This is a genomic window from Mesorhizobium sp. M6A.T.Ce.TU.016.01.1.1 (genome assembly GCF_003997065.1).
GTDB classification, from domain to species: Bacteria; Pseudomonadota; Alphaproteobacteria; order Rhizobiales; family Rhizobiaceae; genus Mesorhizobium; species Mesorhizobium mediterraneum.
In genome coordinates this window covers 56,256-282,354 of sequence record NZ_RZTJ01000001.1, presented here as the reverse complement: position 1 = coordinate 282,354, position 226,099 = coordinate 56,256, and the positions used below count along the sequence as shown (strand labels likewise).

Annotated in this window: 219 protein-coding genes, 2 tRNA genes, 1 other RNA gene and 6 pseudogenes (2 of these 228 only partly in view); 107 read left to right on the top strand and 121 right to left on the bottom strand. The window is 63.1% G+C overall.

What is annotated here, in order from left to right:
• From EOC94_RS01460 to EOC94_RS01445, 4 genes are all read right to left on the bottom strand, one after another.
• A protein-coding gene (locus EOC94_RS01460; RefSeq protein ID WP_095487415.1) for a DUF1465 family protein crosses the window boundary here: on the bottom strand, positions 1–5 show its start. 526 nt of this gene lie to the left of the window's left edge; only the first 5 of its 531 coding nucleotides appear in the window; the start codon lies at positions 3–5; its stop codon lies beyond the left edge, outside the window.
• A gap of 389 nt (positions 6–394) precedes the next feature.
• A complete protein-coding gene (locus EOC94_RS01455) occupies positions 395–799 on the bottom strand; it encodes a hypothetical protein (protein WP_126104533.1) in 405 nt (134 codons plus the stop codon).
• Between the two features lie 255 nt (positions 800–1,054).
• Positions 1,055–1,825 (bottom strand): sulfite exporter TauE/SafE family protein, encoded by a 771-nt coding sequence (locus tag EOC94_RS01450; protein WP_126104532.1) that lies wholly within the window; start codon positions 1,823–1,825, stop codon positions 1,055–1,057.
• Positions 1,826–1,922: 97 nt separating this feature from the next.
• Positions 1,923–2,372 (bottom strand): Lrp/AsnC family transcriptional regulator, encoded by a 450-nt coding sequence (locus tag EOC94_RS01445; RefSeq protein WP_095487421.1) that lies wholly within the window; start codon positions 2,370–2,372, stop codon positions 1,923–1,925.
• Positions 2,373–2,505: 133 nt separating this feature from the next.
• Here EOC94_RS01445 and EOC94_RS01440 point away from each other — a divergent pair, with 133 nt between their 5' ends.
• The 11 genes from EOC94_RS01440 (at position 2,506) to EOC94_RS01390 (ending at position 13,008) form a co-directional block, all read left to right on the top strand.
• Positions 2,506–3,435, top strand: coding sequence for a DMT family transporter (locus tag EOC94_RS01440; protein WP_127288379.1), 930 nt, complete (start codon positions 2,506–2,508; stop codon positions 3,433–3,435).
• Positions 3,436–3,569: 134 nt separating this feature from the next.
• Positions 3,570–4,217, top strand: coding sequence for a thiamine phosphate synthase (locus tag EOC94_RS01435; protein WP_126104530.1), 648 nt, complete (start codon positions 3,570–3,572; stop codon positions 4,215–4,217).
• Between the two features lie 61 nt (positions 4,218–4,278).
• Positions 4,279–5,250, top strand: a complete 972-nt coding sequence (locus EOC94_RS01430) for a tetratricopeptide repeat protein (RefSeq protein ID WP_126107322.1) — start codon at positions 4,279–4,281, stop codon at positions 5,248–5,250.
• Positions 5,251–5,363: 113 nt separating this feature from the next.
• Positions 5,364–5,930, top strand: coding sequence for an elongation factor P (gene efp, locus EOC94_RS01425; RefSeq protein ID WP_095487427.1), 567 nt, complete (start codon positions 5,364–5,366; stop codon positions 5,928–5,930).
• 40 nt (positions 5,931–5,970) lie between these two features.
• Positions 5,971–6,771: an inositol monophosphatase family protein gene (locus EOC94_RS01420; RefSeq protein WP_095487429.1), complete on the top strand. Its 801-nt coding sequence runs from the start codon at positions 5,971–5,973 to the stop codon at positions 6,769–6,771.
• Between the two features lie 146 nt (positions 6,772–6,917).
• Positions 6,918–7,610, top strand: coding sequence for a hemolysin III family protein (locus tag EOC94_RS01415; protein ID WP_127288378.1), 693 nt, complete (start codon positions 6,918–6,920; stop codon positions 7,608–7,610).
• 105 nt (positions 7,611–7,715) lie between these two features.
• Positions 7,716–8,741, top strand: coding sequence for a MotA/TolQ/ExbB proton channel family protein (locus EOC94_RS01410; RefSeq protein WP_095487693.1), 1,026 nt, complete (start codon positions 7,716–7,718; stop codon positions 8,739–8,741).
• Between the two features lies 1 nt (position 8,742).
• Positions 8,743–9,774, top strand: a complete 1,032-nt coding sequence (locus EOC94_RS01405) for a peptidoglycan -binding protein (protein WP_127288377.1) — start codon at positions 8,743–8,745, stop codon at positions 9,772–9,774.
• A 357-nt stretch (positions 9,775–10,131) separates the two neighbouring features.
• Positions 10,132–10,428 (top strand): hypothetical protein, encoded by a 297-nt coding sequence (locus EOC94_RS01400; protein WP_348627368.1) that lies wholly within the window; start codon positions 10,132–10,134, stop codon positions 10,426–10,428.
• Positions 10,429–10,826: 398 nt separating this feature from the next.
• Entirely contained in the window at positions 10,827–11,249 is a 423-nt protein-coding gene (locus EOC94_RS01395; protein WP_127288376.1) for a hypothetical protein, read from the top strand.
• A 271-nt stretch (positions 11,250–11,520) separates the two neighbouring features.
• Entirely contained in the window at positions 11,521–13,008 is a 1,488-nt protein-coding gene (locus tag EOC94_RS01390) for a carboxypeptidase M32 (protein ID WP_127288375.1), read from the top strand.
• 23 nt (positions 13,009–13,031) lie between these two features.
• Here EOC94_RS01390 and EOC94_RS01385 read toward each other — a convergent pair whose 3' ends face one another.
• On the bottom strand, positions 13,032–14,834 hold the full coding sequence (locus tag EOC94_RS01385) for an ABC transporter transmembrane domain-containing protein (RefSeq protein WP_126104525.1): 1,803 nt from the start codon (positions 14,832–14,834) through the stop codon (positions 13,032–13,034).
• Between the two features lie 200 nt (positions 14,835–15,034).
• Between EOC94_RS01385 and rpmE the strand changes: the two genes are divergently transcribed.
• The gene (gene rpmE, locus EOC94_RS01380; RefSeq protein ID WP_006327661.1) at positions 15,035–15,256 is read left to right on the top strand and encodes a 50S ribosomal protein L31; all 222 of its coding nucleotides are present in this window, start codon (positions 15,035–15,037) and stop codon (positions 15,254–15,256) included.
• Positions 15,257–15,324: 68 nt separating this feature from the next.
• On the opposite strand, the gene EOC94_RS01375 is transcribed toward rpmE, so the two are convergent.
• Positions 15,325–15,966, bottom strand: coding sequence for a TetR/AcrR family transcriptional regulator (locus EOC94_RS01375; RefSeq protein ID WP_126104524.1), 642 nt, complete (start codon positions 15,964–15,966; stop codon positions 15,325–15,327).
• A 124-nt stretch (positions 15,967–16,090) separates the two neighbouring features.
• On the opposite strand from EOC94_RS01375, the gene EOC94_RS01370 reads away from it, so the two are divergent.
• Positions 16,091–16,924, top strand: coding sequence for an NAD(P)H-binding protein (locus EOC94_RS01370; RefSeq protein WP_126104523.1), 834 nt, complete (start codon positions 16,091–16,093; stop codon positions 16,922–16,924).
• Position 16,925: 1 nt separating this feature from the next.
• On the top strand, positions 16,926–17,405 hold the full coding sequence (locus EOC94_RS01365; RefSeq protein ID WP_126104522.1) for an anthrone oxygenase family protein: 480 nt from the start codon (positions 16,926–16,928) through the stop codon (positions 17,403–17,405).
• Positions 17,406–17,435: 30 nt separating this feature from the next.
• Here the strand turns inward: EOC94_RS01365 and EOC94_RS01360 are convergent, their stop codons facing one another.
• The 3 genes from EOC94_RS01360 to EOC94_RS01350 form a co-directional block, all read right to left on the bottom strand.
• Positions 17,436–17,747 (bottom strand): SelT/SelW/SelH family protein, encoded by a 312-nt coding sequence (locus EOC94_RS01360; RefSeq protein WP_126104521.1) that lies wholly within the window; start codon positions 17,745–17,747, stop codon positions 17,436–17,438.
• Between the two features lie 84 nt (positions 17,748–17,831).
• Complete coding sequence (locus EOC94_RS01355) at positions 17,832–18,581, bottom strand: YebC/PmpR family DNA-binding transcriptional regulator (RefSeq protein ID WP_023800014.1); 750 nt, start codon at positions 18,579–18,581, stop codon at positions 17,832–17,834.
• Between the two features lie 225 nt (positions 18,582–18,806).
• Positions 18,807–19,130, bottom strand: a complete 324-nt coding sequence (locus EOC94_RS01350; protein ID WP_095487445.1) for a metalloregulator ArsR/SmtB family transcription factor — start codon at positions 19,128–19,130, stop codon at positions 18,807–18,809.
• 51 nt (positions 19,131–19,181) lie between these two features.
• Between EOC94_RS01350 and EOC94_RS01345 the strand changes: the two genes are divergently transcribed.
• From EOC94_RS01345 to EOC94_RS01335, 3 genes and pseudogenes are all read left to right on the top strand, one after another.
• On the top strand, positions 19,182–19,664 hold the full coding sequence (locus EOC94_RS01345) for an SRPBCC domain-containing protein (RefSeq protein ID WP_126104519.1): 483 nt from the start codon (positions 19,182–19,184) through the stop codon (positions 19,662–19,664).
• 16 nt (positions 19,665–19,680) lie between these two features.
• The gene (locus tag EOC94_RS01340) at positions 19,681–20,043 is read left to right on the top strand and encodes a hypothetical protein (protein ID WP_126104518.1); all 363 of its coding nucleotides are present in this window, start codon (positions 19,681–19,683) and stop codon (positions 20,041–20,043) included.
• A gap of 28 nt (positions 20,044–20,071) precedes the next feature.
• Positions 20,072–20,546: pseudogene (locus EOC94_RS01335) on the top strand (SRPBCC family protein).
• An 89-nt stretch (positions 20,547–20,635) separates the two neighbouring features.
• Here the strand turns inward: EOC94_RS01335 and EOC94_RS01330 are convergent.
• The gene (locus tag EOC94_RS01330; protein WP_164547275.1) at positions 20,636–21,529 is read right to left on the bottom strand and encodes a LysR family transcriptional regulator; all 894 of its coding nucleotides are present in this window, start codon (positions 21,527–21,529) and stop codon (positions 20,636–20,638) included.
• A 101-nt stretch (positions 21,530–21,630) separates the two neighbouring features.
• On the opposite strand from EOC94_RS01330, the gene EOC94_RS01325 reads away from it, so the two are divergent.
• The gene (locus tag EOC94_RS01325) at positions 21,631–22,488 is read left to right on the top strand and encodes an oxidoreductase (protein ID WP_127288374.1); all 858 of its coding nucleotides are present in this window, start codon (positions 21,631–21,633) and stop codon (positions 22,486–22,488) included.
• A gap of 56 nt (positions 22,489–22,544) precedes the next feature.
• Here EOC94_RS01325 and EOC94_RS01320 read toward each other — a convergent pair whose 3' ends face one another.
• The 4 genes from EOC94_RS01320 to ssrS form a co-directional block, all read right to left on the bottom strand.
• Complete coding sequence (locus EOC94_RS01320) at positions 22,545–23,309, bottom strand: TerC family protein (RefSeq protein WP_095487453.1); 765 nt, start codon at positions 23,307–23,309, stop codon at positions 22,545–22,547.
• 71 nt (positions 23,310–23,380) lie between these two features.
• A complete protein-coding gene (locus EOC94_RS01315) occupies positions 23,381–24,205 on the bottom strand; it encodes a YmdB family metallophosphoesterase (RefSeq protein ID WP_126104514.1) in 825 nt (274 codons plus the stop codon).
• 82 nt (positions 24,206–24,287) lie between these two features.
• A complete protein-coding gene (locus tag EOC94_RS01310; RefSeq protein WP_127288373.1) occupies positions 24,288–24,875 on the bottom strand; it encodes a 5-formyltetrahydrofolate cyclo-ligase in 588 nt (195 codons plus the stop codon).
• A gap of 98 nt (positions 24,876–24,973) precedes the next feature.
• A non-coding RNA gene (ssrS, locus tag EOC94_RS01305) (6S RNA) lies at positions 24,974–25,129 on the bottom strand.
• A gap of 182 nt (positions 25,130–25,311) precedes the next feature.
• On the opposite strand from ssrS, the gene EOC94_RS01300 reads away from it, so the two are divergent.
• Positions 25,312–26,151 (top strand): MoxR family ATPase, encoded by an 840-nt coding sequence (locus EOC94_RS01300; protein WP_127288372.1) that lies wholly within the window; start codon positions 25,312–25,314, stop codon positions 26,149–26,151.
• Between the two features lie 59 nt (positions 26,152–26,210).
• Here EOC94_RS01300 and EOC94_RS01295 read toward each other — a convergent pair whose 3' ends face one another.
• Positions 26,211–27,779: an MFS transporter gene (locus EOC94_RS01295; protein ID WP_127288371.1), complete on the bottom strand. Its 1,569-nt coding sequence runs from the start codon at positions 27,777–27,779 to the stop codon at positions 26,211–26,213.
• A 139-nt stretch (positions 27,780–27,918) separates the two neighbouring features.
• Between EOC94_RS01295 and EOC94_RS01290 the strand changes: the two genes are divergently transcribed.
• The 7 genes and pseudogenes from EOC94_RS01290 to msrB all read left to right on the top strand — a co-directional run bounded on the left by EOC94_RS01290 (position 27,919) and on the right by msrB (position 32,507).
• Complete coding sequence (locus EOC94_RS01290; protein WP_127288370.1) at positions 27,919–28,782, top strand: LysR family transcriptional regulator; 864 nt, start codon at positions 27,919–27,921, stop codon at positions 28,780–28,782.
• 65 nt (positions 28,783–28,847) lie between these two features.
• Positions 28,848–29,294: a GNAT family N-acetyltransferase gene (locus tag EOC94_RS01285; RefSeq protein WP_127288369.1), complete on the top strand. Its 447-nt coding sequence runs from the start codon at positions 28,848–28,850 to the stop codon at positions 29,292–29,294.
• Positions 29,295–29,356: 62 nt separating this feature from the next.
• A complete protein-coding gene (locus EOC94_RS01280) occupies positions 29,357–29,551 on the top strand; it encodes a type II toxin-antitoxin system HicA family toxin (protein WP_127288368.1) in 195 nt (64 codons plus the stop codon).
• Between the two features lie 9 nt (positions 29,552–29,560).
• Positions 29,561–29,965, top strand: a complete 405-nt coding sequence (locus tag EOC94_RS01275; protein ID WP_206637182.1) for a type II toxin-antitoxin system HicB family antitoxin — start codon at positions 29,561–29,563, stop codon at positions 29,963–29,965.
• 9 nt (positions 29,966–29,974) lie between these two features.
• Positions 29,975–31,164: pseudogene (locus EOC94_RS01270) on the top strand (VWA domain-containing protein).
• Between the two features lie 32 nt (positions 31,165–31,196).
• Positions 31,197–31,994, top strand: a complete 798-nt coding sequence (locus tag EOC94_RS01265) for an MBL fold metallo-hydrolase (protein WP_127288367.1) — start codon at positions 31,197–31,199, stop codon at positions 31,992–31,994.
• 108 nt (positions 31,995–32,102) lie between these two features.
• The gene (gene msrB / locus EOC94_RS01260) at positions 32,103–32,507 is read left to right on the top strand and encodes a peptide-methionine (R)-S-oxide reductase MsrB (RefSeq protein ID WP_095487465.1); all 405 of its coding nucleotides are present in this window, start codon (positions 32,103–32,105) and stop codon (positions 32,505–32,507) included.
• Positions 32,508–32,537: 30 nt separating this feature from the next.
• On the opposite strand, the gene EOC94_RS01255 is transcribed toward msrB, so the two are convergent.
• Positions 32,538–32,876: a hypothetical protein gene (locus tag EOC94_RS01255; RefSeq protein WP_126104504.1), complete on the bottom strand. Its 339-nt coding sequence runs from the start codon at positions 32,874–32,876 to the stop codon at positions 32,538–32,540.
• Between the two features lie 215 nt (positions 32,877–33,091).
• Between EOC94_RS01255 and EOC94_RS01250 the strand changes: the two genes are divergently transcribed.
• On the top strand, positions 33,092–33,601 hold the full coding sequence (locus tag EOC94_RS01250) for an arsenate reductase ArsC (RefSeq protein WP_127288366.1): 510 nt from the start codon (positions 33,092–33,094) through the stop codon (positions 33,599–33,601).
• A 26-nt stretch (positions 33,602–33,627) separates the two neighbouring features.
• On the opposite strand, the gene EOC94_RS01245 is transcribed toward EOC94_RS01250, so the two are convergent.
• From EOC94_RS01245 to EOC94_RS01190, 12 genes are all read right to left on the bottom strand, one after another.
• Positions 33,628–34,083 carry a hypothetical protein gene (locus EOC94_RS01245; RefSeq protein ID WP_127288365.1) on the bottom strand — a complete coding sequence of 152 codons (456 nt, stop codon included), beginning with the start codon at positions 34,081–34,083 and terminating at the stop codon, positions 33,628–33,630.
• A 51-nt stretch (positions 34,084–34,134) separates the two neighbouring features.
• Positions 34,135–34,395 (bottom strand): DUF2312 domain-containing protein, encoded by a 261-nt coding sequence (locus EOC94_RS01240; protein WP_127288364.1) that lies wholly within the window; start codon positions 34,393–34,395, stop codon positions 34,135–34,137.
• 273 nt (positions 34,396–34,668) lie between these two features.
• Positions 34,669–38,127 (bottom strand): pyruvate carboxylase, encoded by a 3,459-nt coding sequence (pyc, locus tag EOC94_RS01235; RefSeq protein ID WP_127288363.1) that lies wholly within the window; start codon positions 38,125–38,127, stop codon positions 34,669–34,671.
• A gap of 236 nt (positions 38,128–38,363) precedes the next feature.
• Entirely contained in the window at positions 38,364–39,482 is a 1,119-nt protein-coding gene (locus EOC94_RS01230; protein WP_095487475.1) for a branched-chain amino acid ABC transporter substrate-binding protein, read from the bottom strand.
• A 139-nt stretch (positions 39,483–39,621) separates the two neighbouring features.
• Positions 39,622–39,969 carry a DUF6867 family protein gene (locus EOC94_RS01225; RefSeq protein ID WP_126104501.1) on the bottom strand — a complete coding sequence of 116 codons (348 nt, stop codon included), beginning with the start codon at positions 39,967–39,969 and terminating at the stop codon, positions 39,622–39,624.
• A 17-nt stretch (positions 39,970–39,986) separates the two neighbouring features.
• Positions 39,987–40,715, bottom strand: coding sequence for an ABC transporter ATP-binding protein (locus tag EOC94_RS01220; protein ID WP_126107320.1), 729 nt, complete (start codon positions 40,713–40,715; stop codon positions 39,987–39,989).
• Positions 40,715–42,178, bottom strand: coding sequence for an ABC transporter ATP-binding protein (locus tag EOC94_RS01215; RefSeq protein ID WP_127288362.1), 1,464 nt, complete (start codon positions 42,176–42,178; stop codon positions 40,715–40,717). The genes EOC94_RS01220 and EOC94_RS01215 overlap by 1 nt, the downstream gene beginning before the upstream one ends.
• A complete protein-coding gene (livM, locus tag EOC94_RS01210; protein WP_127205693.1) occupies positions 42,178–43,773 on the bottom strand; it encodes a high-affinity branched-chain amino acid ABC transporter permease LivM in 1,596 nt (531 codons plus the stop codon). Before livM ends, EOC94_RS01215 begins: the two co-directional genes overlap by 1 nt.
• A 4-nt stretch (positions 43,774–43,777) precedes the next feature.
• Entirely contained in the window at positions 43,778–44,680 is a 903-nt protein-coding gene (locus EOC94_RS01205; protein ID WP_127288361.1) for a branched-chain amino acid ABC transporter permease LivH, read from the bottom strand.
• A gap of 336 nt (positions 44,681–45,016) precedes the next feature.
• Positions 45,017–46,018 carry a 4-hydroxyproline epimerase gene (locus EOC94_RS01200; protein ID WP_127288360.1) on the bottom strand — a complete coding sequence of 334 codons (1,002 nt, stop codon included), beginning with the start codon at positions 46,016–46,018 and terminating at the stop codon, positions 45,017–45,019.
• 12 nt (positions 46,019–46,030) lie between these two features.
• A complete protein-coding gene (locus tag EOC94_RS01195) occupies positions 46,031–47,368 on the bottom strand; it encodes an FAD-binding oxidoreductase (protein WP_127288359.1) in 1,338 nt (445 codons plus the stop codon).
• 48 nt (positions 47,369–47,416) lie between these two features.
• Positions 47,417–48,310 carry a dihydrodipicolinate synthase family protein gene (locus EOC94_RS01190; protein ID WP_126104497.1) on the bottom strand — a complete coding sequence of 298 codons (894 nt, stop codon included), beginning with the start codon at positions 48,308–48,310 and terminating at the stop codon, positions 47,417–47,419.
• Positions 48,311–48,412: 102 nt separating this feature from the next.
• Here EOC94_RS01190 and EOC94_RS01185 point away from each other — a divergent pair, with 102 nt between their 5' ends.
• A complete protein-coding gene (locus EOC94_RS01185) occupies positions 48,413–49,072 on the top strand; it encodes a GntR family transcriptional regulator (RefSeq protein WP_127288358.1) in 660 nt (219 codons plus the stop codon).
• Between the two features lie 31 nt (positions 49,073–49,103).
• On the opposite strand, the gene EOC94_RS01180 is transcribed toward EOC94_RS01185, so the two are convergent.
• The 3 genes from EOC94_RS01180 to EOC94_RS01170 form a co-directional block, all read right to left on the bottom strand.
• Complete coding sequence (locus EOC94_RS01180; protein ID WP_095487493.1) at positions 49,104–49,418, bottom strand: hypothetical protein; 315 nt, start codon at positions 49,416–49,418, stop codon at positions 49,104–49,106.
• A 295-nt stretch (positions 49,419–49,713) separates the two neighbouring features.
• A complete protein-coding gene (locus tag EOC94_RS01175; protein WP_095487495.1) occupies positions 49,714–50,013 on the bottom strand; it encodes a hypothetical protein in 300 nt (99 codons plus the stop codon).
• A 223-nt stretch (positions 50,014–50,236) separates the two neighbouring features.
• A complete protein-coding gene (locus EOC94_RS01170; protein ID WP_127288357.1) occupies positions 50,237–51,733 on the bottom strand; it encodes a CoA-acylating methylmalonate-semialdehyde dehydrogenase in 1,497 nt (498 codons plus the stop codon).
• Between the two features lie 380 nt (positions 51,734–52,113).
• On the opposite strand from EOC94_RS01170, the gene EOC94_RS01165 reads away from it, so the two are divergent.
• Positions 52,114–52,995, top strand: coding sequence for a LysR family transcriptional regulator (locus tag EOC94_RS01165; RefSeq protein ID WP_095487499.1), 882 nt, complete (start codon positions 52,114–52,116; stop codon positions 52,993–52,995).
• Positions 52,996–53,104: 109 nt separating this feature from the next.
• Here the strand turns inward: EOC94_RS01165 and EOC94_RS01160 are convergent, their stop codons facing one another.
• The 8 genes from EOC94_RS01160 to rsfS all read right to left on the bottom strand — a co-directional run bounded on the left by EOC94_RS01160 (position 53,105) and on the right by rsfS (position 61,345).
• Entirely contained in the window at positions 53,105–54,361 is a 1,257-nt protein-coding gene (locus EOC94_RS01160) for a D-amino acid dehydrogenase (protein WP_095487501.1), read from the bottom strand.
• A 165-nt stretch (positions 54,362–54,526) separates the two neighbouring features.
• Positions 54,527–55,669 (bottom strand): alanine racemase, encoded by a 1,143-nt coding sequence (gene alr, locus EOC94_RS01155; protein ID WP_095487503.1) that lies wholly within the window; start codon positions 55,667–55,669, stop codon positions 54,527–54,529.
• Positions 55,670–55,758: 89 nt separating this feature from the next.
• Positions 55,759–56,280: an RNA pyrophosphohydrolase gene (locus EOC94_RS01150; RefSeq protein ID WP_095487505.1), complete on the bottom strand. Its 522-nt coding sequence runs from the start codon at positions 56,278–56,280 to the stop codon at positions 55,759–55,761.
• Positions 56,281–56,282: 2 nt separating this feature from the next.
• Positions 56,283–57,452, bottom strand: a complete 1,170-nt coding sequence (locus tag EOC94_RS01145; RefSeq protein WP_095487703.1) for a divergent polysaccharide deacetylase family protein — start codon at positions 57,450–57,452, stop codon at positions 56,283–56,285.
• A 112-nt stretch (positions 57,453–57,564) separates the two neighbouring features.
• A complete protein-coding gene (locus EOC94_RS01140; RefSeq protein ID WP_127288356.1) occupies positions 57,565–58,890 on the bottom strand; it encodes a S41 family peptidase in 1,326 nt (441 codons plus the stop codon).
• A 1-nt stretch (position 58,891) separates the two neighbouring features.
• Positions 58,892–60,253 (bottom strand): murein hydrolase activator EnvC, encoded by a 1,362-nt coding sequence (locus EOC94_RS01135; protein WP_127288355.1) that lies wholly within the window; start codon positions 60,251–60,253, stop codon positions 58,892–58,894.
• Between the two features lie 148 nt (positions 60,254–60,401).
• Positions 60,402–60,884, bottom strand: a complete 483-nt coding sequence (gene rlmH / locus EOC94_RS01130) for a 23S rRNA (pseudouridine(1915)-N(3))-methyltransferase RlmH (protein ID WP_127288354.1) — start codon at positions 60,882–60,884, stop codon at positions 60,402–60,404.
• Between the two features lie 83 nt (positions 60,885–60,967).
• Positions 60,968–61,345, bottom strand: a complete 378-nt coding sequence (rsfS, locus tag EOC94_RS01125; RefSeq protein ID WP_095487705.1) for a ribosome silencing factor — start codon at positions 61,343–61,345, stop codon at positions 60,968–60,970.
• A gap of 238 nt (positions 61,346–61,583) precedes the next feature.
• On the opposite strand from rsfS, the gene EOC94_RS01120 reads away from it, so the two are divergent.
• On the top strand, positions 61,584–62,438 hold the full coding sequence (locus EOC94_RS01120) for a mechanosensitive ion channel family protein (protein WP_127205605.1): 855 nt from the start codon (positions 61,584–61,586) through the stop codon (positions 62,436–62,438).
• A 23-nt stretch (positions 62,439–62,461) separates the two neighbouring features.
• Here the strand turns inward: EOC94_RS01120 and EOC94_RS01115 are convergent, their stop codons facing one another.
• From EOC94_RS01115 to EOC94_RS01100, 3 genes are all read right to left on the bottom strand, one after another.
• On the bottom strand, positions 62,462–63,757 hold the full coding sequence (locus tag EOC94_RS01115; RefSeq protein ID WP_127288353.1) for an MFS transporter: 1,296 nt from the start codon (positions 63,755–63,757) through the stop codon (positions 62,462–62,464).
• Positions 63,758–63,857: 100 nt separating this feature from the next.
• The gene (locus EOC94_RS01110) at positions 63,858–64,445 is read right to left on the bottom strand and encodes a nicotinate-nucleotide adenylyltransferase (protein WP_127288589.1); all 588 of its coding nucleotides are present in this window, start codon (positions 64,443–64,445) and stop codon (positions 63,858–63,860) included.
• Positions 64,446–64,694: 249 nt separating this feature from the next.
• Positions 64,695–65,975 carry a glutamate-5-semialdehyde dehydrogenase gene (locus tag EOC94_RS01100; RefSeq protein ID WP_127288351.1) on the bottom strand — a complete coding sequence of 427 codons (1,281 nt, stop codon included), beginning with the start codon at positions 65,973–65,975 and terminating at the stop codon, positions 64,695–64,697.
• 77 nt (positions 65,976–66,052) lie between these two features.
• On the opposite strand from EOC94_RS01100, the gene EOC94_RS01095 reads away from it, so the two are divergent.
• The gene (locus EOC94_RS01095; RefSeq protein ID WP_127288350.1) at positions 66,053–66,541 is read left to right on the top strand and encodes a hypothetical protein; all 489 of its coding nucleotides are present in this window, start codon (positions 66,053–66,055) and stop codon (positions 66,539–66,541) included.
• Positions 66,542–66,548: 7 nt separating this feature from the next.
• Here EOC94_RS01095 and proB read toward each other — a convergent pair whose 3' ends face one another.
• Both proB and obgE read right to left on the bottom strand, forming a co-directional pair.
• The gene (proB, locus tag EOC94_RS01090) at positions 66,549–67,694 is read right to left on the bottom strand and encodes a glutamate 5-kinase (protein ID WP_127288349.1); all 1,146 of its coding nucleotides are present in this window, start codon (positions 67,692–67,694) and stop codon (positions 66,549–66,551) included.
• Positions 67,695–67,696: 2 nt separating this feature from the next.
• Complete coding sequence (gene obgE / locus EOC94_RS01085) at positions 67,697–68,728, bottom strand: GTPase ObgE (RefSeq protein ID WP_127288348.1); 1,032 nt, start codon at positions 68,726–68,728, stop codon at positions 67,697–67,699.
• 113 nt (positions 68,729–68,841) lie between these two features.
• Between obgE and EOC94_RS01080 the strand changes: the two genes are divergently transcribed.
• Positions 68,842–69,711, top strand: coding sequence for an endonuclease/exonuclease/phosphatase family protein (locus EOC94_RS01080; RefSeq protein ID WP_127288347.1), 870 nt, complete (start codon positions 68,842–68,844; stop codon positions 69,709–69,711).
• A gap of 170 nt (positions 69,712–69,881) precedes the next feature.
• On the opposite strand, the gene EOC94_RS01075 is transcribed toward EOC94_RS01080, so the two are convergent.
• The 3 genes from EOC94_RS01075 to EOC94_RS01065 all read right to left on the bottom strand — a co-directional run bounded on the left by EOC94_RS01075 (position 69,882) and on the right by EOC94_RS01065 (position 71,625).
• Entirely contained in the window at positions 69,882–70,469 is a 588-nt protein-coding gene (locus tag EOC94_RS01075) for a GNAT family protein (protein WP_095487524.1), read from the bottom strand.
• Positions 70,470–70,587: 118 nt separating this feature from the next.
• Entirely contained in the window at positions 70,588–70,857 is a 270-nt protein-coding gene (gene rpmA, locus EOC94_RS01070) for a 50S ribosomal protein L27 (RefSeq protein WP_095487526.1), read from the bottom strand.
• Positions 70,858–70,956: 99 nt separating this feature from the next.
• Positions 70,957–71,625 (bottom strand): 50S ribosomal protein L21, encoded by a 669-nt coding sequence (locus tag EOC94_RS01065; protein ID WP_127288346.1) that lies wholly within the window; start codon positions 71,623–71,625, stop codon positions 70,957–70,959.
• A 303-nt stretch (positions 71,626–71,928) separates the two neighbouring features.
• Between EOC94_RS01065 and EOC94_RS01060 the strand changes: the two genes are divergently transcribed.
• The 4 genes and pseudogenes from EOC94_RS01060 to EOC94_RS01045 all read left to right on the top strand — a co-directional run bounded on the left by EOC94_RS01060 (position 71,929) and on the right by EOC94_RS01045 (position 74,430).
• Positions 71,929–72,018 (top strand) — tRNA-Ser (locus EOC94_RS01060).
• Between the two features lie 469 nt (positions 72,019–72,487).
• Positions 72,488–73,204 carry a pentapeptide repeat-containing protein gene (locus EOC94_RS01055; RefSeq protein ID WP_127288345.1) on the top strand — a complete coding sequence of 239 codons (717 nt, stop codon included), beginning with the start codon at positions 72,488–72,490 and terminating at the stop codon, positions 73,202–73,204.
• 189 nt (positions 73,205–73,393) lie between these two features.
• Positions 73,394–73,576, top strand: a complete 183-nt coding sequence (locus EOC94_RS01050) for a hypothetical protein (RefSeq protein ID WP_127288344.1) — start codon at positions 73,394–73,396, stop codon at positions 73,574–73,576.
• Between the two features lie 211 nt (positions 73,577–73,787).
• Positions 73,788–74,430, top strand: a pseudogene (locus tag EOC94_RS01045) (class I SAM-dependent methyltransferase).
• Between the two features lie 24 nt (positions 74,431–74,454).
• On the opposite strand, the gene EOC94_RS01040 reads toward EOC94_RS01045, so the two are convergent.
• Entirely contained in the window at positions 74,455–75,429 is a 975-nt protein-coding gene (locus EOC94_RS01040) for a Tim44 domain-containing protein (protein WP_095487713.1), read from the bottom strand.
• A gap of 183 nt (positions 75,430–75,612) precedes the next feature.
• Here EOC94_RS01040 and EOC94_RS01035 point away from each other — a divergent pair, with 183 nt between their 5' ends.
• A complete protein-coding gene (locus EOC94_RS01035; protein WP_127288343.1) occupies positions 75,613–76,536 on the top strand; it encodes an alpha/beta hydrolase in 924 nt (307 codons plus the stop codon).
• 103 nt (positions 76,537–76,639) lie between these two features.
• Positions 76,640–76,963 (top strand): hypothetical protein, encoded by a 324-nt coding sequence (locus EOC94_RS01030; protein WP_127288342.1) that lies wholly within the window; start codon positions 76,640–76,642, stop codon positions 76,961–76,963.
• Between the two features lie 109 nt (positions 76,964–77,072).
• On the opposite strand, the gene EOC94_RS01025 is transcribed toward EOC94_RS01030, so the two are convergent.
• The 4 genes from EOC94_RS01025 to EOC94_RS01010 all read right to left on the bottom strand — a co-directional run bounded on the left by EOC94_RS01025 (position 77,073) and on the right by EOC94_RS01010 (position 79,335).
• Positions 77,073–77,420: a type II toxin-antitoxin system PemK/MazF family toxin gene (locus EOC94_RS01025; protein ID WP_095487536.1), complete on the bottom strand. Its 348-nt coding sequence runs from the start codon at positions 77,418–77,420 to the stop codon at positions 77,073–77,075.
• Positions 77,417–77,641 (bottom strand): antitoxin MazE family protein, encoded by a 225-nt coding sequence (locus tag EOC94_RS01020; protein ID WP_164759292.1) that lies wholly within the window; start codon positions 77,639–77,641, stop codon positions 77,417–77,419. Before EOC94_RS01020 ends, EOC94_RS01025 begins: the two co-directional genes overlap by 4 nt.
• A gap of 124 nt (positions 77,642–77,765) precedes the next feature.
• Positions 77,766–78,911 (bottom strand): hypothetical protein, encoded by a 1,146-nt coding sequence (locus tag EOC94_RS01015; RefSeq protein WP_095487540.1) that lies wholly within the window; start codon positions 78,909–78,911, stop codon positions 77,766–77,768.
• A 64-nt stretch (positions 78,912–78,975) separates the two neighbouring features.
• Positions 78,976–79,335, bottom strand: coding sequence for a hypothetical protein (locus tag EOC94_RS01010; protein ID WP_245461552.1), 360 nt, complete (start codon positions 79,333–79,335; stop codon positions 78,976–78,978).
• Between the two features lie 132 nt (positions 79,336–79,467).
• Here EOC94_RS01010 and EOC94_RS01005 point away from each other — a divergent pair, with 132 nt between their 5' ends.
• On the top strand, positions 79,468–79,857 hold the full coding sequence (locus tag EOC94_RS01005; protein ID WP_127288341.1) for a hypothetical protein: 390 nt from the start codon (positions 79,468–79,470) through the stop codon (positions 79,855–79,857).
• Between the two features lie 84 nt (positions 79,858–79,941).
• On the opposite strand, the gene recQ is transcribed toward EOC94_RS01005, so the two are convergent.
• From recQ to uxaC, 10 genes are all read right to left on the bottom strand, one after another.
• Positions 79,942–81,780: a DNA helicase RecQ gene (recQ, locus tag EOC94_RS01000; protein ID WP_095487545.1), complete on the bottom strand. Its 1,839-nt coding sequence runs from the start codon at positions 81,778–81,780 to the stop codon at positions 79,942–79,944.
• Positions 81,780–81,923 carry a hypothetical protein gene (locus tag EOC94_RS33955; RefSeq protein WP_158302646.1) on the bottom strand — a complete coding sequence of 48 codons (144 nt, stop codon included), beginning with the start codon at positions 81,921–81,923 and terminating at the stop codon, positions 81,780–81,782. Before EOC94_RS33955 ends, recQ begins: the two co-directional genes overlap by 1 nt.
• A gap of 304 nt (positions 81,924–82,227) precedes the next feature.
• Positions 82,228–82,566: a cupin domain-containing protein gene (locus EOC94_RS00995; RefSeq protein ID WP_095487715.1), complete on the bottom strand. Its 339-nt coding sequence runs from the start codon at positions 82,564–82,566 to the stop codon at positions 82,228–82,230.
• 13 nt (positions 82,567–82,579) lie between these two features.
• Positions 82,580–83,347, bottom strand: coding sequence for a 2-dehydro-3-deoxy-D-gluconate 5-dehydrogenase KduD (kduD, locus tag EOC94_RS00990; RefSeq protein ID WP_095487547.1), 768 nt, complete (start codon positions 83,345–83,347; stop codon positions 82,580–82,582).
• A complete protein-coding gene (gene kduI, locus EOC94_RS00985; protein ID WP_095487549.1) occupies positions 83,344–84,201 on the bottom strand; it encodes a 5-dehydro-4-deoxy-D-glucuronate isomerase in 858 nt (285 codons plus the stop codon). Before kduI ends, kduD begins: the two co-directional genes overlap by 4 nt.
• 27 nt (positions 84,202–84,228) lie before the next feature.
• Positions 84,229–85,005, bottom strand: a complete 777-nt coding sequence (locus EOC94_RS00980) for a FadR/GntR family transcriptional regulator (protein WP_095487550.1) — start codon at positions 85,003–85,005, stop codon at positions 84,229–84,231.
• Between the two features lie 9 nt (positions 85,006–85,014).
• On the bottom strand, positions 85,015–86,295 hold the full coding sequence (locus tag EOC94_RS00975; protein WP_095487552.1) for a TRAP transporter large permease: 1,281 nt from the start codon (positions 86,293–86,295) through the stop codon (positions 85,015–85,017).
• A gap of 4 nt (positions 86,296–86,299) precedes the next feature.
• Positions 86,300–86,827, bottom strand: coding sequence for a TRAP transporter small permease (locus EOC94_RS00970; protein WP_091600171.1), 528 nt, complete (start codon positions 86,825–86,827; stop codon positions 86,300–86,302).
• A gap of 103 nt (positions 86,828–86,930) precedes the next feature.
• Positions 86,931–87,908 carry a TRAP transporter substrate-binding protein gene (locus EOC94_RS00965; protein ID WP_127206166.1) on the bottom strand — a complete coding sequence of 326 codons (978 nt, stop codon included), beginning with the start codon at positions 87,906–87,908 and terminating at the stop codon, positions 86,931–86,933.
• Positions 87,909–87,945: 37 nt separating this feature from the next.
• Entirely contained in the window at positions 87,946–89,355 is a 1,410-nt protein-coding gene (gene uxaC, locus EOC94_RS00960; protein ID WP_127206165.1) for a glucuronate isomerase, read from the bottom strand.
• A 161-nt stretch (positions 89,356–89,516) separates the two neighbouring features.
• Here uxaC and EOC94_RS00955 point away from each other — a divergent pair, with 161 nt between their 5' ends.
• Positions 89,517–91,067, top strand: coding sequence for a mannitol dehydrogenase family protein (locus tag EOC94_RS00955; protein WP_185928124.1), 1,551 nt, complete (start codon positions 89,517–89,519; stop codon positions 91,065–91,067).
• A 327-nt stretch (positions 91,068–91,394) separates the two neighbouring features.
• On the opposite strand, the gene EOC94_RS00950 is transcribed toward EOC94_RS00955, so the two are convergent.
• From EOC94_RS00950 to EOC94_RS00915, 7 genes are all read right to left on the bottom strand, one after another.
• Entirely contained in the window at positions 91,395–91,802 is a 408-nt protein-coding gene (locus tag EOC94_RS00950; protein ID WP_127288339.1) for a F0F1 ATP synthase subunit epsilon, read from the bottom strand.
• A gap of 108 nt (positions 91,803–91,910) precedes the next feature.
• Entirely contained in the window at positions 91,911–93,494 is a 1,584-nt protein-coding gene (gene atpD / locus EOC94_RS00945; protein WP_164547086.1) for a F0F1 ATP synthase subunit beta, read from the bottom strand.
• A gap of 73 nt (positions 93,495–93,567) precedes the next feature.
• A complete protein-coding gene (locus EOC94_RS00935) occupies positions 93,568–94,452 on the bottom strand; it encodes a F0F1 ATP synthase subunit gamma (RefSeq protein ID WP_095487562.1) in 885 nt (294 codons plus the stop codon).
• Between the two features lie 33 nt (positions 94,453–94,485).
• Complete coding sequence (gene atpA / locus EOC94_RS00930) at positions 94,486–96,015, bottom strand: F0F1 ATP synthase subunit alpha (RefSeq protein ID WP_095487564.1); 1,530 nt, start codon at positions 96,013–96,015, stop codon at positions 94,486–94,488.
• Entirely contained in the window at positions 96,015–96,575 is a 561-nt protein-coding gene (locus tag EOC94_RS00925; RefSeq protein WP_095487565.1) for a F0F1 ATP synthase subunit delta, read from the bottom strand. The genes atpA and EOC94_RS00925 overlap by 1 nt, the downstream gene beginning before the upstream one ends.
• 245 nt (positions 96,576–96,820) lie before the next feature.
• Positions 96,821–97,216: a DUF4345 family protein gene (locus tag EOC94_RS00920; RefSeq protein WP_127288338.1), complete on the bottom strand. Its 396-nt coding sequence runs from the start codon at positions 97,214–97,216 to the stop codon at positions 96,821–96,823.
• Positions 97,217–97,311: 95 nt separating this feature from the next.
• Positions 97,312–98,007, bottom strand: coding sequence for an aspartate/glutamate racemase family protein (locus tag EOC94_RS00915; protein ID WP_127288337.1), 696 nt, complete (start codon positions 98,005–98,007; stop codon positions 97,312–97,314).
• A gap of 67 nt (positions 98,008–98,074) precedes the next feature.
• On the opposite strand from EOC94_RS00915, the gene EOC94_RS00910 reads away from it, so the two are divergent.
• Together EOC94_RS00910 and EOC94_RS00905 are read left to right on the top strand one after the other, a co-directional pair.
• A complete protein-coding gene (locus tag EOC94_RS00910; RefSeq protein WP_095487571.1) occupies positions 98,075–98,320 on the top strand; it encodes a type II toxin-antitoxin system prevent-host-death family antitoxin in 246 nt (81 codons plus the stop codon).
• Positions 98,317–98,772: a type II toxin-antitoxin system VapC family toxin gene (locus EOC94_RS00905; protein WP_127288336.1), complete on the top strand. Its 456-nt coding sequence runs from the start codon at positions 98,317–98,319 to the stop codon at positions 98,770–98,772. Before EOC94_RS00910 ends, EOC94_RS00905 begins: the two co-directional genes overlap by 4 nt.
• Before the next feature lie 11 nt (positions 98,773–98,783).
• Here EOC94_RS00905 and EOC94_RS00900 read toward each other — a convergent pair whose 3' ends face one another.
• Positions 98,784–100,967 (bottom strand): primosomal protein N', encoded by a 2,184-nt coding sequence (locus tag EOC94_RS00900; protein ID WP_127206278.1) that lies wholly within the window; start codon positions 100,965–100,967, stop codon positions 98,784–98,786.
• Between the two features lie 90 nt (positions 100,968–101,057).
• Here EOC94_RS00900 and fsa point away from each other — a divergent pair, with 90 nt between their 5' ends.
• Positions 101,058–101,711 carry a fructose-6-phosphate aldolase gene (gene fsa, locus EOC94_RS00895; RefSeq protein ID WP_095487577.1) on the top strand — a complete coding sequence of 218 codons (654 nt, stop codon included), beginning with the start codon at positions 101,058–101,060 and terminating at the stop codon, positions 101,709–101,711.
• Positions 101,712–101,817: 106 nt separating this feature from the next.
• Here fsa and lptE read toward each other — a convergent pair whose 3' ends face one another.
• Together lptE and leuS are read right to left on the bottom strand one after the other, a co-directional pair.
• Positions 101,818–102,405 (bottom strand): LPS assembly lipoprotein LptE, encoded by a 588-nt coding sequence (gene lptE, locus EOC94_RS00890; protein ID WP_095487579.1) that lies wholly within the window; start codon positions 102,403–102,405, stop codon positions 101,818–101,820.
• Complete coding sequence (leuS, locus tag EOC94_RS00885; RefSeq protein WP_127288335.1) at positions 102,392–105,082, bottom strand: leucine--tRNA ligase; 2,691 nt, start codon at positions 105,080–105,082, stop codon at positions 102,392–102,394. Before leuS ends, lptE begins: the two co-directional genes overlap by 14 nt.
• A gap of 143 nt (positions 105,083–105,225) precedes the next feature.
• Between leuS and EOC94_RS00880 the strand changes: the two genes are divergently transcribed.
• The 3 genes from EOC94_RS00880 to EOC94_RS00870 all read left to right on the top strand — a co-directional run bounded on the left by EOC94_RS00880 (position 105,226) and on the right by EOC94_RS00870 (position 107,569).
• Positions 105,226–105,888 (top strand): YggS family pyridoxal phosphate-dependent enzyme, encoded by a 663-nt coding sequence (locus EOC94_RS00880; protein WP_126104473.1) that lies wholly within the window; start codon positions 105,226–105,228, stop codon positions 105,886–105,888.
• A 105-nt stretch (positions 105,889–105,993) separates the two neighbouring features.
• Positions 105,994–106,386 (top strand): hypothetical protein, encoded by a 393-nt coding sequence (locus EOC94_RS00875; RefSeq protein WP_126104472.1) that lies wholly within the window; start codon positions 105,994–105,996, stop codon positions 106,384–106,386.
• Positions 106,387–106,519: 133 nt separating this feature from the next.
• Positions 106,520–107,569, top strand: a complete 1,050-nt coding sequence (locus EOC94_RS00870) for an aldo/keto reductase (RefSeq protein WP_126104471.1) — start codon at positions 106,520–106,522, stop codon at positions 107,567–107,569.
• A 59-nt stretch (positions 107,570–107,628) separates the two neighbouring features.
• On the opposite strand, the gene EOC94_RS00865 is transcribed toward EOC94_RS00870, so the two are convergent.
• Positions 107,629–108,537 (bottom strand): LysR family transcriptional regulator, encoded by a 909-nt coding sequence (locus tag EOC94_RS00865; protein WP_127288334.1) that lies wholly within the window; start codon positions 108,535–108,537, stop codon positions 107,629–107,631.
• A gap of 133 nt (positions 108,538–108,670) precedes the next feature.
• On the opposite strand from EOC94_RS00865, the gene EOC94_RS00860 reads away from it, so the two are divergent.
• Positions 108,671–109,852: an MFS transporter gene (locus EOC94_RS00860; RefSeq protein WP_127288333.1), complete on the top strand. Its 1,182-nt coding sequence runs from the start codon at positions 108,671–108,673 to the stop codon at positions 109,850–109,852.
• A 58-nt stretch (positions 109,853–109,910) separates the two neighbouring features.
• On the top strand, positions 109,911–110,945 hold the full coding sequence (locus tag EOC94_RS00855) for an aldo/keto reductase (protein WP_127205752.1): 1,035 nt from the start codon (positions 109,911–109,913) through the stop codon (positions 110,943–110,945).
• A 173-nt stretch (positions 110,946–111,118) separates the two neighbouring features.
• Here EOC94_RS00855 and EOC94_RS00850 read toward each other — a convergent pair whose 3' ends face one another.
• The gene (locus EOC94_RS00850) at positions 111,119–111,391 is read right to left on the bottom strand and encodes an usg protein (protein ID WP_095487597.1); all 273 of its coding nucleotides are present in this window, start codon (positions 111,389–111,391) and stop codon (positions 111,119–111,121) included.
• Positions 111,392–111,717: 326 nt separating this feature from the next.
• Here EOC94_RS00850 and acs point away from each other — a divergent pair, with 326 nt between their 5' ends.
• Positions 111,718–113,673 carry an acetate--CoA ligase gene (gene acs / locus EOC94_RS00845; RefSeq protein WP_127288332.1) on the top strand — a complete coding sequence of 652 codons (1,956 nt, stop codon included), beginning with the start codon at positions 111,718–111,720 and terminating at the stop codon, positions 113,671–113,673.
• Positions 113,674–113,987: 314 nt separating this feature from the next.
• Here the strand turns inward: acs and EOC94_RS00835 are convergent, their stop codons facing one another.
• From EOC94_RS00835 to EOC94_RS00825, 3 genes are all read right to left on the bottom strand, one after another.
• Entirely contained in the window at positions 113,988–115,256 is a 1,269-nt protein-coding gene (locus EOC94_RS00835; protein ID WP_095487603.1) for a cyclopropane-fatty-acyl-phospholipid synthase family protein, read from the bottom strand.
• A 384-nt stretch (positions 115,257–115,640) separates the two neighbouring features.
• On the bottom strand, positions 115,641–117,002 hold the full coding sequence (locus EOC94_RS00830; protein ID WP_095487719.1) for a pilus assembly protein: 1,362 nt from the start codon (positions 117,000–117,002) through the stop codon (positions 115,641–115,643).
• A gap of 344 nt (positions 117,003–117,346) precedes the next feature.
• Entirely contained in the window at positions 117,347–118,216 is an 870-nt protein-coding gene (locus tag EOC94_RS00825; protein WP_127288331.1) for a transglutaminase family protein, read from the bottom strand.
• Positions 118,217–118,392: 176 nt separating this feature from the next.
• On the opposite strand from EOC94_RS00825, the gene EOC94_RS00820 reads away from it, so the two are divergent.
• Positions 118,393–119,064 carry an HAD-IA family hydrolase gene (locus EOC94_RS00820; protein WP_095487607.1) on the top strand — a complete coding sequence of 224 codons (672 nt, stop codon included), beginning with the start codon at positions 118,393–118,395 and terminating at the stop codon, positions 119,062–119,064.
• 22 nt (positions 119,065–119,086) lie between these two features.
• On the opposite strand, the gene EOC94_RS00815 is transcribed toward EOC94_RS00820, so the two are convergent.
• Entirely contained in the window at positions 119,087–119,326 is a 240-nt protein-coding gene (locus EOC94_RS00815; RefSeq protein ID WP_164547085.1) for a DUF1674 domain-containing protein, read from the bottom strand.
• A 105-nt stretch (positions 119,327–119,431) separates the two neighbouring features.
• Between EOC94_RS00815 and htpX the strand changes: the two genes are divergently transcribed.
• The 4 genes from htpX to purH all read left to right on the top strand — a co-directional run bounded on the left by htpX (position 119,432) and on the right by purH (position 125,419).
• The gene (htpX, locus tag EOC94_RS00810) at positions 119,432–120,463 is read left to right on the top strand and encodes a zinc metalloprotease HtpX (protein WP_127288330.1); all 1,032 of its coding nucleotides are present in this window, start codon (positions 119,432–119,434) and stop codon (positions 120,461–120,463) included.
• Positions 120,454–121,848, top strand: a complete 1,395-nt coding sequence (locus tag EOC94_RS00805; RefSeq protein ID WP_164547084.1) for an RsmB/NOP family class I SAM-dependent RNA methyltransferase — start codon at positions 120,454–120,456, stop codon at positions 121,846–121,848. Before htpX ends, EOC94_RS00805 begins: the two co-directional genes overlap by 10 nt.
• 138 nt (positions 121,849–121,986) lie before the next feature.
• Positions 121,987–123,711: a heparinase II/III family protein gene (locus EOC94_RS00800; RefSeq protein WP_095487613.1), complete on the top strand. Its 1,725-nt coding sequence runs from the start codon at positions 121,987–121,989 to the stop codon at positions 123,709–123,711.
• Between the two features lie 91 nt (positions 123,712–123,802).
• Positions 123,803–125,419, top strand: coding sequence for a bifunctional phosphoribosylaminoimidazolecarboxamide formyltransferase/IMP cyclohydrolase (purH, locus tag EOC94_RS00795; protein WP_127288329.1), 1,617 nt, complete (start codon positions 123,803–123,805; stop codon positions 125,417–125,419).
• Positions 125,420–125,625: 206 nt separating this feature from the next.
• Here purH and EOC94_RS00790 read toward each other — a convergent pair whose 3' ends face one another.
• Both EOC94_RS00790 and EOC94_RS00785 read right to left on the bottom strand, forming a co-directional pair.
• Positions 125,626–127,002 carry an MFS transporter gene (locus tag EOC94_RS00790; protein ID WP_127288328.1) on the bottom strand — a complete coding sequence of 459 codons (1,377 nt, stop codon included), beginning with the start codon at positions 127,000–127,002 and terminating at the stop codon, positions 125,626–125,628.
• Between the two features lie 91 nt (positions 127,003–127,093).
• Positions 127,094–131,926, bottom strand: coding sequence for an NAD-glutamate dehydrogenase (locus EOC94_RS00785; protein WP_127288327.1), 4,833 nt, complete (start codon positions 131,924–131,926; stop codon positions 127,094–127,096).
• Between the two features lie 135 nt (positions 131,927–132,061).
• Here EOC94_RS00785 and EOC94_RS00780 point away from each other — a divergent pair, with 135 nt between their 5' ends.
• Together EOC94_RS00780 and EOC94_RS00775 are read left to right on the top strand one after the other, a co-directional pair.
• Positions 132,062–132,625, top strand: coding sequence for a peroxidase-related enzyme (locus tag EOC94_RS00780; RefSeq protein WP_095487619.1), 564 nt, complete (start codon positions 132,062–132,064; stop codon positions 132,623–132,625).
• 123 nt (positions 132,626–132,748) lie between these two features.
• Positions 132,749–133,072, top strand: a complete 324-nt coding sequence (locus EOC94_RS00775) for a YciI family protein (protein WP_095487621.1) — start codon at positions 132,749–132,751, stop codon at positions 133,070–133,072.
• 9 nt (positions 133,073–133,081) lie between these two features.
• Here EOC94_RS00775 and EOC94_RS00770 read toward each other — a convergent pair whose 3' ends face one another.
• Positions 133,082–133,696 carry a LysE family translocator gene (locus EOC94_RS00770; protein ID WP_095487623.1) on the bottom strand — a complete coding sequence of 205 codons (615 nt, stop codon included), beginning with the start codon at positions 133,694–133,696 and terminating at the stop codon, positions 133,082–133,084.
• A 396-nt stretch (positions 133,697–134,092) separates the two neighbouring features.
• Between EOC94_RS00770 and EOC94_RS00765 the strand changes: the two genes are divergently transcribed.
• Entirely contained in the window at positions 134,093–134,719 is a 627-nt protein-coding gene (locus tag EOC94_RS00765) for a DUF1062 domain-containing protein (RefSeq protein WP_095487625.1), read from the top strand.
• A 54-nt stretch (positions 134,720–134,773) separates the two neighbouring features.
• On the opposite strand, the gene typA is transcribed toward EOC94_RS00765, so the two are convergent.
• The gene (typA, locus tag EOC94_RS00760; protein ID WP_126104457.1) at positions 134,774–136,603 is read right to left on the bottom strand and encodes a translational GTPase TypA; all 1,830 of its coding nucleotides are present in this window, start codon (positions 136,601–136,603) and stop codon (positions 134,774–134,776) included.
• A gap of 200 nt (positions 136,604–136,803) precedes the next feature.
• Here typA and EOC94_RS00755 point away from each other — a divergent pair, with 200 nt between their 5' ends.
• The gene (locus tag EOC94_RS00755) at positions 136,804–137,085 is read left to right on the top strand and encodes a hypothetical protein (protein WP_095487629.1); all 282 of its coding nucleotides are present in this window, start codon (positions 136,804–136,806) and stop codon (positions 137,083–137,085) included.
• Positions 137,086–137,188: 103 nt separating this feature from the next.
• On the opposite strand, the gene EOC94_RS00750 is transcribed toward EOC94_RS00755, so the two are convergent.
• The gene (locus EOC94_RS00750) at positions 137,189–138,763 is read right to left on the bottom strand and encodes an alkaline phosphatase (protein WP_127288326.1); all 1,575 of its coding nucleotides are present in this window, start codon (positions 138,761–138,763) and stop codon (positions 137,189–137,191) included.
• Between the two features lie 275 nt (positions 138,764–139,038).
• Positions 139,039–140,322 (bottom strand): MFS transporter, encoded by a 1,284-nt coding sequence (locus EOC94_RS00745; protein WP_127288325.1) that lies wholly within the window; start codon positions 140,320–140,322, stop codon positions 139,039–139,041.
• An 82-nt stretch (positions 140,323–140,404) separates the two neighbouring features.
• Between EOC94_RS00745 and EOC94_RS00740 the strand changes: the two genes are divergently transcribed.
• Positions 140,405–141,010 carry a TetR/AcrR family transcriptional regulator gene (locus EOC94_RS00740; protein WP_126104454.1) on the top strand — a complete coding sequence of 202 codons (606 nt, stop codon included), beginning with the start codon at positions 140,405–140,407 and terminating at the stop codon, positions 141,008–141,010.
• A 44-nt stretch (positions 141,011–141,054) separates the two neighbouring features.
• Complete coding sequence (locus EOC94_RS00735; RefSeq protein ID WP_127288324.1) at positions 141,055–141,648, top strand: hypothetical protein; 594 nt, start codon at positions 141,055–141,057, stop codon at positions 141,646–141,648.
• 241 nt (positions 141,649–141,889) lie between these two features.
• On the opposite strand, the gene ppa is transcribed toward EOC94_RS00735, so the two are convergent.
• The 6 genes from ppa to EOC94_RS00695 form a co-directional block, all read right to left on the bottom strand.
• On the bottom strand, positions 141,890–142,423 hold the full coding sequence (gene ppa / locus EOC94_RS00725; protein WP_126104453.1) for an inorganic diphosphatase: 534 nt from the start codon (positions 142,421–142,423) through the stop codon (positions 141,890–141,892).
• 112 nt (positions 142,424–142,535) lie between these two features.
• Entirely contained in the window at positions 142,536–143,042 is a 507-nt protein-coding gene (locus EOC94_RS00720) for a GNAT family N-acetyltransferase (RefSeq protein WP_095487641.1), read from the bottom strand.
• A 232-nt stretch (positions 143,043–143,274) separates the two neighbouring features.
• A complete protein-coding gene (locus tag EOC94_RS00715) occupies positions 143,275–143,913 on the bottom strand; it encodes a TPM domain-containing protein (RefSeq protein WP_127288323.1) in 639 nt (212 codons plus the stop codon).
• Between the two features lie 8 nt (positions 143,914–143,921).
• The gene (locus tag EOC94_RS00710) at positions 143,922–144,734 is read right to left on the bottom strand and encodes a YgcG family protein (RefSeq protein WP_245465478.1); all 813 of its coding nucleotides are present in this window, start codon (positions 144,732–144,734) and stop codon (positions 143,922–143,924) included.
• A gap of 76 nt (positions 144,735–144,810) precedes the next feature.
• The gene (locus EOC94_RS00705) at positions 144,811–145,584 is read right to left on the bottom strand and encodes a YgcG family protein (protein WP_245465477.1); all 774 of its coding nucleotides are present in this window, start codon (positions 145,582–145,584) and stop codon (positions 144,811–144,813) included.
• A gap of 245 nt (positions 145,585–145,829) precedes the next feature.
• Positions 145,830–146,468, bottom strand: coding sequence for a LemA family protein (locus tag EOC94_RS00695; protein WP_095485036.1), 639 nt, complete (start codon positions 146,466–146,468; stop codon positions 145,830–145,832).
• Positions 146,469–146,631: 163 nt separating this feature from the next.
• On the opposite strand from EOC94_RS00695, the gene EOC94_RS00690 reads away from it, so the two are divergent.
• From EOC94_RS00690 to EOC94_RS00665, 6 genes are all read left to right on the top strand, one after another.
• Complete coding sequence (locus EOC94_RS00690; RefSeq protein WP_127288320.1) at positions 146,632–146,880, top strand: hypothetical protein; 249 nt, start codon at positions 146,632–146,634, stop codon at positions 146,878–146,880.
• A 7-nt stretch (positions 146,881–146,887) separates the two neighbouring features.
• Complete coding sequence (gene pdxY, locus EOC94_RS00685; protein WP_127288319.1) at positions 146,888–147,772, top strand: pyridoxal kinase PdxY; 885 nt, start codon at positions 146,888–146,890, stop codon at positions 147,770–147,772.
• A complete protein-coding gene (locus tag EOC94_RS00680) occupies positions 147,769–148,563 on the top strand; it encodes a DUF429 domain-containing protein (RefSeq protein ID WP_127288318.1) in 795 nt (264 codons plus the stop codon). The genes pdxY and EOC94_RS00680 overlap by 4 nt, the downstream gene beginning before the upstream one ends.
• Before the next feature lie 137 nt (positions 148,564–148,700).
• On the top strand, positions 148,701–149,345 hold the full coding sequence (locus EOC94_RS00675; protein WP_126104445.1) for a carbonic anhydrase: 645 nt from the start codon (positions 148,701–148,703) through the stop codon (positions 149,343–149,345).
• Between the two features lie 9 nt (positions 149,346–149,354).
• Positions 149,355–149,765 carry a hypothetical protein gene (locus EOC94_RS00670; RefSeq protein ID WP_095485031.1) on the top strand — a complete coding sequence of 137 codons (411 nt, stop codon included), beginning with the start codon at positions 149,355–149,357 and terminating at the stop codon, positions 149,763–149,765.
• Positions 149,766–149,899: 134 nt separating this feature from the next.
• The gene (locus tag EOC94_RS00665) at positions 149,900–151,954 is read left to right on the top strand and encodes a M3 family metallopeptidase (protein WP_127288317.1); all 2,055 of its coding nucleotides are present in this window, start codon (positions 149,900–149,902) and stop codon (positions 151,952–151,954) included.
• 130 nt (positions 151,955–152,084) lie between these two features.
• On the opposite strand, the gene EOC94_RS00660 is transcribed toward EOC94_RS00665, so the two are convergent.
• Together EOC94_RS00660 and EOC94_RS00655 are read right to left on the bottom strand one after the other, a co-directional pair.
• Positions 152,085–152,399, bottom strand: a complete 315-nt coding sequence (locus EOC94_RS00660; protein ID WP_127288316.1) for a DUF167 family protein — start codon at positions 152,397–152,399, stop codon at positions 152,085–152,087.
• A gap of 11 nt (positions 152,400–152,410) precedes the next feature.
• Positions 152,411–152,701, bottom strand: a complete 291-nt coding sequence (locus EOC94_RS00655; protein ID WP_023800489.1) for a YggT family protein — start codon at positions 152,699–152,701, stop codon at positions 152,411–152,413.
• 163 nt (positions 152,702–152,864) lie between these two features.
• Here EOC94_RS00655 and EOC94_RS00650 point away from each other — a divergent pair.
• The 5 genes from EOC94_RS00650 to EOC94_RS34465 all read left to right on the top strand — a co-directional run bounded on the left by EOC94_RS00650 (position 152,865) and on the right by EOC94_RS34465 (position 157,629).
• Positions 152,865–152,940, top strand: a tRNA-Ala gene (locus EOC94_RS00650).
• Positions 152,941–152,977: 37 nt separating this feature from the next.
• Entirely contained in the window at positions 152,978–153,646 is a 669-nt protein-coding gene (locus tag EOC94_RS00645; RefSeq protein ID WP_127288315.1) for a hypothetical protein, read from the top strand.
• Positions 153,647–154,146: 500 nt separating this feature from the next.
• Entirely contained in the window at positions 154,147–155,592 is a 1,446-nt protein-coding gene (locus EOC94_RS00640; RefSeq protein WP_127288314.1) for a carotenoid oxygenase family protein, read from the top strand.
• Between the two features lie 357 nt (positions 155,593–155,949).
• Complete coding sequence (locus EOC94_RS00635; RefSeq protein WP_127288313.1) at positions 155,950–156,888, top strand: hypothetical protein; 939 nt, start codon at positions 155,950–155,952, stop codon at positions 156,886–156,888.
• A gap of 60 nt (positions 156,889–156,948) precedes the next feature.
• Positions 156,949–157,629 (top strand): hypothetical protein, encoded by a 681-nt coding sequence (locus EOC94_RS34465; protein WP_127288312.1) that lies wholly within the window; start codon positions 156,949–156,951, stop codon positions 157,627–157,629.
• Here the strand turns inward: EOC94_RS34465 and EOC94_RS34460 are convergent.
• A complete protein-coding gene (locus EOC94_RS34460; protein ID WP_245465480.1) occupies positions 157,542–157,763 on the bottom strand; it encodes a hypothetical protein in 222 nt (73 codons plus the stop codon). The genes EOC94_RS34465 and EOC94_RS34460 overlap by 88 nt on opposite strands.
• A gap of 366 nt (positions 157,764–158,129) precedes the next feature.
• Here EOC94_RS34460 and EOC94_RS00620 point away from each other — a divergent pair, with 366 nt between their 5' ends.
• The 8 genes from EOC94_RS00620 to EOC94_RS00575 all read left to right on the top strand — a co-directional run bounded on the left by EOC94_RS00620 (position 158,130) and on the right by EOC94_RS00575 (position 167,515).
• Positions 158,130–159,029, top strand: a complete 900-nt coding sequence (locus EOC94_RS00620) for a MurR/RpiR family transcriptional regulator (RefSeq protein ID WP_127288311.1) — start codon at positions 158,130–158,132, stop codon at positions 159,027–159,029.
• Between the two features lie 73 nt (positions 159,030–159,102).
• Positions 159,103–159,885, top strand: a complete 783-nt coding sequence (locus EOC94_RS00615; protein ID WP_127288310.1) for an SDR family oxidoreductase — start codon at positions 159,103–159,105, stop codon at positions 159,883–159,885.
• The gene (locus EOC94_RS00610) at positions 159,861–161,420 is read left to right on the top strand and encodes a mannitol dehydrogenase family protein (protein ID WP_127288309.1); all 1,560 of its coding nucleotides are present in this window, start codon (positions 159,861–159,863) and stop codon (positions 161,418–161,420) included. Before EOC94_RS00615 ends, EOC94_RS00610 begins: the two co-directional genes overlap by 25 nt.
• Positions 161,421–161,439: 19 nt before the next feature.
• Positions 161,440–162,354, top strand: a complete 915-nt coding sequence (locus EOC94_RS00605; protein WP_127288308.1) for a sugar phosphate isomerase/epimerase — start codon at positions 161,440–161,442, stop codon at positions 162,352–162,354.
• 87 nt (positions 162,355–162,441) lie between these two features.
• A complete protein-coding gene (locus EOC94_RS00600; protein WP_127288307.1) occupies positions 162,442–163,476 on the top strand; it encodes an ABC transporter substrate-binding protein in 1,035 nt (344 codons plus the stop codon).
• A gap of 286 nt (positions 163,477–163,762) precedes the next feature.
• Entirely contained in the window at positions 163,763–165,301 is a 1,539-nt protein-coding gene (locus EOC94_RS00590; RefSeq protein WP_127288306.1) for a sugar ABC transporter ATP-binding protein, read from the top strand.
• On the top strand, positions 165,298–166,266 hold the full coding sequence (locus tag EOC94_RS00585; protein WP_127288305.1) for an ABC transporter permease: 969 nt from the start codon (positions 165,298–165,300) through the stop codon (positions 166,264–166,266). Before EOC94_RS00590 ends, EOC94_RS00585 begins: the two co-directional genes overlap by 4 nt.
• Before the next feature lie 268 nt (positions 166,267–166,534).
• The gene (locus tag EOC94_RS00575; protein WP_127288304.1) at positions 166,535–167,515 is read left to right on the top strand and encodes an ABC transporter permease; all 981 of its coding nucleotides are present in this window, start codon (positions 166,535–166,537) and stop codon (positions 167,513–167,515) included.
• 265 nt (positions 167,516–167,780) lie between these two features.
• Here EOC94_RS00575 and EOC94_RS00570 read toward each other — a convergent pair whose 3' ends face one another.
• Both EOC94_RS00570 and EOC94_RS00565 read right to left on the bottom strand, forming a co-directional pair.
• Positions 167,781–168,515, bottom strand: coding sequence for a class I SAM-dependent methyltransferase (locus EOC94_RS00570; RefSeq protein WP_127288303.1), 735 nt, complete (start codon positions 168,513–168,515; stop codon positions 167,781–167,783).
• Between the two features lie 43 nt (positions 168,516–168,558).
• Positions 168,559–168,930, bottom strand: coding sequence for a DUF1127 domain-containing protein (locus EOC94_RS00565; protein ID WP_127288302.1), 372 nt, complete (start codon positions 168,928–168,930; stop codon positions 168,559–168,561).
• A gap of 95 nt (positions 168,931–169,025) precedes the next feature.
• Between EOC94_RS00565 and EOC94_RS00560 the strand changes: the two genes are divergently transcribed.
• Positions 169,026–169,832: a helix-turn-helix transcriptional regulator gene (locus EOC94_RS00560; RefSeq protein WP_095485015.1), complete on the top strand. Its 807-nt coding sequence runs from the start codon at positions 169,026–169,028 to the stop codon at positions 169,830–169,832.
• 125 nt (positions 169,833–169,957) lie between these two features.
• Here the strand turns inward: EOC94_RS00560 and EOC94_RS00555 are convergent, their stop codons facing one another.
• Both EOC94_RS00555 and EOC94_RS34455 read right to left on the bottom strand, forming a co-directional pair.
• Positions 169,958–170,392, bottom strand: a complete 435-nt coding sequence (locus EOC94_RS00555; RefSeq protein ID WP_126104427.1) for a peptidylprolyl isomerase — start codon at positions 170,390–170,392, stop codon at positions 169,958–169,960.
• Positions 170,393–170,714: 322 nt separating this feature from the next.
• Positions 170,715–170,907: pseudogene (locus EOC94_RS34455) on the bottom strand (ATP-binding protein); the annotation flags it as partial.
• Here EOC94_RS34455 and EOC94_RS00545 point away from each other — a divergent pair.
• A pseudogene (locus EOC94_RS00545) lies at positions 170,903–171,330 on the top strand (LysR substrate-binding domain-containing protein); the annotation flags it as partial. The pseudogenes EOC94_RS34455 and EOC94_RS00545 sit on opposite strands and share 5 nt — an antisense overlap.
• 94 nt (positions 171,331–171,424) lie before the next feature.
• On the opposite strand, the gene EOC94_RS00540 reads toward EOC94_RS00545, so the two are convergent.
• Complete coding sequence (locus tag EOC94_RS00540; RefSeq protein ID WP_127288301.1) at positions 171,425–172,342, bottom strand: LysR family transcriptional regulator; 918 nt, start codon at positions 172,340–172,342, stop codon at positions 171,425–171,427.
• A gap of 102 nt (positions 172,343–172,444) precedes the next feature.
• Between EOC94_RS00540 and EOC94_RS00535 the strand changes: the two genes are divergently transcribed.
• Positions 172,445–173,905, top strand: a complete 1,461-nt coding sequence (locus EOC94_RS00535) for a hypothetical protein (RefSeq protein ID WP_210212054.1) — start codon at positions 172,445–172,447, stop codon at positions 173,903–173,905.
• A gap of 13 nt (positions 173,906–173,918) precedes the next feature.
• Here the strand turns inward: EOC94_RS00535 and ampH are convergent, their stop codons facing one another.
• The 3 genes from ampH to betI form a co-directional block, all read right to left on the bottom strand.
• The gene (ampH, locus tag EOC94_RS00530; protein ID WP_245465465.1) at positions 173,919–175,331 is read right to left on the bottom strand and encodes a D-alanyl-D-alanine-carboxypeptidase/endopeptidase AmpH; all 1,413 of its coding nucleotides are present in this window, start codon (positions 175,329–175,331) and stop codon (positions 173,919–173,921) included.
• A 25-nt stretch (positions 175,332–175,356) separates the two neighbouring features.
• Complete coding sequence (locus EOC94_RS00525; protein ID WP_127288300.1) at positions 175,357–176,856, bottom strand: ATP-binding protein; 1,500 nt, start codon at positions 176,854–176,856, stop codon at positions 175,357–175,359.
• A 138-nt stretch (positions 176,857–176,994) separates the two neighbouring features.
• Positions 176,995–177,615, bottom strand: a complete 621-nt coding sequence (gene betI / locus EOC94_RS00520) for a transcriptional regulator BetI (RefSeq protein ID WP_127288299.1) — start codon at positions 177,613–177,615, stop codon at positions 176,995–176,997.
• A gap of 105 nt (positions 177,616–177,720) precedes the next feature.
• Here betI and choX point away from each other — a divergent pair, with 105 nt between their 5' ends.
• The 3 genes from choX to EOC94_RS00505 all read left to right on the top strand — a co-directional run bounded on the left by choX (position 177,721) and on the right by EOC94_RS00505 (position 180,934).
• The gene (gene choX, locus EOC94_RS00515; RefSeq protein WP_127288298.1) at positions 177,721–178,659 is read left to right on the top strand and encodes a choline ABC transporter substrate-binding protein; all 939 of its coding nucleotides are present in this window, start codon (positions 177,721–177,723) and stop codon (positions 178,657–178,659) included.
• Positions 178,660–178,721: 62 nt separating this feature from the next.
• Positions 178,722–179,495: an alpha/beta hydrolase gene (locus EOC94_RS00510; RefSeq protein ID WP_127288297.1), complete on the top strand. Its 774-nt coding sequence runs from the start codon at positions 178,722–178,724 to the stop codon at positions 179,493–179,495.
• Entirely contained in the window at positions 179,492–180,934 is a 1,443-nt protein-coding gene (locus EOC94_RS00505) for an amidase (protein WP_127288296.1), read from the top strand. Before EOC94_RS00510 ends, EOC94_RS00505 begins: the two co-directional genes overlap by 4 nt.
• Positions 180,935–180,936: 2 nt before the next feature.
• On the opposite strand, the gene arsK is transcribed toward EOC94_RS00505, so the two are convergent.
• The 8 genes and pseudogenes from arsK to rtcR all read right to left on the bottom strand — a co-directional run bounded on the left by arsK (position 180,937) and on the right by rtcR (position 187,738).
• A complete protein-coding gene (gene arsK / locus EOC94_RS00500; RefSeq protein ID WP_127288295.1) occupies positions 180,937–182,172 on the bottom strand; it encodes an arsenite efflux MFS transporter ArsK in 1,236 nt (411 codons plus the stop codon).
• Positions 182,169–183,605: an NAD(P)-binding domain-containing protein gene (locus EOC94_RS00495; RefSeq protein WP_127288294.1), complete on the bottom strand. Its 1,437-nt coding sequence runs from the start codon at positions 183,603–183,605 to the stop codon at positions 182,169–182,171. The genes arsK and EOC94_RS00495 overlap by 4 nt, the downstream gene beginning before the upstream one ends.
• 50 nt (positions 183,606–183,655) lie before the next feature.
• Complete coding sequence (locus EOC94_RS00490) at positions 183,656–183,976, bottom strand: metalloregulator ArsR/SmtB family transcription factor (protein WP_095485005.1); 321 nt, start codon at positions 183,974–183,976, stop codon at positions 183,656–183,658.
• Between the two features lie 73 nt (positions 183,977–184,049).
• Positions 184,050–184,472 (bottom strand): arsenate reductase (glutaredoxin), encoded by a 423-nt coding sequence (gene arsC, locus EOC94_RS00485; protein WP_127288293.1) that lies wholly within the window; start codon positions 184,470–184,472, stop codon positions 184,050–184,052.
• The gene (locus EOC94_RS00480; protein ID WP_127288292.1) at positions 184,469–185,158 is read right to left on the bottom strand and encodes an MIP/aquaporin family protein; all 690 of its coding nucleotides are present in this window, start codon (positions 185,156–185,158) and stop codon (positions 184,469–184,471) included. The genes arsC and EOC94_RS00480 overlap by 4 nt, the downstream gene beginning before the upstream one ends.
• 2 nt (positions 185,159–185,160) lie before the next feature.
• Positions 185,161–185,667, bottom strand: coding sequence for an arsenate reductase ArsC (locus EOC94_RS00475; RefSeq protein WP_127288291.1), 507 nt, complete (start codon positions 185,665–185,667; stop codon positions 185,161–185,163).
• A 16-nt stretch (positions 185,668–185,683) separates the two neighbouring features.
• A complete protein-coding gene (locus EOC94_RS00470) occupies positions 185,684–186,016 on the bottom strand; it encodes a helix-turn-helix transcriptional regulator (protein WP_095485001.1) in 333 nt (110 codons plus the stop codon).
• Positions 186,017–186,138: 122 nt separating this feature from the next.
• Positions 186,139–187,738: pseudogene (rtcR, locus tag EOC94_RS00465) on the bottom strand (RNA repair transcriptional activator RtcR).
• A 208-nt stretch (positions 187,739–187,946) separates the two neighbouring features.
• Here rtcR and EOC94_RS00460 point away from each other — a divergent pair.
• Positions 187,947–189,506 carry a TROVE domain-containing protein gene (locus tag EOC94_RS00460; RefSeq protein WP_127288290.1) on the top strand — a complete coding sequence of 520 codons (1,560 nt, stop codon included), beginning with the start codon at positions 187,947–187,949 and terminating at the stop codon, positions 189,504–189,506.
• Between the two features lie 866 nt (positions 189,507–190,372).
• The gene (locus tag EOC94_RS00455) at positions 190,373–191,782 is read left to right on the top strand and encodes an RtcB family protein (RefSeq protein WP_185928123.1); all 1,410 of its coding nucleotides are present in this window, start codon (positions 190,373–190,375) and stop codon (positions 191,780–191,782) included.
• Positions 191,783–191,871: 89 nt separating this feature from the next.
• Here the strand turns inward: EOC94_RS00455 and EOC94_RS00450 are convergent, their stop codons facing one another.
• Genes EOC94_RS00450 through EOC94_RS00435 form a run of 4 tightly spaced genes read right to left on the bottom strand, consistent with a single transcriptional unit; the run spans position 191,872 to position 195,084 of the window.
• Positions 191,872–192,852 carry a TonB family protein gene (locus EOC94_RS00450; protein ID WP_127288289.1) on the bottom strand — a complete coding sequence of 327 codons (981 nt, stop codon included), beginning with the start codon at positions 192,850–192,852 and terminating at the stop codon, positions 191,872–191,874.
• Positions 192,852–193,310 carry a TonB system transport protein ExbD gene (gene exbD / locus EOC94_RS00445; RefSeq protein WP_127288288.1) on the bottom strand — a complete coding sequence of 153 codons (459 nt, stop codon included), beginning with the start codon at positions 193,308–193,310 and terminating at the stop codon, positions 192,852–192,854. Before exbD ends, EOC94_RS00450 begins: the two co-directional genes overlap by 1 nt.
• Before the next feature lie 15 nt (positions 193,311–193,325).
• Positions 193,326–194,264, bottom strand: a complete 939-nt coding sequence (gene exbB / locus EOC94_RS00440; protein WP_127288287.1) for a tonB-system energizer ExbB — start codon at positions 194,262–194,264, stop codon at positions 193,326–193,328.
• 28 nt (positions 194,265–194,292) lie between these two features.
• The gene (locus tag EOC94_RS00435) at positions 194,293–195,084 is read right to left on the bottom strand and encodes an ATP-binding cassette domain-containing protein (protein WP_127288286.1); all 792 of its coding nucleotides are present in this window, start codon (positions 195,082–195,084) and stop codon (positions 194,293–194,295) included.
• A 234-nt stretch (positions 195,085–195,318) separates the two neighbouring features.
• Between EOC94_RS00435 and EOC94_RS00430 the strand changes: the two genes are divergently transcribed.
• From EOC94_RS00430 to EOC94_RS00380, 11 genes are all read left to right on the top strand, one after another.
• Positions 195,319–197,478, top strand: a complete 2,160-nt coding sequence (locus tag EOC94_RS00430; protein WP_245465464.1) for a TonB-dependent siderophore receptor — start codon at positions 195,319–195,321, stop codon at positions 197,476–197,478.
• Positions 197,479–197,485: 7 nt separating this feature from the next.
• Positions 197,486–198,367 carry an ABC transporter substrate-binding protein gene (locus EOC94_RS00425; protein ID WP_245465463.1) on the top strand — a complete coding sequence of 294 codons (882 nt, stop codon included), beginning with the start codon at positions 197,486–197,488 and terminating at the stop codon, positions 198,365–198,367.
• Positions 198,368–198,420: 53 nt separating this feature from the next.
• Positions 198,421–200,376, top strand: coding sequence for a Fe(3+)-hydroxamate ABC transporter permease FhuB (gene fhuB, locus EOC94_RS00420; protein ID WP_245465462.1), 1,956 nt, complete (start codon positions 198,421–198,423; stop codon positions 200,374–200,376).
• A 300-nt stretch (positions 200,377–200,676) separates the two neighbouring features.
• A complete protein-coding gene (locus tag EOC94_RS00415) occupies positions 200,677–201,756 on the top strand; it encodes a LacI family DNA-binding transcriptional regulator (protein WP_127288283.1) in 1,080 nt (359 codons plus the stop codon).
• A 96-nt stretch (positions 201,757–201,852) separates the two neighbouring features.
• Complete coding sequence (locus tag EOC94_RS00410; RefSeq protein WP_127288282.1) at positions 201,853–202,959, top strand: ABC transporter substrate-binding protein; 1,107 nt, start codon at positions 201,853–201,855, stop codon at positions 202,957–202,959.
• A 69-nt stretch (positions 202,960–203,028) separates the two neighbouring features.
• The gene (locus tag EOC94_RS00405; RefSeq protein ID WP_127288281.1) at positions 203,029–203,871 is read left to right on the top strand and encodes an ABC transporter permease; all 843 of its coding nucleotides are present in this window, start codon (positions 203,029–203,031) and stop codon (positions 203,869–203,871) included.
• Positions 203,868–204,671 carry an ABC transporter permease subunit gene (locus EOC94_RS00400; RefSeq protein ID WP_127288280.1) on the top strand — a complete coding sequence of 268 codons (804 nt, stop codon included), beginning with the start codon at positions 203,868–203,870 and terminating at the stop codon, positions 204,669–204,671. Before EOC94_RS00405 ends, EOC94_RS00400 begins: the two co-directional genes overlap by 4 nt.
• A gap of 39 nt (positions 204,672–204,710) precedes the next feature.
• The gene (locus EOC94_RS00395) at positions 204,711–205,718 is read left to right on the top strand and encodes an arginine deiminase family protein (RefSeq protein WP_127288279.1); all 1,008 of its coding nucleotides are present in this window, start codon (positions 204,711–204,713) and stop codon (positions 205,716–205,718) included.
• A 15-nt stretch (positions 205,719–205,733) separates the two neighbouring features.
• Positions 205,734–206,810: an ABC transporter ATP-binding protein gene (locus EOC94_RS00390; protein ID WP_127288278.1), complete on the top strand. Its 1,077-nt coding sequence runs from the start codon at positions 205,734–205,736 to the stop codon at positions 206,808–206,810.
• Between the two features lie 36 nt (positions 206,811–206,846).
• Entirely contained in the window at positions 206,847–207,521 is a 675-nt protein-coding gene (locus EOC94_RS00385; protein WP_126104416.1) for an isochorismatase family cysteine hydrolase, read from the top strand.
• A 1-nt stretch (position 207,522) separates the two neighbouring features.
• Entirely contained in the window at positions 207,523–207,861 is a 339-nt protein-coding gene (locus EOC94_RS00380) for a GYD domain-containing protein (protein WP_127288277.1), read from the top strand.
• A 7-nt stretch (positions 207,862–207,868) separates the two neighbouring features.
• On the opposite strand, the gene EOC94_RS00375 is transcribed toward EOC94_RS00380, so the two are convergent.
• The 3 genes from EOC94_RS00375 to EOC94_RS00365 all read right to left on the bottom strand — a co-directional run bounded on the left by EOC94_RS00375 (position 207,869) and on the right by EOC94_RS00365 (position 209,707).
• The gene (locus EOC94_RS00375; RefSeq protein ID WP_127288584.1) at positions 207,869–208,816 is read right to left on the bottom strand and encodes an LLM class flavin-dependent oxidoreductase; all 948 of its coding nucleotides are present in this window, start codon (positions 208,814–208,816) and stop codon (positions 207,869–207,871) included.
• Between the two features lie 136 nt (positions 208,817–208,952).
• Positions 208,953–209,108 (bottom strand): hypothetical protein, encoded by a 156-nt coding sequence (locus EOC94_RS00370; RefSeq protein WP_082982575.1) that lies wholly within the window; start codon positions 209,106–209,108, stop codon positions 208,953–208,955.
• Between the two features lie 206 nt (positions 209,109–209,314).
• Complete coding sequence (locus EOC94_RS00365) at positions 209,315–209,707, bottom strand: hypothetical protein (RefSeq protein ID WP_127205300.1); 393 nt, start codon at positions 209,705–209,707, stop codon at positions 209,315–209,317.
• A 309-nt stretch (positions 209,708–210,016) separates the two neighbouring features.
• On the opposite strand from EOC94_RS00365, the gene EOC94_RS00360 reads away from it, so the two are divergent.
• On the top strand, positions 210,017–211,273 hold the full coding sequence (locus EOC94_RS00360) for an NAD(P)/FAD-dependent oxidoreductase (RefSeq protein ID WP_348627388.1): 1,257 nt from the start codon (positions 210,017–210,019) through the stop codon (positions 211,271–211,273).
• 453 nt (positions 211,274–211,726) lie between these two features.
• A complete protein-coding gene (locus EOC94_RS00355) occupies positions 211,727–213,856 on the top strand; it encodes a DUF294 nucleotidyltransferase-like domain-containing protein (protein WP_245465461.1) in 2,130 nt (709 codons plus the stop codon).
• A 62-nt stretch (positions 213,857–213,918) separates the two neighbouring features.
• Here EOC94_RS00355 and EOC94_RS00350 read toward each other — a convergent pair whose 3' ends face one another.
• A complete protein-coding gene (locus tag EOC94_RS00350; RefSeq protein WP_127288275.1) occupies positions 213,919–214,551 on the bottom strand; it encodes a hypothetical protein in 633 nt (210 codons plus the stop codon).
• Positions 214,552–214,852: 301 nt separating this feature from the next.
• Here EOC94_RS00350 and EOC94_RS00345 point away from each other — a divergent pair, with 301 nt between their 5' ends.
• The 4 genes from EOC94_RS00345 (at position 214,853) to EOC94_RS00330 (ending at position 217,728) form a co-directional block, all read left to right on the top strand.
• Entirely contained in the window at positions 214,853–215,107 is a 255-nt protein-coding gene (locus EOC94_RS00345) for a DUF4212 domain-containing protein (RefSeq protein ID WP_095484984.1), read from the top strand.
• A gap of 14 nt (positions 215,108–215,121) precedes the next feature.
• Positions 215,122–216,987 carry a sodium:solute symporter family protein gene (locus EOC94_RS00340; RefSeq protein ID WP_126104410.1) on the top strand — a complete coding sequence of 622 codons (1,866 nt, stop codon included), beginning with the start codon at positions 215,122–215,124 and terminating at the stop codon, positions 216,985–216,987.
• Positions 216,988–217,094: 107 nt separating this feature from the next.
• Positions 217,095–217,403, top strand: a complete 309-nt coding sequence (locus EOC94_RS00335; protein ID WP_095484982.1) for a YggT family protein — start codon at positions 217,095–217,097, stop codon at positions 217,401–217,403.
• A 4-nt stretch (positions 217,404–217,407) separates the two neighbouring features.
• Entirely contained in the window at positions 217,408–217,728 is a 321-nt protein-coding gene (locus EOC94_RS00330; RefSeq protein ID WP_126104409.1) for a hypothetical protein, read from the top strand.
• 24 nt (positions 217,729–217,752) lie between these two features.
• Here the strand turns inward: EOC94_RS00330 and EOC94_RS00325 are convergent, their stop codons facing one another.
• Positions 217,753–218,733: an AraC family transcriptional regulator gene (locus EOC94_RS00325; protein WP_126104408.1), complete on the bottom strand. Its 981-nt coding sequence runs from the start codon at positions 218,731–218,733 to the stop codon at positions 217,753–217,755.
• Between the two features lie 232 nt (positions 218,734–218,965).
• Between EOC94_RS00325 and EOC94_RS00320 the strand changes: the two genes are divergently transcribed.
• The 3 genes from EOC94_RS00320 to EOC94_RS00310 all read left to right on the top strand — a co-directional run bounded on the left by EOC94_RS00320 (position 218,966) and on the right by EOC94_RS00310 (position 222,669).
• Positions 218,966–219,418: a (2Fe-2S)-binding protein gene (locus EOC94_RS00320; RefSeq protein ID WP_095484979.1), complete on the top strand. Its 453-nt coding sequence runs from the start codon at positions 218,966–218,968 to the stop codon at positions 219,416–219,418.
• A gap of 3 nt (positions 219,419–219,421) precedes the next feature.
• Complete coding sequence (locus EOC94_RS00315) at positions 219,422–221,641, top strand: molybdopterin cofactor-binding domain-containing protein (RefSeq protein WP_127288274.1); 2,220 nt, start codon at positions 219,422–219,424, stop codon at positions 221,639–221,641.
• Positions 221,642–221,784: 143 nt separating this feature from the next.
• Positions 221,785–222,669, top strand: a complete 885-nt coding sequence (locus EOC94_RS00310; protein ID WP_127288273.1) for an NAD(P)H-binding protein — start codon at positions 221,785–221,787, stop codon at positions 222,667–222,669.
• A 23-nt stretch (positions 222,670–222,692) separates the two neighbouring features.
• Here EOC94_RS00310 and EOC94_RS00305 read toward each other — a convergent pair whose 3' ends face one another.
• The 3 genes in view from EOC94_RS00305 to EOC94_RS00295 are tightly spaced (each overlapping or abutting the next) and all read right to left on the bottom strand, a layout consistent with a single transcriptional unit that may run on beyond the window.
• On the bottom strand, positions 222,693–223,637 hold the full coding sequence (locus EOC94_RS00305) for an ABC transporter permease (RefSeq protein WP_127288272.1): 945 nt from the start codon (positions 223,635–223,637) through the stop codon (positions 222,693–222,695).
• Positions 223,634–224,689: an ABC transporter permease gene (locus tag EOC94_RS00300; protein WP_127288271.1), complete on the bottom strand. Its 1,056-nt coding sequence runs from the start codon at positions 224,687–224,689 to the stop codon at positions 223,634–223,636. The genes EOC94_RS00305 and EOC94_RS00300 overlap by 4 nt, the downstream gene beginning before the upstream one ends.
• On the bottom strand, positions 224,689–226,099 hold the 3' portion of the coding sequence (locus EOC94_RS00295) for an ABC transporter ATP-binding protein (protein ID WP_127288582.1). The gene runs 80 nt beyond the window's last position; the window shows 1,411 of its 1,491 coding nt (coding positions 81–1,491); the start codon falls outside the window, past its right edge — the gene reads right to left on this strand; the stop codon is at positions 224,689–224,691. Before EOC94_RS00295 ends, EOC94_RS00300 begins: the two co-directional genes overlap by 1 nt.

Below are 226,099 nucleotides of genomic sequence, written 5' to 3'. Positions count from 1 at the left end.
TTCATCGATACGCCCTGCACTTGCCTTACAGCCGGCCGAATCGGCGTCATCGCCGTCACGTCCTGCACCCTATATGACCGAGGCTTGAAAATGCGCTTCGGAGCGGGTGAAGGCAAGCACATGTTTAACAAACGGTTAACGGCGGCGCAGACGCCCGGGCAATCCGGATTGCGGGCAAAAAAAGAGCCGCGGATAAGGCGGCTCTCAGGAGTTTAACAGGGAGGCGTCAAACAAAGTGGCTCCAACCACTCGGTAAGAATCCAGATCACTGGATGCACATAGTAAACGCCTGTAAAGCTTAATGAAGCCTTAACGGCGCGGATATTTTTTGAGCTAGCGCCGCCCGCCTGTGCCGTAACAGCACATGCTCAGGCCCGGGCTCAACCCTTTGGGCTCAGGCCTTTTGCGCCTCAGGAAGCCGCTCGGCTTTCCAAACCACCGGCAGTGCGATGTAGGCAAACAGCAGCAATCCCGCGTAAAAGCCCATCGAGGACGTTGCCACCAGTGGCTCGATCGCCGGGTTTCCGCCAAGCATGATGTAAAGGCCGATCAACAGGCCGATGCCACTGATTGCCGTCAACCAGAAATGGACAGTAGCGAGCGTCTTTTGCCCGACTGCCGGAAACAGATGGTAAAAGAAGGCGAACACCGCCGACATCAGCCATCCGGCCACCATGATGTGGGCGTGGGTCGGCATCTGCGCATGGTCTTTGCTGATCGCCATCTCAAGGCCAAGCGCCATCCCGAACATCGCGTAGATGACGGCCAGCGTGAAGAAATTTCGTGCTACCTTTTGCATAGTATCCCCCGATTTGCCTTTTCCCGTTATGGGAATGGGTTGAATTCAGGCGGTCGACCCGCCACCGGGGTCCCCGGCATCGGCGCATTAGCATCGGCAATGTTTCTGGACGATGTCGCGTGGCGCCCGACCCTTCCCGGCGCTGTCAGAATAGCAGAAAACAGCGTGACGCGCTTGCGCAATCGTTGAACGATGCCGGTGCCGAGTGCCGCCCGAACTTTGCCGTGAAGCTGACGGCAACTCGGCCACGGCGATCTATAGAAGGCCGGCGATCCCGTCCCACAGAAGCTTGACCGCGACGACCGCCACGGTCGCGTAGGTGAAGGGGTAGAACAGTTCCGGCCGCATCCGCCGCACCAGCCAGGCGCCGGCGATGGTCGAAAGCGGCGCCAGCGGTACCAGAACCGCCGACGCGGTCAGGTTGGTGGTGTCGAACTGTCCGAGCGCGAAATAGGGGATGAGCTTCAAAGCATTGGTGGCGGCAAAGAAGATTGCGGCGGTGCCCGACAGCACTTTCGGATCGAGCCGGATCGGCAGCGCATACACTTGGAATGGTGGGCCGCCGACATGGGCGACGAAGCTGGTGAAGCCGGCGACCGTCCCCCAGAAAGCGGCAGCGGCGCGGTTGGGCTCGGCTGAGTGGTTTGCACCGTGCCGCATCTGTAGATAGACCCAGCGAAGCACGAAGATAATCGCCACGGCGCCGACGATCAGCCGCACCATTTCCGCTGTCACCAGCGCCGCGGTCAGCCAGCCGAGGCCGATGCCGATCACCGCGCCTGGCATCATGTCTATAAGCATCTTGCGGTCGTAGACACGCCACCATGTCCACACCGAGACGATGTCCATCAGGCACAGTATAGGCAGCAGGATGGCGGCGGCCTGCACCGGCGGCATGGCCAGCGCCATCAGCGGCACGCCGACGAAGCCGACCGCACCGCCAAAGCCGCCCTTGGACAGACCGACCAGGATGACGGCTGGAATGGCGGCGGCATAGAACCACGGATCGAGAAGCAGGCCTGACATCGGAGGGGAGCAGTTGGAGGGAAGGTCGGGCTCTGGAATAGACCAGAAATGGTCACGCCGCGACCGCAAAATATGTACGCGATGCCACCGGAGCCTGTCAGATGTTTGGCATGTCGAGCGGTGGCGGGCGCCTCCGGATCGGCTGCGCCTTGATGATGGCTGTGCTGGTTTCGGCCTTGTCGGCGATACGGTCGAGGAGCTTGTCGAGATCGCCGATCGAGCGCACGAACAGCCGGGCAACAAAGCAATCGTCGCCCGTCACCTTGTCGCATTCGCCAAACTCCGGGATCTCCTCGATCAGCTTCTGGACGATATGCAGCTTGCCCGGCAAGGGCCGGATGCGAACGATCGCCTGCAAGGTGTAGCCGAGCGCTTGGGGATCGATCTCGACGGTGAAAGCCCTGATAACGCCGCGATCCTCGAGACGTCGGAGCCGCTCCGAAACGCTTGGCGACGACAACCCGACCTGCTGGGCCAACTCCTTCAGCGAGGTTCGTGAATCCCGGATCAGGATGTCGAGAAGCTTTTTGTCCAGGTCGTCCAGCATTTTACGATCCTCAATCGAAAACGAGATTTGCCTCACTTAATTAGGCAAAGCAGGGATAACACCTTCTGCAAATCATGGAAAGCGCCGGAACCATGTGAGATTATCAAGTCTCAACAGATCTCAGGGGTATTTCATGGACAGCACGGTGCGTGGCACGATCGAAATGACGGCCGCAATGACGATCCTGGGCACGATCGGATGGTTCGTCGTCATGTCGGGCCAGCCCATCATGGACGTCGTCTTCTGGCGCTGTGCCTTCGGCGCGATAACGCTGCTGATCATCTGCGCTGCCTTGGGGCTGCTGCGCGGCAGGCTGTCACTGCGCATCGTGGCGATCGCGGCTCTGGGGGGTGCTGCCATCGTCGTCAACTGGCTGCTCCTGTTCAGCTCGTTTTCCCGCGCCTCGATCTCGATCGCCACGGCTGTCTACAACACGCAGCCCTTCATGCTGGTCGGCTTTGGCGCGCTCTTCTTCTCAGAGCGGCTGACCATGACAAAGCTGGCCTGGCTTGGCATCGCCTTTACCGGCATGCTGCTGATCGTGCAAGGCTCGCCTGATGCCGGCTCCGATGCAGGCCCCAATACAGGTAATGTCGGCACGGATTATTTTACCGGTATCGCGATGGCGCTGGGTGCGGCTTTCTTCTGGGCCGTCGCCGCCATCGTCACCAAGAAGCTCAAAGGCACGCCACCGCACCTGATCGCCCTGATCCAGGTCTGCGTCGGCGTCGTCATGCTGGCACCCTTCGCCAATTTTTCCCAACTTCCCGCCGATGCGTGGAGCTGGAGCATGCTGGCGACGCTTGGCGTCGTCCATACCGGTCTGATGTACATCCTGATGTACGGCGCCATTCAGAAACTGCCGACGCATCTGCATGGGTCGCTGTCCTTCATCTACCCCGTGGTCGCGATTCTGGTCGATGTCGTCGCCTTCGGCCACCGGCTGCATCCGGCCCAGATCGTCGGCGCCGCCGCCATCCTGATCGCCGCCGCCGGCATGAATCTTGGCTGGACGCTGTGGAAATCGAAGACCCCAGCCGGGAGCACTCAGGCAATCAAGTGAGGCAAGAACGTCGCCGGACGACAATCCTGCGCCAATGATCCTGCCCCGCCCGCCTGTTCAAGGCCGGCACTTTGCTCTATGCCGCAATGCAACCATCTTCGCCCGGCATAGGCGAAAACCGGGATCGAAAACCAATGAACGACGCAACGCCTCCAAATCGCTGCCGCATCGTGCTGATCGCGCCGCCGGGCGTGTCGGCTGAGCGCATCGTTGCGGCGTTCGAGGGCGGCGACGTCGCCTCGCTTATCCTGCCCGAGAACGGCATGGACGAGGCCTCCTTCCAGGCCTTCGCGGAACAGATAGTGCCGGCGGCGCAAGCGGCAGGCGTTGCCGTCGTCATTGCCGGCGACACCCGCATCGCCGGCCGCGTTCAGGCCGACGGCATCCATATCGAGGTCGGCAAGGCCGAACTCGCCGAGACGATCGAACGTTTTCAGGAAAAAATGATGGTCGGCACCGGCGGCGCCAAGACCCGCGACGATGCGCTGGAACTCGGTGAGCTCAGGCCCGACTACATCTTCTTCGGCCGTTTCGGCTACGACAACAAGCCGGAGCCGCACCCACGCAACCTGTCGCTGGGGCAATGGTGGGCAGATGTGATCCAGATTCCTTGTATCGTCATGGCCGGGTCCGACATCGCCTCGGTGGAAGCGGTGGCTGCCACCGGCGCCGAATTCGTGGCGCTGTCCAGCGCCATCTTTGCCGAAGGCGTCGATCCAAAGATGGCAGTCGCCAGCGCCAATACGCTGCTCGACGAGGCCGCGCCGCGTTTCGAGGACTGACGTGCCCACGCGGACAATCCTTTTCGGTGCTTTGCTTGTGGCGCTCGCGGTGCAGACCGCCATGGCGGAAACCGTCCCATTGCCGCAAGCCAAGCCCAACGTCGGTGCAAAGACGGACAAGCCGATCGCCACGCCGCTGCCGCAGCCTGCCACCACGGCCCCGCTGCCGTCGGCCGACGCCATCAATCCGGATCGCTTTGGTGCAAAGCCGTCGGATTCTGCCTATGGCGCCTTCCAGCGCGGCCTTTACAAGACGGCCTACAACCTCGCCTTGGCTCGCGCCCAGAACGGCGATCCGGCGGCGCAGACGCTAGTCGCCGAGATATTGTCGCGCGGTCTTGGCATGCCGGTCAACGCGGCGGAGGCGGCAAAGTGGTACGCGCTTGCCGCCGAGCAGGGCGTACCGGAATCGCAGTTCCAGTATGCGCTGATGCTGCTCGACGGCCGCTACGTCAAGAAGGACGAAAAGGGGGCCTACGCGCTGATGCAGGCCGCCGCCGAGGCCGGAAATCGTCTGGCGCAGTTCAATTTCGCGCAGCTGCTGGTCCAGCAGGATCCCGGCGATGCCGGCATCGCAAAGGCCGTGTCCTACTATCAGCGCGCCGCCGCTACCGGCCTTGCCGACGCGCAGTATGCGATGGCGCAGGTCTATGCCAATGGCGTCGGCGGCAAGCCGCGCGACGATGTCCAGGCGCGAGGCCTGCTGGCACAGGCAGCACGGCAGAACTACGATACGGCACAGATCGATCTCGCCGCCTGGATGATCGAAGGACGTGGTGGCGCCCGCGACCTGAAGTCCGGCTTCGGCTGGATGAAGCAGGCCGCCGAAGGCGGCAATGTCGCCGCCCAGAACCGCCTCGCCAAGCTTTACATGGGCGGCATCGGCACCGATCCGGATCCGATCCTTGCCGGCGCCTGGTACGTCGTCGCCCGCCGTGCCGGGCTCATCGACCCGCAGATGGACGATTTTCTGCAGGGCCTGACCGACGACCAGACGAAGCAGGCACTGCAGAAGGCCAACCGCCTGCCGTAGAGCGCCACGGGATGGCTGTGCGCCCGCCACTCCCTTGCCTCTCCCGGAGATTTGTGGTCTTGGAGGCACCAAATCGCTTTCATTGCGAAAATCTCATCCCGGATCACATCCTCATGGCCAAGATCAATGGCAACGAAATCCGTCCCGGCAACGTCATCGAGCATGATGGCGGCCTTTGGGTGGCGGTCAGGACCAATCACGTCAAGCCCGGCAAGGGCGGCGCCTATAACCAGGTCGAACTGAAGAACCTGATCAACGGCACCAAGCTCAACGAGCGTTTCCGCTCCGCCGAAACCGTCGAACAGATCCGGCTGGAGATGAAGGATTTCTCCTTCCTGTACGAGCAGGGCGAAGCGCTGGTATTCATGGATACCGAAAGCTACGAGCAGCTTGAATTGCAGAAGGACTTCGTCGGCGACCGCGCCGCCTTCCTGCAGGACGGCATGATGGTGACGGTCCAGCTCTATGACGAAAGGCCGATCGGCATTTCGCTGCCCGACCAGGTGACGCTGACCATCACCGAGGCCGATCCGGTGGTGAAGGGCCAGACCGCGGCCTCGTCCTACAAGCCGGCGATACTTGAGAACGGCATCCGCGTGCTGGTGCCGCCCTTCATCGGTTCGGGCGAGCGCATCATCGTCGACACCAACGAAATCACTTACGTGCGCCGCGCCGACTAAGGCGCCGGCAGCAGGAAGAAGCGCAGCAGGAAGAAGCACAATGGCGCGTTCCGCGATCCTCAATGTCATGGTCCAGGCCGCCATGAAGGCCGGCCGCTCGCTGTCGCGCGATTTCGGCGAAGTGCAGAACCTGCAAGTCTCGATGAAGGGCCCGGGCGACTATGTCAGCCAGGCCGACCGCAAGGCCGAGGACATCCTCTTCACCGAGTTGTCGAAGGCGCGGCCCGGCTATGCCTTCCTGATGGAGGAGCGCGGCCTGATCGAAGGCGACGACGGCCAGCACCGCTGGATCGTCGACCCGCTCGACGGCACCACCAATTTCCTGCACGGCATTCCGATGTTCGCCATCTCGATCGCGCTGGAGCGCCAGGGCCAGATCGTTGCCGGTGTCGTTTACAATCCGGCGATGGACGAGCTCTACACCGCCGAGCGCGGCGGCGGCGCCTTCATGAACGACCGCCGCCTGCGGGTCGCCGGCCGCACCAAGCTGATCGACACGGTGATCGGCTGCGGCGTGCCGCATCTCGGCCGCGGCCAGCACGGCAATTTCCTGGTCGAGCTACGCAACGTGATGGCCGAAGTCTCGGGCGTGCGCCGCCTCGGCTCCGCCTCGCTCGATCTCGCCTACGTCGCGGCCGGCCGCATGGACGGGTTCTGGGAAACCGGCCTGTCGGCCTGGGACGTTGCCGCCGGCATCCTGCTGATCCGCGAGGCGGGCGGCTTCATCTCCGACTTCGCCGGCGGGCAGAACATGCTGGATGGCGGCTCGGTCGTCGCCGGCAACGAGATCATTCAGCGGGCGCTGTTGAAGACCGTCCGGAAGCCGGTGGCGCCGCGCTAGATCAAAAAGATAGAGTCCCATCCCGATTCTATCGGATCGGGCTCTAGCGGACTTGGCGCGCTGAACCGCCGCAGTCGCAAAACCGCAACCAAAGCTTGAAATACTGTCCTGCATCCGCCCAGATAAGAGGTGATGCAGGATTGTTCATGACGGACATCGGGCCAGAATCCCAGATCGAAATTCCCTTCATGGGACGCTGGCACTATTCGCGCGCCGAAATGATCGCCGACGGCGTCGTCCATGCGGTGGGCATCGTGTTGGCCATTGCCGCCGGCTCGGCGCTGCTGGCGCTGGCTGCCTTCCATACCGGTCCGGGCGAATACATCGCCGCCGCTTTCTACGTGGTTTCGCTGCTCACCGTGCTGTCGGTATCGCTGGCTTACAATCTGTGGCCGGTGTCGTCGCCAGCCAAGTGGATATTGCGGCGCTTCGACCATGCCGCGATCTACCTGCTGATCGCCGCGACCTATACGCCCTTCCTCGCGCAGCTCGACGGCTCGCCGCTGACCATCTCGATGATCGTCCTGGTCTGGGCTGCTGCAGCGATCGGCATCGCCATCAAAGTGCTTCTTCCCGGCCGCTTCGACCGGCTGGCGATCGTCTTCTATCTCGCCATCGGCTGGAGCGGCATCGTTCTTGTCGAGCCGCTGGTCCAGACATTGCCGACGACATCGATCGCGCTGATCGTTGCCGGCGGGATCGTCTATTCCTGCGGCGTCATCTTCTTCGCCTGGAAGGGCCTGCGCTTCCACACTGCGCTGTGGCACGGCTTTGTCGTCACCGGCGCCGGCTTGCATCTGGCAGCCATGGTCGACTGCCTGGTCATCAATCGACTCTAACGCCAATGATCCGGTCGGCAATATTGCCACACGCCATTCAATTTCGTCATAATTCCGTTTAGAGTCGCGCTCAACGTGATCGGCGGCATCGGAAACGGCACACGGATGACTTTTTTCAAATCTTTCGGCATGGGCAAACGCTCCGACGTTCTGATGTACGACCCGCACAAATTGTCGAGCCCGCAGGTCTTTCTCCTGACCATGGTCATCTTCCTGATGATCGTCGCCTTCATCGCCGCCATCCTGACCCGTCAGATCTCGAGCGCCTTCGTCACCAATCCCGGCCTCAACGGCCTGATCATCGGCGTGCTTGTCGTCGGCATCCTGCTGGCCTTCGTGCAGGTCGGCCGGCTGTTTCGCGAAGTGCGCTGGGTCAACTCATTTCGGGCCGGCTCCGAAACCACCGAACCGGTGCTGCTGGCGCCGATGAAGGCGATGATCGGCCGCTCGTCGACGATCGCCTTCTCGACCAGCTCGATGCGCACCATGCTCGATTCGATCGCCACCCGCCTTGACGAGACCCGTGACACCTCGCGCTACCTCGTCGGGCTGCTGGTGTTCCTTGGCCTGCTCGGCACCTTCTGGGGCCTGCTCAACACGATCGGCTCGATCCGCGAAACCATCGAGTCGCTCGATCCCGGCACCGGCGATGCCGCCGCCGTGCTCGAATCGCTGAAGCAGGGGCTTTCCGCGCCGCTGGCCGGCATGGGCACCGCCTTCTCGTCCTCGCTGTTCGGCCTGTCCGGCTCCCTGGTGCTCGGCTTCCTCGACCTGCAGGCTGGCCGCGCCCAGACGCGCTTCTACACCGAGCTCGAAAACTGGCTGTCCTCGGTCACCGACCTGTCGTCCGACATCGTCGTCGCCGATCCAGCCAAGACCGAATCCTCCGACGAGATCCGCGTCCTGTCTGAAAAACTGCGCAACATGCAGGAGAATGGCGGCGGCGCCAATCCGCGCGTCGCCACCGCCATGGCCAACCTTGCCGACGGCATTTCGGGCCTGGTCAAGAACATGCGCTCGGAGCAGCAGATCATGCGCGACTGGGTCGAGGCCCAATCGGACGAGCAGAAGGCGATGCGCACCACGCTGGAGAAGATCGCCGACGCCCTGAAGAAGCCTGGAGTCCATTAGCATGGCTCTCGCCAGGGGCCGGCGTAACGATCGCCGCATCGATTACTGGCCGGGCTTCGTCGACGCGCTGTCGACGTTGCTGCTGGCGATCATGTTCCTGCTCACGGTCTTCGTGCTGGCGCAGTTCCTGCTCGGTCGCGAAATCTCCGGCAAGGACACGGTGCTCAATCGCCTCAATTTGCAGATCAACGAACTGACCCAGCTTCTGGCGCTGGAGCGCTCGACGACGCAGGACAAGGAAGATTCGCTCGCCAATTTGCAGGCGTCGCTGTCGGCGTCGGAGGCGGAAAAGAGCCGGCTCGAGCAATTGCTGGCGCAAGGTGCGGGTGCCGGCGACGCGGCCAACCAGCGCGCCACGGCACTTTCGGGCGAACTCGACAGCCAGCGCCAGATCAGCCAACAGGCACTGAGCCAGGTTGAAATCCTCAACCAGCAGATCGCGGCGCTGCGCCGGCAGATCGGAGCGCTCGAAGAAGCGCTCAACGTGTCCGAAACGCGCGATCGCGAGTCCAACACCAAGATCGCCGATCTCGGCCGCCGCCTGAACGTCGCACTGGCGCAACGTGTGCAGGAACTGAACCGCTATCGGTCCGACTTCTTCGGGCGCTTACGCGAAATCCTCGCCGATCGCGAGAACATCCGCATCGTCGGCGACCGCTTCGTCTTCCAGTCGGAAGTGCTTTTCCCGACCGGCTCCGAAGTGATCAACGACGCCGGCAAGGTCGAGATGAAGAAGCTCGCCGACGCCATCATCGACCTGCAGAAGGAGATTCCGCCGGAGATCAACTGGGTGCTGCGCGTCGACGGCCACACCGACGACAAACCACTGTCCGGCACCGGCCGCTACCGCGACAATTGGGAATTGTCGACGGCGCGCTCGACCTCGGTGGTGAAGTTCCTGATCGAGAACGGCGTGCCGGCCAACCGGCTGGTTGCGGCCGGCTTCGGCGAATTCCAGCCGCTCGACCCCGCCGACACCGAAGACGCGCGCAACAAGAACCGCCGCATCGAGCTGAAACTGACCGAGCGTTGATCCAGACCGGGCAGGCTCAGGGCGAACGCGCGGATTTAGCGTGCCAGCGCAGACCGTCAAGGTCTGAAAAGATTACCTTTTTTTGATTACACTTTGCCGAGAACCGCTCCTAGGTTGTACCAAGGGGCCGAGAACCGCCGGCGGTGGAACCGCCCATCGCGACGCGACGGAACCGGACGGCCCACGGCCGGAAGGTGAGCGTCCCAACCGCCGCCTTCCCCAGTAAAAGGAGACGCAACCATGCGCTCTTTCACTCCCAAAACCCTCAGGCCCAAAAGCCTCAGGACTGCAACGCTTGCCGCACTTCTCGTCGCCGTTCCGTTTGCTGGCGCCTACGCCGGCCCGCGTGAGACAGCTTTGATCAATCAGATCCAGAGCGTGGATACGGGTATCCGGGCCGCCATGCAGGCGAACCAGCTCGAGCCGGGCGAGGCGCGTGACTTGCGCACGCAGATCACCCAACTTGATCGGGCCGCCCAGAGGGCGGCGCGAGATGGAACGATACCGGTCACGCAATATCAGCAGTTGCTGGCGCAGCTCGATGATGTGAGCCAAAAGCTGCGGGCTGCCACCGGCAGCGCCTTCCTTATCGGCAACGGCGCCGATGGCGGATATTATCCAAACGGCTACGGCCCAAATTATCCAAGGGGCTGAAATCATCCATTACAGCGCCGCAGTTGATCTTGCGCATGATCCTTTGATTTTGCGCATGATCCCTTCCGCAACGAAGGCCCGCTGATGCGGGCCTTCGTTGCTTGTCGGCAGGCTTTTATCTCGAATGCTGTGGGGAATGCGGGACACCAGACATCGGTTCGGGGGGCGATTTGTGGCGGAGCGGCGCCAGCTAGGGCGCCGGTTCGTGGTCAACAAGGCCTGAAAAGATTATATTTTTTTAATTACACTTTGCTGCGGCCCGCTCCTAGCCTCCGTTGCAAGGCCGAGAACCGCCGGCGATGCCCTCCCTCATCGCGACGCGACGGAACCGGACGGCCCGTGACCGGAAGGTGGAGCGACCCAAGCCGCCGTCTTCCCCGATAAAAGGAGACGCCGCCGTGCGCTCTTGCAAGACTCTCAGGACTGCAACCCTCACCGCATTTCTCATCGCCGTTCCGTTCGCGGGCGCCTACGCTGCCGGACATCACAAAGGCGCCCTCGACGAGGCCACGCCGACCGTTTTCTCCGGTCCGCGCGTGACGGGCTTGATCGATCAGGTTCAGGGCGTGGACAAGGGCATCGCGGACGCGAGGCAGGAGAACACGATCACGCCGGCCGAGGCACAAAGGCTGCACATGCGGGCGGCCCATATCAGCCAGGCCGCCGAGAGAGTGGCTACGACAGACCATGGCAGGATACCGGGCGCGCAATACCGGCAGTTGTTGCGCCGGCTCGATAATGTCGACCAGGCGCTGCTGTTCGACACTGGTAACGCCTTCAACATCGGCGACTACACCGATGGCGGAAATCCAAACGGCTGATCATATCGAGGAATGGACTGCCCGGCGCCCTCGGGGCTTTTGCCCCGCGGGCGCCTCTTTCATGACAGCGCCGCGCATCCTTTTGGGACGCGCAAAGGCCGGCGAGGCATATTGATCACGCCGTCCTCGCTTCCGCAGGATGCCCCTTGCTTCCGCCAGATCACGTCGAGGTATGGCGCGATCAAAGCGCCCGTCGCAAAACGGCCTTCAGGGTTGCCAATGCCCGCGCATTGGTATCTTTTCCCGCCGTTCAAATTCAGCGGAACCTGCCATGTCCTTTCAAAAACTCGACGACCTCGGCCACAAGCTCGAAGCGCTGGAACATGCGCTCGCCATTCTCGGTGCTGACGAGGCGACCCATATGGCCGTCGGCGGCGGCGAGAAGCGCGCCGAGGCGATGTCGGCGCTGGCCGGCATGCATCACGCCAGAGCGACCGCGCCGGAGATCGCCGACTGGATCGCGGCGGCCGAACAGGAAACGCTGAACGAGGAACAGCAGGCAGCGGTCAAGGAGTTCCGGCGGCAATACACCAACCTGACCTGCCTGCCGGTCGAATTCGTCGAGCGCCAAACGACGGCGCGCATGCGCTCCGAGCAGCTCTGGCGCGACCTGCGCGCGAAAAACGACTGGGCAGGGTTTTTGCCGGCGCTCGAAGGCGTCGTGGCGCTGGTGCGCGAGGAAGCAGCGCTTCGCGCCGACGTGCTCGGCCTCGATCCGTATGACGCGCTGATGGAGCAATATGATCCCGGCAACCGCGCCGCCGACATCACGCCGGTCTTCGCCGAGTTGAAGACATTCCTCAGGGATTTCGTGCCGGAGGCACTGGCCGTGCAGGAAAAGCGGCTGACGAAGCGCCCGCTGAAGCCACTTTCGGGCAGCTATGCGATCGAAAAGCAGCGCGAGCTTGGCCTCGCCATGATGGCGGCGGTCGGCTTCGACCTGACGCACGGCTCGCTTTCGGTGTCGCATCATCCGTTCTGCGGCGGCGTGCCGAGCGACGTGCGCATCACCACCCGCTACAAGACCTCCGACTTCCTGTCGGCGCTGATGGGCGTGCTGCACGAGACCGGCCACGCGCTTTACGAGCAGAACCTGCCGAAGTCGTGGGCGCACTGGCCGCTCGGCAAGGCGCGCGGCATGGCCGTGCATGAAAGCCAGAGCTTGTTCGTCGAGAAGCAGATCGGTCGCAATCCGGAATTCTGGCGCTGGGCGCTGCCGGTGGTCGAAAGGCACCTCGGCGAGGCCTGGTCGATCGACGACATCCTGCCGCATGTGCATCGGGTCGAGCGCGGCCTGATCCGCGTCGACGCCGACGAGGTCACCTATCCGCTGCACGTCATCCTGCGCTTCGAGTTGGAGCAGGAGCTTGTCTCGGGGCGGCTGGAGGCTGCCGACCTGCCCGAGGCCTGGGACGCCAAGATGCGCGACTATCTCGGTCTGTCGACATCGGACAACCCGGCCGACGGGCCGATGCAGGACGTGCACTGGCCGGGTGCCGCCTTTGGCTATTTCCCCTCCTACACGCTGGGCGCCATGATGGCGGCACAGCAATGGGCGGCGCTGACCAGAGACCATCCCTCCGCCGACGAGGATCTCGCCAAGGGAGATTTCGCGGCGATCAACGACTGGCGCCGGCAAAAGATCTGGTCGCAAGGCTCGCGCTGGTCGACGCCCCACCTGCTCGAACGCGCCACCGGCGAGAAACTGAACGCCGTGTATTTCACGGAGCACCTGAAGAAGCGCTACGGAGCGGTGTGAGGTTACAGTAGAATAGCTCCTGCCTACTCGGCAGCACCTCTGAAAGCACTCGCCCCGGTTTCGAACTGCAGCTTGGCCAGCCGCGCATAGATGCCGCCCTTGGCGACGAGGCTCTGGTGGGTGCCTTCCTCGACAATGCAGCCGCCATCCATGACCAGGATACGGTCGGCCTTGAGCACTGTCGCCAGCCGGTGGGCGATGACGATCGTGGTGCGGTCCTTCATCAGCCGTTCCAGCGCCGTCTGCACCAGCGTCTCGCTTTCGGCGTCGAGCGCCGAGGTCGCCTCGTCGAGCAGAAGGATCGGCGCATCGCGCAGAATCGCGCGGGCGATCGCCACGCGCTGGCGCTGGCCGCCGGACAGCGTCACGCCGCGCTCGCCGACCTGGCTGTCATAGCCTTTTTCGAGCTTGAGGATGAATTCGTCGGCAAGTGCATCCTTGGCCGCCGCCTCGATCTCGGCGTCGCCGGCGTCCGGACGGCCGAAGCCGATATTGTCACGTGCGCTGGCCGCGAAAATGGTGACATCCTGCGGCACGATGGCGATGCGCTCTCGTATGGCGACGGGGTCGGCCTCGCGCACGTTAACGCCGTCGATCATGATCTTGCCCGTCTCGGGATCATAGAAGCGCAGAAGCAGCGAAAAGACAGTGCTCTTGCCAGCGCCGGAGGGGCCGACGATCGCCACCGTCTCGCCGGGCTTGACCTGGAAACTCAGGCCGTGGACGGCGGCGCGGTCGGGCCCAGCGGGGTAGGAGAACGATACGTCGTCGAAACTTATTGCGCCTCTGGCCGTCGCCGGCAGCAGTTTCGGATGCGCGGGGGCCTGGATCGCGGGCTTCTCGGCCAGGATCTCGGTCAGCCGTTCGGCAGCACCCGCCGCCTGGGAAAGCTCGCCCCACACTTCTGACAGCGCGCCGAGGGCGCCGGCGGCGAACACCGAATAGAGCAGGAACTGGCCGAGCGTGCCCGGCGACAGCGTGCCGTCAAGCACGTCGCGCGAGCCGAACCACAGCACCGCCACCACCGAGGAAAAGATCATGAAGATGGCGAAGAAAGTGAGGAAGGAGCGGGCAAAGATCGAGGATCGCGCCGCTTCGAACGCGGTTTCCACGGCAGATGAAAAATGCCCAGTGACGAGCTTCTCGTTGGTGAAGGCCTGCAGCGTGCGCACCGCGCCGATCTGCTCGCTGGCATAGGCCGTGGCGTCGGCCAGCGTGTCCTGCGCCAGCCGGGATTTGCGCCGCACCGAACGGCCGAAGGCGACGAGCGGCAGCACGATCACCGGAATGGCGGCGATGACGAGGCCCGACAGTTTCGGGCTGGTGAAGACCATCATCGCCACGGCGCCGAGGCCGAGGATGACGTTGCGCAGCGCCACCGAAGCGGTGGCACCGACCGCCGACTTGACCTGCGTCGTGTCGGCGGCGAGCCGCGACACGATCTCGCCCGACTGGGCGGTATCGAAGAAGGATGGCGACAGCGTCGTGACATGGCGGAACACATCGCTGCGGATGTCGGCGACGACGCGCTCGCCGAGCGTGATGACGAAATAGTAGCGGCTGGCTGACGCCGCAGCGAGCAAGGCAGCCATCACCACCAGCATGGCGAAATACTCGGCGATGAAACTGGAATCGGAAGCGGAAAAGCCGTGGTCGATCATCCGCCGCACCGCCAGCGGCAGCGCCAGCGTCGTCGCCGCCGCGACGGTCAGCGAGACGACCGCGCCAATGACCGTTTTCCGGTAGCGGGTGATGTAGGGGAACAGGCGCCGCAGCGGCTTGAGCGAGCGCCTACGCTCGTCTGCATCGCCGCTAGTGTGCGCCATGACCGTTTCCTCTGGCTCTTATGGGTATGCGCCTCAATATGCGCTTACCGCGGCCTTGTGATTCAATTCCGGCTGATGTATAGGCTCGCCGACCGTTTTAGAAGCCGTGGCTCCTCAATAGCTGCGGCTTCGAGTTTTAAAAAGGGGCGCATCGACGCAGGCTTTATGCCCGTCAGCGCCGGCGAACCAGGAATAGCACAATGAAGACCGACATCCATCCCGACTACCACACCATCAAGGTCGTCATGACCGACGGCACCGAATACATGACCCGTTCGACCTGGGGCAAGGAAGGCGACACGATGAACCTCGACATCGACCCGACCACCCATCCGGCCTGGACCGGCGGCCAGCAGACCCTGCTCGATCGCGGCGGCCGCTTGTCGAAGTTCAAGAAGCGTTTCGAAGGTTTCGGCCTCTAAGCCGCAGGCCTTTCTCGGATCGAAGAAACCCGCCCTCGTGGCGGGTTTTTTTGTTGCCGAAATGCGGCCTATTCGCCGACCAGTTCGCGCAGCGCCAAGCGCTTGTAGGCGGCGACCAGGTCGTCGCCTTCTTGCCGCGCGACCGAGATTGCCAGCCGCATGGTGGCCTCGCCCATCTGCCAGATGAGAAATGCCGTCGTTTCCAACGCCGCCGGATCGGCGGCAGGCCGCAGCCGCTTCAACACGGCGGTGAGGAAGTCAGCGTTGGCCCGGCTGTCGGCGAGCTCGAGTTCGCGCAGCGCCTTGTCGGCCTGCGTGCCCGACCAGATGTCGCGCATGACAGGCGACGCTAGGAACAGCCGGTAATAGATATCCACCAGCTCCGAAAATGCCCGCCGCAGCCCTTCGGCATCGATGACATCTGCCAGCGCCGCTGAGATGCAGGCCTGGCTTTCGGCGGTGTAACGCTCGGCCAGCGCCCAGATGATCGCCCGCTTGTCCGGGAAGAACTGGTAGAGCGATCCGATCGACACGCCGGCCCGTTCCGCCACTTCGCCCATGCGCATGGCATCGCTGCCTTGCTCGGCGATCAGCGCGGAGGCGGCAGCCAGCATCCGCTCGACCCGCTCGCGGCTGCGCTGTTGGCTTGGCGCCCGGCGCGGCAACGCGATCTGGCCATCCTGTGAACCCGATACGGTCGAGCCTTCCATCACTGTCTCCTGGCGAATGATCCAACAAATTGGCCAACAAACTGGCTTGACTCACAAAATACGAGGGTTTATCACGTTTTGCAAATGTGAGGAAAACTCATGTTTTCAAGCAAGGAGAACCACCATGAACGACACAGCGAAAAAACCGACTTTGATCCTCGGCGGCACAGGCAAAACCGGCCGTCGTCTCGCGGACAAGCTGGCGGCGCAGGGCCTGCCGGTGCGGATCGGCTCGCGCTCGGGCACGCCGCCCTTCGACTGGGAAAACGACACGACCTGGGAACCTGCGCTTGATGGTGTCGGCGCCGTCTACATCAGCTACTATCCTGATCTTGCGGTGCCCGGTGCGGCCGAAGCGGTCGGCGCCTTCGCCAACCTTGCCGTGGAGCGCGGTGTGCGCCGGCTGGTGCTGCTGTCGGGGCGCGGCGAAACGGAAGCGCAACGTGCCGAAGAGATGCTGAAAGTCTCAGGCGCCGACTGGACGATCCTGCGCTGCGCCTGGTTTTCCCAGAACTTCAGCGAGAGTTTTTTGCTCGATCCGCTGCTCGCCGGGGAGGTGGCCTTGCCGGTCGGCAATGTCGGAGAACCATTCGTCGACGCTGACGACATTGCCGACGCCGCCGTGACGGTGCTTACCAAGCAAAGCCATATCGGCCAGCTTTACGAGCTGACCGGGCCACGGCTGCTGAGCTTCGCCGACGCGGTCGCCGAGATCGGCAAGGCGAGCGGTCACGACATCCGGTTTGTCAGGATTTCGCATGCCGAGTTCACCGCAGCTGTAGCCGGGTACGAGCTGCCGGCCGAGTTCGCCTGGCTGCTCAACGAGCTGTTCACGGAAGTGCTCGACGGCCGCAACGAGGCGCTGACCGACGGCGTCCAGCGCGTGCTCGGCCGAGCCCCAAAAGATTTTTCCACTTATGTAACCGAAACCGCCGCTACGGGCATCTGGAGCAACTGACATGATCGTGAAACTGCTTCCCACTCTCACCTTCATCGCCGCGCTCGGCTCGGGCGTCGTCGCTGGTGTCTTCTTCGCCTTTTCCAGCTTCGTCATGCCGGGCCTCGCCCGCATGCCTGCCGCGGGAGGCATCGCCGCGATGAATTCGATCAACGTCACCGCGGTGACGCCGATATTCATGACCGCGCTTTTCGGCACAGGGCTGATCTGCCTTGTCCTCGCCGTCGGCGCCATCCTCGGCTGGAACCAGCCGGGTTCGTTCTGGCTTCTCGCTGGCGCCCTGATCTATCTCGTCGGCAACCTGATCGTGACCATGATTTTCAACGTGCCGCTCAACAACGCTCTGGCCGCCGTCGATCCGGCAAGCGCCAACGGCGCCGCGGTGTGGACCACCTATCTCAGGGACTGGGTGATGTGGAACCACGTCCGCACTATTACCGCCATCGTGGCGCTGGCCTGCTTCATCATGGCGTGGCGGTGAATGCAGGGTAGAAACGCAAAAGACCCTACGTCAGGCAGGGTCTTTTGACTTATGGCCCTTCCGGTCGGCATGGCCGAGATCTCGGTCCGGATCGATGACGTCGCGAATCAGCTGCTTGAGCTTTGCGGCATCGGGAAAGCCGCCGTCGCGCTTGCGGTCCCAGACCAGCGTGTCGTTGCAGGAAATGGTGAAAATGCCGCCGGTGCCGGGCACCAGCGTGACCTCGCCCAGATCCGTTCCGAAGGTCGAGAGCAACTCCTGCGCCATCCAGCCGGCCCGCAGCAGCCATTGGCACTGCGTGCAATAGGTGATGCGGATGGTCGGCAGCGGCTTTTCGGTCATGTCACATTGAGCTCCGCTCATATGTCAGATTGAGCTCCGCTCATATCTCGGACTGAACTCCGCTCATGCCGGGCTGACCTGTGCTCATGCCGCGCTGAGCTTCGCCATGGTCTCGTCGTCGACCTCGAAATTGGCGTAGACGCTCTGCACGTCGTCATCGTCCTCGAGCGTCGCGACCAGCTTCATCAACGACTGTGCCCGCTCCTCGTCGACCGCGATGTTGGTCTGCGGCTTCCAGATCGGCTTCACCGACTCTGCCTCGCCGAGCGCGCCTTCCAGCGCCTTCGACACCTCGCCGAGATTCTCGAAGGCGCAATAGATCGTGTGGCCTTCCTCGTCTGACTGGACGTCGTCGGCGCCGGCCTCGATCGCCGCGTCCATGACCTTCTCGGCGCTGCCGACTGACGCCGGATAGAAGATCTCGCCGACACGGTCCCACATGAACGACACCGAGCCGGTTTCCCCCATCGCCCCGCCGGCCTTGGTGAAGGCGGCGCGCACATTCGACGCCGAGCGATTGCGGTTGTCGGTCAGCGCCTCGACGATGAGCGCGACGCCACCGGGTCCGTAGCCTTCGTAGCGCACGGCTTCGTAAGTCTCGGCGTCGCCCATCGATGCCTTGTTGATGGCGCGCTGGATATTGTCTTTCGGCATCGACACCGCCTTGGCGTTCTGCACGGCCAAGCGCAGGCGCGGGTTCATCGACGGATCCGGCGTGCCGCTCTTGGCGGCGACGGTTATTTCGCGCGCCAGCTTGGAAAACATTTTCGACCGCACCGCGTCCTGGCGGCCCTTGCGGTGCATGATGTTCTTGAACTGTGAATGGCCAGCCATGGCACCCCTGTCGTCTTCTTGGCAGAGCATTCTGCAGCAAGGTAGTCACCTCGCCATTTGCCAAAATGCTCGAATTCAAAATTTCAGAACGTCCCTGGTGCGTCCGGATGGACGTACGGCGCTCTATGTCGGAATGGCCGGCTTATAGATAAATCGGCTCAATTCGTCCAGCCGCGCCGTAACGGTGGCGCGCAATGCGCCCGCCAGCTGCATTCCTGCGGCCATTCATTCTTCCAGATCGGATTTCAGCCGGTCGAGAATGCTGATCGCGTGCGTGGCGTATTGGCTGATCCAGCGGTCGTGGATCTGCTTGATCGGCAGCGCGTTGAGATGGTTCCAGCGTTCGCGGCCCTCGCGCCGCGCCACGACTAGGTCGGCTTCTTCCAGCACTTTCAGATGCAGCATGACGGTGCAGCGGTCCATGTCTGGAAAGGCATCGCACAGCATGCCGGTGGTCCGCGGCGCGTCCTTCAGCTCGTCCAGCAGCGCACGCCGGCGCGGATGCGCCAGCGCCTTGAAAACATTGTCGTCCTGCGCTTTGCTTGACATGTTATATTTTTATAACATAATATCGGCCTGATCAAGGAAGGAGCTGTGGATATGTCTCTTGGATTCAGAGTTTCGGGCCGCATCGGCAAACCGGTCGCCGAGGTCTTCGACGCAGTCGTCAATCCGACCAAGCTCAGCGGCTATTTCACCACGATCGGCGGCGCCAGCGCGCCGCTGGTGGCCGGCGCCGGCGTCGTCTGGTGGGGCAAGGTTCCCGTCGAGGTCGATGAGGTGGAGAAAGACAGTCGCATCGTGCTGCGCTGGGACGCCACCGACGCCGACGGCAAGCCGGCCTACAAGACGCGCATCGAGATGAATTTCGAGCCGCTGGATGACGGCGGCACCTTCGTCACCATCGCCGAGACCGGCTGGCACGAGGACGCGGTCGGCCTGAAGAAGTCCTACCTCAATTGCGAGGGCTGGTCGCAGATGCTGGCCTGCATGAAGGCCTATGTCGAATACGGCATCAACCTGCGCGACGGCTATTACCGCAGCGAGATGAAGGGCGAGCCGGCCAGCGAAGACAATATCTGAGAAGACGGAGGAAAGAATGCCTGCGAAAATCACCGGCGGCATCAACATCGCCATGAAAGTGCCGCCACACCAGTACCAGGACACGATCGCCTTCTACCGGGACGTCGTCGGCCTGAAGCCGTTCACGGCCAAGGCGCCGGCTATCGGCTTCGAACTCGGCCCCAATCGCCTATGGATCGACGAAGCGCCGATGCTGAGCCAGGCAGAGGTTTGGCTGGAGTTGTTCACCGACGATTTTCCGGCCGCAGCCGATCATCTCGCCAAGGCCGGTATCGTGCGCTGCGACGCCATTGAGGCGCTGGGTGAGGGTTTTCGTGGCGGTTGGATCACCAATCCGGCCAACATCGTTCACATGGTGCGCGAACCCGACGCCTGGTGACGGAGGCCTGTTCGGAAAGGAGGACGATATGGAAATCCGTGAGACACCGACCGCCGAAGCCGGCATGCTGATCCGGGCGGCCGGTCGCAGAAATGTTCGAAGCCATCGTCGATCCGGCGATCACGACGAAATTCTGGTTCACTCATGGCAGCGGCAGGCTGGACAGCGGCAAGGAGGTTCGCTGGGAATGGCGCATGTACGGCGTCTCGACGCCGGTCACGGTCAGCGAATTCGTCAGGAACGAAAAGATCGTCATGCAATGGAGCGATCCGCCGACCACGGTGCTCTGGACCTTTACCGAGATGCCCGGCGGCACGACCTTCGTCGAAGTTCGCAATTTCGGCTTTGCCGGCAGTGCCGACGAGCAGGTCAAGCAGGCGATCGGCTCGACCGATGGCTTCGCGTTGGTGCTCGCCGGCGCCAAGGCGTGGCTGGAGCAAGGCCTGACGCTTGGCCTGATCGGCGACCGCCACCCGAAGGGTGTTCACGAGCAGACTGTATAAAAAGCCGCCCTGTACCGTCAGACCACCCGGTCGCTCACTTGAATCCGTGAGCAGCCGCTTTTTCATTGGCCTTAACGCGTATCACCTAGTCAGATGCGGCCACGCACCGCCTGTATGAACGCCGCCAACACCGGACGCATCTGTCGCCGCGACGAGTAGTAGAGGTGGAAGCCTGGGAATGGGGGCGTCCACTCTGATAACAGCCGGACAAGTCGGCCGTCCTTCACATAAGGCGCAACCTCATGGGTGAGCAGATACCCGATGCCTAACCCGTCCAGCACCGCTTCGAGCATCAGTTCGGGCTCATTGAATGTGAGCGGCCCGGAGACACCTACGTCCAGAGCCTGTCCGTCGCGCTCAAATTCCCAGGCGTAGATCGTGCCGGCTGTGACCATCCGGTAATTTATGCACCGGTGTTGCGTCAGATCGCTTGGATGGATGATGGGGGCCGAGTTCGCGACGTGATCGGGTGTCGCGACGATAGCCATGCTGAGTTCGGGCCCGACTTTGAGCGCGATCATGTCCCGCTCCAGCTTTTCGCCAAGGCGAATGCCCGCATCGAACCGGTCGGCGACGATGTCACGGTAACCATAGTCGATCAGGACCTCGACCGTTGCATCCGGATGCGCGGTCGTGAAAGCCGGCAGCGCGGGCCGGACCACCGCCTCATAGGCCTGCCGCGTCGTTGTCAGACGCAGCGTTCCCGAGACACGGTTTCGCCCCAGGTCCAACGCATCCAGCGCCCCATCGATGCTTTCCAGTGCCGGCCCCAGCGTCCCCAGCAGCGTCTCGCCCGCCTCGGTCACGGACACGCTTCGGCTGCTGCGCTGGAGAAGACGGTAACCGAGCCGCGCCTCAAGCCGGCGGATCGTGTGACTGAGATTTGAGGTGGATGTCGCCAGCGTCACGGCGGCTCGCGTGAAGCTTCGTGCACGGGCGACGGCTGCGAAGGCGGCGAGGTCGTCCAGGCTGGCGCGCGTCATCATGTAATCCTGTTCAACGACCCTTCCAATCAATTCAGTCTAATCGAACGCCGTGTTGATCGCCATATCTGATGGTACCAAAGGATGGATGGAGATAGATCATGATCATGAAGGACGCCGTTTGGCTCATCACGGGCTGCTCCAAAGGTCTCGGCCGCGCGCTGGCGGAGCAGGCGCTCACCGCCGGCTACCGCGTCGTCGTCACCGCGCGGAGCACCGCAGACATTGCCGACCTCGTGGCCGCGCACGGTAAAGCGGCGCTTGCCGTCGAGCTCGATGTCACAGCCGCGCACCAGATCGATGAGGCGATCGCGGCAGCCGAGGATCGCTTCGGTGGCATCGACGTGCTCGTCAACAATGCCGGCTATGGCTACCTCGCCGCGATCGAGGAGGGCGAGGATGCGGACATCCGCACCTTGTTCGAGACCGACCTGTTCGGCCCGGTTAACCTGGTGAAGGCCGTGCTGCCTGGGATGCGTGCACGCCGGCGAGGGCATATCGTCAGCGTCAGTTCCATCGGTGGCCTGGTTACCTATCCCGGCGTTGGCTACTATCACATGGTGAAGTTCGGTATCGAGGCGATGTCGGACACGTTAGCCAAGGAGCTGGCGCCGCTGGGTATCGGGGTCACGGCGGTCGCGCCTGGCGCATTTCGCACCGACTTCCGCGGACCTGCCTCGATCAAACAATCGGCAACACGCATCGACGACTATGCCGACACCGCTGGCAAATCGCGCGACGGGACATTGGCCGGCCACCGCAAGCAGGCAGGCGACCCCTCGCGCGGCGCTCGCGCGATCATCGCCGCCGTCGAGGCGGAGAATCCTCCTGTCCATCTTCTGATCGGGGGCGACGCTTTGGACCAATTCCGTGGCAGGCTCGACGCGTTGCGGCAGGAGACCGACATCTGGGAGACGGTAACTCGAAGCACTGACATCGTCCCCGACAAGACAGCCTGATTGGATGCGCGGTACGGCCCTCCGAGGTCTGCACGAAGCAGGTGTCTGCTTACAACTCAGTGCCCGCCAGCCTTTGCCTTCCTCCGGCGTCGCGCCAGCATGTTGAGACCCTCGACAAGGGCGGAAAAACCCATGGCGGCGTAGATGTAGCCCTTCGGCACATGGAAGCCCATGCCGTCGGCGATCAGCGTCATGCCGATCATCAGCAGGAAGCTCAGCGCCAGCATGACGATGCTGGGGTTCTTGGCGATGAAGTCGGCGAGCGGCCCAGCCGCCAGCATCATCACGGTGACCGCCACAATGACGGCGATGTACATGATGGCGATCTCGTCGGTCATGCCGACCGCGGTGATGATCGAATCGATCGAGAAGACGAGATCGAGCAGCAGGATCTGAAAGATCGCGCCGGCCAGCGAAAGCTGCAGCGTCTGGCCCATCATCGTGTCCTGGTGATCCTCGAGATCGACCGTGTGGTGGATCTCCTTGGTCGCCTTCCAGACGAGGAACAGGCCGCCGGCGATCAGGATCAGGTCGCGCCAGGAAAAACCATGGCCGAAAGCGGTGAATACCGGCGCTGTCAACTGGACGATGATCGAGATGGTGGCAAGCAGTACCAGCCGCATGATCAGCGCGGCAGAAATGCCGAGCCGCCGGGCGCGGGCCCTTTGTGCCTCCGGCAATTTGTTGGTGAGGATCGAGATGAAGATCAGATTGTCGATGCCGAGCACGACCTCCAGCACGATCAGCGTCAGCAACGCGACCCACGCGGTCGGATCGGAGACAAAGGCGAAGTGTGGCGCCAGGAATTCGATGAGCTGCATGGAGGTCGTTCCCTCTTACGATCTAGAGCAGTGTCGCCGGCAGTTAGGTATCGCAGGCGTTGATATCAATGTCACGACCAGAAAGATGGCGCAGTTTCCTCGAGCCGCGGTCCGCGACGAAACGGCGCAATCCGCTCGGTCAGGCCACTGCGATCCGAAATGTCGACGCCGACGCCGCACAATGTCGCCGGGCCGGTCGCGGCCTCGAACCGTCCTTTCGGCACCTTCGACAGAAACCGGTTGAGCGGCTCCTCCTTATCCATGCCGAGCGAGGAATCATAGTCACCGCACATGCCGGCGTCGGAGATATAGCCGGTGCCGCCATTGAGGATATGGTGGTCGCCGGTCGGCTGGTGCGTGTGGGTGCCGACGACGAGGCTGGCGCGGCCGTCGACGAAATGCGCAAAGCACATTTTTTCAGACGTCGCCTCGGCATGGAAATCGATGACCACCGCATCGGCCTGCTCGCCGAGCGGGCAGGCGGCAAGCTCGCGCTCACCTGCCTGAAACGGGTCGTCGAGTTCGGGATGCATGAACACCCGGCCCATGATGTTGGTGACCAGAACGCGCGCGCCATTCCTGGCGATGTAGACGCCGGAGCCGCGGCCCGGCGTGCCCTTGGGGAAATTGGACGGGCGCAGGAAGCGTTCCTCGCGCGGCGCGAAAACCAACGCGTCGCGCTGGTCCCAGACATGATTGCCGGTGGTGACGACATCGGCACCCGCCGAGATCGTCTCGCGAAAGATCTCTTCGGTGATGCCGAAGCCGCCGGCGGCGTTCTCACCATTGACGATGACGAAGTCGAGTTTGAAATCTGAGATCAGGCCGGGCAGTTGTTCCCACACTGCCGTGCGCCCGGTCTTGCCGACCATATCGCCGAGGAAGAGAAGTCTCATCTAAACATGATCCCGAACCAAAGGTCAGCGAAGCACAAAAGCTGCATGACTTTCGGAAAAGACCATGCGTCCAGGAACTTATCTACAATTTCGGCGCGAACTGGCGCAACCCGTTCTCGGTGAGTATTTCCGGGATGACCATGTCGTGCGGCTCGTCCGGCACCAGCGCCACCTCCTGGCAGTCGAAAGCAATCCCGATCAGCCGGGGCGGCTGCCCCTTGTCGACCAGCCGCGCGATCGCGCGGTCGTAATAACCGGCGCCGTAGCCGATGCGGTGGCCGCGCGCGTCGAAAGCCGCGAGCGGCACCAGCATTACCTGGGGATCAAGCACCTCGGCCTCCTCATGCGGCCCGACGGTGCCGAACCCCATATCGACCATCGGCGCCCCACGCACCAGTTCGCGAAAGACGATGGTGGTCTTGTCGAGAATGGCAGGCAGGCAAAGCCGTGCCCCGTTTTCGCGCAAGGCAAACATCAGCGGCCGGACGTCGACTTCCGAGCGCATCGGCCAGAAGCCGGAGACGATCTCGCCCGGCTCTATCGCAATGCTGTCCCGCGCCGTCTCGGCCATCTCGAGCGCCGCTTCCACCCGCCAGAACGGATCGAGCGCATCGCGGCGCCCGAGCGCTTCCTTGCGGAGATGTCTTTTCAGTTCTTTTGGAGAGGTCATGGGGGCCAAGGTAGAAAAGGTCGGATCTGATTGGAGTTTTAGGAGCGACGTTTTCCACCGCATGATCCACCGAATTTGAGTGGATCTTTTGCGTCGAGTGACGATCCACACAACCGGTGGAGAGAGCGATCCCGGGAACCTACAAAGTAGGTGGGCGCCGTATGAGAAAACCCACGGGTCTTCCCAGGGACAGCTCCCTAGGGATCATTAAGGCCCCGGGGAAAATGTTCTCCTGCCGGGAAGCGCAGACCGTCACAACCAATATAGGCTGGCGATCGGCCAAGCGCCAGAGAGACGGCCATGCTCCGCGGCTTAATTCGTCACAAAGACCCGCCTGGGAGCTGCGCGGCATGAGGTTTCACCGTGCCCTCGCTGCTGCGCCTTGCACAGGCTGGACCGTCTCCTTACGGTTGCTATGAAAAACCGAGGAGCAAGAATGCGTTTCGAAGGCACGGCGGCCTATGTCGCCGACAAGGACCTGATGGTGGCGGTCAATGCGGCAATCGCGCTGGAGCGGCCATTGCTGGTCAAGGGCGAGCCCGGCACCGGCAAGACCGAGCTGGCGAGGCAAGTGGCGGCAGCGCTCGGCCTCGAGCTGATCGAATGGCACGTCAAGTCGACGACAAGGGCGCAGCAGGGCCTCTACGAGTATGACGCTGTCTCGCGGCTGCGCGACAGCCAGCTCGGCGATATCAGCTTCAACGACATCAGGAATTATATCAAGCGCGGCAAGCTGTGGGATGCCTTCGCGACGGCCAATAGGGTGGTGCTTCTGATCGACGAGATCGACAAGGCCGATATCGAATTCCCCAACGATTTGTTGCAGGAACTCGATAGGATGGAGTTCTTCGTCTACGAGACTGGCGAAACGATCCGCGCCGAAGTCAGGCCGATCGTCATCATCACCTCCAACAACGAGAAGGAACTGCCGGACGCCTTCCTGCGTCGCTGCTTCTTCCACTATATTCGCTTTCCCGACGTCGACACGCTGCACAGGATCGTCGACGTGCACTATCCCGGCATCAAGCAGAACCTGGTGCGCGCCGCGCTCACCCAGTTCTACGAGATCCGCGACGTGCCGGGCCTGAAGAAGAAGCCGTCGACCTCCGAGGCACTCGACTGGAACAGGCTCTTGGTCGCCGATGACATCGCGCCCGAGGATTTGCGTGCCGACCCGAAGAACGCGCTGCCGAAATTGCATGGTGCGCTTTTGAAGAACGAACAGGACGTGCATCTGTTCGAGCAACTGGCCTTCATGGCGAGACGGCAGGGGTGAGGAGCGGTCATCCTGGGCCGCAGGAACTCGGCCTCTGACGCCGAGCTGGGAGGCAGTCGCTACGAGCGGGCTTCGCCTGCGCTGTGAGCAGTATGATGGCCTCTTGCCTCCTGCAGCGCGACGTTTTTGGGGCCGAAGATGATGAAGCTGATGACGGCAAGAGCAAGAACGCCGATCCCGCTATAGAGCATGACCCAGCCAAAACCGTTGACCAAAGCGGCATGCGCGATGGCGCCGGACGGATCGAGTATCGCGAGCTTGGGCGAGTGTTGCGAGAGGCCGTCGAGATTTCCGGCGGCGATCTTCTCCGCCAGCGCGCGCAGTTCATTGGGATCCAAGGCCGTGCCCAATGCTTCGCGCAGATAAGAAACGATCCCCTGCGTCAACAGCAAGCCCAGCACCGCGATATTGATGGCGAGCGTGATCAAGCGCGCGCTGATATCGATGCCCGAAGCCATGCCGGCACGATCCGGCGACACTGAGCCGGTCGTGGTGTTGGTGGTCGGCGAATTGGTCAGGCCGATGCCGATGCCGGCAATCAGCGTGCCGGGCAGCATGGTCAGCCAGTTGGCCCCCTCGAGCCCGGAGCCTACCCTCATGGCGATGAAGCCGATCCCCAATGTCAGCAAGCCAAGCGGGATCGCCACCCGCGCCTGATAGCGTGCGCGCAAGCGCTCGGCTATCGAGGACATCAGCATGAGGGGAAGCGTGTAGACGAGCAGCAACAGACCGGTCGTGGTGCTGTCGTAGCCGAGCACTCCCGAAAAATAGATCGGCAGATAGATGATGAACGGCCAGTAGCTGAAATTCATGCCAATGCCGCCCATGATCGCTCCCGAAAATTGGCGAATGCGGAACACCGAGAAATCGAACATCGGATAGGGGTTGATCTTTTCGGCAACAAGGAACGCGATGAAAGCCAGCACGGCCGCGCTTGCCACGCCGATGCGGGCGCCAGAGCCGAGATCAGCCCCTTGCGTGATCAGATAGGAGAGGCCGAACACCGCAAACGAGAGCGTGAGGATGCCGGCCCGGTCAAGCTTCTGGGCGTTGCGATCGAATGATTCGGTGACACCGGCACTGATGAAGACCAAGGCAAGAATGGCGAGTGGCACATGGATGAGGAACACCCACTGCCAGCTCGACAGCGTTACGATCAATCCGCCAATGGCGGGACCAAAACCAAGCCCGATGCCCGAGACGACGCTCCAGGCTACGAAGGCCTTGCCGCGTTGACTGCCGTCTTGGAACTGGTGGGACAGCACCGCCACACTGCAGGTGAACATCGCGCCCCCCGCAAGGCCTTGCAAGAAGCGCGCGATGATCAGAAGCGGAGCGGTCGGCGCGAGGCCGCATAGCAGAGAGGTGAGGCCGAAGGCGACGGTGGTGATCACCATCACGCGTTTGCGGCCGAAACGGTCGGCCAATGTTCCCGTCGCCATCAACACCGTGGTGCAGGCAATGGTGTAGGCGTTCATGATCCATTGCAGATCCTTGAAGTCGGCGGCGAGCACGCTTTCCAGTTTCGGAAGGATCACCGGCACACTGGAGATTTCGAGGCCGAACAGCAGCGAGGCAAGGCAGGCGCCCACGAGCGCAACGGTGTTTCGGTCAATTTGAAACGTCATATCGATCACTTTCCATCGGAGCATTCACAGGGGCTGCGAGCGGCGCCCTTAACTGCGGCCGACATGACATAGACGAGCCTTGACTATGAAAAAAGGCTATGCGTTTCTATTTCAGAAATGACAAAATGGAATGATCGCAATGGCCAGCCTTGATGTCGACGCCGTGCGCACCTTCGTCATGGTGGCCGACCTGCAGAGCTTCACCCGGGCGGCTGCCGCGATGGGGAGCACCCAGGCGACGATAAGCGTCAAGCTGCGTCGGCTCGAAGAAAAGCTCGGCGCGCGTTTGATCGAACGGACCCCGCGCCGTGTGGCTCTATCCGCAAGAGGAGCGGTCTTCCTTCCCGCGGCCCGTGAATTCCTTGCCGCCCATGAACGCGCCGTCGCGGAGTTTTCCGCAGCGCCGTGTCGGCTTGCTCTCGGCTTTGTCGATCATGTTGCGGGGCCTAAGCTTTCAACACTGATAGCCCAGCTTTATGCCCATGATCCTTCGCTCGCGCTCAACATAAGGATCGACACCAGCTCCATGCTGGAGGAAGCTTTCGATCGCGGCGAGCTCGACGCTGTGATCGTGCACCAGGAAGATGACATCCGACGCGGCGAAGCCCTGTCGCGCACCCACTATGGCTGGTTCGCGGCCCCTGCCTTCGAATGGCGGCCCGGAACGCCATTGCGCCTGGCCCTTTTGAGCACCGTATGCAATTGCCCGGACCGCCTGAGGGCGGTCGAGGCGCTGGATAGGGCAGGCATCGCCTGGAGTGAGGCTTTCGTGGGCGGTGGCGGCGCGGCCGTCAACATCGCGGTATCGGCCGGCTTCGCCATTTCCGCCCTCGCCCACCGTGTCGTTCCCCCCGGTTTGGTCGAGGTGGGCCGCAAACTCGGCCTGCCGCCAATTCCGCCTTCGGAGATCGTTTTGCATTCGCATGCTTTGGCGCCGCGGGCACGAGAGGCGCTGCGCATGCTCGCGACCGCTTTTCGCGAGTATAATTTGCCGGCGGGATAGGCAAAGATATTCGTGATGCCGATTCTATTGGGATGGATCGGTTGCAGACCTCAGAGGGAAATGAAATGACCGAGATCACCGTCCGCCCACTTGCACAATCTGACCATGCCGACTGGCAGCGTCTGTGGACCGCCTACCTCACCTTTTACGAAACCAAGCTGCCGGAGCACGTCTACGCCCTCACCTGGAAGCGCCTGTTCACGGCAGGCGAGTTCGAGCCGAAAGGTTTCATCGCCACCCTCGACGGCAAGGCGGTCGGCTTGACGCACTATCTCTATCATCGCTCCTGCTGGTCCCAGGTAAACAACTGCTATCTCCAGGACCTGTTCGCCGACCCGGATGTGCGCGGCAAGGGCGTCGGCGCCGCCCTGATCGAGGCGGTGAAGCAGGAAGCCGGCAAGATCGGCGTCAAGAACGTCTACTGGATGACGCACGAGACCAACACCACCGCGCGCAAGCTCTACGACCACGTGGCGCGGCGCACGGGCTTCATCGAATATGATTTGATGTGATGGCTGCCGACGATTGAAATAGCTGCTGTTGCGCAATATATTGCGCATGATCAGGACTGCCCGTGCCACTGATCGAGACCAACACACGCAAGATCGTCACGAGGCTTTTACGCGATAGCTGGGTGAACGTAGGCGGCGGCAAGCATGAGAAGTATGAGCATCCGGAGAGGCCGGAGATCATGATCATCGTGCCGCGGCATCGCGAACAATCTCTGGGTGTCGCGCGGTCGATCGCCCGGCTTGCTGGATGGATTTAGGGACGAATCATGATGCACTATGTCGGAATTCTTGACGGCGCAGATGATGTCTGGGGGGTGCGGGTGCCCGATCTTCCCGGGTGTCACGGCGGTGGCGCAAGTCCCGAGGAGGCGATAGCCGATGCGACTTCCGCCGTTCGCGAATGGGCCGAGGCACGAATGGCGAAGCACTTGCCCTTGCCCGCCGCGCGCACGGTGGCAGATCTGCTCCGACTGGGCGAAATCGATAGCGCTGCCGGCGAATCTGCCGTGATGATCCCCGTGCTGATCGATTCCGGCCGGCCTGTCCGGGCCAATCTGTCGCTCGACGCAGGCCTTTTGGCGGCAATCGATGCCGAAGCGAGCCGACGCGGCCTCACGCGTTCCGCTTTCATCGCCAGCGCCGCACGGGAGAAGATCGAAGGTCACAGATAAAGTCGTACGATGTTCATTCCCTTCTTCCTCGAACTGAAGGCAGCGCGTGTTCCGGTCTCGCTTCGGGAATATCTGTCGCTGCTGGAAGGGCTGGAGGCGGGGCTGGTCGACTATGACGTCGAGGGTTTTTACTATCTCGCCCGCTCCGCACTGGTGAAGGACGAGCGCCACATCGACCGTTTCGACCAGGTCTTTTCGCATATCTTCAAGGGGGTCGAAGCGCTGGCTGGCGAAAACGCGGTCGACGTCGAGAACATTCCGGAGGAATGGCTGCGGCGGCTTGCCGAAAAGCACCTGACCGATGAAGAAAAAAGCTGGTCGAGGCGCTGGGTGGTTTCGAAAAGCTGATGGAAACGCTGAAAAAACGGCTTGAGGAACAGAAGGGCCGGCATCAGGGCGGCTCGAAATGGATCGGCACCGGCGGGACATCGCCCTTCGGCGCCTATGGCTACAATCCCGAAGGGATTCGCATCGGCCAGCATGAGAGCCGCAACCGCCGCGCGGTGAAAGTCTGGGACAAGCGCGAATTCAGGAATTTCGACGATACCGTCGAGCTCGGCACCCGCAATATAAAGATCGCGCTGAAGCGCTTGCGCCGCTGGGTGCGCGAAGGAGCCGAGGAGGAGTTCGACCTGCCCGGCACCATCCACGCCACGGCCGAGCATGGCTATCTCGACGTGCAGACACGGCCCGAGCGGCGCAATGCCGTGAAGCTGCTGATGTTCTTCGATGTCGGCGGCTCGATGGACGATCACATCAAAAGCGTCGAAGAGCTGTTTTCGGCTGCCCGCGCCGAATTCCGCCAGCTCGAATACTTCTACTTCCACAACTGCCTTTACGAAGGCGTCTGGAAGGACAATCGCCGCCGCCATGCGGAGGTGATGCCGACCTTCGACCTCCTCCACAAATACGGCCCGGACTACAAGATGATCGTCGTCGGCGATGCCTCGATGAGCCCCTATGAGATCGCGCATCCCGGCGGCTCGGTCGAGCATTGGAATCCGGAAGCCGGCGTCGTCTGGCTCAACCGCCTGCTGCAGCAATGGCCAAACGCGGTATGGCTCAACCCGGAAAATGAGAAACACTGGGGCTATACTCATTCGATCGCCATGATCCGCGATATCTTCGGCGGCCGCATGTTTCCGCTGACGCTCGCCGGGCTCGAAGCCGCGACGAAACAGCTTTCAAGGAAGCACTGAGTGGATTTTCGGAACGCAAGACAGGAAGGCCGATGACCTGTTTCCTTTGCCTGCAGTGTGGCGTCCAATTCGCGGCAACAGCCGCGCCGCCGGACCATTGCCCGATCTGCGAGGACGAGCGGCAATATGTGCGCTGGGAGGGCCAGGCCTGGATCACGCCGGAGGAACTCGCCGCCGGGCATCGGATCGTGATGAAAGACGACGCTGGCGTGCTCGCCTTCGGCATCGAGCCGCGCTTCGCCATCGGTCAGCGGGCGTTGCTGGCACAAACCCCGCACGGCAATGTGCTGTGGGACTGTATCTCGATGGTCAGCGACGAGGCGGTGACCGAGATCAACCGACGGGGCGGCTTGGCCGCGATCGCCATTTCGCACTGCCATTATTATTCGGCGATGGTTGAGTGGAGCGAAGCGTTTGGCGGCGTGCCGATCTACCTGCACGCCGATGATCGCAAGTGGGTCATGCGGCCGCATCCGGCTGTTATCAGTTGGGAAGGCGAGACGCGCGCCCTAAACCCCTCGCTGACACTTATCCGTTGCGGCGGCCACTTTGCCGGCGGCCAGGTGCTGCACTGGAAGCGCGACGGCGGCGACGCCATCCTGGCCGGCGACATCTTGCAGGTGACGCCTACGCGCCGCCATGTCAGCTTCATGTACAGCTACCCGAACTACATCCCGCTCAATGCGGCGAAAGTGCTCGGCATCAAGGCCGCGCTGGAGCCTTTCGCGTTCGACCATATCTATGGCGCATGGTGGAACCAGAACGTCATCGGAGACGCAAAGGCGGCATTTGCAGCGTCGGTTGCGCGGTATCTCGCGGCGATCGCCTGAGGAATTCTTCGCGGCATCGAAAATATGGGCAAACGCCGTAACGAATGCCTATTTTAGGCGAACTTGCGAAGGCAACCCAAACAGCGGCATGAGCTAAGAGGCAAAAAGATGGATAGCCATACCTACCCAGTCACCCGTACCGATGCCGAATGGCGCGCGCGCCTGTCGCCAGAGCAATATGCGGTGATGCGCAACCACGGCACCGAGCGGCCAGGCAGTTGCGCCTTGCTCCACGAGAAGCGCGCCGGCACCTTTTCCTGTGTCGGCTGCGACCAGCCCTTGTTCGAGTCCAAGCTGAAATTCGAGAGCGGCACCGGCTGGCCGAGCTTCAACGACCCGGTGCCCGGTTCGGTCGAGACGACCGTCGACCGCAGCTACGGCATGGTCCGCACAGAATGCCACTGCGCTCGCTGCGGCAGCCATCTCGGCCACGTCTTCGAGGACGGTCCGCCCCCGACCGGCCTGCGCTATTGCATCAATGGCGTCGCGCTGAAATTCGAGCCGGCTGCCTGACTGGAATTCGACGTTGGCAGCACTGTCCTGTCAGACCACCACCACCAGTATCAGCCACAGCACAGCCCCCAGCGTCATCAGCGAAGCCTTGATGCTGGGGGATTTCTCGGCGGTCCGCCACACCGCAAAAGTCAGAAAGAAGTTGTACGGCACCGGCGCGAAATGCACCGCCAGAACGAGAGCGAGCGGCAGCTTTAGCCCGAGCAAGATCAGCGCCAGCACCGACACTGCGATGTTGATCGCCGTGCCGACAAGGACAAGATCGCGCCAGAACAGCCGATCGAGCGGGGCCGTGCCTTGCCAGCGCGAGCGGAAGAAGCCTAGAGCGCGGCTTGCCTCACCGCCTTCGCCTTCGAAGGGAGCACTCATCGGCGCGGCCTTCTCTCTTTCGACAGCCGCAGAAATGTCGAACGCAGCAAGCCAGTCAACGCAAGTCGATCATCGGCACGCAAGCATATGATTTGACAGATTGTCATCAAACGGTCGTGAAACCTTTCTACGTCGCCCTTGCCGGCATCTTGGCAGAGAAAATTGCCGGAATCTGCCGCCCCCATCATCCAGTCGCCTGTCAAGGAGGTCTTGAGATGAGCGATAATGTCTACAACGTGCTGTTTCTTTGCAACGCCAATTCGGCGCGATCCATTATGGCCGAAGCCATCCTCAATCGGATTGGTGTCGGCAGGTTCAAGGCCTTTTCCGCCGGCTCGCGGCCGAAGGGCAAGGTCAATCCCTACGCACTGCAACTGCTCGAAAGCCTCAACTACGATACGAGCTTTGCCCGTTCGAAAGGCTGGGACGAGTTCGCCGAGCCCGACGCGCCGGAGATGCACTTCATCTTCACGCTTTGCGACAGCACCGCGAACGAATCCTGTCCGATCTGGCCGGGTCATCCGATGACCGCACTCTGGTCGATACCGGACCCGGCCAAGGCAGACGGCACCGAGGCCGAACTGCATCTTGCCTTTGCCGATGCCTATCGCATGCTCAACAACCGCATCTCGCTGTTCACCAATCTGCCGATGGGTGCGCTCGACCATCTGGCGCTGCAACAGCATATCGATGCGATCGGCCGCGACACGCCGAAGCCGAACTAGCTCAAGCGGCCAACAGGCAGGTGAAGTCACGAACCGGCTGCGCCATCGTCTCCCAGAACCTCGGCTACGGCGCATTCGAAACGCGATGCTTCCGTCACCAGCCAGTCGGCCATGGCCGGCCAATTGTCCTCGGCAAAACAGTTCACCCGCCACATCGAATTGATGCCGAGGCCCTCGCAACTCTGTTCCGGCCTGAGTTTCAATCTGCCCTCGATCGCCGGCTGGAACGGCTTCAACCGCGACCAGGCTTCCGTGGCACCGAACTTCTCGTTGCGGCCGAAGAAGACGCCGACATGGTTCTGCGCCGGCGCGACATACATGGAAAGGACAAACGCGAAGTCGGGCAGCCCGCGCTGCCAGAACCAGGGTCCGCGCCGCGCCATCAGAGCCCTTTCTTCCGGATGCCGTTCCGCGAACAGCGTCCAGAAGCCGCGTTGGCGGAATTCAGAGGCGCGACGGACGCCAAAGTCGAATTCGCTCATGGTTCGACCCATTGAGGGTGCCGCAACCGGCGCCCAGGGCTGTTACCAGCCTTACGCCATGCCGAGCGCGGCTTTGTAGAGGTCGAGGATGGTTTCCTCCTCTTGCCGCTCAGCCTGGTCCTTCTTGCGCAGCCGGATGATCGACCGCATCGCCTTGGTGTCGAAGCCGGTGCCCTTGGCCTCGGCGAACACTTCCTTGATGTCGTCGGCGATCGTCTTCTTCTCTTCTTCGAGCCGCTCGATGCGCTCGATGAAGGCACGCAGCTGGCCGGCGGCAACAGTCTGGCTGGTCTCGGTGATGTCGTCGGCCATTTTTTTCTCCGCGTCGTTTTCCATGCCGCGACTCAGGAACGTGTCGCGGCGAATTTGCAGCGGTTCGATGCCCGACCGGGGGCGACCGGTCAAGCTGTTATCGATGCGGCATGAAGGGTTAGGCACACCCCAAGGTGTGTTGAGATTCAGGTCAGGCCGAGCCGAAAACGGTGGCTGCCGAGAACCGGAGCGGAGCGTACTTAAGTACGTGAGCACCGGAAGCGCAGGCAGCCGGCGTTTTGCAGGCCGGCATCACCTGAATATCAACGCACCTTACCCGAAGGCGATCAGCAGATCCTTGGCGTCGATCTGGTCGCCGGCCTTCACCAGCACTTCGGCGATTGTGCCGTCACGCTCGGCATGCAATGCCGTCTCCATCTTCATCGCCTCGATCGACAGCAGCACGTCGCCGGCCTTGACCGCCTGGCCGGCGGCGACGGCAAGTGCCGAGACCACGCCCGGCATCGGCGCGCCGACATGCGCCTCGTTACCCGGCTCGGCCTTGCGCCGCGCCTTGGCGGCGGAAGCGCCATGCGCGCGATCCGGCACTTTGATCCGGCGCGGCTGGCCGTTGAGCTCGAAGAACACGGTGACCATGCCTTTCTCGTCGACATCGCCGATGGCCAGGCAGCGCACCACCAGCGTCTTGCCTTTCTCGATATCGACAAAGATCTCGTCTTCCGGCTTCATGCCGTAGAAATAGGTCGGCGTCGGCAGCACGCTGACCGGCCCGTAGGTTTCCTGGGCTGCGGCAAAGTCGGAAAAAACCTTCGGGTACATCAGCCACGAGGCGAATTCGAATTCGCTAAGCTTGCGCTCCAGCTTCTCCTCGATCTCCTTGCGGCTGGCCTTGAGATTGGCTGCTTTCAACAGCGAGCCAGGTCGCACAGTGATCGGCTTATCGCCCTTCAGCACCTTCTTCTGCAGCGCCTCCGGCCAGCCGCCGGGCGACTGGCCGAGATCGCCGCGCAGCATCGACACGACCGAATCCGGGAAGGCGATATCCCTGGCTGGATTTTCGACATCGGCGACCGTCAGGTCCTGACTTACCATCATCAGCGCCATGTCGCCGATAACCTTGGACGACGGCGTCACCTTGACGATGTCACCGAACATCAGGTTGACGTCGTGATAGGTCTGCGCCACTTCGTGCCAGCGCGTCTCCAGCCCGAGCGAGCGCGCCTGTTCCTTGAGATTGGTGAATTGCCCGCCTGGCATTTCGTGCAGGTAGACTTCCGAGGCCGGCCCCTTCAGGTCGCTCTCGAAGGCTGCATACTGGTTGCGCACCGCCTCCCAGTAGAACGAGATGTTCCTGATCCATTGCGGGTCGAGGCCCGGATCTCGCTCGGTGCCCTTCAGCGCCTCGACGATCGAGCCCAGGCAAGGCTGCGAGGTGTTGCCCGACAAGGAGTCCATCGCCGCGTCAATGGCGTCGACACCGCTGTCCACCGCCGCCAGCACCGTCGCCGCCGACAGGCCTGACGTGTCGTGCGTGTGCAAGTGGATCGGCAGATCGGTCGCCTCGCGCAGCGCCTTGAACAGTGCGCGCGCCGCCGTCGGCTTCAAGAGCCCTGCCATGTCCTTGACCGCGATGATATGGGCGCCGGCCGCCTGCAACTCCCTGGCCAGCGCGACATAGTATTTGAGGTCGTATTTGGCTCGCGCCGGGTCGAGTATGTCGCCGGTGTAGCAGATCGCCGCTTCGATCAGCTTGCCCTCGGCGCCGACCGCGTCCATGGCGACACGCATGTTGTCGACCCAGTTCAAACAGTCGAAGACGCGGAACAGGTCGATGCCGCCGGCGGCGGCCTGTTTGACGAAATGCTGGACGACATTGTCGGGATAGTTGGTGTAGCCGACGCCGTTGGCGCCGCGCAAAAGCATTTGCAGCAACAAATTGGGCGTTGCCTCGCGCACCAGCGACAGCCGTTCCCACGGGTCTTCGGTGAGGAAGCGCATGGCGACGTCGAAGGTCGCCCCGCCCCAACATTCGAGCGACAAAAGCTGCGGCAGCGCGCGCGCATAGGTGCCGGCAATGCCGGCGATGTCATAGGTGCGCACGCGCGTCGCGAGCAAGGATTGGTGCCCGTCGCGCATCGTCGTGTCGGTGACCAGCACCTCTTTCTGCGCGCGCATCCAGGCCGCGAATTTCTCCGGCCCCAGCGCGTCGAGCTTCTGCTTGCTGCCATCAGGCACATTGCCGTTGAGATAGGGCACCATGGGCGCCGCCGCATCCGCCTTCGGCTGCGGCCGGCCGCGCGTCTCGGGATGGCCGTTGACGCTGACGTCGGCCAGGTAGTTGAGCAGCTTGGTGGCGCGGTCCTGCCGCTTCACGCTGGCGAACAGTTCCGGCGTCGTATCGATGAACTTGGTCGTGTAGGAATTGTCGGCGAAACTCGGGTGATTGATGATCGCTTCGAGGAAGGTAAGGTTGGTCGCCACGCCGCGGATACGGAACTCGCGTAGCGCCCGGTTCATGCGGGCGATGGTCTCGGCCGGCGTCGGTGCCCAGGCCGTCACCTTCTCCAGCAGCGGATCGTAGAAACGGGTGATAACCGCGCCCGAATAAGCGGTGCCGCCATCGAGGCGGATGCCGAAACCGGTGGCGCCGCGATAGGCGGTGATGCGGCCATAGTCGGGAATGAAATTGTGCTCGGGATCTTCCGTGGTGATGCGGCACTGCAGCGCGTGGCCGTTGAGCCTGATATCCTTCTGCGCCGGCACGCCCGATTCAGGCGTGCCGATGGCGAAACCATCGAGGATGTGGATCTGCGCCTTGACGATGTCGATGCCCGTCACCTGCTCGGTGACGGTGTGCTCGACCTGGATGCGAGGGTTGACCTCGATGAAGTAGAATTTGCCGGTGTCGGCATCCTGCAGGAACTCGACCGTGCCGGCCCCGATATAGCTCGTCTCGCGGGCGATCTTCAGCGCATGATCGCAAAGCTCTTCGCGCCGTGACATTTCGAGATACGGCGCCGGCGCGCGCTCGACCACCTTCTGGTTGCGGCGCTGGATGGAGCAATCGCGCTCGAACAGGTGCACGGCATTGCCGTGTGTGTCGCCCAGCACCTGCACCTCGACATGGCGGGCGCGCTCGATCAGCTTTTCGAGATAGACCTCGTCCTTGCCGAAGGCGGCTTTCGCTTCGCGCTTGCCCTCCGTCACTTCGCGGGCGAGATCGGTTTCCGAGCGGATGGCGCGCATGCCGCGGCCGCCGCCGCCCCACGATGCCTTCAGCATCACCGGATAGCCGATCGTCTTGGCGAGCGCCTTCACCGCCTCCATATCGTCCGGCAACGGCTCGGTAGCGGGGACCACCGGCACACCAACCTCGATCGCCAGGTTGCGCGCGGCGACCTTGTTGCCGAGCCTGCGCATCGTATCCGGCTTGGGTCCGATAAAGACGACGCCGGCCTTGGCGCAGGCTTCGGCGAATTCGGGGCTTTCCGACAACAGCCCATAGCCCGGATGGATGGCATCGGCGCCCGAAAGCCTGGCGACGCGGATCACCTCCTCGATCGACAGATAGCTTTCGATCGGTCCCATATCCCTGGTCAGATGCGGCCCGCGCCCAACCTGGTAGCTTTCGTCGGCCTTGAAGCGGTGCAGCGAGTATTTGTCCTCCTCGGCCCAGATCGCCACGGTTTTGAGGCCGAGTTCGTTGGCCGCGCGGAAGACGCGGATGGCGATTTCGGACCGGTTGGCGACAAGGATCTTCGAAATTGCCAAGGACAAGGCTCCGGACGCTGACGGGGAAGGAAACTGGCGCCATGATTAACGCGAAAATGCTGCAGCGCAAACAAAATCGGGCGGCGATTAAACCGATTTAAATCGATTCTTTTTGCTCTGAGCGCCGCGTGTTTCCCTCGAATGCGCAAAGGACGCTTTAACAACGGGTAACACATCAAACGAAAAATGCCCGGCGCGAAGCGCCGGGCATTCCGGAACTGCCGTCGTCGACAGGCTTACATTTTCTGGATGTAGGTGTACTTGCCGTCGTCGCCCTTCTTCCATTCGTACATGACGTAGCCAGGCAGCGTCGGATCGCCCTTCGCGTCATAGGAAAGATCGCCCAGCACCGTCTTGAACGGGCCATTCGCCTTGAGAGCCTTGGCAACTTCCATCGGATCGTTCGACTTGGCGGCTGTGGCGGCTCCCGCGATAGCCTGCATGGCGGCGTAGGAGTAGAGCGTGTAGGCCTCCGGCTCGAAGCCCTGCGCACGGAACTTCTCAACGAGTTCCTTGTTCGCCGGAATCAGACGCGGATCCGGGCCGAACGTGTTCAACGTGCCCGCAACCGCGTCGCCCGCGATTGAGGCCAGCTCGTTCGACACGATGCCGTCGCCGGAAACCAGCGTGGCCTTGAGGCCCTGGTCAGCCACCTGGCGGATGATCAGGCCGGCTTCGGTGTGCAGACCACCCCAATAGATGATGGAAACGCCGGCTTGCTTCATCTTAGCGATCAGCGCCGAGAAGTCCTTGTCGCCGACATTGACGCCTTCGTACATGACTTCCGTCACGCCGGCAGCGTTCATCGCCTTCTTGGTCTCGTCGGCAAGACCTTGACCGTAAGTCGTCTTGTCGTGGATGACCGCGATCTTGGCATCCTTGAAGTTCGACGCGAGGTAAGCGCCGGCGATGCTGCCCTGCTGGTCGTCACGTCCGCAGGTGCGGAACGTGTTCCACATGCCGCGTTCGGTGAACTTCGGATTGGTCGCGGCCGGCGTGATCTCGAGGATACCGTTTTCCGCGTAGACTTCCGATGCCGGGATCGAAACGCCCGAGTTGAAGTGGCCGACCACGAACTTGACGCCGTCGCCGACGAACTTGTTGGCGACCGAGATGCCCTGCTTCGGATCGGAGACGTCGTCGCCGACCGTGAGCTTGATCTGCTCGCCGTTGATGCCGCCGGCCGCATTGATGTCGGCGACAGCCTGTTCGGCGCCCTTCTGCAGCTGCGCGCCGAAAGCGGCATTCGGACCGGTGATCGGACCGGCGACGCCGACCAGGATGTCAGCCCACGCGCTTCCGCTGAACGCGACGAGCGCGGTCAGGGCGACGGCGGACAAAAGTGATTTTCTCATGTAAAACGCTCCCATTTACAGAGTGGGCGTGGATGATGCTTTCATGCGATGCCCACTTTTACTCGCAGAAAACGTACTTTGCCGATTTTCAGGCACTTGTCACGCCGATTCATCCCCGAAACGGCGTTAATGATGAACATCAACCTTTTGGTTTCCAACTCAAAAGCGATGCTCTTTCGTAGAGCCAGCTATACTGTGTCACCATCTGATTGGTGCGCGTGTATTGATAGCCGATGAAGCCCAATATCATCAGGACGATGGTATCGACGATGTAGTACTGCAGCGAGAACATCGTGCCGTCGAACAGCGCGTGATGGATGAACCTTACGGCGATGCCGAGGCCGAGCATGTAAGCGAACAACTGGACGAAGCTGCGCCATGTCTGGGCGCAGGCCTTGCCCGTCATCCAGGCCGCCCAGCCGCCAAGCAGGCAGGTGACGAAGAAGAACTGCCAGACCGAGGGTTCCTCATAGAGAATGCCCTGCATGATGAAGACTCCTGAACTCAGTGATGGCCGCCTTCGAGATAGGCGGCACGCACGTCCGGATCGGCGAGCAGCTCCTTGCCGGTGCCGCTCATCGTCACATTGCCGTTGACCATGACATAGCCCCGCGTGGCGAGCTTCAGCGCGCCGAAGGCGTTCTGCTCGACCAGGAACACGGTCAGCCCCTGCGTGCGGTTCAACTCGCGGATGGCGTCGAAGATCTGCTTGACGATCAGCGGCGCCAGGCCCAGCGACGGCTCGTCGAGCAGGAGCAGCTTCGGCCGCGCCATCAGCGCGCGCGCGATCGACAGCATCTGCTGCTCGCCGCCCGACAGCGTGCCGCCGCGCTGGGCAATGCGTTCCTTCAGGCGCGGAAACAGCGTGAACACCTTCTCGGCGTCCTCGTCGTAATGCTGGAGGTTGTCGAGGCTGGCGCCCATCTGCAGGTTTTCCATCACCGTCATGCGCGGGAAGATGCGCCGGCCCTCCGGCGACTGGGCGATGCGCATGCGCGCGATCTCATGGGTCGGCAGTTGGGTGATGTCGGTGCCGGCGAAGGTGATGGTACCCGCCCGCGCCCGTGGAGCACCGAAAATCGTCATCATCAGCGTCGATTTGCCGGCGCCGTTGGCGCCGATCAACGCCACGATCTCGCCCTGCTTGACGGTGACATCGACGCCGTTCAGCGCCCTGATGTTGCCGTAGTAGGTCTGGACACCCCTGATATCGAGCAGCGTTGTCCCGGCCATCACTTGCGCCCCCCGCGCTTGCCCGCCGCAGGCGTTGCAGAGGCATGGCTTGTCTCCACCTTCCCAGCATCGACACGGCGCGAAAATTCCGTCTCCTTGCCGGCGGCAAGAAGCTTGGCCTGGCCAACCCAGTCCTCGCGCGCAATGCGCCCGTCGAAGGCCAGATAGGCTTCGACGGCCACGACGTCGGCCTTCTTCCATGCCGCGATCTGGTCGAAATGGAAGATGCCGTGCTGGTTGAGCTTCTTCTCGTTGACCGTGCCGATGCCCTTGATGCGGGTCAGGTTGTCGGCCTTGCCGCCACGCGCTGCTGTGAGCCGATTCGAAACGCCCGCGACTTTCGATTTGGCCGGTGCCTTGGCGGCTGGCTTTGCTGCGGCAGAAGATTTCGCGCTGGGTTTGGCTGCGGCAGGCTTCGAGCTTGGCTTGCTTGCTGCGGCACTCGACCTTGTATCGAGCTGCCCGGCTTTCGAGGCGCCCTTCGACACCGTGACGCGTTCGCCTTCGCTATGGCCGACCGTGTCGGTCACCGGCCCGGCGAGATACGAAGATGATGCGCCCGGCCCGTGCGCCGAATCCGGGCCCGTATCCAGTTGCTCGATGACGTCTTCGTCGCCGACCTCCGTCAGCACAGTCTCAACTTCCTCGTCTTCGACCCCGAGATAAGCGGCGATGACACGCGGGTCGGTGCGTACCGCGTGCGGACTGCCGTCCGAGATCTTGCGCCCGTATTCGAGCACCACGACATGGTCGGAAATCTGCATGACCACCGCCATGTCGTGCTCGATCAGCAAGATTGAGGTGCCGGTGTTGTCTTTGATGTCCATCAGGAGCTCGTTGAGCGCCATCGATTCCTTCGGATTGAGGCCGGCGGCCGGTTCGTCGAGGCAGAGCAGCTCCGGACCCGTGCACATGGCCCGCGCGATCTCCAGGCGCCGTTGCGCGCCGTAGGGCAGGTCGCCGGCCGGATCGTCGGCTCGGTCGACGAGATCGGCCTTTTCCAGCCAGTGCCTCGCCAGGTCGATCGACTCGGCCGACGCGGTTCGGTAGCCGCTGAAGCCGAACAGGCCGAGAATGGTGTAGCCGGACGCCTTCATCAGCTTGTTGTGCTGCGCCACCAGCAGGTTCTCCAGCAGCGTCATGCCCGAGAACAGACGAATATTCTGGAAAGTGCGCGCCACCTTGGCGCGCGCCGGGATCTCATGATTCGGCAGGCGCTCAAGCAGATAGCTCGAGCCGTCGCGCCGATTGAGCGTGAGCATGCCTTCCGACGGCTTGTAGAAACCGGTGATGCAGTTGAACACGGTGGTCTTGCCGGCGCCGTTCGGCCCGATCAGCGCGGTGATCTCGCCGCGCTTGGCCTGGAAGGTCAGGTCGCCGATGGCAACGAGACCGCCGAACTTCATCGACAGATGCTCGACCTGCAGGATGGCATCGTTCATGGATAGGCTCGCATCACTCATCAGCCGTGGCCTTCCTTGGTGAAGGAGCCGGATACGGCCCTGCTCTCCTTGAGGAAGGCTGTCGGCTCGCGGCTGCCGACGAAGCCGCGCGGCTTCCAAACCATGACGATGACCATGGCTATACCGAACAGCAGCATGCGGTAGAGTTCCGGGGTGAAATCTGGACCGAAGACCTGCTTCAGGAAATCGAGTTCGCGCAGCGCCTCGGTGCCGCCGATCATCACCATGGCGGCGACGGCGATGCCGACCAGCGAGCCCATGCCGCCGAGCACGACGATGGCGAGGATGATCGCCGATTCCAGGAAGATGAAGGATTCAGGGCTGACGAAACCTTGCCGCGCAGCGAAGAACGAGCCAGCGAAGCCGCCGAACATGGCGCCGGTGGCAAAGGCGGTGAGCTTGGTGGTGGTGGTGTTGATGCCGAGCGAGCGGCAGGCGATCTCGTCCTCTCGCAGCGCTTCCCAGGCGCGGCCGACGGGCATGCGCCTGAGCCTTATGGTGACGAAGGCGGTGAGCAGGCAGAGCCCGAGGATCAGGTAGTAGAGGAAGATCTTGTAGTAGGCGCCCGACTGGGCGATGTCGAGCACCTTGGCGATATAGTTTTCGTCCGCGACGTTGAACGACATCAGCCCGAAGAAAGAGACCTTCGGGATACCGGAAATACCGGCCGAGCCGTTGGTGACCTCGCGCCAGTTGATCAGCACGAGACGAATGATCTCGCCGAAGGCCAGCGTCACAATCGCCAGATAGTCGCCGCGCAGGCGCAGCACCGGAAAGCCCAAAAGCACGCCCCAGAAGGCGGCCATGGCCCCGGCGGCCGGCAGCAGGATCCAGAACGACAGACCAAAATGCGTGCCGAGCAGCGCATAGGCATAGGCGCCGACGGCGTAGAACGCGACATAGCCGAGGTCGAGCAAGCCGGCGAGGCCAACGACGATATTCAGCCCCCACGCCAGCATCACATAGATCAGGATCTGGATGCCGAAATTGTCGACCCATTTCAGCGAGCCCTGAAAGCCGCCCACCATCGATCCGCTGTACACCGCAAGCACCAGCACGACGACGACAGGATAAATCGCCAGTGCGGCGATGCCCAATGCCGAGAAGTGGGCATGGATGAAGCTGCGGAAATAGAACAGCACCGAGGCGAGGGCATAGATGATCGCCAGCGCTCGCGCGAACCGTGCATAACCGGCAAGACCCGGCCCCAGCAAATCATCGAGGGAGCCGGCCAGAAGAGCAAGCACGGCAACAATCACGATGGCCGCGATGAAATACGGCAACCGGAAGAACCGCGTCGCCGCGCTCTCCGGCAACAGGCCGGTGGCGATGTCGACGACCTTCTGGCTGGCCAGGAAGGGTTGGCCATAGGCGACATAGACAAAGCGCCCGACCATGGTCAGCACAACCACGGTAAAGAGAAGCCACCAGCGCTGTACGAGGATCAGTTCGTTCGAGATGTTCTGATCGGTCCTCAGGCCGATGAACAGCACGAACAGGCCGAGCGCGATGGCGCCGGCATAAAGCGCCTCGCGCGTGGCGCGTTGCATAGGGGTGGCGACGATGTCGCGCTCCGGAGATACGGTATCGGCCATGATCTCAGACCTTTTCGACTTCTGGCCGGCCCAGAATGCCGGAAGGCAGGAAGATCAGCACGATCGCCAGGATGGAGAAGGCGGCGACGTCCTTGTAGTCGATCGAGAAATAGGCCGACCACATGCTCTCGATGAAGCCGATCATCAGCCCACCGAGCACGGCGCCGGGCAGCGAGCCGATGCCGCCGAGCACGGCCGCAGTGAACGCCTTCACGCCGGGCGTGAAGCCGTCGGAGAAGGCGATGACGCCGTAATACATCAGGAATAGCGTGCCGGCGACGGCGGCAAGGGCCGCGCCCATGACGAAGGTGATCGAGATGGTGCGGTCGACGTCGATACCGAGCAACGCCGCCATCTTGCGGTCCTGTTCGCACGCTCTTTGCGCTCGACCAAGCGACGTCTTGTTGACCAGGTACCAGAACAGCGCCAGCAGCAGCGCGGTGACGATGACGATGATAATCTGCTTCAGCGATACGCTGATGCCCTCGATATTGTAGACCTTGGACACCATCGGCGGGATCGGCTTGTTGCGCGGGCCTTGCGTCACCTGGACGAAGTTCGACAGCGCGATCGACATGCCGATCGCTGTGATCAGCGGCGCCAGCCGGAACGAGCCGCGCAAGGGCCGGTAGGCCACCTTCTCGATCGTCCAGTTATACAGGCTGGTCAGCAGCATCGCGACGATCATCATGATCAAGAGCGCGATCACCACCGGCACCGAGTAGAACAACGCACCGAGGATGAGGAAAACGATGAGGGCGGTGAAGGCGCCGATCATGAAGATGTCGCCATGGGCGAAATTGATCATGCCGATGATACCGTAGACCATCGTATAGCCGATCGCTATCAGTCCATAGATCGATCCCAGCGTCAGCCCATTGATAAGCTGCTGGACAAAATACTGCATGCTGTCGTGGCTCCCCTGGAATGTCGCCCATGCAGACGCATTCCTTTTCGTATTTCCCCTAGTCGTAAAGTTTCGAGCCCGGATTGCAACGTCATTTTTTAATCGTCATGCGTGATTTTGAAGCACGCCACTCGGATTGCCCGTTCTTTCCCTTCCGGCCTCTGGACTATCGCGGACCCTATCATTGGCATAACGCAATGTCTTTGACGATTCGGCGTCAAAATGCACGTCCTTTCGAAGGAATCGCCGTCAAAATAAGTTGATGAGCGGGATCGTTGCGCCGCCGACGCAGTCGATCTTTGCATTCCATTCGTTTCCCTTGGGTTAGGATCCTCTCTATTTGACGACGAATCCGTGCGCGAACGGATCACGGTCGTCGATGAAGATCGTGTTCAATCCGGTCATGCGCGCCCAGCCGCCGATCGAGGGAATGATCGCCGGCTTGCCTGCCACCGTGACTTCCTTCTCGACCCTGCCCTTGAACAGCGAGCCGATGATCGATTCATGGACGAAATCGTCGCCGGCCCTAAGCTTGCCCTTGGCGTGAAGCTGCGCCATCCGCGCCGAGGTGCCGGTGCCGCAAGGCGAGCGGTCGATCGCCTTGTCGCCGTAGAAGACGGCGTTGCGCGCATCCGCCTGGCTGTCGGTCGGGGCACCCGTCCACAGCATATGCGACAGCCGGTCGATGCCGGGATTCTCGGGATGCACGAAGGAGTACTTCTCGTTGAGCCGCTGTCGCACCACCGGGCTCCAGGCGATGAGGTCGCCGGCGGAATGGTCGGCCATGTCGCGATAGTTCTCCTGCGGCTCGACAATAGCGTAGAAATTGCCGCCATAGGCGACATCGACACTGATCTCGCCGAGCTGCGGACATTCGACCGTCAGGCCCTCCGCATAGAGGAAGGACGGCACGTTGGTGATGCGGACCTCCTCGACATATTCGCCGACCTGTTTGTATTCGGCGGCGACCAGGCCGGCCGGCGTGTCCAGCCTGAGCAAACCCGGCGTCTTCGGCTTGATCAGCCCGTGCTCGATGGCCATCGTCACCGTGCCGATGGTGCCGTGACCGCACATTGGCAGGCAGCCCGAGGTTTCGATGAACAGTATGGCGATGTCGCAATCGGGCCTCGTCGGCGGATAGAGGATCGAGCCGGACATCACATCATGGCCGCGCGGCTCGAACATCAGCCCGGTGCGGATCCAGTCATATTCGGCCAGGAAATGCGCGCGCCGCTCCATCATCGTCGCGCCCTGGAGCAGCGGCCCGCCGCCGGCGACAAGCCGCACGGGATTGCCGCAGGTGTGACCGTCGATGCAAAAGAAGGAGTGGCGCGCCATTTCGAGATCCCGTCAGAAGCGGTTCGGAGAAAACGGAGAAAGATCAAACACCGGATTTTGGCCGAGAATGAGATCGCGGATCAAGCGTCCGGTGGCAGCCGCCTGGGTCAGGCCGAGATGGCCGTGGCCGAAGGCATAGACTATCGTGCCGGTCTGCCTGGCGCCACCGATCACCGGCAGCGAATCCGGCAGCGACGGCCGAAACCCCATCCATTCGCGCCCCCCGGCCGGATCAAGCCCCGGCAGGAATTTTTGTGCCTTGTCGAGCAGCGCTTTCGAGCGGGCGTAGTTGGGCGACCGCTTAATGCCGCCGAGCTCGACCGCACCGCCGACGCGCACACCGGTTTCAAGCGGGGTGACGACGAAGCCATGGCCGGAGAAGATCAGTAGCCGCTTCACGTCGAAGGCGGTCTTCGGCAGGGTCGTGTTGTAGCCGCGCTCGGTTTCGAGCGGGATGCGGTCGCCGAGATGTTTCGCCAGGAGATGCGACCACGCGCCAGCGGCGATGACGAGGCATTTTGCCTGCCGCGCCGTGCCGTCGGCCAGCGTCAATGTCGCGCCATCCTGCCCCGCTCCGACACGGTCGATCCGAGCCTTTTCGAAACGCGCGCCGTTCTTCTCGGCATAGGCCCAGATCGCCTTGCCCAATGATTTCGGGTCCGTAACGGTCTTCCATCCCGGCACGAAAGTGCCCTTGACGAAGCGCGGCGACAGGCCCGGCTGCAAGGCGGCGAGCGCATCGCCCTCGACATGGCTGAAGCCGATGCCGAAGCGCTGCCTCGCCGCCCAGCCGGGCAGCGACGCCTTGAACTCGGCCTCGTTCTCGTAAAGTTCGAGCGAGCCGTCCTCGCGCAGCATGTTTCCGGTGCCCGAGCGCGCCATCAGCCCGGCCCATTCGGCCTCGGCGAGCCGCATCATGCCTGCCTGCGCCGCGAGGCTGGCCTCGTAGCGGTCGGTTCGCCCGGCGCGCCAGAAGCGGACAAGCCAGGGCAGCAGCTTCGGCAGGTAGGCGGGCGGGATGCTGAGCGGGCCGAGCGGGTCGGCAAGCCATTTCGGCAGATGCCTGATCATGCCCTTGTGGGCCAGCGGCAGCACATCGGAAAAGGCCAGAGCGGCGGCATTGCCAGAACTCGTCTCCTCGCAGATCCCCGTCCGATCGAAGATCGTGACGTTTCGCCCTGCCTCGGCCAGATAGGCGGCGACACAGACGCCGATGATGCCGCCGCCGATAATGGCGATGTCTTCCCCTTCTCCCCGTTCACGGGGAGAAGGTGCTCGAAGGGCGGATGAGGGGCGGCTCCCCGCTTTTGCCGACTTGGAAATTCCTTGCACGTGGGCGCTGCCCCTCATCTGGCTGCCGCCATCTTCTCCCGTAAAACGGGAAGAAGAGAGCTTGCCTCAAAACGTCGGCAGCTCCGGCCTTGCCGCCAGCGCATCCCTGACGATCTTTTCGACCGTCCTGCGGCGCTCGCCCGACAATGGCTGGCGCGGCATGCGCACGCGGTCGTTGGTGCTGATCGCCAAGACTTCGGCGAGCTTGATGTTCTGCACCAGATAGGTCGAGACGTCGAGGTCGAGCAGCGGCCGGAACCAGCGGTAGATTTTCAGTGCCTCCTCGCGGCGACCCTGCTTCATCAACTGGTAGATGGCGACCGTCTCGCGCGGAAACGCGGTGACCAGCCCCGCCACCCAGCCGATGGCGCCGACCGACAGCGCCTCGAACGCCAGATTGTCGACGCCGGTGAACAGGTCGTAGCGGTCGCCGAAGCGGTTGATGATCTCGGTCGAGCGGCGGATGTCGTCCGAGGATTCCTTGATGGCGACAAAGCGCTTGTCCTTCGCCAGCTCCTCCATCTGGTCGACGGTAACGTCGACACGATAGGCAAGCCGGTTGGAATAGATCATCACCGGCAGGTCGCCGGCCTCGGCGACAGCGCGCAGTGCGGCGACCGTCTCCTCCTCATTGGTGTGGTAGATCGGGCTCGGCACCACCATCAGCCCGTTGGCGCCCTCTTTCGCGGCGCGGCGCGCGATCGCCGCCGCCTCGCGCGTGCCGGCTTCGTTGACCGTCAGCAGAACCGGCTTGTTGCCTGCGATCTTCTGCGCGGTCTTCAGCACGTCGATCTTCTCGTCATGTGACAGCATCGGCCCTTCGCCGAGCGAGCCGCAGACGATGATGCCGTCGCAGCCGGCTTCCATCTGCAGCGCAAAGCAGCGCTCCATCTCGCCATGGTCGAGACGATCGTCCTCAGTGAATTTGGTCGTGACGGCGGGGAAAACTCCGGTCCACATGGTGGTCGCTCCATCTGATATATCAGTCGTATATTTATTAATAAACGGACTGTCAACACGGATTTCGCTATGATATATCGAAAATATATCAGGAGCTCACCTTTGATATCCAGTGACACAAGCCCGGCATTCGAGCCTGCGGCGGCGAAAGCCTACCGTGTGCTCGAGCATATGATCGTGACGCTCGAACTGGCGCCTGCAAGCTTCATCACCGAGGGCGCCCTGATCGACAGGCTCGGGCTTGGCCGCACGCCGGTGCGCGAGGCGATCCAGCGACTGGCTTGGGAAGGACTGCTGGATGTCCGGCCCCGTGCCGGCATCGCCATTGCCCCGCTCCATCCCGGCGACTGGTTGCGCGTCCTCGATGCGCGGCGTGGCATCGAGGTGGTTCTCGCCCGCTCGGCCGCCCGCTTCGTCACCCGTGAAGCCGCTGACCTGTTTCACGATGCGGCACTGGCCATGCAGAAAGCGGTGATATCAGGCAATGTGCTGGCCTTCATTCAAGCCGACAAGGCGCTCGACGAGGCGCTGGCGCTGGCTGCCGACAACCCCTTCGCCGCACGGCTGGCCGCCCCCTTGCAGACCCACAGCCGCCGCTTCTGGTTCCGCTACAAGGCCGAAACCGGGCTCGCCGAATCGGCCGAGCACCACGTCGCGCTGATCCGCTCGATCCTCGCCGGCGACGAAGATGCTGCCGCTAAAGATGCCAAGCGCCTGATGGCGCTGCTACGCGGCCATGCCGAGACGGCCGCTACGCGCTGAGACCGCTCATCCGATCAATGTGTCCTGACCGTCATGCGTCCTGGTCGGCCGGGATCACCACGTTTTCCCAATGTTCGCCGGCCGCGACGATGCAGCTTCTGCCGGCGACATCGGTGACGATGATCGTCCAGCTTCCGGTCTCGGCGACAAAAACTTCCATGATCGCCACTTGACCGATCAGCCCGAAAGCAAACTGTCTTTCCTGGAAATTCTCAGTCAGGTGGGCGACGAGATCGCCATGTTCAACGCAGTACTGATATTGGGCGCTTGCGGCGTTCGTACCCGCCGCCAATGCGCCAGCAAGAACCAGGGTTTTCACCCAACCCAATAGCGATTTGCGTGCCATAGGGCACCTCCTTTGCCATCACGTCCGGCAAAGGGAGACGCCTCATTTTGCCGAAACGATCCAGGCCGGTTCCGACGTCATCACCATCGCGTCGTTCCTTTCCGTGTTCCGGTCTGTCATCAGCGGGGACGATTTTTGATGTTCCCACTATGTTCCCATATATGGTGTCGGCAACGAAAAAGCGCAAGCAGGCGCCCGCAGCGGGCGCCTGTGGATCCGTTTCAAGGTGATCGCAGAGAACCGCGGCCTGCGCGGCTATGCCGAAACCGCGGCCGCAGCAAAAAAAGGGCCACGCTCAGGTGCCTGGCAGCGCCGCTGTCGTCACCGCGCTCTCCCAGCCTTCACCCACCGAAACCACGCAGCTTTGACCGCGTGTGTCGCTGGCGAGGATGGTCCAGGTGCCTTGGTCGGAAACGAAGACTTCAACGATCACATTCCGATTGACGACGCCGAGCGCGGTCGGATTTTCACGGAACTTCTCGCCGAGCGCCTTGATCATGTCGGCTCGTGCCGCGCATTGTTCGGCCGCCATTGCCGGGGCGGCGGAAAACGCCGCCGCGGCGGCGCAAAGTATCGTCACCATAAGACGTGTCATCTGACACCTCCCTTGCGCCGACCGATGCCCCCGCAGCTGTCGCCAGCGCCGTTGGTTGATCTGCCGCGCCTCCTTCGCGGCAGGATTGCAAGTTAAGACTTCTGCTGCCCGCCCGGTTCCATCACATTAGCGTTCAGGAATATATGGACCGCGACCGGTCAGCAAAAAGGCCCGGTCTCTAGCCGGGCCTCTTCGTCTTCAATCTGAATCCGGAACCGTCCGGCTAGTTCATCGTCGGGATGACGAACTCTGCCCCATCTTTCACACCTGACGGCCAGCGCGAGGTCACCGTCTTGGTCTTGGTATAGAAACGGAACGCGTCCGGTCCGTGCTGGTTGAGGTCGCCGAAGGAGGACGCTTTCCAGCCGCCGAAGGTGTAGTAGGCGATCGGCACCGGGATCGGCACATTGACACCGACCATGCCGACCTGGACCCTCGAGGCGAAGTCGCGCGCCGCATCGCCGTCGCGGGTGAAGATGGCGACGCCGTTGCCCATTTCGTGGTCGTTGGCGAGTTTGATCGCGTTCTCATAGGTCGGCGCGCGCATCACCGAGAGCACCGGCCCAAAGATCTCTTCCTTGTAGATGCGCATGTCTGATGTCACGTTGTCGAACAGGCAGCCGCCCATATAGTAGCCGTTCTCGTAGCCCTGCATGGAAAAGCCGCGGCCGTCGACGACCAGCTTGGCGCCTTCCTTGACACCGGTGTCGACATAACCTTTGACCCGCTCCAGCGCCTGCGCCGTCACCAGCGGGCCGAAATCGGCGGATGAATCCGTCGAGGGACCGACCTTCAGGCTTTCCACCCGCGGCACTAGCTTTTCCATCAGCCGGTTGGCGGTATCGTTGCCGACCGGGACAGCGACGGAAATCGCCATGCAGCGCTCGCCGGCCGAGCCGTAGCCGGCGCCGATCAGTGCGTCGACGGTCTGGTCCATGTCGGCGTCGGGCATGATGATCATGTGGTTCTTGGCGCCGCCGAAGCACTGCACGCGCTTGCCCGAGGCGGTGCCGCGCGAATAGATGTAGTGGGCGATCGGCGTCGAGCCGACAAAGCCGATGGCCTTGATATCGGGGTCGTCGAGGATGGCATCGACCGCCTCCTTGTCGCCGTTGACGACGTTGAGGATGCCCGCCGGCAGGCCGGCCTCGATGAACAGCTCCGCGATGCGCAACGGCACGCCCGGGTCGCGCTCCGAAGGCTTCAGGATGAAGGCGTTGCCGCAGGCGATGGCCGGCGCGATCTTCCACAACGGGATCATCGCCGGAAAATTGAACGGCGTGATGCCGGCGACGACGCCGAGCGGCTGGCGCATCGAATAGACGTCGATGCCGGGGCCGGCGCCATCGGTGAACTCGCCCTTCATCATATGCGGCGCGCCGATGCAGACCTCGACCACTTCCAGCCCGCGCTGGATGTCGCCCTTGGCGTCGGCGATGGTCTTGCCGTGCTCGCGCGCCAGAATGTCGGCCAGCGAATCATACTCTTTGGCGACCAGTTCGAGGAACTTCATCAAGACGCGCACGCGCCGCTGCGGGTTGGTCGCTGCCCAGCCGGGCTGCGCGGCCCTGGCGTTTTCCACCGCCGCGCGCAGTTCCGCCTGCGAAGCCAGCGCCACCGTGCCGCGCACCGTGCCGTCCATCGGCTGCATGACATCCTGCTTGCGGCCGCTGGTCCCAGCGACACGCTTGCCGCCGATGAAATGACCGTATTCGATCATGATCTCTCTCCCTGTATTTGTGATGCGGCATTGTCCGCCTTTGCGCGACCGATGGCAACGCGAGCGAAAACGCAACCGTTGTGCGTAAAATAGATAGCAATTGACGGCAGAACATCAATTCTCGCAAATAGTAAGGATGCAGGTCCCTAGCAGCAAGGATTGAGAGATGAGTTCCTTCGCGCCCCCCTCTGTCCTACTGGACATCTCCCCCACGAGGGGGGAGATTGGCTGTCATCCCCGCTTTCGCCAACCCGCAACGCTGCAAGAAAGTCGCCGCCGGAGCGGCCGGCCGATCTCCCCCCAAGTGGGGGAGATGTCCGGCAGGACAGAGGGGCGCGCCCTAGAGCGCTGCCGTAATCGGCGTCATACGGACCATTCCCATGAACTGGGATGACGTCCGCATCTTCCTCGCCGTGGCGCGGGCCGGCCAAATCCTCGGCGCGGCTAAGCGGTTGGAGCTCAATCACGCCACTGTCTCGCGCCGCATCGCCGCACTTGAGGATGCGCTGCGCACAAAACTCTTTCGCCGGCTTACCACCGGTAGCGAGCTGACGCCGTCGGGCGAGCGCTTCCTCGACATCGCTGAGCGCATGGAAGGCGATATGATCGCCGCGCGCTCGACCGTGGCGGGCGAAGGCGACGATGTCTCCGGCACCGTGCGCATCGGCGCGCCTGATGGCTTCGGCGTCGCCTTCCTGGCCAAACGCCTCGGCGCACTGACGGCGCTTCACCGCGAACTTACCATCCAGCTGGTGCCGGTGCCGCGTTCCTTCTCGCTGTCCAGGCGCGAGGCCGACATCGCCATCACCGTCGAGCGGCCGACCGAAGGCAGGCTGGTGGCGGGCAAGCTGGTCGACTACACGCTCGGCCTGTTCGCGTCCCAGGCCTATGCCGAAGCGCATGGCCTGCCCCAAACGCCCGCCGAGCTCGGGCGGCACACGCTGATCGGCTATGTGCCGGACCTCATCGTCAGCCCCTCGCTCGACTATGCGGCCGAGTTCAGCGCCGACTGGCGCACCAGCTTCGCCATCTCCTCGGCGCTCGGCCAGGCCGAAGCGGTGCGCTCCGGCGCCGGCATCGGCATCCTGCACACCTTCGTCGCCCGCTCGATGCCGGAACTGGTGGCTGTCGACATCGTCGCGCCCATCCGCCGTGCCTACTGGCTGGTCTATCACGAATCGGTCAGGCCGCTGCGCCGCGTCCAGATCGTCGCGAGCTTCATCACCAAGGCAGTGGAACGGGAGCGGGGATTGTTCGTCTGACGAGATTCACCCGACCCATTGAAATTGTGATGTCCCCAAAACACTGCGCAGTTTTGGGGCGAAGTCACCGCCCTCAAAGGCCGGGCTCGATGAAGGAAGCCTTCTGGTCCTACCGCTGGTATCGCTCCGGTCCGAGATCGCGGACATTGATGTCCGGTACCCGGTTGGAGATGATGTCGGCCAGCACCTTGGCCGAGCCGCAGGCCATGGTCCAGCCGAGCGTGCCGTGGCCGGTGTTGAGATAGAGGTTGGAAAATTCGGTGCGGCCGATCAGCGGCGGCCCGTCCGGCGTCATCGGCCGCAACCCGCACCAGAAACTCGCTGACCGCATGTCGCCGCTGCCTGGAAAAAGGTCGCCGACCGAATGTTCTAGCGTGCGCCGCCGCGTTTCATGCAGCCTCAGGTCGAAGCCGGAAATCTCCGCTGTGCCGCCGACCCGGATGCGATCGCCGAGCCTGGTGATCGCCACCTTGTAGGTCTCGTCCATCACTGTCGACACCGGTGCTGCGACAGCATCCTTGATCGGCAGGGTGATCGAATAGCCCTTGACCGGATAGACCGGTATGGACCGTCTCAGCATGCGCATGAACTTGGCCGAATAGCTGCCCATCGCCATCACATAGGCGTCGGCAGTCTTCCAGCCCTTGCTGGTATTGATGTTGGCGATACTGTTGCGCTTGCGGATGATGCGCCTGATCGACATGTCGTATTCGAAGGTGACGCCGCGCGCCACGCAGAGCTCGGCCAGACGGTCGGTGAACATCTTGCAGTCACCGGTTTCGTCGCCCGGCAGCCGCAGGCCGCCGACGAATTTTTCACGCACCCCTGCCAGCCCCGGCTCGGCCGCTATGCAGCCGTCGGGATCGAGAATCTCGTAAGGAACGCCATATGTCTTGAGCACCTCGACATCGCCTGACGTGCCGTCGAGCTGCTGTTGCGTGCGAAAAAGCTGCAGCGTTCCCTTGGCGCGTTCATCATAGGCGATGCCGGTCGCCTCGCGCAGCGCCTTCAGCGTGTCGCGGCTGTATTCGGCCAGCGGCACCATGCGCGCCTTGTTCACCGCATAGCGCTCGGCCGTGCAGTTGCGCAGCATCCTGACCAGCCATAGCCACATATGCGGATCAAGAGTCGGCCGCACCACCAGCGGACCATGCTTCATCAACAGCCATTTGATCGCCTTCAACGGGACGCCGGGACCGGCCCAGGGCGAGGCGTAGCCGGGCGAGATCTCGCCGGCATTGGCAAAGCTGGTTTCCAGCGCCGGGCCCTTCTGGCGGTCGATCACCGTCACTTCATGGCCGGCCTCGGCGAGATAATAAGCGGTGGTGACTCCGATAACGCCGCCGCCCAGCACGAAGATCTTCATCGCATAGCTCTCCAGAACGACGTCTCGTCAGGGGTTTGGGGCGCGGCATCGTGGCTTCTGTCTGCCGGATTTTACGGCGTCCGCCAAGTGCCCAAGCATGTCGCCCAAAAGTATGCAGCGGTTTTGGGACAACGGCATGCATAAAAAAGCCCGCGCGCTATCCATTCACATAGCGCCGGTCACATAGCGCCGGTGAAAGCGGTGTCCGAGGCTGGTCAGGATTTCATAGCCGATGGTGCCGGCATGGCCGGCCGCCTGATCCACCGTCTGCGACGGCCCGATCAGCTCGACGAGATCGCCCGCCTTTAGCCTGTCGGGCGGCAGGGCCGAAATGTTGAGAACGATCGAATCCATCGATACGCGTCCGAGGAAGGGCAGCGGCACATTTTCGAACCAGGCGGCTGAGGCCGCGCGACGATGCCAGCCATCGGCATAGCCAAGCGAGATCGTTGCTGCGGCCAGCGGTTCGGTCACGTGAAAAATATGGCCATAGCCGACGCCGGCTCCCCTATCGAGGCTGCGCGTCTGAATGACCTTTGCCTGAAGCCGCACCACCGGCAGCATCGGATTTTCCTCCGCTGGCATCGGATTGATGCCGTAGAGCGCCGCACCGGGCCGGGCGAGGTCGTAATGAAAGGGCTGCCCAAGAAAGATGCCGGAGGAATTGGCGAGCGAGGCCGGCGCCTTTGGCAGCATCCTGCGCAGCCGCTCGAATTCCAGCCGCTGCTGCTCGTTGGCCGGATGCTTGGGCTCGTCGGCGCGAGCAAGATGGCTCATCACAAAGGTGACGTCGATACCGTCGAACGCCTGCGGATCGGCAGCGACGGCCTCCACCTCCGCTGCCGCCATGCCGAGCCGCGACATGCCGCTGTCGACCTGGATTGCAGCTTTAAGCGTGCGGCCGGCCCGCTGCGCCGCCGCGCGCCAGGCGGCGAGTTGGCCGACGCTGTTGATGACCGCGCCCAGCTCCGCTTCGACCGCTTCGCTTTCAGCGCCCGGCTGAATGCCGTTCAGCACATAGATCGCCGGCCGTGAGCCGAGCACCTGGCGCAGCAAGACACCTTCGACCAGATGCGCGACAAAGAAAATGTCGCAGCCCTCGGCCGCCAGCGCTGCCGCCACCTGGGGCCCGCCGAGCCCGTAGCCGTCGGCCTTGACGACACCCGCGCAGCCGACGCCGCCCAGCCGCGCCTTGAGCCGCCGGTAGTTTTCGCGGATGGCGCCGAGATCGACGGTCAATATGGCGCCGGCCGCTGTCTCGCTGACGGCAACCTTTTCAGAAAGAGATTTTTTGGAGGCGTCGTTCATGCCAACCCCGTCTGCGGCGGATTGGCCATCAATAAGGCCACCGCGCTGACGCGGCAACCGTGGTCGGCGCGACCGCGGCTAGCGCCAAGCTACGCAACCAGATGCCGGAACGCCGCAACCACGTCCTCATAAACCTTGCGCTTGAACGGCACGATCAGGTCGGGCAATTCCTGCATCGGCCGCCATGCCCATTTGTCGAACTCGGCGGTGTGGCCGCCCGGTGGCGGATTGATCTCAATCTCGCTCACGTCGCCGTGAAAGCGGAAGGCGAACCATTTTTGCGTCTGGCCGCGATATCGCCCTTTGAAGGCGATGCCGACCAGATCGGCCGGCAGGTCGTAATATATCCAGTTCGGCGCCTCATCCAGCAGCGAGACCGAGCGCATGCCGGTCTCTTCATACAGTTCCCGCTGCGCCGCCTGCAGCGGTTCCTCGCCCTTGTCGATGCCGCCCTGCGGCATCTGCCAGAGCTGCGTCGTGCCGGCGAATTCGCTATCCGGCTCGGCAATGCGATGCCCGACCCAGACCAGGCCGTCACCATTGAGTATCATCAGTCCGACACAGGGGCGATAAGGCAGCGTCTCGGGATCGACCGGTTTTCTCTTCGCCATGCTCAACCTTTTTCCGGATCCACCGCCACTGCCGAAATCGGCACGATCTCGATGCCGCGCTTCTTGGCCTCGATCACCCAGGACGACACGGTGTCAACCGTCAGGTCGAAGGCCGAGCCGATGCCGACGGCAAAGCCTTTCGCCCGCGCGGTGGCTTCCAGCTCGTCCAGCTTCTTCAATATGGCGCCCCGGTCCTGCACGGCGTCGATCGACGTGTCGCCGGCAATGAAGGGCACGCCGTCCTTCAGTGCCAGGTCGGACGCGAGGCTGCGCGCCGACGAGCCGTCGTCGAGATAGGCCAGGCCGCGCCTGCCGAGTTCGGCCATGAATGGCGCCATCGCCGCCGCATCGGCCGAAAATCGCGCACCCATATAGTTCATGACGCCGGTGTAGTTGGTCATCCGCGACAGCGCCCAGCGCAAGTTCTTCAAATTCTCGTCCGGTGTCGCCGCGACCGTCAGCGTGTTGCGGCCCGGATTGACGTTCGGATAGTCGAACGGTTCGAGCGGCACCTGCATGACGATCTCATGGCCTCTCTGCCGCGCCGCCTGCATCCAGCGGCTGATGCTATTGCCCTGCGGCGCGAAGCCCAGCGTCACTTCGGCCGGCAGCTTGGCGATGGCCGCCTGCGTGCCGGTCTGCGACACGGCAAGCCCGCCGATGACGATCGCCACGCGCGCACCGCGCGCACCGGACCACGGCCGCGCATAGACATCGAACGGCCGCCTTCCGTCGGCGGCGCGAACCGGCAACGGGCCGGTCTCACTGGTCTCGATCAGCGCCCTGTCGGGAATATGCGCGATCCTCAGGTTCTGGCCGATCGTCGAAGGGTCGTGGATGACGATGGCCGCCTTGGGCGGACCACCGTCCGCTTCGGTCGGCATATGGATGATCTGCGGCCCACTTATCTTGGGTCCCGCTTGCGCCTGCGGCGCGGGCTCAGTGGCCGGCGCTGCGGATTCGACCACCGCGGTCGTCTTCGGCGTCGAAACGGCGACTTCTTCCGGCTTTCGAAACGGTCTTTCACGCAGCGCAATCGCGCCGGAGACGCCGATCACGGCCAGCACCAGGAGAGTGGCCGTGACCACGCCGGCGTTGATCCTGCGGGCCGCGCGCGGCGGCCGGACGGCCTGTCCGAGCGGGCGTTCGATGTCGTTGCCGATGTCAGCCAAGCCGCATCCCCAGCCGCGGTTCCCCCGAATCAAACTGCCGAGGCCTTGCGGCCCCGGCAGCATTACATCGCTTCGATCAGGCGGCCAGACCTGTTTGCCCGGCCGATCGACGTTACTGGTTCAAAACAGCCTTGTCCGGATTCGGCGGGAACGCCGGATCGGTCTTCTCGCCGCGCAGCAACTGCTCGGCAAAGATAAGCTGCAGGTCGTCCTTCGGCTCCGGCGGCACATAGGCTGCCGAGCCCGAACCGGTATCGCCCTCGTCGGTACCCTTGATGTGGCCCTTGAGGTCCGACTCGCCGCGCGTCAGGTCCCTGCCCTGCAGTTCCGGCGGCAACGGCTGGTCGACCTTGATGTCGGGCGTGATGCCCTTCCCCTGGATCGACTTGCCGGACGGCGTGTAATAGAGCGCCGTCGTCAGGCGCAGCGCGCCGTTCTCGCCGAGCGGGACGATGGTCTGCACCGAACCCTTGCCGAAGGACTGCGTGCCGACCACCGTGGCGCGGCGCAGATCCTGCAGCGCGCCAGCGACGATTTCGGACGCACTGGCCGAGCCGCCATTGAGGAGCACGACCAGCGGTTTGCCGTCGATGTCGTCGCCGGGCCGCGCGTCGAAGCGGGTGACGTCCTTCGGATCGCGGCCGCGTGTCGAGACGATCTCGCCACGGTTGAGGAAGGCGTCGGACACGCTCACCGCCTGATCGAGGAGGCCGCCCGGATTGAGGCGCAGATCGAGCACGTAGCCCTTGAGCTTTTCGTTCGGCACCTGCTTCTTGATGGTGTCGATGGCATTCTCGAGGTCATCATGGGTCTTTTCGGTGAAGGAGGTGATCTTCATGTAGCCGATGTCGTTCTCGACCCGGAACTTGACCGCCTTGACCTTGATGATGTCGCGCACCACCGTCAGCTCGATCGGCTTGTCGGCGCCCTGGCGCAGGATGGTGAGCTTGATCGGCGTGTTGACCAGCCCGCGCATCTTCTCGACCGCGTCGTTGAGGCTCAGGCCGCGAACCTCCTCGCCGTCGATCTTGGCAATATAATCGCCGGCAAGCACGCCCGCCTTGGCGGCCGGCGTATCGTCGATCGGCGTGATCACCTTGACCAGGTCGTTCTCCATCGTGACCTCGATGCCGAGGCCGCCGAACTCGCCCTTGGTCTGCACGCGCATGTCCTGCGCCTCTTCGGCGTTCATATACGAGGAGTGCGGGTCTAGCGACGTAAGCATGCCGTTGATGGCGTTTTCGACCAGCGACTTGTCGTCGGGCGGCGTCACATACTGCGCCCGCACCCGCTCGAAGATGTCACCGAAGATCGCCAGCTGCTTGTAGGTCTCGGAGCCCGCAGCGTTCGCCGTCGAGCCGGGCGCGCCATAGACCAGGCTCATCGCGGATGCGCCCATTAGCGCACCGGCAAACAGAAGCGACAGTTTCCGCATCATCTCACGTCCTTCCAGACAAACGGTCCGCCCACCATGGGGTCGGATCGACGGGTTTTCCATCCTTGCGGAACTCAACATAGAGCTCCGGCGTGGCATTTCCATTCTTCGATGCCGAGGTGCTCGCCACCCGGGCCTCTCCCATCGCGCCGACCGGCTCTCCTGCGAGCACCGACTGGCCAGACGCGACACTGATTCTGCTCATCCCCGCCAGAACGACATGATAGCCGTCACCCGCGTTCAGGATCAAGAGTTGACCATAGGAGCGAAAAGGTCCCGCATAAAGCACATTTCCGTCCGCCGGCGCGGTAACGATGGCTCCCGATTGTGTCGCAACCATGTCACCGAGCATCACTGCGCCGTTACCGTCGCTGGCCCCGAACCGCCGCTTGATCTTGCCGGTGACGGGCAGCGCGATCTGCCCCTGAAGCGCCGAAAACGGTGCGGCGGCGGTGAGCCGGTTGGCTTCCGGGACCGGCAGCGCCGCCAGTTCCGTCTGTGCCGGGGCCGTCTGTGCCGGGCCCTCCTGTGTCGGGGCCTTGTCGGCATCCGCGGTCTTCTGCTCCGCTGCCTTCGCCGCATTCGCCGCCTTGCGGGCCTTGTCGGCCTCGAGCGAGGCGATCAGTTCCTTCAGGCTGCCGGCCTTGGCCGCCAATGCTGCGGATCGCTGCTTTTCCTCGGCCAGCGCCGTTTGCGTCTCGGCCTCAAGCCTCTGCTTGGCTTCAAGTAGCATGCCGAGCCGCTTCTTTTCCGCCGTCTGCTCGCCGACTGCCGCCGTCAGCCGCGCCCTCTCCGCCTCGATCGAGGCCGTCACCCGCGACTGCTCCTTGAGGTCCGCCACCAGTATCTCGGTCTGCTGGCGCAGTTCCGGCACCACGGCGCCGAGCAGGATGGCGCTGCGTACCGACGACAGCGCGTCTTCCGGCTTGACCAGGATGGCCGGCGGCGGATTGAGCCCCATGCGCTGCAGCGCGGCCAGCACCTCGGCCAGAACGTCGCGTCTAGCGGCCAGCGACGCGCGGATTTTCTGCTCCTCGCCTTTCAGCCCTTCCAGCTTGGCGCCAATGTCCTCGATGTCCTGACCAAGTTTCTGCTCGGTCATCGCCGACTGGATCAGCGCCGCGGTGATCGAGGCATGATCCTTCTTGACGGTCGCCATGTCGGCGGCGAGCTTGGCCAGCCGCTCGGACGAAAGCGTGATCTCCTTCGACACCCGTTCGTATTCGGCGCGGCTTTGGTCCGGATCAGGCGTCATGTCGAGCCTGTTCTGCGCCCGCGCGGCGCTGAACGACAGCACGAGCGCCGCCGCTGCCAAGCCGCAGCGTGCGCGCCAAAAGCCCGTTCGCGATTTCCAACCTTCAGACATTGAAGCCCGACTCTATGCGTGGCTTCGTTAACGAACCATCAACCATGTTCGAGAGCCCTGCCGACCGCAAACAGCCTCGTGACGCATTGAGGCGAAAATCCGGGCGGCTCACGCCAATCCACCGGTTTCGGGTGGGAACCTGCAAAGCTCACGAGCGATGATAGGGATGGCCGGACAGGATCGTGGCCGTCCGGTAAAGCTGCTCGCCCAACATGACACGGACTAGTTGGTGCGGCCATGTCAGCGCGCCGAACGACACCATCAGATCGGCCTGATCGCGCAGCGACTGGTCGTGACCGTCGGCACCGCCGATAGCGATGACAAGTGCCTTGCGGCCGCCATCACGCAACAGGCCGATGCGGCCGGCGAAATCCTCGGAGGAAAAGTTCTTGCCGCGTTCGTCGAGCAGCATCAGCGCAGTACCAGGCTGCAACTGCGTCTGCAGTTTCTGGCCTTCCTCGCGCCGGCGCTCGTTGGCGGTCTGGGCGCGGCCCTCCGGAATCTCGACAACACCTGAGAATTCGAGCCCCACGGCCTGCCCGCTCTTGGCGAAGCGCTCGAAATATCGGTCGGCGAGCTGCTTCTCGGGGCCGGCTTTCATCCGGCCCACGGCATGAACGGTAATTTTCATCCCTGCCTCGAAGAGCCGCTAATGCATGTCACCAAAAGTGGTCACCGGTTTTTGGAAACGACATGCATCAATCAAATTACGGCTCAGTGGAGGGTCTCTTCCTCGAGGTCCGGCGCTTGCCACATCTTTTCGAGATTGTAGAAGTCGCGGACTTCGGGACGGAAGACATGGACGATAATATCGCCCGAATCGATCAGGACCCAGTCGGCGCCGGCCAGTCCCTCGACGCGCGCCGTGCCGAGGCCGGCATCCTTGAGCGCCTTGAGGAGATGATCGGCGACAGCCGAGACATGACGGTGAGATCGGCCGGACGCGATGACCATATAGTCACCGAGGCTCGATTTTCCCTGAATGTCGATTGAGACGATGTTTTCGGCCTTGGAGTCTTCCAGACTGACAAGGACTGTGTTGATGGCGCGGGACACGGCGTCGTTTACGCTGATCCCGGCCGGCGAAGGCACGATGTCGGCCTTCTTCCGCAGTGCTGTTCTCAGTGTATTTCCTTTCGCAGCAAGAACAACCAAATCACCCTTCAAAGCAGGTGACACTCCTTAGATAGGCAGAGTTGGGTTGCAGTTTCAAGACGGCAACCCTGCCGTGGTCCACGAAGTGCCGTTTCTTCCGGTTCCGCAGAAGAAAAATCGGAACTCTTGCCGCCTTGCTGGGGTTATCGGCGCATTGACCAATCGGATTCCCGCCATGCCTATCGACCCTGAGAACGCCGTTGACACCGTGCAGGCCGGCCTTGCGCAGCTCAGCGCGCTGATCGTCTCGTACTCATTCTCGGCCATCGGCGCCGTCATCCTGCTGGTCCTCGGCTATATCGTCGCCGGCCTCGCGCAGCGCTCGATCTATGCCGGCCTCGGCCATATCCATGGCTTCGACGTGACGCTGCGCCACTTCTTCTCGAGGATCGCCCGCTACGCCATACTGATCCTCGTCGTTATCATGGTGCTCGGCCAGTTCGGCGTCCAGACGGCCTCGATCATTGCCGCCATCGGCGCCATCGGCTTGGCCATCGGCCTGGCGCTGCAGGGCACGCTGCAGAACATTGCCGCCGGCATCATGCTGCTGGCGCTACGGCCATTCCGCATCGGCGAATATGTCGAGGTCGGCGCCATCGCCGGGACCATCGAGGAAGTCGGCCTGTTCGCCACCACGCTGAGAACGGTCGAGGGCGTCTACGTCCTCGCCCCCAATTCGACGCTGTGGAACCAGCCTGTCCGCAACTATACACGCAACGGTGCCCGCCGTGGCGACATCACGCTGACCATCGGTTCCTGGAACGATATCGATCTCGCGCAGAAGACCATGCTTGGCGTCGCCGCCGCCGAGCGGCGCGTCAGGCGGGAGCCGGCGCCGATTGCGTTTGTGGCGACCGTCGGCGACAGCAACGTCGCCATCACGTTGCGCTACTGGACCTCGGCTGCGGATTTCTTCGCCACCCAGATCGATCTCACCAAACGCGCCAAGCAGGCTTTCGACAGCGAGGGCATTTCGATACCCGCGCCACCACCGGAAGCGCCACGACAGGAAACCGCCACCAGACAGTGAGATGATCAATTCCCAGCGCAGGCCTATTTGTCCGCGCGGCGCTGTTCTTCGGACGGAAAGGCAAGATCCACCGGCAACGGCGCCTGCGCGCTCATCGGCGCGAAATTGCCGGTCTCGGCGGCGGGAACAGGCGCCATCGCCACCACACGCCACAGCACGAACAGGCAAAAGACAGCGGCAATGACGATGGCCACATAGATGAAGGCCTGGGTTCCATAGACAGCGGAAAGCCCGGTCACGATGCCGGGCACGATGAAGCCGGACAGCGACCATGCAAACAGAAGCGAGCTGGACAGCGCCACCATGTCGTCCTTGCCGGCGCGGTCGGCAGCATGCGCGCTGGCCAGCGAATAGATCGATTCCGACGCGCCGTCCCAGACCACATAGATGACGACCAGTGCCGCCAGCGCACCGCCGTCGAAGCCCAGAGCGAACAGGCCCGCCACCAAGGCAAGCGCCGAAGCGGCGACCAGCACAAAGCGCCGGTCGGTGCGGTCGGAAATCCATCCGAGCGGGATTTGCAGGATCAATGTGCCGACCGGCATCGCCGACAAAAGCAGTGCCACATCTGCCTGGCTGTAGCCCTTGGCCGTGGCATGGATCGGCGCGAAGCCCGAAATCGTCATCGACAGGCCGCCGACGGCAAGCATGCCGGCGACGCCGACCGGCGAAATCCGCCAGGCCCGGCCAAGCGCGACGGACGCCGCCTGCGGCGGCGGTGGCTGGGCGAGCCGCGTCAGCCCGACGGGGAGGATCGACAGCGCGGTGAAGGCGATGCCGATCAGCGGCGCGTCCGCAGCCCTTACATCGATCAGCGCCAGTGTGGCGTAGCCGATACCGAGCCCAGCGACATAGGCGACGTAGAAGAAGGCCATGACCCTGCCGCGTATGGCGTTGGCAATGACGTCGTTCAGCCAGCTTTGCGCGACGATGAACAAGCCGCATATGGCAAAACCATAGAGCGCGCGTGCCGCGATCCACGACAGCGGGTGCGGCCCGGCCCCGACGGCGGCGTTCGACAGCACGATCAGCGCCGACAGCACCATGAACGCGCGAGCATGGCCGACGCGCCGCACCAGCGGACCGGTCAGGATGCAGCCTGCCAGGCCGCCGGCCGAAAGGCCGGTGACGATCAGCCCGGCCCAGGTCGGATCGAAGCCCTCGGCGCCGAGCCGGACCGGGATATAGGCGAACATCAGTCCGTTGCCGACCGCAACCAGCGCCATCGACAGGACGACGCTGGCGATGGCGATCGCCGGGGTTGGCGGGCTGCCTTGCGCCGGATCGCGTCTGGTCTGGTTTTGCTCGAGAATCACCATGCGCGCGCAGGATCGCCCACGGATCGGGGAAAAGCAGCCGCAAATGCGACATGGCCGGACTTGCCTCCTCTGCTTGTGGAGAAGGGAGGTCCGCGCAGGCTCAGCCCTTCGCCATGTTGCGGATCGCGGTCGACGACAGCGACGAGCGCGGGCCGTGGATGAAGGTCCAGGCCGGCGCCTTCATGCGGGCGAGCCGCGGCGCGTCGCCCTCGTCGACACGTGCGTAATCGAAGGTCTTGGCGACGACCGAGGACAGGAAGGACAGCGTCGCGCCCGGGCGGTCGATCACCGCGATCGGGAACGTCATGACGATCTGGCGCCAGCGCTGCCAGCGGTGGAAGTCGCGCAGACTGTCGGCGCCCATGATCCAGACGAAGTCGACGCCGGGATTGCGCGCCTTGACTAGCGCCAGCGTGTCGGCGGTGAAGCGGACGTGATGCGCGGCCTCGAACGCGGTGACCTTGATCTTCGGGTTCCTGGCGATCTGCTCGGATAGGCGGAGCCGCCCAGTCAGCGGCGTCAGTTCCCGCTTGTTCTTGAGCGGATTGCCGGGCGTCACCATCCACCACAACTGATCGAGCGCCAGACGTCTGAGCGCGATCTCGGCGACCAGGCCATGGCCGGCATGGGCGGGATTGAACGAGCCGCCGAACAGCCCGACGGCCAGGCCCTTTTCGGCATGCGGCATTTTGAGGTAGCGGGAGGGAACGGGATGCTCGGGCGAGGAAAGCATGCGTCAGGCGCCCCCCTCTGTCCTGCCGGACATCTCCCCCTCAAGGGGGGAGATTGGCGGCTTCATCGCAGGCGCAAATCTTGCAGCACCGGCGATTGGCGAAATCAGAAATGACAGGCAATCTCCCCCCTTTAGGGGGAGATGTCCGGCAGGACAGAGGGGGGTGGCTGGGCGCAAAGCTTCAGGTTCTTCGAGCAAGTAGCGTCAAGGCCGCACCTGTCCCGTTCCGCGCACGCGGTATTTGAACGAGGTCAATTGCTCGACACCGACCGGGCCGCGCGCATGCATTTTGCCGGTGGCGATGCCGATCTCGGCGCCCATGCCGAATTCGCCGCCATCGGCGAATTGAGTCGAGGCATTGTGCAGAAGGATCGCCGAATCAATCTCGTTGAAGAAACGTTCGACTGCACCGGCATCCTCGGCGACGATCGCCTCGGTGTGGTGCGAGGAGAACGTCTCGACATGCTCGATCGCGCCCGCAACGCCATCGACCAGCCTCACTGCGATGATCGCGTCGAGATATTCGGTAATCCAGTCGGCGTCGGTCGCCGGACTGGCGTCGAAGAACAGCTTCAGCACTTCGGCGTCGGCATGGATCTCGCATCCAGCCGCGCGCAACGCGTCAAGGATCGGCACCAGATGGGTGGAAGCGACGGCACGGTCGACCAAAAGCGTTTCGGCCGCACCACAGACACCGGTGCGCCGCATCTTCGCATTGACGGCGATCTGGACCGCCATGTCGAGATCGGCCGAACGGTCGACATAGAGATGGCAGATGCCTTCGAGATGGGCAAAGACCGGCACCCGAGCTTCGTTCTGCACACGCTCGACCAGGCTGCGACCACCGCGCGGAATGATCACGTCGAGATTGCCGCCGAGGCCCTTCAGCATTTCGCCGACGGCGGCGCGGTCGGTGGTCGGCACCAGCTGGATGGCGTCCTGCGGCAGACCGGCCGTCTTCAGCCCCTCGACCAGGCAGGCATGGATCGCGGCGGAAGACTTGAGCGAATCCGAGCCGCCGCGCAGGATCACCGGATTGCCGGCTTTCAGGCAGAGCGCGCCGGCATCGGCTGTCACGTTCGGCCGGCTTTCATAGATGACGCCGACGACGCCGAGCGGCGTGCGCACGCGCTCGATATGCAAGCCGTTCGGGCGATCCCATGCGGCGATGACGTCGCCGACCGGATCACTGAGTTCGGCGATCTCGCGGATGCCGTCAGCCATGGCGCGGATGCGGGCGGCATCGAGCTTCAGCCGGTCCATGAAGGAGGCGGAAAGCCCCGACTCATGGCCATTCGAGATGTCGATGGCGTTGGCGTCGAGAATATCCTGCTCGCGGCGGATAATCGCCTCCGCCATGGCGACAAGTGCGGCGTTCTTGGCGGCGGTCGTGGCGATGGCCAGCGGTCGGGCGGCAGCGCGCGCCCTGCGGCCTATCCGTGCCATCAAACTGGCTACATCATCGCCTTGGTGTTTGTTCAGCATTTGACCGATCCAGTGAAGCTGGTGGATTTACACGCGGCCGGCCTTCGCGGCAATGGCCGTAAATTTGAGGAAGCAGAATGAAGAGAGTCATAATCCTCGTTGCTCTCGGCGCGATGCTCATACCAACAGGCCTCCGTGCCGCCGACTACTGCGACGACAAGTTTGAACCCGGCGAGAGCCCCGACGGCAAGGCCATGACTATGGTAAGCTCGATGATGTCCCTCGCACTTGCTGAGCGCTATTGCGGCGCGTCACCGACACCGCTTTCCCAGATCGACGTCGTTATTGAAGAACTGCATGGATGTGGGCCGCGCTCTCGGCTTGAGGCAGAATTCAAAAAAAGGATGGAAGAGGAAAAAGGGGCAGAAGCAATGACGACTGACGCGCTCATCCGTGATCTCGTCGTCGGAGACGACAAGGATGTTCCCCAAGCCGAAGTGGATCGACGTGCCAAGGCTGGCATCGAAGCGGAGTTGGGAGGTTGCAGCGAGCTTCTGAAGATATACCAGGACTTTCAGGATCGATATCGCAACCCACCCAAATGGCCGCGTGAGCCTGACCAGTAGCGCGCCGTCAATGGCGGGCCGCATCTCCGTCGGCCGCGCCGCTCACCACAAGGTCGTCGCGGTGGATCATCGCCGATCGGGCTTCGTAGCCAAGCACCGTTTCGATCTCGGCTGTTTTCAAGCCAGCGATCCTTACGGCATCGGCGGCATCGTAGGCAACCAGTCCGCGCGCGATCTCGCGGCCTTCGGGCGACAGGATCGCCACCGTGTCGCCGCGCGAGAAATTGCCGCTGACCAGCTTGACGCCAGCCGGCAGCAGCGACTTGCCCGAAAGCAGCGCACCGATGGCCCCGGCATCGACAGTCAGCCGGCCGGCCGGCTCGAGCTGGCCGGCGATCCATGTTTTGTAGCCCTTGACCGGATTGGCGCTCGGCCGGAAGAAAGTCGCCCGCTCGCCCCGCTCGATCGCCATCAGCGGCGACAGTCTCGTGCCTGATGTGATGATCATGGCGGTGCCGGCGGCGGTGGCGATCTTGCCGGCGTCGAGTTTTGTCCGCATGCCGCCGCGCGACAATTCGGACGCCGCCGCACCGGCCATTGCCTCGATATCAGGGGTGATGCGGTCGACGACCGGAATGAACTTTGCGCCAGGGTCTTTGGCCGGCGGCGCCGTATACAGCCCGTCAATGTCGGAGAGCAGCACCAGGAGATCGGCGCCCATCATCGTTGCGACGCGCGCCGCCAGCCGGTCATTGTCGCCATAGCGGATTTCGGAGGTCGCCACCGTGTCGTTCTCGTTGATGACCGGCACCGCATTCATCTTGAGCAGCGTCGAGATCGTCGCCCGCGCATTGAGATAGCGGCGGCGCTCTTCGGTGTCGCCGAGCGTCAGCAGGATCTGGCCCGATTTCAGGCCGCCCTTGCCGAGCGCATCCGACCAGGCGCCAGCCAGCGCGATCTGCCCGACGGCAGCCGCCGCCTGGCTCTCCTCGAGCTTCAGTGCCCGCTTGCCGAGGCCTAGAATGGTGCGGCCCAGCGCGATGGCCCCGGACGACACGACGAGGATTTCGGCGCCGCCTTCAGCTAGTACGGCGATGTCGTCGGCAAGCGAGGCCAGCCAGTCGCGCTTCAGGCCCGTCGTGCGGTCGACAAGCAGCGCCGAGCCGATCTTGACGGTGATGCGCCGGTATTTTCTCAGCGACTGAGCGGTCATCGCTATTTGTTCCAGCGCGTCTCGACCGGCGTGGCGACAGCTTCGCGTGCCTCGGCCACCACCGCCATCAGCGCGCGCAGAACGGCTTCGACGCCTTCGCCAGTGACCGCGGACAAAAGCATCGGCGCGCGGCCGGCGGCGCGTTTCAGCGAAGCGACTTTCTTCTTGCGGGCGTCGGCATCGAGCGTGTCGACCTGGGAAAGTGCTACGATCTCGACCTTCTCGACCAGCCCATGGCCATAGGCATCGAGCTCGGTGCGCACGGTCTTGTAAGCCTTCCCCGGATTTTCTTCCTGCGCGGAGACGAGGTGCAGAAGGACGCGCGTGCGTTCGACATGTCCGAGGAAACGGTCGCCGATGCCGACGCCTTCATGCGCGCCTTCGATCAGGCCGGGAACGTCGGCGATGACGAATTCGCGCCCGTCGATGCGGGCCACACCGAGGCCCGGATGCAGCGTGGTGAAGGGATAATCGGCGATCTTCGGCTTGGCCGCGGTCACGGCAGCCAGAAAAGTCGACTTGCCGGCATTAGGCAGGCCGACCAGGCCGGCATCGGCGATCAGCTTGAGCCTGAGCCAGATGTTGAGCTCTTCGCCCGGCAGTCCGGGGTTGGCGCGGCGGGGCGCCTGGTTGGTCGAGGTCTTGAAATGCTGGTTGCCGAAGCCGCCATTGCCGCCCTTGGCAAGCAGGAAGCGCTGGCCGACCACCGTCATGTCGCAGATCAGCGTCTCGTTGTCCTCGGCAAAGACCTGCGTTCCCGCCGGCACTTTCAGCGTCACGTCGGCGCCCTTGGCGCCGGTCATGTTGCGGCCCATGCCGTGCGTGCCGGTCTTGGCCTTGAAATGCTGCTGGTAGCGATAGTCGATCAGGGTGTTCAGCCCATTGACCGCCTCCACCCAGACATCACCGCCGCGGCCGCCGTCGCCACCGTCGGGACCGCCGAACTCGATGAATTTTTCGCGCCGGAACGACACCGAACCGGCGCCGCCGTCGCCGGAGCGGATATAAACCTTGGCTTGATCGAGAAATTTCATCGGATTGCTGAGTTTCTGTTATTGGCCTTGCGGCATTGCTCTAAACCTTTGGCACTGCTCTAAACCAAGGCGGGGCGAAGGGCGAGGCTGTTTATGAACATGGCCGGGTCGCAATGAAGCTCGTAACCTACAACATCCACTACGGCGTCGGTCTCGACGGCCGCTACGATGTTGGCCGCATTGCTGACGCCGTGCGCGGCGCCGATGTGATCGCGCTGCAGGAGGTCTCGCGCAACAACCCCAACAATGGCGGCCGCGACATGGTGGCCGAGCTCGGCGAGGCACTGCCCGAATACTTCGCCGTCTACGGCAGCAATTTCGAGGCCAATATCGGCTCGCGCCTAGAAAACGGCCGCGCCATCACAACCACTTTCCAGCTCGGCAATATGGTGCTGTCGAAAACGCCTGTTCATCTGTCGCGCAATCTCCTCTTGCCGCGCAGCCGCAGTTTCGAAGTGATGAATTTCCAGCGCGGCGCGCTGGAGGCGCTGATCGAGACGCCGCTTGGTTTCATCCGCTTCTATTCCACCCATCTCGACCATCGCAGCCCGCTCGAACGCTTGAGCCAGATCCGGTTTCTGCGCCAGCGCCTGTTGAACTATGCGATCGAGGGCGGCGCGCTGTCCGGCGTCGCCGAGGTCGGCCTGCCGGACCTGCCTTGTCCCGAAGCCTTCGTCGTCATGGGCGACTTCAACATGCTGGCTGGATCGCCGGAATATGTCGAACTCGCCGGCCGCCCGGATCACGAATTCGGCATGCCTGTGACCGCCGATCTTGCCGTCGATGTTGCCTTGCGTCTTGCCACCGCAAGCCCCGATCTCGTCACCTGGGTCGACCCCAAGCGGCCTGACGACGCCAGCCGCCACAAGCGCATCGACTATGTTTTCACCAGCGCCTCGCTCGCCAAATCGCCGAAGGCCCTGTGGGTCGACCGGCAGGCGGTCGGCTCGGACCACCTGCCGGTCTGGGTCGAGATGGCCTGACCGAAGTTTGGTCCGCAATCTTTCGCTTCGAGGTGTGTTGAGATTCAGGTCAGGCCGTGCCGAGAGTGGTGGCTTCCGAGAACCGGAGCGGAGCGTACCTAAAGTACGTGAGCACCGGAAGCGCAGGAAGCCGCCATTCGCAGGCCGGCCTCACCTGAATATCAACACGCCTAGAAATGCACCCAGTTCCTGAGGCTGGTCCAGGTCTTGCGGTCGAGACGGTAGCGCTCGACAGGCACCTGGCCGGCGACGATTGAGTTCAGCATGCCCTGGCCGGCATATTGGAAGCCGCATTTGTGGATGACCCGGCGCGAGGCCGGATTGATGACCCGCGTCGAGGCATGCAGCACCTGTATCGCCGTCTTCTGGAAGGCGAGATCGACCAGCGCATGCGCGGCCTCCGTTGCATAGCCGCGCTTCCAGTAGGGCTCGCCGATCCAGTAACCGAGTTCCAGCCCGCGATCGGTGGTGTTGAGGCCGGCGCAACCGACGAAGGTTTCGGTCCCGGCCAGCGTCAAGGCATAGGCAATCCCGGCCCGGCGCGAGGCCGTCATCGCGAGGAAAGCACGCGCCTCGGCCTCACCATAGGGGTGCGGCATGCGGGCCAGCATTTCGGCGACATGGCGATTGTCGGCGAGCACCACCAATTGCTCGATATCGCTTTCGCGAGGCGCCCGCAGGACCAGCCGCTCGGTCATCACGACCGGGCAATCTATCGCGTAACTCTCACCGTCTGTGTCTTCCGCTTCGGCAACCATGTCAGTCCTCCAGGCACAAGAAAAAGGGGAGATGGAAACCCATCTCCCCTGATCCATTTCCTGGCTTGGCCAGACACCGGTTCCCGAGATGGGTGCCGGTGTTCTCGTACGGAACCGGCTACTCCGCGGCCTTCGTCATCGGGTTCACCGATACGTAGGTTCGGCCATTGGCTTTTTTGTTGAAGGTGACTGCGCCAGCTTCGAGCGCAAACAGCGTGTGATCCGTGCCAATGCCGACATTGACGCCGGGATGCCACGTCGTGCCGCGCTGACGAATAATGATGTTGCCCGGAATCACGGCTTCGCCGCCGAACTTCTTCACGCCGAGCCGCTTGGAATGCGAGTCGCGACCATTGCGCGACGAACCGCCAGCTTTCTTGTGTGCCATCTAACTAACTCCGATGCGCCGCAAGGCGCTTAAAAGGTCTTATGAACGCGTTCGCGTTCCGTTTCAAGTCCGATCCGGCGACGATTGCGCCGCAGCGCTTTACTTCTTCGCCAGTTCCTTGGCCTGCTCGCGCCAGTCCATGATCTGGTCGGCGCTGAACGGCATATGCTCGTCGATCTTGGCGACATCCTTGTCGGACAGCTTGGCGATCTGGGCGAAGGTCGTGATGCCCTGTTCGTTCAACTGGCCGGCCGCGACCGGGCCGATGCCCTTGATCACGGTCAGGTCGTCCGGTTCGCCCTTCGGCGCCTTGAACAGCGGAGCGGCGGTTTCGGTTGCCTTCGCCTCGGTTGCCTTGGCCTCGGTTTCCTTCGGCGCAGCTTCTGCCTTGGCTTCCTTCTTCGGAGCAGCCTTTGCCTCGGTCTTGGCCGCGGCCTTCTTCGTCGGCTTGGCACCATCCAGCAGGATCTCGGCGATCCGCACGGTGGTCAAAAGCTGGCGATGGCCGATCTTGCGGCGCGAATTCTGCCGGCGGCGCTTCTTGAAGGCGATGACGGTGCGGTTCTTGCCCTGTTCGACGACTTCGGCGGTGACCAAGGCGCCGTCGACGAACGGCGCGCCGAACGTGACATTCTCGCCCTCGCCATGCGCGAGCACGTGGCCGATCTCGACGATATCGCCGACCTGGCCTTCGACTTTTTCGATCTTCAGGAGATCGTTGGCGGCGACGCGATACTGCTTGCCGCCCGTTTTGATGACTGCGAACATTTTTTGCCTTTCGCTGTTCGGTCGGCCTTGATGAACCGCTTCAGGCGGTTCGGCCGTCTTTTTGTCAGTCTGCGGGTTCAAAAAGCAAGCGGCGCGGAAGAGCCCTCCACGCCGATTGCGCGCTGTCCCTAACCGAAGGTTCGGCGCGAGTCAAGGCGAGCAGTCAGCCAGCGAGCCGCGAACGCATTCAAGCTAAGCGCGCGACCTGACAAGAAGCCGGATCGTCGGGCAGATTGGCCCTTGTAACCTGTCCGCCCAGCCGTTATCTAGTGCGCCGCGCCGGCAACGGCGGACCATGACCGCGGAGAGGTGGCAGAGTGGTCGAATGCACCGCACTCGAAATGCGGCATGGGTGCAAGCCCATCGGGGGTTCGAATCCCTCCCTCTCCGCCATATGGCATTGTTTACATTAATAAAAATCAAAGAATAGGTTGCGCGCCGCCATAAAGCCCGCCTACCGAGAACGGCGTATTCGCGGCACGTCAGCTTACGACACAAATATGCGGGGTGCCTCGACCTGATAGATGGCAGAGATCAACTTCGGCCTCGCTAAGCGAAGTCGTGGGGTTCATGCGACAGCGGAATGAGGGTACGCGACTAGCCCCCGTGCCGGGTCAACCTCGCCGTCGGGAAGTACCGATCGGTGCGGACCCAAGCGGATTCACGCTTGTCGGCAGCGGACGCCGGCGGTGGCGGTCAGCACCCGAGCAGGCTCCCCATTGTTGACGTCCGCTGCGCATCTGCGGCGACCGTCGCCATGTCCTCTGCTCCCGGGTTGACGGTGGTGTAGACGAGGAGCACTCTCGAATGTCAGCAGATGTGGTCAGGTTGAGTGTCGGCGAGTAGCAGAGGTTCAGCAACAATGACTTTGAGGCGAACCAGAGCTTACGCCGCATCCGGCCTGGGTCTAGCGGTTTGCACTATGTTTGCTTGGCAGAACGCCACTGCTGCTCACAATTGCCACGCAGCCGCGACGCCTGGCGTCAATTGGCACGAGTGTGACAAGAAGCTTCTCATCCTAGAAGGACAGGACCTGAGCGGGGCGAACCTGTTCGGTGTTGATTTCACTTCGACCGACCTCAGGAACAGCAATCTCCTTGGGGCAAATCTTGAGAAGGCAACGCTTGTGCGTGCTTCCCTGGCCGACTCGACCGCCAAAGGCGCCCGGTTCGACAGAATCGAGGCCTACAGGACCGACTTCAGCCGTATGGACGCGCAGGGCGCTGTGTTTGCGAGCGCGGAAATGCAGCGCTCGAATTTCCAGGACGCCAATCTGACCAACGTTGATTTCACAAAGGCAGAATTGGGGCGTGCGCAGTTCCATAACGCCGATATCAGCGGCAGCCGCTTCTCGTTTGCCAATCTCGCACGGGCGGATTTCCGAGGAGCGACGTTCACCGCGTCGATAGACTTTGACCGCGCCTTTTTCTTTCTGACCCGTATCGAGGGCGTCGACCTTTCCAATTCGGCGGGTCTGTCCCAGTGGCAGCTCAACATGGCTTGCGGAGACGCCCGGACCGAGTTGCCTTCTGGCTTGACGAGGCCTGAAGATTGGCCCTGTCAATTCCAGCAGGAATAGTTGTCGGCAAGCGAACTGCGGCAATGCTGCACCCGACAGGATTCGAACCTTTCGGCAAGCCGTCTAACCCGAATGCCCTGCCGTTCCCGAGCGGTTGGGTTTTGCGTCTCGACATGCATGAACTCGTGCTTTCCGCATTGTTCGCAGAGGTGGCTAGTCCACCTCCTGCTCAGAAGGAAGGATCATAGCATGAGTGACATACTGATCCGCCGTCCGGATGCGATGGAGCCCGTCACGCGCCCCGGCATTATACGCCATCGGTGCCAGCATCCCGGCTGCGCCAAGAATGCGGGATGGGGCTTTGCCAAGCCGAGGCAGACGCCGCACTGGCTCTGTTTCGAGCACCGCGCCAACGGCGAGCGATATCTGTGAGGAAACCTTAATGCCCAGACAGTTGGACCCCTCCCTCTCCGCCAGTTCCGCCGAGTCTACGCTATTCTGCGAAATAACTGCCCAATCACCGCATCTAGCCGAACGAGCTTCTGCGGGACTTGACTTGAGCGGACACGACTCGCCTCAGATCATTCTTAATGCCGAACTTAATGCGGATTAGGGCGAGGCCGCGATCTGAGGAGCAACCATCATGAGCATAGCGAGCGACGCCCGCTTCTGGGACCGCAGTTCACGGAAATACGCCATGGGTGCGATTGCGGATCAGGCCGGATATGAGCGCACGCTGGAACCGGACCCGCGCCCTGTTGGGACCAGGCGACAGGGTGCTGGAGCTGGGTTGCGGAACAGGAACAACCGCGCTCCGGCTCGCGGGCGATGTTCAAAACTATCTTGCGACGGATATTTCCGCCGGAATGATCGCGATTGCCAACGAGAGACACGCCGCTGGCCCCATCCCGGCGCTTGTCTTCCGCACCGCGACCGTAGACGCGCTTGCGCCTGACGACGAGCAGTTTAACGCGGTTCTGGGATTCAACTATCTCCATATGGTCCGCGACCTGCCTGGCACTCTGCGCCGCATCCACGCCTTACTTGCAGCGGAGGGCTTGTTCATCTCCAAGACACCCTGCGTCGGCGATATGAACCCACTCATCCGGCTTGCCTTGCTGCCCGCAATGCACGCGATCGGCAAAGCACCCTATGCAGGCGTCTTTCGGGCGGCAGACCTGAGCCAGCATATCTGTGCCGCGGGCTTCGACGTTCTTGCCACCGAAAGCCACGCAACGAAGGGCAACGACAACCGTCCCTACATCGTGGCTCGCAAGAGGACGTGAGCGGCCGAGGCTGCAGCGTATCGGTCAGGGCTGCTGGATTGCTGCGAGCTTCCAGTCGCCACCGTTCTGACGTGTGAAGGTCCACAGTTCGGTCGTTTCCGTCGGCTGATCGGCTTCGCCCGCGACGATCTTGCCGCTGGCGCGATCACGCATCACGTCGAGAGACTCGTAGCGCAGCGCAGCCGTCGCGTAGTCGCGATCGTCTTCCCGCCAGCTCTCCGCAATATCGGCCTCCAACAGGCTGACGTCAGACACGTCGTTCCTGATGCCCTTTTTGGCATTATCGGCAAGTTCCTCGGACAGGTACGACACCATCTCGGGGGTCGCCAGCCGGCGCAGGCCAGCATGATCTTCGCGTCCGAACGCTTCCTGAACCTCCGTCAACCGTTGCTGGAATGTGTCGAGGTCGGCCGGCGTCATTGTGATTTCATCGGAGGCTTGAGCCGTCCGGCCAAATCCAGACCCGATGCCTGGAATGGCGAAAGACGACACGTTGCCCGTCTCGGGCTGGCCTGCCGCGTTTCGCCCGAAGTTGCCCATGCTCCGCGGAACACCGGCCATGGCGGGCGCTTGGTTGCGTGCCGATTGCGACCGGAAAAAGCGGATGGCCAACATGATCGCGCCGCCGATCAGCAGACCTTGAAGCAGCAGGCCCAACATGCCAGCCAAGCCGCCGAACCCTTGACCCAAAAGAAGTCCGATCAGACCGCCGAGCAGCAGGCCACGCATCATCGAACCGCCGAGGCCGCTGAAGATCCCTGGTCGTTGGGATGCCGGCGTCTGGCGGGCCGCATTGTTCGTCGCGGGCGTCATCGAGCGCTCGACCGGCGCGGCCGGCTGTGGCGCCGTCCTCGTCGGCGGGACCGACTGGAAAGTGCGCGTGCCGCGGCTGCCGAAGCTGCCGCCACGGCGCGCCTCGGCGTAATCGGCCGTGACCATGGAAAGTGCCAGGAACAGTCCTGCAAACAAAACTGCAAACCGGCTCGAACGCGAAATCATCATAGCAAACCCTTAAGCGACACTCTTGCCGCTCATATGGGGTGCGCCGATCGAAATATCAGTGACCCGCACCAGCCATTGAGGAGAATTCCGTTACCGCCTCTCCACCAGGCACGGCAGCTGACGTGATCCTTCTGCTAAATTGTGCGTTGTTGCCTGAGGGCACGCCGAGGGAGACGAACAATGTTTGCAGGTTTCAGCGCCACCAGCTTGCAACTGGACGAGACGACCATTTTCGCAAGGGTCGGCGGAACGGGTCCGCCGCTGCTGCTACTTCATGGTTTTCCCGAGACACATCTGATGTGGAGAGATATCGCCACAGCATTGGCGCCCCGCTTTACGGTGATCGCCGCCGATCTTCGAGGCTACGGGCAAAGCGGGTGTCCGATTTCCTCTGCCGATCATAGTCCATACGCCAAACGCGCCATGGCCGGCGACATGGTTCAAGTCATGAAGCGGCTGGGGTTTGAGCAGTTCATGGTTGCCGGACATGATCGCGGCGGGCGGGTCGCCTATCGCCTGGCGCTCGACCATCCCGGCGAAATCTCCAAAGTCGCCGTCCTCGACGTCATCCCCACCGCCGCCGCGTGGGATAGGGCGGACGCCAGGCTGGCTCTGAGCTTCTGGCCCTGGAGCCTTCTTGCGCAACCGGAGCCTCTGCCGGAGCGACTGATAGGCGCGGCGCCCGATGCCATCGTCGACAATGCGATTGTGCAGTGGGAGTCGCCGGCAGAAATGTTCTCTGCGGAGGTCAGGGACGCCTATGTCGATGCGCTTCGCGATGCCGTTCATGTTCATGCGATATGCGAAGAGTATCGGGCCGCTGCCATGATCGATCGTGAACATGACGCGCTGGACCAGGCAAACGGTCGTCGCATCGAGTGTCCGCTCCTGGCGCTATGGAGTAGCGAAGGCGCCGTGGAGAACTGGTATGCGGAGGAAGGCGGGCCGCTGGCTATTTGGAGAAAATGGGCCGACAGCGTTGAAGGAAGCCCTGTCCCAGGCGGGCACTTCTTTCCAGAAGAGCATCCTCACCAGACCGCAGCGGCTCTCTCGAAATTCTTCGAGGATAATAGGGGGAATGACGCGTCGAACAGAGTATTGTAGACGTCATATGCGTCCGTTACTCAGAACCTCGGGAGCGCTCCGCGGCTCGAGATCGAGAACCCTCTGATATTCGCCCGTCGGCGTCAAACCTGCTTGATAAAAAATGAAGGCGATCACTGCAGCCACGCTTCTGATAGGCAGCTTCGTATTTGTCGGAGGTTGCGCATCGCCCTTCCACGCATCTTTCGATGCCGCGAAATACGACAAGATGAGCTGTGTCGAACTCAACGTAGCCATGGGCGAAGTTTCCAAGGAGATGTCGGCGACAGCGATCACCCGGGGCAAAGTCGCGAAAACCAATATTCCGGATTGGCTATGGGGAGCCCGGCGTGTCGCCTCTACCGTCACTGCCCGCCAGAGCGCGAGAATCGAGCGCTTGCGGCAGCAGGAGGCTGCGATCGCAGCGGTGAGACGAAGCAAATGCTGATTGCGGCGCCGGAGTGAGAGCCTGCAAGCCGAAGGCAGAAGGTCAACGTCGCAGGACGTGGCATTGGAGCCGAGGCTCGACGGCTTCATGAATTCGGTCATCCTCACCGTCACGGCTTCAGTCTCGGCGACACGGCCAAGCCGAGGAAAACGATAACGGCCTGATTGAGGCGCAGGATGTCCGCGTCGTCCAATCGCCCGATATTTGCGCCGATCTTGGATTTCGGGACCGTGGTGATCTTGTCCACCATCAGTCGGCAGACGGCGAGCAGCCCGTTGCGCTCGTTCGGTTCGACGGCCAAACGGAACAATGGCGCGTCCGTCTCGTCGGTCGTCAAGCCACAGATGGTAATCGAATCCGTCGCATCGAAACTGTCATCTTGGATGATGACGATAGGACGAGGTTTGCCGGCGAAATCCTTGCCGCCGGCGACCGTCCAGATATCGCCACGCTTCATTCATCACCCCAATCCGATATCGCGTCGATGAACGCCTGATCCTCGCTTGCATGGGCGCTTGCCGCGACGGCCAGCGACTGACGATGCGCTTCCGAACGGAAGGCCGGCGCACGCACGTCCGGCACCCATATCTGTATCGGGCGCAGACCCTGCCGGCGCAGACGTTCACGATGTTCCCGCACCTTCATGCCTGAGGACTTAGGCTTCGATGCCGAGGCCATGACGATTCTCCCGCTAATGGTTACATGTAACCTATTGCGGAGGGCGAGCTTTGACCAGTCCTCATCGGAAAGCCCACAACGGGGCTACGACAACGGCTGTGACTCGCTACTATTGCGAGCCATGTTATCCTATTGGCTTCAGCCGTTCGATGAAGCGCCCCTTGCGGATATGCCGTTCGCGGATCGCCTGCAACCGGCGGGCGAAGTCGCCAATCGTCCCCCGCTCCTCGGCAATCGCCTTGAGGTCGAGCAGAAGACCGGCGGCCGTATCGTAGCCGGAAGCGTTGCGGCGCTCGATTTCGGTCTCCACCTCGCGCCACACGGTTTCGCCGCGCTGCATGATCGCATCGAGCCGGGCGCGGCGGGCGCGTAACTCTTCCGCCTCCCGCCGTTTCCTTTCGGCCTCCCGCCGCTCGCTTTGCTCGCGCTCGCGAGCCTCACGGATCGCATCGGCATGGGCGCGCAATTCGCCAGCCGAGCGCGGAGCGACGGCGGGTCGAGCCGCCGAGGTCTGCAACGCCTGGCGATCCCGAACGAGCGGCCGAAGCTCACTCGCCACATGCGAATCGCCCTCGGCCAGTCGAGCAAGCAGCATCGTTTTTTCACGATCAGGCAAATCGGCAAGGGAACGACGGATGACATCCGATGACAATGGGTCCTCCGCCGTCGTGCCGGCGGGACGTTCGGCTGCCGCCTCGACGAGATCGGCATCGAGACGGAAGAACCGCGCGAAAGCGTCGAGCGCGCCAGTCATCGGGCCGATCCCCGGCAACGGTTCCGCCTCGTCCGGCTCGATAGAACCGGCCTCGACCGCCATCAGCCACACCAGATAGAAAAGCCTCAGGTCGCCGCCAAGCACATCCGCACGCAGCGGCGCGAGCGCCTCGAGCCAGTCCGATTCGTCGTCCCAATAGTCCTCGGGCTCCAGTTCCTCGCACAGGATGTCGACGATCAGATTTTCACCCGATGTCGTGACATCGACGCAATCGACCGAGTGGAGAAATCCGTCGAGACGCCGCCGATCGACCAGCCGCTTCGGCAGACGAACCATCAGGCGGTACGTGCCCCAATTGGCCAGATAGAGATGGAGATCGAACCAGCGCTCCATCAACTCGACCGGGTCGCCTTTGAAGTCGCCCCACTCATAGGAATTCGTGAAGCTCGTGGCGGTGATCCGCGCTCGTGTCGACAAATCGCGCAAGACCCGGCGATCCGCTTCGCTGAGCGGACGGTCGACCGTCCGAAACTCGTAATATTGGTATTCGCTCATGACCGCGTTCGCTTGGTTCTGTAATGGCCGACGCCGACACCGCCAGCAGGCCGGCGATAGTGATTCAGACCGGATGCAGAATACCGTCCGTTTCGAGAATGCGAAGCGCCTCGATGAGCGTCTTGCCGGCGTAAAGCCGCCACCATTTGCCCGTGTGCCGCATCCAGTAGATATCGAATTGATCTGGCCCCACGCGATCGATTCTGGCGAAAGCCGCGTCGAACTCCTCGCCGCGATTGTGTTCCATGCCCGACCGGTAGCGCTGGATGAAGCGGTATCGACCAGCTGCCCAGGAGCCGCGGATATCAATCACGTAATTCCATTCGGTCGGTCGGATCTCGGGCAGGAACCGAGGTTTCAGGACGTCACGGATGAACGTCTCGCAGGTCGCTACGATCGCTTGTTTTTCCCGCTCGTCGGCCACGGCCAGCCTTCCGGCACGCGGCGCGATGACCCATTGTTTCCTCTTGGCCACGGCCTTGATCCACCCTTGCGTTGCTGATTTATCTCATACGCGGGTAGCGATATTCTGCCGATTCACGCGAGAGCAGCAACCATGAAACCGGACCAGCGGGCAAGGAAATGGATCGCCAAGAAGGCCAAGCTGGGCGTGCGCAGTTATCCGGTCGGCACCATCGCCTTCTATGGCCCCGATGGCCTCCGCGCCACGAAGGTGGCGGTGGGTATCGTCCCCGCCCCTCAATCCGAGGCGACGATCCTGCGTCGCTGGTTTGACGAAACCAGCGACGTACGGAGGAACGATACGGTCTTCGCCGAGATCGCCGGGCTCTTGCGCGGGCATGGGGTGCATTCCGTAGCGATGGTGGACGGAATTCTCGGCTGTCCGCACGAGGAAGGAATCGACTACCCGGAAGGCGGCACTTGCCCGAACTGCCCGTACTGGGCAGGGCGAGATCGTTGGACAGGCGAGCTCGGTAGGAACTGATGCCCGACAGGTGGTTTCGTGGGCTATGGCGCCGATGCAGGACTCTTCATCCCGCGCGGTCCATCGTCAGCGTAATGGATAACCTCAGCCCGATGCCCCGGATTGGTGCGCGGCGATCGCGCTCAGAAAAATCTGACCGAATTCCCTAAGCTTCGCGGCGCCGACACCGTTGACTGCGGCGAAGGCGTCGAGGTCGCGCGGGCAGCGTTCGGCCATGTCGATCAGTGTGCGATCGGAGAAGATCACGAAGGCCGGCACCTGGCGCTCCCGGGCAAGACGCAGCCGCACCGCCTTGAGCGTGGCCAACAGCGCGGAATCCAGCCCTTCCGTGCCCGCGGCAGCATCGGGACGTGTCTTGCCACGCAGAGCGCGGCTCCGCACCTCTACGCGATACCGGAACGGGACATCGCCACGGGCCAGCTCACGGCCCTTTTCGGCGATGGCGAGGCCGCCATGGCCGCCTGAGTCCAATGTCAGAAACCCTCCCGCGACAAGCTGGCGGACCAGCGACAGCCACACATCCTTCTTGTGCGCCACACCGGTCCCGAAGCTGGCAAGCCTGTGGTGGTTCCTGGCCAGGACCTTCTCGGTTTCGTGGCCGATCAAAACATCGGCGACATGGGCAGCACCAAAGCGCTCGCCGGTCTGGGCGATGGCCGCGAGGATGATCCGTGCCTCCGCCTCGCCATCCGCATGCGGCGTCTGGTCAAGGCAATTGTCGCAATTGCCGCAAGGCACTGCTGTTTCGCCGAAGTAGCCAAGCAGGATCTGGCGGCGACACTGCGCCGTCTCGCAATAACCGATCAGCGTGTCGAGGCGGCCATGCGCGCGTCTTTTATGCTCCGCCGGCGCATCCTCGTCTTCGATGAAAAGCCGGCGCATGCGGATATCGCCGAGACCGAAGAGCATATGTGCCTCGGCAGCCCGCCCGTCGCGGCCCGCGCGCCCAATTTCCTGATAATAGGCTTCGAGGCTGCCCGGCAGATCGGTATGGAAGACATAGGCGACGTCAGGCTTGTCGATGCCCATGCCGAAGGCGATGGTCGCCACCATCACGACGCCGGACAAGGTCATGAAAGCGTTTTGATTTGCTTCACGCGCGTCCTTGCTCATGCCGGCATGATAGGCCAGGGCACGCACGCCGTTCTTCTCGAGGAACGCCGCCATCTCCTCGGTCTTCTTGCGCGACAGGCAATAGACGATCCCGCTGCGGCCGGCATGACGCTCTACGAAGCTCAGCAATTGGCGCTTGCTGTCCTGCTTGGCCTCGATGCCAAGCTTGATGTTCGGCCGGTCGAACCCCAGCACCAGGCTTTCGACACGCCCGGCGAACAGCTGCGCGGCGATGTCGGTGCGCGTCGCCTCGTCCGCCGTCGCCGTCAGCGCAATGATCGGCACGCCAGGGAAAATGTCGCGCAGCCGCGACAACTCTTCATATTCGCGCCGGAACGCCGGGCCCCACTGGGAGATGCAATGCGCCTCGTCGACGGCGATCAGCCGGATATCGAGCCTGGCGAGCGCCTCGAGCATCCGCGCGGTCATGAGCCGTTCCGGCGCAAGATAGAGCAGGCGCGTCTGGCCCGCCGCAACGCGGCGCCATGCGGCGACATTGGCATCGCGGTCAAGCGAGGAATTGATCGTATCGGCGGCCACGCCGGCAAGACGCAATGCGGCGACCTGGTCCTGCATCAGCGCCACCAGGGGCGAAACGACAATGGTGAGCCCGCCCAGGACCAGCGCCGGGACCTGGTAGCAGAGCGATTTGCCAGCGCCGGTCGGCATCACAGCCAGCACATGACGCCCGGCCAGCAGCGCCTCCGTCACAGCGTCCTGGCCGGGACGAAAATCGTCGAAGCCGAACACGTCCTTCAGGACGCGCCGCTTGGGATCCTCCGCCGGGACGCTCGCCGTCGATACCTGCATCAGGGAATTTCTACAATCGGCGCCGCCTGAAAAGGCAAGGTGGGAACGGTCAGGAGCAGCGGCGACGTGACCTGCCGAAGCTCCCCGACGAATCTCCAGGTGACTGCCTTGACCGCGGTTTCGAACACTTGATCCCCCTTCAAGCCCTGTCTCCGTCGGCGCCAACTGAAAGAATATCTCCCTCATTGGCGGATATGGGATCGTGATTCCAGCCCCTATTCGCTTTGGCTGTGAATATCGCGTTGGCTCTGGCCGGTTAATCCTATCTTCATCATAATTCGGCAGGTTCAGGTTCTGCGGTGATGTTTTGAGTACCGCGGCGCCACAAGCGCCCAGGCAACACGCCCGCGTCTCTCCGGAGGCGCGGGCTTTTCGTTTGCGGGGTATGCTGGAAGCGCCTGCCCCCTCGGCCGGACACACGCCGCGATGACCTGCCTTCGCGCGGCTTCAGTCGATAAAATCGGCGCGGTGCGGCGTAAAGCTGTCGACCAGGCGCCCGGCCTCGAGCGCCCTGACGCCATGAACCAGGTTGGAAGGGACAATGAAGCTGCTTCCCGTCTCCAGGATCTCGGTCCTGCCGTCGATGGTGACCTCGAAGCGGCCTTCGGCGACGTAGCTCGCCTGGACATGCGGGTGCGAATGCAGCGCGCCGACACCGTCCTTGTCGAACCCGAACTCGACCATCATCAGTTCGTCCGTGTGCAGCAGCACACGCCTGCGATTGCCGTCCGGCGTCGGCGTCCATGCGCCCTCGCCGGCGTGCGAGAAGATCTTCGTTCCGGTCATCGCCAAATCCTCCTCATCGCGCCAGCCAGCCGCCGTCCACCGGCACCACCGCGCCATGCATATAGTTGGACGCCGGCGCCAGCAGGAAGACAGCCGCGTCGCCGATGTCTTCCGGACCGCCCCAGCGCCCGGCCGGAATGCGCGCCAGAATGGCGGCGCTGCGGTCTGGATCGGCACGCAGCGCCTCGGTGTTGTTGGTTTCGATATAGCCGGGCGCAATGCCGTTGACGTTGATGCCTTTCGACGCCCATTCGCAGGCGAGCAATCGGGTGATGCCGAGCACGCCGTGTTTCGAGGCGGTATAGGAGGCGACGCGGATGCCGCCCTGAAAGCTGAGCATCGACGCGATGTTGACGATCTTGCCGCGCCGCCCCGGATCGGCAAGCACGCGCCGGGCAAAGCTCTGGCCGAGAAAAAAGACCGTCTTCAGATTGACGTCCGTGACGTCGTCCCAATCGGCTTCCGTCAGATCGACGGCGTCGGCGCGCCGAATGATGCCGGCATTGTTGACCAGCCCATCGAGCGGCCCGGTTTCGTCCCAGACGCGATCGAGCATCGCCTGGGCGGCGGCATGATCGGCAAGATCGCAGCGTTCCGCCTCGAAGCGTCCGCCCACCGCCGCGACCTTTTCCGCCGTCTCGTCCATCGCCGAACGGCCGACGCCGACCACAGCACCACCGGCGCGCGCGATCGACAGGGCGATGCCTTGACCGATGCCGGTATTGGCGCCGGTGACAAGGATGCGCTTGCCGGCGAGGCTGAAAGCCGAGAGGTCGCTCACCGCAGCTCTTCCATCGCTACCGGATCGACATCGGTATAGTCGACATTGTCGCCGGCCATCGCCCAGATGAAGGCGTAGTTGGAGGTGCCGGCGCCCGAATGGATCGACCATCCCGGCGACAGCACCGCTTCTTCATTGCGCATGACGAGGTGGCGGGTCTCGTCCGGTTCGCCCATGAAATGGAACACGCGCGCCGCTTCCGGTAGGTCGAAATAGAGGTAGGCCTCCATGCGTCGGTCATGCACATGGCACGGCATGGTGTTCCAGACCGAGCCTGACGCAAGCTGGGTCATGCCGACGACGAGCTGGCAGGTCTTCACGCCTCCGGCATGGATGAACTGGAAGATCGAGCGCTCGTTGCAGGTCGCCTGGCTGCCGAGGTCGAGCCGCTTGGCATCGCCGATGCGGATCAGCTGGCTGGGATGGCTCTGATGCGCCGGCGCGCTGAGTAGATAGAACTTGGCCGGCTCGGCCGGATTGACTGAGGCGAACGACACCTCATTGGCGCCCATGCCGAGATACAGCATGTCGCGCGGCTGCAGCTCGTAGGATTGGCCGCTCGCCTTCACCATGCCGGCGCCGCCTATGTTGACGGCGATCATTTCGCGGCGATCGAGAAAGTTCTTGGTCCCGGTCGGCTTGATCGCCTCCAGCGGCAGCGGCGTGCCCGCGGGCATGGCGCCGCCGACGATCATGCGGTCGTAATGCGTGTAGGTCAGGCCGATGCGGCCTAACTGGAACAGGCCTTCGATCAGGAAATTGTGACGAAGCTCGTCCGTCCCCATCGCCGCGGCGGTAACAGGGTCGATGGCGAAGCGCGAGGTGAAGTCCGTGTGATTGTCAGTGTGATTCATTGCTGTCCCATTGGGCTGCCTCATTGGTCATTCGGTTGCCGCGGCCTTAACCGACTCAGCATAAAAACTTTGACGTGCGTGCAGCCGCTCACGATAGCGCTGCTGGCTAGCGGTGAGATGCGCGCGCATGGCTTCGCGCGCGGACTCGGCATCGCCTGTCGTAATGGCATTCAGGATCACCAGATGCTCGCCTTGCAGTCCCCGCTGGTAGACGTCGGATTGGGCGAGCTCGGTGGACCACGGTGACGTCACGTCGCAAGGAATGGCGCGCCGGCCGAGCACGTCGAGCATCTCGACATAGAACGGGTTGTTGGTGGCGCTGGCGATCGCGCGGTGGAAGGCAAGGTCGGCCGGACCCGTCGGCTCGCTGTTCAAGAGCAGCCTCTCGAACTCGAAGAACGCCTCCTGGATCGCCGCTTCCTGCGCGGCATTGCGACGGATAGCGGCGAGCCCGGCGGATTCGATCTCGATCGCCAGGCGCACTTCGAGCACGTTGAGCGCGATCGAATCCTTGCTGCCCATGTCCGCGGCCAGCGCGCCGAACATCGTCGATATATGCTCGGTGACGAAGACACCGGCGCCCTGGCGCGGCTCAACCAGACCGTCGGCAGCGAGCTTGGCCAGCGCTTCGCGGATGACGGTGCGGCTGACCCCGAAGGTTTCGGTCAGCTGACCCTCGGTCGGCAGCTTTTGGCTTGGCTGGATCTCGCCCGCCTGCAACTGCTTGCGGATCGCCGCGACCACGGTCTCCGACAGCTTGGGCTTGCGTTCGACCTTCAGGCTGATCGCCGTATCCGATGCCATTGCCAACCCCTATTTGAAGACGCTCGGCAGCCATAGCGAGATGGCCGGAATGTAAGTGACGAGCCCCAGCACCACGAGGCCTGCCCCATAGAATGGCCAGATCGAGCGCATCGCTTCCCAGACGGATATTTTGCCCACCGCGCACGCCACGAACTGCACCGCGCCCACCGGCGGCGTGTTCAGCCCGATGCCGAAGTTGAGGATCATGATGACGCCGAAATGCACCGGATCGACGCCGTAGGCCTGTGCCACGGGCAGGAAGATCGGCGTGCAGATGATGATCGTCGGCCCCATGTCCATGAACGTGCCGAGAAACAGCATCAAGAGGTTGAGCAGGAGAAGCACGACCAGCGGATCTTCCGAGATCGCGTTCATCGAGGCTATGAGCGCCGCCGGCACTTTCAGGAAGGCCATCAACCACGAGAACGCCGCCGCCATGCCGATGATGAGCAGCACCATGGCGGTGGTGCGCACGGCGCCATGGGTGGCATGAACGAAACCTTCCCAAGTCATCTGCCGGTAAACCAAGACAGTCACGAGCAACGCATAGATGACTGCGATGCAGGAACTCTCGGTGGCCGTGAAAATACCCGATCGCACGCCGCCGAAGATGATCGCGATCAGCAGCAGGCCGGGCACCGCGACGGCGAAGAGATGCGCGACGGCGGCGAAACCCGGAAACGGCTCGGTCGGATAGCCGCGGGAGCGCGCCACGAAATAGGCGGTGACCATCAGTGCCAGGGCCAAAAGCAGGCCCGGGATGATGCCGGCCGTGAACAGGTCGGCGATCGAGATCTTTCCGCCTGCCGAGATCGAGTAGATAATCATGTTGTGCGACGGCGGCAGGAGCAGCGCGATCAGCGCCGCCATCGACGTGACGTTGACGGCGTAGTCCGCTCCATATCCACGCGCCTTCATCTGCGGGATCATCAAGCCGCCTACCGCTGCCGCCTCCGCCACCGCGGAGCCCGAAATGCCGCCGAACAGTGTAGCGGTCGCGATGTTGACCTGCCCGAGACCGCCACGCATGTGGCCGACGAGCGAGCCGGCGAAGGCGACGATCTTGCTGGCGATGCCGCCGCGCACCATCAAGTCGCCGGCGTAGATGAAAAACGGAATGGCCAGCAGCGAAAAGACGCTCATGCCGGAATTCAGGCGCTGGAACACGATGAGCGGCGGCAGGCCCATGTAGAGGACGGTGGCAAAGCTTGCGACGCCGAGGCAGAAGGCGATCGGCGTGCCGATAAGCATCAGAACGGTGAAGACGCCGAAGAGTATCCAGAGTTCCATGGCGTCAGACCTTCACGTTCGCTGTGTCGAGTTCGGCTGCGACTTCCGCCGGCGGCAGCTCATCGAGCGCATCGTCGATCGGCGCACCGGAGAGGCGAAGCACGATCCGCTCCAGCGTGAAAAGCACGATGAGCGCGCCTCCCGCGACAAGCGGGACGTAGTCCCAGCCCCCTGATATGCCGAGCGACGGCAAGGTGGCGCCCCAGGTCAAGGCGACCAGCTGGCTGCCATACCAGATCATGCCGATGCCGAAGGCGAGCGCGACGAGGTCCGAGATCATCCTCAGCCAACGCTTGCCGCCTTTCGGCAGCACGTAGAGCAGGACGTCGAAGCCGAGGTGATAGTTCTCGCGCACGCCGACGGCGGCGCCGAGGAAAATGAACCAGCTCATCAGCATCACCGAGCCCTGCTCGGTCCAGCTCGGCGAGCGGTTCAGAACATAGCGGCCGAACACCTGCCAGGCGACGAAGGCGGTCATCAGCACCAGCCCGATGCCGGCGATCCACAGCGCCGCCGTGCTGACGCGCGACATCACGCGCGCGATGCCGGCAAGGGGCGGTCTCTGTTCTGGGCTGAAGGTCACCGGTTCTCTCCGCAAGAGGATGGCGGCGCGGAATGCCCGCGCCGCCGCTTGATCACTGCGCGGCCTTGATGGCCTCGACCATGGCCTTCAGCTTGTCGTCCTTGACGTGCTTCTCGTAGACCGGGCCCATCGCGTCGATGAAGGGCTGCTTGTCCGGCGTCGTGATCTGCGAACCGGCCGCCTCGACCTTGGCACGCGATTCCTTGACCTTGGCGGCCCACAGCTCACGCTGCTTGGCGACGCTTTCCTTGGCGGCCGCCTTGAAGATCGCCTGGTCTTCCGGCGTCAGCTTGTCCCAACTCGACTTCGCCATGACGAAGGCTTCCGGCACCATCGTGTGCTCGTCGAGCGAATAGAACTTGGCCACTTCCGCATGCTTGGCGGTATCGTAGCTCGGAAAATTGTTCTCCGCGCCGTCAATGACCCCGGTCTCGATCGCCGAATATACCTCGCCATACGGCATCGGCGTCGCGTTGGCGCCGAGTGCCGCCACCATGTCGACGAAGATGTCGGACTGGATGACGCGGAACTTCATGCCGGCCAGATCGGCTACAGAGTTGATCGGCTTCTTCGAATTGTAGAAGGAGCGCGCGCCGCCGTCATAGAAGGCAAGCAGCACCAGCCCGACCTGTTCGAACGCCGCCGCGATCTGGTCGCCGACCGCTCCGTCAATGACCTTGTGCATATGGTCTTCCGAGCGGAAGATGTAGGGCAGCGAAGGCACGGTGGTTTCGGGAATAAGCCCGTTGAACGGCGCCATCGAGACGCGGTTGAGGTCGATCACGCCGGAGCGCACCTGCTCGATCGTGTCCTTTTCCTCGCCGAGCTGCGCGGAATGATAAAGCTCGACCGTATAGCGGCCGGCCGTCCGCTCCTTCACAAGCTCGCCGAAATATTTGACCGCCTCGACCGTCGGATAGCCGTCCGGATGCGTGTCGGACGAGCGCAGAACCGTCTGGGCGCTTGCCGTTCCAGCCATCAGTGCGGCGGCAAGCAGCGTAGCTCCCGCCAGTCTAGAAAAATGCAGCATTGGTTTCCTCCCGTTTGAACGATGGCGGCAAGCGCCATTAGAGCCGGTACGCCTTTTTCGCGAGCGTATAGGCCAGATACTGCGCCAACTCGTGCGCCTCGTCCTCGCGGAGTCGGTGCTCGGCGACGAGACGCGCAAGAAAGGCGCAATCGACCCGACGCGCCACATCGTGGCGAGCCGGGATGGATGGAAAAGCGCGGGTATCGTCGTTGAAGCCGACGGTGTTGTAGAAGCCGGCCGTCTCGGTCGTCATCTCGCGGAACCGGCGCATGCCCTCCGGGCTGTCGTGGAACCACCAGGCCGGCCCGAGTTTCAGCGCCGGGTAGACGCCGGCGAGCGGCGCCAGTTCGCGCGCATAGCTGGTCTCGTCCAGCGTGAAGAGGATGATGGTAAGGTCGCGCTCCAGCCCGACGCAGTCGAGCAGCGGCTTCAGCGCCGTCACATAGTCGGTTCGGGTCGGGATATCGAAACCCTTGTCCCTGCCGAACTTCTGGAAGACGGCAGGCGAGTGATTGCGAAAGGAGCCGGGATGGATTTGCAAGACAAGCCCATCGTCGCGGCTCATCTTGGCCATCTCGGTCAGCATCTGGGCACGAAACAGTTTTCGCTCGCGCTCGTCATCCGAGCCCCGGCGGATGCGGTTGAACAGCTCCTGCGCGGCGGCATCCGACAGATTGGCGGTCTCCGCCGTCGGATGGCCGTGATCCGACGCGGTCGCGCCGAAACTTTTGAAGAAGGCACGCCGTTGGCGATGCGCATCGAGATAGCCGGCCCAGGTGCCGGTGTCGCAGCCGGTGATTTCTCCGAGCTGGTCGAGATTGGCCGAAAACCCTTCGAAATCGGGATCGACGACCGCGTCCGGCCGATAGGCGGTGACGACGCGCCCATCCCAGCCGCTGTCGCGGATCATCTGGTGCCATTTGAGATCGTCGAGCGCGCCTTCGGTCGTCGCGATGACCTCAATGTTGAAGCGCTCGAACAGCGCTCGCGGGCGAAAATTCTCCCACTGCAGCAAGGTCGCGATCGTGTCGTAATGGCGGTCGGCGGTTGCGGCCGTCAGCGGCTCTTCGATGCCGAACAGATGGGCAAGCACATGGTCGAACCACAGCCGCGTCGGCGTGCCGCGGAACAGATGATAGTGCTCGGCGAAGCGCCGCCAGATCGTCCTGCCGTCGGTCTCCACCGGTGAGCCGTCGAGCGTTGGCACGCCGAGGTCCTCGAGGCGGACGCCCTGGCTGAACAGCATGCGGAAGATGTAGTGGTCCGGCACAACAAGCAATTGCGCCGGATCGGCAAACGCCTCGTTGAGCGCATACCAGCGCGGATCGGTGTGACCATGCGGGCTGACGATCGGCAGGTTCTTCACGCCGGCGTAAAGATCGCGGGCAAGCGAAAGCGGACGCGTCTCCGATGGAAACAGCAAATCCGGATGCGTCAGCACGGCCACATCAATCCTCCCAATACGGCAATCGGTAGGATCGGAAAGAAGTAATGTCAACATACAAAAATCGGGTTGTTATATGATGACTTGATGGCGGTGACCCATTGTGCAGGATGGAAACGGATGTTACGCCGCTGCCAGCCACGCCTCCGGACGATCGCCGCACCATGACCAACAGACGCCTTTCCAACAGCACGCTGCAGGCATTGCCGGCTCTGGCCGCGATCCCTGGATATGATCGCGACGAGATCGTGCCAGGCATCGTCCATCTCGGCGTCGGCGCGTTCCACCGCGCTCATCAGGCAGCCTATGTCGACGACTGCCTGGCGACGGGAGAGACGGATTGGGGCATTGTCGGCGTCTCGCTGCGCAGCGCCGACACACGCGACGCGCTGGCGCCGCAGGACGGGGTCTACACGCTGGCGGTCAGAAGCAGCGACAGTGAAAGCCTGCGCGTCGTCGGCTCGATCCTGTCGATGCTGGTGGCCCCGGAAGATCCGGGCGCGGTGCTGGCCGCGCTGACCGATCCGCGCACCTCGATCGTCACGCTGACGATCACCGAGAAAGCCTATCTCAGGGCGGCGGGTGGCGGACTGGACACAGCCCATCCCGACATCGTCCATGATTTGGCGAACCCGCAAATGCCGCGAACGGCGCATGGTTTCCTGACCGAATCGCTTTCGCGCCGCCGTGCCGCCGGCATCCGGCCATTCACCGTGCTCTGCTGCGACAATCTCCCGGCCAATGGCGCCACGCTGCACAGGCTGCTGGTCGAATTCGCCGCGCTACGCGGTACCAGGCTCGCCACTTCAGGCGATGCCAGGCTCGCCACTTCAGGCGATGCCAGGCTCGCCACTTCAGGCGATGCCGATCTCGCCCGCCATATCGCCGACGAGGTGGCGTTTCCATCGAGCATGGTCGATCGCATCGTGCCGGCGACCACCGATGCCGACCGGACAAGGATATCAGGCCAGCTCGGCGTCGAAGACGCGTGGCCGGTGATGACCGAGCCGTTCTGCCAATGGGTGGTCGAAGACGATTTCCCGGCGGGCAGGCCGGCCTGGGAAAAGTTCGGCGTCACCATGGTCGGTGATGTCGGGCCGTTCGAGGACATGAAGCTGCGCCTGCTCAACGGCTCGCATTCGGCCATCGCCTATCTCGGCCTGCTCAGCGGATATGAGACGGTCGACCGCGCCTTTGCCGATCTGGCGATCCGGCAATTCGTCGACGGATTATGGGCCGAGGCCATCCCGACGCTGCCGCAGGACGCCGGGCTAGACACGACCGACTACACGGCTCAACTCGCTAAGCGCTATTCGAACACCGCGCTTGCCCACCGGACGGCGCAGATCGCCAATGACGGCAGCCAGAAACTGCCGCAGCGCATCGTTGCCTCGGCCATGGAGCGGCTGAGTGCCGGTGCCCCGCCCGCGCATCTGATGCTGGTGGTGGCCGCCTGGATCGCCGCCTGCGAGGCGCGCGGCAAATCCCTGCCGGAAAATCATTTCACCGATCCGCTCGACCTTGCCCTGGCCGCACTTGGCACTCGACAGCTATCGGCTGGCGAAGCGGTGGCGGCGGTGTTCGACCTGGCCGGCTTCGCCAAAGGCGGCGCAGAGCGCCTGACGCTGATCGACCTCGCTGCCGCCCATCTCGAGCGCCTGCGGCAGGGTGGTGTGGCCTTCGCCCTCGCCGCACTCGGCATACGGAGCGAATGAACCTAGGGGGCCTAGCGCTGGCTAGGATCGGATTGCGGAGGTCGGCGGGACAGCGCCCCCCTCTGTCCTGCCGGACATCTCCCCCACAAGGGGGGAGATTGGCAGCTCTGATGCCGGCGCCAGTTCAGCAACGTCGGAGATTTGCGAAAGCCGCCGTGACGGCCGATCTCCCCACCCGTGGGGGAGATGTCCGGCAGGACAGAGGGGGGCGCGAAGGAACGCGACGGAAGCTTTATCCTGGGCCGTCCTACTCTTGGCCGATGTCGTAGCATAAATCCCAGGACCTACGCTCCGCTTCGCCCTGAATGACGAGGGATAGCCCAGCCTTTAGGCCGGCAGGATGGCGCTCTCAAGTGTGGTGAGCTGGCTAAGGAACTGCTCGGCCTTGGTACGGGTCTGATCGTCCTTAGCGTCGGCGGCGTCTTCCCTGGCTTCCTGGATGCGGCGGGCAAGGTCGGCGCGGTCGATGTCGCCGACGGCTACCGCCGATTCTGCCAGCAACGTGCAGCCAGCCGGAACGATGTCGGCAAAGCCGCCGAACACGACGTAGCGTTCTTCCTTTCCGGCGGCGGTCTTCACCGTGACGACACCCGGCTTGATCGTGGTCATGACCGGCGCGTGATGCGCCATGACAGTCATTTCGCCTTCGGCGCCCGGAATGACGACGGATTCGACCTGCTCGGAAACCAGCAGGCGCTCCGGCGAGACCAGTTCGAATTTGAAAGCTTCAGCCATGTCAATTTAGTGAGTAGGGAATAGTGAGTAGGGGTAGGGAGAGGACAATTGTCCCGATCACCCAGCTGCTATTCACTACCGACTACTGACTACTCCCTATTGCCTTGATTACGCCGCTTCAGCCGCCAGGCGCTGTGCCTTCTCGACCGCTTCCTCGATGCCGCCGACCATGTAAAAGGCGGCTTCCGGCAGATGGTCGTAGTCGCCGTTGCAGAGGCCCTTGAAGCCCTTGATGGTGTCGGCGAGATCGACCAGCTTGCCCGGCGCGCCGGTGAACACTTCGGCGACGAAGAAGGGCTGCGACAGGAAGCGCTCGATCTTGCGGGCGCGGGCCACCGTCTGCTTGTCCTCTTCCGACAGCTCGTCCATGCCCAGGATGGCGATGATGTCCTGCAGCGACTTGTAGCGCTGAAGGATCGACTGCACCTGGCGGGCGACCTGGTAATGCTCTTCGCCAACGACCATCGGGTCGAGCATGCGCGAGGTCGAATCGAGCGGATCGACGGCCGGGTAGATGCCCTTTTCCGAGATTGCGCGGTTGAGCACGGTCGTCGCGTCGAGGTGGGCGAAAGAGGTCGCCGGCGCCGGGTCGGTCAGATCGTCGGCCGGCACGTAGATCGCCTGCACGGAGGTGATCGAGCCCTTGGTCGTCGTCGTGATGCGTTCCTGCAGCGCGCCCATGTCGGTGGCCAGCGTCGGCTGGTAGCCCACGGCCGAAGGAATACGTCCGAGCAGCGCCGACACTTCCGAACCCGCTTGCGTGAAGCGGAAGATGTTGTCGACAAAGAACAGCACGTCCTGGCCCTGGTCGCGGAAATATTCGGCGACCGTCAGACCGGTCAGACCGACGCGGGCGCGCGCGCCCGGCGGCTCGTTCATCTGGCCATAGACGAGCGCCGCTTTTGAGCCTTCGCCGCCGCCCTTCTTGTTGACGCCGGACTCGATGAACTCATGGTAGAGGTCGTTTCCTTCGCGGGTGCGCTCACCGACGCCGGCGAACACCGAGAAGCCGCCATGCGCCTTGGCGACGTTGTTGATCAGTTCCTGGATCAGCACCGTCTTGCCAACGCCGGCGCCGCCGAACAGGCCGATCTTGCCGCCGCGGGCATAAGGCGCAAGCAGGTCGAGAACCTTGATGCCGGTGACCAGGATCTGCGCTTCCGTCGACTGCTCGACATAGGTCGGGGCCGGCTGGTGGATGGAGCGCATCTCGATGCCGTCGACCGGGCCTGCCTCGTCGACCGGCTCGCCGATGACGTTGATGATGCGGCCGAGCATGCCCGGGCCGACCGGCACGGTGATCGGCGCGCCTGTGTCATAGACGTCCTGGCCGCGAACCAGACCTTCAGTCGAGTCCATGGCGATGCAGCGCACGGTGTTCTCGCCGAGATGCTGGGCCACCTCGAGCACGAGGCGATTGCCGACATTGGACGTTTCCAGCGCGTTCAGGATCGCCGGCAGATGTTCGCCGAACTGCACGTCAACAACGGCGCCGATGACCTGGCGAACCTTGCCCGCCAAGCCGGTCTTCTTGATGGCCACGGTCGGCGCCTTCGCCGCAACAGCCTTGGCAGGCGCTGCCGCCTTCTTGGCCGGAGCGGCCTTTGCTGCCGCTGCCGGAGCCTTTGCCGGTGCTGCCGCCTTCGCGGCGGTCTTCGGGGCCGCCGTCTTCGGGGTCGCTGCTTTCGCCATCGTCTTTACCCTTTTCGTCTCTTTGTTTCTCACGCGATCCGCTTGAAGGTCACAGACCTTCGTGGGAGCACGCCTAGAGCGCCTCGGCGCCCGAAATGATTTCGATCAATTCCTTGGTGATCTGCGCCTGCCGCTGGCGGTTGTAGGTGATCGACAACTTGTTGATCATGTCGCCGGCGTTGCGTGTCGCATTATCCATGGCGCTCATCTTGGCACCCATCTCGCCGGCCGCATTTTCGAGCAGCGCACGGAAGACCTGCACGGAGATGTTGCGCGGGATGAGGTCGGAGAGGATTTCGCCCGGCTCCGGCTCGTATTCATAGACGGCATTGCCGCCGTCCGTCGTCTCGGCGGCAGCCGAAGCCACACCTGCCGGGATGATCTGCTGGGTCGTCGGGACTTGGCTGATCACCGACTTGAACTGCGAATAGAACAGCGTGCAGATGTCGAAGCCGCCCTCGTTGAAGAGCTGGATGACTTTCTTGGCAATGGCATCGGCATTGACGAAGCCGAGCGTCTTCACTTCGCGCAGGTCTACGCGCTCGATGATCAGCTCCGCGTAGTCGCGGCGCAGGATGTCGAACCCTTTTTTGCCGACGCAGATGATCTTGACCTTCTTGCCGTTGGCCAGAAGCTTGCGGATGTGGTCGCGGGCAAAGCGTGCGATCTGCGAATTGAAGCCGCCGCACAGACCACGCTCGGCAGTGCAGACGACGAGCAGATGCACGTCGTCCTTGCCGGTGCCGGTCATCAGCGCCGGGGCCTCGCCGCCGCCGCCGATCGCCTGGGTGATGTTGGCCAGCACCGCGCCCATGCGCTCCGAATAGGGGCGCGCGGCTTCCGCCGCCTCTTGCGCGCGGCGCAGCTTCGCCGCGGCGACCATCTGCATCGCCTTGGTGATCTTCTGCGTCGCCTTGACCGAGGCGATACGGTTACGAAGGTCTTTTAATGAAGGCATGCTTCAAACCTGATCCCGTCCGTCCGGCTTCGTTCAAGCGAAGGTCTTGGCGAAGGTGTCGATCTCCGCCTTCAGCTTGGCGCGTAGATCGTCCGACAGCGCCTTCTCCTTGCGGATGCCGTCGAGCACCTCCTTGCCGGCCGAGCGCATGTGGCTGAGCAAGCCATGCTCGAACTTGCTGACCTGGTCGATCGCCAGCTTGTCGAGATAGCCGTTGACGCCGGCGAAGATCACCGCGACCTGTTCCTCGACCTTGAGCGGCGAGAATTGCGGCTGCTTCAGGAGTTCGGTCAGGCGCGCACCGCGGTTGAGCAGGCGCTGCGTGGCGGCGTCGAGGTCGGAGCCGAACTGAGCGAAGGCCGCCATTTCGCGGTACTGCGCGAGCTCGCCCTTGATCGAGCCGGCGACCTGCTTCATCGCCTTGATCTGCGCCGAGGAGCCGACGCGCGACACCGACAGGCCGACATTGACTGCCGGGCGGACGCCCTGGAAGAACAGATTGGTTTCCAGGAAGATCTGGCCGTCGGTGATCGAGATGACGTTGGTCGGGATGTAGGCTGACACGTCGTTGGCCTGGGTCTCGATGATCGGCAACGCCGTCAGCGAGCCGCCGCCATTGTCGTCATTGAGCTTGGCGGCCCGCTCCAGAAGGCGCGAGTGCAGGTAGAAGACGTCGCCCGGATAGGCTTCGCGACCAGGCGGGCGGCGCAGCAGCAGCGACATCTGGCGGTAGGCGACGGCCTGCTTCGACAGATCGTCATAGCTGATCAGCGCATGCATGCCGTTGTCGCGGAAATATTCGCCCATGGTGCAGGCGGTGAACGGCGCCAGGAACTGCATCGGCGCCGGATCGGAAGCGGTGGCGGCGACGATGATCGAATAGTCGAGCGCGCCGCGCTCTTCGAGAACTTTCACGAACTGCGCGACGGTCGAGCGCTTCTGGCCGACGGCGACGTAGACGCAGTAGAGCTTTTCCTTCTCCGGCCCGTGATCGTGCACCGATTTCTGGTTGAGCATCGTGTCGAGGATGATCGCGGTCTTGCCGGTCTGGCGATCGCCGATGACCAGCTCGCGCTGGCCGCGGCCGACCGGGATCAGCGCATCAATGGCCTTGAGGCCGGTCGACATCGGCTCGTTCACCGATTTGCGTGGAATGATGCCGGGCGCCTTGACGTCGACGCGCTTGCGCTCGGTCGCCTTGATCGGGCCCTTGCCGTCGATCGGGTTGCCGAGCGCGTCGACGACGCGGCCGAGCAGGCCCATGCCGACAGGCGTATCGACGATGGCGCCGGTGCGCTTGACGATGTCGCCTTCCTTGATGTCGCGGTCGGCGCCGAAGATGACGACGCCGACATTGTCGGCTTCGAGGTTGAGCGCCATGCCGCGGATGCCGCCGGGGAACTCGACCATCTCGCCGGCCTGGACATTGTCGAGGCCATAGACGCGGGCGATGCCGTCACCGACGGACAGAACCTGGCCGACTTCGGAGACCTCGGCCTCCTTGCCGAAATTCTTGATCTGGTCTTTCAGAATTGCGGAAATTTCCGCGGCGCGGATGTCCATCAGCCGACCTCTTTCAGTGCAAGCTTGAGCGAATTGAGTTTGGTTTTGAGCGACGTATCGATCTGGCGCGAGCCTATCTTGACCACCAGCCCGCCGAGCAGCGACGGATCGACGGTCACGGTGATCGCGACATCCTTGCCGGCAACGCTTTTCAGCGCCGCCTTCAGCTCGGTTTGCTGAGCCGCCGTCAGCGCATGCGCCGAGGTGACTTCAGCGGCGGTCTCGCCACGATGCTCGGCGGCGATCTGGCGGAAAGCCTTGATCATGCCAGGGATGGCGAACAGCCGGCGGTTCTGGGCGACGACGCGCAGGAAATTTCCGGTGAGGCCGGTGATCCCTGCCTTGTCGGCGATCGCCGCAATGGCCCTGGCCTGGTCTTCGCTGGAGAACACCGGGCTATTGATCAGACGGGTGAGGTCGGCACTGCCTTCGAGCATCGTCGCGAAACTGTTGAGGTCAGCCTCAACCTTAGCAACCGAGTTTGCCTGCAGCGCGAGCTCGAACAGCGAACCCGCATAGCGTTCTGCAACACCTGAGATTGGCGATGACGATTGGGCCACGGACCGTCTTTTCTCTTGTCTGACAGGCCGCAGATTATTGGCGCGAGCGAGAACTCTGGCTAAATCTTTGACCTTACTGCATTTTTCCAAGCACGGAGGCGCGGCTTCCGCTATCCCCGGCCGAAAGTCGATTGCCGTCTAGCACAGGCATTTTAAGACCGCAATGCGTCGTCCTGCATGGTTTTAGGCACTATTGTCGCATGTGGCGGCCGAGCTTAGCGACTGGCCCCGAATTAGCCTTTGATTCAAGGCACAAAGCCGAAGGCGAAGGCAAGCGGCAGTGCCGCCAACGCCAGTTCCACCACAATTGAAACCCAGTTGAAAGGCGTGTTGGCGCCATCCGACATCATCGACAGCAGCCGGCCGAACGCGGTGAACAGCCAGGAAAAGCCAAGCGCCATGTAGAGCAGCGGCTGCGCCAGCAGAATGCAGCACAGGCTGACGCCGAGATAGAAGCCCGACATCCTGCCACGCCCTTCGGCGATCGCCGCCGCCTTCTCGGGCTTGACCTGCAGCCGCAGGATGCGGAAGGCCAGCCCCGGCGCCAGGAACAGCAGCAGGCCGAACAGCAACGTCACGACAGCGCTCGACCACGCCAGCCACTCGCCCTGGCTCATCGGCCATGGAAACGCAAATTCCATACTGTCCCCTCGTAAATGGCTGTTTCGAAATTTCGGGCATTCTAGCGAAGGAAGAGACATGCGCCAGATGGCGCCGGCACTTTAGGAAAAGCGCATCAACCCAGCGCGAATTCGACCGCCGCCTCGGCATGGATGCGCGTCGTATCGAACACAGGAATGTCGAAGTCCGGCTGGCCGATCAGCATGGTGATCTCGGTACACCCCATGATGACGCCGTCGATCTTTTCGTCGCGCCGCAGGCGAGCGATTTCACCAACGTAGGCCGCCTTTGATTCGGTACTGATGATGCCCTGGCAAAGTTCGTCGTAGATCACGCGATGAACCATATCCCGCCCGGCTTGATCAGGCACCACCGGTTGAAGTCCGTATTTGTCGGTGAGCCGGCCCTTGTAGAAATCCTGTTCCATGGTGAAGCGCGTCGCCAGCAGCGCCGGCCGCTTGACGCCGGCCTGGCTGATCGCAACGGCGGTGGCGTCGGCGATGTGGATGAGCGGTATCGACACCGCCGTCTGCACCGTGTCGGCCAGCTTGTGCATGGTGTTGGTGCAGATCAGCAGCCCTTCGGCGCCGGCTGCTTCCAGCTTGCGCGCGGCGTCGACCAGCCGAACGCCCGCCCCCTGCCAGTCGCCAGCGTGCTGCCGTTCGGCGATCTCGGCGAAGTCGAACGACCACAGCAGCAGTTTCGCCGAATGCAGCCCACCCAGCCGCTCGCGCACGATCTCGTTGAGCAGGCGGTAGTAGATCGCTGTCGATTCCCAGCTCATGCCGCCGATGAGGCCAAGGGTTTTCATGATGGGCTGTTCCTTTTCCTGTGCGATTCCTATATTGTGACCACATGAGACCACAAGGAGTTCTCGCATGAAGACAATGCAGCTACGAGAAGCGAAGGCGAGCCTTTCCGTGCTCGTGGCGGCGGCGGCGAATGGCGAGCCTACTGTCATTACCAAGCACGGCAAGCCGACAGCCATGGTTGTACCGATCGATGAGGGACGGAAGCTCTATCCGCAAAACAGCCAAAAAGACTTCGTGGATTTCCTGCTTCAATACCCAGGTGGCATCGAGCTTGAGCGGAACGAATCGCCATCGCGGGAAGTCGAGTTTTGAGCGACTATCTGCTTGATACGTCTTTTCTCTCGGCCTTTGCACCTGGCCGCACTCCGATTCCTCAACATGTGCAGAAGTGGATTGCTGAACAACGGGAGCGTGGCTCCTGGCATATGTCGTCGATCGTAATTCTAGAGGTGGAAAGAGGCATCGCGAAACTGAAGCGGTCAGGCGGACATGCGAAGGTGGAACGCATTAGCCGCTGGTTCGAAAGTTTACTTATCGAATTTGACCAGCGCATACTCCCCGTCGATGTTGCAATCGCAACAGAAGCCGGACGACTGGAAGACGCAACTATCGCACGAGGTGTCAATCCGGGCTTGGCTGATGTCTTGATCGCAGCGACTGCTCGTTTGAACGGCCTGTCTGTCTTGACAGCCAATGTCCGGCATTTCGCCATCCTCGATGTACCGTACCTGAACCCATTCGCCGAGGGCGGGCCAAGGGCTTAATTCTTCGCCCATCACAAAAAGCTCTGCGGGTCGATGTCGACCTGCACACGCACCGAGCCCCGTATCTTCGGTCCCTCGGCCAGCATGGCTCGGATGAACCCTTGCATGTCAGCGCGCCGCTCGCCCTGGATCAGCAGGCGAAAGCGATGGCGGCCGCCGATCAGCGACAGCGGCGCCTCGGCCGGTCCGAGCACGAACAGGTCGCTTGCCTGCGGTGCGGCACGCCGCAGGCCGCGGGCGTGCCCTTCGGCTTCCGCCCGCGTCGCCGCACTGACGATGACGCCGGCGAGCCGGCCGAAAGGCGGCAGCGCCGCTCGTTCACGTTCCGTGATCTCGCGCTCGTAAAAAGCCTCGGCGTCGCCGGAGACGATCGCCCGCATCACCGGGTGGTCGGGCTGGAAGGTCTGCAGCAGGCCAAGGCTTTTCTTGCCGGTTCTTCCGGCGCGGCCCGTCACCTGGCTGAGCAGTTGGAAGGTGCGCTCGGCGGCGCGCGGATCGCCATTGGCAAGACCGAGATCGGCGTCGACCACGCCGACCAGCGTCATGTTGGGGAAATTGTGACCCTTGGCGACAAGCTGCGTGCCGATGACGATGTCGGCCTCGCCATTGGCGATGGCTTCAAGCTCCAGCCTCAGCCGCCGCACACCGCCCATCAGGTCGGACGACAGCACGATGGTTCGGGCGTCGGGGAAATGCGCAACGACCTCTTCGGCGATGCGCTCGACGCCCGGCCCGCAGGCGACCAGATGATCGAGCGTGCCGCATTCCGGGCAGGCCTCGGGACGGCGTTCATTGTGCCCGCAATGGTGGCAGACCAGCTGGCCGCGAAAACGATGCTCGACCAGCCAGGCCGAGCAGACCGGGCAGCCGAAGCGATGGCCGCAGACCCGGCACAGCGTCAGCGGCGCATAACCGCGCCGGTTGAGGAACAGCAGCGATTGTTCCTTTTTCTCCAGCGTCTGCCGCATTTGGCCAAGCAGCACCGGCGACAGGAAGCCGCCGCGTGCCGGCGGGGCGCGGCGCATGTCGATCGTCTTCAGGTCGGGAAGGGCCGCCTCGGCAAAGCGCGCCGACAGCACCGCCCTGCTATAGCGGCCTTGGCTCGCATTGACCCGGCTCTCGACTGACGGCGTCGCCGAGGCGAGCACCACCGGAAAGCCACCGATATGGCCGCGCACCACCGCCATGTCGCGCGCATTGTAGAAGACGCGGTCTTCCTGCTTGTAGGCGGGGTCGTGCTCCTCGTCGACGACGATCAGCCCGAGTTCCCTGAAAGGCAAAAACAGCGCCGAACGCGCGCCGGCAACCACGCGCACGCCACCTTCCGACACTTGCCGCCAGACACGCTCGCGCATCCTTGGCGGCAGGTCCGAATGCCATTCCGCCGGCTTGGCGCCGAACCGCTCCTGGAAGCGCTCGAGAAAGGCGTGGGTCAGCGCGATCTCCGGCAGCAGGATCAGCACCTGCTTGCCACGGTCGAGCGCCGCCGCCACCGCCTCGAAATAGACCTCCGTCTTGCCCGATCCGGTCACCCCGTCGAGCAGCGTGACGCCGAATGCGCCGGCCGTGGCATTGGTGCGCAGCATCTCGGCCGCGTCACTCTGGTCCGGCATCAGCGAAGGCTGGGCGTAGCCCGGGTCGGGTGCTGCGACCACCGGTCGCGGCGGGATCATGACGGTCTCGAACACGCCTTGCGCTTTCAGCCCGTCGATGACGGTCGACGAAACGCCGGCCGCATGCGCCAGCCCGGACCGCGTCCAGGCAAGCCCGCCTTCGGCTGTTTCCAGCACGCGCATCCGCGCACCCGTCATCCGATCGGGTTTGGCAAAGGTGCGTTGCAACCCTTCGATCCACGGTTCCGGGTCGAAGGCCTCCGGCGCCCGCAGCAGCATGCGCGCCACCATGCCGGGCGGCGACAGCGTGTATTGCGCGATCCAGTCGACGAAGCGGCGCATGGCGCGGTCGATCGGCGGGCAGTCGAAGACCTGCTCGATCGGGCGCAGTTTTTTGGCATCGACCTTTTCGACGGCGCCATCCCAGACGATGCCCGCAACCTGGCGCGGACCAAGCGGCACGCGCACGATCGAGCCCGGCACCACGCGCATGCCGGCGGGCACGGCATAGGTGTAGGGGCGCTCGGCGGGCATCGGCACCAGCACTGGCGCGGCTGCGACAAAGGGCGAATCTTCGATCATGAGGCGTGACCTTGCCCCGACTTTCGTCTAGAGCAAAGGCCGACCCCAAATGTGCATGGCATGCACATGAAAATCTTCAGGAGACCCGCCATGAAATTTTTTGTCGACACTGCCGATGTCAATGAAATCCGCGACCTGAACGATCTGGGGCTGCTCGACGGCGTTACCACCAATCCTTCGCTGATCCTCAAATCCGGCGGCAAGATCGCCGACGTCACCAGGGAGATCTGCGAGATCGTCAAGGGCCCGGTCTCTGCCGAAGTCGTCGCCACCGAATACAAGGACATGATGGCGGAGGCCAAGATCCTGGCCAGGATCGCCGACAATGTCTGCATCAAGGTGCCGCTGACGCTCGACGGCCTGAGAGCCTGTAAGGATATCCGGTCGGACGGCCGCATGGTCAACGTCACGCTCTGCTTCTCGGCGACCCAGGCGCTGCTCGCCGCCAAGGCCGGCGCCTCCTTCATCTCGCCCTTCGTCGGCCGCATCGACGACACCGGCTGGGATGGCATGGAACTGATCTCGGACATCCGCACCATCTACGATAATTATGATTTCCAGACCGAGATCCTGACCGCTTCGGTGCGCACCGTGAACCATGTCAAGCAGGCCGCGCTGATCGGCGCCGACGTCATCACCGCGCCGCCGGCAACGCTGAAGGCGCTGGTCAAGCACCCGCTGACCGACAAGGGCCTGGAGCAGTTCCTCGCTGATTGGGCTAAGACCGGCCAGAAGATCGGCTGAAAACAAGACGCCGCGTTCATGAAAAAAGGCCGAGCAATCGGCCTTTTTTGTGCGCCAGCAAGCGGCTGTGAGCGAGAACCGGAACGTCTTGATCGAGGCCGGAAAGTTAACCCGCCACCGTCTTGCCGTGCTTGACCAGATCCTGGGCGATCGACAGGCGCAGCAGGTCCGCCAATTCGCGCGCCGCGCGGTTCTCGGCGTCGATTTGCGCCCGGTAGGAGGCAAACTCCTGACGGGGCTTGTCGAAGGACGACGCTATCGAGCGCTTGCCGGTCGCGATGGTCGTGCCGGTCTTGGCGTCGGTCAGCACATAGTTCGCGGTCAGTGTCACCGTGCCCGCCGTCGGCTCGTCCTCATCGGTTGTGACCTGCACGATTGCAGCGGACTCGACAAGTTCGCTAACGCCGAGATCAAGCGAATAGGCAGGTGAAGCCGGCTCCCCCGCACCCTGGCCGAGCGCGAAGATCAGGTTGTTGCGGACCTGCTGAGCGTAGCGGGTGTTGACCGGCTTGACCGAGATGGACCCGAGTTCGGCGGCAGCGCCGACTTGCGACCCGGCCGACAACGGCGCGCTCGAATAGAGCGGGCGCACCGTGCAGGCTGAAACCAGCGCAACCGAAGCGACCAGGCCGCAAAGCGCTGCGCGGCGCAGCAAATACGTCACTTCTGTCTTCCCTAAGTCAGGCAACGACATTGACGATCCTCTGCGGGACGATGATCACTTTGCGTGGCGCCTTACCTTCGAGCGCTTTCTGCACGAAGTCGAGAGCCAGAACCGCTTTTTCGACCGCACCTTGGTCCGCGTCGCGGGCAATTGTCAAATCGCCGCGCTTCTTGCCGTTGACCTGGACCGGCAGCACGATCTCGCTGTCGACGACGAGCGACGGATCATAGGCCGGCCAGGGCCGTTCGGCGACAAATCCTGTCCCGCCCAAGGTCGACCAGCATTCGTCAGCCAGATGCGGCATCATGGGTGCGATCATGATGACCAGCATTTCCAGTGCCTGACGCAACGCTGGAGCATTTTCCGGGTTCAGACTTCTGCCACCCAAGACATTGGCCCCGCTGAGCTCACTTTTGCTGGCCGTGAAGGCGCCGGCGGGCGCAAGCGCCTGGATAGCATTGACCAATTCATAGAGCCGAGCGATGCCTTTGTTGAAAGCAATCCTCTCGATATCCTCCGCCACCTGCTTGGCGGCACGATGGGCCATACGCGACAGTTCAAGCGCGGGACCGGAAACGCCTTGTGCAGGTGATACCCCTGCCAGCGCCGGCGCGGCCTCCGACACCTGACGCCAGACGCGCTGCACGAAGCGGTGTGCGCCCTCGACGCCAGCTTCCGTCCAAATCACGTCGCGGTCGGGCGGCGAGTCGGACAGCACGAACCAGCGTGCGGTATCAGCGCCGTAGTTTGCCAAGATATCGTCGGGATCGACGACATTCTTCTTCGACTTCGACATTTTCTCGATCGCGCCGATCTCTACCGGCGTGCCGTCGCTGATCAAAGCCGCCTTTCGCTCCCCATCGATCATGTCAACCCTGACCTCCGCCGGAGTGACATACTGGCCGTTGGCGCCGCTGCCGATACGGTAGGTCTCGTGCACAACCATGCCTTGGGTAAACAGGCCATCGAACGGCTCTTCGGCCACATTGAGATGGCCGGTCGCTTTCATGGCGCGGGTGAAGAAGCGCGAATAGAGCAGGTGCAGGATCGCATGCTCGACACCGCCGATGTATTGGTTGACCGGCAGCCAGCCGTTCTTGCCGTCGACCACGGCCAATGTCGTCGGCGCAGCCTCGTTCCACGGGTCAGTGAAGCGCGCGAAATACCACGATGAATCAACAAACGTATCCATCGTATCGGTGTCGCGTCGCGCCGGCTTGCCACATTGCGGACAGTCGACATGCTTCCACGTCGGATGATTGTCTAGCGGATTGCCTGGCTTGTCGAAGGACAGGTGATCCGGCAACTCGACCGGCAAATTCTCGGCGCGCTCGGGCACGGCGCCGCAATCGTCGCAATAGATCACCGGGATTGGCGCGCCCCAGCAACGTTGGCGCGAGACCAGCCAATCGCGCAGACGGAACTGCACCTTGCGCTCAGCCTGCGGCCGATTGCCGATAGCGATGCCTGACAGCCTGGTGGCAACCTCATCGAATGCCGCCTGTGGCGTCATACCATCAAGGAAGCGCGAATTGATCATCACGCCGTCGTCGGTATAGGCCTCCTCGGTGATCTGGAAGGTCCCGGCGTCGGCACTTTCCGGCATCACTACCGGAATGACCGGCAACCCGTATTTATTGGCGAAGTCGAGATCTCGCTGATCGCCTGACGGACAGCCGAAGATGGCGCCCGTGCCATAGTCCATCAGCACGAAATTCGCGACATAAACCGGCAGCGTCCAGCTCTCGTCAAACGGATGAACGACTCGGATGCCGGTATCAAATCCCTTCTTCTCGGCGGTCTCGATCTCGGCAGTCGCCGTACCGCCGCGCTTGATATCCTTGATGAAGGCGGCCAGCTCGGCGTTGTCTTCCGCAGCCCTTTTCGCCAGCGGATGGTCTGCCGCAATTGCCATGAACGAGGCGCCGAAAATAGTGTCGGGCCGGGTCGTGTAGACCTCAAGCTCGCGCTCGCCGGCGGGCGCCGTAGCGGCAGCCAACGGCCAGCGTATCAGCAGGCCTTCTGAGCGGCCGATCCAGTTGGCCTGCATCAGCTTGACCTTGTCCGGCCAGCGCTCCAGCGTCGACAGGCTGTCCAGCAATTCCTGTGCCATCGACGTAATCTTGAAGAACCATTGCGTCAGGTCGCGCTGCTCGACCAGTGCACCGGATCGCCAGCCGCGCCCGTCGATGACCTGTTCGTTGGCGAGCACCGTCATATCGACCGGATCCCAGTTGACCTTCGCCGATTTGCGCTCGGCCAGCCCGGCCTTCCAGAAATCCAGGAACATCTTCTGCTGGTGCTTGTAGTAGCTCGCATCGCAGGTGGCGAACTCGCGGGCCCAGTCCCAAGACAGACCCATCGACTTCAACTGGCCCTTCATCGTTTTGATATTGGCGTAGGTCCAATCGCGTGGATTAACATTGTTGTCGCGCGCCGCGTTTTCGGCCGGCAGGCCAAAGGCATCCCAGCCGATCGGGTGCAGCACGTTGAAACCCTTGGCCCGCTTGTAGCGCGCCACCACGTCGCCCATCGTATAGTTGCGCACATGGCCGATATGGATGCGCCCCGACGGATAGGGGAACATCTCCAGCATGTAGTATTTCGGGCGCGGGTCGTCGTTGTGCGCTTCAAACAGCTTCTTTTCAGCCCAGGCTTTCTGCCATTTGGGCTCTGACGCGCGCGGATTGTATCGTTCGGTTGCCATCGGATGTTTTTCACTTAAAAGCAGGCACGAGCCGCCAGACATGGCCGGCGGCCAGGAAATGTCGTCGCGGTGTTCACCATGGATTGCCGGACCCGTCAACTGCGGCGATCCGGCGAGTATCAAAACTAGAGGCAGATATAGGCATGACGAGCGCCGTCGAACAGTTTTTCACGGTCAAGGCGAAGATCGCAACTGCCGAGCGCGAGGCGGGACGGCAGGCCGGCGCGGTGACGCTGGTCGCGGTCTCGAAGACCTTCGACGCCAACGATATCCGCCCGGTCATCGAGGCCGGCCAGCGTATCTTCGGCGAGAACCGCGTCCAGGAAGCACAAGGAAAATGGCCGGCGCTGAAGGAAGCTTTCCCCGACATCGAGCTGCATCTCATCGGTCCGCTGCAATCGAACAAGGCGAAGGAAGCGGTCGCGCTGTTCGATGTCATCGAGTCGGTCGACCGCGAGAAAATCGCCGCCGAACTCGCCAAGGAAATCGCCAGACTGGGCCGGTCTCCAAAACTCTACGTTCAGGTCAACACCGGTTCGGAACCGCAAAAGGCCGGGATCGAACCGCGGGAAGCCGTCGCGTTCGTCGCGCGCTGCCGTACGGTTCACGGCCTCGCGATCGAAGGTCTGATGTGCATTCCGCCAGCCGACGAGAATCCCGGTCCGCATTTCGCGTTGCTGGAGAAACTTGGGCTTGAGGCCGGCGTCGAAAAGCTCTCCATGGGCATGTCCGGCGATTACGAGACGGCGATCGCCTTCGGCGCAACCAGCGTTAGGGTCGGCTCGGCGATCTTCGGAGCCAGGTAGCCGCGTCATAGCACCGCATTGCGAGGCCTAAGCCGTGCGCTAGCTCCGAGGGAGAACCCGAGCGACCAACCATGGCCGTTCCTTTGCAATGCGAAGGAGGGCAACATGAGCAAAGAACGCGTTCCCCATAACCGATATGTCTCCGACGGGCTGCACCCGCACGTCTATCTGGCGATGGTCGGGCTTGCCGCGTGGTACGCGCTGTCGGCCTGGATAGGCTTCGGCGACGGCGGCTATACCGATTATCTTCTCGTCGTCATGACCGGATTCATCATCATCTCGGTCGCGTTGCCGGCCTTTGCCGGGCGCGTCTGGCTTCGACACCATCACCGGAGCGACACAGCCGCCCACAGCTTCGAGGACTGGATCGCTGGCGAATTCGACACCGGACAAGGTCGCGTGAGCGCCAAGACCGCGCTGGTCGAGCTCCTCCTGCCGCTCGCCGCAGTCGCCTTCGGCATGACGGCCTTTGCGATCATGGCGCGCCTGGCTGGTTGAGGCGGCGCCTTTTGCTGTTCGTAACGGCAGCGGCCTTTCCGCCAGGCCGGAAATTCGTTCTGCGGAGAGACTTGAAACGAAACGTTTCGTTCCTATTTGCCAGACGTCACCACCAAATTTCCGGAGCCGCACCATGCGCTACAATCAACTTGGAAACACGGGGATGTTCGTCTCCGAACTTTGCCTCGGCACCATGACCTTCGGCGCCGCTGGCGAAAACGCCCAATGGGGCCTGATCGCTAGCCTCGACCAGGATGGCGTCGACAGGATCGTCGAGCGCTCGCTCGCCGCCGGCGTCAATTTCTTCGACACGGCGGACGTCTATTCCTTCGGCGCATCGGAACGGCTTCTCGGCCAGTCGCTGAGGAATCTCGGTATCAAGCGGCAGGATGTGATCATCGCCACCAAAGCCCATGGCGCCATGGGCGACGGCCCCAACCAGCGCGGTTCCTCGCGCGGCCACATCATGGATTCGGTCGAGGGCAGTCTCGAGCGGCTACAGCTCGACCATATTGATCTCTACCAGCTTCACGGCACCGACACGGTGACGCCGATCGACGAGACGCTGCGGGCGCTCGACGATCTGGTTGCCAGCGGCAAGGTCCGCTATGTCGGCGTTTCGAACTGGGCAGCCTGGCGCATCGCCAAGGCACTCGGCATTGCCGACCGTAAAGGCTTTGCCCGTTTCGAGACCGTCCAGTCCTATTACTCGATCGCCGGTCGCGACTTGGAGCGCGAGATCGTGCCGCTGCTCGACGAAGAGAAGCTTGGACTGATGGTCTGGTCGCCGATGGCGGGCGGTCTGCTCTCCGGCAAATACGGACCCGGCGCGCCCGGTAATGGCGAGGGCCGCCGCGCCAGCTTCAATTTCCCGCCGGTCAATGAGGATCGCGCCTGGGCGGCGGTCGCCGTCATGCGCGAGATCGCCGGCAAGCACGGCGTCAGCGTCGCAACGGTCGCGCTGGGCTATGTGCTGGCCAAACCCTTCGTGATGAGCGTGATCATCGGCGCCAGCCGCATGGAGCAACTCGAACAGAACCTTGCCGCCACCGAATTGAAGCTCGATACCGAGGATCTTGTTCGCCTCGACGAGGTCAGCGCTCTGCCGGCCGAATATCCGGGCTGGATGCTCGAGCGTCAGGCGGCTGGCCGGCGGCCGGCGCCCTTTGCGCCGAAAAAATAATTCAATCTCACCTTCGATTGATGTTTCGGGAGCCGGCAGACTCCCGATCTTCTTTGGGCTCAACCCAACCGCACAGTCTCGACCAAAAAGTCGAGAAAGGCCCGCACCCGCGCCGGCAAGTGCTTGCCTTGGCCGACATAGACGGCATGGGTGAGCTCCTCATCGCCGGGGTTGAAGTCCTCCAGAAGCGGTACCAGCCGCCCGGCGGCGATGTCGGGCTCCACATGCCAGCGCGCCAGCCGGGCGATGCCCGCTCCGGAGAGCGCCATCAGCCGCATCGCCTCGCCATCGCTGACCAGCGCATTTCCGGTGATCGGGACGACAATGGTCTCGCCGGCTGCGCCGACGAAAGGCCAGCCGTCGATATGGCGCACGAAGCAGAAACCCATCCGGTTGTGATGATCGAGATCGGCAGGCGTTCGGGGCGTGCCATGCGTCCTGAGGTAGGATGGCGCGGCGACGACGACCACCGGACTTTGCCCGAGCTTGCGGGCGACCAACCGTGATTCGCCGAGCGGCCCGGCGCGGATCGCGACATCGGCGCGCTCCTCCAACAGGTCGATGACACTGTCGGTCAAAACCAGATCGACGGCGATTTCCGAATAGCGTTCGAGGAAGCGCGGCAAAAGCGGGATCAGCCGGTGCTGCCCGAACGGCACGTAGCTGTTGACGCGCAGCCGCCCACGCGGGGTGGCACCGGCCGCCGCCTCGCGCTCGGCTGCCGCCATGTCGGCCAGGATGCGCACGCCGCTGCCGAAGAAGGCCGCCCCCTCAGGTGTCAGTTGCAGCTTGCGCGTCGAACGGCTGACCAGGCGCGCGCCAAGACGGGCCTCAAGGCGCGCAATCAGCTTGCTCACCGCCGACGGCGTCATCCGCAAGGCGCGAGCGGCAGCCGAAAAGCTGCCCGCCTCGACGACGCGGACGAACACTTCGATCTCGCCGGAGCGGTTGATGTCGGGTCTCGCCATTCGTGAATCTATTTCACAGACAATGTGCCCGACGCAAGGCTGGTTCACAGCACATCGCGACACGATCTTCCCGGACGGGGCGTAGGAAGACACGGCGTCCCATCGAACGACCGCGATCGAAGTGGGAACCGCCATGCCTCTTGCTCTTTATGCCCTCGCCGCCGGTGCCTTCGGCATCGGTGTCACCGAATTCGTCATCATGGGCCTGCTGCTCGACGTCAGCACCGATCTCGGCGTCTCGATCTCGGCCGCCGGCCAGCTGATTTCCGGCTATGCGCTGGGCGTCGTCATCGGCGCGCCACTGCTGACCATCGCCACCGGCCGCTGGCCGCGCAAAACCGTGCTTCTGGCGCTGATGGCGATCTTCACGCTGGGCAACCTCGCCTGTGCGCTCGCCCCCGACTACTGGACACTGATGGGTGCCCGCGTGCTCACCGCCTTTGCCCACGGCACCTTCTTCGGCGTCGGCTCCATCGTTGCGACCGGGCTGGTGGCGCCCAACAAGAAGGCTTCGGCGATCGCCCTGATGTTCACCGGCCTGACCATTGCCAACATCCTCGGCGTGCCCTTCGGCACCTGGCTCGGCCAGGCCTTCGGCTGGCGGGCGACCTTCTGGGCTGTAACCCTTATCGGCATCGTTGCCTTCGCCATCATTCTCCTGCTGGTGCCGCGCAGCCAGACAGAGCCGGAGAAGAGCGACCTGCGCGGCGATCTCGCCGTGCTCGGCCGCGCGCCGGTTCTGCTTGGTTTCGCCACCACCGTGCTTGGCTATGCCGGCGTCTTCGCCGTCTTCACCTATATCGCCCCCTTGCTGACCGAGATCACCGGTTTTGAGGAAGCAGCCGTGTCGCCGATCCTGCTTGTCTTCGGCGGCGGCCTCATCGCCGGCAATCTCGCCGGCGGCAAATTCGCCGACCGCTGGCTGGTGCCTTCGGTTCTCGGCAGTCTCGTCGTGCTGGCGCTGGTGCTCGGCTCGATGACCTTCGCCCTGCACAGCCAGGCAATGGCCGTCATCTATGTCGGCCTGCTCGGCGCCGCCGCCTTCGCCACTGTGGCGCCGCTGCAGATGTGGGTGCTGGAGAAAGCGCAAGGCGCCGGCCAGAGCCTCGCCTCGTCCTTCAACATCGCCGCCTTCAATCTCGGCAACGCCGCCGGCGCCTGGCTCGGCGGCATGGTCATCGCCCATGGTCCCGGCCTCGGCGCCGTCACCTGGGTCGCGGCCCTGCTGCCGCTCTCGGCGCTGGCCGTGGCGGCACTGGCGCTTCGCCTCGACCAAAATACCGTCCTCGCCACACCGGAAATCGTGCGGTCATAGGTCGGCAAACCTCAATCACTCTTCAAAAACTCATCCGACATCATCAAGGAGCAAAACCATGGACTATCGACGTCTAGGCGCCTCGGGCCTGAAGGTCCCGGCACTCTCGTTCGGCGCTGGAACCTTCGGCGGCTCAGGCCCGCTGTTCGGCGCCTGGGGCAACAGCGATGCGACGGAAGCGCGGCGGCTAATCGATATCTGCCTCGAGGCCGGCGTCAACCTGTTCGATACCGCCGACGTCTATTCGAACGGCGCCTCCGAAGAAGTGCTCGGCGCGGCCATCAAGGGCCGCCGCGACGCGGTACTGATCTCGACCAAGACCTCGCTGCCGATGGGTGATGGACCCAACGATGCCGGCTCCTCCCGTTCGCGTCTCATCAAGGCCGTTGAGGACGCGCTCAGGCGTCTCGGCACTAATTACATCGACCTGCTGCAACTGCATGCTTTCGACGCCGGAACGCCGATCGAGGAGGTGCTGTCGACGCTGGACAGTCTCGTGCGCGCCGGCAAGCTGCGCTATGTCGGCGTGTCCAATTTTTCCGGCTGGCAAGTGATGAAATCACTCGGCCTGGCGGACAAGCATGGCTACCCGCGCTACGTCGCCCATCAGGTCTATTATTCGCTGGTCGGGCGCGACTATGAATGGGAGTTGATGCCGCTCGGTCTCGACCAGGGTGTCGGTGCGCTGGTGTGGAGCCCGCTCGGTTGGGGCCGCCTGACCGGCAAGATCCGCCGCGGCGAGAAGCTGCCGGAAAAAAGCCGGTTGCACGACACCGCGAGCTTCGGGCCGCCGGTCGATGACGAACATCTCTACCGGGTCGTCGATGCGCTCGACACTGTCGCCCAGGAAACCGGCAAGACCGTGCCGCAGATCGCCATCAACTGGTTGCTGCAGCGGCCGACCGTCGCCTCTGTCATTGTCGGCGCGCGCAACGAGCAGCAGCTGCGCCAGAACCTCGGCGCCGTCGGTTGGTCATTGACATCAGACCAGATGAAGAAGCTCGACGCAGCAAGCGAAGTCACCGCGCCCTATCCGTATTTTCCGTATCGTCGTCAGGAAGGCTTTGCCCGGCTCAGCCCGCCCGCGGTTTAACCCCGCTCGATACATCAAATGCCCCGGGGACAGGGCATGTTGAGATTCAGGTCAGGGCGCGCCGAGAATGGTGGCTTCCGAGAACCGGAGCGGAGCGTACTTAAAGTACGTGAGCACCGGAAGCGCAGGAAACCGCCATTCGCAGGCCGGCCTCACCTGAATATCGACATGCCCTAATGCAGCACGAACTCGCCGTCGACTTTGTGCCACTCATTCGGCGCGATCAGCTTCTGGTGCGTATAGCTCACCGAATGCAGCGGGCCATCGAGCTTAGTCTGCCAGAACTCGATGAACCGGATCAGCACCGGAAATTTCGGAGCGATGTCGTAGTCCTGCCAGATGAAGCTCTGCAGCAGATGCGGATGATCGGGAAAATGATAAAGAATCTTGGCCGTGGTCAAGCCATATCCCCTAAGCATCAGGTCCATTTCGGATTGGTCGCGCATTTCGATCCTCTGGGTTGATTCTCCTTTCCTCCCAATGCGAAATTGTGCGCGCTATTTGCTTAATCGTCTATTGATTTTTTGTGGCGTAGACCGGGTTTACTACATAAAAACATGCAGTTAGCAGCGATCCTGCCTGAGTGCTGACAGCAGTGAGACAAGCTTCTGCGGCATCCCGCCGCGCAAATCCCCAATCTTCTATCAAACCGAACGTCTAATGTTGCCGTCACCGCGGAACTGTTAATAATGCGCGCGAATTCGCGGCCGCTTCGCCGTGATGCCGACGGCGGTCAAGCCGGGCGGCCTGGTTTCGGGAGGAAAGTGAAGAAATGTCCGAGGTTCATGTCCATCGCGTCCAACCGGCGTGGAAGAAGAATGCGCTGATCGACAATGACACCTATTTGAAATGGTATGCCGACAGCGTGAAGAACCCGGACAAGTTCTGGGGCAAGCACGGCAAGCGCATCGACTGGTTCAAGCCCTACAGCAAGGTCAAGAACACCTCCTTCGACGGCAAGGTCTCGATCAAATGGTTCGAGGACGGCGAGACCAATGTCTCGTGGAATTGCATCGACCGGCATCTGAAGAAGCGCGGCGACCAGACCGCCATCATCTGGGAAGGCGACAACCCTTACGACGACAGGAAGATCACCTATAACGAGCTCTACGGCCATGTCTGCCGGCTCGCCAATGTGATGAAGAAGCACGGCGTCAAGAAGGGCGACCGCGTCACCATCTACATGCCGATGATCCCGGAAGCCGCCTATGCGATGCTCGCCTGCACGCGCATCGGCGCCATCCATTCGGTGGTCTTCGGCGGCTTCTCTCCGGACGCGCTGGCCGGCCGCATCGACGACTGCAAGTCGACCTTCGTCATCACCGCCGACGAGGGCCTGCGCGGCGGCAAGCCGATCCCGTTGAAGGATAATACCGACAAGGCGATCGAGATCGCCGCCAAGGCCGGAACGAAAGTCGAGAAGGTCGTGGTGGTGCGCCGCACCGGCGGCAAGACCGGCTGGGTGGCCGGACGCGACGTCTGGTACCACGACGAGGTCGCGACGGTTAAGGCGGAATGCAAGCCGGAGAAGATGAAGGCCGAGGACCCGCTGTTCATCCTTTACACGTCGGGTTCGACCGGCAAGCCGAAGGGCGTGCTGCACACCACGGCGGGCTATCTCGTCTATGTCTCGATGACCCACCAACATGTCTTCGACTATCATGACGGCGACATCTACTGGTGCACGGCCGATGTCGGCTGGGTCACCGGCCACAGCTATATCGTCTACGGGCCGCTCGCCAACGGCGCCACCACACTGATGTTCGAAGGCGTGCCGAACTACCCGTCGCAGTCCCGCTTCTGGGAGGTCATCGACAAACACAAGGTCAATATCTTCTACACCGCGCCGACGGCGTTGCGCGCGCTGATGGGCGCCGGCGACGCCCATGTCGCCAGGACGTCGCGAAAGTCGCTGCGTGTGCTCGGCACGGTCGGCGAGCCGATCAATCCGGAGGCCTGGGAGTGGTATTTCAACGTCGTCGGCAACGGCAAGGTGCCGATCGTCGACACATGGTGGCAGACCGAGACGGGCGGCATCCTGATCACGCCTCTGCCCGGCGCCACCCACCTTAAGGCAGGTTCCGCGACGCGGCCGTTCTTCGGCGTGAAGCCGGAACTGGTGGACGGCGACGGCAAGGTGCTGGAAGGTGTTGCCAGCGGCAACCTCTGCATCGCCGATTCATGGCCAGGCCAGATGCGCACCGTCTATGGCGACCACGAGCGTTTCGAACAGACCTATTTTTCGAGCTATAAGGGCAAATACTTTACCGGCGACGGCTGCCGCCGCGACGCCGATGGCTACTACTGGATCACCGGCCGCGTCGACGACGTCATCAATGTCTCCGGCCACCGCATGGGCACGGCCGAGGTCGAATCCGCGCTGGTTTCGCACGAGAAAGTCTCGGAAGCTGCCGTCGTCGGCTATCCGCACGACATCAAGGGCCAGGGCATCTACTGTTACGTCACGCTGATGGCAAGCGAGAAGCCGAGCGAGGAGCTGCGCAAGGAACTTGTCGCCCATGTCCGCAAAGACATCGGCGCCATCGCCACGCCCGACAAGATCCAGTTCGCTCCCGGCCTGCCGAAGACCCGTTCGGGCAAGATCATGCGGCGCATCCTGCGCAAGATCGCCGAGGACGATTTCGCCGCGCTCGGCGATACCTCGACGCTGGCCGATCCGGCGGTCGTCGACGACCTCGTCGCCAACCGGCAAAACAAAAGGGCTTGATGCAGGCAGCAACCGCCACAACGTGCGCAAATCTCGGCGTCTACTGCTTGGTCGACCGGCCGGCCCGTGTCGAGAGATGATGCGGTTCGTTTAGGCGGTGCAGAACATTTGAGATGAGGGCGGGACAGCGCCCCCCTCTGTCCTGCCGGACATCTCTTGGGGGGAGATCGGCAGTTCGGGCGCCGCGCCCAGAATACCACGCCGGCGATTGGCGAAAGCCGTGGTGACGGCCAATCTCCCTCCTTGTGGGGGAGATGTCCGGCAGGACAGAGGGGGGCGCGAAGGATCGCGGCAGAACGCAACATGTGTGCTGATCATCGATACAAATCCGCTCGCGTCGGCGGCAGACCGCTTGGACCCCGCGCCCGCTTGGTGACGACGGTCTGGAAAATCTGCGCCGAGGCGCGTTCGAAAGTGATTGAACAGCCGGTGAGATAAAGCAGCCAGAGGCGCGCCTTGGCTTCGCCGACCTCGGCGATCGCTTCGTCGAAGCGTGCGTGCAGGCGCTCGGCCCACAGGCGGCAGGTGCGGGCGTAGTGCTCGCGCAAATTCTCGACATCGTAGACGAGGAAGCCGTGCGCTTCGAGATTGCCGAGCGTCATCCCGATCGTGTCGAGCTCGCCGCCGGGAAAGATGTATTTGATCAGCGCCTTGAATTCCGGGCCTTTGCGCAAGGTCTTCTTGATGCTGCCCTTGTCGCGCCGGGTGATGGCGTGATGCAGATAGATGCCGCCCGGCTTGAGCAGGCGATGGATGGTCGAGAAATAGGCCGCGTGGTTGGCGAGCCCCAGATGCTCGAACATGCCGATCGACGAGATCTTGTCGAAGGAGCCGGACAGCTCGGCGTAGGATTTTATCTCGATGGTGATGCGATCCTCCAGCCCCTCGGCGCGGACGCGCTCGCGGGCTAGCTGGGTCTGGGCTTCCGACAGCGAGACGCCGTGGCCGACGACACCGTAATTTTTCGCGGCATGGATGAGCATGGCTCCCCAGCCGCAGCCGATGTCGAGCAGCCTTTCGCCCGGCTTCAGCCGGAGCTTGCGGCAGATGTGGTCGAGCTTGTCTTTCTGCGCCTGGTCGATGCCGTTGGCGAAATCGGTGAAATAGCCGCAGCTATAGACCATGCGTTCATCGAGGAAGAGGCGGTAGAAGGCGTTCGAAATGTCGTAGTGGTGCTGGATCGCTTGCCTGTTCGACCCGCTGACGAAGGGGTTGCGCCCGGAAAGGTTGGTCCGCGCCGCCATCTGCTTTCTCGAAAACAGCACGGCCGGCAAGTCGCGCAAGATCGCGAGTTTCGGCAATGTCTTTAGCTTCGTCCTGAGCTTGCCTTGCGAAGGCAGGGCGTAGAAATCGAACAGCGATCCGCCTTCCACGTCGATTGTCTTGGAAATCCACATTTCGATCAGCGTCGAAAGGGACGGCCGGCGGATCACCTGCCAGACAATGTCCTGGTCATTGATGGTGAGCACAGGGCCGGTGACCGGCCCGATCCGCTCGCCGGTCCACAGCCTGACCGCGAAACCCGGCTTCAGCGTTTCGATAGCCGTTCGAACAATCCGTGCTGCCTTGTCGGCTGCCTCCATTCCCGTCCTCTCATGCTCAGCACGCTGGCGGTCCGGCGCCGACTTTGCCTGTCCGATCGGATAGTCGCAAGCCGCTAGCGACAAGCTCGCACGGCATTTTCACCATGGCGCCTTGCCATTTGCGGATCGACACCCCATCATGAGGGCGTGTTCAACAAATCGAAAGGAGGTGATCCGATGTCGAGTGATTTCGTTTTCCAGAACGTGGCCTCAGCGGATTGCACTTTCGGGAAGCAGTCTTCCCGTTAAGGCGCGAGATGCGCGGCTGGTGACGTAAAACGTCGCCGCCATGGGCCGCGCCATGGACGGAAACACGGAAGGCCGCCGACTTCGAAAGAAGCGGCGGCCTTTTCCTTGTTCTGGACCCCGTTTGGTCAATGCCCTCTACTTGGTCAGTGCCAGGCTTTCGATGTTGCGCGCTATGTCCTGGAAAGCCTGATTGAGTTCCGTCCCGTTGGCGGCCTGATAGAAGTGCTTGATCTTGGCGGTATCCGGGCTCGCGCAATTCTGCAGTGTCGCCTGGGCATTCTCCTCGTTGAGATCGAAACCGATGGTGAAGATTTCGATGCCCTTGTCGCGCATGGCGGTACACAGCGTCTTGGCTGCCGTGCGAGTCGGTTCCTTGCCGGCATCATTGTAGACCTCACCGACAGTGCTGGCGTCGAAATAGGACAGGTTAAACTCGCCGTCGGTCATCAGGATCGCGATTTTGGCGACCTTTTTCGGATCCGCCTTGGCCGGCCGCTGCGAAGCATTCATCACGCTGCCCCAGTTTTCCGAAAGCATGTACCAGGTCCACTGCACGCCGATATGGCCCGCGGTGCCGCCCGACGCGACAAAGTTCTTGATGACGTTCTTGAGCGCCGTGGCGTCCGCCGTCAGCGGCTTCAACGCGGCGGCCGGGCAGGCAGCCGTGCCGGTCTGCCAGGCGAAGGACGACAACAGGTAGTCGCGATTGACCATGCTGACATCGGGACCGGCATCCGAATATTGATAGGTGCCCTTGCGCTCGGTGGCGCAATTGTCCGGACGCGTTAAGCCGGAGACGTACTGTACGGCGCCATTGCCGGGCGCCTGCTTGCGCTGGCTGGTCGAGGTTTCGACATAGACGCTGCTGCCGGCAAGCGCGCCGGCATTCACCGAATTGGCGTAGGGCACGATGGAGACTCGCACCCGTGGCTTGGCGGGGTCCTGACCGCTCAGGAAGCTGTCGACCGCGTTCGCCGCAGCCGTCCTCAGATCGATGATTTTCTGGCCCGCCATCGACCCTGTGACGTCGAGCATCATCGCCACTTCGATCGTCTTGTCCGAATAGACCGCCGTCGTCGATGCGGCAACGCGCTTCATATCACCCATGCTGAAAATCGGAAAATAAAGGCCGACATCGACATAGACGTCCGCCTGGACCGTCTTGGCGATTTTGTCGACTGTCAATTTGTCGAGGACGATCTGGTCAGCGCTCAGGATGCCCGCTTGGCTGTTGGCGTTGAGAAAGGCCTGCACCGATGTGTTGGCATCGGCCTCCTTGATAACGCCGGTCGTCAGGTCGCGCGCCGTCGAGGTCACCGCCGCATCGACCACGCCTTGCAGGCTCGACTTGGCGTTGGAGAGCTGGGAGACGTTGACGGCAAAGCCGGCGCCCAGTGCCAGCACCGACGCGACGATGCCGAACAGAACCGCAAAATTTCCGCTGCGATCCTTGGCAAAGCCGCCGATCGCGTCAACAAGACCCCCAAAATGCCGCATGCTTCCGCCTCCATTCGCCAACGACATCGAGGTCGTGTGAAGGCGCATTGCAGGAATCCGGCCGGATGGCACCGCCAAGGGACCAACAGCCAACGGCTCATTGTCAAACCATTGTTTCTGCTTGGTTTGGGAATGCGACAGGGTGAACAACCGGTAAACGACAAGCCGCTGCGGCAGTTTCGTTTACGAAATGCTTACCATGATCCCGCCGTGTGCCGTGGAGCACAAGAACTCGGTCCCGATCCGGCACAGACGGGCTGTGCCGAAGCGGATCAGGCTCACCAGATCTGTAGGACAGCCCCGGATGATAGTAACAGCGGGACGCACGCCGTTCGCCTGCGCTTCTATGCCAGCATCTGCGCGCTGACGGTCCTGTCGACGCCGCGATGGGGCGGGTTGAACAAGTTGCTTTCCTGCTCGTAGGTCCAGACCTTGAACAGCCCAAGCCGGTGCGGGCCGAAACTGTGCAGCAGCGGCACGTCTGTCGCGTCGCGGCCGCGCGCGATGACGATGCGGCCGATCCTCGGCATGTTGTGGCGGGGGTCGAACGCGTACCATTTGCCATCGAGGAACACTTCCAGCCACGCCGAAAAATCCATCGGTGCCGGGTCGAGCGGCACGCCGATGTCGCCGAGATAACCGTTCACATAGCGGGCGGGGATGTTCATGCAGCGGCAGAGCGTGATCGCCAGATGAGCGAAGTCGCGGCAGACGCCGACGCGCTCTTCATGCGCCTGCGCCGCCGTGCGTGTCGGGCGCGCATAGCCGTAGCCGAACGACAGACGGTTGTGGACATAGTCGACGATCGCCTGCACCCGCGCCCAACCGGAGGGAACAGGGCCGAAAACCTGCCAGGCCAATCCGCCGAGGTGGTCGGTCTCGCAATAGCGGCTGCCGAGCAGATAGCAGAGCACGTCGTCGGGCAACTCCGCCACCGGCACTTCCCTGGCCAGTAGGTTGACCTCGTCGGCCTCGCCGCTATCCTCGACGACGGCGTCGTAGAGAATGCGAAAGCCGCCGCCAGGCGCCGTGAAGCGACGGCAGGTGTTGCCATAAAGGTCGTGATAGAGCCTGGTTGGGACGGCCGGCGAGGTCAGCACGCGCGTCTGCCGCTTGATGTCTGCCTGCCGCTCCTTGTGGATCTCGAGCAGCGAAATCACCGGGGTGGCTTCCGCACAGTCGATGGCGATTTCGTAGCCGAGCCGAATCAGCATCGCGGTTCCACCCCTTTTTGAGCATCGCGGAAGACAGTCTGGTGAACGCGAGACGGCTCGCCGTGGTTCCCTGGCATTGTCGAAAACGCGGCCTCGCGCCTTCCCATGCAGCCGACGCGACGTTACGGTCGATCGACAGGCTTTGATCTCTCCGAAACAACCTCCCGGGATAGCAGATGTTCGCAGGCAAAAAATTCGCAGCCTTCCTGTTCGACATGGACGGCACAGTGGTCAATTCGATTGCCGCGGCAGAAAGGGTATGGGCAGATTGGGCACACCGGCAAGGTCTCGACGTTGCTGCATTCCTGCCGACGATCCACGGCGTGCGGGCGATTGAGACCATAGCTCGGCTGGCGCTTCCAGGCGTCGACCCGATGCGCGAAGCCGATGCGCTTCTGAAGGCCGAGGTGGCCGATATCGACGGCATCCTTCCGATCGCCGGCGCCGCGGCGTTTCTGGCGTCGCTGCCGCCCGAGCGCTGGGCCATCGTCACCTCTGCGCCGCGCGAGCTGGCTCTCCTGCGCATCGCGGCCGCCGGCATCCCGCTTCCCGCTGTCCTTGTCGCGGCCGAGGACGTTTCCCACGGCAAGCCGGCGCCCGATTGCTTCCGGCTGGCGGCCGAGCGGCTGGGCGTCGATGCGCGCGACTGCCTCGTTTTCGAAGATGCGCCCGCCGGAATATCGGCGGCCGAGGCGGCAGGTGCTGCGGTCATGGTGATCAGCGCCACGCACCAGCATCCGCTGCAAACGCCGCATGCCGCAATCGCCGGTTACGACGCGATCGGCATCGCTGTTGACGACCGCGGCTGGATCGCCCTCGAGCCGGAGCGCGCCGCCGAGGTCTGCTAAGCCTCAAGTATCAGGGTCGTGCCTAGAAATCGCTGGTCAGGCCCTTGACCTCCCAATCGCCATAGCGGCCGGGCTCCTTGCCGCCACGACCGCCGATCTCCCGGGGCATCGCGGCTTCCTGCTGGCGGTAGTGTTCGCGCCGTGCTTCCGCTTCCGCCAAGGCGCGGCGGGCTGCCGGCGTCAGCGTCTTTTGCAGCGCACGGTGACCGGGGCCGGCATTTGTATTACCGGTTTTGCCTGTTTTACTGGTTTCGTCGATCATGCGATATTCCCGGATTGAAACAGGGCCAAGCGTTTCCCATCATATAGCGATGAGCCGACAAGGATCGACCCCTTTTACGCAGCGCCGGCAGAAACGGAGCAGACGATGAACACACTTCGCACCGCCATGCTTTTGGCCGCGATGACCGCGCTGTTCATGGGCGTCGGCTATCTGATCGGCGGATCGGGCGGCATGGTGATCGCCTTGCTGATTGCCGCCGGCATGAACCTGTTCAGCTATTGGAACGCCGACAAGATGGTGCTGTCGATGCACCGCGCGGTCGAGGTCGACGAAAGGAATGCGCCGGAATATTACGCCATCGTGCAGAGCCTCGCCAGACAGGCCGGCCTGCCGATGCCGAAAACCTATCTGATCGACAACCCGCAGCCCAACGCCTTCGCCACCGGCCGCAACCCGCAGAACGCCGCGGTCGCCGCCACCACCGGACTGTTGCAGCAACTGTCGCCTGAAGAAGTCGCCGCGGTGATGGCGCACGAGCTCGCCCATGTGCAGCACCGCGACACGCTGACCATGACGATCGTCGCCACGCTTGCCGGCGCGATCTCGATGCTCGGCAATTTCGCCTTCTTTTTCGGCGGCAACCGCGACAGCAACAATCCGTTCGGCTTTGTCGGCGTGCTGGTGGCGATGATCGTGGCGCCCTTTGCTGCGATGATCGTGCAGATGGCGATCAGTCGTACCCGCGAATACGAGGCCGACCGGCGCGGCGCCGAAATAGCCGGAAACCCGCTTTGGCTTGCCTCGGCCCTTGACAAGATCGCCCGTGGCGCCGAACGCATCCGCAACCCGGATGCCGAGCGCAATCCGGCGACCGCCCACCTCTTCATCATCAATCCTCTTTCCGGCGAGCGCATGGACAGTCTGTTTTCCACCCACCCGAATACCGATAACCGCATCGCGGCCCTGCAGGCGATGGCGCGGGACATGGCGGTCGGTGGCGGATCCGCCCAGTCGCGGCCGCAAGCTCCGATGCCAGATCAGGCCGGCGATCAGCAGCCTTCGGGCCCGTGGGAGCAGGCAGCACAGCAGCCTGAGCAGCCGGCGGCGCAACCGGCCCGGCCGAAATCCAATCCCTGGGGCCGCAATCCGACCGGACCCAAGGGTCCGTGGTCGTGAGCGAAGCGAAACGCCGGCACCGAATTTCAGGCGATCATGAAAACAATGCGGTGAGCCCCGGCGAGCCCGTTGCCGGCCTTGCCGCGCGCAAGGCGGCCGCACGGCTGCTTGCTGCCGTCATCGACGCGAGGACGCCGCTTGACGGGCTGACCGACCATGAGAACGGCCATCCGCAATACAAGGCGCTGGATCTGCGCGACCGGGCGCTGGTGCGCGCCATACTGGTCACCGCGCTGCGCTTCCGCATGACCATATCGGGGCTGCTGGCCCGCCGCCTGGAAAAGCCGCTGCCGCCCAATGCCACCGCGCTTTCGCATATTCTGCATGTGGCGGCTGCACAGATCCTGTTCCTCGACATTCCCGACAGCGCCGCCGTCGACCTTGCCGTGACCCACGCCAAGTCCGATCCGCGCACGGTGCGCTTCTCTGGTCTCGTCAACGGCGTGCTGCGCACGCTGGCGCGGTCCAAGCAGGCCGAGCTGGCTGCAGCGCTTGCCGCCACCGATGAAGCGCCGAAATGGTTTTCCGACCGGCTGAAGGCCGCCTATGGCGTCGACAAGGCCAGGCAGATTCTCGCCGCTCATCGGCACGAGGCGCCGGTCGATTTCACCGTCAAGTCCGATCCCGCGTTGTGGGCCGAGCGGCTTGGCGGCATCGCGCTGCCGACTGGCACAGTGCGGGTGGAAAAGCTCAGCGCCTCCGTCACCGAGTTGCCAGGCTTCGAAGATGGCGCCTGGTGGGTTCAGGATGCCGCGGCAAGCCTTCCGGCCCGGCTCTTCGGCGACATAAAGGGTTTGCGCGTCGCCGATCTCTGTGCCGCCCCAGGCGGCAAGACCGCCCAGCTGATACTTGGCGGCGCCAAGGTCACCGCGATCGATTCCTCAAAAAACCGGTTGGCGCGGCTCTCGCAGAATCTCGAGCGGCTCGGCCTGTCCGCAGAGATCGTTCAGGCCGATCTGCTCAAATATGAGCCGAAGGAACTGTTCGACGCCGTCCTCCTCGACGCGCCCTGCTCTTCGACCGGCACGGTGCGGCGGCATCCCGACGTGCCTTGGACGAAGACCGCGGCCGACGTCGAAAAGCTCGCCGATCTGCAGCGAAGGCTACTCGCCCGCGCCGTCACCCTGGTCAGGCCCGGCGGGCGCATCGTCTTTTCCAACTGTTCGCTCGACCCGCTCGAAGGCGAGGCGCTTCACCGCGCGTTCCTCGCCGGGACGGCTGATATCGTCGACGATCCGCTCCGCCCGGGAGAGATCGCCGGCATCGATCCGTTCCTGACGCCGCAAGGCACGCTGCGCACCACGCCCGCCGATCTCGATCTCGGCTCACCGGAACGGTCCGGCCTAGACGGCTTCTTCGCCGCCCGGATGCGCAGAGCCGGCTAATGCTAAAAATTTGACGACTATTTAGGTTGAATCCTGCGGAAAACAGGCTGAACTCCAAAGCTTCCGATGAATTCGCCTTCGCATAAGTTCTTGAATCATATAAACTTGTCTTCGGCTTGAGGGCTATGAGGAGGGCTTTTGGCGATCGCTGCCGGCAGCACGACACGTCTATGGACGCTTGTCGCGAAGGAGTTTTGGCGCAAGACGCGCCGGCGCCTGCGCGCCGGGCCGGTCTATCGCTGGCGCTACTCCGGCCGCACGCCGGAACGCGTTTTGATCGCTCCGCCGGACCTGCGCCTGGCCGACCCCCAGATCGCGCTGGAGATCTACTATGGCCGCTATCCGCTGTCGGGACATCTGGTCGAGACCGGCGGCAAATCGCCCTTCCAGATCGCCGTGCCCAATCCCGGATGGCAAAAGGCCCTGCACGGTTTTCGCTGGCTGCGCCATATGCGCGCCGCCGGCACCGAGCTTGCCGCCGCCAACGCGCGCGCGCTGGTCTCCGACTGGATCACTATCCATGGCAGCCAAATTTCCGGTGTCGCCTGGGAGCCCGGCACGACGGCCAAGCGCGTCATCGCCTGGCTGCAGCATTCCTCGGTGGTGCTGCAGGGCGCTGAATTTCCCTTTTACCGGGCATTCCTGAAATCGCTGGCCGTGCAGATCCGCTATCTCAGGGCGATGGCACGCGAGATGCCGGACGGCAAGGACAGGCTGCGCGCCCGCATCGCGCTTGCCTTTGCCGCTTTGTCGCTACCGGCGCCGGCATCGGCTTTGCGCGGCGCGACCCGCAACCTGGCCGAAGAGCTTGACCGTCAGATTCTGCCGGATGGCGGCCATATTTCCCGCAATCCGATGACCGTGCTTGAAATCCTCGCCGACCTTCTGCCGTTGCGCCAGACTTATGCCAATCAAGCCGAGACGCCGCCGGCGGCGCTGATGGGCGCCATCGACCGTATGCTGCCGGCGCTGCGCTTCTTTCGCCACCAGGACGGCAGCCTCGCTCGCTTCAACGGCATGGGCGCGACCATCCACGACCGCATCGCCACCATTCTGCGCCACGACGACACCGCCGGCGCGCCGTTGCTGCACGCGCCACATTCGGGCTACGAACGCCTCTCCATGGGCGGCGTCACCGTGGTCGCCGATACCGGCCTGCCACCGCCCATCGACGTTTCCAACGCGGCGCACGCCGGATGCCTGGCCTTCGAGCTGTCGTCCGGCCGCCAGCATTATGTCGTCAACGCTGGCGTCGACACCTATGGCGCCGCCGAATTCAGGCCGCTTGCCCGCGCCACGGCCGCCCACTCGACCGCCACCATCAACGACACCTCGTCGGCGCGTTTCAGCCATTCGCTGCGCGTCAACGATCTCCTCGGCACGCCGTTGATCGGCGGCCCGCAGCATGTGCCTTGCAAACGCACCGACCAGCCGGGCAGCCAGGGTTTCCTGGCCCGTCACGACGGCTATGTCGCGCGCTTCGGCTTGCTGCATGAGCGCGAGCTGAAATTGTCGACGAACGGCAACGTGCTCGCCGGCAGGGACCGTTTTCAGCGGCCCGGCAATGCCGCGATCCGCAACAATGGCCGCGATTTCGTCACGGTGCGCTTCCACATCCATCCCGACATAGGCATGCTTCAGGACGAGCACGACCGCCTGGTGCTGGCCGCTGACCAGGCCGACACCTGGGTGTTCACCTGTACCGAGGTGGCGCCCGAGGTCGAGGAATCCATCTATTTCGCCGGTCTTGGCGGCCCGCGCCGCAGCCGGCAGATCGTGCTGGCCTTCAGGGCATCGGAGGTTTCCGAAGTCCATTGGCAACTGACGCGAACGGTCATCGCCGGTCATCCGGAAAAAAGCTGAGACTGCGGCTAGCCTCGCAGTTTGATTTCCAGGTCTCATGTGCTACGGCGCGCGGACACTTTCCCAACCAGCCGTGAAAGGCCGCCAGCCCATGGCCGTCGCCGCCAAGAACATTCCCGCGCCCGATCTCGTTCCCGTGCGTCGCGCGCTGCTCTCCGTTTTCGACAAGACCGGGCTCCTCGATCTCGCGCGGGCGCTGGCCGCGGCGGGTGTCGAGCTGGTCTCCACCGGCGGCACGGCAAAGGCGATCGCTGAAGCAGGCATGGCCGTCCGCGACGTCTCTGAGCTTACCGGCTTTCCAGAGATCATGGACGGCCGCGTCAAGACGCTGCATCCGTCGGTGCATGGCGCGCTGCTTGGCGTGCGCGACGATCCCGAACACGCGGCGGCGATGCGCGATCATGGCATCGAGCCTATCGATCTCGTCGTCTCCAATCTCTACCCTTTCGAGGACGTCCGCCGCTCCGGCGCCGCTTACGCCTCGATTGTCGAGAACATCGACATAGGCGGCCCGGCGATGATCCGCGCTTCGGCCAAGAACCACGCTTATGTCGCCATCGTCACCGATCCCGAGGACTATGCCTCGGTGCTCAACGCTCTGGAGATGAATTTCGGCTCGCTCTCGCTGGATTTCCGCAAGAAGCTGGCGGCCAAGGCCTTTGCCCGCACTGCCAGCTATGATGCGGCGATCTCCGGCTGGTTCGCCGAGGCGCTGGAGATCGAGCATCCCACCTGGCGTGCCTTCGGCGGCAGGCTGGACCAGGTGATGCGCTACGGCGAGAACCCGCATCAGGGCGCCGGCTTCTACATCGATGGCGACAAGCGGCCGGGCGTCGCGACGGCGCGCCAGCTTCAGGGCAAGCAGCTTTCCTACAACAACATTAACGACACCGACGCCGCCTTCGAGCTGGTTGGCGAGTTCGATCCGGCCCGCTCCGCCACCGTCGCCATCATCAAGCACGCCAACCCGTGCGGCGTCGCCGAGGGCACTTCGCTGAAGGCGGCCTACGCCAAGGCGCTTGCCTGCGATCCGGTCTCGGCCTTTGGCGGCATTGTCGCGATGAACCGTATTCTCGATGCCGAGGCCGCCGAGGAGGTCGTGAAAACCTTCACCGAGGTCATCATCGCGCCGGGCGCCTCGGAAGAAGCTATCCGCATCGTCGCCGCCAAGAAGAATCTACGCTTGCTTGTCACCGGCGGCCTGCCCGATCCGCGCTCGGCCGGCACCACCGTGAAATCCGTTTCCGGCGGGTTGCTCGTCCAGGGCCGCGACAATGCGGTGGTCGACGACCTCGACCTGAAAGTGGTGACCAAGCGCGCGCCGACGCCGGCCGAAATGGCCGATCTCAAATTCGCTTTCCGCGTCGCAAAGCACGTCAAGTCGAACGCCATCGTCTATGTCAGAGATGGCGCCACCGTCGGCATCGGCGCGGGCCAGATGAGCCGGGTCGATTCCTCGCGCATCGCCGCCCGCAAGGCGCTCGACGCGGCCGAGGCTGCCGGCCTGGCCGAGCCGCTGACCAAAGGTTCTGTTGTCGCGTCAGACGCGTTCTTTCCCTTCGCCGACGGGCTCCTGTCGGCGATCGAAGCCGGCGCTACGGCCGTCATCCAGCCGGGCGGCTCGATGCGCGACGACGATGTCATCGCCGCCGCCGACGCGCACGGTATCGCCATGGTGTTTACGGGCGTCAGGCATTTCAGGCACTGAGCCCTTCTTCCCTTCTCCCCCTGTGGGAGAAGGTGGCCGAGCGAAGCTCGGTCGGATGAGGGGTGCTGGCAGGATCGCTGCGACGAAGACGTAAGCGCTTCAAATCCCTTGATGTTTCAGGTTGAGTTTCTTCCAACACCCCTCATCCGTCTCGGCGCTATCGCGCCGATCCACCTTCTCCCACAAGGGGAGAAGGGAAGAACAGTTCACTCCGCCGGCTGGTCCGCCGGATACGGCGTGCGGACAAGGATCGCCAGACCGACGCCGAGGAACAGCACAATTGCAGCCATACCGAGCCTGTCCGAACCGCTGACCCAGCTGATCGTCGCCACCGTGAACGGGGCGAGGAAACTGGTCGCCCGCCCGGCCAGCGCATAGATGCCGAAATAGCGGCCAGCCTCGGCAGCGGTGACGCTGCGCGCCATGTAGGAGCGCGACGATGCCTGCACCGGCCCGAAGGCAAGCCCGATCAGCAGACCGAAGAAGATGTAGGCTTTTTCCGCCGGTGTACCGAACAAACCGCCGCTATCGGCTCCGGGCATCATCCAGGCACGGAACAGCGTATAGCCCGGTCCGGTCGAAACGATACCGATCGTCGCGATGCTGAGCAGGACAAGCGAAATCATCACTATGGTCTTGGAGCCAAGCGCCACGTCGAGGCGTGCGGCAACCAGGCAGCCGACGATGGCGACGACGTTCAGGATAATGCCGAACAGGCCGATCTCGGTGATCGACCAGTTGAACATCGCCGCCGCAAAAGCACCGCCCAGCGTAAGAAGTGCAATGACGCCGTCCTGGTAGATCATGCGGGCGACGAGAAAGCGGAAGATGCCGCTGCGTTGGCGCACTTCGGCCATTGTCGATTTCAATTCCGACAGGCCCTCGCGCACCGCCGGGCCAAGGGGAATGCCCCTGGCCGCATCCGGTGTAAAAAAGAACATTGGCAGGATGAACAGGAGATACCAGGCAGCCGACAGGGGCCCGGTCGCCCGAGCGTCCTCGCCGAGTTTCGGGTCGAGGCCGAGGACCGGATCTAGGCCGACGATCGTCTTGCCGGTTTCCGGCGAACTGGCCATGAAGACGACGACAAAGATCAGCGCGATCATGCCGCCGAGATAGCCGAGCCCCCAGGCGATGTTGGAGATCCTGCCGATTTCGCCCTTGGGCACCAGGCGCGGCATCATCGAATCGTTGAAGACGGTCGAGAATTCCGCCGCGACCGAAGCCAGCGAGAAGAACAGCACGACCAGGAAGACGTTCGAGCCGGGCGCTGCGAACCACAGCAGGCAGAGACTGGTGATCTTAATCGCGGCGAAGAACGCGATCCACGGCTTTCGCGGGCCGGTCTGGTCGGCGATCGATCCGAGGATCGGCGACAGCACGGCGATGGCCAGACCCGCAGCGGCGATACCGTAACCCCACACCGCCAGGCCCGTGGCCGGATCGCTCGCCATGCGCGAGACGAAATAGGGTCCGAAGATGAAGGTGGTGATGACCGTGAAGAACGGCTGCGCCGCCCAGTCGAACAGCATCCACCCCCAGATGCCGCGTCCCGATGCCCGCTGCACTGCTATTTCGGCCATATCCCCTCCCGCAAACGGCGCCCCGGAGCGGTCGCCGCTTCGCTCTATAGCGCAGTTTTTGCCGGCAATCCCGCGCGATGTGGAAGACTTCTCACATCCCCGTCAGGTCGCTGATCAGGCCCGATGCCACCGACAGCCGCGACACGGTGATGTCGCCGCCCTCGGTCAGCGCCTGCAGCCGCTCGCGGATACGCGCGACCCGTTCCCCGCCCGCCTCCAGCCATGCCGCTACCGGATCCGCCGCCTCGGCATGACCGGTCAGCGCCGCCACCGCGATGCCGCGCCTGGCCGCGCCGATCGTGTCGGTGGCGCGGGAGAGAGCCAATTGATCGTAGTAGTCGGATGGCGCGATCGAGCGCGCTGCGTCCTCGACACGCGGAATGCGGAACGCATCGCTGACAGCGAAAAACGCCTTCGCGGCGACGACAATGTCGGCATTCGCCGTTCGGGCCGTCAGCGCGATGTCAGGGACGACGCCTGCCACATCGGTCAGCGCCAGTTGTTCGGCAAGCCTTTCGGGCGCGCCGCCCTTGGCTAGACCATGCCGCCGCTCCTCGATCCACTCGCGCGAGAAGGCTGGCAACAGCGAAACGAGCTTCGGCTCCAGTGCCTTGCGCGCGTCCTGCAATTCGGCGATCCTTTGGCCGGGCGGTGCGGTGCCGGTATCGTTCTTGAGATACCAGCCGCTGGCCACATAGATAAGCCGGCTAACGGTCTGATAGAGGTCGAGCTGCACCTGTCCGTCGATCTGATTGTCGAGCGCGTCGATCTGGCGATAGAGCGCCGGCAATCCGAAGCCGTCGCGCACCAAGGCGAAGGTCCGGACCACGTCGGCCGCGCTGCGGCCGGTCGCTTCCTGCAGCCTGTTGACGAAGGATGGACCGCCGCGATTGACCAGGTCGTTGGCGACGACACGGGCGATGATTTCGCGGCGCAGGCGATGGCCATGGATCTCGGCCGCGTATTTCTTCGCCATACGGTCCGGAAAATAACCCATCAGGTCACGGTCGAAATGCAGATCGTCCGGCACGTCGCTGGCGACGATGTCGGAAAACAGCACGATCTTGGCATAGGCCAACAGCACGCCGAGCTCGGCCCTGGTCAACGGCTCACCGCGCGCCTCGCGCTCGGCAAGGGCAGCCGGCGACGGCAGCGTCTCCACCGCGCGGTCGAGCAGGCCGCGCGCCTCGAGCGCTGCCATGAAGCGGCTCTGATGGGCGATGTCGGCGAGGCCGCGCTTGCGGGCAAGGGACAGCGCCAGCGTCTGCTCGTAATTGTTGGACAGCACCAGCGCGCTTACCTCGTCGGTCATCTCGGCAAGCAGCTTGTTGCGCACTGGGCGGGTAAGCGCCCCCTTGCGCATGGCGGAAGCCAGCGCGATCTTGATGTTGACCTCGACATCGGAGCAGTTGACGCCGCCCGAATTGTCGATGGCGTCGGAATTGCAGCGACCGCCATTCAGCCCGAACTCAATGCGGGCCCGCTGCGTCACGCCGAGATTGGCGCCCTCGCCGATGACCTTGGCGCGCACGTCGAGCGCGGTCACCCGAATAGCATCGTTGGCGCGATCGCCGACATCTTGGTTGGTTTCCGTTGATGCCCTCAGATACGTGCCGATGCCGCCGAACCATAAAAGGTCGACCGGCGCCTTGAGGATGGCGTTCATGATCTCGACCGTCGAGGCGGTCGTCTTGCCGAGACCGATCGCCGCGGCTGCGGCCGGCGGCAGCGTGATCGACTTCTGGCCGCGCGAGACGATGACGCCGCCTTCGGACAGTTTTGTCTTGTCGTAGTCCTGCCAGCTCGAACGAGCGAGGGCGAACATGCGCCGGCGCTCGGCCATCGAAGCCGCCATGTCGGGATCGGGATCGATGAAGATGTCGCGATGGTCGAAGGCGGCGATCAGCCGGGTCTTCTCGGACAGGAGCATGCCGTTGCCGAACACGTCGCCCGACATGTCGCCGACGCCGACAACGGTGAAGGGTGTGGTCTGGATATCGCGGTTCATCTCGCGGAAATGCCGCTTGACCGCTTCCCAGGCGCCCTTGGCGGTGATGCCCATCTTCTTATGGTCGTAGCCGGCCGAGCCGCCGCTGGCGAAGGCGTCGTCGAGCCAGAAGCCATGCTTCTCGCTGATGGCATTGGCGGTGTCGGAGAAGGTCGCCGTGCCCTTGTCGGCGGCAACGACGAAATAGGGATCGTCCTCGTCGCGCCTGATCACACCGGCAGGCGGGATAACCTCGTCGATGCCGATATTGTCGGTGATCGACAACAGGCTGGAGACGTAATTCTTGTAGGCGGACGCGCCGGCTTCGAAGATGGCGTCGCGGCCGGCGCCCATCGGCAACTTCTTCGGATAGAAGCCGCCCTTGGCGCCAACCGGCACGATTACCGCATTCTTGACCTGCTGCGCCTTGACCAGGCCGAGCACCTCGGTGCGATAGTCCTGGGCGCGGTCCGACCAACGCAGACCGCCGCGGGCGACCGGGCCGAAGCGCAGGTGCACGCCCTCGACCTCGGAACCGTAGACGAAGATCTCCCGCCACGGCCGCGGCGCCGGCAGGCCGTCGACTGCCTGCGAATCGAGCTTGATCGCCAGCGACTGGCCCTTCTCTTTCATATCGGGGACGAAATGATTGGTGCGTAGCGAGGCTTCGATCAGGTTGAGGTAGCGACGGATGATGGTGTCGTCATCGATGTTGGGAACCTCCTCCAACGCATCCCTGATCTTGGCCTTGAGGTGCTTGGCCGCGACCAACCCTTCCGTCTCGGCGGTCGGTCCGAGGCGGGCGACGAACAGCTCGTGCAGGCCACGCGCGATTTCCGGATAGCGGTTGAGCGCGGCGGCAATGAAATCCTGGCTCTGCGGGATCCCGGCCTGCTGCAGATAGCGGCCATAGGCACGCAGGATGGTGACCTCGCCCGACCACAGGCCCGCGGTCTGGGCAAGGCCGTTATAGCCGTCATTGTCGATGTCGCCGCGCCAGACGGAAAGGAACGCGTCCTCGAACAGCGCGCCGCGGTCGTCAAGGTCGATCGGCTTGCCGTAGCTGTTTTCGAGCTCCATGTCGTGGATGAAGACCATGCCCGGCTGATCACTATTGATCATGCCCGGCTGATCACTATTGATCATGCCGGAAGCATCGTCGCCGACCTCGAAGGTGCGCTCGCTGATAACGCGGAAACCGATGTTCTCCAGCACCGGCACCCGTCGCGACAGCGCCACCGGGCTGCCATGGTGATAGATCTTCAGCGCCGCCTGATGCGGTTCCTGGTCGACATGGCGGTAGTAGTCGATGGCGATCGGATTGGCCGCGCTGATCCTGGCGATGCGCCCGGCATCGGCCAATGCCTCAGCCGGCGAGAAGCTGTCGCGATAGCTTCCCGAGAAGCGCGCGGCGATCGCCGTGAGCGTCGCATCGGCGCCGGTCTCGGCCGCGGTCTCGCGCAGAATGTCGTCCCAGGTCCGCACGATGGCGCGGATCGCTGCCTCGATCGTCGCCTGGTCGATCTTCGGCGTTCTGCCGCCGGAACGGCCGATGATGAAATGGACGCGCGCCAGTCCGCCTTCCGGAAAGGCGGGATAGTAGGCCGACAGCCGGCCTTCGAACACCGTCTTCAGATAGGTGCCGATCTTCTCGCGCACGATGCTATCGTAGCGGTCGCGCGGCACGAAGACGAGGATCGAGACGAAGCGGTCGAACTGGTCGACGCGCACCAGCGCCCTGACGCGCGGCCGCTCGATCAGCCCCAGAAGCGCTTCGGCGTGCTTGCGCAGGACCGGCACCGGAACTTGGAACAACTCGTCGCGCGGATAGCTCTCCAGCACGTTGATCAGTGCCTTGCCGGAGTGATCTTCAGGGTTGAAACCGGATTTGGCGATGATCGTTTCGGCTTTCGACCTGAGATAGGGGATTTTCATCACCGAGCGCGTATAGGCCGTCGAGGTGAACAGGCCGACGATGCGCAGCTCGCCCGAAAGCACGCCCTTGGCGGTGTAGGTCTTGACGCCGATGTAGTCGAGATAGATGCGGCGGTGCACCGACGATTTGGCGTTGGCCTTGGTGACGATCAGCGGTTCCGGCCCATGCAGGAAGGCGCGGATTTCCGGCGTCGTCGTCACCGCTTCGGTGCCGCGCCGCAGCACCAGCACGTCGGGATCGGAGAGGATGCCGAGGCCAGGCTTTTCGGTGCGCTCCAGCGTGCCGCTCTTCTCGCCGCCGGTGTATTTGAACTCGCGCATGCCGAGAAAGGTGAAATTGTCGTCGCGCAACCATTCGAGGAGGGCGATCGCTTCGGTGACGTGGGCCTTGTCGAGCGGCACCGGAGCGTAGCGGAACTCCGAGATTGCCTGGTCGAGGCGGGCCAGCATCGGCTTCCAGTCGGTGACAGCGGCGCGCACCTGGTCCAATATTTTCTTCAGCCGTCCGGCCAATGCCTCGGCCTGCTCGGCCGAAAGACGGCCGATATGGACGTGGATGACGCTCAAGCGTTCATGGCTGTGATCGCCCTTGGCAAAGCCACCATCACCGAGGATTTCGTCGACGCCGCTCTTGCCGTGCCTGACGACGATGACCGGATGGGTAACCAGCAGCGGTTCGCCGGCGCTCTCGGAGATCTCGCCGAGGATGGAATCGAACAGGAACGGCATGTTGTCATTGACGACAGTGATCACGGTCATTGGCCTGCCCTGGCGGACGACACCGGAATCGACCTCTATGGCGACGACGCAATCGCCCTTCTTGTGCCTGGCGACGGCGCGGCCGGCGAGATCGGCGGCGCGCTCGAGGTCGGCGACATCATAGGCGGCGACATCTTCGGCCGGCGCGCGGGCCAGCAGGTAATCGGCAAGCCTGCCGGGCTTTTCGCTGCCCTTGGCCGTGCTCAACTTTTTCAACTGGCTTGCGGATTTCAGGCCGGCCATGTCGCTAATCCCTCCCGTCATATGTTTTGCAACTATGGTAGCAGATGACCGGTACTTGGCGACAAAGGTTTGACGGCTTGCGACGAAATGTCGGAATTCGCCGGTGGGTCACCGAAAATAAGGAGAAAATCCGCCATGACTGACAAAATCACTGCACTCGATCTCGCACCCGCGGAGCGGAGCGAAGCGACAAAAGCCTATTTCGCCAAATGCGAGGAGAAGCTCGGCCTCGTTCCCAATGTGCTTTTGGCCTACGCCTTCGACGAGACGAAGCTGCGTGCCTTCACCGACATGTACAACGAGTTGATGCTGGGCCAATCCGGCCTGTCGAAGCTGGAGCGCGAGATGATCGCGGTGGCCGTCTCCTCCATCAACCACTGCTATTATTGCCTCGCCGCCCATGGCGCGGCGGTGCGCCAGCTTTCAGGGGACCCGGCCTTCGGCGAGATGATGGTGATGAATTTCCGCGCCGCCGACCTTTCCGCGAGACAGAAGGCGATGCTCGAATTCGCGGTGAAGCTGACCGAGCAGCCGGCGAAGATCGTCGAAGCCGACCGGGCAGCGCTGCGTGAAGCTGGCTTTTCCGACCGCGACATCTGGGACATCGCCTCGACCGCCGCCTTCTTCAACATGTCGAACCGGGTGGCAGCGGCAGTCGACATGCGGCCGAACGATGAATACCACGCGATGGCGCGGTGATGTGCGAGTCATCTGTATATTAGCTATCGCGCATTCTCGTTGCGTCTTTGCCGGTTTGGTCCGATGATCGCTCCTGCGGCGTGACCGCATGCCGGTTCGATGCCGCGATCAAGGGAGGAGACCATGGCGAAGTTTCTCTACGTCTATCACGGCTCGGGCAAGATGCCGACCGACGAGGCCGAGCGGAAAGCAGCGATGGATGCCTGGAACGGCTGGTACGGCAAGCTTGGCTCGGCCGTTGTCGACGGCGGCAATCCGGTCGGCATGTCGAAGACCGTGCTGCCCGGCGGCAAGGTCGAGAACAATGGCGGCAGCAATCCGACCGCCGGCTATACAATCATCGAAGCGAAAGACATCGACGATGCCGTCGCCAAAGCCAAGGATTGTCCTATCCTGACGGACCCGGGTTTCAGCGTCGAGATCGCGCCGATCATCGAAATGAGTTGACGCGCCGGCTCAGGACCGCGCCGCGATCGCCGCCGCAGCGCCGGCCATGGTGCCAGCGCTGACGCGGTTGGCGATCTTCATCGCCCGCTTGCTCTTCAACAGCTTTCGCGCCTGCGCCGCCGCGAGCACCCAGGCGAGATCGATGGCGACCAGAACCACGGCCATGGTCAGCGTCAGCTCGACCCAGCCGACGACCGTCACCGAGGCGAGATCGATGATGGTCGGCAGCAGCGCCAGATAGAACATCATGATCTTGGGATTGCCGAGTGTCACCGCCATCCCGGCAAAGAACAGTTTGATGGCCGACTCCTCGCGCGGCATCTCGCCCTCACGCGCCTCGACCGGGGCAGTCCACATCTTCCAGGCGAGGTAGGCGAGATAGGCGACGCCGACCCATTTCAGCACGACGAAGGCAAGATGGAAGGTCTGCGCCACCACCGCCAGTCCGAACACCGCCAGCGACAGCCAGATGCCCTCACCGATCCACATGGCGAGCAGGAACGGGAACACGTCGCGAAAGCCCTTTGCGATGACCCGCGCCACCAGAGCGGCAATCGACGGGCCGGGCGAGCCAGCGGCGACGAAAAGGGCGGCGGCGAAGATCAGAAGCGAGGTGAAGTGCATGACCGGGATCTTTGCTTGGGACGTTGATTGCTCGATATTAGCGCAAGTGCCCCCGCGGCGGTAGCATCGATAATAGAAGGGGCTTGTCGACCCGACGCGTCGCAGCTAGAAGTTTCGTCCCGACACATTTTTGAGCTTCACTTTGCCTACGTAACCGCCGGTCTCGTCAACTCCCCCGACACAATGCATGGCGCCGCTTTTCGCGGCGTCTGTTTCATATCATGTGTTCCTCAGGGTGGCGGTTCGAGACCGGTTTGGCACTGCTGAACCGCTGTCGCGCACAATCACCCGCGACACCTGATTTCCGACCACCGCAGCCTCTCGCCACGCCGTGCCCGCATGGGCATCTCGACATCGCCGATCTGACGAACTTCCCGACGGGAAGGGCTTTTCGGCATGTTCTCGATACTGCGTATCCGCTGGGCGATCGCACCCAAAACCGCGCCTCGACCTCACATCAACTGCAATCGCTGCAGTGGCCTGAAGGCGTACCACAGCAGCGGGAAATTCCGCGTCAACGCCAATGGCAAACGCATCGATGCGTGGTTGATCTACCGCTGCGTCGATTGCGACAATTCCTGGAATTTCGGCATTCTGGAGCGATGCTATCGCCGCAACATCGAGCCTGCGCTGCTGCAGGCGCTCGAAAGCAACGACCCGGCCCTGGCGCGTCGCCATGCCTTCGATATTGTCGCACTGCGAAGCAGGATCGGGCGCGTCGAGGAATTTCCCGAAGCCGCCGTTCATAAGGAGGTGCTTGGGGACAGACCGGAAAACACCACCGCTCTCGAACTCCAGCTCGGGCTGGAGATGCCGACAGCGCTGCGGCTCGACCGGTTGCTCGCCGGTGAACTCGGCATCTCGCGATCGCGGCTTCAGGCCTGGGACGAGAAGCGATTGCTGGTCGTTGGTCCGGACGGGGCCAAAGCCTTACGCAAGCCGGCACGCGCGGGAACGGCGATCCGCATCGATCTGGCCGGCGAAACCGACCGCGACGCCATCATCTCGGCCGCCGGCGGGTAAAAAAGGGAGGGAGCAACACTCCCTCCCTCGATAATTGTTTCCGGAGAAAAAAGCTTACGCCGCGCCGACCACTTTCGCCGACTTCTCAAAACGCTTGCGCTCGTTCGGGTCGAGATAGAGCTTGCGCAGGCGGATGGTCTTCGGCGTCACCTCGACCAGCTCGTCGTCCTGGATCCAGGCCAGCGCGCGTTCCAGCGTCATGCGGATCGGCGGCGTCAGTTTCACGGCTTCGTCCTTGCCGGCGGCGCGGATGTTGGTCAGCTTCTTGCCCTTCAGCACGTTCACTTCGAGGTCGTTGTCGCGTGAATGGATGCCGATGATCATGCCCTGATAGACTTTGACGCCCGGATCGATGACCATCGGGCCGCGGTCTTCCAGGTTCCACATGGCATAGGCGACCGATTCACCCTGTTCATTGGAGATCAGCACGCCGTTGGTGCGGCCCGGCAGCTCGCCCTTGTAGGGCTCGTAGGCATGGAACAGCCGGTTCATGACAGCGGTGCCGCGCGTGTCGGTCAACAGCTCCGACTGGTAGCCGATCAGGCCGCGCGTCGGCGCGTGGAAGACGATGCGCTGGCGGTTGCCGCCTGACGGGCGCAGCTCGACCATCTCGGCCTTGCGCTCCGACATCTTCTGCACGACGACACCGGCGTGCTCCTCGTCGACGTCGATAACGACTTCCTCGACCGGCTCCAGCAATTCGCCATTGTCGCCTTTCTGCATGACGACGCGCGGACGCGACACGGCAACCTCAAAACCTTCGCGGCGCATCGTCTCGATCAGCACGGCAAGCTGCAATTCGCCTCGCCCGGAGACGAAGAACGAATCCTTATCAGGCGATTCCTCGATCTTCAGCGCGACATTGCCTTCGGCCTCGCGCAGCAGGCGGTCGCGGATGACGCGGCTGGTCACCTTGTCGCCTTCGGTGCCAGCCAACGGGCTGTCGTTGACGAGGAACGACATCGTCACGGTCGGCGGATCGATCGGCTGCGCATGCAGCGGCTCGGTCACCGACAGGTCGCAGAACGTGTCGGCGACGGTTCCTTTCGACAGGCCGGCAATGGCGACGATGTCGCCCGCCTGCGCCTCGTCGATCGGCTGGCGCTCGAGCCCGCGGAAAGCCAGGATCTTCGAGATGCGGCCGGTTTCGACCTGGGTGCCGTCATGGTGCAGCACCTTGACCGCCTGGTTGGATTTCAGCGTGCCGGATTCGATGCGGCCGGTGATGATGCGGCCGAGGAACGGATTGGCCTCCAGGATGGTGCCGATCATCCGGAACGGGCCGGGATGAACGGTCGGCGCCGGCACGTGCTTGATGACGAGGTCGAACAGTGGCGAGAGGCCCTGGTCCTTCGGCCCTTCGGGGTTTTCCGAGACCCAGCCGTCGCGGCCTGAACCGTAAAGGATCGGGAAGTCGAGTTGCTCGTCGGTCGCGTCGAGCGCTGCAAACAGGTCGAACACTTCGTTGACCACCTCGACATGGCGGGCGTCCGGCCGGTCGATCTTGTTGATGACGACGATCGGCTTCAACCCGACCTTGAGCGCCTTGCCGACGACGAATTTGGTCTGTGGCATCGGCCCTTCGGCGGCGTCGACCAGCACGATGGCCGAATCCACCATCGACAGGATGCGCTCCACCTCGCCGCCGAAATCGGCGTGGCCGGGGGTGTCGACGATGTTGATGCGGGTATCCTTCCAGTCGACCGACGTCGCCTTGGCCAGGATGGTGATGCCGCGTTCTTTTTCGAGATCGTTCGAATCCATGGCGCGTTCGGCGACGCGCTGGTTGTCGCGGAACGAGCCGGACTGCTTCAGAAGCTGGTCGACGAGGGTGGTTTTTCCATGGTCGACGTGCGCGATGATCGCGATATTACGAATTTTCATGTTGTGGTCTCGGGAGCGTTGCAGGCAGCAGGCCAAAAGGCGCTGCCTCTTTCGGTTGGGCGGCTCATACAGGGTTTTTCGCAATTGCGAAAGAGGAGGCGTGCCACCAAATACATGGTCACCAAATCTTAAGCGTCTTGGTGTGAAATGAAATTATTAACCAAAGCGGAACCTTTCAGGGTCGGGACAGTTCAAATTTCATGACCAATACGGGCATCAGATACCGGCCAATCCTTGCATGGGCAGCCCTCGCCGTTCTGCTTGCGGCAGGCGCGGCGCAGTCGGCCGCGACGCTGAAGGAGACGCCGCCTGCCCTGCCGTCCGATACGCGTTCGGCGGAGCAGTTGTTTGCCGATGCGCCCGATGGCGTCGACCCGGTAGTGACCGGGCCGGTTAGCGCCGCCTTCAAGCAGAGACAGGAAAATGCCGGCTGCGACAGCGCGGTCTGGCCTAAGATTCCAACCGTCTGCTATCCGGACTAGAGCCTGATCCATCCCGACAGAATCGGGATGGGGCTCTATCTTCTTGTTTGACCATGATCTTCTCCGAAAACCGATTCCCACTTTTTCGGGATCATGGTTTGGCTCACGCCGATCGCACCGGATCGAGCGCGACCTTGTAGAGTTCATTGTCGTCGCGGTCCATAAGCCGCACAGTCATCTGTTCAGTGGCGCCGTCGATATCGACGAGGCCGAAGAACTGCAGGCCGGCCGACGGTGGCAGGTTCTGCCCCTGCTCGGCAGTTGGCGCCTTGATGAATTTCAGCTCCGGGCCGAAGGTCATGTCGAAATCATTGGGTCCATACGTGCCGGCATGGAGCGGACCCGAGACGAACTCCCAGAACGGATTGAAGTCCTGGAACTGCGCCTTGTCTGGATTGTAGTAGTGGGCCGCCGTGTAGTGCACGTCGGCGGTCAGCCAGACGGTGTTGCTGATACCAGCGTTCTTTATGTAGCGAAGGAGGTCGGCAATTTCCAGCTCGCGGCCCTTGGCCGGGCCATTGTCGCCATTGCTGACGGTCTCGGCGCCGGCCTTCTTGGTGGCGTCGTTCCAGACGACGAGACCGAGCGGCATGTCGGCGGCGATGATTTTCCAGGTTGCGTTGGAGTTTGCCAGTTCGCGCTTCAGCCATTTGGTCTGCTGTTCGCCGAGAATGCGCGATTGCGGGGTCATCGTATCCTGCATGCCAAGGCCATTGGAGCCGCGATAGGAACGCATGTCGAGGAAGAACACGTCGAGCAGCGGCCCGTAGGCGATCTTGCGATAGACGCGGCCCGGTTCCGACGGCTCGTAGCGGATCGTCGTCATCTCGTGGAAGGCGCGTGCCGCGCGTGCCGCCAGCACATGGATGTTTTTTTCCGAGTAGCGGTCGTCGGCGCTCAGGTCCTTCGAATCCGACCAGTTGTTCACCACCTCGTGGTCGTCCCACTGGTAGAAGGTCGGGCAGATGGCGTTGAGCCCCAGCACATGTCCGTCCATCAAATTGTACTTCCACTGGCCCCGGTACTCGTCCAGCGTCTCGGCAACCTTGCGCTTTTCGTCGATGAGGACGGTGTTCTTCCACTTGCCGCCACCGGGAATGTCGACCTCGTCCTTCATCGCGCCGTCGGCGTAGATGGTGTCGCCGGAATGCAGGAAGAAGTCGGGCGTGTGCTTGCCGATCGTGGCATAGGTCTTCATGCCGGTGTCGTCGATGCCCCAACCCTGGCCGGCGGTATCGCCCGACCAGGCGAACCGGATGTCACGCTTCGAGGCCGGCGCCGTGCGGAAGCGGCCGACGATCGGCTCGGAGACGGCGTTGATGTCGGCGAGATCGGCCGCTGTCATGCGGTAGAATATATCCTGATCCGAGGCGAGGTCGGTGAGCAGCCGTTTTACCGTGTAATCGCTGGCCGGCGACGTATCGAGCGGCGCAAGGCGGACGGCGTTGGCGAAATTCTCCGTCGAGGAGACTTCAAACACGACGCGCGACGGGCGATCGGTGCGCGTCCAGACCATGCCACTGGTGGCGTCGACGTCGCCTGACTGGACACCATGGGTGAAGGCCGGCCGCTGATTGGCGCGGGAATAGTAGGGCAGCGCGAGGCCCGAGGCGCCGATGAGGCCAACGGCGCTCGCCGACGTGACGAAAGCGCGCCGCGTCATCGAAATTTTGTTCATGGCTGTCTCCTGGATGGCGTTGAACGTCGCCGCCAAGGTCCAGGGTCAATGTTTCAGGCACATCTCGAAACCATGAAGGTTTGATAACAATGGACAGGTGATCTCCCCCCTTGAGGGGGAGATGTCGCCGAAGGCGACAGAGGGGGTCGTCTCGCGTGAAGCGCCAACCTCCTGCGTCTGCGATAAGGGGCCGAGCCCGGTCGGACCGACCCCCTCTGGCCGCGTCGCGGCCATCTCCCCCTCAAGGGGGGAGATTAGCGCTCGGCCGTCGCAGCTCAAGCCGCCTGCGGTTCCGGGTCGAAGGCCGGACGGCTGGTGTTGATCAACAGCGAGATGCAGGCTGCGGCTATTGCCGTCATGCCGGCGATGAGGAAGGCGAGCTCGTAATTGCCCTGCAATTCGCGCATCGTGCCGCCGAAGAAGGCGGCGGTCGCCGCACCCACCTGATGGCCGGCGACGATCCAACCAAAGACGATCGGTCCACTACGATCACCGAACGCCTCGTTCGACAGCCTGAGCGTCGGCGGCACGGTGGCGATCCAGTCCAATCCATAGAGCACGGCGAAAATGATCAGGCTGGTCGACGAGAAGCCGGAATAAGGCAGATAGATCAGCGACAAGCCGCGAATGCCATAATAGACGCCGAGCAGCTTGCGCGGGTCGAAGCGGTCGGTGAGCCAGCCCGACAGCGTCGTGCCGATCAGGTCGAAGATGCCCATCAGCGACAGCAGGCCGGCAGCTTGCACTTGGCCGATGCCCATGTCGCCGCAAAACGCGATCAGGTGCGTGCCGACCAGGCCATTGGTGGTGAAACCGCAGATGAAGAAGGTCGCGAACAGATACCAGAACACGCGAGTGCCGGCGGCACGGCGCAGCGTGCTGAGCGTGTGCGTGAGAAAATTGCCCTGCGAGGCCGGTGGAACCGGCGGCACGTCGTCGGCGTCAGCACCGTAGCGCACCATGCCGATCGAAGCTGGACGCTCCGGCACCAGCAGCCAGACCAGCGGCACCAGGCAAGCGGTGGCCACCGCAATGGCGATGGCGACCGGCTTCCAGCCGCCCGACTGGGCGAGCGCGGCGAGCAGTGGCAGGAACACCAGCAGGCCGGTGGCGGCGGAGGCCGACATCAGTCCCATCACCAGGCCGCGATTGGTTTTGAACCAGCGGTTGACGATGGTGGCGCCAAGCACCGTGGCGACCGCGCCCGAACCGACGCCGGAGAATACGCCCCAGGTGAGAAGCAGGTGCCACGGCTCGGTCATCAACAGGCTGAGCGCCGTCGAGCCCGACATCACCACCAGCGATGCCAGCAGCGTGCGGCGCAGCCCGACCCGTTCCATCAGTGCCGCGGCAAACGGCCCGGTCAGGCCGTAGAGGAAGATGCCGATGGCCGCGGCGAGCGAGACGACATCGCGCCGCCAGCCGAAACTCTCCTCCAGCGGCAGCATCATGACGGCCGGCGCCGACCGCAGGCCCGCCGCGATCAGCAGGCAAAGGAAAATGACGGCAACCACGACGAAAGCGTAGCGCTGGCCAAACGGGCGGGATTGAGCTATCATGTTACTGACCGGTACGTTGCAGTTACACCGAGGTATACGTACCGATCGGTAACATTGTCAAGCAGGCCACGGCACGTCCTAGATGAAAAGCATTGAACCAACGATCAAAGCGGATGAAGTGACACCGCCCCGCGCCGGCGAGAAAATCCTTCGCGTTGCCCGCGACCTATTCTACCGGCAAGGCATCAGGGCGATCGGCGTCGACGAGATCGTGCGGCGTGCCGGCGTCACCAAGCCCAGCCTCTATCGCAGCTTTCCCTCCAAGGACGAATTGGCCGCGTCCTATCTCCGGCAATACGACCTCGAGTTCTGGGCCCGCTTCGACGAGGCAGTGGCTGCCCATCCCGGCGATCCGCGCGCGCAGATCGCCGCATTCCTGACCCGCATCGGCAAGCGCACGCAAAGACCAGACTATCGCGGCTGCGGCATGACCAATGCGGCGGTCGAGTATCCCGAGCACGGCCATCCGGCCCGCGTGGTGAGCGAGGCCAACAAGCAGGAACTGCGACGACGCCTGCGCGCCATGGCGGCGGCAATGGGTGCCGGCGACGCCGACACGCTGGGCGACGGGCTGCTGCTCCTGATCGAGGGCGCCTATATCAGCGGCCAGCTGTTCGGTGCCGGCGGACCGGCAAAATCGGTGGCCCGGAACGCCGACCTGCTGATCGAAGCGAGCTTGCAGAAATAGCGTTTGACGATACGCTACGGCAGCCCGAAACGGAGTTGCCTGCGATGCGAGCCCTTTTGATGATTTCGCTAGCCCTCGCCGGCCTCTGCCAGACCGCCCAGGCCGGCGACATTTCCAGTGCCTACACCGATCTCGACTCGAAGAAGGACTGCGTGACTTATGCGCAGGCCGAGGAAGGCGATGGCGACTGGGCCAGTCTCACCTGTTCGGGCTATCGCGGCTACCCGGTGTTGATCGCTTACGACGATGCCCGCGAATCGCTTTTCTACGGGTTTCCATCCAGCGACATGACCACGGTCTGGGAGAGCTTCGTCGGCTTCAATTCGGCTGGACCAAAGCTCGAGTGGCGCATCGAGACGAACGGCGACCTCGCCATTCCCTTCGCGGTCATCCACCGTCGCTCGATCAGCGATCCCGAGGGGGAGAACAAACCGACCGAGGTGCTGGTCGTCGCCAAGGTCTCCCAGCCGGAGAAGTACGAGGGCTGCACCGTCGGACTGGTGCTGGCCACCGGCAATCCCGCAGCCAACGATGAGGCGCGCAAGCTCGCCGACGAGAAGGCACGGACCTTTGCCTGCGGCAAGGACAAGCGCGCGATGATCGGCGACGTGCCCGCTTTTGGCCGCGTCGACAATTAGTGGGGGTGAGGAAGAGCGTAGCAATGGCCGCCCTTCGGCGATCCTTCACGCCCCCTCTGTCCTGCCGGACATCTCCCCCACAAGGAGGGAGATCGGCTACCATCTTGGCTTTCGCCAATTCCAACGCTGAAAGAGAGACGGGGCGGCGAAGCTGCCAATCTCCCCCCAAGTAGGGGAGATGCCCGGTAGGGCAGAGGGGGCGCTGTCCCGCCGACGTCTCGCAATTTTGAAAGCGCTGGGCCTACTTGCTTGCCTTGGCCCGCTCGATCGCCTCGACGATCATCTTCTTGGCGTAGGCGGCATCGTGCCAGCCCTCGATCTTGACCCATTTGCCGGGTTCGAGATCCTTGTAGTGCTCGAAGAAATGCTGCACCTGCTGGCGGGTGATGTCGGGTAGGTGCGTGTATTCGGTGACGTTCTCGTAGCGCAGCGTCAGCTTGGGCGAAGGCACCGCGATGATCTTTTCGTCCAGACCGGAATTGTCCTCCATCACCAGCACGCCGATCGGCCGCACATTGATGACGCAGCCTGGCACCAGCGCGCGCGTGTTGCAGACCAGCACGTCGATCGGGTCGCCGTCACCCGACAGCGTGTGCGGCACGAAGCCGTAATTGCCGGGATAGCGCATCGAGGTATGCAGGAAGCGGTCGACGAACAGCGTGCCGGCCTCCTTGTCCATCTCATACTTGATCGGCTCGCCGCCGATCGGCACCTCGATGATGACGTTGACGTCCTCCGGCGGGTTCTTTCCGATGGCGATGGCTTCGATACGCATGGCTTTTGTCCCTCTTTCGATTGGAAACCGATAGCGGGCGGGGGCGCATGGTGCAATGCGGCGAATGGTACTGAAAACAGCTGAGGGTGTTAGCGAGAGCAGTGTCGAGCCGTCATTCCCAGACGAAGGCGACCTTCTTCAGCGCCTTCTGCTCGAAGACCTCGACGCCCTCGGCGACGTCGCGGCCGCCGGCGCCGGCATAGAAGGTGAGCGCGTTCTGGTTGTCCTCCAGCGCCCACACCACCATGCCTTTCAGCCCGTGGTCAGCCAGTCGCGCCCGTGCGGCTGAGAATAGCCGGCTGCCGAGCCCGATGCCTTGATACTCCGGGCGCACGTAAAGTTCGTAGATCTCGCCCTGCTGCTTGAGCTCGCGGGCGCGATTCTTGCCGATCGTGGCATAGCCGGCGATCTTGCCGCCGATCTCGACGACCAGAACGGTGGCGGCACGACGGATGGCATTCGCCCACCACTCGGCGCCGCGGCGGTTGATCATCGATGTCAGCGTGCGATGCGGGATGATGCCGGCATAGGCGCCGCGCCAGGCCAGCAGGTGCACGTCGGCGATGGCGCTTGCGTCGCGCGGCTCGGCTTTCCTGATATCGATGCTCAGCGTATTCATGATTGGTTAACCATAAACCCGCATCGCCCGATTGCAAGAGTCCGGTAAGCGGCTCCCCCCGCTTTCGCACAGGCCATCGGAAGACCCGCGAGCCTGTCTGAAAATGCGCTCTGCCGAGGCGGATGGCGTGGTTTTCGAGAACCGAAGCGCAGCGGACATTTGGGTCCGTGAGCATCGGAAGCGCAGAAAACTGCGTCAGGCGTCCGGCAGAGTAGCGTTTACAGGCAGGCTCTCAGATTTCGACCAGATGATCGTCGAGCTCGTTGCTGTCGCCGGCCGAAACCGGGAAATGCTCGGCCAGCACCGCGCCCGTCGCTTCGATTGCCTTGATGAAGCCGTCGGCGAGACGATCGTCGCCGGCATGCGCGGTAAGGTCGCGGACGACGCTGTCCCAGACATCCTGGCCGACACGGCTGTCGATGCCGCTGTCGGCGACCACCTCGGCGTAGCGCTCGGCAATGGAGACGAAGACCAGCACGCCGGTGCGCGCCGTGGTGCGATGGACGTTGCGGGCGAGGAACTGCTTTATCGCATTGGCGTGCGCGGCCTGGTAGCGCAGCCGCCTCGGCACCAGATGGATGCGCAAGCCGGGCAGCGCCCACAACAGGCCAAGCACCGAGGCCAGCGCCAGAAGCTGTGCGATGACGAAATGCGGCAAGCGGATCGACAGCCACCACGCTTCCAGCCCGTAACTGACGGCGAGGCTGACGACGAGCATGGCCAGCGTCGCCATGAACGCGGCCGGAAAGAAATAGCTGTCGCTGGCATAGGCCACGACGCAGTAGATTTCGCCGTCGGTCTTTGTCTCGGCGGCGCGGATCGCTTTGGCGATGCGGTCATGATCCTCGGGGCTGATCGGTCTTGTTGCCATGTTGTGTCTCACCAGCTTCCTGAAGAACCGCCACCACCGGACGAGCCGCCGCCGCCCGAAAAGCCGCCGCCAGCCGACGACCAGCCACTACCGGAACTTCCCGATGACCAGCCGCCGCCGGACGAAGTACTCGTTGTCCAGACGCCGCCGCCCGTGCGCGCATAGCCTGACCTTTGGCCATAGCGAAACGTCATGCCCAGCCATTTATACACGCCCGGCGACAACTTGGTGCCGAAGATCGGCGGCAGGACCGCCATCGCCAGGCCGCCTAAGAACAGCGTCGCCCACACGATGATGAACAGCGCCACGATGGGATCGACGGAACTGTTGTCGGCCGGATTGCGGATCCCGCGCGATTCCAGCTCTTCGGGATTGCCTTCCAGCACCATGACCATGTCGTCGACGGCCTTACTGATGCCGCCGGAGAGGTCACCGGCGCGGAAGGCCGGCACCATGTCGTTTTCGATGATCAGCTTGGTGTGCAGGTCGGTCAGCGTGCCCTCCAGCCCATAACCGACCTCGATGCGCATCTTGCGGTCGTTCGGCGCCACCAGCAAAAGCACGCCATTGTCCTCGCCGGCCTGGCCGAGCTTCCAGGCGCGAAACAGCCGGTTGGCGTAGGGCTCGATCTCCTCGCCGTCGAGACTATTGATTGTCGCGACGACGATCTGGTCAGAGCCCTTGGCCTCGAAGTCCGCAAGCTTCTGGGTCAGCGCCGCCTTGGTCGCGGCATCGATGATGCCGGCATTGTCGACGACCCGACCGGTCAGAATAGGCAATTCGGCGGCGAGCGCGGTGAAGCCGACCAGCAGCACCGCCATGGCCACCAAGGCGGCACCGATCGTCGCGGCAAAACGGCCGGAAGCTGGTGGACGGATGGCGCATCTTGTCATGCCGTCACCAGCTTCCCGAGGAGCCGCCGCCGCCGGACGAGCCACCGCCGCCGGAAAAGCCGCCACCGCCTGAGGACCAGCCTCCCCCGCCCGACGACCAGCCTCCACCACCGGAAGACCGCCGGCTCGGCTCGAAGGTCATGCCCAGCCAGCGATAGCGGCCAGGACCGATCTTCCGGCCGAACATCGGCGGCAAGATGGAGGCGGCGATGCTGCCGAAGAAGATGATCGCCCAGATGGCAATGAAGATCGCGAAGAACAGATCGTCGGTGTTGAATGGCGCCTGCTGGTTGCGGGCCCCGCGCGCTTCCAGCTCCTCCGGATTGCCTTCCAGCACCATGACCATATCGTCGACGGCCTTACTGATGCCGCCGGAGAAGTCGCCGGCGCGGAAGGCCGGCACCATGTCGTTTTCGATGATCAGCTTGGTGTGCAGGTCGGTCAGCGTGCCTTCCAGTCCGTAGCCGACCTCGATGCGCATCTTGCGGTCGTTCGGCGCCACCAGCAAAAGCACGCCATTGTCCTCGCCGGCCTGGCCGAGTTTCCAGGCGCGAAACAGCCGGTTGGCGTAGGGCTCGATCTCCTCGCCGTCGAGACTATTGATTGTCGCGACAACGATCTGGTCAGAGCCCTTGGCCTCGAAATCCGCAAGCTTCCGGGTCAGCGCCGCCTTGGTCGCGGCATCGATGATGCCGGCATTGTCGACGACCCGCCCGGTCAGGGCAGGCAATTCGGCGGCGAGCGCGGTGAGGGGGAGGAAGAGGCTAAGGCAAAGCAGAACTAGAGTGACGCCTAGAAGCGAGAGGTTGCCACTCCGTCGCGCCCCCCTCTGTCCTGCCGGACATCTCCCCCTCAAGGGGGGAGATTGGATGTCATTCCTGCCTTCGCCAATCTCCAACGTTGCAAGATTGGCGGCGGGGTCGAAGCTGCAAATCTCCCCCCTTGAGGGGGAGATGTCCGGCAGGACAGAGGGGGGTGCTACGGAGTGCAAGGCCAATAGGGACCACGCTCACCAGCTGTTCGTCACCCGCCCTGCGTCGTGCCGAAATCGACCTTCGGCGTCTGCATCTTGTCTTCCTCGATGGTGAAGTTGGCGAACGGCTGATTGCCGCGGAACCACAGGGTTGCCCAAATCACCGACGGGAAGGTCTTCAGCGTCAGATTGTACTCCTGCACCGCCTGGATATAGTCGCGGCGGGCGACCGCGATGCGGTTCTCGGTGCCTTCGAGCTGCGCCTGCAGCGCCAGAAAATTCTGGTTGGCCTTGAGGTCGGGATAATTCTCCACCACTGCCAGCAACCGCGACAGCGCGCTGGTCAGGCCGGCCTGGCTGTCCTGAAAATTCTTGACGGCCTCCGGATTGCTCAGCGTTTCCGGCGTCACCGTCACTTGCGTCGCCTTGGCGCGCGCCTCGACCACGGCATCGAGCGTGTCCTTCTCGTGCGCGGCATAGCCCTTGACCGTTTCGACCAGATTGGGAATGAGATCGGCGCGGCGCTGGTACTGGTTCAGCACCTGGCTCCATGCGGCCTTGGCGTTTTCCTCCGCCGTCGGGATGGTGTTGTAGCCACAGCCGGCAAGCAGCGGCAGCACGATCGCCATCATCAGCAAGGCTGGCAGGTTGCGGAAGACGAAAGGGGAGGAAAGACGCTGGGCAAGCATGGTAAGATCCCTCAATAAGACTGACAGGCGAAGCATTACCACAATCCGCGCGCAAGAACATGACCTCCGCCCGGAAGCGTTACTGGTTCTTTATCATTCGCTGCAAGGCCCTGTGATTGGCCGGGCGAACGGGTTAAAGTCGCCGCGAAAACAGGACATCGCCATGGCGGGACGCCAGGACAGCGACGACGAATCGCGCCGCATCATCGAGCGCGTGGCACGTGAAACCGACCCGGGCGGCACCTCGTTCATTGCGCGGACCGCGAAGGGCGCGCGCGATCACGTCACCGCTGCAGACACCGACCAGTCGGACCCGATCGAATATTGGGGCACGCGCATTGGCCGGGCGCTAGGGCTCGTTATCGCCATTGGCCTGTTGATCTGGCTCGTGTTTTTCGTCACCCAAAGTTAGGAACCTCGTGAGCACCGAAGAACACGACGCGCCGCGCGCGGTCATCGTCATCTCCAGCCATGTCGCGCGCGGCTCGGTCGGCAACCGCGCCGCGGTCTTTGCGCTGGAGACGCTGGGCTTTCCGGTGTGGGCGGTGCCGACCGTCCTCCTGCCGTGGCATCCGGGCCATGGACGGGCGACGCGCATCGTGCCGCCGCTCGATCAATTCAAGGCGCTGATGGCCGATCTCGAGCGCGCGCCGTGGCTGGGTGAGGTCGGCGCGGTGCTGTCCGGCTATCTCGGCGAAGGCGGCCAGGCCGACGCCGTCGCCTCGCTGGTCAGCGCGGTCAAGGCGAAGACGCCGGATGCCGTCTATATCTGCGATCCGGTGATGGGCGATTCGGGCGGGCTCTATGTGCCGGAGACCACCGCCATCGCCATGCGCGACCGGCTGATGCCGATCGCCGACATCGCCACGCCCAACCGCTACGAGCTGGAATGGATGGCGGGAGCGCCGCTGCCCGACCTGAAAGCGGTGATAGCGGCGGCCCTTCATGCCGGGCCGTCGACCATGCTGGTCACCTCAGCGCCGGCGATGATGGCCGGCGGCACCGGCAATTTGCTGCTCAACGGCAACCAGGCGCTGCTGGCCGAGCATCGCCTCATCGACAAGCCGCCCAATGGGCTCGGCGACCTGACGGCGGCCGTTTATCTGGCACGCATCCTGTCCGGCCAGCCGGCGATCAAGGCACTGCAGTCGACCACGGCGGCGGTCTACGAGATCCTGGCGCGCACCGCCAAGCGCGGCGGCGACGAATTGCAGCTCGAAACCGACGCTCAGAGCCTGTCGCACCCGATGGCGATGGTGCAGCTTCGCCATCTCCTGCATCCGGGGCGGGACAAAAAAGCGTGACTTCGGACGGCAGCCGCGTCCTTGTCGGTGTCGACGGCTGCAAGGCCGGCTGGATCACCGTCCGCCGCGATCCCGGTTCGACACCTCGTAACCCGGGCGCAGCACCCTCGGTAGCCGTTTTTCCTAGCTTCGCAGCACTGCTCGACGCATTGCCGGCCGATGCGACGGTCGCCGTCGACATGCCGATCGGCCTGCCCGATCTCTCGCAAAAGGGCGGTCGCGGGCCGGAGGCGCTGGTCCGGCCGTTGCTCGGCGCGCGGCAGTCCAGCGTCTTCGCCATTCCGTCGCGTGCGGCGCTTTACGCGCATAGAGATGGCTTCACCACGATCGAGGCCTGGTATGCCGCGCATCGCCAGGCGAGTGAAGTGGCGAAGGCGACCTCCGATCCGCCGCGCGGCGTCTCGATCCAGGCCTTCGGCATCTTTGCCAAGATCCGCGAGATCGATGCCGTGCTGATCGCGCGTCCCGAACTGCGCAGCCGCGTCTTCGAATCGCACCCGGAAGTCGCCTTCTGCCGGCTGAACGGCGATCAGGCGATGCGTTTGCCGAAGAAGATCAAGGGCGCCGTCAACCCGGCCGGCATGGCGGAACGCAAGGCTCTGCTCTGCCGGCACGGCTATATCAGGGGCTTTCTCGACCGGACGCCGCCGCGAGGCGCTTCTGCCGACGACTTTCTCGACGCCGCAGCGATGATGCTGATCGCCGGCCGTATCGCCAACGGTGAGGCAAGGCCGTTTCCGGATCCGCCGCTCGTCGACCGTTTTGGCATCCCTGTGGCGATCTGGGCATGAATTTCCTCGCCCCATCTATCGGCGAGGCAATGCAGCCATCCGCGATTCTGCATTGCTCGCGACCGGCTTTTGCCGCTAGAGCCTTCCTGACTTAAAAAGAGCTGCCGCCTAACCCGGAAAGGCTCCAGACGCCGCCCATGCCTCATCTCCCTGACCATCTGCTCACCGGCTATCGCAATTTCATGAGCGGCCGCTATCTCGCCGAGAGCGGGCGCTATCGCTCGCTCGCCCGCGAGGGCCAGTCCCCCGAAACGATGATCGTTGCTTGCTGCGACTCCCGCGCGGCTCCCGAGGCGATCTTCGACGCTGGCCCCGGCGAGCTCTTCGTGCTGCGCAATGTCGGCAATCTGGTGCCGCCCTATGCGCCCGACGACCAGTTCCATTCGACCTCGGCGGCGCTCGAGTTTGCCGTGCAGAGCCTCAAGGTGAAGAACATCGTGGTGATGGGCCATGGCCGCTGTGGCGGCATCCGCGCAGCACTCGACAGCACCGCCGCGCCCTTGTCGCCCGGCGACTTCATCGGCAAGTGGATGAGCCTGATTGCGCCGGCGGCCGAGACGGTGTCGTCCAGCACCTTCATGACGGCGACGGAGCGCCAGACCGCGCTGGAGCGCATTTCGATCCGCTATTCGATCGCCAATCTCAGGACCTTTCCCTGCGTCTCGATCCTGGAAGGCAAGGGACGGCTGTCGCTGCACGGCGCCTGGTTCGACATCTCGACCGGCGAGCTCTGGGTGATGAACAAGGAGACCGGTGACTTCGAGAGGCCGGAGACGACATAGGAGGATTGCATGGTATGCCGTTCGATCGCTTTGGCCGCAGCGGCGCTGCTGTTTTCAATCGTATCCGCCCGCGCCGACGACGGCGCGCTCATCGGCCGCTGGTATGCGGCGCTGCTGGTCGCCGATCGCACGGAACTGTCGGATCTGCTTGCCGATGACGTCCGGATAAAACTCGACGACCTCGGCGTCGTCCAGACCAAGCAGGAGTTCATCGCCTCGATCGATGAATGGAAAGGCGCTGTCGCCGGGGCTGAAATCCGGCATCGGATCGAGAAGACCGAGGGCGGCGTCACCACGGTGATCGCCTGCTATGATTTTCCCAAAAACGACATGCTGATGCAGGAAACCTTCGCCATCACCGACAACCAAATCACCGCCAGTTCGCAGGCGGCGATCGCGGAAAACTGCGACGGCTACTGAGCGGGTAGCAGCTGCCATATTGCGTGCGGCAAGCCAGCGCCTTACATCGGTGATGATCCCGCCCTGCCTCTACAGCCACTCAGCGAAAGCCCTCTCACTCAGCGAAAGCCCCCTCTCTCAGCGAAAGACTGTCCATGCCGTCCACGAAAGCCGTCGACCTCGCCGCCCATCCGCTGACCACCTGGCAAGGGCCGCTTGGCCTGCCCGATTTCACCCGCATCGGCGACGGCGATTTTTCTCCGGTGTTCGATGCGGCGCTGAAGGCGCATGAGGCCGAGATCGAGGCGATATCGGGCAATGCCGAGACGCCTACCGTCGAGAATACACTCGCAGCGCTGGAGCTTGGCGGTGAGGCTCTCGACCATGTATCGTCGATCTTCTGGTGCCGGGCCGGCGCCCACACCAACGAAGCGATCCAGGCGCTGGAGCGCGACATCTCGCCAAAGATGTCGCGGCACTTCTCGGCGATCTCAATGAACGAGAGGCTGTTCGCCCGCATCGACGACCTCTACCAGCGCCGGGAAACCCTGAAGCTCGATGCCGAAACGCTGCGGGTGCTGGAAAAGACCTGGAAAGGCTTCGTCCGCTCCGGCGCCAAGCTCAACGCCGAGGGCAAGAAGCGGCTGGCGGCGATCGACGAGGAACTGTCGTCGCTCGGCACCACTTTCGGCCAAAACCTGCTTGCCGACGAGCGCGACTGGGCGCTGTTCCTCGACGAGGCCGACCTTGCCGGCCTGCCACAATTCCTGAAAAGCGCGATGGCCGAGGCCGCCGAGATGCGCGGCCAGAAGGGCCGCTATGCCGTCACCCTGTCGCGCTCGATCTACGAGCCGTTCTCGACCTTCTCCGAGCGCCGTGACCTGCGCGAGATCGCCTTCCGCGCCTTCACCATGCGTGGCCAGAATGGCGGCGCCACCGACAACACCGCCGTGGTGCGTGATATGCTGCGCCTGCGCGCCGAGAAAGCGAATCTGCTCGGCTACGCTTCCTTCGCCGCGCTGAAGCTCGACGACACCATGGCAAAGACGCCGGAGGCGGTGCATACGCTGCTCGACCCGGTCTGGGAAAAAGCCTTGGAAAAGGCCGCAAGCGACCAGACCGAGTTGCAGCGGCTGGCGGCCGAGGCCGGCAGCAACGAGAAATTCGCCGCGTGGGACTGGCGCTTCTATCAGGAGAAGCTGCGCGCCGAGAAATTCGCCTTCGACGAGGCCGAGCTGAAGCCCTATCTGCAGCTCGACCGCATCATCGAAGCCTGCTTCGACGTGGCGACACGATTGTTCGGCATCACCTTCGAGGAAAAGAAGGACATTGCCACGTGGCATCCGGATGCACGCGTTTTCGTCGTCAGGAATGCCGACGGCAGCGAGCGCGGGCTGTTCCTGGCCGACTATTTCGCGCGACCCTCGAAACGCTCCGGCGCCTGGATGAGCGCGCTGAAATCCGGCTATAAGCTCGGCGATGGCTCCAAGCCTGTCATCTACAACATCATGAATTTCGCCAAGCCGCCGGAAGGCGAGGCCGCGCTGTTGTCGGTCGACGAGGCAAAGACCCTGTTCCACGAATTCGGTCATGCCCTGCATGGCATGCTGACCGACGTCACCTGGCCGTCGGTCGCGGGCACCTCGGTCAGCCGCGATTTCGTCGAGCTGCCCTCGCAGCTCTACGAGCACTGGCTGACCGTGCCGGCGGTGCTGGAAAAGCATGCGCTGCATGTGAAGACCGGCAAGCCGATGCCGAAGGCGCTGGTCGACAAGATGCTGGCGGCGCGCACGTTTGGCGCCGGCTTCGCAACGGTCGAATTCACCGCGTCGGCGCTGGTCGACATGGCCTACCATGCGCGACCGAACGCGCCGGACCAGCCGCTTCGTTTCGAAGCCGAAACGCTCGAGAGCCTCAACATGCCCGACACCATCGCCATGCGCCATCGCACCCCGCAATTCGGCCACATATTTTCCGGCGACGGCTATTCGGCCGGCTACTATTCCTACATGTGGTCGGAGGTGCTCGACGCCGACGCCTTCGCCGCCTTCGAGGAGACGGGCGACCCGTTCAATCCGGCGCTGGCCGAGCGGCTCAGAAAGAACATCTATGCTGCCGGCGGCTCGAAGGACCCGGAAGAACTCTACACCGCCTTCCGCGGCAAGATGCCGTCGCCCGAAGCGATGATGGTCAAGCGCGGGCTGGTGTAGAGACGAGTCCGCGACACACGCGGCGCAGACCCTGGGATGACGAAAAGAGGGATGCGTCGCGGAACTAGCCCATCTATCCAGCATTGTCTGGCAGCGTCGTTTTGATGGCTTCAGCGTCGTTCAAGCCAGTTCAAGCGCTGCTGAGCGCCTCGATGCCTTTCGCCAGCGCAGTCGGATCGCCGAGGATACGCAGCGTCTTCAGCCGGGCCGTGCCGCCGGCGACGACCGAAACGGCCGATCGCGGCACTCCCAGCGCCTTGGCGACCAGCCGTTCGAGCGCTTGATTGGCGGCGCCGTTTTCCGGCACGGCGCGGACGCGAGCCTTCAAATGGCTTCGCCCGTCTGCCGAAATCTCGATGCCTTCGAGCTTGTCCATCGCCGCTTTCGGTGTCAGCCGGACGAACAGGTCGACGCCGTCGTTACGCGGGCGAAACGGCCCAGTCATGGAACGGCCGGTCAGACGACCAGCGGCGCCACCGTGGTGAGCAGGAACTGCCGGAGGAAGAACAGGATCAGAAGCAGGATGATCGGCGAAATGTCGATCCCGCCGAGGTCGGGCAAGAAGCGGCGGATCGGCCGCAACGCCGGCTCGGTCAGCCGGAAGAGCATGTTGCTGACGCTATCGACGAACTGGTTGCGCGAGTTGACGACGTTGAAGGCGTAGAGCCAGGAGAAAATCGCCGAAGCGATGATGATCCACCAATAAATGTCAAGCGCCAGGACAATGGTCTGAATGAGGGCTATCATGCCGGTCTCCGATTGTTGCCGACATGTAGCCATTACGGGCGAAAGCGGCAAGAGCCGCTGTCCGCGGCAGGCCACGTCGATGGCTCGCCGCGCGGCTTTTTTGGGCAAAACGCCGTCTTGACAGGAAACCGCCACGCCCGATAAATGCGCCCATCCGCTGGACGGGGCTGTAGCTCAGCTGGGAGAGCGCGTCGTTCGCAATGACGAGGTCAGGAGTTCGATCCTCCTCAGCTCCACCAGCGGGATATCCCAACGATCTAAAGATCTGATATTTACTTGCTGCATACCGCTGACGGGAGACACACCGTCACCCTCAGTCGACGGCTCAATTTCCGCGCGAACGAGTTCATCCTGCAATTCCATCTCGCGGTGCTCGATGAGACGTGCTTTACAACGATGATGCACATTTTGACACGATTCATCGCCCTTGCCGCCGGTGTGGCGTCTTTGCCTTCCGTGTCTTATGCAGATTTGCGCAACAAGCAGCAGATCGAAGGCGCATGTTACCCCATGGCTGCGGCTAACGAAGCGCTCGCCAAGATGCCCGCTTTTCAGGCGACGTGGAGCCGCGTGATCAAGAGCCATAGACACGTCGTGATCCACAGCGAGTCGGTTTACGAAAATGGCATGATATATCAGCGGAGGGCGCCTTACGCGCCTTGGCGGGGCCGGGCGTATAAGGTCGTTGATGACGCTCGGCGTTCGAATTGTCACCAACTGCGCGAAGAGATGCTGGATGGTGTCAACACGGTGGTTATCTCCTATACGAAGCATCACCCCCCATATGATCCGCGATTCTATCGCTGCACTGTCTGGCTTGAAATTCCAGAGTACAGGAACCGGAAATCGGATTGCGTGAGCGTTGGTCCCGCTGACGTTGCAGAGGTAAAGATACGCTGGTTCTACCGGACGGACATCAAGCCACCAGTAGCGCCACCGGACTGAACGTATGGTTGCCGCCTGAATGACTGCGTAGCTACGCCGCCGCTTAGTTCACCGACATTTGTAGCGATCGGGTCTTGCTCGGGCCTCCGGTTTCCCAACGCTGGGCTTGAGGACTACCGGCATAGTCGCCAGCAGTGCTGGCCACACGGGTTGCGGAACCTATCCTAACGATCTGAGTTCGACGCCAGCGAACAGTTTCCGTTCGGCTGGGCTGTGGGTCGCACGGCCAGTCATCCCTTGCCCGGTATGGGGGCAGCTTCATTGGGCGGATGACGATGGTCCACGATCGAGGAGACGTGCCGAACCGCATCACAGCGATTCTGCTTCGATCACGGAGCGAATCCGCGACTTGATTCATGGCGAGGCTGATTGATCCCGCTGCTATCGGGAACTTGGCAGGAAGTTGGTCCGGCTCCACGGCTCGGATGCGAAACATCGGCGCCGCTGACGCGTTTAGCGGCAGGAGGGCGGAGGCACTAGGCGAAGTGAAGGAGGCTGGAATGCCCGAAGCGGATGGCCGTTACGCACTGGGCTTCACCACACTCGAACAGGAGGTCGATCAACTGCCGTTGCAGGTGGAAGGCGAATTGCCGGCATGGCTGACCGGCAGTCTGATCCGGACCGGGCCTGCGAAATTCGAGGTGGGTCGGCAAGCCTATACGCATTGGTTCGACGGGCTCGCCATGCTCCACGCCTTCGACTTCAGCGATGGCACGGTCCGCTATTCCAACCGCTTCATCCGCTCGCAATCCTATTGCGAGGCGATGGAGAAGGGCCGCATCGCACGCGGCGAATTCATGACTGATCCGTGCCGCACGATCTTTGGCCGCGTCATGGCGATCTTCAATCCGAAGCTGACCGACAATGCGAATGTCAATGTGTCGGTGTTGGCCGGCGAGATCGTGGCGCTGACCGAGACGCCGATGCCGATCCGCTTCGATCCGCACACGCTCAAAACGCACGGACGGCTCCAATTCAGTCGGGCGATCAGCGGGCAGATCTCGACTGCGCACCCGCACAGCGACGGCGAGCGCGGCTACTCGTACGTCATCGAGATGGGGCGCCGCAGCACGTATCGCCTGTTCGTCGACGAAAGCGGCATGCAGCGTGTCCTGGCCGAATTGCCCGTCGATCGGCCGAGCTACATGCATTCCTTCGGCATGTCGGAACGCTATTTGGTGCTGACGGAGTTTCCGCTTCGGGTGAACCCGCTCAAGCTCGTCTTCTCAGGCAGACCCTTCATCACAAACTATCGCTGGCAACCGGAGTTCGGCACCGTATTCACAGTGATCGATAAGTCGACCGGCGCTGTCGCCGCCCGTGCCAGGGCGTCGTCGTGCTTCTGCTTTCACCACGTCAATGCCTTCGAGGCGGACGGCGCGCTGCTGGTGGACCTCCTCGCCTATCCCGATGCGAGAATCATCGACGAGCTGCGCCTCGACCGGCTGCGCTCCGGAGCGCAGGTCAACCCGACCTCGACCTTGACGCGGTACCGCATTCCGCTCGACAGTAGCCCTTCTGCGGCTGTCGAGATCGAGCCGGAACCGCTCTGCGACACGCGCATCGAGTTGCCGCGCATCGACTATTCCCGCCGCGCCGGCAGATCGTATCGCTGCATATGGGGAGCCGGCCAAAGTGAACCGGACAGCTTCCTCGACACTATAGCCAAGGTCGAGCTTTCAGCCACCGCGCCGGCGACCGTGACGACCTGGGCCGAACCGGGCTGCTATGCTGGCGAGCCTGTTTATGTGGCGCGGCCGACCGGCGCCGAGGAAGACGACGGCGTCCTGTTGTCCGTCGTGCTCGATGTCGGCGCCGGCACGTCATTCCTGCTTGTGCTCGACGCCGCGACGCTCGCCAAACGCGCCCGGGCCTCCGTCCCGCATCACATCCCCTTTGGCTTTCACGGCAACTATTTTGCACCCCTGGATCGATCCGCGCGCTGACCGATGCCAAGTGCCGGCCACTGCACAGAACCCCTTCACCGGTGAAATCGCTGCTGCATGGGGCCCATCGACGATATCGGGCATGGCCCGCGCGCGGCGCGTCGCTTCATCACAATGAAGGGCGACATTCGCAGGCGTCCACGGGATCATCCTGTCCGGGGGGTAAAATAGGGAACACCGCGGATGGCAGCAGTAGGTCTTTACAGATGCTTGTGGAACCCACCTTTGACCTGTGTGCTGGAAGGGGCGAAAGGCAGCTACGTCGCAGAGAACCTTTACCGCGAAGGTGGCTATCAGCCGGACTTTGGCATGTGCCCGTCCCGCTAGGTAGGCGGCGATCTTGAGGAGTCTCCCGTCGTGAAGATTTCGTCCACATTTCATTCAATCGCGGTTGCCGTCATCGCCGCCGCGGGAGTCAGCATTGCCAGCGCCGCGCAACTCAAGGAGGGTGTGCAGACGCCGCCCGGCGAGCATGAAATGGCTTTACGCCGCGAATTGGCCGCAGCACGCGCGGAGCTAGACGTCATGCAGCGCGAGGCACGTGACGCAAGCGCCCATGCACACGCACTGGCGGCTAAGCAAGCACAAATCCTAAAAGAGCAGCAGCAAATAGACGAAGCGCTGGAGACGGCGCAGCGCGTTATCGAAGACTTTAGGGCCGAAGCCATTCTCTGGGACCGCGAGAAGGCCGCCGGAGCGCACCCCTCTATGGAAGCCTCTCAGGTTGCTGCGAAGCAAGCGCTTGATGAGGAGAGGCAAAAGGTTGAACTCCTGGAACAAGAACTCACCACGGCTCGCCAAACTATCGACGCTCTTAAGACAGGCGCAAACCTGGCCGCGGTCGAGAAGACCAACGCCATAAAAGACCGATCGGTGGTCGAGACCGCTCTAAAGCAAGCTGGGGAAGCACTCGAACTGGAACGCGAACGAGCAGATTTAGCTGCACGCGACCTCGATATTGTTCGCAAGGAACGCGACGCTTCAAAGCAGATCTCGGCAGAGTTGAGTGCGGTGCTGGAGAAAGAGCGTGAAAGGGCTATCGGTCTAGGCCGCAGCCTCAGTGCCGCGCGTGAGGCGATCGACATCGTCAAGGATAAGAGTCGCACTGCGGCTTTGGCGCGCGCGCCGAAATCACGTACCCCACTTGCAAGTACGCTATCGCGTTCGGGCGCCCAACCAGCCCGTAAACCGGGCTTGCCGAAAAAACGGAAAGTGAAGGCAAAAAAGTCACCACATCCTGTTCTGCCGGCAACCATCGCTCTTCCCGCCGCATTGCTCCCGACCCGACCACTGTGAAGCTCGACCTATGCCAGTGAAGACTAGTGAGCGAAATGTATGCCGCAGGGGAGTATCACAATGAAAAAGTACGTCGCAGCCGTGTTGACGATCGGGATCGCAATCGGGCCTGCCTCGGCTCTTGACGCAAGTTTAGGCGGTAAGGCCGGCGGCCTCGGGGTCGGTGCCGGAGTGAGCGCCAGCTCGCAAGGCGCATCTGTGGGGGTGGGCACGAGCGTCGACGGTGTGGGTGGAGCAAACGTTGGAGTTTCGGTCGGCGCAGGATCACTCGACGCAGGCGTTAGCCCTTCGACGGGTGTCGGCGTGGGCGACGATCCGTCCGCCGAAAACGGAACGAGTACCGCTCCCGGTAGTCCGGCCGCAGTCACGGCAGCCACTGCCTCTGCCAAGACCGGCAAGCAATCGATCGCCCTGCCACCCGCTCTCAGGCCTTCCAAAGCCGGTGAGGGTGACTCCACCAAGGGGTATCCCTTTGGATCTTTGAGACCACTGAAAGCGAAACCCGGTACGCCAGCTGCGGTCGTGCGAGCCTGCCGCGCGGCGATCATATCCGCTGCGACGCCGCTTGGCGCCGTCCGTGTCCACGCGGTAAGCGCAGGCGCCTTGCGTCAACATCGGGGCGCACTCACGGCGCCGATCGAGGTGCGAATAGACTACGCAAGACAAGGCGGCATCGAAGTTCGGCGGGCGCGGGTCGGCTGTCGCCTCGATGCGGCGGGCAGGGTCACCGCAGTGAAATAACACCAACAGGCATTTTGGGGTCCGAGAACAATGCGCCCGGCCACCAGCGTGATCTGGTCGCCGAGCCGCATGGCCAGCCGGTGCACGGCGCCGATGAAGGCGTTGCGGCCGCCACCCACCATGCCGACCGCCAAGCGTTGGCGTCGATCCGTCAGCGATTGAATAGACCACTATAGGGCGCCCGCCACTATTTTCGAACATTAATTCCAATTTCTGTTTTGCAAAACGATCGTGCCACGCTAGCGTGAAGTTCGGGAGGACATTCGGATGACGAAGCGCGTGGCAGTCGCCCGGGAAAGTCCCTGTGATACTGCCCTAGGAGTACCCCCACCCCTAACCCCTCCCCACAAGGGGGAGGGGAACTCTGTTGCGCGCCATTCGCTTATTTCTCGATCTGAAACAAAGCAATTTGCCGCCGTAAGCGCCTGCGAAAATCCCCCTCCCCCCTGTGGGGAGGGGTTAGGGGTGGGGGTCGCTTCGCACATGCCTCGGCTCACGGCATGAACGCGAGCAAAGCATCCGGACGGTCTATTGCCGACGAGGCGGCGACCCGCAAGCGCGGCCGCTCGCTTGCCGCGCTCGGCTACACCAAGCCGCAGACCTATGAGGAACTGCGCGCCGTATTGTCGTCCGGCACCGTCCATTTTCCGAAACGCCTGCGCCAGGTTGCCATCTTCCTGTGGCAGCATCCGAGCGACGTCGCGCTTGGCACGATCGCGCAGGTCGCCGAGCAGGCCGGTGTGCAGCCCTCGACGCTTGTTCGTTTTGCGCAGATCTTCGGCTACGCCGGCTTTTCCGATTTCCAGGGTCTTTTCAAGGATCACGTCAAAGGCTCCTGGCCCGAGGGACGGGCGCGCGACGGACAGGAACGGGCGGCCACCGAGCCCAACGCCAATCTGCATTTTCTCAATGGCATGGTCGGCGCCTCGCAGGCTTCGCTCGGCCGCATCGACAATAACTTCGACATTGCCAGCTTCGAGCGCATGGTCGATCTGCTGGCTTCCGCCGACCTGATCTATGTGATCGGCAGCAAACGCGCCTTTCCCGTCACCACCTATCTCTCGCTCACTCTGTCGCAACAGGGCGTGCGCAACGTGCTGGTCGACAATGTCGGTTCCACCGCGCTTGACCAGGTCGGCTGCATCGGCAAGCGCGACGTCGTGCTGGCGGTCTCCTTCAGCCCCTACAACTCGATCACGCCGGACCTCGTCGCTGTCGCCCATGAGCGAAAGGCGCGGATCGTCACCATCACCGACAGCACGTTCAGTCCGCTGGTCAAGCTGTCGGACACATGGCTGGAAGTGGTTGAGTCCGACTTTGCCGGCTTCCGCTCGCTTGCCGCTTCGCTCGCCGTCGGCATGGCCCTTGTCCACGGTGTTGTCGCGCGCCGCACGACCTGAGACGGATACGATTGACTATCGGGAATTGGTGTTCCATATCTAGAAAAATAGAAACTTTATTCCGGGAGGAGGAATGGAGCTTCGGCTAGACGACAAGGTGGTGCTGGTCACCGGCGCGACGCAAGGCATTGGCCGGGCGATCGCCGAGACGCTGGCGCACTCAGGCGCCGGCGGCCTGCTGGTCACCGGCCGCGAGCCGGTGCGTGGCGCTGAAGTCGCCGCAGCGCTTTCAGAGATAGGCACGCCGACCGCTTTCGTCGCAGCCGATCTGGCGGACCCCGAGGCGCCGGCGCAACTGGTGAAGGCGTGCATTTCCCGTTTCGGGCGCATCGACGCGCTGGTCAACGCCGCCGGCCTGACCAACCGCGCCTCGTTTCTCGATGCCGGCCTCGACGACTGGGCGGCACTGTTCGCCGTCAACGCGCGGGCGCCATTCTTCCTGATGCAGGCGGCCATCGCGCAGATGATCAAGCAAGGTCAAGGCGGCGCGATCGTCAACATCCTGTCAATCAACGCGCATTGCGGCTCGCCCGAACTCGCCGTCTATTCCGCCACCAAGGGCGCGCTCGCCACCCTCACCCGCAACGCCGCCAACGCGCACCGCTTCGACCGGATCCGCGTCAACGGCATCAATGTCGGCTGGACCGACACGCCGGCCGAACGTATCATGCAGGCCGAGACGCTGGGGCATGGCCCGGGCTGGATCGATGCGGCCAACGCGTCGCAACCTTTCGGACGCCTGCTGGCGGCCGGCGAAGTGGCGAACCTCGCCGTGTTCCTGCTCTCCGACGCCTCCGGGCCGATGACCGGCGCCCTGATCGACCAGGAGCAATGGGTCGTCGGGGCGAACCGGTGAGCGCTTCAACGCCCCCCGAAACGCTCGGCCCAGAACTCATTAGCCGGCTTTCTTCCTCCGTCCAAAAGCCATCCTATGATCGGGCCGCACTTGTCCCGGGGATGGCTCATATCGGTGTCGGCGCCTTCCACCGCTGCCACCAGGCGGAATACACCGACGATCTTCTTTCGCGCCGTTTCGATCGCTGGGGCGTGGTCGGCATCAACATCCGCGCACCATACTTGTCGGAAACGCTGGGCAGGCAGGGCGGCCTCTACACGCGCCTGATCCGCGAAGACAGCCAAGTCGAAGCGCGAATCATCGGCAGCATCGTCAGGGTTGTCGACAGCCAGGAGAGTGCGGCACCCGCGATCGACGTGCTGGCTTCCGCCGGCATCGAGATGGTCACGATGACCGTGACGGAGAAAGGCTATTGCCACATCCCGTCCAGCGGCGCGTTGGATCTGGCGCACCCGGACGTCGTCCACGATCTCGCCAATCCACTGGAACCGCGAAGCGTGCCGGGCATTCTGGCGCGGGCGCTTGAATTGCGCATGGCCTCGCACAGCCGTCCGGTGACGCTGCTCTCCTGCGACAACATCCCGACCAACGGCATCATCCTGGAGAACGTCGTGCAGGCTTTGGCCAGCCGGCGCGGCAATGGCCTGTCGGACTGGATCGCGGCCAACGTCGCCTTTCCCTCGGCCATGGTCGACCGCATCGCGCCAGCGACCTCTGAGGCCGATATCGAGACCGTGGAGCAGCATTTCGGCTACCGCGATGCCGCCGTCGTCGTCGGCGAGCCGTTCCGGCAATGGGTGATCGAGCAGAAATTCGCCGGCCGCGTGCCGCGATGGGACCGGGTTGGCGCGACGTTCGTCGGCGACGTCACCCCCTTCGAGCACCTCAAGATGCGGGTGCTCAACGGCGCCCAGACCACGCTTGCCTATCTCGGAGTGCTGGCGGGCCTGGAGCACACGTCGGATGCCATCGCCGACCCGCTGCTCGCCGCCTTCGTCCGGCGCATGCTGATCGACGAGACGCTGCCGACCTTGATGCCGATGCCCGGCGTCTCGCCGGAAGCCTATGTCGAGCAAAGCCTCGCTCGTCTGCGCAATACAGCGATCCGCCATCGCAACCACCAGATCGCCACCGACGGCTCGCAAAAGATCGTGCAGCGGCTTCTCAACCCGATCCGCGACCGGTTGCGGCGCGGCGAAAGCATCGCGCTCTTGTCGGTCCCGGTCGCAGGCTGGATGGCCTATCTGATCCGCTCCTCGGCACGCTTCGGCGAGCGCTGGCCGGTGTCCGATCCCTATGCCGACAGAATCGCCGGCATTGCCGACGCGGTCGGCGCCGACACGAGGGCTTTGGCAGCCGCGATCCTCGCCATCGACACGATCTTCGATCCGGAGCTTGCCGCAAATGGCGATTTCCGCAGGGCTATCACATCAGCCCTCGACGGCCTGCTCTCAGACAACCCGATGGCAGTCGTCAGGCGAAGTTTGGAACAACCCGAGGTTGCCCGGTTGAAGCGGCCCGCACAATCGGCATAGTAAGGGGAAGGGAGGCAATATGAAGCTTGGACTGCTCACCGCGCCGTTTGCGGACACCTCGCTTGGCGAGGTTTCCGACTGGGCAAGTTCTGCCGGCTTCGAGGCGCTGGAGATCGCCTGCTGGCCGAAATCCTCCGGCGGCGCCCGGCGCTATGCCGGCACCAGCCATATCGATGCGGCTTCGACGTCAGCCGCGCAGGCCAAGGAGATCGTCGCCTCGTTGGCGGAGAAGAACCTGACTGTGTCGGGCCTCGGCTATTACCCCAATCCGCTGCACCCCGATGCCGCGCATCGCGCGGCGATCATCGACCATCTGAAGAAGGTGATCGTGCTGGCGAGCCATATGGGCGTGCCTGTCGTCAACACCTTCTGCGGCGGTGACGCTTCAAAAACCATCGACGCCAACTGGCAAGAGGCGCTCAAGGTCTGGCCCGCCATAACAGCCCATGCGCGAGACCATGGCGTGAAGCTCGCCTTTGAAAACTGCCCGATGATCTTCAGCTATGACGAGTGGCCGGGCGGGCACAACATCGCCTATTCGCCCTATATCTGGCGCCGCATCCTTGAAGCCTGGGGCGGCGATGTCGGCATGAACTTCGACCCGTCGCACCTGGTCTGGCAGATGATCGACCAGGCCCGCTTCATCAGAGAATTCGGTCCGTACATGCTGCATGTCCATGCCAAGGACCTGATGATCGATCCTGATGGACTTTACGAGCGCGGTATCCTCTCGGCCGGCATAGGCTGGCAGGTGCCGCGCATGCCGGGGCTCGGCGATGTCGACTGGAATGTCATCTTCTCCGGCCTCTATCGCGCCGGCTACGACGGGCCCATCATCATCGAACATGAGGACCGGCGGTTTGAAGGGAGCGATGAAAACGTCAAGCGGGGTTTTCTACTGGCCCGCGACGTGCTGCGCCCCTTCGTGAAATGACGGCGCAAACAGCTTGGCTTTGATCCTGTCGCAGGTCGACAGGATCAGGCTCTGAAACTGAAAACAATGTGGAGGAGGAAGACTGAAATGAAAAAACTTTTGACCATGGTCCCGCTGCTTGCCGGCGCGGCCTTCATGGCTTCGGTGGGCGTCTCGGCCGCTGAAGGCAAATACACGATCGGCATTTCCAACACGGTGCAAGGCAATGGCTGGCGTGAGGAGATGATCTGCGCGATGAAGGCGCAGGCGCTGGCCTCGGGCGAGGTGACCAAGCTGAACATCGCCCATCGCAACACCGATGCCGCCGGCCAGCTTGAGGACATCCGCAACCTGATCAGCGCCAAGGTCAACGCCATCGTCGTCAACCCGGCCGATCCAGCCGGCATCAAGTCAGCCCTGGAAGAAGCCACCAAGGCCGGCATCGTTGTCGTCGCCGTCGACCAGGCGGTCACCGAGCCCTCGGCCTACATCATCTCCAACAACCAGGAACAATACGCCTATCTCGGCGCCAAATGGCTGTTCCAGCAGATGGGCGGCAAGGGCGACGTGGTCTATATGCGCGGCGCCGCCGGCGCCTCGGCCGACAGCGATCGCGACAAGGGCTTCAAGAAGGCGCTTGCCGAATTCCCCGATGTGAAGGTCGTGCACGAAGTCTTCACCGGCTGGCAGCAGGATCAGGGCAAGCAGCAGATCCTCGATTTCATCGCCACCGGATCGCCGTTCAACGGCATCTGGACCTCGGGCATCGACAATGTGATCGTCGATGCGCTGGTCGAGTCGCAGACGCCGCTGGTGCCGGTGGTCGGCGCCGACAATGCCGGCTTCGTCGGCCAACTGAACTCGGTCGAGGGCCTGGTCGGCGCGGCGGTGACCAACCCCGGTTCGATCGGCGGCGCCGGCGTGACGCTGGCTCTTCAGATCCTGAACGGCAAGAAACCAGCGGAGCAGACCGTGCTGGTTGAGCCGCAGCTCTGGGAGAACGCCACCGAGGAGGGCAAGGCCAAGCTGAAGGGCGCGGCCGATCCGTCGCTGAGCCCGGAATGGCCAGTCTCGATCTCCATTCCGGACTGGACCACCTACACCAAGGACCAGATCGTCGCCTGCAAGGGCCCGGGCGAGTAGTTGCTGCTTTGAATTGCGTAGCGAGGACGGCGGGCTGCCGTCCTCGCTACGCAAAGATTTGATAGACTGGCGCTCTACGGCGCCCCCCTCTGTCCTGCCGGACATCTCCCCCTCAAGGGGGGAGATTGGGCAGTTGCGGTGTCAGCCCTCGTCTTGCGCCGTTTAAAATTGGCGAAAGCCGAGGTGACAGCCAATCTCCCCCCTTGAGGGGGAGATGTCCGGCAGGACAGAGGGGGGCGCCGTAGAGCGCCAGCAAGAGAGTTTCTGAATCGAGAGCAACGCGATTTTGACCACCAATCCCCTCCTGGACGCCACCGGCGTCGTGAAGACCTACGGCGCCGTGGTGGCGCTGCGCAACGCGTCGCTGTCGATTCTGCCGGGTGAGGTTCACGCCCTGATGGGCGCCAATGGCGCCGGCAAATCGACGCTCGTAAAAATCCTGACCGGCGCCATCCGCGCCGATGCCGGGCATATCCTGATCCGCGGCGAGGCCCGCGACGTGCGCTCGCCCGCCGATGCGCGCCGCGCCGGCCTGCTTCCCGTCTATCAGGAACCATCGCTCATCCCGGATCTCGACGTCGCCTCCAACCTTCGCCTGACCGACACGCCGGTCGAGCCGTTCCGCGCCTGGGTGCGCGAACTCGGCATTCCCGACCTCGACATACGCGACATCGCGCGCGACATCCCGCTTGCCGTGCTGCGCGTGCTCGATCTGGCGCGCGCGCTGGCGGTCGAGCCCGATGTTCTGCTGCTCGACGAGATGACCGCAGCACTGCCGGCAAACCTTGCGGAAAAGGTGCTTGAAGTCGTTCGCCGGCAGGGCGACAGCGGCCGTTCGGTGATCTTCATTTCCCACCGTTTTGTCGAGATATCGGCACTTTGCGACCGCGCCACGGTGCTGCGCGACGGCGAGACCGTTGGCGTCGTCGACATCGAGCCGGGCGTCGAGGAGCGCATCGTCGAGATGATGCTCGGCGCCAGGATTGAAAAAACACGCGTGGCGGCGCGCCAGGCGAGCCAGGCCGCTCCGCCAAGGGATAGCCGTCCGCGCCTCGGCGTGGCGAACCTTCGTGTCGGCACCAAGCTCAACGACGTGTCGTTCGACCTGGCAAACGGCGAGGTCGCGGGCGTCGTCGCGCTTGAGGGCCAAGGCCAGGACGAGCTCTTCGCCGCCCTCGCCGGCTCCATCCGGCCGTCCGGCGGCACCATCGAGGTGGACGGGCAGCCGGTCAGGTTCGCGCATCCGGCGGATGCGATTCGCGCCGGCATCGCCTATGTGCCCGGCGACCGCACCGAAGCTTTGACCATGCAGCGCTCGGTGCGCGAAAACATCGCGCTCCCGTTCAGCGCCGCCTTGCGCAATTGGGGGCCGATCAACATGCGGCAGGAAGGCTCCAGGGTCGTCAGTGCGATCGAGCGTCTGCAGATCGACACGCGCGCCCAGCGCGAGGTGCAGCGCCTGTCCGGTGGCAACCAGCAGAAGGTGACGATCGCCCGCTGGATCGCCGCTGAGGCACAGACCATCCTCTGCTTCGACCCGACGCGCGGCATCGATGTCGGCACCAAGCAGGAGATCTACAAGCTGCTGCGCGAACTCGCCGACCAGGGCAAGTCGGTGCTGTTCTATACATCCGAGCTCGAGGAGGTGCAGCGTGTCTGCGATCGTGTCATCGTCATCTTTGGGGGGCGCGTCGTCGATGTCTTCCCCGTCGAGCTCGCCGACGAGCCGGCACTGATGCGCGCCGCTTACGGCTTGCCGCGCGGCGCCAAGGAAGATGTCGGCATCCTTGCCGATATCCATTCAAGCCCGGTGGCGAAACCGTGAGCCGCCTTATCCGCCGCCAGGGCTGGGTCGCCGGCCTGCTTGTCCTGTTCGTGGTCCTGTTGGTGATCACCAGGCTGATCCAGCCGGGCTATGGCAGCGGCGATTTCGGCTCGCTGGTGCGCGCGGTGCTGCCTTACGCCTTTGCCGTGGCCGCCCAGACAATTGTCGTCATCGCCGGCGGCATCGATCTTTCCGTCGGCGCCATGATGGCGCTGACCAGCGTCACCGCCGCCTCGATGATGGACGGCGCCAGCGAGGAGTACGCGCTGTTCGTCGTGCCGTTCGTGCTGGCCATGGGGCTGGTGCTGGGCGCCGTCAACGGCATGCTGATCGTCGTCACCCGCGTGCCCGATATCGTGGTCACGCTGGCCACCCTCTTCGTTCTGCAGGGCGCGGCGCTGCTGGTCCTCGGTGCGCCCGGCGGCGCGGTGGCAGAATGGCTGAGGGCGACCATCATCGGCACCGTCCCGATTCCGGGGCTGCCCGGGATCTCTGCCTGGATACCGAAGGCGCTGGTCCTGCTTGTCGTCTGCCTTTGCATCATCTGGATACCGCTCAAGCGCTCGAAGCTCGGCCTCTCGATCTACGCCATCGGCAGCAGCGAGCTGGCGGCATTTCGCAGCGGCGTGCCCGTCGCGCGCACCAAGATCATCGCCTACGCCCTGTCGGGGCTTTTCGGCGCTATGGGCGGGCTGGCGCTGACCATGAGCACTGGCATCGGCGCCCCCATTCCCGGCCCTTATCTTCTTGCCAGCGTGGCTGCGGTGGTGCTCGGCGGCGTCGCACTTGGCGGCGGCAAGGGCGGACTGCTCGGCCCGATCGTCGCCGTCTTCGTGCTGCGCCTGGTGCGCACCGACCTGACGCTTCTCGCCATCGATCCCAACGTCACGGCAATCATCGAAGGCGCGATCATGGTCGCCGTGGTGATGTTCGGCGCATTTATTACGATGAGGGGGCGGCAATGATGAGCAATGCCGTGACGCTGGCAGATCGGCATGAGCGTAGCGATCCTTCGCGCCCCCCTCTGTCCTGCCGGACATCTCCCCCTCTTGGGGGGAGATTGGCCGTCGCTACGGTTTTCGCCAATCTCCGAAGGTGCAAGAAGGGCGCCGAGTGTGAAGCTGCCAATCTCCCCCCAAGAGGGGGAGATGTCCGGCAGGACAGAGGGGGGCGCCGTAGAGCACCATCCTCTCCCGGCACCAACATCGCGCCACCCCAATCGCGAGCAATCTCATGAGCATATCAGCGATCCAACCCGTCCCCTTCGGCCGCCGCCTCAAGCGCTTCATGGCCGACCGGCCGCTGATCCCGCTGATCATCCTGCTGGTCATGCTGGTGGTGATCCTGCAGATCCTGCGCCCCGGCATCGTCAACGAGCGCTGGCTCGCCAACACGGTCAAGTTCGCCATCCCGCTGGCAATCCTCGCCGGCTGCCAGACCATGACCATGCTGACCGGCGGCATCGACCTGTCGGTCGGCACCGTGGCGACGATGAGCGCCTTCATCATGGCGACGCAGGTCGTCAATCATGACCCGGCGGTGGCGATCCTCATCGCCTTGGTGCCGGCGGTGCTCATCGGCCTGGTCAACGGCATCGGCGTCGGCGTCTTTCGCGTGCACCCGCTGATCATGACGCTCGGCACCAGCCTGATCGGCACCGGCTGCCTGCAGGTCTACCAGCGAACCGTCATCGCTTCGGGCGCCAAGATTCCGCCCTTCCTGGCCTGGCTGGGCACTGGCCTGACCTATGGCGTGCCCAACGCGCTGCTGCTGTTCGTGCCCATCGCCGTCCTCATCGTCTTCACCTTGAACCGCACCGGCTTTGGCCGCCTGCTTTACGCGGTCGGCGACAATGAAGGGGCGGCACGCCTGTCCGGCGTCCGCTATTGGCAGGTGATCACAGCGCTCTACGTCATCTCGAGCGTGCTCGCCGGCATCACCGGTCTGCTCTATATCGGCTTGATCAAGGCGCCGTCGCTGTCGCTGGCCGAGCCGCTGGTGCTGCCTTCGGTGGCAGCGGCCGTGATCGGCGGAACCTCGATCTTCGGCGGCCGCGGCGGCTACACCGGCACGATCATCGGCGCGCTGATCCTCACCGTGCTGACGACGCTGCTGACCATCCTGCAGATGCCCGAAGGCGCGCGGCGGATTCTGTTCGGGCTGATCGTGTTGTTCGTGACGGCGGCTTATTTGCGGATTATCGAGGATCGGTAGGGGGAGGCGCTTAAGCCGGGGCTGCTTTTGACCGAAGCAGACTCTCGCAAACGGAGCCGTGCATGAAAGCTTTGCGCCTATGTCGGTCGTTTTGGGCTGGCTTCAACAGATCCTGAAAGCGGACACGCCAACGATAAAGCCAAGATGCAGGAGATGCTCTCGTTGCCTGCTGCGTGTGACCGGAAGCAGCGGCATGGCGTTGAAAGCGGCCGGCTTCCCATCGGCGCGTTGCGGACGAGGGTGATGACGCTTCGCTCCACGCGTCCTAACCTTCAACCTTCTGCCAGACGGAGACATGTTTATCGCTGACCTGCGTGAACAGCTCCTTTTTCCAGTCGCCCCAACGCTCTTTGAGCCTTAAACCAGCCAGTCGCGCCATAAGATCGAATTCAGCTGGCCAGGCATAACGAAACGGTACTGAGAATCGCTCATAGCTTCCGTCACGGAGCCAGATGTGATGGGACGAGAAATTCTGGTTCACCACGTCGTACTCGTCGACGCCCCAATGCGTTTCGCCGTGGTCGAACGCCAGGATCGTCTCGCCGACCGGCAGCCGCTGAAGCGGTGGCACGCCGACCTCAATCAGGAAGCGTCCACCAGGTTCGAGATGCGCGGCTGCGTTCCGGAAGCAGGCGAGCTGAGCGTCCTGCGATGTCAGGTTGTTTATCGTATTGAAAACCAGATAGACGAGTGAGAACCGTCTCGCGACATTCGTCGTTACCATATCGCCGATCGCTACCGAGATCTCCGCGCCTCCTTCTTTAGCGCGAAGGCGAGACACCATCGGCCTCGAAAGCTCGATGCCCTCCACCGGCACCCCTTTCCGCGCGAGAGGAAGTGCGATGCGTCCGGTTCCGATCGCGAATTCCAAGGCGCGCCCGCCTCCTGCGAGCTCGGCCAGGAGATCAACGGCCGGCTCGATCACCTCTGGCGCAGAGATGCCTTTATCATCATCGTAGGTCGCAGCGATCTTCTCGTCGAAAAGCCCGTCATCATGCATTCTGTCTGCCTCTCTGGTAACGCTTGTTTCAAGACCGGCGGCGCTATCGCGTTGACCGCGGCTTCGTGGGCATCGCATTAATTCGTGAGCCGTCGCGAAAGGGATCAGCTTCCACCCATCCGCTCGGGGCATGGGATTCCCCGCAGGCAAGCGCATCCATGGCAGCGGCCGGTGATCTGTTTCGTCGCTCGCTGGCTGCGACGGTGCCAGTCCAAGCGAACTCGCGAATATCGCGACGCGCAATACCTATGTCCGCCAGATCACGATCCGATAGTCGGTGTAGTGCGTGTTCGGTCTCGCTCCGTTGCCACCAGCCCACAACGACGGAGGCTCCGAACCTCAAAGCTGGTAGCTTCGTCAGAAGGCCGCGGGCAAGGCGATCCGGGATTTCGGCTATTTGGAATTCCAGTGTCATGACTTTCGTCCAGGTTGTGCTGAGTTAATGCCAACCTAGTGAATTGCCGTCAGACGTGTTATCGGCAGTCTGACAAATTATGTCTCTGAGCCGCCATGATTGCCCGCGACAACCTGATCAACGTTCATTTGCCGGAAGACGGGTTCGGAGATTATCCGCATACCGCTGTCGCTCAGGGCGGAGCAGAGCCCGCCGGGCGGACCTACGCTTTTCATACGCACCACCGGGCGCAGCTTTTCCAGATCGTGCGGGGTTCGCTAAGGCTGGAGACCGAGCGGGGTTACTTCATCATCCCGCCCGAACGCGCCGTGTTCGTGCCGTCCGGGGTCCTCCACGAGGTGACCTACCTGCAGGAGACGGAGCGCAGCTATCTCTTTTTCCGCCCCGACGCGGTGGCGAGCCTGTCACCGGAAGTCTCCGTGATCGGTACGACGCGGCTCCTGCGCGAGCTAATCCTGGCGTTTCTGGAAATACCTCGCGCGGACGCGGGCAGCCTCCCCGCCGAACGACTTGTGGCAGTCATTCTCGACCAGCTCCAGACGAGTCCGGTCGCACCGTTGTCTCTCCCGTTGCCGGCATCCGAACGCCTCCGGGACATCGCCGCAGACATGCGGAATGAGCCGGGCGCAGATTGGCCCCTCGATGAGCTTGCGTCACGTGCGGCCATGTCCCCACGTAGCTTCCAGCGCCACTTCCAATCTGAGACAGGGATGAGTTTCCGCGCCTGGCGACAGCAGGCGAAACTGCTGAAATCGGTGGAGTGGCTCGCCGGTGGCCGAAGCGTCGGCGACATCGCTTTTGCACTCGGCTACTCAGGCCCCAGCGCCTTCATCGCGGTTTTTCGGGCGGCCTTCGGTGCCTCTCCCGGAAAATACTTCCAAGACACGCCTCTGGAGCTGTGATTCACCGGATGCCCGGCGCGGCTAAGTGCGGAAAGCAGGGCGGCAGGTGGCACAAACCGCCGAAACCTCCGGCGGAAGTCCGTCACCCGAAATCATAGCCACCACGGCCTTGGCCGCATGGATACCTACGCCGCCTGAACGATCTCGACCAGTTCAACGTCGAACACCAGATCCTTTCCGGCTAGCGGATGATTGCCGTCGAGCTTGACGCTGGCGTCGTCGACGCCGACGACCGTCACCTGCATGGGGCGCCCTTCGGTGGTTCTGGCCTGCAATCGAGTACCGATATCGACATTGATGTTGTCCGGCACCCTGGCGCGGTCGACGGTCATGACCGCTTCGGGGCGGTGGGGGCCATAAGCGGCGTCGGCGGGAATGGTGACGGTGCTTTTCGCGCCGACCTCCATGCCCTCGACATGGGTCTCAAGGCCGGGGATCACTTGCCCTTCACCGAGCTTGAATTGCAGCGGTTCGCTGCCGGAAGAATCGAATTGAGTGCCGTCGGCTAGACGTCCAGTATAATTGATGCGCACGGTGTCGCCATTCTTGGCCTGTGTCATGGCAGTCATCCTTTGGGAGTTTTTGAGGGACCGGCCAGAGTTCACGGGTCCCGTTTTCGATCATTCACGCACTAAGGTGCGCGGCGCGAAACTCTAAAACTAGGGACTTGGCGGCCGATGTAAACCCACATTGCCGATTGAGCCACCTGCGTTAAAGACAGGTCGCGGAGACAGACTGGGATCTGTTCGCCAAGGGCGGGCATTTTTCGAGCATGTCGTGGCGACAGAGATTGCGAAGACTCTGATCGACCACCCACCCGGGCGGCTTTTAGCGTTTTGCTGATGTTGAGCGACGTCAGCTTTCGCCCAACCGCACCCCACCTCACACAGCCAAACTCCCCTGCTCCGCCTCCGCAGCACCGGGATCGCCCGGTGCCGTCGCCCATGCCAATTCCACCAGCGTCACCGTCCGCCGGCCAACCCCGTCAAGCTGGCAGACGATGGGGGCCCTGTTCCTCGATATAGGTCAGCAGGCGCCGGGCGCGGCGCAGCGAGTGCGAGCCATAGGCGCGGGCGTTTCTCCGCGACCGCCTGGTCGTCGTGGCGAGCCCGAATGTTCCTCGCACGACCGGTGGACGCGCCGCTCCTGCCGTTGGACGCGGCGCAGGCGATCGGCAAACATGGCACGTGAAGACACCCGGTGGCCGGTCAACAATTAGAATCGAGCCGGTCCTCGCTTTGTCAACGCTCATCATGGTCCGGGATGCGGTGCGAGCCGGCGTCGGTGCAGGACGTCTTCCCATTTCGTTGGTGAGCCACGGCTTGGCTGACGGCACACTGGTAAATTGGGGGATATCGACGGCCCCGAGATCGCTCTCTGGACGCTCTACCCATCTCGGCGGCTGCTCAGCGCGCGGGTGTCGGCGTGCTTGGACTTTCTAAAACAAGCCTTCCCAAATGGAACGCCGGACGAACTAGCCGCCTATATTGGCAGGTGATGACCGAACTCGCTTTCGGGCGTAGAGAGTCCTCTGCAACAAAAAACGACGGAAGCTGAGAAGCGCTTTGCCAGCGTCATGGATGAGCCCCACGTCACATGCCGGCCTGCTTAGCAAAATGTTCTGGAACTATGCCTGTCGTCTCGCGCACGATGTCGAGGAATGCCTTTAGCACAGGCGAAGGCTGTTCGCGCCGATAGATGACTGACGTATCGATCGACAGGTTTCGGCCCCGAATAGGTCGATAGACGACGCCGGATCGCTGCAGATTCTCGAGACAGGCAGGCAGCAGCGAGACGCCAAGCCCAACGGATACAAGTCCGATGATCGTTTGCTTGGGCGTTGCTTCCCGCACGATCCTCGGGCTGAAGCCGGATGAACGGCACAGCCCGACAATCTCGTCATAGAGGGACGGATTGATGCTGCGCGGGAACTGGATCAGCGCTTCCTGAGCCAAGTCAGCCAGCGCGATCTCGGTCTCTGAAGCTAACCAATGTGTTTCCGGCAAGGCCACGATCAGCGGTTCGACCAATATGCTTTCGGCTTGAAGAGCGTTGTGAACCACGGGAGGGTGGACAAAGCCAATGTCGAGCTGCCGTTCGGCTACCAGTTTTATCTGATTGGGAATGCGCAGATCGGTCAGGCTCAACTCGACCTCGGGATAACATTCGGTGAACCGCTGAACGACAGCTGGCACCACACTGTAGATGGCGGCATCGATAAATCCGACTGACAGATGGCCGGTTTCGCCACGACCGGCTTTGCGGGCAAGCTCGACGGCTTGCCCTGTCTGATGAAGGACTGCTCTCGCTTCTTCGAGAAACACCCGGCCGGCCTCGGTCAGTTCGACCTTGCGTTTGGTGCGCTCCAGCAGGCGCACGCCTATGACCTGTTCCAGGTGCTGGATCTGCTTGGTGAGAGGGGGTTGGGAGATATGGAGGCGCGCTGCGGCGCGCCCGAAATGCAACTCTTCGGCGACAGCCACGAAGGACTGCATCAGCTTGTGATCCATCTCTTAATTTCCAGAATCGAATTAATCGCTCTCCAATCAATATTGGACAGAAATATTGAAAATCGCAAAGCTTAGGCAGTCACAAATCTGGGAGATATGCTCTTGAGGAATGCCGAGATTTCCCGCCGCCAGATGTTGAAAGCTCCACTTGTTGGTGCGGCGATTGCCACCGCATCTCAATCCGGTCTTGTCTGTGAGGCGCTTGCACAGCCAGTTCCTGCTGCCTCGCCGGCGCCCCCTGGCGCCTTCGCCCATCATGTCGAAGCAATCGGCTATACCGACCTCGATCATCGGCCTGCCTTCAAGATGGCGATCCGGCAGGTCGGCGAGCGCTGGTATCTTTATACCGGACACTTCTGGCACACTGGCTGGAGCATCATCGACGTGACCGATCCGGCGAAGCCGGAGGTCGTCAAGTTCGTGCCCTATGCCGGCACGAACACCTGGACGCTGCAGATCGATTTGTCCGGCGACACGATGGTGACGGCCCTCGAAAAGCCTTTCGCGAATTTCGGCGGTGACCCCGACGCGCCTTTTGGCGAAGGGGTCCTGATCTGGGATATCGCTGATCCCGTCAATCCGAAACAACTCGGTCATTACCGGACCGGAGGCAACGGCACGCACCGCAACCTCTATCCCGGCGGGCGTTATGTTCATCTTGCCGCCGGCATGCCCGGTTACAAGGGTAACATCTACGTCATTCTCGATATCTCGGACCGCGCCAATCCACGCGAGGCCGGACGCTGGTGGGTGCCGGGCCAGCACGAGGCCGGCGGGGAGAGCTTCCCATCGGCCGAACCCGTAGCAGCATCACAGGAGGCGTCGGACCGCTACCGGCTACGACTGCGGCCGCAATGCATGTGCGGCGGCTTCTGCGCCAGCACGGGCAAGGACGTCTCGCTGCATGGCCCGCCCTATGTCGTCGGCGATCTTGTCTATCTGCCTTATGGTGCGGCTGGGATCATCGTGCTCGACATCCGTGACGTCTCGCAGCCGAAGCAGATCAGCAGCCTGAGCTTCAGTCCGCCCTTCCATTCCCGTTTCGGTGTGCACGGCGTGCTGCCGATACCCGAACGGGGCATCGCCTTCGCCAATTCGGAGAACGTCACTTATGGACGCGGCCCTATGCATCACGCGTCGATCGTCGATATTTCCGATCCTGCCGAACCGTTCTTGCTGTCGCTGTTGCCGGAGCCCGTGCCGCCCGAAGGCGCTCCCTATTCGGACTTCACCACGCGCGGCGGCTGGCGCGGGCCGCACAACATCAACCACCACCAACATCATCCCGACGTCGAGAAACAGGGCGATTTGTTCTACATCGCGCATTTCAACGCCGGGCTCAGAATTTACGACGTTTCGAACACACGGCTCCCGCGTGAGGTCGGCTATTTCATTCCACCGGAACCCACCCGGCGCTACGGGCCAATGCCTGAGGATAAGCTGGTGCTGCAGACCGAGGATGTCGTCGTGGATCGTCGCGGCTTCATCTACATCAGCGACAAGAACCAGGGCCTCTGGATACTCCGCTATACCGGCCCAAAGCCGGAGGGGGCCGCGCCATGAAGCAGCGCGAAAATCAGCGTGGAGCGATCTCTGCGACGAGATCGTTCGTCGTCTTGACCCCAGCCATGAAGCCGGCGGCATTGAATTCGTTCATGACGAAGAAAGCGCCGACGCCGCGTGTCGGTGCAATCGCAACATAGAGAAACATCCCTTGCAGGCCGCCGCTCTTCTGGAGGATGAGCGGGCGATGCTCGTTGGGGAGCATGATGACCCATCCGAGACCCATGGCGTCCATCGGGCCGCCGTCATCCAGCCCCACCACCGACGCGAGCCCGTCCCGGTACAAAAAAGCCGCGTGGTTCAAAAGCCGCAACTCGGCGTCGGCCGCGGAAGGCTTGTTGTCCACATGCCAGTTCATCCAGCGCAGCAGATCGTCCGCGGTCGAGTACAATCCACCGGCGCACTCCATGGCTGTGCTCGTCGGCACGATGGGCAGGGGGCTGCCGCCGAAGTTGTGGCCCTGCATCAGGCGCGGCTCGTCCGCCGGTCTTGGGTTGAAAACCGTGTCTTTCATGCCGAGTGGATCGAGGACACGCTCCCGCAGGACCTCGGCATAGGGCTTTCCAGAGACATTCGCGAGCGCCGCCCCGAGGAGGTCGTATCCGAAGTTCGAATAGAGAACGGCGGTGCCCGGCGCGAATAGCAGCGGATTGTCCTTGAGGGCGGCAATCTGCGCCTCTTTGGTGTTCGTCGAGAAGGGGTCGGAGGGGGGCGCCTCGGCCACTGGCACCTCCCGCGGAAGGCCGGAAGCTTGCGCGACGAGATCGATCAGGCGGAGGGCGCGGCCATCCTTCTCAGGGAGCGTGACGTCCCAGCCAAGGCGATCCTGCAGCCGGTCGGTGAGCTGTACCTTGCCGTCGATCGCCAGCGAGGAAAGCACGCTGCCGCAGAACACTTTGCTCACGGACGCGATGCGGAACATTGTGTCGCCGTCCGGCACTTTTTCACTCCCGTCGGCAATCTTGCCGAAACCGGCCAAGGCCGTCTCGCCGTTGCGCACGGCGCCGAAGATCAGGCCAGGCACCTCGGTGGAGAGATACAGGATCGTGCCGTTGAACTGCACCGCTTCTGTCAGCAGTCTGTCCTCGGCATGTCCATAAGAGGGAACGGCTGCGATTGCCGTCAAAGCGACGGCCATAAGTCGGCGCGATCGAGACAAACGCATTGCCGAAATCCTTTGATAAAGCTGCAGAATAAAATCTTCGGAAAAAGGGCCGCCGCGTAGTATCTTACCATCTCTCCAGAAGCAGGAGATGTCAACAGAATGAACCGAAGGGGTAATCGGCGGCGGCAGCGTAGTTTCGGCAGATATTTGCGCTACAGTCCTGCCGTATTTCTTGTACTTCGTCAGTTGATCGGGGCTGATCTCTAAAAGACTCGCCGCTGTACCTACCGCTTGGTCATACATCGCCTTGACGCGTGGCATTCCCCTTGCACGCTAGACCACCCCCTCACACAGCCAAGCTCCCCTGCTCCGCTTCCGCGGCACCGGGATCCCCCGGTGCCGTCGCCCAGGCCAATTCCACCAGCGTCACCGTCCGCCGGCCAACCCCGTCAAGCTGGCAGACGATCAGCCCCTGCTCCTCGATATAGGTCAGCAGGCGCCGGGCGCGGCGCAGCGAGTGCGAGCCATAGGCGCGGGCGATCGCCGCGTCGCTCGGGCAGGGCCAGCCCTCCTTCGCGGCGCGGGCGATCATCATGAACACGCCTTGCATGTCCTCGGGCAGCAGCGAGGCGCGCACCGAGACATCCTGCCACGCATCATCCCCTGCCATGTCGGAGCCCAGCCCGGCGCGGGCGCGCGTCAGCATGCGGCGGAAGGCGGGCAGGTCCGGCACAACCGAGGCGAGACCCTCGATCCGGCAGCGGACCACGAATTCCTGGTAAAGCACGCCGATGACACGGAAGCCCGCATCGGGTTGCGCCAGCACGGCGCGCAGGACACGGTCCACGCGCTCCCGCCGCTCCGCCAAATCCTCGGCGCTGATCGGCGGCTCCACCGGTTCGGGGCGGATTTCCAGCGCCGCCGATTTCGCCGCCATCAGCTGATCGAGCAGGTCCGGCGACGACCGGCGCTGCGGCCGGACAGTTTCCGGCGGCGGGGCTGCCAGGATGATCGCGCGGGCATCCGCCAACGCCGATTCCGGCAGCGGCATCAGGCGCGGGGTGCCATTGCGCGGGCTTGTGTCGGTCGGGCCGATGCGCAGCCCCAGCGGACGGCGCGACAGCGCCGGGCCCAGCGCCATGAATTGCCCGCGCTCCAGGTCGCGAAAAGCCTCCGCCTGTCGCCGCTCCATGCCGAGAAGGTCGGCGGCGCGCGCCATGTCGATATCGAGAAAAGTTCGACCCATGAGGAAATTGGAAGCCTCGGCGGCGACGTTCTTGGCGAGCTTGGCCAGTCGCTGGGTGGCGATGATGCCGGCAAGCCCGCGTTTGCGGCCACGGCACATCAGATTAGTCATGGCGCCGAGCGAGAGTTTGCGCGCCTCGTCCGACACCTCGCCCGCCACGGCCGGTGCGAACAGCTGCGCCTCGTCCACCACCACCAGCATCGGATACCAGTGGTCGCGGGCGACCTCGAAAAGCCCGCCGAGGAAGGCGGCGGCGCGGCGCATCTGGTTCTCGGCGTCGAGCCCCTCGAGATTGAGCACCGTGGAGACGCGGTGGATGCGCGCGCGCTCGCCGGCGCTCTGCAGGCCGCGCTCGGTATGCTCCTCGGCATCGATCACCAGATGACCGAAACGGTCGCCCAGCGACACGAAGTCGCCTTCAGGGTCGATGATGGTCTGCTGCACCCAGGGCGCGCTCTGCTCCAGCAGCCGGCGCAGCAGATGCGATTTGCCGGAGCCCGAATTGCCCTGCACCAAAAGGCGGGTCGCCAGCAGCTCCTCAAGATCCAGCGCCGCCGGGGCGCCTGCGGTCGTGTGGCCCATCTCGATCGCAACGGTCATGTCTCGACTCTCCTTGGGGAGAGGGCTTATCAACCGCATCGCGGCCCGTCGAGCGCGCATGGCCGACCGCTCGCTGTTGCGCACAAGCTGGACGAATGCGGATGGAGCGCAACCATCAGGCGCCGGCTAGCTGGCCTTCTAGGCGCCAACCGATGCAGGCCGCGTAACCGGCGGCAATTCAGCGCTTGCCAGTCGCGCGGCGACATAGTCCTTGACTTGGCGCAGTGCATAGTCGCGCGAAACGCTGCCGGGTTGCAGGCCAAGCCGCAGCCATAGCCCGTCGATCAGCGTGGTGATGCCGAAAGCGATATCGTTTGCGTCAGCTTCGACAACAAGGCCACGCAGGCCGGACAGCAAATTCGACCGCATACGGCTGTGGATCACGCGCTGAATGCGTTTCAATTTTTCGTCGCGCGGCACCTCCGCGCATAGCGAGAGCCACGCATGACAAAGCGACGGCTGGAAGAAATGCGGCTCGAAATTGCCGTCGATTACAGCGTCGAGCCTTTCCATAGGCGTATGCGCGCCTTTCAGCCGTGCCACCACCGCATCCCGCAGCACCAGGTTCGACTCGCGCATCGCGTGTTCGAACAGCTCTCGCTTATCCCTAAAATAATGCAGGACGATGCCCTTCGACGCGCCGGCCTGCGCCGCGACCTTCTCGATCGTCGCCCCGGCTATGCCTTCCCGCTGAAGCACGGCGAATGCTGCCTGGCGCAGCTCCTTGCGGCGGATGTCGCTGAGGCGAGTGAGTTTCATGATTGTTCCCGATGCAAAAGCACATTGACATTCCAGTCCGCCGAGATCAACAATTGACCGGTGGGACAATAATCAGACTAAATGGTCAACACGGGAGATATCACAATGCTTCGCACCTTTCTTCTCAGCATGCCCCTGTGTGCTCCGGCGCTTGCGCCGCAGGTGAGCCAGGCCGCGGAACCGGAACAATGCAGAACCGTCCGGATGGCCGAGCCTGGCTGGAACGATCTCGCCTTCACCACCGGTGTCGCCTCCGTCCTGTTCGACGCCCTCGGCTACAAGCCGCAGAGCACCCTGCTTGGCATAGACGTCATCTATGCCGCTCTGAAGAACAATGATCTCGACGTCTTCCTCGGCTATTGGGACCCGGCCATGGTCGCCAATTTTGGCCCGTACAAGCAGGATGGACCGGTCGAGACTGTGCGCATCAATCTCGAAGGCGCCAAATACACATTTGCCGTTCCAACCTATGTCTGGGAAGCAGGCGTCAAGGACGTGGCCGACCTCAAGAAGTTCGCCGACAAATTCGGAAACAAGATGTACGGCATCGAACCTGGATCGAACCAGTTGATGATGGACGCCATCGCCGATCCGAGCCTGGGTCTGAACGGATGGGAAGTCGTCGAGTCGAGCGAAGCCGGCATGTTGTCGGAGGTCGGATATCGGATAAAGGAAAAGAATTTTGTCGTCTTTCAGGGGTGGGCGCCGCATCCGATGAACACGATGTACGACTTCAAATATCTGACCGGCGGCGACAAATTCTACGGGCCCAATTTTGGCGCGGCGACCGTCAGCACCCAGGTGCGCAAGGGCTATCTGGAAGCCTGTCGGAACGCAGCGCAGCTCTTGAAGAACCTCAGCTTCGACATCGAATTCGAGAATACCGGCATGGGCTACCTGATCAATGACGGCATGGCGCCGCTCGATGCCGCCCAGAAGGCAATATCGGAAAATGAGGGAAGGCTCGACGCCTGGCTGCAAGGCGTTACCACCTTCGACGGCAAGCCGGCGCTCGACGCCGTGAAGGCAAAGCTCGGCCTGTGAACTCAGTAACGCAGGAGGGATGGGCCGGCCGCAAGCGAAGTGTCGCTATCGGCGGGACCGCCATGGCCTATATCGAGATCGGCGGCGCCGAGCCGCCGCTTGTCCTCATTCACGGCTTTACCGATACGAGCCGCAGTTTTTCCCTGCTCGTGCCCTATCTGGAAGGCCGCCGCCTGATCATCCCGGACCTGCGCGGGCACGGCGCCTCGCAGGCCGGGACGAGCGGCCTCGGGCCGGCCGATTTCGCCGACGATCTTGCCGCACTCATTGCCAGGCTGCAGCTCGTGCAGCCGGTTCTGGTGGGCCACTCTCTGGGCAGCATGATTGCGATCGAGATGGTTGCACGGCATCCGGCTTTGGCCGGTGGACTGGTGCTGCTTGCGGGCACGCTGCAGCCCGCAATCCCCGATGCCCATCCGATGGTCGTCGGGGTGCAATCGCTGCGCGACCCGATATCGCCGACGGACCCGTTCTATGCCTATTGGCACGCCTGCGAGGCGGATGTTCCACGCGACTTCCTCGCAATGGCGGCGGCGGAGGCGTCGACCATGCCCGCGCCACGCTGGCGCGCCATACTGGAGCAGGTGCGCCGCACCGATCTCACGGCGGCTGCGCGAAGGGTCAAGGTCGATACGTTGATCGTAAACGGCGGGCGCGACCCGCTGTTCGACAGCATGCATCGGCAGCGGCTGGTGGAAGCCTTTCGCACCGCCGCAGTCGTCGAAGCCGCCGATTGTGGCCACAACCCGCACTGGGAGGATCCGGCCCTGATCGCCGAGCTGATCTCTGCACATTTTCCGGCACACAAAGAGCCGAGGCAAATGAGCCAGCCATGAAGCTGCAGGAATATGCGGCGCTCGATGCCGTTGCGCTGTCCGAACATGTTCGCTCCGGCGACCTGTCCGCTACCGAGGTCGTCGAGGCGGCAATCGAGGCGATCGCAAAGATCAATCCTGTCCTCAATGCAGTGACACTGGTCGATGCCGAAGGCGCTCGCTCCAGCGCAAGGAGCCTGGACCAGAACTCACGTTTAGCCGGCGTTCCTTTTCTCATAAAGGATACCGGTATCCACACGGCGGACTGGCCGACAACGCATTCCTCCGCCTATTTCAGGGATGCCGCGCCCAAGCCCGATAGCGAGATCGTTCGGCGATGGCGGACGGCCGGCCTGGTCTTCCTGGGAAAAACGAACACGCCGGAATATGCCAACGACTTCGTGACCGAGCCGGCCTTCCGCGGGCCGACACTCAATCCCTGGAATCTGACGATCGCGGCTGGCGGGTCAAGCGGCGGGGCTGCTGCCGCCGTCGCGAGCGGCATGGTGCCGGTAGCGCATGGCTCCGATATCGGCGGATCGATCCGCGTGCCGGCGGCCTGCTGCGGCTTGTTCGGCCTAAAACCTTCCCGCGCCCTTAATCCTGTCGGCCCTTACCGCAGCGAGGTCGGAGCCGGGCTCCATGCCGAAAACGTGCTTTCGCGTACGGTCCGCGACAGCGCCGCCATGCTGGATATGACCGCCGGCCCGGAACTGGGGGCGCCTTACCGCGTGTCCAGATCCGTGCCCTCCTATTTCGACTGGCTGCGCACGCCGAGCGAACGCCTGCGCATCGCCTGCTTGGGACGGCGACCAGACGGCACTGACATCGCGCCCGAAATCAAGGCCCGGTTTCTGGAAGCCATGGCGCTGCTCGAGGAGCTGGGGCACGACATGGAGGAAGCATCGTTCCCAACCGAGGTCGATTGCGGCGACGGCTGGAGCCTCCTTTGGATGTCGGAGATTGGCCTGACCATCCGGGAACGAGCCGGTGAGATCGGCCGCATGCCGGAAAACGGTGAAATCGAGCGACTGAGCCGCCACGCGCTGGAACGCTTCGAACAAGCCTCGGCGGCCGATTACCTCGATGCGCAGAGTTGCGCCCATCGGGCATCCTTCGCCATGGCGAGGAAATTCGATCGGTTCGATCTGATCATGACGCCGACCACGGCCGAATTGCCGCCCCGCCTCGGCGAAATCAACGGCAACGGCGCGCATTTCGACTATGAGGAATGGGCAAACAGGGCCTACGGATTCGCGCCCTTTACCGAGATCTTCAACGTCACCGGGCAGCCCGCCGCCAGTCTTCCGCTCTTTCAGTCCGAGGGCGGCGTGCCGATCGGCATCCAGCTCGTTGCCCGCCAGAATGAGGATCACCGGCTGCTTCGCATTGCCCATGAGCTGGAGCAGGTAACGCAATGGCCGACGCGGCATCCGCCGATCTGGGCGGGGGAGTGTTAGGATCAGCTGCTATTGGCGTTCACAAGAGGGATCGCAGCCCCAAGAGGCTGCCGCCTGATCAGAATGATTGCCGAGAAAGCCAGTATGCCGAGCATGCCGACCGCTGCGGCCAGCCAGAGCGATGGTTGGACGCCCATGCCTGCCATCGCCATGGCGAGGGCAAAGGGTGCAAGTGCCGACGAGAACTGACGCGCCGCCGTCACCCAGCCGAGCCGGGCGCCGTAACGCTCCCGCCCGAACAATTCCAGGGGCAGCGTGCCGCCGACGATGCTGGCGAGGCCCGAGCCCAATCCAAACAGGATGACGAAGGCGATGGCTCCAGGCACCGATGGTGTCGTCGCCAGCAGCACGACAAGGCCGAGCGGCAGCAAGGTCGCGCCGATGACCGCGAGCCAGGTCTGCGCCAGCCGGCCGCCGAACAGCATGTTGATGAGCCGGCTCGCCACCTGGGACGGCCCGAAAAGCGTGGTGACGACGAGCCCGGCGGAGCCAAGCCCGAGCGCCGTCGTCAGCGGCACCATGTGAACGAGGATCGAGGACAGCACGAAGCCCTCGAGCGCGAAGCCGCCAAGCATGAGCAGAAACACTCTGCTGCGGTCGCCCGAGGCAATCGCACCGCCTGCCGGCCCGATCGCCGCAGGTGTCGCCGAAGCGCTTTCATCTGTCCGATGCGACAGCCGCGCCAGCCAGGCATGGATGGGCAGGCAGATGGCGACATTGATGCCGGCAAAGACCAGGTAGACCTCGCGCCAGGTCAGGTATTCGTGCAGTGCCGCCGTCAACGGCCAGAACAGCGTGGAGGCGAAGCCGGCGATCAGCGTCAGATGGGTGATGCTGCGCTGCGCCCTGGCTCCGCCGATCTGGACGATCGCCACGAAAGCCGCGCTATAGAGCACGAAGGCGGACGCCAGTTCCATCGCCATCAGGGCCAGGACGAAAGCCGCTCGGCCGGGTGCTACCGCGCAAGCGACAAGCGCTGCCGCCGCGGCTGCCGAGCCAAAGGTCATCACCCGGCCGGCGCCGAAACGATCGGCCCAGCGCCCGGCTGTCGGCGCAAACAGGCCACCCACCAGCAGCGACGCCGACAAGGCGCCGAAAACCCATTGCTCCGGCCAGGCGAACTCGAGCGCGATCGACGGCACCAGGATGCTGAAACTGTAATAGAGCGTGCCGTAGCCGATGATCTGCGTCAGCCCCAACGCCCAGAGTGCCGCAGCCGGGATCTTCCGGTCGTTCATTGAGCGGCATCCGCGATCTCGAGGTCGCCGCTGCGCGCGGCGATCTCTTGCGTGCTGCCGCAGCCGCACCCAGACTTGCCGCTCGCTTTTGCCTTGGCGTCGTCGACACAGCAGGCGTCGACAGAAGCCGGCGCCGGTCCGCCGCAGCAGCCCTGGGACGACGTGCCTGAAAGTGATACCGGCACGGTGCAGACGCCGGTCTCGGGCAACACCAGCTGCACGGCATCGGCCGCAGCCATATCGCCGGCGAGCGCCGCGGCGACCGAGCGGACCTGCTCGTAGCCAGTCAGCAGCAGGAACGTCGGCGCCCGGCCATAGCTTTTGACGCCGACCGTGTAGAAATCGGGCTCGGGGTGGCTGAGCTCCCGGTGACCATGCGGCGGGACATCGCCGCAGGAGTGTTCATTGGGGTCGATGAGCGGCCCCAGCGCCTTGACGCCTTCGAGCCACGGGTCGAGGTCCAGCCGGAGCTCCCGGGTCAGTGCAAGGTCGGGGCGCTGACCGGTCGCGGCGATGACCCTGTCGACGGGTCCGAGCGTGCGCGATCCATCCTTTGTCTTGCCTTCGACAACCAGCCGGCCGTCGATCTCGCGAATGGCAACCGTGGCAAAGCCCGTCACCAGCCGCACGCGTCCGCTCTCGGCGAGATGCCGGACATCCGAACCAAGCTCGCCCCGCGCCGGCAGGGCGTCGGCATCGCCGCCGCCATAGGTACGGACAAGGTCGGTGCTGCGCGTCACCCATAGTGCCGACGTGCCCGGCTCGGTTTGCGCAAGCCTGTCCAATTCCAGCAAGGCGTTGGCGGCGGAATGGCCGGCGCCCACCACCAATGTCGTGCGGCCTGCATAGAGATGACGGTCGCGGCCGAGAACATCCGGGATGCCGTAGGCGATGCGATCTCCGAATTCCCTCTCGCCTTCGGCCGGCAAGCCGCCGGCACCGAGCGGATTCGGCGTCTGCCATGTGCCGGACGCGTCGATGACGGCACGAGCGCTGTCCCGGCGCGTGCCCGCACCCGTTTCGACCAGAAGCATAAACGGCCGCGTCTCCCGCGCCTTGCTCAGAACCTTGTCGGCTCCCCACCGGGAAATGGCGACGACACGGGCATTGGTCTCGATCGACGGCGCCAATTCGGGGAGCCTTGCGAGCGGCGCGAGATACTGGCCGACGATCTCGTCGGCCGTAGGGAATGCCTCCGACTCCGGCATTTGCCAGCCGTGGCTCTCGAGAAGTTTTCGGGCGACCGCATCGACACAATAGCGCCACGGCGTGAAAACCCGCACATGGCCCCAATCCAGAAGGTTCGAGCCCACCGCGGATCCGGCCTCGTAAACCTTAACCGAAAGGCCGCGGCTGACAAGTTGGGCCGCTGCGGCCAGACCGACAGGTCCGCCGCCGATGATGGCGACCGGGAGATCGTTATCAGAAACCATGGCTCACCTTCTATGTTTCTAGGATTATAGAAATACTAGTCAAAAAAGAGTTACGCAGCCGCCTCGCCGACAGCCGGGCCGCACGCGGCATCGGCACAACATTCGTCGGCAAGAAAGCCGAGGAGATCGTTCATGACAGGATAATTGGCACGGCAGATCAGCGTCGTTGCCTGGCGCTCCTGGGTGACCAGGCCGGTCAGGATAAGCCGGTGCAGATGATGAGACAGGGTCGACGCAGCGATGCCGAGCGTTTCCTGCAGATAACCGACCGGTCGTCCGGTTTCGCCTGCCCTCACCAGCGTTCGATAGAGGTTGAGCCGCGTTGGATTGCCGAGCGCCTCGAGCTGTTTTGCTGCTTGTTCGAGTTTCATGGAAATAAGGTAGCTCCCGCCGGCGCGTGCCGTCAAGTGCTATTTCCAAGATTCCCGAAATATCCGATTGCCCTCAGACGATGCGCCGCCCCGATGCATCGACCACCACTTCGCCGTCTTCCTTGGTGAACGGCCCGATACCCGGATTGGGCAGGATATCGAGAACCGCTTCGGACGGCCGTGCGAGCATGGTGCCGAGCGGCGTGACGACAATCGGCCGGTTGATCAGGATCGGATGCTTCAGCATGAAATCGACGATCTCGTCGTCGGTCCATTTGGGATCGCCGAGATTGAGCTCGGCGTACGGCGTACCCTTCTCGCGCAGCAATTCGCGCGGTGTCATTCCCATCGCCGCGATCAGCTCGACCAGCCGTTGGCGCGACGGCGGGTTCTTCAGATACTCGATCACCTCAGGCTCTTCACCCGACTGCCTGACGATGGCGAGCGTGTTGCGCGAGGTGCCGCAGTCGGGGTTGTGATAGATGGTGATAGTCATTTCGCGGCTCTCATCTGTCTGATTGGTTTAGGCTCGGTGAGCAGCCATCCTGCCAAGGCCATGGCAAGCAGTGCGCCCAGAAGTTCGGCGACGATAAACGCCGGCAAATCCATCGGCCGGATGCCCGCGAATGTGTTGGAAACCGCCCGCGCAATGGCGACTGCTGGATTGGCAAACGACGTCGAAGCCGTGAACCAATAGGCCGCCGTGATGTAGAGGCCGACGAGCCAGGGAATGGACTCCGAACGGAAGCGAAGTCCTGCCAGAATGGTGAAAACCAGACCAAAGGCGGCCACCAACTCCGCAATCCATTGTCCGTTTCCGGTCCGCACGGTTTGGGAGATCTGAAGAATCGGCAGTTCGAACATGGCGTGCGCCAGCAACGTTCCAGCGACGCCGCCGACAATCTGGGCCACGATATAGGCCAAAGCCGTGGTCGCGTCGATTTCGCGCCTCAGCGCAAAAACCAGCGTCACCGCCGGATTGAAATGCGCCCCGGAAATCGGTCCGAGTATGGTGATCAGCACCACCAGGATCGCTCCAGTCGGCAGCGTGTTGCCGAGCAGGGAAACAGCGACATCGTCCGTCAGTCTGTCGGCCATGATGCCCGAGCCAACCACCGTCGCGACGAGCATTGCCGTGCCGAGCGCTTCCGCGACGATGCGACGGGACATGTCAGCCGCCATGGTTAGCCCACTTTCGGAAGATCGCGACCGATCTCATCCAGTCGTTTCTGCAGGGCGAGCTTGTCGATCGTGTTCATCGGCAGGCTGACGAAGATCGAGATCCGATTGTTGAGCATGCGGTAGGCTTCGGCAAAGGCCAGGTGCTTTTCGGCGTCCGTGCCGTCCACGGCGGCCGGGTCGGGCACGCCCCAATGCGCCGTCATCGGCTGTCCCGGCCAGACCGGGCAGGATTCATTGGCCGCGTTGTCGCAGACGGTGAAGACGAAGTTCATCTCGGGCGCGCCGGGAGCTGCGAATTCCTGCCAGTCTTTCGAACGGGCGAAGGACGTGTCGTGGTTGAGGGTTTTCAAAAGCTGGAGTGCGTAGGGATGGACCTCTCCCTTCGGGTGCGATCCGGCCGAATAGGCCCTGAACTTGCCGGCACCGACACGGTTCAGGATCGCCTCGGCGAGGATCGACCGTGCCGAATTGCCGGTGCACAGGAAAAGAACGTTGTATGGCTCACTCATGGCGTCGTCCTCCCTTCTAACAGTTGCAAGTCACCGCCTGAATGACCGGCTGGCAGAGCTCCGGCGCGCCGTTGCAGCAATCCTCCATGAGATAGGCAAGCAGATCGCGAAAGCCGGTCATGTCGGCGACGTAGCGGATTGTCCGGCCGTCGCGCTCTGCGCGCACGAGGCCGGCATGGTCGAGAACCTTCAGATGCGCCGACATTGTGTTCTGCACCGTGCCGAGGCGCGAGGCGATCTCGCCAGCGGGAACACCATCTGCGCCCGCCCGGACCAGCAGGCGAAACACCTCGAGCCTGGTGTCCTGGCCAAGCGCTGCCAATGCGAGAAGAGCGGTGTTCTTGTCCATGTATCGTAGAATCCGGAATTATGGATGTATATGGCGGGCATATGACAGTGAGATGACGATCGTCAACGCCGCCACGTATGGCAGGTGCAGCAGTACCGGCCCAGACACGCGGACGATATCTATCATCTTCCGGCGATGTCCTCGAAGTTCAGATCGAAGCGCATGAGATACTTGCGCAGCCGGTCGGCATCGTTGCCGCTGGTCTTTTGCAGTCGAGAGACCGCGAACAATTTTCGCCCCGCCGCGCTGATGGACTTGCTGTTGCGGCAAACCTCAAGCACTGCCGCAAGCTGCGCCCGGTCGAACATATCGATCTGGCTTTGCCGGTCGGGGCCGAGAACGTCCAGCAGGATCGCTTCCCGGTCGCTGGCGTCGCCGGCACGCCATAGTATCATCAGGCGGTCGATCTCGTCGCGCACGGCCTCTTCGTTGATGCGGCCAAGCGGCGCCAGAGTAGCCATCCGCGTGACGGAAGCCGAGAGGTCGCGGAAATTGGCCCGCCACATGGCATCAGGCGCCATGGCAAATTTCAGGTAAAGCTCGCGTGCTTCCTTGTTGAAGGTAAGCATTCTGTCCCTCGCGCTCGCTGAACCGGCGGAGCTCGAATTCGAGGTTCGGCTCGATGTCCTCCTTGCGGTCGCGCAGGGCCGGCAGCTGGAAGGTCCACAGGTTTAGGCGTGCAAAAAGATCCTCGCGAAACTTGCCCTCCTTCACGCCGATCGACAGATCGCGATTGGTGCCCGCCAGTAGCTGAAAATCCGACATGACATCCTGATCGGCGCCGACCGGCAGGAAGCGCTTTTCCTCGATGGCGCGCAGGCACATGGCTTGTTCATCGAGACCGAGTTCGCCGATCTCGTCGAGAAACAGGACGCCCTTGTTGGCCGATTTCATCAACCCTGCGCGCTCGTTCTGGGCGCCGGTGAAGGCGCCCTTGACGTGGCCGAACAGCGTCGACATCGCCTGGTCGCCGCGCAACGTGGCGCAATTGACCTCGATGAAAGCACCGGAGATCTGCCGCTGCGCCTTCTTGAGTTCATAGATGCGCCTAGCCAGCTGCGACTTGCCGGCACCCGTCGGCCCAGTCAGCAGCACCGGCGCGCGCGACCTGATCGTCACCTTCTCGATCTGGTCGATCATCTGGTTGAAGGCGGGATTGCGGGTGGCGATGCCCGACTTCAGAAAGGACGTCGCCTCGTCACGTTCGGCGGCAAAGCGAGTGGCGATCGCATCATAGCGGGACAGGTCGAGATCGATGATCGAATGGCTGCCGGAAACCTCATCGCTGCCCTCGCGTCTGCGTGGCGAAAGCTGAAGCAAGCGCGCCGGGATGAAGCGCGCCTCGGTGAGCAGGAACCAGCATATCTGGGCGACATGCGTGCCGGTCGTGATATTGACGAGATAATCTTCCTTCTCAGGATCGAACGCATAGGCGCGGGCGAAATCACGCAACTCGGTATAGACCTCGCTGAAATCCCAGGGGTCCTTCATGCCGATGATGTGCGACCTGACTTCGGTTGCTGGCGAGACCTCCTCGATGTCGGCTATGACTTGCATGGCCAGCCGCTGCGACTGCACGTCGTGGATGAGTTCCAGCCGATCGATGAACAGCCCCGGTTGCTGGCAAAGCGCAACCGTTGGCCGCCATCGTTTCCAGCGGTCGTCTCGGCCGTTTGCATCGAGCGTCGTGCCAAGAATGCCGATCGCAACGCGTCTTTTCATATTATCCCAAAATATAAATGCCGAGATTTTTAGATCACAATACAGGCACTCGTCTGCGAAGTGCCAGAGGCAAAGGTTTCGATCCTGATTTTTTCTTTCTCAACAAAATCAAGTGGTTATTCGAAATTAAGTGGGCCAGAGCCGCGCTACCCTTCAAACTGGCACGTCACTTGTACTGCTGGTGGTGTGAAAATGAAGGATAAGAACAATGGCGAACAAATCCGTGTTTGCGACGATTGCAGGAAAGCTGCTCCCGCCAGCTGACACCAGGAACCATGAGGGCGCCCAGGCTTACCGCCTGTCGCCTCACCAGGCTCTGGCGCAGCTGGCGGCGACGGGAACGTCCAACGCGACCTTCTATGCCGAGCCGCGCGAGCAGCTGGACGAAGTGCTCAAGCTGGCCTGGCAGGTCGAGCCGGGATTTTTGGCGCGCACCGCCGTCCACGCCTTCGAGCAGGGCTACATGAAGGATATGCCGGCATTGCTGCTGGCGGTTCTCTCCTGCATGCCGGGCGACGAGTTCAACCGGGCGTTTGGAAGGATCGTCAGGAATGGCAAGATGCTGCGCAATTTCGTGCAGGTCATGCGGTCCGGCGCCACCGGGCGCAAGTCGCTCGGCACGCGGCCGAAGCGCCTTGTCCAGGTCTGGCTCGAACAGGCACCCGATTACGAGATCATGCGGGCTGCGGTCGGCAACGATCCGTCGCTGGCCGATGTCATCAAGATGGTTCACCCGAAGCCGAAATCAGCTTCGCGTGAAGCGCTTTATGGCTATCTGATCGGCAAGCCGCATGAATTTGCGGCCTTGCCGGACGCGGTCAAAGCTTTCGAGGCGTTCAAGCGCGACCCGTCGCTGCCTGTGCCGGAAGTGCCGTTCCAGATGCTGACCTCGATGCCGCTGACATCAGTGCATTGGGTGCAGATCGCGGAGACAGCCGGTTGGCAGATGCTGCGGCAGAACCTGAACACTTTCGCCCGCAACGGCGTGTTCGAAGTGTCTGGGTTCGCGGAGAAGCTGGCGGCGCGCTTGCGCGATCCGGAAGAGGTCCGGCGCGCGCGGGTGTTCCCGTATCAGCTCATGGTGGCCTTCACCATGGCCGATGCGAAAGTGCCTGGCGTGGTCCGGGATGCGTTGCAGGATGCGATGGAAATAGCGCTCGGCAACGTTCCTAGCATCAAGGCCAACGTGGTCGTATGCCCGGACGTTTCGGGCTCCATGGCCTCGCCGGCGACCGGTTACCGCAAGGGCGCGACGTCGGCTGTCCGCTGCATCGACGTGGCTGCTCTGGTGGCCGCTGCGCTGCTGCGCCGCAACCCCACGGCCAGGGTCCTGCCGTTCGAGAACGATGTGGTTGATATCAGCCTCAACGCGCGTGACACGGTGATTACCAATGCCGCAAAGCTTGCCGCCATCGGTGGTGGCGGAACCAACTGTTCGGCTCCGCTGGCACGGCTGGTCCGGGAAAAGGCGAAGGTCGACCTGGTGGTGTTCGTGTCGGACAACCAGTCCTGGGTGGATGCCTCTGCGCATGCGCATCAGGGCACGGCGACGATGCAGGAATGGCAGAAGCTGAAGGGATTGAACCCGGCAGCCAAGCTGGTCTGCATCGACATCCAGTCGCATCTGACGACGCAGGTCAAGTCGCAGGTCGACATCCTGAATGTCGGTGGTTTCTCCGACCGGGTCTTCGATGTGGTCGGCACCATGCTGTCTTCGAGCGGCGACCCGGACCATTGGGTGCGCACGATCGAGGCGGTCGAACTGTAAAACAATGGCCCCGGCGGCGCGTCCGGCGGGACCACCGGGACAAAAAGCAGGGCATGACGAATGCCGATGGAACTACAGGCTGTTACCCTCCAGGTCGCGGGTTCGAATCCCGTCGGGTCCGCCACTATGGACCCGTAGCTCAGCGGTTAGAGCGGGACGTTTCGTCAATCTTGTCGTCATGCCCGACGGCTTTTTGCGCGGCTCCGGCCGCAACTGAACAAAGGAACTGAACATAAGGCATGACGGATGCCGGTGGAACTACAGCTTCAGGTGCTCCTTACGCAGGTTCGATTCCTGCTGTGCTCGATCGAGCATGTGGCCGAGTGGTCAGGCGGGAAACGTTTCACCAATACTTGCCGTCATGACTTGAAAAAGCCGCGGCGAATGCCGGATGGAACTACAGCACACGATGGGATGCTCCGTGAGGTTCGACTCCTCACCTCGCAGGCGCTCTCTGGCACGAGCGGGACTCCCGGGTTTCATCTTCTCTTGTCGCCGCGGCGACCAATAAATGGCGAATGCAGGCAGGACTACAGGTAGAAGCGTCCGCGTCGAAAGGCGCGGAAGGTCGGGTGTTCAAATCACCCCTTCCGTCTTCGGACGGGAGTGGCTCAGAACGGTCCTGCCGATCCTTGTCGCCAGATCGAAATGAAGGGACGAATGCCTGCGAGACTACAGGTAGACGCAGCCCGCTGCGGAGCAAACAAGCATGCGGGTGCCGAAAGGCGTGAGGGTTCGTGTCCCTCCTTCGCATCTTAGCGAAGTGGCGGAAAAGATGTCTCGCATTCCCTTGTCGTCCGTCCGCAATACACAGTGCTGCCCAGGCAATCATACCGAATGTGGCAGTCATACCGAAAGTGAAAGACATGGCCGAGATTTTGAGTGGACAGGATTTGATCGACGCCGGCATGCCGCAGGGCAAGTGGTTCGGCAAGGCGCTCGCCGCCGCAAACGCGGTGCTGGGGAATGGCGGATCGCAGGGCGATGCGCTGGAGGCCGCGCGTGCTTTCGCGCCGCCGCCGGCTCTGCCGCTGCATGCGGTTGCCTCCATGCCGCTGCATCTGAACATCCGGGCCGAAACACCTGAGGAAGCCGCCAATGTCGAATCGGTCACGCGCAGCATGACCGAGTTGATGCGCACGCCGGTGATCCGCGCCGGCGCCATCATGCCGGACGCCTGCCCGACCGGTCCGTCGGGCACCATCCCGGTCGGCGGTGTCGCCGTGTCCGAGGCGATCCATCCCGGCATGCATTCGGCCGACATCTGCTGCTCGATGGCGATCTCGGTATTCCCTGGCGTGGCGCCTGCCGCGCTGCTCGATGCCGTCCATGCGGTTACCCATTTCGGGCCGGGCGGACGTCCGCGCGGCCAGCAGATCCGGCCGGCCAAGGATGTCTTCGAGCGTTTCGAGGCCAACCCCTTGCTGCGCGACCTGACCAGTGCCGCGATCGAGCATTTCGGCACCCAGGGCGACGGCAACCATTTCGCCTATGTCGGCACGCTGAAGTCGAGCGGCGAGACGGCGCTGGTCACCCACCATGGCTCGCGCTCTCCGGGCGCCCGGCTCTACAGCAAGGGGATGAAGATCGCCGAGGGCGTTCGCAAGATCCTGTCGCCGGAGACCTTGCCGCAGAATGCCTGGATCCCAGCCGACACCAGGGAGGGCGATGAGTATTGGGATGCCCTGCAGACGATCCGCGAATGGACCAAGGGCAACCACATGCTCATCCACGATATGGCGGCCGAGCGTCTGTCGGCGAAGGTGTCGGACCGGTTCTGGAACGAGCACAACTTCGTTTTCCGCCGCTCGGACGGGCTGTTCTACCACGGCAAGGGCGCCACCCCGGCTTTCGACAACTGGGCCGAGGACGCGACCGATCTGACGCTGATCCCGCTCAACATGGCGGAACCGGTGCTGATCGTGCGCGGCAAGAATGCTGCCCATGGACTCGGTTTCTCGCCGCACGGCGCCGGGCGCAATTTTTCGCGCAGCCAGCACCGGCGCATGCAGGCCGGGCGCAGCGACGCCGATATCTTCGCGGAAGAGACGAAGGGCATCGATGCCCGCTTCTTCTCGGGCGTGACGGATATTTCGGAGCTGCCGAGCGCCTACAAGAACGCGGCTTCGATGCGCCGCCAGATCGAGCATTTTGGCCTGGCGGAGATCGTCGACGAGGTCATGCCCTATGGCTGCATCATGGCCGGTGACTGGGAAGCCAACGCCCCCTGGCGCAAGAAAAGGGAAGCGCGCTCGCAAGAGGGGCGTCGGCCGTAGCGAAGACGTCGCCGGATGCGGACTGCATTGGTCCGCATCCGGCAAAACACGACTTGGAGCCGGAAGAACCTAGTCCTCGGTCGTGCTGCCTAGTTGCGCAGGTTGAACACGAAAGGCGCCGTGCGGCTTATCCGCGAGCCGAGTTCCGGCGGCGGCGTCGGCACTTTGGCACCTTGCAGCGCGCTGAGCGCCGCATGATCGAGGTCGGCATCGCCGGAGGAACGAGCCAGCCGGGCGGATAGGACTCGGCCGGATCCGTCGACCGTAAAGGTGACTTGCGGACTACCCTCCGCGCGCCGGGCTTTCGCCGCCCTCGGATAATCCGTGTGCCGCCTGATCCATGCACCCAAGCGCGAGTCCCACTTGGATGAGTCGCCGCGTCTCGAAGCCGCCGCCTTGGCCGATTTCGGCGCGGCCGCCCTGGCTGCGGGTTTCGCAGCGACACTGGCCGTTGTCCGGGGCGGTGCGGCTTTCTCCTTTTTCGGACGCTGTTTGGCCTCTTTGACCGGCTTCTTCGCCTTGACCTCAGCCGGCTCCTTCACCTTGGCCTTCGCCTGCTTCTTTGGCTTGGCCTCGACGGGTTTGTCGACCGGTTTCGGCTGAGGCAACGGAATGACCACGTCCGGCGTGACGGCCTCGGCAATATCAGGCACGACCTCCTCGAGCGGCGGCTGGTCGACCCGTTCCGCCATGGTCGGCGGGGTGGGCTCGACTGCGTCGGCCGGAGCGGTTTCCGACGGTTCTTCGACCGGCTCTGCCTGCTCGACGGGCGGTTCGGGCGGAGGCTCCGTTTCGGCTATCTCGGGCTCCTCGGCCGGATCCGGCTGATCGGGCGTCACCTCGTCTGGTATCGGAGCCGGCATGGCCGGCGTGAACGCCATCGGCGACAACTCGATCACCTGCGCCTGCGGCGGCCCGCCATCGGGCGCGGCCGGGCGCCAGCCCTGCATGGCATAGCCGATCGCGGCATGCGTCACCAGAACCAGCGCAGCCGCGCCCGCCCACCACGCCATCTCGCGCACGCCGAAACGGCGCTCATCGGCCATAGGCAGGGCGGCCGCCGGCGACATTATTGACCTGTTCCGTTTTGCGGCGCCGCGGGATCGCCGGGCATCGTCTCGAGGCCGACCAGCGCGATCTTCAGATAGCCGGCGCCGCGCAAAAGATTCATCACCTCCATCAGATCGCCATAGCCGACCGCCTTGTCGGCACGCAGGAAGATGCGCGTCTGCCTGTCGCCTTTTGTCCTGCCGACGAGCGTGGCGGCGAAGGCTTCGCGCGGCACGGCATCGTTGCCGACCGCCAGGCTGAGATCGTTTTTCAAGGTCAGGAACAGCGGCGTCTCCGGCCGGGGAGCCGGCGTCGCGGTCGAGCCCGGCAGGTCGACATTGACATCCACCGTCGCCAGCGGTGCCGCGACCATGAAGATGATCAGCAGGACCAGGATCACGTCGATGAACGGCGTGACGTTGATCTCGTGGTTTTCCTCGAGATCGCCGTCGATGTTCTCTCGAATTCTAGCCGCCATGGCGTCGCTCCGTGTTCATTCCGCGGCCATCGACTTTGCCGGCGCGACCGTGCGGAAATCGAGATCCCGGCTGACCAGCCGTTCGACCCCCGCCGACGCATCGGCAAGGATCTGCCTGTAGCCGGCTATCGATCGCGCAAAGACGTTGTAGATGACCACCGCCGGGATAGCCGCGACAAGGCCCATCGCGGTGGCCAGCAAGGCCTCTGCAATGCCCGGGGCAACGACCGCGAGATTGGTGGTCTGCGCCTGCGAGATGCCGATGAAGGCGTTCATGATGCCCCAGACGGTGCCGAAAAGGCCGACAAACGGCGCGGTCGAGCCGATCGTCGCCAGCACGCCCGTGCCGCGCGACATGCGCCGCGCCGCCGCCGCCTCGATGCGTGACAGTCGCGAGGTGACCCGTTCCTTCAGCCCGTCGCCGGACACATGGTCGAGCGAGCCGGCCGAAAGCGCTGCCTCTTCCTCCGCCGCCCGCACCAGCAGGGCGCCGGGACCACCATTGTGGCCAAGCGCGCGCCCGGCCTGGTTCAGCGTGGCGGCATTGCCGATGGCTTGTGCCGCGCGGCGGGCGCGCAGCTTGCCGCCAAGGATCTCCAGCGACTTGGCCAGCCATATCGTCCAGGTGACGAAGGACGCGAAAGCCAGCCCGATCATCACCGCTTTCACGACGATATCGGCTGCCATGAACATGCCCCATGGCGACAGATCATGCGGCAGGGTCAGGGACGTCGCCGCCGAAGGACCAGTCTCGATGGGCGTGGTCTGGGTGGGCGTGGTCACGCCGGGCTGCGTCGCCTGCGGCACGACGGCGTTTGGCGCGGCCTCCGCCGGCGGCGCGGGAGCCGGCGCCTCAATCGCCGGAGCCGCGCCCGGTTGCTCCTGGGCGGCAGCGCCGCCAGTCGACAGGATGACGGATGCGACCAACGCCGCGAACAAACCATGTCTGGACAAGGGCTTCTTCCTCATTCTCACAGTGGCCTCATTGCACATAGCCGATGGGCTGGCCGGTGACGGGGTGCGCGAACACACCCATCTCGACACCGAAAATTCCTTTGAGCACTTCGCCCTGCATGATCTGGTCCGGCGTGCCGCGCGTCAGCAGCCTGCCATCCTTCAGTGCAATCAGTTCGTCGCAGTAGCGTGCCGCCATATTGGGATCGTGCAGCACGACGACGACGCACAGATCGCGTTTGCGGCTAAGATCCTTGACCAGCCCCAGCACCTCGACCTGATGGGCGATGTCGAGCGCCGAGATCGGCTCGTCGAGCAGCATGACGCCGGCATTCTGCGCCACCAGCATGGCCAGCCATGCGCGCTGGCGCTCGCCGCCGGACAATTCGTCCACCAGCCGGTCGGTGAAGTCCGCCATGTCGGTCAGGACCAGCGCCTCGTCGACATGGCGCCTGTCCTCGTGCCCGAAGCGGCCGAGCGCGCCATGCCAGGGATAGCGCCCGAGCGTCGCCAATTCGCGCACGGTAAGACCGGTCGCCGCCGGCGTCGTCTGCGGCAGATAGGCGAGCGCGCGGGCGAGCTCGCGCGCGCCCCACTGCACCAGCGGCCGCTGCGCGAAGGTGATGCCGCCCGAGCTTGCCGGCTGCTGGCGCGCCAAGAGCTTGATCAGCGTCGACTTGCCCGAGCCATTGTGCCCGATCAGCCCATAGACGCGCGAGCGTTGCAGCTCGAGTGTGACAGGACCGAGCAGCGTCCGCTCGCCGACAGCAAAGCGCACCGCTTCGACATGGAAGGCAGTCTGGGCATGTGTTCCAGCCACGGTGTTGGCCTCTCTTTGGCTCGCGCGCGCATTTCCATAATCAATCGGTTCGGCAATCCGGTTTTCGGCGCCGATGCCCGGTTGACTATGAAACATGACTTTACTAGTCAACAATGAAGATGACTTTTTGAGTCAACAAAATGTCGTGACGCGCCGGATTTGCTTCGAAATTCGAAAAAAGTGGGGCTGGCCGAGATGGTGAGTGGTTCTGGTCGCGGAAGAATCCGAGATGAAATGACTGCGCGCCGAAACCTGCTGATCGCAGCGATGTCGTTGTCTGTGCTGCTTGGCGGCGGCCAAGCCGTCGCGCAGGAGGCGACCACCACTCTCGACCCGATCAACGTCCAGGAACGCGTCGAAAGCGCCTTTGGCACGGTCGACGGCTATGTCGCCACCCAGGGCTCCACCGCCACCAAGACCGACACCCCGCTGATCGAGACGCCGCAGTCGATATCGGTCATCACCAGAGACCAGATGGAAGCGCAGGCGGTGGACAGCCTGAACAGCGCGCTGCGTTATACTCCAGGCGCCAGCGGCAATCTCTACGGCACCGACAATCGTGGCCACGGCTTGCAGATGCGCGGCATTTCGAACTCCAGCGGCGTCTTCTACAAGGACGGGCTGCAGCTCAAAGAAAGCAATTTCACGCTGTTCACCGCGCTCGATTCCTACGGCGCCGAACGCTACGAAATCCTGCGCGGGCCGGCGTCGGTTCTTTACGGCCAAGCAAGTCCTGGCGGCATCATCAATTATGTCAGCAAACGCCCGACCGAGGAGAACCTCCGCGAGGTCGAGCTCGGCGCCGGGAGCTTCAACCGCTATGAAGGAAAGTTCGATTTCAGCGGCGCAGTCAACGCCGACAAGTCGCTGCTGTTCCGCCTCACCGGCGCCGCCCATATGGGCGACACCCAGACAGATTTCGTCAAGGAGGACCGCATCTTCATCGCCCCGGCGCTGACCTGGCAGCCGGATGCCGATACCAGCCTGACGATACTCGCTAATTATCAGCGCGATCGCTCCGGCTGGGCGATGCAGTACCTACCGGCATACGGCACGATCAGGCCGGGTAAGGACGGGAAATATCTGCCGAACAGCATGTTCGTCGGCGAACCGGACTTCGACACCTACAACAATGACCAGGCGTCGATCGGTTACGAGTTCGATCACCGCTTCAACGAGACATGGCAGGTTCGCCAGCATGCCCGCTATGTTTATCTGAAGCACTATGAGGAAGGCGTCTTCGGAGGCGGGCTTCTGAATGATGAGGGCGACTATTCCCGCTATGCCGATGCCGGCGGCACCAGGCTCAGCGGCGTGACCATCGACAACCAAGCGCAGGCCGATTTCGATACCGGGCCGCTCGCCCACACGCTGCTCATTGGCCTCGACTACAAGCGCTACACCTATCGCGACTATGCCTCCAGCAACGATATGATCGGCGACGATTTCAATATTTTCGACCCGGTCTATGGCTACCCGGTCGGCGAAATGACGCCCTATACAGACACCGACACGACTCAATCGCAGGTCGGCCTCTATGCGCAGGACCAGATCAAGCTAGGCAACTGGCGGCTGACGCTGGGCGGCCGCCAGGACTGGGCGGACTCGAAAGTCTACGACAATCTGGCCGGCGCTTTCGATCCCCGCCAGAAGGACGACGCCTTCACCAGCCGCGCCGGCCTGCTTTATCTCGCCGACAACGGCCTTGCCCCTTATGTCAGCTATTCCGAATCGTTCCAGCCGGTGTCCGGCCCCGACAGCAACGGCAATCCCCTCGTCCCCGAAACCGGCAAGCAGTACGAAATCGGCCTGAAATATCAGCCGGTCGGCTGGAACTCCTTCGTCACCGTTTCCGCCTTCGACCTGACCCGGCAGAATGTCGTGCGCTATGGCGGCGTTGGCGCGCCCAACGACATCTTCCAGACCGGCGAGATCCGCTCGCGCGGCATCGAGCTGGAAGGCGTTGCGAGCCTTGATTCCGGCTTCGACCTCAGGGCGGCCTACACCTATCTCGACACCGAGATCACCAGTCCGACCAGCATCAACGAGGATGGAACGAGCAACCAGGGCAACACGCCTTTCGGCGTGCCGACACACGCGGCCTCGCTGTGGGCGAACTACACTGTCGGCAGCGGTAGGCTGGAGGGCCTCGGCCTCGGCGCCGGCATCCGCTATGTCGGCTCGACCTACGGCGACGACGCCAATACGTTCAAGGTGCCGGCCGTCACGCTCGTCGATGCCGCGCTCCACTACAAATGGCAGAGCGCCGAGCTGAACCTCAATGTCAGCAATCTGTTCGACAAGCGCTATGTCGCCTCCTGCTTCGCAGAAAGCTTCGGCTGCTTTTATGGCGAGGGTCGCCGGATCAAGGGCTCGGTGAAGTACACATGGTGACCCTCGCGTGCAGGCCCGGACCCAATTGGCATCCCTGACGCGGCGCCGATGCCTTGCCGGCCTGGCCGCGACGAGCCTCGGTCTGCGCGGCGATCTGGCACGTGCGGCGCGGCCGCCGCGGATCGCTTGCCTCGAATGGACCTCGGCCGAGATGGTCATCTCGCTCGGCATCGGGCCAGTCGCGGTCGCCGACATCAAGGGTTACCGCGACTGGGTCGTGGGTCCGGCTCTTCCCGCCGGCTGCATCGATCTCGGCTCGCGCGGCGAGCCCAATCTCGAACTGCTCCTGGAACTCAAGCCCGACCTGATTACCGGCGCCTATGGCTTCGGGCTCGACGAAGCACCATTCAAGCGGATCGCGCCAGTGCACACCGTGCCCTTCTACGACGGTGCCGAGGCGCCTTATCGCCAGGCCGAAATTGAGACGCTGAAACTTGGCCTGCAACTCGGCCGGGAGGCTGAGGCGCAGCGGCTTATCCAGGAGACGGCGGCGGCAATCGCCCAGATCAGGGCACAATTGTCGGGACAGGCACGCCAACCGCTCGCTGTGGTCAGCATGTTCGACGACCGCCACGTCCGTGTTTACGGCAAGGGCGGTCTGTTCCAGGACGTACTCGATAGGCTGAGCCTCACCAATGCCTGGACGGCGCCGACCGATGGCTGGGGGTTTTCCATGCTGGGCATCGAAGAGCTGGTTGCGATCGGCGAGGCTCGCGTGATTTCCCTCGATCCGATCCCGCCGCATGTGAAGATCAGGATCGACCAAAGCAGCCTCTGGGCGAATCTTCCCTGCGTCAAAGCCGGCAACGTAAGGACAATCCCGCCGGTATGGCCGTTTGGCGGACTTGCCGCCGCTGCCCGTTTTGCAAATTTGCTGGTCCGGGCATGACCGTCATGCAGTCCACGGCCGGCCCTCGTGCTCGTTTCGTGGCAGGCGGCTGGATGCTCGTCGCCCTCGTCGGCGTGCCGGCGGTGCTCGCCGCATATCTTACCGCTGCCCAGCTTTTGCGCCTGTTGCCCGCCGACATGTGGTGGCAATCGCTCGGGGCGACGGACTTTGCCGATCCGCGGCAGCTGCTCTATCGCCATGCCTTTCTGCCGCGTTTGGCGATCGGCCTGCTGGCCGGCGCGGCGCTCGGCCTGACCGGCACGCTGCTCCAGCAGGTGCTGCGCAATCCACTCGCCGAGCCGACGACCATCGGCACGAATGCGGGCGCCACCGTCGCCCTGACGATCGCCACGCTCTACGCGCCGTGGATGCTGGAGCAAGGTCGCGAATGGGTGGCGCTCGCCGGCGGCGCCCTGTCGACGCTGGCGGTTTTGGCTCTGGCTCAGGGCCGGAGTTTCTCGCCGGTCGCGATCATCATTTCGGGCCTGGTGATCAGCCTGACATGCAGTTCGGCGAGCGCCCTGCTGATGGCAGCCAATCGCGAATATTCCGAGGAGCTTTTCATCTGGCAGAGCGGCTCGCTGATCCAGAACGGCGACGCCGTGGTGCTCGGCTTCGCGCCATGGCTCGCGGTGGCCGGCATTGCTGCCTTCGTTCTGCTCCGGCCGCTACGGCTTCTGGACCTGAGCGACGAGGGTGCGGAAAGCCTCGGCACGAAACCCGTGGTGACACGGCTGGCCGGGATGACTGTCGCCGTCGCGCTGAGCAGCATGGTGGTCGCAGCCGTCGGCGTCATCAGCTTCGTGGCGCTTGCGGCGCCGGCGCTGGTCAGGCTCGCCGGCGCACGGACCTTGCGCCAGCGCATGATCTGGGCGCCCCTAGCGGGCGCCGCGCTGTTGTGGCTGACCGATCGACTGGTGCAGGTCGTGCCGTTCACCTCCGAAATCCCGGCAGGCGTGGCGACTGCTTTCCTCGGTGCGCCGCTGCTGTTTCTTCTCCTGCCGAAATTGCGCACCAGCCCGGATCGGGACGGCGCCATGCTGTCTTCCGGGCGCAGGCGAAGAGGGTGGGCCTGTCTGCTGGTCGGGCTCCTCGCGATGGCGCTTCTTCTCTACGCCACGCTTGTTGTCGGGCGAGGCGGGGCCGGCTGGCACGTGGCCTCGGCCGCCGAACTTGCCGACCTCCTGCCGCTCAGGGCGCCTCGCATCGCCGTCGCGGTTTCCGCTGGCATGATGCTGGGTGTGGTCGGCACGCTGATGCAGAGGATGACCGGCAATCCAATGGCGGCGCCCGAGGTGCTGGGCATTTCCGGCGGCGCCTCGCTAGGCATCCTGCTGCTCTTCGTCGCGACTTCTGATGTCAGCCGCCCGGCGATGATCGCGGGCGGCCTCGTCGGGGCTCTGGCCAGCCTGGCGATGGTTTCGCAGACCGGCCGCCGGCAGCCCATCGCGAATGATCGGTTGCTGCTTTCCGGTGTCGCCGTGGCGACGATGGCGTCGGCATTCTCGGCGGTGATGCTCGCCAGCGGCGATCCTCGGCTCGATACGCTCATCGGCTGGCTATCCGGCTCCACCTACCGGGCCACGGCCGTCGATGCGACAATCGCAGCTGTGACGGCAACTGCTCTGCTGGCCATCGTGCCCCTCACCATTCGCTGGCTGGAAATCCTGCCGCTTGGAGAAGCCGCCTCGCGCGGGCTCGGGCTTAGCCTCTTTCGCGTTCGGGTCATCCTGCTGGTGCTTATTGCGGTGCCGACGACAGTAGCCACGCTTGTCATCGGACCGCTGAGCTTCGTCGGATTGATGGCGCCGCACCTGGCCCGCATGCTCGGCTTCCAACGAGCCTTGCCGCCGCTTTTCGCATCCGCGATCGTTGGCGGCATGATCCTTGTTTTGGCCGACTGGGCCGGCCGGATGCTCATTTTCCCATGGCAGATTCCGGCGGGCCTGCTGGCTGCTCTGGTCGGAGGGCCTTACTTCATGGTGCTGATGTGGAAAGGCCGGCAATGAGCGGAGGCCTTCGCACCGCCAAGCGCTACCGGCTGGCGGCCAGATAGCGCCAGAAGATTCCACTGTTAGCCGGCTCGTTAGAGATCAGCATGAACGCCCTGCCGCAGCCATCCTTTTCGCCGGTCGAATGTTCGCGGCGGCACCACGCCATGATCCGGAAGACAGAACGCAATTCACGAAACCGGTTTAGTAAAGCGGTTTACAAACCCGGTTTCCTGTGCTGAACTCTCGGCTGTCGGGAGAAGTCGATATGAGGGCCGCTGACGTTTGCACTGTTGAAGGAATGTGGCCGAGCCTCCGATGAAAAAGCCCGCTGCATCGACGATCAGGAATGTGGCGCACGCGGCCGGCGTCTCGGTCACCACCGTGTCACGTCACCTGAACGGCCGTATCAAGCTGCCCGCGGAAACCAGCGAGCGCATCAGGGCGGCCGTGGCGAAGCTGGAGTATCGCCCCAACGCCATCGCGCGACGCCTCAGCAAGGGCCGCAGCGAAACCATCGGCCTGATCGTTTCCGACATCTCCTACCCGTTTTTCGCCGCCATCGCGAGTTCGGCGGAAGAGGAAGCGAGCCGTCTCGGCTACAGCCTGGTGATGTTCAACAGCCGCAACATCGCCGCCAAGGAACTGGCCTTCCTGTCGCGCATCGACGACGCGCAGGTGGACGGCATTCTGCTGATGACCAACCATCCGGACGATGGCGCGCTGGTCGAGAAGATCAATGCCTGCAGCAACGTCGTCCTGGTCGACGAGGATGTTCCGGGCGCCGTGGCGCCGCGACTGTTTGCCGATAACCGTCTCGGTGCCCAGCTTGCCACCGATCATCTTCTGGCGCATGGGCACGAGGCGATCGCCTTCGTCGGCGGCCCGCCGGCGCTGCTCAGCAGCAGGGAACGGTTCGGCGCCTTCAAGGACAGTCTCAAGAATAGTGGCCTGAGGGTGAATCCCGATCACGTCTTCTTCGGCGACTACGACGAACAGTCAGGCCTGCGTGCCATCCTGCAGTTCGCCGCCCTCGACAGTCCGCCGACCGCCATCTTCGCCTCCGCCGACATGCTGGCGCTGGGGATTTTGCAAGGCTGCCGCAAGCTCGGCATCACCGTGCCGGCCGAGCTGTCGCTGGTCGGGTTCGACGACATCCGCAATGTCGATCTTCTCGATCCGCCGCTGACGGCCATCCACCAATCCGCCGAGGAATTCGGGCGCCGGGCGGTCGGACTGCTGATCGACCACATCAACGGCGCCGAGATTCCGGACGTGGCGCCGGTCGCGGTGAAGCTTGTCGTGCGCCACTCCGTGGCCGCGCCGCGCAAGGCGCATTGGAAACTGGCAGGAAACGCCTCAGCGGAAAATCGACCGCCGGCAAGAGTGGGAATCTAGGCCATGATCCCGAAAAGATCATGGCCCAGAAAGACAACAGAGACGGATCAAATCCGCGAAGACATGCAGTCACCATCAACAATGGGAGAATGAAAAATGACAATCTCGCATTTCGCACAAGACGCGGCGCAGATCGCGCTGGAAAAATTCAACCGCGGTGAGATCGATCGCCGATCTTTCCTCTTTGCCCTCGGCGGCCTCGGACTTGCGGCCGCCTTCAAGCCGGGTGTTGCCCAGGCCGACGCCTCCGAAATCGTCGTCTGCAACTGGGGCGGTGCCGCGGCGGACGCCTTCGCCAAGGCCTATGGCGACCCCTTCACCAAGAAGAGCGGCATGAAAGTGGTGATCGACGGGGCCGGGCCAGCGGTCGGAACAATCAGGGCCATGGTCGAGTCCGGCAAGGTCATCTGGGACGCCACCGACGGCGGCATGATCGACTCGCTGACACTGGGCAAGGGCAATCTGGTCGAGCCGATCGACTACACGATCGTCGACAAATCGCAGGTGCCCGAGAATTTCGCCGGCGAGTTCGGCGTCTCGAACTATGTCTATTCGAACGTGCTCGCCTATGACGCTGAAGCGACCAAGGGCGCAGCACCCACCGGCTGGGCAGATTTCTTCGACACGGCGAAGTTCCCGGGCAAGCGCACCATGTGCAAATGGATCCAGGGCCAGCTCGAATTCGTCCTCCTGGCTGACGGCGTCGCGCCCGCCGACCTTTATCCGCTCGATGTCGACCGGGCGTTCAAGAAGCTGAAGCCGATGCTTGCCGACATCATCTTCTGGGAAGGCGGGGCACAGACGCAGCAGCTGTTCCGCGAGGGCGAAGTCGTGATGGGCAACATCTGGCACACCCGCGCCAACCTGCTCAACAAGGAGACGCCCGACAAGTTCAAATGGATCTGGGAACAGAACATCCTTTCGGCCAGCGCATGGTCGGTTCCCAAGGGCAATCCCGCCGGCAAGAAAGTGTTCGATTTCATCAATTCGACACTCGATCCGGCCGGTCAGCTCGTGCTGCTGCAGATCATGGGCAACGGGCCTTCCAATCCCAAGACCCTGGCCTTGATGACGCCGGCGGACGCCGCCGTGAACCCGACGACGAAGGAGAACGCGGCCTCGCAGATCATGCTCAACCCCGCCTATTACGCGGAACACGAGACCGAACTCCAGAACAAGTATCTGGATTTCATCTCGAGCTGATTGACGAGCCAACAGGGAAGGCTGCCGCCGGCAAGGCGGCGGCCCCTCATCCGATGCGAATTTGATCCGATGCGCAATTTCAAGACAACAGCTCTGCTGCTGACGGTTCCCGCCAGCCTGGTGGCGATCGGCCTCTATGCGGTGCCGATCCTGCAGGTTCTGGCATTGAGCCTGACCGAGCCGAAGTTCGGCCTTGCCAACTACCAGAGCCTGTTCGCCAACGCAGCCGTGGGCCGCGTCGTCATGACGACGCTCAAAGTGTCTCTGATGACGACGGTGCTGACCGTGCTGGCGAGTTATATCGTCGCCTTCGCCATCATCCACATGTCGGCAGGCTGGCGCCGCATCTCACTGTTCCTGGTGCTGGTGCCGTTCTGGATATCGGTGCTGGTCAGGGCATTTTCCTGGATCACCATCCTGCGCCGGCGCGGCGTTCTCAACAGCGCTTTGATGGAGATGGGCGTCATCTCGAACCCGCTCGACCTCGTCTACAATCTCTTTGGCGTCACCATCGGCATGGTGCACTACATGATGCCGTTCGCCATCCTGCTGCTGTATGCCAATTTGTCCGACATCGACCGCCGCATCATGCAGGCGGCGCGCTCGCTGGGCGCGCGCCCGGCCACGATCTTTTGGCGCGTCTGGCTGCCGCTCAGCCTGCCCGGCATTGCGCTGGCGACGTTGTTCGTCTTCGTCTTCTCACTCGGCTTCCTGGTCACGCCTGCTCTGCTCGGCGCCGGCAAAACCTTGATGATCGCCGAATACATCTCGGTGCAGATATCGAGCACCTCGCGCTGGGATCTGGCGACATCGCTGTCGACGATGCTGCTACTCGTGGTCGGCATCGTCGTCTTCGCTGCCATGCGCAGCCCGGCGCTGCGCGCCGCCTTCGTCGCGAGGCCGCAGCAATGAGGCTCCGGCGCATCGTCGAAGTTGGCTTGCCGCGCTTTGTGGCCTGGTGCCTGCTCGGCTTCCTGTTCGTTCCGATCCTGGTGGTGATACCGGTCGCGCTTACCGACCGCGACTACCTGTCCTTGCCGCAGGACGGCATATCGACCGAGCATTTCGCGGCACTGACCGACTGGAGCAAGGGCTGGCTGCCAAGCATGCTGACCAGCGCCGGCATCGCGCTTGCCTGCGCGGCGATCGCCACGGCTCTCGGCGTCGCCTTCGCCGTCGGCGCCTGGGCGGCGGGCGGCTGGTGGCCGTCCCTGATGCGCATCCTCCTGCTGTCGCCGATGATCGTGCCGCCGATCATCTACGCGGTCGGCATGGTCAAGCTCTGGGCGCGGCTGTCGCTGCTCGACAGCTACACCGGCGTCGTCCTGGTGCATGTCGTGCTGGCCCTGCCGCTGACCGTGCTGGCCATCGGCGCGTCGCTCTCCAACCTCGACCAGCGGCTGGTGCAGGCGGCGAGAAGCCTCGGCGCCAGGCCGATGACCGTCTTCGGCAAGGTGATCCTGCCGAATATCGTGCCCGGCGTTGCCGCCGGCGCCCTGCTCGCCTTTGTCGCGTCCTGGGACGAGATCACGGTAACGCTTTTCATCACCGGACGCGCCGTCGTCACGCTGCCGCGCCGAATCTGGACGAGCATCCAGGATGCCGTCGATCCGGCGCTGGCGGCAATCGCCACCGTCCTGCTCGTCGTCACCGTGCTGGCACTGGTCGCAAGAGCGCTGAACGAACGCAGGCAAAGGCAACAGAAATTCTAATTCAAACACCTCGGAAACAATCGAAAGGAAGGAATACCCATGAGCACCGCGATGAGCGACAACGAGTACCGTGAGAACAAGTTCTTCAGCATCTTCGGCTCCGTTCCGGAACCGGGCTTCGACACGGCTGAGGAGCAGATCCCGGTATGGGGCCGCCATTGGGGCTGCTCGAACGATGTCGGCAAGCTGCGCGCCGTCCTGATGCATCGCCCCGGCGACGAGCTTTCCGTTGTCGAGAACAAGCCGATGCCCGAGGTCGGCGGTTTCGGCGATCCGGAAAAGGGCTGGTACTGGATGGGCCGCACGATGCCCGACCTGCCCGCCATGCAGCGCGCCCATGATGAATTCACGGGATTGCTGCGTTCGGAAGGCGTCGACGTCATCCTCGTCGACAAGGCCGCTCCCGGCGCGATGAAGCAGATCTACACGCGCGACAGCGTCATCGGCATTCCCGGCGGCGCCATCGTCACCCGCCTGGCGCGGCGGGTGCGCCGCGGCGAGGAACTGCCGGTGACACGGGCGCTGGCCAAAGCCGGATGCCCGATCCTCGGCACCATCCATGGATCGGCCGTCTTCGAAGGCGGCGGCTTTGCCTTCATCGATGCCAAGACCGCCGTCTGCACGGTCTCCATCGCCTGCAACCCGGAAGGCGTGCGGCAGGTCGAGAGCATCCTCGCAGGCCTCGGTGTCGAGTTGATCAAGGTGCCGATGCCGGGATACCGTATTCACATCGACGGCGCTTTCATTATGGTCGACGTCGAGACGGCGATCGTCAATGTCAACGAACTGCCCTACCCGTTCATCGAATATCTGGAGAAGCGCGGCATCAAGATGATCGAACTGCCTCCCGAGGACAGCGCCATGTCGCTCAACTGCCTGGCCGTCGCGCCCGGCCGGGTGATCATGCATGGCAGCCGCTCGAAGCGCCTGGCCGACAGGCTCGACGCGGCCGGGATCACCGTGCTGACCTGCAATTACGAGACGGTCGAGCTCGGCGGCGGCGGTCTGCATTGCTCGACCGCACCGCTGATCAGGGACCCGATCTGATATGGTCTCGAACTGATGGCATTGCTAGTCATCGACGATCTCGAAAAGACCTATGACAAGGTTACCGCCTTGACCGGGATCAACCTCTCGGTCGAGGCGGGAGAGTTCGTCACCTTGCTCGGACCCTCGGGGTCCGGCAAGACGACGCTTCTGATGTCGCTGGCCGGCTTCACCACGCCGAGCAAGGGCACGATCCGCCTCGACGGCAAGGACATCACCCATGTCGACCCCGAGGACCGCAATTTCGGCTTCGTCTTCCAGGGTTATGCGCTGTTCCCGCATCTCTCGGTCGCCAACAACATCGCCTTCTCCCTCCGCGTCCGCAAATGGGAGAAGCCGAAGATCGCCGCGCGGGTGGCCGAGATGCTGTCGCTGGTCGGCCTCGACAATCTGGCCGAGCGCAAGCCGCGCGAACTGTCCGGCGGTCAGCAGCAGCGCGTTGCCATCGCCCGCGCCTTGGCCTTCGGGCCGCGCATCCTGCTGCTCGACGAGCCGCTTTCGGCGCTCGACCGCATGCTGCGCGAATCCATGCAGAAGGAACTGAAACGGCTGCATCGCGAGACCGGGGTGACCTTCGTCTACGTTACCCACGACCAGGAGGAGGCGATCGCCATGTCCGATCGCATCGCGGTGTTCAATCATGGCCGCATCGTCGAAATCGGGCTGCCCCGCGACCTCTACAAAAAACCGTCGACGCGCTTCGTCGCCGGTTTTCTCGGCGAGAACAATTTCCTGTCCGGCCATCGTGCCGATGATGACGAGACGATGGTCGAGGCGTTCGGCACGCGCTTCGGCTTTCCCTTGGTCAAAGACCGCGAACGGCCCGGCGACAGTCTGACCGTGTGGGTGCGCCCCGAGGACATCTGCATCGGGCAGGCAACGGACGACGAGATCGGCTTTCGCGCGACGGTCGTCGAGAATTCCTTTGTCGGCGCGCTGGAACGCATCCTGCTGCGGACGGCGACCGGCGAACAGATGGTTGCGACGCTGCGCTCGGAAGCAGCCGTCGCGGCCGTTCCCGGACAAGTCATCGACTGCCGGATTGACCCGTCCGCTATCGGCGTCCTGCCGAACGAAACCCGGGGGTCTTGAGCCGGCGAAACATATCTCGCTGGAGAAGAGAGAAAAATGATCAAGGCGACGCCTTTCGATTTTCCTTACGACGGCAGGCTGGTGCCTGGACATACTGCTCTTGTCGTCATCGACATGCAGGAGGATTTCCTGTCGACATCTGGCTATTTCGCCAAGCAGGGATACGATCCGAGCCCGCTGCGAGCCATCCTGCCGACGGTCAACCGCCTGATCGCGGCCGCCCGCGCGGCAGGCCTGAAAATCATCCACACTAGGCAAGGCTACCGGGCCGACATGGCCGACATGACGCCTTATGAGAAATGGCGCCGCAAACGGGCCGGCCTTGAGGGTACCGACATCCTGCTGCGTTCGAGCCCCGGCTTCCAGATCGTTCCCGAGATCGACGTCGCGCCTGAGGACATCATCGTCGACAAGACCTGCAATGGCGCTTTCACCTACACCGATTTCGAGCACGTGCTGCGCGCGCAGGGCATCACGCATCTGCTGTTTTCAGGATGCACGACCGATGTCTGCGTGCACACGACCTTGCGCGAGGCCTGCGACCGGAATTTCCAGTGCCTGACGATCACGGATGCTTGCGCCAGCGGCGACAGATATGCGCATGAGGCCGCACTCCACATGGTGACGGTCGAAAATGGGATTTTCGGCGCGCTGACCGATTCAAGCGCCGTTATCGCTGCGCTGTCGCTACTCTCCGGCAAGGCGCACTGATATGCCCGAAGATACTGCCGACACACCCGCCGCAGCCAAGACCGGCCGGCTTTACGTCTCGCTGATGCGGTTGACCGACAAGGGGCTGGCTGAGCTTGCCGGCAGCCCCGATCGCCGGAAAATCAGCGAGGAGCGGGTTGCCGCACTTGGCGGCAAATCCGTCGCCTTCTATGCCACGCTCGGCGCCTATGACTTCGTTCAGGTTTTTGAAATGCCTGATAACGAGGCCATGATGCAGTATGTGCTGACGGCCCGGCGCGACGGCTTCGTCGAGCCTCTCATTCTGCCGGCGTTCGACCCGCCGACCTTCGGCGACATTGTCGAACGCGTCCTGAAATAACCAGCGTTCAGCCTGCGGCACGTGTTTCCCGGACCACGCGGGATGCAAACGCCTCGGGCTGCGGGGCATCGGCCTCGCGACGCGCCAGCGAGTTGCGCAACAGCGCGATCACCTCGCGGCCAGCCGTCGCGATTTCGCGCGGCCTGTCGACGCCGACGATCATGAATTCCTGGATTCCCAAGGCCGCGTAAGGAAGCAGCGCCAGCGCGACTTGCGCCGGAGGCCCGGCAATTTCGACCGCCTTCTGGCAGGCGGCTTTGTCCTCCGAACGGATCCGGACGGGAAGCGCGAAACGCAGCTTGCCGGCCCGGCCGTGTTCGGCGGCGGCACTGCGCACCCGCTCCATCAGCTGCCGGATCTCGTCGAGCGAACCCGGCGTCAGCTCGAAGACATCGGCATGCCGCCCGGCGACCTTGAGCGCCGTTCCGGACTGTCCGCCCATGCGGATGGTCATGTCGGCGCCATGCGGTCCCTTGCGCGGCACATAGCCGGCCCTGACGCTGTAGAAGGCGCCTTCATGATCGAACGGCCTGTCGTTCGACCATAACCGCTTCAGCAGCACCAGATATTCGTCGATCCGCTGCCAGACGACCGTATGGCCGACCGGACGTGCCTCGGCGTCGTCGTCGCTCAGCGGCTCGCTGAGCATCCTGAGCGACAGCCGACCGCCACTTTCTGCGTCGAGGGCTGCCAATTGCCGCGCCGCCACCGTCGGCTCGATCACACCCGCCCAATGTGCGAGAACGACCTCCAGCGACGAGGTGCGGCTCAGCGCCTGGGCGGCAATATCCATATTGGTTAGCAGCCCAGCCGGATCGTCGACGACGATCTTTTGGAAACCGATGTCCTCGACCAGCGACAGCTTTGTCGCGGTTTCCGCGAAATCGTAGAAAAACGGCACGGTTGAGTCGGCGGGGTGAGCTTTACCGGGAACATGCGTGAACTCGATCGGCATTGCCATCTCCTCCATCACGTTGGGATCACGGGCGCGCAAAAGCGCACCTGAATTCGGTTCATTCAACTCCGGTATTCTGAAAGCGGCAGGTCGCTACCCCTGATCATTCAGGGCCCGACGGCTCGGGACTTCATGGTCAAGGGATAAGGCCCAGAACAACCGCTCCGGTGAACACAAACGCAAGGGCAAAAACGAGGTAGGCAAAGGCGCCTGCATAGGCCGGCCGCCAAGTCTGGTCAGAACCAAGCCTTTGGCCTTTGCGGGCAGTCCGGGCGTTCTGGAAATAGGACATATCGACCTCCGTCTTCGGCGGTTAATCTATAAAATCAGTAGACTTTGTCGAGTGCTATTTTCCAGCGATTCTTAGAATGTTTTTCTCAATTATGATGATAATTTGGTTTGTTTTCTGCTTAGAGCTATGCTTCGAGCCTGATCGGCCAAGTGATAAAAACCCCGGGCTCCTGCAGGCGGAGGGACGGGGATGGGCGGAGCGGCCTCCTATCTGCTGGGCGGCCTGTAAGCTTCCAGACCGAACAGCATCAGCACGAGCGACACCAGGAAGAAGCCGACCGCAACGCCGAGCGCGATCCGGGCGTAGAGTTTGTAAACGTCGCTCATGATGGTGCCAAACACCCGTCGCGCCGGGCCATCGGCTGGGCGCGACTTCTCGTCGAGATAGAGCCAGACTTCGGTGTGCTTGGGATTCTTGCTGCCTGCGGTCGTGGCTTTCCACATCAACGCCAGAACCATGGTCAGCGTGAGGAACGCGCCGGCGCGGAAGGCGGATACCGGGTTGAAGGAGAAGCCGATCATGACACAGCCGATGGCAAGCGATCCGAACATAACGGCGCGCCCGATGCATCCCACAGCAACCCGCTTGATCTCGTCCATCGGCTGCCTCGGCAACAAACTGGCCGACAATGTGCGAGCGCTTCGACCGTATCAAAATCACTTTAAGGCGAATATGCCGCCTGGACGGGTGAACCTCCGGGATTCGGATGGACGTGAGGGCGCAGCTCCGGACCGACCGGCGCACTTTGCGAGCGCCACAGCCTAAAATTTGGCCATCGACGCGGCCGGCGGCGCTGGCGAACCGGAATGCGCTCGGCCAGTCGGACGGAAATCGGCGGTGCTGGACTCATTGCCATGGACAAGGCTTAATGCTGCGCGGGGCTGGCGAGATCGCCGGGGGGGGCGATTATGAGATCACCGCAGCAAATGACTGACGGCGGCGATGTTCTCGATGCTGTCGTCATCGGGGCCGGCTGGGCCGGCCTGGGTGTCAGCTATTGGCTGGCGCGACGGGGCCTGCGCCACAGCGTATTGGAGCGGGGCCGCATAGGAGAGACCTGGCTTACACAGCGATGGGATTCATTTCGGATGAATACTCCCAACGTCCAGACCGTCATGCCGGGCGATTGCTATGACGGTCCGGATCCGGATGGTGCCCTGACGCGCGATCAGTTCGTCACTCTCCTTGAGGATTTCGCTGGGCGCAACGCGCTGCCGATCGAACCGGATACTGCGGTAAGCGAACTCACGCACGAGAATGGCGCCTATCGGCTGACCACCTCACACGGCACGCTTTGGGCGCGCAATGTGATCGTCGCAAGCGGCAGCCTGAATTGTCCGGTGCGCCCGGTCTGGGCCACCGCGTTGTCGCCAGCTCTCCACCAGATCGACGCCTCCGGCTACCGCAGCGCTGCCGATCTGCCCGATGGAGCGGTGCTGGTGGTCGGAGGCGGCCAATCTGGTGTTCAGATCGCGGAGGAATTGGCGGACGTGGGTCGAACGGTCTTCCTTGCGACCAGTCGTGTCGGACGGCTCCCACGGCGCTACCGGGGTCGCGACATCATGGTCTGGCTGCTCGAAAGCGGGTTTCTCGACGTGCGCCGGGAGGAAGTCATTCGACTTGCGGGACGCATCCCGCCGCGTGGTGTGCTCGGGTCGATGCATACGATAAGCCTTCAGGCGCTGAGCGCGCAGGGTGTCGTGCTTCTTGGGCGCCTCACCGGCATCGAGGATGGCGGCAGCCTCTCGTTTGCCGACGATCTCGAAGCGAATGCCCGCTTTGCGGATGAAGCCTCCGAAAATGTCAAACGCCATGTCGACGACTATATCAGCCGCGCCGGGATCGATGCACCCGTTGCGGAGCCCGACCCGGCGGAGACGGTCGCGATGCGTCAGCCGAACCCGACGATCGGTTCGCTCGATCTCTCCCGCTCCGGCGTAACGAGCGTGGTGTGGTGCACGGGTTTTAGGGGCGATTTCAGTTGGATGAGGCTTCCCGGTGCGCTCGACAGCGCGGGACAGCCTGTTCACGCGGATGGCGTGGCCGCCCTGCCGGGCCTTTACTTCGCAGGGCTGGACTTCGCCTCCACACGCAAGTCAGGCATCATCTTGACGATCGCCGAGGAAGCACCTCGCCTTGTCGAACATATCGCAAGGCATTCGTGACCGCCTTTGGCATAGTCGAGAAGCTCTTGACCGTCAGGGCCGGGATTAGTGTCAGAGGCCGGCAGATCGTCAGCCACCGCCTTGCGCCGCCACCAGGGTCACGTCTCGCCCCTTAGCGACGTTCCTACTGAGCGAAGGCAAAGGCCCCCAACGATCAGCCAATAACTTCGCTCCTGCACGACTGAATGTCTGCTATGATTACCGCTGGAAGCGATCGGTCCCACTTCCGGCCCGAGCTAGTCGAAGATAGGCGAGGACCCAAATGACCGCTTGTGGCGCATTACAGCCGACATCGCGGCCGCCCTCCACTTGCGCGGTGTTCAACGTCTTTTCGCGGCCCGCGCTTCTCTCCGGGATCGGCTATGCTGCAGGGCAAGCAAGATCGACCTTTCCGGCATCGACAGAGCGCTGTCTCGGCAAGCCGGGACATCCGGCAGAGGAATGCTATCGGCTATGCCGAAAGGGACCAAATTGAAGCCGGCGACCGGCGCGACACCGCTGATAGCAATTGCGGCTGCGGCCGTCGACACCGAAACAACCGGGCCCGACGCCACAAAGGCACGCGTGATCCAGATCGGCGCGATCGGCATCGCGCATGGCAAGGTCGTCCGGCAACCTCAGCTCGATCTCCTCATCGATCCCGGCGAAGCGATCCCGTCCGAGGTCTCGCTCGTCCACGGCATCACGGATGCCGATGTTGACGGGGCCGGGACCTTCCTGGACGCATGGGCGCAATTCCAGGAGTTCGTCGGGGACCGTATCCTCGTCGGCCACTCGATCGGCTTCGATCTGGCGGTATGGGAGCGCGAATGCCGACGCGCCCGTTTGCCCTGGAAAAAGCCTCGGGCGCTGTGCGTCCGGCTTCTTGCAACCATAGCAAATCCCAATCTGGCAGACCATTCGCTGGAAACGATCGCCGCCTGGCTTCGCCTGGAGATAGCTGGCCGCCATTCGGCTCTGGGCGATGCGATCGCGGCGGGAGACATCTTTGCCGCGCTGATTCCGGAGTTGCGCAAGCGCAACATCCGAACACTCGGAGAGGCAGAGGTCGCCTGCCTTGCCCTTTCGGACGCTCTCGAAGCCGGCCATCGCGCCGGCTGGGCCGAGCCGGTGTCGCGACCCCAGGCTCCCGCGTTTCAGCCGGTTGATCCCTATGCCTATCGCCATCGTGTCGGCAGCCTGATGAGCGGCCCGCCGGTCGTGGTGAAGTCGACCAAGCCGACAAGGCAGGTCATCGACCTCATGGTGAAGCGCAAGATCAGCTCGGTCCTCGTGTCCGACCGAGGAACGCCGGATCAGCCGATTGAGGACTATGGCATCGTTACCGAGCGTGACCTGCTACGCCGCATATCGTCCGACGCCGAGCGCGCTTTTGACATGCCGGTCGCAAGCATCGCAACGCGACCGCTGATAAGCATCCGCGCCGCCGCCTTCGCTTATCGGGCGATCGGCCGCATGGATCGGCTGAAAGTCCGCCACCTCGCTGTCCGCGATGACGGCGGCATGCTGGTCGGCGTGCTTTCGTCGCGTGACCTGCTGAGGCTCCGCGCCGCCGCTGCCATCGATCTCGACGACACGATCGAACATGCCAAGGACGCCGCCGAACTGGCGGCCACATGGTCGATGCTGCCGGGCGTGGTACGTTCGCTGATCGGCGAAGCGATCGACCCACGCGTGGTGGCGGAAATCATCAGCGACGAACTTTGCTCGCTTACCCGCCGCGCCGCTGTGCTTGCCGAACAGCAGATGCTAATCGAAGGCCACGGCCCGCCGCCCTGCGCCTATGCCACGCTCGTGCTCGGCTCAGGCGGCCGTGGCGAAAGCCTGATGGCCCCAGACCAGGACAACGCAATCGTCTTCGCAGAAGGCGAGCCGGACGGGCCCGAAGACCGCTGGTTCAAAATTCTCGGCGCCAAGCTCGCCGACATGCTCGACATATCAGGCGTGCCGTATTGCAAAGGCGGGGTAATGGCCGCGAATGCCCCATTCCGCGGAAGTCTCGACACCTGGAAGGCGCGCGTCGAAGATTGGGTTCGCCGCCTACGGCCGGAGGACCTGCTCAACGTCGATATCGTCTACGATCTGCGGCCGGTTCACGGCGACACGACGCTGGCCGCGCAGTTCATCGAATATGCATATGAGCGTGGCCACGCCGAGCCGGTGTTCGCAAAGCTTCTCGGCGAGCAGATGACAACCGGCAATCCCTTCACTGTTTTTGGCGGCTTTCAGCTTGAAGATGGCCGGCTGAACATCAAAAAGCATGGCCTTTTTCCGATCGTCGCGACCGCACGCACGCTTGCAATTCGCCATGGCATCCGCGAGCGGAGCACACGTGCCCGGCTCGAGAAACTAATCGCGCTGGATATTGGCGGCGAGCGCGACATGAAGGCGATGCAGGCTGGTCATGCCATGCTGATCGGCTTGCTGCTCGCTCAGCAGACGCATGACATCTACGCCGGTATACCGGTATCCAACCGCATCGAGGTCAATGCCCTGACGCGCGAGCAGCAAATAGAGCTCAAGAGCCTCATTAAGCGCCTTCAGTCGGCACCCGACCTGGTGCGGGACCTGATGTTCGCATAGCTGGCGACTATTGGACAGTGCAAGGCCGAAGGCGAAGCCCTGGATATCGGCAGGAACAAAGCTCAGATGCGCGCGGCACCAAGCAGTTCGTCGACGAGGGCGCTGCGGTCAGCCTGCTCAAGGAAATCCTCATTCGCGCGCAGCAGATTCATTCTCAGGAAGTTGAAAATGTAATCGTAGTCGTTGGTCAGGAGATTGGGGTGGATCGGGACCATCTCGAAAACCGTTCGCGCCAGCGGCTCGGGGATTTCGCGCACCGGCCGCGGCGGACCGATCTGCGTGGCGGCGAGGCGCTGACGTGTGAGTTCGGCGGCGTCCTCCCAGAAAGAGGGGGCCGAGCCCTCCGGAACGGCATATTTGGAGAAGCTTGCCAGGGCCACTTTTTCCAGCGCCGCCGGCAGACCCCGCTGGCGCAAGCCGGCAGGTTCGCGCAGCGCGCCCTCCACCATTTCCGCCACGATGGCATAGCACGCAGGGTAGGCGCGCCAGCGTGAATGGTTGAGCGCCGCCTGGAACTCCTTCTCGCTGAACAGCTTCTGCCAGTAGACCCCTGCCCTGACGCGGCAGAACTCGACGATGCTTTTCTGCGCCAGGAAGGCGGCGCGCGAATCCATGAAGTCAGCCAGTTCGCCGACGCTGCCGATCGGCTGCGGCTTGCGCAGGAACTCGGGCAACAAATCGTTCAGCAGGCCCATGGCGCTCTCCCTTCGGTTTTGTTCCAACCGATGTTAACCGTTTAGCCTCCGTCACGCCGCACCGCCAGCCCTCTTACGCACCAAGTTCCTCTCACCGATTCTCCAGTCCTCCCACCGATTCTAAAGTCGTATGAACAGCAGCGGCAAGAAGTGTTACTCCTATAAAGTTACGGTCGGCTGATTCTATACCTGGCCGCAACATATGCCGGAGGACTTCCGCGCTAGCGGAAGAGGCAAGCTTTAAACGGCGCCTTGCGCTCGAGACGGTTCGCAAGCTGCCAACCAAGGGAGGTTCAACGCTATGGCGACGCCAGACCGCGTAAGTTATTGGAACAAGACCAAGAGTCTCATGTTCGTCATGCTGGGACTGTGGGTGTTCTTCGGTTACGTTATCCACATGTTCGTGGAGCAACTCAACACCATCGTCATTTTTGGCTTTCCGCTCGGTTTCTACATGGCCGCTCAGGGCTCGCTCATCGCCTTCGTCGTCATGCTGTTCTGGTTCGCACGGCGCCAGAACGCGATCGACGAAGAGCATCATGTCAATGAAGAATGATTGGGGGGGCTTCAATGGCTAACACGACAGCGACTACGGCAGGCGGAGGCGATTTCACCTCCAACCTCGGCCGCATCTACGGCATCTACACCGGCGGCTTCATAGCCTTCATCATCCTGATGGCTATCTTGAGCGCCTTGGGTGTCGAAAACGTTGTAATCGGCTACCTGTTCATGGGCTTTACCATCGTCATCTACGCGGTGATCGGCGTCCTGAGCCGCACCATGCATGTTGGCGAATATTACGTCGCCGGGCGGCGCGTGCCGGCGCTCTACAACGGCATGGCGACCGGCGCCGATTGGATGTCGGCGGCTTCCTTCATCGGTATGGCCGGTTCGCTCTACCTGCTCGGCTATGACGGCCTCGGCTTCGTGCTCGGCTGGACCGGCGGCTACGTGCTCGTGGCCATCCTCGTTGCACCCTATCTGCGCAAGTTCGGCGCCTACACGGTTCCCGACTTCCTGTCGGCGCGCTATGGCGGCAATCTTGCCCGTCTGATCGGCGTGGTCGTTCTGTTCTCCTGCTCGTTCACCTATGTGGTCGCGCAGATTTTCGGCACCGGGCTGATCTCGGCCCGCTTCCTGGGAATCGACTTCAACGTCGCAGTCTATGTCGGCCTCGCCGGCATTCTGGTCTGCTCGATGCTCGGCGGCATGCGCGCCGTCACCTGGACGCAGGTCGCACAGTACATCGTGCTGATCATCGCCTATCTCATCCCTGTCATCTGGATGTCGACGGTGAAGACCGGCGTGCCGATCCCGCAATTGATGCAGGGCCAGGCGCTGGCGAACATCACCGCGCTTGAGACGGCGCAGGGCATCACGGTGCACCACATCACGCCATTCGTGCATGGTGGCTATGATGCCAAGAACTACTTCCTGCTGATCCTCTGCCTGATGGTCGGAACGGCGTCACTGCCGCACGTCCTGATGCGATACTTCACCACCCCGTCGGTGCGTGAGGCGCGCGTTTCGGTCGCCTGGTCGCTGCTGTTCATCTTCATCCTCTACTTCACGGCGCCCGCCTATGCGGCGTTCGCCAAGTGGACGATGCTCGACCTGGTGGCGTCCGGCCTGACGCCTGAAAACATCTCGGAGAAAGCCGGATGGATGATGCGCTGGGCCGCTGCCGACAATACGCTCGTGCAGATTTGCGGCAAAGCGGCGACAGACACCGCGGCGATCGTCGCGGCCTGCGCCGAAAAGGGCGTGACGGCACTTTCGTTTGCCGATATCAACCTCAACGCCGACATGATCGTGCTGGCCACGCCGGAAATGGCCGGCATGCCTTACGTCATCTCGGGCCTCGTCGCCGCCGGTGGTCTTGCCGCCGCGCTGTCGACGGCGGACGGCCTGCTGCTGGCCATCGCCAACGCGCTCAGCCACGACATCTACTACAAGATGATCGACCAGAACGCGCCGACGTCGCGGCGTCTGATCGTGTCGCGCATCTTGCTGGTTATGGTCGCGGTGCTGGCTGCTTACGTCGCATCGACCAAGCCGTCGGACATCCTGTCGATGGTGTCGTGGGCGTTCTCGCTTGCAGCCGGCGGGCTCTTCCCAGCCCTGGTGCTCGGCGTTTGGTGGAAGCGGGCCAATTCGGCTGGCGCTGTCGCCGGCATGATCGCTGGCTTCGGCATCACCATCTTCTATCTCGTCATGACGCAGTACGGCGCCGACTTCGACAAGGCGACGCCCAATATGGAACTGTGGTGGGGCGTGAAGAACATTTCGTCGGCGGCCTTTGGTCTGCCGGTGGGCTTCGCCGTGATGATCATCGTCAGCCTTCTCACCAAGGCGCCGTCCCGGGATATGCAGGATTTCATCGAGGAAATCCGTGTGCCTCGCGGCAAGCAGATGATGGAAGAAAAGATCGCCTGATCTCGCATAGCGATCGGCGCTCGAGGCGGGGTCCGGCGACGGACCCCGCTTTCATTTCGGGGGCGTCGCTGGCATAACGCGGCGCCGCCGCTCCTTGGAAAATCCACATGAACGATTTCTGGTCTTACTGGTATTTCCACCTACCGAATTTCATCCTTGCCGCGGTGATGTACACGCTGATGGGGCGTCTCCTGCTCGGCCTCTTCGTGCCCGAAAGCTGGGACAACTACATCTGGCGCTTCTTCAAGACCGTCACCGACCCATTCCTGCGGATCGTGCGGACCGTCACGCCGTCGATCCTGACCCAGCCGGTTGTGATCGTCTTCAGCGTGCTCTGGCTTATGGCCTTGCGCATCAGCTATCTCGTCTTGCTGATCAATTTCGGCATCGCGCCGATGACTTCACAGGGGGGTTGAGGCGATGGACAGAAACGCTCTTGTGCCTGTCATGGCGGTCGCAATCGTCAACGGTATCTTTTCGCCTTGGGTGCTGATGGTGTTCCTGTTCTATCCGGTTTGGTATCCGGCCTGGGCGCCCCCCCTAAGTCAGATCGTCTACATGGCAAGTGCGCTGATCCTGTCGACGATAACCATCATGCTCGCCGGCGTGCCGGCCGCGCTCTATGAGCGCTGGTCGGCGCAGCCCAGAAGCATCGTCGTTTCGTCTATCTGGCTTGCCGGCACGGTTTTGTTGACGCTGCCGGCGCTGCCGAATGTGGTGCGGGCGCTAAGCGGCGGCTGAGATTTCCCTTCGGCTCGGGTCGGATCAACCGGCTTTCAGCCAGCGGGCAGCGGCCGTGTCCTCTGGGCGCGTGTTGAACGTTGAAGGGGAAGCGGGGTTCCGGCCACGGCCATATTGCCGTGGTGTGCAGTTCATGACCCTCTTGAAGGCCGTGCTGAAGGCGCTTTCGGATTCGTAGCCGAGCGACAGGGCAATGACGGAAATTGGGTCGCTGGAATTTGCCAGCCTGTCCCCCGCCAACAGCATTCGCCAGTTCGTCAGGTACTCCATCGGCGACGTCCCAACCATCTCCTTGAATTTCAGGGCAAAGGTCGATCGCGACATGCCGGCACGCTCCGCCAGCTCCTGCAACGTCCAGCGATGCGCCGGATCGTCGTGCATGGCGTTGATCGCAGCAGCCATCTGTCTATCTGCCAGCGCGAAGAACCACCCAACGCCACCTCCCAGCCCTTCCGCCAGATGCAGGCGCAAGGCCTGAACCAGCATCATGTGGGCGAGGTGTTGCGCGACCAGGAAACCGCCCGGCTGCGGCTCGTGCAGTTCCTGCATCATCCGCTCCACCGACCAGCGCAGCGCCGCCTGATCCGTTTCTTTCCGGATATGCACGATGGGCGGCAGCATGCCCAGCAGCATGCCGGCATGATTGCCACTGACAGCGAAGCGGCTACCGACAAGAAAGAAATCACCGCCGCCATTATACGTCACGACGCCGCCAGCCCGCGCGGGGGGAAAAATCGTGCCGGCTCCGACAGGCGTCAAAGTCATGTCGCTTGCGAGGCGGAAAGGCCGCCCGCTCGGCAGCACGAAGCAGTCCCCCTTCTCCAGCCGCACCGCATCGGCAACACCTTCCACGGTGAGCCAGCACCCGCCGGAAACCACAGCGTAGCATTTGATAAGTTCGTGCTGATCGGAGAACTGGATTGACCAGTTTCCCCCTGCATCGAAGCCGGCGGACACATAACTGCGTGGCTTAAGCAGCGACAGCACATCTGAGAGCGGATCCATGGGCCTCCCGGACGATTGCGAAGATAATACGGACTTTACAGCATAGATCGCATTTCCTCAACAGGCTATTTTATAACAACGTCTCCGACAATGTGGAAACATCTGAAGTAATAATCAAATTCTTGAAATATTCATGATGGCATAGTCGTGGATGTCTACGGATAGAGCGGATAACGTTGCCATCATCACTGGAAGAAATCCGATGATTGCGCCGGTTAAGGGAACAATAGCCATGACAGCGTTCACGATCAATGGACGGGCGGTGGATCTCGCCGCCGAGCCAGATACCCCGCTTCTATGGGTGATACGAGAGCATCTGAAACTCACCGGCACCAAATTCGGCTGCGGCATCGCGCAATGTGGCGCCTGCACCGTTCATGTCGACGGCGAGCCGACGCGCTCCTGCATAACGCTGCTTCAGGACGTGGCCGGAATGGAGGTGACGACAATCGAAGGCCTGTCGCCGGATGCCAGCCATCCGCTACAGCAGGCCTGGATCGCCGAGCAGGTGCCGCAATGCGGCTACTGCCAGTCCGGGCAGATCATGCAGGCGGCGGCGCTCCTCAAGAGCAACCCCAACCCCACCCGCGATCAGATCGTCGAACACATGGACGGCAACATCTGCCGCTGCGGGACCTATGTGCGAATCATCAGCGCCATTCAACGCGCCGCACGGGAGGCCTGAGCCATGACCGAGACATTGCAGCTGCATACCAGAACGTTGTCGCGGCGCAGCTTCCTCATCACCGTTGGCGCCACCGGCATCGCAGTTGCGTTCGGAGGCCTGCTCCAGGATGCCTCGAGCGCCAGCGTTGCGCCGGCGCTCGAGGGCAATTACCGGCCGAACGCCTGGCTGGCCATCGCTGCCGACGGCACCGTGACCATCATGTCACCCGCATCCGAGATGGGGCAGGGTATCATGACGACGCTGCCGCTGCTCATCGCCGAGGACATGGATGCCGATTGGCACAAGGTTCGTGTCGTCCAGGCCCCGTCCGACGCGGAAAAGTACGGCAACCCTGGCTTTTACGGCGTGCAGCTCACCGGCGGCAGCGAATCCACGCGGGGCTATTACAAAATGTTGCGCCTGGTCGGCGCCCAGACCCGCAAGATCATACTGGCAAGTGCCGCCGACATGCTCAACGTTCCGGTGAGCGAACTCACCACGGAGCCCAACCGAGTCGTGCACGCGCGGTCGGGCCGCTCGCTGGAGTATGGCGAGGTCGCCGCGGCCGGCGCGCTTCCGGATCCGCTGCCGCAGGCGACCGACGCCGATCTGAAGCCGAGCGATCAGTGGCGCTATATCGGAAATCTGACGGTGCCGCGTATCGACATACCCTCGAAGGTCGACGGCACCGCGATCTTCGGCATCGACGTGCAGCTTCCGGACATGCTGTACGGAGCGGTGCTGCGGGCGCCCGTTCAGGGCGAGCAGCCGGCAACCATCGACGATGCCGAAGCCAGGACCGTGCCGGGCATCACGCACATCGTGCCGCTGCCTTACGGCGTCGGCATCATCGGCGAAACGGTCGAGGCGACGAAGCGGGCCAAGGATCTGCTCAAAATCGTGTGGACCACGTCGTCGCGGATCCGCAATTACACCAGCGATCGGCTGTTGGAAGAGTATCGCCGCGTTGGCCGCGACCTCACCCAAACCGGCGTCAACGCTGCCGCGGAGGGCGACGCACAGGCCGCGATCTCGAAGGCCGCAACTCTCATCGAGGTCGATTACATGAGCGACCATGTTCACCATGCGACGATGGAGCCGATGAACGCCACGGCGCTCGTGACCGGCGATACGGTCGAAATCTGGGCGCCGACGCAAGGCCCAACAGGCACCCAAGGCTTTGCCGCGGAGGTGGCCGGCACCACCCCTGATAAGGTCAAGGTGAACACCACCCTGCTCGGCGGCGGTTTTGGCCGCAAAGCCGAGGCCGACTTCATCATCGATGCGGTGTCGCTCGCCAAGGCGGTGCAGGGCCGCCCGATCAAGGTCATCTGGAGCCGCGAAGACGACGTCCAGCATGGCAAGTACCGGCCGCTCGAAGCGCAACATGTGCAGGTCGGGCTCGACGGCGACGGCAACATTATCGGCTGGCGGCATCGCATCGTGGCGGATTCCATTTTTGCCCGCACAATGCCTCAACTGTTCGAGAGCGAAGGCGGCCACGACAGTGTGGTGACCGAGGGCGCCCATTTCAACTATGCCGTCCCTGCGCATCAGATCGAGTACATCCGTAGGGATAACGGCCTGGACATAGGCTTCTGGTTCGGGGTCGGGGTTGGCTACACCAGGTTCGGCATCGAATGTGTCATCGACGAAATCGCGACCGCCAAGGGGGTCGATCCTGTGGCGCTTCGACTGGAGCTCCTGAAAGACCAGCCGCGGGCGCGCAAGGTCATCGAGACCGTCGCCCAGATGGCGGAATGGGACCGCCAACGCGACGGGCGGGCGCTGGGCGTCGCCTATTCCGATGCCTTTGGCTCCCACTGCGCTGAGATCGCCGAGGTCTCGCTTGACCGCGAGACCGGCGAGATCCGCGTGCACACCGTGTGGTGCGCTGTCGATCCGGGAATAGCCGTACAGCCACGCAACATCGAAGCGCTGATGATTACCGGGATCACAGGCGGCGCCAGCCATGCGTTGTTCGAGCAGATCAACATCGTCGATGGCCAGGTGCAGGAAACGAACTTCGACACCTATCGGGTGATACGCATGTCCGAGGCACCCAATATCAAGGTCACCGTTATTCCAACCCCCGAGGGACCGATCGGGGGCATCGGCCAGGTCGGGCTGCCGCCGATTGGTCCGGCGATCGCCAACGCGGTGGCGCGGCTCACCGGCGGCGTACGGCTCCGGCACTATCCGTTCCTGCCGGAGCGCGTGCTGGCGGCGCTCAACGCCTGAATTGGGAGGTGCTCACCCTCGCCTCGTTGCGCTCATGGCGGTCGTCTGGATGATTCAAGCGACCGCCATCGGACGGGGAACGCGAGAGCTATCTATTCCCGTCGATCGCGAAATGCGGTCACGACACGAAGTGAGAGATCCATATGATCGTCGTCACCACACCCACAGGCAGTATCGGCCACCAAGTCCTCGATGCTCTCCTTGACAGCGGCGAGCCTATCCGGGTGATCGCGCGCGATCCCTCCCGTCTGTCCTCGCACACCCGGCAGCGCGTCGAGGTCGTGCAGGGGTCGCATGGCGACATCGATGTCGTCAACCGGGCCTTCACTGGCGCCGACGCCGTGTTCTGGCTGGTGCCCCCGGACTTCCACGCCGAGAACGTCGAGGCAGCCTTCGTGGATTTCACCCGGCCGGCGTGCGACGCGATCAAGAGCCAGGGAGTGAAACGGGTGGTCGCAGTGTCGGCCCTTGGTCGCGGAACGGCTATGGCCGCGAAGGCCGGGCATGTGTCGGCGTCGCTGAAGATGGACGATCTGATCGCGAGCACGGGCGTCGGCTACCGGGCGCTGACAATGCCTTCCTTCATGGACAACATCCTGCGCCAGGTAAAGCCGATCAAGAGCCAAGGTATCTTCTTCTCGCCGATCTCGATGGACCGCAAGCTCCCGACCTGCGCCATCCGCGACATCGCCGCCGTCGCCGCCCGGCTGCTGCTCGATCCCTCCTGGAGCGGACAAGACTGTGTCCCAATCCTCGGCCCTGAGGACCTGTCCTTCAACGACATGGCGCAGATCATGTCGCAGGTACTGGGAAAACCAGTGCGCTTTGAGCAGATCTCTTTCGAGGCATTCAGAGCGGGTTTCATCGAACGCGGCGCCTCCGAGGCGTTTGCGCAGGCCATGGTCGACATGCTGGAGGCCAAGAACGAAGACCTCGATACCGCCGAGCCGCGTACTCCTGAGTCCGCCACACCCACCAGCTTTCGCCAATGGTGCGAGGAAGTACTGAAGCCCGCAGTCGCAAGCTAAGGACCCGGCATTTCGCCTGGCTGTCAGCGTTCTTCCCGGCGAAACGGCTTGAGCAGCGCAGAGGGCGCCACCGCGTTGCGCGACATCACCGCCATGGCGACGATGGTGAAGATGAAGGGCAGCATCAGGAACGCCTCATAGGGAATGTGGCCGAGCCCGCTCGCCTGCATGCGCAATTGCAAGGCATCGACGAAGGCGAACAGCAGGGCCGCCCCTGCCGAACGCCAGGGATCCCAGCGGCCGAAGACGACGAGCGCGATCGCCACCCAGCCGCGCCCCGAGACGAGGCCGAAGGTGAAGGCGTTGAACTGCACCATCGATAGGAAGGCGCCAGCCAGCCCCATCAAGGCGCCGCCGAGGATCACCGCCTGGAAGCGCGTCGCGATCACGCCGACGCCGGCCGAATCGGCGGCGCGCGGATTTTCGCCGACCATGCGCACCGACAGGCCCCATGGTGTCCGGTAGAGAACGAAGGCGGCCAGGGGAACCGCAAGGATCGCCATGTAGACCAGCGAAAACTGGTTGAACACCGCCGGCCCGAGCACCGGGATGTCGGAGAGAACAGGGATCGGCAGCGTTTCGAACCTCTTGATGCTCGGCGGCACCGATTGCTGGCCGAAGATCAGCCGGTAGAGGAAATAGGCAAGGCCCGAGCAGAACAGCGTGACACCGATGCCGCAGACATGCTGGCTGAGGCCGAGCGCCACCGTGAACAATGCATGCAGGGCTCCCATCAGCGCACCGGTGAGAACTGCCGCCAGCACGCCGAGCCACAGGCTGCCGCTGAGGTTGGTCGCGGTGAAGCCGGTCATCGCCGACAACAGCATGATGCCTTCGATGCCGAGATTGAGCACGCCGGCCCGCTCGGAGAACATCTCGCCCAGCGTCGCAAAAGCCAAAGGCGTGGCGATGCGGATGATCGCAGCGAGGAAGCCGACCTGAAAAATCTGTTCGAGCACCACGCTCATTTGGCTGTCCCCACGCGGCGGATGCGGTAGGCGGTGAACAGCAGCGCCACCAGCATGGCGAGCAGCGCGGTTCCCTGGATGACGTCGCTGAGGAAGGCCGGCACGCCGGTGGCCCGCGACATCGCCTCGGCACCGGTCATGACCGCCGCGAGGAAGAGCGCCGCCGGCACCACGCCGAGCGGATTGAGCCTCGCCAGCATGGCAACGACGATGCCGGAATAGCCATAGCCCGGCGAGATGTCGCTCATCACCTGGAAATGCACGCCGCCGACCTCGCCGACGCCGGCAAGTCCGGCGAGCGCCCCGGACAGCAGCGCCGTCGAGATCAGCACGCGCTCGACATGAATGCCGCCATAGCGCGCAGCTTCGGGATTCTCGCCGATGACCCTGATCCTGAAGCCGAGCGTCGTGCGCGCGATCAGGAACCAGATGACCGGCGCAGCAAGGAACGCCGCCACGACCCCAAGATGCAGCCGCGTGCCTTCGAGCAGTACCGGGAAATTCGCCGAATCCTCGATCGGCGGCGAGATCGGGTAGCCGCTGAAACTGTCTTTCCACGGGCCTTCGATCAGCGCCATCAGGGCATAGAAGATGACCGAGTTGAGCAGCAGCGAGCTGACCACGTCATCAACCCTGAATTTTACGCGCAGCGTCGCCGGCACCAAGGCGATCGCAGCGCCGGCTGCAGCACCCGCCACTGCCATGAGAAGTATGGCGAGCGGCCCCGGCATCGGGATGGCGCCGACCGCGCAGCTCGCCACCGCACCGGCCAGCAACTGCCCCTCGGCGCCGATGTTCCAGAATTTGGCGCGGAAGGCGACGGCGACGGCAAGCCCGGTGAAGATCATCGGTGTTGCACGCACCAGCGTTTCGGTGATTGCGTAGCTGTCGCCGAGCGACGCCGAAAACATCACGCCATAGGCCTCGATCACGCCGGCGCCAGCCAGTGCGATCAGACCGCTGCATAGCACCAGCGTTGCCCCGATCGCCAGCAGCGGCAGAGCGAGATTGAACCAGCCGGGCGTGCTGGTGCGAGCTTCCAAGCGGAACATCAGCCGTGACCCTCCGCCCCGGTCATCATCAGGCCGAGCCGCGCGATGGTGGCGTCGGCGCTGGCGAGCGTGCCAACGATGCGTCCCTCATACATCACCGCGATGCGGTCGCAGAGCATGAGCAGCTCTTCGATATCCTCGCCGAGGACGATGATGCCGCAACCCTTGGCACGCATGTCGAGGAACTTTTCATGGATAAAGCGCGCCGCGCCGATGTCGAGGCCACGCGTCGGCTGCGACACGATCAGCACCTTCGGATCGAAGGCAAGTTCGCGCGCCAGCAGCGCCTTTTGCAGATTGCCGCCGGACAGCGCTCCGGCCCGTGTCATCGGCCCGGGGCAGCGTATGTCATAGGCCTTGATCTGCGCCTCGGCGAAGGCGCGGATCGCGTCGGGCCTGAGCAGGCCGTTGCGGCTGAACGCGTCGGTGCCGATGCGCGGCAGCACCATCGAATCGGCGAGCGGCAGGTTGGTGACCAGCCCGGTCGTCATGCGGTCTTCCGGAATGCGCCCGAGACCGAGCGCTTGCACCTCGCGCGGCGAGAACCGCGAGACAATTTTGCCGGCTATGGTCATCCGGCCGGCATCGGGCGCACGAACGCCGGAGATCACCTCGGCCAGCGCCCGCTGGCCATTGCCCGAGACACCGGCAACGCCGAGGATCTCGCCTGCACGCACAGCGAGCGACACATCGCGCAGCGCCATGCCGGAATGGCGCGACGTCGAGATGCCGTCCAGGGTCAGCACCGCGGCACCCGGCGTCGATGGTCCCCGGGCCGGTGGAACGATCTCGTGACCGCACATCAGCCGCGCCATTTCCGAGGACGTCGTGCTGGCAGGTGCGTCGACGCGGCCGGCAACGCGTCCGTGCCGCAACACGACGCAGCGATGGGTCAGCGCCCTGACCTCGTTGAGCTTGTGCGAGATAAAGATGATGCCGAGGCCCTGGGCCGCCATCGACCGCAGTGCCGAAAACAGCCCGTCGACCTCGGTTGGCGCCAGCACCGCCGTCGGCTCGTCGAGGATCAGCAGCCTTGCGCCGCGAAACAGCGCCTTGACGATTTCGAGACGCTGCTGCTCGCCGACCGAGAGTGCCGAGACGGGAAGGTCCGGATCGAGCGTGAGCCCGTGCTGCCGGCCGATCTCCCCCAGCCGCGCCAGCCCGCCGGCGCGATCGATCCGGCCCGACTTTCCGGGAATGCCGATCAGCAGGTTTTCCAGCACCGAAAGCCGCGGCGCCAGATGGAAGTGCTGGTGCACCATGCCGATGCCGGCGGCAAGCGCATCGGCCGAACTGTTGATCGTCACCGGACGGCCCTGAACCAGGATCTCGCCGGCATCGGGCGCATAGGCGCCGAACAGCACGTTCATCAGCGTCGTCTTGCCGGCGCCGTTTTCACCCAGCAGCCCG

Coding starts and splice junctions, on each gene's coding strand:
- EOC94_RS01455 (WP_126104533.1), bottom strand. CDS start 799: ATGCAAAAGGTAGCACGAAATTTCTTCACGCTGGCCGTCATCTACGCG.
- EOC94_RS01450 (WP_126104532.1), bottom strand. CDS start 1,825: ATGTCAGGCCTGCTTCTCGATCCGTGGTTCTATGCCGCCGCCATTCCA.
- EOC94_RS01445 (WP_095487421.1), bottom strand. CDS start 2,372: ATGCTGGACGACCTGGACAAAAAGCTTCTCGACATCCTGATCCGGGAT.
- EOC94_RS01440 (WP_127288379.1), top strand. CDS start 2,506: ATGGACAGCACGGTGCGTGGCACGATCGAAATGACGGCCGCAATGACG.
- EOC94_RS01435 (WP_126104530.1), top strand. CDS start 3,570: ATGAACGACGCAACGCCTCCAAATCGCTGCCGCATCGTGCTGATCGCG.
- EOC94_RS01430 (WP_126107322.1), top strand. CDS start 4,279: ATGGCGGAAACCGTCCCATTGCCGCAAGCCAAGCCCAACGTCGGTGCA.
- efp (WP_095487427.1), top strand. CDS start 5,364: ATGGCCAAGATCAATGGCAACGAAATCCGTCCCGGCAACGTCATCGAG.
- EOC94_RS01420 (WP_095487429.1), top strand. CDS start 5,971: ATGGCGCGTTCCGCGATCCTCAATGTCATGGTCCAGGCCGCCATGAAG.
- EOC94_RS01415 (WP_127288378.1), top strand. CDS start 6,918: ATGACGGACATCGGGCCAGAATCCCAGATCGAAATTCCCTTCATGGGA.
- EOC94_RS01410 (WP_095487693.1), top strand. CDS start 7,716: ATGACTTTTTTCAAATCTTTCGGCATGGGCAAACGCTCCGACGTTCTG.
- EOC94_RS01405 (WP_127288377.1), top strand. CDS start 8,743: ATGGCTCTCGCCAGGGGCCGGCGTAACGATCGCCGCATCGATTACTGG.
- EOC94_RS01390 (WP_127288375.1), top strand. CDS start 11,521: ATGTCCTTTCAAAAACTCGACGACCTCGGCCACAAGCTCGAAGCGCTG.
- EOC94_RS01385 (WP_126104525.1), bottom strand. CDS start 14,834: ATGGCGCACACTAGCGGCGATGCAGACGAGCGTAGGCGCTCGCTCAAG.
- rpmE (WP_006327661.1), top strand. CDS start 15,035: ATGAAGACCGACATCCATCCCGACTACCACACCATCAAGGTCGTCATG.
- EOC94_RS01375 (WP_126104524.1), bottom strand. CDS start 15,966: ATGGAAGGCTCGACCGTATCGGGTTCACAGGATGGCCAGATCGCGTTG.
- EOC94_RS01370 (WP_126104523.1), top strand. CDS start 16,091: ATGAACGACACAGCGAAAAAACCGACTTTGATCCTCGGCGGCACAGGC.
- EOC94_RS01365 (WP_126104522.1), top strand. CDS start 16,926: ATGATCGTGAAACTGCTTCCCACTCTCACCTTCATCGCCGCGCTCGGC.
- EOC94_RS01360 (WP_126104521.1), bottom strand. CDS start 17,747: ATGACCGAAAAGCCGCTGCCGACCATCCGCATCACCTATTGCACGCAG.
- EOC94_RS01355 (WP_023800014.1), bottom strand. CDS start 18,581: ATGGCTGGCCATTCACAGTTCAAGAACATCATGCACCGCAAGGGCCGC.
- EOC94_RS01350 (WP_095487445.1), bottom strand. CDS start 19,130: ATGTCAAGCAAAGCGCAGGACGACAATGTTTTCAAGGCGCTGGCGCAT.
- EOC94_RS01345 (WP_126104519.1), top strand. CDS start 19,182: ATGTCTCTTGGATTCAGAGTTTCGGGCCGCATCGGCAAACCGGTCGCC.
- EOC94_RS01340 (WP_126104518.1), top strand. CDS start 19,681: ATGCCTGCGAAAATCACCGGCGGCATCAACATCGCCATGAAAGTGCCG.
- EOC94_RS01330 (WP_164547275.1), bottom strand. CDS start 21,529: ATGACGCGCGCCAGCCTGGACGACCTCGCCGCCTTCGCAGCCGTCGCC.
- EOC94_RS01325 (WP_127288374.1), top strand. CDS start 21,631: ATGATCATGAAGGACGCCGTTTGGCTCATCACGGGCTGCTCCAAAGGT.
- EOC94_RS01320 (WP_095487453.1), bottom strand. CDS start 23,309: ATGCAGCTCATCGAATTCCTGGCGCCACACTTCGCCTTTGTCTCCGAT.
- EOC94_RS01315 (WP_126104514.1), bottom strand. CDS start 24,205: ATGAGACTTCTCTTCCTCGGCGATATGGTCGGCAAGACCGGGCGCACG.
- EOC94_RS01310 (WP_127288373.1), bottom strand. CDS start 24,875: ATGACCTCTCCAAAAGAACTGAAAAGACATCTCCGCAAGGAAGCGCTC.
- EOC94_RS01300 (WP_127288372.1), top strand. CDS start 25,312: ATGCGTTTCGAAGGCACGGCGGCCTATGTCGCCGACAAGGACCTGATG.
- EOC94_RS01295 (WP_127288371.1), bottom strand. CDS start 27,779: ATGACGTTTCAAATTGACCGAAACACCGTTGCGCTCGTGGGCGCCTGC.
- EOC94_RS01290 (WP_127288370.1), top strand. CDS start 27,919: ATGGCCAGCCTTGATGTCGACGCCGTGCGCACCTTCGTCATGGTGGCC.
- EOC94_RS01285 (WP_127288369.1), top strand. CDS start 28,848: ATGACCGAGATCACCGTCCGCCCACTTGCACAATCTGACCATGCCGAC.
- EOC94_RS01275 (WP_206637182.1), top strand. CDS start 29,561: ATGATGCACTATGTCGGAATTCTTGACGGCGCAGATGATGTCTGGGGG.
- EOC94_RS01265 (WP_127288367.1), top strand. CDS start 31,197: ATGACCTGTTTCCTTTGCCTGCAGTGTGGCGTCCAATTCGCGGCAACA.
- msrB (WP_095487465.1), top strand. CDS start 32,103: ATGGATAGCCATACCTACCCAGTCACCCGTACCGATGCCGAATGGCGC.
- EOC94_RS01255 (WP_126104504.1), bottom strand. CDS start 32,876: ATGAGTGCTCCCTTCGAAGGCGAAGGCGGTGAGGCAAGCCGCGCTCTA.
- EOC94_RS01250 (WP_127288366.1), top strand. CDS start 33,092: ATGAGCGATAATGTCTACAACGTGCTGTTTCTTTGCAACGCCAATTCG.
- EOC94_RS01245 (WP_127288365.1), bottom strand. CDS start 34,083: ATGAGCGAATTCGACTTTGGCGTCCGTCGCGCCTCTGAATTCCGCCAA.
- EOC94_RS01240 (WP_127288364.1), bottom strand. CDS start 34,395: ATGGCCGACGACATCACCGAGACCAGCCAGACTGTTGCCGCCGGCCAG.
- EOC94_RS01230 (WP_095487475.1), bottom strand. CDS start 39,482: ATGAGAAAATCACTTTTGTCCGCCGTCGCCCTGACCGCGCTCGTCGCG.
- EOC94_RS01225 (WP_126104501.1), bottom strand. CDS start 39,969: ATGCAGGGCATTCTCTATGAGGAACCCTCGGTCTGGCAGTTCTTCTTC.
- EOC94_RS01220 (WP_126107320.1), bottom strand. CDS start 40,715: ATGGCCGGGACAACGCTGCTCGATATCAGGGGTGTCCAGACCTACTAC.
- EOC94_RS01215 (WP_127288362.1), bottom strand. CDS start 42,178: ATGAGTGATGCGAGCCTATCCATGAACGATGCCATCCTGCAGGTCGAG.
- livM (WP_127205693.1), bottom strand. CDS start 43,773: ATGGCCGATACCGTATCTCCGGAGCGCGACATCGTCGCCACCCCTATG.
- EOC94_RS01205 (WP_127288361.1), bottom strand. CDS start 44,680: ATGCAGTATTTTGTCCAGCAGCTTATCAATGGGCTGACGCTGGGATCG.
- EOC94_RS01200 (WP_127288360.1), bottom strand. CDS start 46,018: ATGGCGCGCCACTCCTTCTTTTGCATCGACGGTCACACCTGCGGCAAT.
- EOC94_RS01195 (WP_127288359.1), bottom strand. CDS start 47,368: ATGAGGGGCAGCGCCCACGTGCAAGGAATTTCCAAGTCGGCAAAAGCG.
- EOC94_RS01190 (WP_126104497.1), bottom strand. CDS start 48,310: ATGTGGACCGGAGTTTTCCCCGCCGTCACGACCAAATTCACTGAGGAC.
- EOC94_RS01180 (WP_095487493.1), bottom strand. CDS start 49,418: ATGGCACGCAAATCGCTATTGGGTTGGGTGAAAACCCTGGTTCTTGCT.
- EOC94_RS01175 (WP_095487495.1), bottom strand. CDS start 50,013: ATGACACGTCTTATGGTGACGATACTTTGCGCCGCCGCGGCGGCGTTT.
- EOC94_RS01170 (WP_127288357.1), bottom strand. CDS start 51,733: ATGATCGAATACGGTCATTTCATCGGCGGCAAGCGTGTCGCTGGGACC.
- EOC94_RS01165 (WP_095487499.1), top strand. CDS start 52,114: ATGAACTGGGATGACGTCCGCATCTTCCTCGCCGTGGCGCGGGCCGGC.
- EOC94_RS01160 (WP_095487501.1), bottom strand. CDS start 54,361: ATGAAGATCTTCGTGCTGGGCGGCGGCGTTATCGGAGTCACCACCGCT.
- alr (WP_095487503.1), bottom strand. CDS start 55,669: ATGAACGACGCCTCCAAAAAATCTCTTTCTGAAAAGGTTGCCGTCAGC.
- EOC94_RS01150 (WP_095487505.1), bottom strand. CDS start 56,280: ATGGCGAAGAGAAAACCGGTCGATCCCGAGACGCTGCCTTATCGCCCC.
- EOC94_RS01140 (WP_127288356.1), bottom strand. CDS start 58,890: ATGATGCGGAAACTGTCGCTTCTGTTTGCCGGTGCGCTAATGGGCGCA.
- EOC94_RS01135 (WP_127288355.1), bottom strand. CDS start 60,253: ATGTCTGAAGGTTGGAAATCGCGAACGGGCTTTTGGCGCGCACGCTGC.
- rlmH (WP_127288354.1), bottom strand. CDS start 60,884: ATGAAAATTACCGTTCATGCCGTGGGCCGGATGAAAGCCGGCCCCGAG.
- EOC94_RS01120 (WP_127205605.1), top strand. CDS start 61,584: ATGCCTATCGACCCTGAGAACGCCGTTGACACCGTGCAGGCCGGCCTT.
- EOC94_RS01115 (WP_127288353.1), bottom strand. CDS start 63,757: ATGGTGATTCTCGAGCAAAACCAGACCAGACGCGATCCGGCGCAAGGC.
- EOC94_RS01110 (WP_127288589.1), bottom strand. CDS start 64,445: ATGCCGCATGCCGAAAAGGGCCTGGCCGTCGGGCTGTTCGGCGGCTCG.
- EOC94_RS01100 (WP_127288351.1), bottom strand. CDS start 65,975: ATGCTGAACAAACACCAAGGCGATGATGTAGCCAGTTTGATGGCACGG.
- EOC94_RS01095 (WP_127288350.1), top strand. CDS start 66,053: ATGAAGAGAGTCATAATCCTCGTTGCTCTCGGCGCGATGCTCATACCA.
- proB (WP_127288349.1), bottom strand. CDS start 67,694: ATGACCGCTCAGTCGCTGAGAAAATACCGGCGCATCACCGTCAAGATC.
- obgE (WP_127288348.1), bottom strand. CDS start 68,728: ATGAAATTTCTCGATCAAGCCAAGGTTTATATCCGCTCCGGCGACGGC.
- EOC94_RS01080 (WP_127288347.1), top strand. CDS start 68,842: ATGAAGCTCGTAACCTACAACATCCACTACGGCGTCGGTCTCGACGGC.
- EOC94_RS01075 (WP_095487524.1), bottom strand. CDS start 70,469: ATGGTTGCCGAAGCGGAAGACACAGACGGTGAGAGTTACGCGATAGAT.
- rpmA (WP_095487526.1), bottom strand. CDS start 70,857: ATGGCACACAAGAAAGCTGGCGGTTCGTCGCGCAATGGTCGCGACTCG.
- EOC94_RS01065 (WP_127288346.1), bottom strand. CDS start 71,625: ATGTTCGCAGTCATCAAAACGGGCGGCAAGCAGTATCGCGTCGCCGCC.
- EOC94_RS01055 (WP_127288345.1), top strand. CDS start 72,488: ATGACTTTGAGGCGAACCAGAGCTTACGCCGCATCCGGCCTGGGTCTA.
- EOC94_RS01050 (WP_127288344.1), top strand. CDS start 73,394: ATGAGTGACATACTGATCCGCCGTCCGGATGCGATGGAGCCCGTCACG.
- EOC94_RS01040 (WP_095487713.1), bottom strand. CDS start 75,429: ATGATTTCGCGTTCGAGCCGGTTTGCAGTTTTGTTTGCAGGACTGTTC.
- EOC94_RS01035 (WP_127288343.1), top strand. CDS start 75,613: ATGTTTGCAGGTTTCAGCGCCACCAGCTTGCAACTGGACGAGACGACC.
- EOC94_RS01030 (WP_127288342.1), top strand. CDS start 76,640: ATGAAGGCGATCACTGCAGCCACGCTTCTGATAGGCAGCTTCGTATTT.
- EOC94_RS01025 (WP_095487536.1), bottom strand. CDS start 77,420: ATGAAGCGTGGCGATATCTGGACGGTCGCCGGCGGCAAGGATTTCGCC.
- EOC94_RS01020 (WP_164759292.1), bottom strand. CDS start 77,641: ATGGCCTCGGCATCGAAGCCTAAGTCCTCAGGCATGAAGGTGCGGGAA.
- EOC94_RS01015 (WP_095487540.1), bottom strand. CDS start 78,911: ATGAGCGAATACCAATATTACGAGTTTCGGACGGTCGACCGTCCGCTC.
- EOC94_RS01005 (WP_127288341.1), top strand. CDS start 79,468: ATGAAACCGGACCAGCGGGCAAGGAAATGGATCGCCAAGAAGGCCAAG.
- recQ (WP_095487545.1), bottom strand. CDS start 81,780: ATGCAGGTATCGACGGCGAGCGTCCCGGCGGAGGATCCCAAGCGGCGC.
- EOC94_RS00995 (WP_095487715.1), bottom strand. CDS start 82,566: ATGACCGGAACGAAGATCTTCTCGCACGCCGGCGAGGGCGCATGGACG.
- kduI (WP_095487549.1), bottom strand. CDS start 84,201: ATGAATCACACTGACAATCACACGGACTTCACCTCGCGCTTCGCCATC.
- EOC94_RS00980 (WP_095487550.1), bottom strand. CDS start 85,005: ATGGCATCGGATACGGCGATCAGCCTGAAGGTCGAACGCAAGCCCAAG.
- EOC94_RS00975 (WP_095487552.1), bottom strand. CDS start 86,295: ATGGAACTCTGGATACTCTTCGGCGTCTTCACCGTTCTGATGCTTATC.
- EOC94_RS00970 (WP_091600171.1), bottom strand. CDS start 86,827: ATGTCGCGCGTCAGCACGGCGGCGCTGTGGATCGCCGGCATCGGGCTG.
- EOC94_RS00965 (WP_127206166.1), bottom strand. CDS start 87,908: ATGCTGCATTTTTCTAGACTGGCGGGAGCTACGCTGCTTGCCGCCGCA.
- EOC94_RS00955 (WP_185928124.1), top strand. CDS start 89,517: ATGACCAACAGACGCCTTTCCAACAGCACGCTGCAGGCATTGCCGGCT.
- EOC94_RS00950 (WP_127288339.1), bottom strand. CDS start 91,802: ATGGCTGAAGCTTTCAAATTCGAACTGGTCTCGCCGGAGCGCCTGCTG.
- atpD (WP_164547086.1), bottom strand. CDS start 93,494: ATGGCGAAAGCAGCGACCCCGAAGACGGCGGCCCCGAAGACCGCCGCG.
- EOC94_RS00935 (WP_095487562.1), bottom strand. CDS start 94,452: ATGCCTTCATTAAAAGACCTTCGTAACCGTATCGCCTCGGTCAAGGCG.
- atpA (WP_095487564.1), bottom strand. CDS start 96,015: ATGGACATCCGCGCCGCGGAAATTTCCGCAATTCTGAAAGACCAGATC.
- EOC94_RS00920 (WP_127288338.1), bottom strand. CDS start 97,216: ATGGAATTTGCGTTTCCATGGCCGATGAGCCAGGGCGAGTGGCTGGCG.
- EOC94_RS00915 (WP_127288337.1), bottom strand. CDS start 98,007: ATGAAAACCCTTGGCCTCATCGGCGGCATGAGCTGGGAATCGACAGCG.
- EOC94_RS00910 (WP_095487571.1), top strand. CDS start 98,075: ATGAAGACAATGCAGCTACGAGAAGCGAAGGCGAGCCTTTCCGTGCTC.
- EOC94_RS00900 (WP_127206278.1), bottom strand. CDS start 100,967: ATGATCGAAGATTCGCCCTTTGTCGCAGCCGCGCCAGTGCTGGTGCCG.
- fsa (WP_095487577.1), top strand. CDS start 101,058: ATGAAATTTTTTGTCGACACTGCCGATGTCAATGAAATCCGCGACCTG.
- lptE (WP_095487579.1), bottom strand. CDS start 102,405: ATGTCGTTGCCTGACTTAGGGAAGACAGAAGTGACGTATTTGCTGCGC.
- leuS (WP_127288335.1), bottom strand. CDS start 105,082: ATGGCAACCGAACGATACAATCCGCGCGCGTCAGAGCCCAAATGGCAG.
- EOC94_RS00880 (WP_126104473.1), top strand. CDS start 105,226: ATGACGAGCGCCGTCGAACAGTTTTTCACGGTCAAGGCGAAGATCGCA.
- EOC94_RS00875 (WP_126104472.1), top strand. CDS start 105,994: ATGAGCAAAGAACGCGTTCCCCATAACCGATATGTCTCCGACGGGCTG.
- EOC94_RS00870 (WP_126104471.1), top strand. CDS start 106,520: ATGCGCTACAATCAACTTGGAAACACGGGGATGTTCGTCTCCGAACTT.
- EOC94_RS00865 (WP_127288334.1), bottom strand. CDS start 108,537: ATGGCGAGACCCGACATCAACCGCTCCGGCGAGATCGAAGTGTTCGTC.
- EOC94_RS00860 (WP_127288333.1), top strand. CDS start 108,671: ATGCCTCTTGCTCTTTATGCCCTCGCCGCCGGTGCCTTCGGCATCGGT.
- EOC94_RS00855 (WP_127205752.1), top strand. CDS start 109,911: ATGGACTATCGACGTCTAGGCGCCTCGGGCCTGAAGGTCCCGGCACTC.
- EOC94_RS00850 (WP_095487597.1), bottom strand. CDS start 111,391: ATGCGCGACCAATCCGAAATGGACCTGATGCTTAGGGGATATGGCTTG.
- acs (WP_127288332.1), top strand. CDS start 111,718: ATGTCCGAGGTTCATGTCCATCGCGTCCAACCGGCGTGGAAGAAGAAT.
- EOC94_RS00835 (WP_095487603.1), bottom strand. CDS start 115,256: ATGGAGGCAGCCGACAAGGCAGCACGGATTGTTCGAACGGCTATCGAA.
- EOC94_RS00830 (WP_095487719.1), bottom strand. CDS start 117,002: ATGCGGCATTTTGGGGGTCTTGTTGACGCGATCGGCGGCTTTGCCAAG.
- EOC94_RS00825 (WP_127288331.1), bottom strand. CDS start 118,216: ATGCTGATTCGGCTCGGCTACGAAATCGCCATCGACTGTGCGGAAGCC.
- EOC94_RS00820 (WP_095487607.1), top strand. CDS start 118,393: ATGTTCGCAGGCAAAAAATTCGCAGCCTTCCTGTTCGACATGGACGGC.
- EOC94_RS00815 (WP_164547085.1), bottom strand. CDS start 119,326: ATGATCGACGAAACCAGTAAAACAGGCAAAACCGGTAATACAAATGCC.
- htpX (WP_127288330.1), top strand. CDS start 119,432: ATGAACACACTTCGCACCGCCATGCTTTTGGCCGCGATGACCGCGCTG.
- purH (WP_127288329.1), top strand. CDS start 123,803: ATGGCCGTCGCCGCCAAGAACATTCCCGCGCCCGATCTCGTTCCCGTG.
- EOC94_RS00790 (WP_127288328.1), bottom strand. CDS start 127,002: ATGGCCGAAATAGCAGTGCAGCGGGCATCGGGACGCGGCATCTGGGGG.
- EOC94_RS00785 (WP_127288327.1), bottom strand. CDS start 131,926: ATGGCCGGCCTGAAATCCGCAAGCCAGTTGAAAAAGTTGAGCACGGCC.
- EOC94_RS00780 (WP_095487619.1), top strand. CDS start 132,062: ATGACTGACAAAATCACTGCACTCGATCTCGCACCCGCGGAGCGGAGC.
- EOC94_RS00775 (WP_095487621.1), top strand. CDS start 132,749: ATGGCGAAGTTTCTCTACGTCTATCACGGCTCGGGCAAGATGCCGACC.
- EOC94_RS00770 (WP_095487623.1), bottom strand. CDS start 133,696: ATGCACTTCACCTCGCTTCTGATCTTCGCCGCCGCCCTTTTCGTCGCC.
- EOC94_RS00765 (WP_095487625.1), top strand. CDS start 134,093: ATGTTCTCGATACTGCGTATCCGCTGGGCGATCGCACCCAAAACCGCG.
- typA (WP_126104457.1), bottom strand. CDS start 136,603: ATGAAAATTCGTAATATCGCGATCATCGCGCACGTCGACCATGGAAAA.
- EOC94_RS00755 (WP_095487629.1), top strand. CDS start 136,804: ATGACCAATACGGGCATCAGATACCGGCCAATCCTTGCATGGGCAGCC.
- EOC94_RS00750 (WP_127288326.1), bottom strand. CDS start 138,763: ATGAACAAAATTTCGATGACGCGGCGCGCTTTCGTCACGTCGGCGAGC.
- EOC94_RS00745 (WP_127288325.1), bottom strand. CDS start 140,322: ATGATAGCTCAATCCCGCCCGTTTGGCCAGCGCTACGCTTTCGTCGTG.
- EOC94_RS00740 (WP_126104454.1), top strand. CDS start 140,405: ATGAAAAGCATTGAACCAACGATCAAAGCGGATGAAGTGACACCGCCC.
- EOC94_RS00735 (WP_127288324.1), top strand. CDS start 141,055: ATGCGAGCCCTTTTGATGATTTCGCTAGCCCTCGCCGGCCTCTGCCAG.
- ppa (WP_126104453.1), bottom strand. CDS start 142,423: ATGCGTATCGAAGCCATCGCCATCGGAAAGAACCCGCCGGAGGACGTC.
- EOC94_RS00720 (WP_095487641.1), bottom strand. CDS start 143,042: ATGAATACGCTGAGCATCGATATCAGGAAAGCCGAGCCGCGCGACGCA.
- EOC94_RS00715 (WP_127288323.1), bottom strand. CDS start 143,913: ATGGCAACAAGACCGATCAGCCCCGAGGATCATGACCGCATCGCCAAA.
- EOC94_RS00710 (WP_245465478.1), bottom strand. CDS start 144,734: ATGGCGGTGCTGCTGGTCGGCTTCACCGCGCTCGCCGCCGAATTGCCT.
- EOC94_RS00695 (WP_095485036.1), bottom strand. CDS start 146,468: ATGCTTGCCCAGCGTCTTTCCTCCCCTTTCGTCTTCCGCAACCTGCCA.
- EOC94_RS00690 (WP_127288320.1), top strand. CDS start 146,632: ATGGCGGGACGCCAGGACAGCGACGACGAATCGCGCCGCATCATCGAG.
- EOC94_RS00675 (WP_126104445.1), top strand. CDS start 148,701: ATGCCTCATCTCCCTGACCATCTGCTCACCGGCTATCGCAATTTCATG.
- EOC94_RS00670 (WP_095485031.1), top strand. CDS start 149,355: ATGGTATGCCGTTCGATCGCTTTGGCCGCAGCGGCGCTGCTGTTTTCA.
- EOC94_RS00665 (WP_127288317.1), top strand. CDS start 149,900: ATGCCGTCCACGAAAGCCGTCGACCTCGCCGCCCATCCGCTGACCACC.
- EOC94_RS00660 (WP_127288316.1), bottom strand. CDS start 152,399: ATGACTGGGCCGTTTCGCCCGCGTAACGACGGCGTCGACCTGTTCGTC.
- EOC94_RS00655 (WP_023800489.1), bottom strand. CDS start 152,701: ATGATAGCCCTCATTCAGACCATTGTCCTGGCGCTTGACATTTATTGG.
- EOC94_RS00640 (WP_127288314.1), top strand. CDS start 154,147: ATGCCCGAAGCGGATGGCCGTTACGCACTGGGCTTCACCACACTCGAA.
- EOC94_RS34465 (WP_127288312.1), top strand. CDS start 156,949: ATGAAAAAGTACGTCGCAGCCGTGTTGACGATCGGGATCGCAATCGGG.
- EOC94_RS00620 (WP_127288311.1), top strand. CDS start 158,130: ATGAACGCGAGCAAAGCATCCGGACGGTCTATTGCCGACGAGGCGGCG.
- EOC94_RS00615 (WP_127288310.1), top strand. CDS start 159,103: ATGGAGCTTCGGCTAGACGACAAGGTGGTGCTGGTCACCGGCGCGACG.
- EOC94_RS00610 (WP_127288309.1), top strand. CDS start 159,861: ATGGGTCGTCGGGGCGAACCGGTGAGCGCTTCAACGCCCCCCGAAACG.
- EOC94_RS00605 (WP_127288308.1), top strand. CDS start 161,440: ATGAAGCTTGGACTGCTCACCGCGCCGTTTGCGGACACCTCGCTTGGC.
- EOC94_RS00600 (WP_127288307.1), top strand. CDS start 162,442: ATGAAAAAACTTTTGACCATGGTCCCGCTGCTTGCCGGCGCGGCCTTC.
- EOC94_RS00575 (WP_127288304.1), top strand. CDS start 166,535: ATGAGCATATCAGCGATCCAACCCGTCCCCTTCGGCCGCCGCCTCAAG.
- EOC94_RS00570 (WP_127288303.1), bottom strand. CDS start 168,515: ATGCATGATGACGGGCTTTTCGACGAGAAGATCGCTGCGACCTACGAT.
- EOC94_RS00565 (WP_127288302.1), bottom strand. CDS start 168,930: ATGACACTGGAATTCCAAATAGCCGAAATCCCGGATCGCCTTGCCCGC.
- EOC94_RS00560 (WP_095485015.1), top strand. CDS start 169,026: ATGATTGCCCGCGACAACCTGATCAACGTTCATTTGCCGGAAGACGGG.
- EOC94_RS00555 (WP_126104427.1), bottom strand. CDS start 170,392: ATGACACAGGCCAAGAATGGCGACACCGTGCGCATCAATTATACTGGA.
- EOC94_RS00540 (WP_127288301.1), bottom strand. CDS start 172,342: ATGGATCACAAGCTGATGCAGTCCTTCGTGGCTGTCGCCGAAGAGTTG.
- ampH (WP_245465465.1), bottom strand. CDS start 175,331: ATGCCACGCGTCAAGGCGATGTATGACCAAGCGGTAGGTACAGCGGCG.
- EOC94_RS00525 (WP_127288300.1), bottom strand. CDS start 176,856: ATGACCGTTGCGATCGAGATGGGCCACACGACCGCAGGCGCCCCGGCG.
- betI (WP_127288299.1), bottom strand. CDS start 177,615: ATGAAACTCACTCGCCTCAGCGACATCCGCCGCAAGGAGCTGCGCCAG.
- choX (WP_127288298.1), top strand. CDS start 177,721: ATGCTTCGCACCTTTCTTCTCAGCATGCCCCTGTGTGCTCCGGCGCTT.
- EOC94_RS00510 (WP_127288297.1), top strand. CDS start 178,722: ATGGCCTATATCGAGATCGGCGGCGCCGAGCCGCCGCTTGTCCTCATT.
- EOC94_RS00505 (WP_127288296.1), top strand. CDS start 179,492: ATGAAGCTGCAGGAATATGCGGCGCTCGATGCCGTTGCGCTGTCCGAA.
- arsK (WP_127288295.1), bottom strand. CDS start 182,172: ATGAACGACCGGAAGATCCCGGCTGCGGCACTCTGGGCGTTGGGGCTG.
- EOC94_RS00495 (WP_127288294.1), bottom strand. CDS start 183,605: ATGGTTTCTGATAACGATCTCCCGGTCGCCATCATCGGCGGCGGACCT.
- EOC94_RS00490 (WP_095485005.1), bottom strand. CDS start 183,976: ATGAAACTCGAACAAGCAGCAAAACAGCTCGAGGCGCTCGGCAATCCA.
- arsC (WP_127288293.1), bottom strand. CDS start 184,472: ATGACTATCACCATCTATCACAACCCCGACTGCGGCACCTCGCGCAAC.
- EOC94_RS00480 (WP_127288292.1), bottom strand. CDS start 185,158: ATGGCGGCTGACATGTCCCGTCGCATCGTCGCGGAAGCGCTCGGCACG.
- EOC94_RS00475 (WP_127288291.1), bottom strand. CDS start 185,667: ATGAGTGAGCCATACAACGTTCTTTTCCTGTGCACCGGCAATTCGGCA.
- EOC94_RS00470 (WP_095485001.1), bottom strand. CDS start 186,016: ATGGACAAGAACACCGCTCTTCTCGCATTGGCAGCGCTTGGCCAGGAC.
- EOC94_RS00460 (WP_127288290.1), top strand. CDS start 187,947: ATGGCGAACAAATCCGTGTTTGCGACGATTGCAGGAAAGCTGCTCCCG.
- EOC94_RS00455 (WP_185928123.1), top strand. CDS start 190,373: ATGGCCGAGATTTTGAGTGGACAGGATTTGATCGACGCCGGCATGCCG.
- EOC94_RS00450 (WP_127288289.1), bottom strand. CDS start 192,852: ATGTCGCCGGCGGCCGCCCTGCCTATGGCCGATGAGCGCCGTTTCGGC.
- exbD (WP_127288288.1), bottom strand. CDS start 193,310: ATGGCGGCTAGAATTCGAGAGAACATCGACGGCGATCTCGAGGAAAAC.
- EOC94_RS00430 (WP_245465464.1), top strand. CDS start 195,319: ATGACTGCGCGCCGAAACCTGCTGATCGCAGCGATGTCGTTGTCTGTG.
- fhuB (WP_245465462.1), top strand. CDS start 198,421: ATGCTCGTCGCCCTCGTCGGCGTGCCGGCGGTGCTCGCCGCATATCTT.
- EOC94_RS00415 (WP_127288283.1), top strand. CDS start 200,677: ATGAAAAAGCCCGCTGCATCGACGATCAGGAATGTGGCGCACGCGGCC.
- EOC94_RS00410 (WP_127288282.1), top strand. CDS start 201,853: ATGACAATCTCGCATTTCGCACAAGACGCGGCGCAGATCGCGCTGGAA.
- EOC94_RS00405 (WP_127288281.1), top strand. CDS start 203,029: ATGCGCAATTTCAAGACAACAGCTCTGCTGCTGACGGTTCCCGCCAGC.
- EOC94_RS00400 (WP_127288280.1), top strand. CDS start 203,868: ATGAGGCTCCGGCGCATCGTCGAAGTTGGCTTGCCGCGCTTTGTGGCC.
- EOC94_RS00395 (WP_127288279.1), top strand. CDS start 204,711: ATGAGCACCGCGATGAGCGACAACGAGTACCGTGAGAACAAGTTCTTC.
- EOC94_RS00390 (WP_127288278.1), top strand. CDS start 205,734: ATGGCATTGCTAGTCATCGACGATCTCGAAAAGACCTATGACAAGGTT.
- EOC94_RS00385 (WP_126104416.1), top strand. CDS start 206,847: ATGATCAAGGCGACGCCTTTCGATTTTCCTTACGACGGCAGGCTGGTG.
- EOC94_RS00380 (WP_127288277.1), top strand. CDS start 207,523: ATGCCCGAAGATACTGCCGACACACCCGCCGCAGCCAAGACCGGCCGG.
- EOC94_RS00375 (WP_127288584.1), bottom strand. CDS start 208,816: ATGCCGATCGAGTTCACGCATGTTCCCGGTAAAGCTCACCCCGCCGAC.
- EOC94_RS00370 (WP_082982575.1), bottom strand. CDS start 209,108: ATGTCCTATTTCCAGAACGCCCGGACTGCCCGCAAAGGCCAAAGGCTT.
- EOC94_RS00365 (WP_127205300.1), bottom strand. CDS start 209,707: ATGGACGAGATCAAGCGGGTTGCTGTGGGATGCATCGGGCGCGCCGTT.
- EOC94_RS00360 (WP_348627388.1), top strand. CDS start 210,017: ATGAGATCACCGCAGCAAATGACTGACGGCGGCGATGTTCTCGATGCT.
- EOC94_RS00355 (WP_245465461.1), top strand. CDS start 211,727: ATGCCGAAAGGGACCAAATTGAAGCCGGCGACCGGCGCGACACCGCTG.
- EOC94_RS00350 (WP_127288275.1), bottom strand. CDS start 214,551: ATGGGCCTGCTGAACGATTTGTTGCCCGAGTTCCTGCGCAAGCCGCAG.
- EOC94_RS00345 (WP_095484984.1), top strand. CDS start 214,853: ATGGCGACGCCAGACCGCGTAAGTTATTGGAACAAGACCAAGAGTCTC.
- EOC94_RS00340 (WP_126104410.1), top strand. CDS start 215,122: ATGGCTAACACGACAGCGACTACGGCAGGCGGAGGCGATTTCACCTCC.
- EOC94_RS00335 (WP_095484982.1), top strand. CDS start 217,095: ATGAACGATTTCTGGTCTTACTGGTATTTCCACCTACCGAATTTCATC.
- EOC94_RS00330 (WP_126104409.1), top strand. CDS start 217,408: ATGGACAGAAACGCTCTTGTGCCTGTCATGGCGGTCGCAATCGTCAAC.
- EOC94_RS00325 (WP_126104408.1), bottom strand. CDS start 218,733: ATGGATCCGCTCTCAGATGTGCTGTCGCTGCTTAAGCCACGCAGTTAT.
- EOC94_RS00320 (WP_095484979.1), top strand. CDS start 218,966: ATGACAGCGTTCACGATCAATGGACGGGCGGTGGATCTCGCCGCCGAG.
- EOC94_RS00315 (WP_127288274.1), top strand. CDS start 219,422: ATGACCGAGACATTGCAGCTGCATACCAGAACGTTGTCGCGGCGCAGC.
- EOC94_RS00310 (WP_127288273.1), top strand. CDS start 221,785: ATGATCGTCGTCACCACACCCACAGGCAGTATCGGCCACCAAGTCCTC.
- EOC94_RS00305 (WP_127288272.1), bottom strand. CDS start 223,637: ATGAGCGTGGTGCTCGAACAGATTTTTCAGGTCGGCTTCCTCGCTGCG.
- EOC94_RS00300 (WP_127288271.1), bottom strand. CDS start 224,689: ATGTTCCGCTTGGAAGCTCGCACCAGCACGCCCGGCTGGTTCAATCTC.